199 protein-coding genes, 5 tRNA genes and 1 riboswitch (2 of these 205 cut by a window edge) are annotated in these 230,686 nt (G+C 40.8%); of the genes, 81 read left to right on the forward strand and 123 right to left on the reverse strand.

The genetic code is table 11. The features are described from left to right. The 3 genes from ABZP26_RS12460 to ABZP26_RS12470 form a co-directional block, all read left to right on the forward strand. Positions 1-227: the 3' end of a winged helix-turn-helix domain-containing protein gene (locus tag ABZP26_RS12460; RefSeq protein ID WP_016899672.1), read on the forward strand. It extends 3,028 nt beyond the left edge of the window; 227 of the gene's 3,255 nt are visible here — the last part of the coding sequence; its start codon lies beyond the left edge, outside the window; its stop codon occupies positions 225-227. A 23-nt stretch (positions 228-250) separates the two neighbouring features. Beyond that, entirely contained in the window at positions 251-628 is a 378-nt protein-coding gene (locus ABZP26_RS12465) for a DP-EP family protein (protein ID WP_016899671.1), read from the forward strand. Between the two features lie 181 nt (positions 629-809). After that, the gene (locus ABZP26_RS12470; RefSeq protein WP_024602337.1) at positions 810-1,805 is read left to right on the forward strand and encodes a GGDEF domain-containing protein; all 996 of its coding nucleotides are present in this window, start codon (positions 810-812) and stop codon (positions 1,803-1,805) included. 124 nt (positions 1,806-1,929) lie between these two features. Here ABZP26_RS12470 and ABZP26_RS12475 read toward each other — a convergent pair whose 3' ends face one another. After that, positions 1,930-3,282, reverse strand: coding sequence for a magnesium transporter (locus ABZP26_RS12475; RefSeq protein WP_016899669.1), 1,353 nt, complete (start codon positions 3,280-3,282; stop codon positions 1,930-1,932). 299 nt (positions 3,283-3,581) lie between these two features. Further along, the gene (locus ABZP26_RS12480; protein WP_024602336.1) at positions 3,582-5,249 is read right to left on the reverse strand and encodes a methyl-accepting chemotaxis protein; all 1,668 of its coding nucleotides are present in this window, start codon (positions 5,247-5,249) and stop codon (positions 3,582-3,584) included. Between the two features lie 401 nt (positions 5,250-5,650). Here ABZP26_RS12480 and purU point away from each other — a divergent pair, with 401 nt between their 5' ends. After that, a complete protein-coding gene (gene purU / locus ABZP26_RS12485) occupies positions 5,651-6,481 on the forward strand; it encodes a formyltetrahydrofolate deformylase (protein ID WP_013465657.1) in 831 nt (276 codons plus the stop codon). Positions 6,482-6,553: 72 nt separating this feature from the next. Here the strand turns inward: purU and ABZP26_RS12490 are convergent, their stop codons facing one another. The 3 genes from ABZP26_RS12490 to acs all read right to left on the reverse strand — a co-directional run bounded on the left by ABZP26_RS12490 (position 6,554) and on the right by acs (position 10,999). Continuing rightward, positions 6,554-8,161, reverse strand: coding sequence for an AbgT family transporter (locus tag ABZP26_RS12490; RefSeq protein WP_016899668.1), 1,608 nt, complete (start codon positions 8,159-8,161; stop codon positions 6,554-6,556). 154 nt (positions 8,162-8,315) lie between these two features. After that, entirely contained in the window at positions 8,316-8,966 is a 651-nt protein-coding gene (locus ABZP26_RS12495; protein WP_013465659.1) for a response regulator transcription factor, read from the reverse strand. A 92-nt stretch (positions 8,967-9,058) separates the two neighbouring features. Continuing rightward, positions 9,059-10,999, reverse strand: a complete 1,941-nt coding sequence (gene acs, locus ABZP26_RS12500; RefSeq protein ID WP_013465660.1) for an acetate--CoA ligase — start codon at positions 10,997-10,999, stop codon at positions 9,059-9,061. Between the two features lie 404 nt (positions 11,000-11,403). On the opposite strand from acs, the gene ABZP26_RS12505 reads away from it, so the two are divergent. Both ABZP26_RS12505 and ABZP26_RS12510 read left to right on the forward strand, forming a co-directional pair. Then, positions 11,404-12,573 carry a DcaP family trimeric outer membrane transporter gene (locus ABZP26_RS12505; protein ID WP_013465661.1) on the forward strand — a complete coding sequence of 390 codons (1,170 nt, stop codon included), beginning with the start codon at positions 11,404-11,406 and terminating at the stop codon, positions 12,571-12,573. 202 nt (positions 12,574-12,775) lie between these two features. Continuing rightward, positions 12,776-14,896 carry a TonB-dependent siderophore receptor gene (locus tag ABZP26_RS12510; RefSeq protein ID WP_175527476.1) on the forward strand — a complete coding sequence of 707 codons (2,121 nt, stop codon included), beginning with the start codon at positions 12,776-12,778 and terminating at the stop codon, positions 14,894-14,896. A 127-nt stretch (positions 14,897-15,023) separates the two neighbouring features. Here the strand turns inward: ABZP26_RS12510 and recA are convergent, their stop codons facing one another. Both recA and ABZP26_RS12520 read right to left on the reverse strand, forming a co-directional pair. Then, complete coding sequence (recA, locus tag ABZP26_RS12515) at positions 15,024-16,067, reverse strand: recombinase RecA (protein ID WP_013465663.1); 1,044 nt, start codon at positions 16,065-16,067, stop codon at positions 15,024-15,026. Between the two features lie 68 nt (positions 16,068-16,135). After that, positions 16,136-16,624, reverse strand: coding sequence for a CinA family protein (locus tag ABZP26_RS12520; protein ID WP_024602330.1), 489 nt, complete (start codon positions 16,622-16,624; stop codon positions 16,136-16,138). Between the two features lie 21 nt (positions 16,625-16,645). On the opposite strand from ABZP26_RS12520, the gene mutS reads away from it, so the two are divergent. Further along, complete coding sequence (gene mutS / locus ABZP26_RS12525) at positions 16,646-19,231, forward strand: DNA mismatch repair protein MutS (protein WP_368485003.1); 2,586 nt, start codon at positions 16,646-16,648, stop codon at positions 19,229-19,231. Between the two features lie 61 nt (positions 19,232-19,292). Here mutS and rpoS read toward each other — a convergent pair whose 3' ends face one another. The 11 genes from rpoS to ABZP26_RS12580 form a co-directional block, all read right to left on the reverse strand. Then, a complete protein-coding gene (gene rpoS, locus ABZP26_RS12530) occupies positions 19,293-20,264 on the reverse strand; it encodes an RNA polymerase sigma factor RpoS (RefSeq protein WP_028833937.1) in 972 nt (323 codons plus the stop codon). Positions 20,265-20,381: 117 nt separating this feature from the next. After that, positions 20,382-21,206: a peptidoglycan DD-metalloendopeptidase family protein gene (locus ABZP26_RS12535; RefSeq protein ID WP_368485004.1), complete on the reverse strand. Its 825-nt coding sequence runs from the start codon at positions 21,204-21,206 to the stop codon at positions 20,382-20,384. 41 nt (positions 21,207-21,247) lie between these two features. Continuing rightward, a complete protein-coding gene (locus tag ABZP26_RS12540) occupies positions 21,248-21,826 on the reverse strand; it encodes a YqaA family protein (RefSeq protein WP_016899662.1) in 579 nt (192 codons plus the stop codon). Between the two features lie 9 nt (positions 21,827-21,835). Beyond that, positions 21,836-22,474, reverse strand: a complete 639-nt coding sequence (locus ABZP26_RS12545) for a protein-L-isoaspartate(D-aspartate) O-methyltransferase (RefSeq protein WP_016899661.1) — start codon at positions 22,472-22,474, stop codon at positions 21,836-21,838. Continuing rightward, a complete protein-coding gene (gene surE / locus ABZP26_RS12550) occupies positions 22,464-23,228 on the reverse strand; it encodes a 5'/3'-nucleotidase SurE (protein WP_368485005.1) in 765 nt (254 codons plus the stop codon). Before surE ends, ABZP26_RS12545 begins: the two co-directional genes overlap by 11 nt. Further along, positions 23,209-24,258, reverse strand: a complete 1,050-nt coding sequence (gene truD, locus ABZP26_RS12555; protein WP_215521772.1) for a tRNA pseudouridine(13) synthase TruD — start codon at positions 24,256-24,258, stop codon at positions 23,209-23,211. The genes surE and truD overlap by 20 nt, the downstream gene beginning before the upstream one ends. After that, positions 24,255-24,737, reverse strand: coding sequence for a 2-C-methyl-D-erythritol 2,4-cyclodiphosphate synthase (gene ispF / locus ABZP26_RS12560; protein WP_016899658.1), 483 nt, complete (start codon positions 24,735-24,737; stop codon positions 24,255-24,257). The genes truD and ispF overlap by 4 nt, the downstream gene beginning before the upstream one ends. Continuing rightward, on the reverse strand, positions 24,734-25,435 hold the full coding sequence (ispD, locus tag ABZP26_RS12565) for a 2-C-methyl-D-erythritol 4-phosphate cytidylyltransferase (RefSeq protein ID WP_368485006.1): 702 nt from the start codon (positions 25,433-25,435) through the stop codon (positions 24,734-24,736). The genes ispF and ispD overlap by 4 nt, the downstream gene beginning before the upstream one ends. Then, a complete protein-coding gene (gene ftsB / locus ABZP26_RS12570) occupies positions 25,425-25,712 on the reverse strand; it encodes a cell division protein FtsB (protein ID WP_013465673.1) in 288 nt (95 codons plus the stop codon). Before ftsB ends, ispD begins: the two co-directional genes overlap by 11 nt. A 35-nt stretch (positions 25,713-25,747) precedes the next feature. Next, entirely contained in the window at positions 25,748-26,380 is a 633-nt protein-coding gene (locus ABZP26_RS12575; RefSeq protein WP_016899656.1) for a hypothetical protein, read from the reverse strand. A 70-nt stretch (positions 26,381-26,450) separates the two neighbouring features. Further along, a complete protein-coding gene (locus ABZP26_RS12580; RefSeq protein WP_013465675.1) occupies positions 26,451-26,924 on the reverse strand; it encodes a DUF2947 domain-containing protein in 474 nt (157 codons plus the stop codon). 61 nt (positions 26,925-26,985) lie between these two features. Here ABZP26_RS12580 and ABZP26_RS12585 point away from each other — a divergent pair, with 61 nt between their 5' ends. The 3 genes from ABZP26_RS12585 to ABZP26_RS12595 are packed head-to-tail and all read left to right on the forward strand — an operon-like array spanning position 26,986 to position 29,298. Further along, the gene (locus ABZP26_RS12585) at positions 26,986-27,210 is read left to right on the forward strand and encodes a DUF1653 domain-containing protein (protein WP_368485007.1); all 225 of its coding nucleotides are present in this window, start codon (positions 26,986-26,988) and stop codon (positions 27,208-27,210) included. 50 nt (positions 27,211-27,260) lie between these two features. Then, entirely contained in the window at positions 27,261-28,109 is an 849-nt protein-coding gene (locus tag ABZP26_RS12590) for a MoxR family ATPase (RefSeq protein ID WP_008464234.1), read from the forward strand. A 1-nt stretch (position 28,110) separates the two neighbouring features. Further along, positions 28,111-29,298, forward strand: coding sequence for a VWA domain-containing protein (locus ABZP26_RS12595; RefSeq protein WP_290187453.1), 1,188 nt, complete (start codon positions 28,111-28,113; stop codon positions 29,296-29,298). A gap of 258 nt (positions 29,299-29,556) precedes the next feature. Here ABZP26_RS12595 and ABZP26_RS12600 read toward each other — a convergent pair whose 3' ends face one another. The 5 genes from ABZP26_RS12600 to tkt form a co-directional block, all read right to left on the reverse strand. Further along, on the reverse strand, positions 29,557-29,991 hold the full coding sequence (locus ABZP26_RS12600) for a hypothetical protein (protein ID WP_368485008.1): 435 nt from the start codon (positions 29,989-29,991) through the stop codon (positions 29,557-29,559). A 415-nt stretch (positions 29,992-30,406) separates the two neighbouring features. Further along, complete coding sequence (locus ABZP26_RS12605) at positions 30,407-31,639, reverse strand: NRAMP family divalent metal transporter (RefSeq protein ID WP_368485009.1); 1,233 nt, start codon at positions 31,637-31,639, stop codon at positions 30,407-30,409. Between the two features lie 141 nt (positions 31,640-31,780). Continuing rightward, entirely contained in the window at positions 31,781-32,137 is a 357-nt protein-coding gene (raiA, locus tag ABZP26_RS12610) for a ribosome-associated translation inhibitor RaiA (protein WP_013465684.1), read from the reverse strand. 189 nt (positions 32,138-32,326) lie between these two features. After that, the gene (locus ABZP26_RS12615) at positions 32,327-32,641 is read right to left on the reverse strand and encodes a pyrimidine/purine nucleoside phosphorylase (protein ID WP_013465685.1); all 315 of its coding nucleotides are present in this window, start codon (positions 32,639-32,641) and stop codon (positions 32,327-32,329) included. A gap of 299 nt (positions 32,642-32,940) precedes the next feature. Then, complete coding sequence (gene tkt, locus ABZP26_RS12620) at positions 32,941-34,932, reverse strand: transketolase (RefSeq protein WP_028833925.1); 1,992 nt, start codon at positions 34,930-34,932, stop codon at positions 32,941-32,943. A gap of 265 nt (positions 34,933-35,197) precedes the next feature. Here tkt and metK point away from each other — a divergent pair, with 265 nt between their 5' ends. The 5 genes from metK to serA all read left to right on the forward strand — a co-directional run bounded on the left by metK (position 35,198) and on the right by serA (position 39,595). Further along, positions 35,198-36,349: a methionine adenosyltransferase gene (gene metK, locus ABZP26_RS12625; RefSeq protein WP_010387726.1), complete on the forward strand. Its 1,152-nt coding sequence runs from the start codon at positions 35,198-35,200 to the stop codon at positions 36,347-36,349. 139 nt (positions 36,350-36,488) lie between these two features. Beyond that, positions 36,489-37,034, forward strand: coding sequence for a hypothetical protein (locus ABZP26_RS12630; RefSeq protein ID WP_368485010.1), 546 nt, complete (start codon positions 36,489-36,491; stop codon positions 37,032-37,034). An 18-nt stretch (positions 37,035-37,052) separates the two neighbouring features. Then, on the forward strand, positions 37,053-37,649 hold the full coding sequence (locus ABZP26_RS12635) for a 5-formyltetrahydrofolate cyclo-ligase (RefSeq protein ID WP_368485011.1): 597 nt from the start codon (positions 37,053-37,055) through the stop codon (positions 37,647-37,649). Between the two features lie 53 nt (positions 37,650-37,702). Beyond that, a complete protein-coding gene (gene rpiA / locus ABZP26_RS12640; protein ID WP_013465690.1) occupies positions 37,703-38,356 on the forward strand; it encodes a ribose-5-phosphate isomerase RpiA in 654 nt (217 codons plus the stop codon). Positions 38,357-38,365: 9 nt separating this feature from the next. Beyond that, on the forward strand, positions 38,366-39,595 hold the full coding sequence (gene serA, locus ABZP26_RS12645) for a phosphoglycerate dehydrogenase (RefSeq protein WP_028833921.1): 1,230 nt from the start codon (positions 38,366-38,368) through the stop codon (positions 39,593-39,595). 92 nt (positions 39,596-39,687) lie between these two features. On the opposite strand, the gene ABZP26_RS12650 is transcribed toward serA, so the two are convergent. Together ABZP26_RS12650 and radA are read right to left on the reverse strand one after the other, a co-directional pair. Beyond that, positions 39,688-40,620 (reverse strand): hypothetical protein, encoded by a 933-nt coding sequence (locus ABZP26_RS12650; protein WP_368485012.1) that lies wholly within the window; start codon positions 40,618-40,620, stop codon positions 39,688-39,690. Between the two features lie 85 nt (positions 40,621-40,705). Next, positions 40,706-42,091 carry a DNA repair protein RadA gene (gene radA, locus ABZP26_RS12655; protein ID WP_013465693.1) on the reverse strand — a complete coding sequence of 462 codons (1,386 nt, stop codon included), beginning with the start codon at positions 42,089-42,091 and terminating at the stop codon, positions 40,706-40,708. 354 nt (positions 42,092-42,445) lie between these two features. Between radA and ABZP26_RS12660 the strand changes: the two genes are divergently transcribed. After that, complete coding sequence (locus tag ABZP26_RS12660) at positions 42,446-44,926, forward strand: PilZ domain-containing protein (protein ID WP_368485013.1); 2,481 nt, start codon at positions 42,446-42,448, stop codon at positions 44,924-44,926. Here ABZP26_RS12660 and serB read toward each other — a convergent pair. Beyond that, on the reverse strand, positions 44,923-45,948 hold the full coding sequence (gene serB / locus ABZP26_RS12665) for a phosphoserine phosphatase SerB (protein WP_368485014.1): 1,026 nt from the start codon (positions 45,946-45,948) through the stop codon (positions 44,923-44,925). The two genes, ABZP26_RS12660 and serB, sit on opposite strands and share 4 nt — an antisense overlap. A 142-nt stretch (positions 45,949-46,090) precedes the next feature. Between serB and ABZP26_RS12670 the strand changes: the two genes are divergently transcribed. Continuing rightward, positions 46,091-46,711, forward strand: coding sequence for an AhpA/YtjB family protein (locus ABZP26_RS12670; RefSeq protein ID WP_024602098.1), 621 nt, complete (start codon positions 46,091-46,093; stop codon positions 46,709-46,711). Here ABZP26_RS12670 and ABZP26_RS12675 read toward each other — a convergent pair. The 4 genes from ABZP26_RS12675 to prfC all read right to left on the reverse strand — a co-directional run bounded on the left by ABZP26_RS12675 (position 46,678) and on the right by prfC (position 52,081). Next, positions 46,678-47,445 carry a TatD family hydrolase gene (locus ABZP26_RS12675; RefSeq protein ID WP_368485015.1) on the reverse strand — a complete coding sequence of 256 codons (768 nt, stop codon included), beginning with the start codon at positions 47,443-47,445 and terminating at the stop codon, positions 46,678-46,680. The genes ABZP26_RS12670 and ABZP26_RS12675 overlap by 34 nt on opposite strands. A 12-nt stretch (positions 47,446-47,457) precedes the next feature. After that, positions 47,458-48,096, reverse strand: coding sequence for a pyridoxamine 5'-phosphate oxidase (gene pdxH, locus ABZP26_RS12680; protein WP_024602100.1), 639 nt, complete (start codon positions 48,094-48,096; stop codon positions 47,458-47,460). Positions 48,097-48,686: 590 nt separating this feature from the next. After that, positions 48,687-50,429, reverse strand: coding sequence for an arginine--tRNA ligase (gene argS, locus ABZP26_RS12685; RefSeq protein ID WP_368485016.1), 1,743 nt, complete (start codon positions 50,427-50,429; stop codon positions 48,687-48,689). A gap of 62 nt (positions 50,430-50,491) precedes the next feature. Further along, positions 50,492-52,081, reverse strand: coding sequence for a peptide chain release factor 3 (gene prfC / locus ABZP26_RS12690; protein WP_290191587.1), 1,590 nt, complete (start codon positions 52,079-52,081; stop codon positions 50,492-50,494). A gap of 347 nt (positions 52,082-52,428) precedes the next feature. Here prfC and ABZP26_RS12695 point away from each other — a divergent pair, with 347 nt between their 5' ends. After that, positions 52,429-55,086, forward strand: a complete 2,658-nt coding sequence (locus ABZP26_RS12695) for an ATP-binding protein (protein ID WP_368485017.1) — start codon at positions 52,429-52,431, stop codon at positions 55,084-55,086. Positions 55,087-55,089: 3 nt separating this feature from the next. Here the strand turns inward: ABZP26_RS12695 and rimI are convergent, their stop codons facing one another. The 4 genes from rimI to ABZP26_RS12715 all read right to left on the reverse strand — a co-directional run bounded on the left by rimI (position 55,090) and on the right by ABZP26_RS12715 (position 57,055). Next, positions 55,090-55,554, reverse strand: a complete 465-nt coding sequence (rimI, locus tag ABZP26_RS12700; protein ID WP_368485620.1) for a ribosomal protein S18-alanine N-acetyltransferase — start codon at positions 55,552-55,554, stop codon at positions 55,090-55,092. Next, the gene (locus tag ABZP26_RS12705) at positions 55,541-55,825 is read right to left on the reverse strand and encodes a hypothetical protein (protein ID WP_010387704.1); all 285 of its coding nucleotides are present in this window, start codon (positions 55,823-55,825) and stop codon (positions 55,541-55,543) included. The genes rimI and ABZP26_RS12705 overlap by 14 nt, the downstream gene beginning before the upstream one ends. A gap of 64 nt (positions 55,826-55,889) precedes the next feature. Continuing rightward, a tRNA-Trp gene (locus ABZP26_RS12710) sits at positions 55,890-55,966 on the reverse strand. A gap of 186 nt (positions 55,967-56,152) precedes the next feature. Then, the gene (locus tag ABZP26_RS12715) at positions 56,153-57,055 is read right to left on the reverse strand and encodes a LysR family transcriptional regulator (RefSeq protein WP_096038701.1); all 903 of its coding nucleotides are present in this window, start codon (positions 57,053-57,055) and stop codon (positions 56,153-56,155) included. A gap of 102 nt (positions 57,056-57,157) precedes the next feature. Between ABZP26_RS12715 and ABZP26_RS12720 the strand changes: the two genes are divergently transcribed. Beyond that, positions 57,158-58,285 (forward strand): FAD-dependent oxidoreductase, encoded by a 1,128-nt coding sequence (locus ABZP26_RS12720; RefSeq protein WP_368485018.1) that lies wholly within the window; start codon positions 57,158-57,160, stop codon positions 58,283-58,285. 382 nt (positions 58,286-58,667) lie between these two features. On the opposite strand, the gene ABZP26_RS12725 is transcribed toward ABZP26_RS12720, so the two are convergent. The 3 genes from ABZP26_RS12725 to guaB all read right to left on the reverse strand — a co-directional run bounded on the left by ABZP26_RS12725 (position 58,668) and on the right by guaB (position 68,817). Beyond that, positions 58,668-63,755 (reverse strand): hypothetical protein, encoded by a 5,088-nt coding sequence (locus ABZP26_RS12725; RefSeq protein ID WP_368485019.1) that lies wholly within the window; start codon positions 63,753-63,755, stop codon positions 58,668-58,670. A 1,909-nt stretch (positions 63,756-65,664) separates the two neighbouring features. After that, positions 65,665-67,242 (reverse strand): glutamine-hydrolyzing GMP synthase, encoded by a 1,578-nt coding sequence (guaA, locus tag ABZP26_RS12730; RefSeq protein WP_010387703.1) that lies wholly within the window; start codon positions 67,240-67,242, stop codon positions 65,665-65,667. Between the two features lie 105 nt (positions 67,243-67,347). Further along, on the reverse strand, positions 67,348-68,817 hold the full coding sequence (gene guaB / locus ABZP26_RS12735; RefSeq protein WP_008110278.1) for an IMP dehydrogenase: 1,470 nt from the start codon (positions 68,815-68,817) through the stop codon (positions 67,348-67,350). Positions 68,818-68,951: 134 nt separating this feature from the next. On the opposite strand from guaB, the gene xseA reads away from it, so the two are divergent. Next, positions 68,952-70,286 (forward strand): exodeoxyribonuclease VII large subunit, encoded by a 1,335-nt coding sequence (gene xseA, locus ABZP26_RS12740; RefSeq protein ID WP_368485020.1) that lies wholly within the window; start codon positions 68,952-68,954, stop codon positions 70,284-70,286. Positions 70,287-70,301: 15 nt separating this feature from the next. Here xseA and ABZP26_RS12745 read toward each other — a convergent pair whose 3' ends face one another. Both ABZP26_RS12745 and cysE read right to left on the reverse strand, forming a co-directional pair. Further along, entirely contained in the window at positions 70,302-70,946 is a 645-nt protein-coding gene (locus tag ABZP26_RS12745; protein WP_368485021.1) for a hypothetical protein, read from the reverse strand. A gap of 17 nt (positions 70,947-70,963) precedes the next feature. Then, on the reverse strand, positions 70,964-71,782 hold the full coding sequence (gene cysE, locus ABZP26_RS12750; RefSeq protein ID WP_010387694.1) for a serine O-acetyltransferase: 819 nt from the start codon (positions 71,780-71,782) through the stop codon (positions 70,964-70,966). Positions 71,783-72,108: 326 nt separating this feature from the next. Between cysE and ABZP26_RS12755 the strand changes: the two genes are divergently transcribed. Then, positions 72,109-72,516 carry a hypothetical protein gene (locus ABZP26_RS12755; protein WP_368485022.1) on the forward strand — a complete coding sequence of 136 codons (408 nt, stop codon included), beginning with the start codon at positions 72,109-72,111 and terminating at the stop codon, positions 72,514-72,516. Between the two features lies 1 nt (position 72,517). Continuing rightward, positions 72,518-72,832 (forward strand): helix-turn-helix transcriptional regulator, encoded by a 315-nt coding sequence (locus ABZP26_RS12760; protein WP_013465706.1) that lies wholly within the window; start codon positions 72,518-72,520, stop codon positions 72,830-72,832. A gap of 75 nt (positions 72,833-72,907) precedes the next feature. Here ABZP26_RS12760 and ABZP26_RS12765 read toward each other — a convergent pair whose 3' ends face one another. Further along, positions 72,908-75,790, reverse strand: a complete 2,883-nt coding sequence (locus ABZP26_RS12765; protein WP_368485023.1) for a M16 family metallopeptidase — start codon at positions 75,788-75,790, stop codon at positions 72,908-72,910. A 240-nt stretch (positions 75,791-76,030) separates the two neighbouring features. Here ABZP26_RS12765 and ABZP26_RS12770 point away from each other — a divergent pair, with 240 nt between their 5' ends. Next, positions 76,031-76,987, forward strand: a complete 957-nt coding sequence (locus tag ABZP26_RS12770) for a methylenetetrahydrofolate reductase (protein WP_008110265.1) — start codon at positions 76,031-76,033, stop codon at positions 76,985-76,987. 801 nt (positions 76,988-77,788) lie between these two features. Here the strand turns inward: ABZP26_RS12770 and ABZP26_RS12775 are convergent. From ABZP26_RS12775 to ABZP26_RS12790, 4 genes are all read right to left on the reverse strand, one after another. Then, on the reverse strand, positions 77,789-79,651 hold the full coding sequence (locus tag ABZP26_RS12775; protein ID WP_368485024.1) for a hypothetical protein: 1,863 nt from the start codon (positions 79,649-79,651) through the stop codon (positions 77,789-77,791). A gap of 503 nt (positions 79,652-80,154) precedes the next feature. Beyond that, a complete protein-coding gene (locus ABZP26_RS12780; protein WP_075169753.1) occupies positions 80,155-80,481 on the reverse strand; it encodes a hypothetical protein in 327 nt (108 codons plus the stop codon). A gap of 235 nt (positions 80,482-80,716) precedes the next feature. Beyond that, positions 80,717-81,964, reverse strand: a complete 1,248-nt coding sequence (locus tag ABZP26_RS12785) for a DEAD/DEAH box helicase (protein WP_368485025.1) — start codon at positions 81,962-81,964, stop codon at positions 80,717-80,719. Between the two features lie 91 nt (positions 81,965-82,055). After that, positions 82,056-82,760 (reverse strand): DUF3581 domain-containing protein, encoded by a 705-nt coding sequence (locus ABZP26_RS12790; protein ID WP_368485026.1) that lies wholly within the window; start codon positions 82,758-82,760, stop codon positions 82,056-82,058. Between the two features lie 156 nt (positions 82,761-82,916). Between ABZP26_RS12790 and ABZP26_RS12795 the strand changes: the two genes are divergently transcribed. Both ABZP26_RS12795 and ABZP26_RS12800 read left to right on the forward strand, forming a co-directional pair. Beyond that, complete coding sequence (locus ABZP26_RS12795) at positions 82,917-83,312, forward strand: hypothetical protein (RefSeq protein ID WP_368485027.1); 396 nt, start codon at positions 82,917-82,919, stop codon at positions 83,310-83,312. Between the two features lie 87 nt (positions 83,313-83,399). Beyond that, positions 83,400-84,251, forward strand: a complete 852-nt coding sequence (locus ABZP26_RS12800) for a lysostaphin resistance A-like protein (RefSeq protein WP_368485028.1) — start codon at positions 83,400-83,402, stop codon at positions 84,249-84,251. A gap of 57 nt (positions 84,252-84,308) precedes the next feature. Here the strand turns inward: ABZP26_RS12800 and gltX are convergent, their stop codons facing one another. The 3 genes from gltX to proB form a co-directional block, all read right to left on the reverse strand. Then, positions 84,309-85,793, reverse strand: coding sequence for a glutamate--tRNA ligase (gene gltX, locus ABZP26_RS12805; protein ID WP_368485029.1), 1,485 nt, complete (start codon positions 85,791-85,793; stop codon positions 84,309-84,311). 50 nt (positions 85,794-85,843) lie between these two features. After that, positions 85,844-86,203 (reverse strand): glutathione S-transferase N-terminal domain-containing protein, encoded by a 360-nt coding sequence (locus ABZP26_RS12810; RefSeq protein ID WP_008111110.1) that lies wholly within the window; start codon positions 86,201-86,203, stop codon positions 85,844-85,846. A 106-nt stretch (positions 86,204-86,309) separates the two neighbouring features. Beyond that, positions 86,310-87,413 carry a glutamate 5-kinase gene (gene proB / locus ABZP26_RS12815; RefSeq protein WP_368485030.1) on the reverse strand — a complete coding sequence of 368 codons (1,104 nt, stop codon included), beginning with the start codon at positions 87,411-87,413 and terminating at the stop codon, positions 86,310-86,312. Between the two features lie 131 nt (positions 87,414-87,544). On the opposite strand from proB, the gene ABZP26_RS12820 reads away from it, so the two are divergent. Then, positions 87,545-88,504, forward strand: coding sequence for a DMT family transporter (locus ABZP26_RS12820; protein ID WP_041695769.1), 960 nt, complete (start codon positions 87,545-87,547; stop codon positions 88,502-88,504). Here the strand turns inward: ABZP26_RS12820 and ABZP26_RS12825 are convergent. The 3 genes from ABZP26_RS12825 to pdsO are packed head-to-tail and all read right to left on the reverse strand — an operon-like array spanning position 88,399 to position 91,752. Continuing rightward, entirely contained in the window at positions 88,399-89,004 is a 606-nt protein-coding gene (locus tag ABZP26_RS12825; RefSeq protein ID WP_368485031.1) for a class GN sortase, read from the reverse strand. The two genes, ABZP26_RS12820 and ABZP26_RS12825, sit on opposite strands and share 106 nt — an antisense overlap. Continuing rightward, on the reverse strand, positions 89,001-91,001 hold the full coding sequence (locus ABZP26_RS12830) for a marine proteobacterial sortase target protein (RefSeq protein WP_368485032.1): 2,001 nt from the start codon (positions 90,999-91,001) through the stop codon (positions 89,001-89,003). Before ABZP26_RS12830 ends, ABZP26_RS12825 begins: the two co-directional genes overlap by 4 nt. Before the next feature lie 25 nt (positions 91,002-91,026). After that, positions 91,027-91,752, reverse strand: a complete 726-nt coding sequence (gene pdsO, locus ABZP26_RS12835) for a sortase-associated OmpA-like protein PdsO (RefSeq protein ID WP_016900447.1) — start codon at positions 91,750-91,752, stop codon at positions 91,027-91,029. Between the two features lie 227 nt (positions 91,753-91,979). On the opposite strand from pdsO, the gene pdsR reads away from it, so the two are divergent. The 3 genes from pdsR to ABZP26_RS12850 all read left to right on the forward strand — a co-directional run bounded on the left by pdsR (position 91,980) and on the right by ABZP26_RS12850 (position 95,092). After that, positions 91,980-92,675 (forward strand): proteobacterial dedicated sortase system response regulator, encoded by a 696-nt coding sequence (pdsR, locus tag ABZP26_RS12840; protein WP_368485033.1) that lies wholly within the window; start codon positions 91,980-91,982, stop codon positions 92,673-92,675. Continuing rightward, a complete protein-coding gene (gene pdsS, locus ABZP26_RS12845; RefSeq protein WP_058155177.1) occupies positions 92,669-94,804 on the forward strand; it encodes a proteobacterial dedicated sortase system histidine kinase in 2,136 nt (711 codons plus the stop codon). Before pdsR ends, pdsS begins: the two co-directional genes overlap by 7 nt. Positions 94,805-94,936: 132 nt before the next feature. Beyond that, complete coding sequence (locus tag ABZP26_RS12850; protein WP_010387666.1) at positions 94,937-95,092, forward strand: hypothetical protein; 156 nt, start codon at positions 94,937-94,939, stop codon at positions 95,090-95,092. Positions 95,093-95,110: 18 nt separating this feature from the next. Here ABZP26_RS12850 and ABZP26_RS12855 read toward each other — a convergent pair whose 3' ends face one another. Next, positions 95,111-96,352: a multifunctional CCA addition/repair protein gene (locus ABZP26_RS12855; RefSeq protein WP_058155521.1), complete on the reverse strand. Its 1,242-nt coding sequence runs from the start codon at positions 96,350-96,352 to the stop codon at positions 95,111-95,113. A gap of 142 nt (positions 96,353-96,494) precedes the next feature. Here ABZP26_RS12855 and ABZP26_RS12860 point away from each other — a divergent pair, with 142 nt between their 5' ends. After that, entirely contained in the window at positions 96,495-96,713 is a 219-nt protein-coding gene (locus tag ABZP26_RS12860; protein WP_058155178.1) for a hypothetical protein, read from the forward strand. A gap of 5 nt (positions 96,714-96,718) precedes the next feature. Here ABZP26_RS12860 and ABZP26_RS12865 read toward each other — a convergent pair whose 3' ends face one another. From ABZP26_RS12865 to ABZP26_RS12885, 5 genes are read right to left on the reverse strand one after another with little or no spacing between them, the layout of a single operon-like run. Beyond that, positions 96,719-97,870 (reverse strand): murein transglycosylase domain-containing protein, encoded by a 1,152-nt coding sequence (locus ABZP26_RS12865; RefSeq protein WP_368485034.1) that lies wholly within the window; start codon positions 97,868-97,870, stop codon positions 96,719-96,721. A gap of 26 nt (positions 97,871-97,896) precedes the next feature. Then, a complete protein-coding gene (locus tag ABZP26_RS12870) occupies positions 97,897-98,397 on the reverse strand; it encodes a DUF1543 domain-containing protein (RefSeq protein WP_024602371.1) in 501 nt (166 codons plus the stop codon). Between the two features lie 24 nt (positions 98,398-98,421). Then, positions 98,422-99,771, reverse strand: a complete 1,350-nt coding sequence (locus ABZP26_RS12875; protein ID WP_013465725.1) for a sigma 54-interacting transcriptional regulator — start codon at positions 99,769-99,771, stop codon at positions 98,422-98,424. Between the two features lie 2 nt (positions 99,772-99,773). Next, entirely contained in the window at positions 99,774-100,307 is a 534-nt protein-coding gene (locus ABZP26_RS12880) for a hypothetical protein (protein ID WP_368485035.1), read from the reverse strand. Between the two features lies 1 nt (position 100,308). Continuing rightward, a complete protein-coding gene (locus tag ABZP26_RS12885) occupies positions 100,309-101,763 on the reverse strand; it encodes an ATP-binding protein (protein WP_368485036.1) in 1,455 nt (484 codons plus the stop codon). Between the two features lie 296 nt (positions 101,764-102,059). Between ABZP26_RS12885 and ABZP26_RS12890 the strand changes: the two genes are divergently transcribed. The 5 genes from ABZP26_RS12890 (at position 102,060) to ABZP26_RS12910 (ending at position 105,068) form a co-directional block, all read left to right on the forward strand. Continuing rightward, the gene (locus ABZP26_RS12890; RefSeq protein WP_013465728.1) at positions 102,060-102,293 is read left to right on the forward strand and encodes a cag pathogenicity island protein Cag25; all 234 of its coding nucleotides are present in this window, start codon (positions 102,060-102,062) and stop codon (positions 102,291-102,293) included. Between the two features lie 12 nt (positions 102,294-102,305). Continuing rightward, on the forward strand, positions 102,306-102,533 hold the full coding sequence (locus tag ABZP26_RS12895; protein WP_024602367.1) for a hypothetical protein: 228 nt from the start codon (positions 102,306-102,308) through the stop codon (positions 102,531-102,533). 156 nt (positions 102,534-102,689) lie between these two features. Continuing rightward, positions 102,690-102,926 (forward strand): EF-hand domain-containing protein, encoded by a 237-nt coding sequence (locus ABZP26_RS12900; RefSeq protein WP_016900452.1) that lies wholly within the window; start codon positions 102,690-102,692, stop codon positions 102,924-102,926. A gap of 8 nt (positions 102,927-102,934) precedes the next feature. Then, complete coding sequence (locus tag ABZP26_RS12905) at positions 102,935-103,171, forward strand: calcium-binding protein (protein WP_024602366.1); 237 nt, start codon at positions 102,935-102,937, stop codon at positions 103,169-103,171. A 208-nt stretch (positions 103,172-103,379) separates the two neighbouring features. Continuing rightward, entirely contained in the window at positions 103,380-105,068 is a 1,689-nt protein-coding gene (locus ABZP26_RS12910; RefSeq protein WP_064663478.1) for an amidohydrolase, read from the forward strand. Between the two features lie 27 nt (positions 105,069-105,095). Here ABZP26_RS12910 and ABZP26_RS12915 read toward each other — a convergent pair whose 3' ends face one another. Next, entirely contained in the window at positions 105,096-105,332 is a 237-nt protein-coding gene (locus tag ABZP26_RS12915; RefSeq protein ID WP_024602364.1) for a YgjV family protein, read from the reverse strand. A gap of 278 nt (positions 105,333-105,610) precedes the next feature. Between ABZP26_RS12915 and ABZP26_RS12920 the strand changes: the two genes are divergently transcribed. Continuing rightward, a complete protein-coding gene (locus ABZP26_RS12920) occupies positions 105,611-106,267 on the forward strand; it encodes a Crp/Fnr family transcriptional regulator (protein WP_013465733.1) in 657 nt (218 codons plus the stop codon). A 49-nt stretch (positions 106,268-106,316) separates the two neighbouring features. Here ABZP26_RS12920 and ABZP26_RS12925 read toward each other — a convergent pair whose 3' ends face one another. After that, on the reverse strand, positions 106,317-106,883 hold the full coding sequence (locus ABZP26_RS12925) for a phosphoribosyltransferase (protein ID WP_008111161.1): 567 nt from the start codon (positions 106,881-106,883) through the stop codon (positions 106,317-106,319). Positions 106,884-107,058: 175 nt separating this feature from the next. Beyond that, on the reverse strand, positions 107,059-108,357 hold the full coding sequence (pepB, locus tag ABZP26_RS12930) for an aminopeptidase PepB (protein WP_028835718.1): 1,299 nt from the start codon (positions 108,355-108,357) through the stop codon (positions 107,059-107,061). A 269-nt stretch (positions 108,358-108,626) separates the two neighbouring features. Between pepB and sfsA the strand changes: the two genes are divergently transcribed. Then, on the forward strand, positions 108,627-109,346 hold the full coding sequence (sfsA, locus tag ABZP26_RS12935) for a DNA/RNA nuclease SfsA (protein WP_368485037.1): 720 nt from the start codon (positions 108,627-108,629) through the stop codon (positions 109,344-109,346). Between the two features lie 42 nt (positions 109,347-109,388). On the opposite strand, the gene ABZP26_RS12940 is transcribed toward sfsA, so the two are convergent. Then, positions 109,389-111,938 (reverse strand): penicillin acylase family protein, encoded by a 2,550-nt coding sequence (locus tag ABZP26_RS12940; RefSeq protein ID WP_368485038.1) that lies wholly within the window; start codon positions 111,936-111,938, stop codon positions 109,389-109,391. A gap of 144 nt (positions 111,939-112,082) precedes the next feature. On the opposite strand from ABZP26_RS12940, the gene ABZP26_RS12945 reads away from it, so the two are divergent. From ABZP26_RS12945 to ABZP26_RS12980, 8 genes are all read left to right on the forward strand, one after another. Next, positions 112,083-113,066, forward strand: a complete 984-nt coding sequence (locus ABZP26_RS12945) for an AraC family transcriptional regulator ligand-binding domain-containing protein (protein ID WP_368485039.1) — start codon at positions 112,083-112,085, stop codon at positions 113,064-113,066. Between the two features lie 222 nt (positions 113,067-113,288). Continuing rightward, complete coding sequence (gene dksA, locus ABZP26_RS12950) at positions 113,289-113,732, forward strand: RNA polymerase-binding protein DksA (RefSeq protein WP_013465738.1); 444 nt, start codon at positions 113,289-113,291, stop codon at positions 113,730-113,732. 13 nt (positions 113,733-113,745) lie between these two features. After that, positions 113,746-114,642, forward strand: a complete 897-nt coding sequence (gene gluQRS, locus ABZP26_RS12955; protein WP_013465739.1) for a tRNA glutamyl-Q(34) synthetase GluQRS — start codon at positions 113,746-113,748, stop codon at positions 114,640-114,642. 305 nt (positions 114,643-114,947) lie between these two features. Further along, positions 114,948-116,246 carry a polynucleotide adenylyltransferase PcnB gene (gene pcnB, locus ABZP26_RS12960; protein ID WP_024602358.1) on the forward strand — a complete coding sequence of 433 codons (1,299 nt, stop codon included), beginning with the start codon at positions 114,948-114,950 and terminating at the stop codon, positions 116,244-116,246. A 3-nt stretch (positions 116,247-116,249) separates the two neighbouring features. Further along, positions 116,250-116,735: a 2-amino-4-hydroxy-6-hydroxymethyldihydropteridine diphosphokinase gene (folK, locus tag ABZP26_RS12965; protein ID WP_028835714.1), complete on the forward strand. Its 486-nt coding sequence runs from the start codon at positions 116,250-116,252 to the stop codon at positions 116,733-116,735. A 30-nt stretch (positions 116,736-116,765) separates the two neighbouring features. Further along, positions 116,766-117,560: a 3-methyl-2-oxobutanoate hydroxymethyltransferase gene (gene panB, locus ABZP26_RS12970; protein ID WP_368485040.1), complete on the forward strand. Its 795-nt coding sequence runs from the start codon at positions 116,766-116,768 to the stop codon at positions 117,558-117,560. Continuing rightward, positions 117,560-118,408, forward strand: a complete 849-nt coding sequence (gene panC, locus ABZP26_RS12975) for a pantoate--beta-alanine ligase (protein WP_368485041.1) — start codon at positions 117,560-117,562, stop codon at positions 118,406-118,408. The genes panB and panC overlap by 1 nt, the downstream gene beginning before the upstream one ends. 30 nt (positions 118,409-118,438) lie before the next feature. Continuing rightward, entirely contained in the window at positions 118,439-118,678 is a 240-nt protein-coding gene (locus tag ABZP26_RS12980) for a hypothetical protein (protein WP_013465744.1), read from the forward strand. A gap of 68 nt (positions 118,679-118,746) precedes the next feature. Here the strand turns inward: ABZP26_RS12980 and ABZP26_RS12985 are convergent, their stop codons facing one another. From ABZP26_RS12985 to ABZP26_RS13035, 11 genes are all read right to left on the reverse strand, one after another. Further along, positions 118,747-119,715, reverse strand: coding sequence for a PstS family phosphate ABC transporter substrate-binding protein (locus ABZP26_RS12985; RefSeq protein WP_013465745.1), 969 nt, complete (start codon positions 119,713-119,715; stop codon positions 118,747-118,749). 79 nt (positions 119,716-119,794) lie between these two features. Then, positions 119,795-121,141 (reverse strand): phosphate regulon sensor histidine kinase PhoR, encoded by a 1,347-nt coding sequence (gene phoR / locus ABZP26_RS12990; RefSeq protein ID WP_016900478.1) that lies wholly within the window; start codon positions 121,139-121,141, stop codon positions 119,795-119,797. 93 nt (positions 121,142-121,234) lie between these two features. Beyond that, positions 121,235-121,924 carry a phosphate regulon transcriptional regulator PhoB gene (gene phoB / locus ABZP26_RS12995; RefSeq protein WP_013465747.1) on the reverse strand — a complete coding sequence of 230 codons (690 nt, stop codon included), beginning with the start codon at positions 121,922-121,924 and terminating at the stop codon, positions 121,235-121,237. A gap of 619 nt (positions 121,925-122,543) precedes the next feature. Continuing rightward, positions 122,544-123,608, reverse strand: a complete 1,065-nt coding sequence (fba, locus tag ABZP26_RS13000) for a class II fructose-bisphosphate aldolase (protein WP_008111197.1) — start codon at positions 123,606-123,608, stop codon at positions 122,544-122,546. 211 nt (positions 123,609-123,819) lie between these two features. Further along, a complete protein-coding gene (locus ABZP26_RS13005; RefSeq protein ID WP_016900480.1) occupies positions 123,820-124,995 on the reverse strand; it encodes a phosphoglycerate kinase in 1,176 nt (391 codons plus the stop codon). A 50-nt stretch (positions 124,996-125,045) separates the two neighbouring features. Next, complete coding sequence (gene epd / locus ABZP26_RS13010; RefSeq protein ID WP_016900482.1) at positions 125,046-126,059, reverse strand: erythrose-4-phosphate dehydrogenase; 1,014 nt, start codon at positions 126,057-126,059, stop codon at positions 125,046-125,048. Between the two features lie 183 nt (positions 126,060-126,242). Continuing rightward, positions 126,243-126,989 carry an SIMPL domain-containing protein gene (locus ABZP26_RS13015; protein WP_368485042.1) on the reverse strand — a complete coding sequence of 249 codons (747 nt, stop codon included), beginning with the start codon at positions 126,987-126,989 and terminating at the stop codon, positions 126,243-126,245. Between the two features lie 130 nt (positions 126,990-127,119). Then, positions 127,120-127,743: a 3'-5' exonuclease gene (locus ABZP26_RS13020; RefSeq protein WP_024602352.1), complete on the reverse strand. Its 624-nt coding sequence runs from the start codon at positions 127,741-127,743 to the stop codon at positions 127,120-127,122. Positions 127,744-127,748: 5 nt separating this feature from the next. Then, positions 127,749-129,587 (reverse strand): DUF294 nucleotidyltransferase-like domain-containing protein, encoded by a 1,839-nt coding sequence (locus ABZP26_RS13025; RefSeq protein WP_368485043.1) that lies wholly within the window; start codon positions 129,585-129,587, stop codon positions 127,749-127,751. Between the two features lie 111 nt (positions 129,588-129,698). Beyond that, positions 129,699-131,423 carry a sodium:solute symporter family protein gene (locus tag ABZP26_RS13030; RefSeq protein WP_368485044.1) on the reverse strand — a complete coding sequence of 575 codons (1,725 nt, stop codon included), beginning with the start codon at positions 131,421-131,423 and terminating at the stop codon, positions 129,699-129,701. A 10-nt stretch (positions 131,424-131,433) separates the two neighbouring features. Continuing rightward, complete coding sequence (locus ABZP26_RS13035; RefSeq protein ID WP_008464847.1) at positions 131,434-131,697, reverse strand: DUF4212 domain-containing protein; 264 nt, start codon at positions 131,695-131,697, stop codon at positions 131,434-131,436. 462 nt (positions 131,698-132,159) lie between these two features. On the opposite strand from ABZP26_RS13035, the gene ABZP26_RS13040 reads away from it, so the two are divergent. Further along, the gene (locus ABZP26_RS13040; RefSeq protein ID WP_024602351.1) at positions 132,160-135,600 is read left to right on the forward strand and encodes a PAS-domain containing protein; all 3,441 of its coding nucleotides are present in this window, start codon (positions 132,160-132,162) and stop codon (positions 135,598-135,600) included. Positions 135,601-135,649: 49 nt separating this feature from the next. On the opposite strand, the gene ABZP26_RS13045 is transcribed toward ABZP26_RS13040, so the two are convergent. From ABZP26_RS13045 to ABZP26_RS13055, 3 genes are all read right to left on the reverse strand, one after another. Then, the gene (locus ABZP26_RS13045) at positions 135,650-138,253 is read right to left on the reverse strand and encodes a DUF2339 domain-containing protein (protein ID WP_368485045.1); all 2,604 of its coding nucleotides are present in this window, start codon (positions 138,251-138,253) and stop codon (positions 135,650-135,652) included. 76 nt (positions 138,254-138,329) lie between these two features. After that, positions 138,330-139,229 carry a GGDEF domain-containing protein gene (locus ABZP26_RS13050; protein WP_024602348.1) on the reverse strand — a complete coding sequence of 300 codons (900 nt, stop codon included), beginning with the start codon at positions 139,227-139,229 and terminating at the stop codon, positions 138,330-138,332. 71 nt (positions 139,230-139,300) lie between these two features. Further along, positions 139,301-139,885, reverse strand: coding sequence for a YqaA family protein (locus tag ABZP26_RS13055; RefSeq protein WP_013465758.1), 585 nt, complete (start codon positions 139,883-139,885; stop codon positions 139,301-139,303). A 188-nt stretch (positions 139,886-140,073) separates the two neighbouring features. Between ABZP26_RS13055 and ABZP26_RS13060 the strand changes: the two genes are divergently transcribed. After that, a complete protein-coding gene (locus tag ABZP26_RS13060) occupies positions 140,074-141,309 on the forward strand; it encodes a TMEM143 family protein (RefSeq protein WP_013465759.1) in 1,236 nt (411 codons plus the stop codon). Between the two features lie 347 nt (positions 141,310-141,656). On the opposite strand, the gene ABZP26_RS13065 is transcribed toward ABZP26_RS13060, so the two are convergent. The 5 genes from ABZP26_RS13065 to ABZP26_RS13085 all read right to left on the reverse strand — a co-directional run bounded on the left by ABZP26_RS13065 (position 141,657) and on the right by ABZP26_RS13085 (position 149,122). Continuing rightward, positions 141,657-144,794 (reverse strand): efflux RND transporter permease subunit, encoded by a 3,138-nt coding sequence (locus ABZP26_RS13065; RefSeq protein ID WP_290172824.1) that lies wholly within the window; start codon positions 144,792-144,794, stop codon positions 141,657-141,659. Between the two features lie 8 nt (positions 144,795-144,802). After that, positions 144,803-146,032 carry an efflux RND transporter periplasmic adaptor subunit gene (locus tag ABZP26_RS13070; RefSeq protein ID WP_368485046.1) on the reverse strand — a complete coding sequence of 410 codons (1,230 nt, stop codon included), beginning with the start codon at positions 146,030-146,032 and terminating at the stop codon, positions 144,803-144,805. Beyond that, positions 146,029-147,282 (reverse strand): TolC family protein, encoded by a 1,254-nt coding sequence (locus ABZP26_RS13075; protein ID WP_368485047.1) that lies wholly within the window; start codon positions 147,280-147,282, stop codon positions 146,029-146,031. The genes ABZP26_RS13070 and ABZP26_RS13075 overlap by 4 nt, the downstream gene beginning before the upstream one ends. 178 nt (positions 147,283-147,460) lie before the next feature. Continuing rightward, positions 147,461-147,787: a hypothetical protein gene (locus tag ABZP26_RS13080; protein ID WP_013465764.1), complete on the reverse strand. Its 327-nt coding sequence runs from the start codon at positions 147,785-147,787 to the stop codon at positions 147,461-147,463. A 189-nt stretch (positions 147,788-147,976) separates the two neighbouring features. After that, a complete protein-coding gene (locus ABZP26_RS13085; RefSeq protein WP_013465765.1) occupies positions 147,977-149,122 on the reverse strand; it encodes an iron-containing alcohol dehydrogenase in 1,146 nt (381 codons plus the stop codon). Between the two features lie 183 nt (positions 149,123-149,305). Here ABZP26_RS13085 and ABZP26_RS13090 point away from each other — a divergent pair, with 183 nt between their 5' ends. Continuing rightward, positions 149,306-150,184: an AraC family transcriptional regulator gene (locus tag ABZP26_RS13090; protein WP_024601309.1), complete on the forward strand. Its 879-nt coding sequence runs from the start codon at positions 149,306-149,308 to the stop codon at positions 150,182-150,184. A 260-nt stretch (positions 150,185-150,444) separates the two neighbouring features. Continuing rightward, on the forward strand, positions 150,445-151,911 hold the full coding sequence (locus ABZP26_RS13095; RefSeq protein ID WP_290172828.1) for a diguanylate cyclase: 1,467 nt from the start codon (positions 150,445-150,447) through the stop codon (positions 151,909-151,911). Positions 151,912-151,935: 24 nt separating this feature from the next. Here ABZP26_RS13095 and ABZP26_RS13100 read toward each other — a convergent pair whose 3' ends face one another. Continuing rightward, positions 151,936-152,358 carry a VOC family protein gene (locus ABZP26_RS13100; RefSeq protein ID WP_024601311.1) on the reverse strand — a complete coding sequence of 141 codons (423 nt, stop codon included), beginning with the start codon at positions 152,356-152,358 and terminating at the stop codon, positions 151,936-151,938. A 283-nt stretch (positions 152,359-152,641) separates the two neighbouring features. On the opposite strand from ABZP26_RS13100, the gene ABZP26_RS13105 reads away from it, so the two are divergent. From ABZP26_RS13105 to ABZP26_RS13115, 3 genes are all read left to right on the forward strand, one after another. Then, on the forward strand, positions 152,642-152,947 hold the full coding sequence (locus tag ABZP26_RS13105; protein WP_008111425.1) for a hypothetical protein: 306 nt from the start codon (positions 152,642-152,644) through the stop codon (positions 152,945-152,947). Beyond that, positions 152,944-153,327, forward strand: coding sequence for a hypothetical protein (locus ABZP26_RS13110; protein WP_008111424.1), 384 nt, complete (start codon positions 152,944-152,946; stop codon positions 153,325-153,327). The genes ABZP26_RS13105 and ABZP26_RS13110 overlap by 4 nt, the downstream gene beginning before the upstream one ends. A gap of 143 nt (positions 153,328-153,470) precedes the next feature. Further along, positions 153,471-155,660, forward strand: coding sequence for a fasciclin domain-containing protein (locus ABZP26_RS13115; RefSeq protein ID WP_290172829.1), 2,190 nt, complete (start codon positions 153,471-153,473; stop codon positions 155,658-155,660). Between the two features lie 70 nt (positions 155,661-155,730). Here the strand turns inward: ABZP26_RS13115 and ABZP26_RS13120 are convergent, their stop codons facing one another. Both ABZP26_RS13120 and ABZP26_RS13125 read right to left on the reverse strand, forming a co-directional pair. Continuing rightward, positions 155,731-156,555 (reverse strand): sterol desaturase family protein, encoded by an 825-nt coding sequence (locus tag ABZP26_RS13120; protein WP_008111422.1) that lies wholly within the window; start codon positions 156,553-156,555, stop codon positions 155,731-155,733. Beyond that, on the reverse strand, positions 156,545-156,994 hold the full coding sequence (locus tag ABZP26_RS13125) for an SRPBCC family protein (protein WP_368485048.1): 450 nt from the start codon (positions 156,992-156,994) through the stop codon (positions 156,545-156,547). The genes ABZP26_RS13120 and ABZP26_RS13125 overlap by 11 nt, the downstream gene beginning before the upstream one ends. A gap of 96 nt (positions 156,995-157,090) precedes the next feature. On the opposite strand from ABZP26_RS13125, the gene ABZP26_RS13130 reads away from it, so the two are divergent. Together ABZP26_RS13130 and ABZP26_RS13135 are read left to right on the forward strand one after the other, a co-directional pair. Next, positions 157,091-158,089, forward strand: coding sequence for an AraC family transcriptional regulator (locus ABZP26_RS13130; RefSeq protein ID WP_013465771.1), 999 nt, complete (start codon positions 157,091-157,093; stop codon positions 158,087-158,089). A 93-nt stretch (positions 158,090-158,182) separates the two neighbouring features. Continuing rightward, the gene (locus ABZP26_RS13135; RefSeq protein ID WP_368485049.1) at positions 158,183-158,944 is read left to right on the forward strand and encodes a substrate-binding periplasmic protein; all 762 of its coding nucleotides are present in this window, start codon (positions 158,183-158,185) and stop codon (positions 158,942-158,944) included. Here the strand turns inward: ABZP26_RS13135 and ABZP26_RS13140 are convergent. Continuing rightward, the gene (locus ABZP26_RS13140; protein ID WP_024601317.1) at positions 158,941-159,351 is read right to left on the reverse strand and encodes an NUDIX hydrolase; all 411 of its coding nucleotides are present in this window, start codon (positions 159,349-159,351) and stop codon (positions 158,941-158,943) included. The genes ABZP26_RS13135 and ABZP26_RS13140 overlap by 4 nt on opposite strands. Before the next feature lie 203 nt (positions 159,352-159,554). On the opposite strand from ABZP26_RS13140, the gene ABZP26_RS13145 reads away from it, so the two are divergent. After that, positions 159,555-161,444: a propionyl-CoA synthetase gene (locus tag ABZP26_RS13145; RefSeq protein ID WP_368485050.1), complete on the forward strand. Its 1,890-nt coding sequence runs from the start codon at positions 159,555-159,557 to the stop codon at positions 161,442-161,444. Between the two features lie 119 nt (positions 161,445-161,563). Beyond that, positions 161,564-162,832: a mechanosensitive ion channel family protein gene (locus ABZP26_RS13150; protein WP_368485051.1), complete on the forward strand. Its 1,269-nt coding sequence runs from the start codon at positions 161,564-161,566 to the stop codon at positions 162,830-162,832. Positions 162,833-162,835: 3 nt separating this feature from the next. Here ABZP26_RS13150 and ABZP26_RS13155 read toward each other — a convergent pair whose 3' ends face one another. Further along, complete coding sequence (locus tag ABZP26_RS13155) at positions 162,836-163,720, reverse strand: LysR family transcriptional regulator (RefSeq protein WP_368485052.1); 885 nt, start codon at positions 163,718-163,720, stop codon at positions 162,836-162,838. A 110-nt stretch (positions 163,721-163,830) separates the two neighbouring features. Between ABZP26_RS13155 and ABZP26_RS13160 the strand changes: the two genes are divergently transcribed. Then, positions 163,831-164,973, forward strand: coding sequence for an alkene reductase (locus tag ABZP26_RS13160; protein ID WP_368485053.1), 1,143 nt, complete (start codon positions 163,831-163,833; stop codon positions 164,971-164,973). A gap of 257 nt (positions 164,974-165,230) precedes the next feature. Next, on the forward strand, positions 165,231-166,418 hold the full coding sequence (locus ABZP26_RS13165) for a diguanylate cyclase (protein ID WP_368485054.1): 1,188 nt from the start codon (positions 165,231-165,233) through the stop codon (positions 166,416-166,418). Between the two features lie 69 nt (positions 166,419-166,487). Here the strand turns inward: ABZP26_RS13165 and ABZP26_RS13170 are convergent, their stop codons facing one another. Continuing rightward, positions 166,488-167,015, reverse strand: a complete 528-nt coding sequence (locus ABZP26_RS13170; RefSeq protein WP_008111407.1) for a hypothetical protein — start codon at positions 167,013-167,015, stop codon at positions 166,488-166,490. Between the two features lie 291 nt (positions 167,016-167,306). On the opposite strand from ABZP26_RS13170, the gene ABZP26_RS13175 reads away from it, so the two are divergent. Both ABZP26_RS13175 and katG read left to right on the forward strand, forming a co-directional pair. Beyond that, positions 167,307-168,647: an L-cystine transporter gene (locus ABZP26_RS13175; RefSeq protein ID WP_290172836.1), complete on the forward strand. Its 1,341-nt coding sequence runs from the start codon at positions 167,307-167,309 to the stop codon at positions 168,645-168,647. Positions 168,648-168,962: 315 nt separating this feature from the next. Next, positions 168,963-171,230: a catalase/peroxidase HPI gene (gene katG / locus ABZP26_RS13180; RefSeq protein ID WP_024601433.1), complete on the forward strand. Its 2,268-nt coding sequence runs from the start codon at positions 168,963-168,965 to the stop codon at positions 171,228-171,230. A gap of 58 nt (positions 171,231-171,288) precedes the next feature. Here the strand turns inward: katG and ABZP26_RS13185 are convergent, their stop codons facing one another. Then, positions 171,289-173,169, reverse strand: a complete 1,881-nt coding sequence (locus ABZP26_RS13185) for an MFS transporter (RefSeq protein WP_024601434.1) — start codon at positions 173,167-173,169, stop codon at positions 171,289-171,291. 226 nt (positions 173,170-173,395) lie between these two features. On the opposite strand from ABZP26_RS13185, the gene ABZP26_RS13190 reads away from it, so the two are divergent. The 3 genes from ABZP26_RS13190 (at position 173,396) to ABZP26_RS13200 (ending at position 175,299) form a co-directional block, all read left to right on the forward strand. Next, entirely contained in the window at positions 173,396-174,175 is a 780-nt protein-coding gene (locus ABZP26_RS13190; RefSeq protein WP_016900498.1) for a DUF2189 domain-containing protein, read from the forward strand. Between the two features lie 177 nt (positions 174,176-174,352). Continuing rightward, positions 174,353-174,772 carry an HPP family protein gene (locus ABZP26_RS13195; protein ID WP_016900499.1) on the forward strand — a complete coding sequence of 140 codons (420 nt, stop codon included), beginning with the start codon at positions 174,353-174,355 and terminating at the stop codon, positions 174,770-174,772. Between the two features lie 164 nt (positions 174,773-174,936). Then, entirely contained in the window at positions 174,937-175,299 is a 363-nt protein-coding gene (locus ABZP26_RS13200) for a DUF2237 family protein (RefSeq protein ID WP_016900500.1), read from the forward strand. 33 nt (positions 175,300-175,332) lie between these two features. On the opposite strand, the gene corA is transcribed toward ABZP26_RS13200, so the two are convergent. Then, positions 175,333-176,289 carry a magnesium/cobalt transporter CorA gene (gene corA, locus ABZP26_RS13205; RefSeq protein ID WP_016900502.1) on the reverse strand — a complete coding sequence of 319 codons (957 nt, stop codon included), beginning with the start codon at positions 176,287-176,289 and terminating at the stop codon, positions 175,333-175,335. A gap of 348 nt (positions 176,290-176,637) precedes the next feature. Here corA and dps point away from each other — a divergent pair, with 348 nt between their 5' ends. From dps to ABZP26_RS13220, 3 genes are all read left to right on the forward strand, one after another. Continuing rightward, positions 176,638-177,162 (forward strand): DNA starvation/stationary phase protection protein Dps, encoded by a 525-nt coding sequence (dps, locus tag ABZP26_RS13210; protein ID WP_016900503.1) that lies wholly within the window; start codon positions 176,638-176,640, stop codon positions 177,160-177,162. A 185-nt stretch (positions 177,163-177,347) separates the two neighbouring features. Continuing rightward, entirely contained in the window at positions 177,348-179,090 is a 1,743-nt protein-coding gene (locus ABZP26_RS13215; RefSeq protein ID WP_024601437.1) for a SulP family inorganic anion transporter, read from the forward strand. Between the two features lie 533 nt (positions 179,091-179,623). Further along, positions 179,624-180,067, forward strand: coding sequence for a c-type cytochrome (locus ABZP26_RS13220; protein ID WP_064664007.1), 444 nt, complete (start codon positions 179,624-179,626; stop codon positions 180,065-180,067). Positions 180,068-180,139: 72 nt separating this feature from the next. On the opposite strand, the gene ABZP26_RS13225 is transcribed toward ABZP26_RS13220, so the two are convergent. Continuing rightward, on the reverse strand, positions 180,140-180,850 hold the full coding sequence (locus tag ABZP26_RS13225) for a VC0807 family protein (RefSeq protein WP_028835687.1): 711 nt from the start codon (positions 180,848-180,850) through the stop codon (positions 180,140-180,142). A gap of 255 nt (positions 180,851-181,105) precedes the next feature. On the opposite strand from ABZP26_RS13225, the gene ABZP26_RS13230 reads away from it, so the two are divergent. Beyond that, entirely contained in the window at positions 181,106-181,882 is a 777-nt protein-coding gene (locus ABZP26_RS13230) for a hypothetical protein (RefSeq protein WP_024601439.1), read from the forward strand. Between the two features lie 113 nt (positions 181,883-181,995). Continuing rightward, on the forward strand, positions 181,996-183,330 hold the full coding sequence (locus ABZP26_RS13235; RefSeq protein ID WP_058155210.1) for an MFS transporter: 1,335 nt from the start codon (positions 181,996-181,998) through the stop codon (positions 183,328-183,330). A gap of 77 nt (positions 183,331-183,407) precedes the next feature. On the opposite strand, the gene ABZP26_RS13240 is transcribed toward ABZP26_RS13235, so the two are convergent. Next, positions 183,408-183,812: a hypothetical protein gene (locus tag ABZP26_RS13240; protein WP_368485055.1), complete on the reverse strand. Its 405-nt coding sequence runs from the start codon at positions 183,810-183,812 to the stop codon at positions 183,408-183,410. 119 nt (positions 183,813-183,931) lie between these two features. Here ABZP26_RS13240 and ABZP26_RS13245 point away from each other — a divergent pair, with 119 nt between their 5' ends. Continuing rightward, complete coding sequence (locus ABZP26_RS13245; RefSeq protein ID WP_368485056.1) at positions 183,932-184,285, forward strand: hypothetical protein; 354 nt, start codon at positions 183,932-183,934, stop codon at positions 184,283-184,285. Positions 184,286-184,361: 76 nt separating this feature from the next. Here ABZP26_RS13245 and ABZP26_RS13250 read toward each other — a convergent pair whose 3' ends face one another. The 3 genes from ABZP26_RS13250 to ABZP26_RS13260 form a co-directional block, all read right to left on the reverse strand. Further along, on the reverse strand, positions 184,362-185,738 hold the full coding sequence (locus ABZP26_RS13250) for a Na+/H+ antiporter NhaC family protein (RefSeq protein ID WP_368485057.1): 1,377 nt from the start codon (positions 185,736-185,738) through the stop codon (positions 184,362-184,364). 80 nt (positions 185,739-185,818) lie between these two features. Continuing rightward, positions 185,819-187,477, reverse strand: coding sequence for a penicillin binding protein PBP4B (gene pbp4b, locus ABZP26_RS13255; RefSeq protein ID WP_368485058.1), 1,659 nt, complete (start codon positions 187,475-187,477; stop codon positions 185,819-185,821). A gap of 12 nt (positions 187,478-187,489) precedes the next feature. Continuing rightward, positions 187,490-188,662 (reverse strand): exo-beta-N-acetylmuramidase NamZ domain-containing protein, encoded by a 1,173-nt coding sequence (locus ABZP26_RS13260; RefSeq protein WP_024601561.1) that lies wholly within the window; start codon positions 188,660-188,662, stop codon positions 187,490-187,492. Between the two features lie 72 nt (positions 188,663-188,734). On the opposite strand from ABZP26_RS13260, the gene ABZP26_RS13265 reads away from it, so the two are divergent. Next, on the forward strand, positions 188,735-189,016 hold the full coding sequence (locus ABZP26_RS13265; protein WP_368485621.1) for a hypothetical protein: 282 nt from the start codon (positions 188,735-188,737) through the stop codon (positions 189,014-189,016). Positions 189,017-189,077: 61 nt separating this feature from the next. Here ABZP26_RS13265 and ABZP26_RS13270 read toward each other — a convergent pair whose 3' ends face one another. The 15 genes from ABZP26_RS13270 to xerD form a co-directional block, all read right to left on the reverse strand. Then, complete coding sequence (locus tag ABZP26_RS13270; protein ID WP_024600782.1) at positions 189,078-189,872, reverse strand: LytTR family DNA-binding domain-containing protein; 795 nt, start codon at positions 189,870-189,872, stop codon at positions 189,078-189,080. Further along, a complete protein-coding gene (locus ABZP26_RS13275; RefSeq protein ID WP_029750249.1) occupies positions 189,872-190,855 on the reverse strand; it encodes a sensor histidine kinase in 984 nt (327 codons plus the stop codon). Before ABZP26_RS13275 ends, ABZP26_RS13270 begins: the two co-directional genes overlap by 1 nt. 133 nt (positions 190,856-190,988) lie before the next feature. Next, positions 190,989-193,517, reverse strand: a complete 2,529-nt coding sequence (locus tag ABZP26_RS13280) for a glycoside hydrolase family 3 protein (RefSeq protein ID WP_024600784.1) — start codon at positions 193,515-193,517, stop codon at positions 190,989-190,991. 50 nt (positions 193,518-193,567) lie between these two features. Further along, a complete protein-coding gene (locus ABZP26_RS13285; RefSeq protein WP_024600785.1) occupies positions 193,568-194,344 on the reverse strand; it encodes a family 16 glycosylhydrolase in 777 nt (258 codons plus the stop codon). A 73-nt stretch (positions 194,345-194,417) separates the two neighbouring features. Then, positions 194,418-197,102 carry a TonB-dependent receptor gene (locus ABZP26_RS13290; protein WP_368485059.1) on the reverse strand — a complete coding sequence of 895 codons (2,685 nt, stop codon included), beginning with the start codon at positions 197,100-197,102 and terminating at the stop codon, positions 194,418-194,420. Between the two features lie 889 nt (positions 197,103-197,991). After that, positions 197,992-198,068: transfer RNA gene (locus ABZP26_RS13295), tRNA-Arg, on the reverse strand. Between the two features lie 43 nt (positions 198,069-198,111). Then, a tRNA-Arg gene (locus ABZP26_RS13300) sits at positions 198,112-198,188 on the reverse strand. Between the two features lie 58 nt (positions 198,189-198,246). Then, a tRNA-Arg gene (locus ABZP26_RS13305) sits at positions 198,247-198,323 on the reverse strand. A 33-nt stretch (positions 198,324-198,356) separates the two neighbouring features. After that, a tRNA-Ser gene (locus ABZP26_RS13310) sits at positions 198,357-198,449 on the reverse strand. Positions 198,450-198,577: 128 nt separating this feature from the next. Beyond that, positions 198,578-198,760, reverse strand: a complete 183-nt coding sequence (locus ABZP26_RS13315) for a hypothetical protein (RefSeq protein WP_013465804.1) — start codon at positions 198,758-198,760, stop codon at positions 198,578-198,580. A 354-nt stretch (positions 198,761-199,114) separates the two neighbouring features. After that, positions 199,115-200,650: a lysine--tRNA ligase gene (gene lysS, locus ABZP26_RS13320; protein WP_008467803.1), complete on the reverse strand. Its 1,536-nt coding sequence runs from the start codon at positions 200,648-200,650 to the stop codon at positions 199,115-199,117. Between the two features lie 26 nt (positions 200,651-200,676). After that, positions 200,677-201,775 (reverse strand): peptide chain release factor 2 gene (gene prfB, locus ABZP26_RS13325; protein WP_096038752.1). Its coding sequence is split into 2 segments (ribosomal slippage): positions 200,677-201,699 and positions 201,701-201,775, totalling 1,098 coding nucleotides; the frame shifts between segments, so codons are not numbered across the junction. A 145-nt stretch (positions 201,776-201,920) separates the two neighbouring features. Next, positions 201,921-203,642 carry a single-stranded-DNA-specific exonuclease RecJ gene (gene recJ / locus ABZP26_RS13330; RefSeq protein ID WP_138687023.1) on the reverse strand — a complete coding sequence of 574 codons (1,722 nt, stop codon included), beginning with the start codon at positions 203,640-203,642 and terminating at the stop codon, positions 201,921-201,923. Positions 203,643-203,725: 83 nt separating this feature from the next. After that, positions 203,726-204,454 (reverse strand): bifunctional protein-disulfide isomerase/oxidoreductase DsbC, encoded by a 729-nt coding sequence (gene dsbC, locus ABZP26_RS13335; RefSeq protein ID WP_138687022.1) that lies wholly within the window; start codon positions 204,452-204,454, stop codon positions 203,726-203,728. Positions 204,455-204,526: 72 nt separating this feature from the next. Then, the gene (xerD, locus tag ABZP26_RS13340; RefSeq protein ID WP_008467794.1) at positions 204,527-205,453 is read right to left on the reverse strand and encodes a site-specific tyrosine recombinase XerD; all 927 of its coding nucleotides are present in this window, start codon (positions 205,451-205,453) and stop codon (positions 204,527-204,529) included. Between the two features lie 105 nt (positions 205,454-205,558). Here xerD and fldB point away from each other — a divergent pair, with 105 nt between their 5' ends. Then, positions 205,559-206,080 carry a flavodoxin FldB gene (gene fldB, locus ABZP26_RS13345; protein ID WP_138687021.1) on the forward strand — a complete coding sequence of 174 codons (522 nt, stop codon included), beginning with the start codon at positions 205,559-205,561 and terminating at the stop codon, positions 206,078-206,080. Positions 206,081-206,127: 47 nt separating this feature from the next. On the opposite strand, the gene ABZP26_RS13350 is transcribed toward fldB, so the two are convergent. Continuing rightward, a complete protein-coding gene (locus tag ABZP26_RS13350; RefSeq protein ID WP_016900533.1) occupies positions 206,128-206,586 on the reverse strand; it encodes a DUF2147 domain-containing protein in 459 nt (152 codons plus the stop codon). A gap of 94 nt (positions 206,587-206,680) precedes the next feature. Next, positions 206,681-207,379, reverse strand: coding sequence for a tRNA1(Val) (adenine(37)-N6)-methyltransferase (locus tag ABZP26_RS13355; RefSeq protein ID WP_096038754.1), 699 nt, complete (start codon positions 207,377-207,379; stop codon positions 206,681-206,683). Positions 207,380-207,455: 76 nt separating this feature from the next. Between ABZP26_RS13355 and srmB the strand changes: the two genes are divergently transcribed. Together srmB and ABZP26_RS13365 are read left to right on the forward strand one after the other, a co-directional pair. Beyond that, a complete protein-coding gene (srmB, locus tag ABZP26_RS13360; protein ID WP_013465810.1) occupies positions 207,456-208,682 on the forward strand; it encodes an ATP-dependent RNA helicase SrmB in 1,227 nt (408 codons plus the stop codon). A gap of 239 nt (positions 208,683-208,921) precedes the next feature. Continuing rightward, complete coding sequence (locus ABZP26_RS13365) at positions 208,922-209,242, forward strand: BON domain-containing protein (protein ID WP_008110653.1); 321 nt, start codon at positions 208,922-208,924, stop codon at positions 209,240-209,242. Between the two features lie 745 nt (positions 209,243-209,987). On the opposite strand, the gene ABZP26_RS13370 is transcribed toward ABZP26_RS13365, so the two are convergent. Further along, entirely contained in the window at positions 209,988-210,944 is a 957-nt protein-coding gene (locus ABZP26_RS13370; RefSeq protein ID WP_033102560.1) for a mechanosensitive ion channel family protein, read from the reverse strand. A 105-nt stretch (positions 210,945-211,049) separates the two neighbouring features. Further along, positions 211,050-211,829, reverse strand: coding sequence for a peroxide stress protein YaaA (yaaA, locus tag ABZP26_RS13375; RefSeq protein WP_028835667.1), 780 nt, complete (start codon positions 211,827-211,829; stop codon positions 211,050-211,052). Between the two features lie 218 nt (positions 211,830-212,047). Here yaaA and tal point away from each other — a divergent pair, with 218 nt between their 5' ends. Both tal and ABZP26_RS13385 read left to right on the forward strand, forming a co-directional pair. Further along, a complete protein-coding gene (gene tal / locus ABZP26_RS13380; protein WP_076922089.1) occupies positions 212,048-212,998 on the forward strand; it encodes a transaldolase in 951 nt (316 codons plus the stop codon). Between the two features lie 226 nt (positions 212,999-213,224). Continuing rightward, positions 213,225-213,413: a DUF3545 family protein gene (locus tag ABZP26_RS13385; protein WP_008467780.1), complete on the forward strand. Its 189-nt coding sequence runs from the start codon at positions 213,225-213,227 to the stop codon at positions 213,411-213,413. A gap of 53 nt (positions 213,414-213,466) precedes the next feature. On the opposite strand, the gene ung is transcribed toward ABZP26_RS13385, so the two are convergent. The 8 genes from ung to ABZP26_RS13425 form a co-directional block, all read right to left on the reverse strand. Beyond that, positions 213,467-214,129 (reverse strand): uracil-DNA glycosylase, encoded by a 663-nt coding sequence (gene ung, locus ABZP26_RS13390; RefSeq protein WP_096038755.1) that lies wholly within the window; start codon positions 214,127-214,129, stop codon positions 213,467-213,469. Continuing rightward, the gene (locus tag ABZP26_RS13395) at positions 214,126-214,974 is read right to left on the reverse strand and encodes a cobalamin-binding protein (RefSeq protein ID WP_138765107.1); all 849 of its coding nucleotides are present in this window, start codon (positions 214,972-214,974) and stop codon (positions 214,126-214,128) included. Before ABZP26_RS13395 ends, ung begins: the two co-directional genes overlap by 4 nt. After that, positions 214,974-215,573, reverse strand: a complete 600-nt coding sequence (gene cobO, locus ABZP26_RS13400) for a cob(I)yrinic acid a,c-diamide adenosyltransferase (RefSeq protein ID WP_028835663.1) — start codon at positions 215,571-215,573, stop codon at positions 214,974-214,976. Before cobO ends, ABZP26_RS13395 begins: the two co-directional genes overlap by 1 nt. After that, positions 215,566-217,047, reverse strand: coding sequence for a cobyric acid synthase (locus tag ABZP26_RS13405; protein ID WP_138765108.1), 1,482 nt, complete (start codon positions 217,045-217,047; stop codon positions 215,566-215,568). Before ABZP26_RS13405 ends, cobO begins: the two co-directional genes overlap by 8 nt. Beyond that, positions 217,047-218,057, reverse strand: a complete 1,011-nt coding sequence (locus ABZP26_RS13410; protein ID WP_028835661.1) for an iron ABC transporter permease — start codon at positions 218,055-218,057, stop codon at positions 217,047-217,049. The genes ABZP26_RS13405 and ABZP26_RS13410 overlap by 1 nt, the downstream gene beginning before the upstream one ends. A 1-nt stretch (position 218,058) precedes the next feature. Continuing rightward, complete coding sequence (locus ABZP26_RS13415; RefSeq protein WP_368485060.1) at positions 218,059-218,871, reverse strand: ABC transporter ATP-binding protein; 813 nt, start codon at positions 218,869-218,871, stop codon at positions 218,059-218,061. 77 nt (positions 218,872-218,948) lie between these two features. After that, positions 218,949-219,073: riboswitch (cobalamin riboswitch) on the reverse strand. Positions 219,074-219,134: 61 nt separating this feature from the next. After that, positions 219,135-220,064: a porin gene (locus ABZP26_RS13420; protein ID WP_033102554.1), complete on the reverse strand. Its 930-nt coding sequence runs from the start codon at positions 220,062-220,064 to the stop codon at positions 219,135-219,137. Between the two features lie 163 nt (positions 220,065-220,227). Beyond that, complete coding sequence (locus ABZP26_RS13425; RefSeq protein ID WP_368485061.1) at positions 220,228-221,097, reverse strand: LysR family transcriptional regulator; 870 nt, start codon at positions 221,095-221,097, stop codon at positions 220,228-220,230. An 89-nt stretch (positions 221,098-221,186) separates the two neighbouring features. Between ABZP26_RS13425 and ABZP26_RS13430 the strand changes: the two genes are divergently transcribed. Both ABZP26_RS13430 and ABZP26_RS13435 read left to right on the forward strand, forming a co-directional pair. Then, positions 221,187-221,561 (forward strand): DUF413 domain-containing protein, encoded by a 375-nt coding sequence (locus tag ABZP26_RS13430; protein ID WP_013465824.1) that lies wholly within the window; start codon positions 221,187-221,189, stop codon positions 221,559-221,561. 86 nt (positions 221,562-221,647) lie between these two features. Then, entirely contained in the window at positions 221,648-222,880 is a 1,233-nt protein-coding gene (locus tag ABZP26_RS13435) for a diguanylate cyclase (protein WP_368485062.1), read from the forward strand. 5 nt (positions 222,881-222,885) lie between these two features. Here the strand turns inward: ABZP26_RS13435 and rarD are convergent, their stop codons facing one another. Together rarD and ABZP26_RS13445 are read right to left on the reverse strand one after the other, a co-directional pair. Continuing rightward, positions 222,886-223,806, reverse strand: coding sequence for an EamA family transporter RarD (gene rarD / locus ABZP26_RS13440; RefSeq protein ID WP_368485063.1), 921 nt, complete (start codon positions 223,804-223,806; stop codon positions 222,886-222,888). A gap of 51 nt (positions 223,807-223,857) precedes the next feature. Next, positions 223,858-224,313: a thioesterase family protein gene (locus ABZP26_RS13445; RefSeq protein WP_028835656.1), complete on the reverse strand. Its 456-nt coding sequence runs from the start codon at positions 224,311-224,313 to the stop codon at positions 223,858-223,860. A 151-nt stretch (positions 224,314-224,464) separates the two neighbouring features. Here ABZP26_RS13445 and recQ point away from each other — a divergent pair, with 151 nt between their 5' ends. The 4 genes from recQ (at position 224,465) to ABZP26_RS13465 (ending at position 229,068) form a co-directional block, all read left to right on the forward strand. Further along, on the forward strand, positions 224,465-226,288 hold the full coding sequence (gene recQ / locus ABZP26_RS13450) for a DNA helicase RecQ (protein WP_028835655.1): 1,824 nt from the start codon (positions 224,465-224,467) through the stop codon (positions 226,286-226,288). A gap of 7 nt (positions 226,289-226,295) precedes the next feature. Continuing rightward, positions 226,296-226,580, forward strand: coding sequence for a DUF3630 family protein (locus ABZP26_RS13455; RefSeq protein WP_368485064.1), 285 nt, complete (start codon positions 226,296-226,298; stop codon positions 226,578-226,580). Between the two features lie 128 nt (positions 226,581-226,708). Then, entirely contained in the window at positions 226,709-228,427 is a 1,719-nt protein-coding gene (locus ABZP26_RS13460; RefSeq protein WP_368485065.1) for a hypothetical protein, read from the forward strand. Positions 228,428-228,492: 65 nt separating this feature from the next. Next, entirely contained in the window at positions 228,493-229,068 is a 576-nt protein-coding gene (locus tag ABZP26_RS13465; RefSeq protein ID WP_013465831.1) for a mechanosensitive ion channel domain-containing protein, read from the forward strand. A gap of 98 nt (positions 229,069-229,166) precedes the next feature. On the opposite strand, the gene ABZP26_RS13470 is transcribed toward ABZP26_RS13465, so the two are convergent. After that, positions 229,167-230,225 (reverse strand): succinylglutamate desuccinylase/aspartoacylase family protein, encoded by a 1,059-nt coding sequence (locus ABZP26_RS13470; RefSeq protein ID WP_008110612.1) that lies wholly within the window; start codon positions 230,223-230,225, stop codon positions 229,167-229,169. Beyond that, positions 230,212-230,686, reverse strand: the 3' portion of a protein-coding gene (gene rimK / locus ABZP26_RS13475; protein ID WP_008110610.1) for a 30S ribosomal protein S6--L-glutamate ligase. The gene runs 431 nt beyond the window's last position; 475 of the gene's 906 nt are visible here — the last part of the coding sequence; its start codon lies off the right edge, out of view — the gene reads right to left on this strand; the stop codon is at positions 230,212-230,214. Before rimK ends, ABZP26_RS13470 begins: the two co-directional genes overlap by 14 nt.

A 230,686-nucleotide genomic window follows, 5' to 3' on the forward strand; every position in this document is an offset into this window, starting at 1 on the left:
TTACGAATATAAATTTACTTAAAGCTAAATTAGCTGAAAATACCGTACAGCGAGAGCAATTTTGCTTAAATGCGCTTAAAGCCATTGCTGAAACAGTAAAAATAAACCAAAGCGTTCACGTAACGCACCCGCTGTTACAGGCATACACCTGCTTAAATAGAGCAAACGAAATCCCCAAAATAAAAGCAAGTCTAGTTAAATTAGGCATTACTCACTTTAAACTATAACCACGAATACAAAAGGAAATAATATGGATAGCTCTCAAGAACAAATTAACTTTACTGTAAATATTGAATTAGACAGTAACGACAACGCCAATTTTACATACTTTAAAGATAACAAAGAAGTCTCTGGCGGTGGCGTTGTCAGAACTGAAACCGCAGGTATTTATAGCTTAAATGAAGCAACACTTGCTAAAGGTTTTTTATTCACCGGAGCCACTATCACTGATAAAGAAGGCGACTGTGCTGGTGATTTTAAATCAGAAATCAATGATGATGGCCAATCAATCACCATCACAGACACAGATGAAAATAATGGCACTGTGTGTTTAATATTTAATGTTGAGTGCAATGGTAAAGCCTATGAAAGCGCCGACCCACAAATTGAAAATAAAGACAAAAATTAATAAACAACGCTTAATATTTAATTTTTGTTTTCCAAATTGCACAGGCCTTTAACGCCTGTGCATAATAAAAAATACTATTAATCAAAAACTTAAAAGCAGAAGATTACCGAAAGGTTTAATTGCACTTTTTTATGTAAATTTGTAGACATCAAAAACGTCTGTATCATGCTAAGGCTAAAACGTGTCTAAACAAATTAATAAAAAAGAGACTCCAGCGGTTAAAAACGATAAAGCACTCCCCTTCGATTGCGCTTTATCGAGTCCTTTTTCTCATACCCAATTTGGCGCTTTAATTGAATTATTTAACGGCACCGCCGAAGGCATTTTTGTACTTAATGAGCACGGTGGTTTTGAGTTTGCAAACCCAAAAGCAGCACAGCTATTAGGTTACTCTCAGCAATCTCTAATAGGCGAAAATTTACTGTCGTTTTTACACGGTGCAGACCTTGATAAATATAAACAGACGTTATTAAATTGGATAGACATTAAAGATACTTCCCTTAGCTTTGGCCCAAATGAAATAAAAATAAATAAAGCGAATGGTGATATTATTGAAGCAGACTTATCAATATCTAGTATGCCAAAAAGTATTGCATCGGCGCAAAAATTATACGTTTGCATACTTCATGATCTCAGTACGCATAAAGCGATGTACAACCGTTTAAAAATACAAGCTTCAACCGATCACTTAACTGGGCTCGCTAATCGTTTAGCTTTAGATGAGTCACTAAAAAAATACTGGCAAGAAAGTATTCAAAGCCAACAACCTCTAACCAGCATATTGATTGATGTAGATCACTTTAAAAAATTCAACGACACCTATGGGCATATTAAAGGTGATAAATGCTTACAAAAAATTGCAAAAATGCTTTTGCATTGTATCCCGTCAAGAGAGTGTTTGGCAGCGAGATATGGCGGTGAGGAGTTTGCTATTATTTTACCGCGTTGCGATATAAAAAGTGCAACGATTGTTGCCAAGCATGTACAACAACAAATTAATGCGATGACATTTACAGATATAGGCCTGCCACCAGAGGTTAAAGTTAGTGTGAGCCAAGGGATTGCCTGTGAGCACAATAGTCAATACCGTACCTACGAGGCGCTGTTGTACGCCGCAGACACGGCTTTGTACCGCGCAAAAACCGAAGGTAGAAATAAAATAAGTACTGTTGTTTAAAGTTTAAATTAAAGGCCATTCCATGGCGCTATATCTACCCTAAAAGCCACTAAATTGAGTTACTTTACTGGCGTTTAGATTAATTTTAAATGCTGTAGATAAGAGATTAATCTTTATATAAAAATTACAGTAATAACAAACTACCTAACCCTAAAAAGGTCACAAAGCCGACAATATCAGTGACTGTGGTTAAAATCACTGAACCCGACAACGCAGGGTCAATTTTCATTTTATCTAAAATAGAGGGGATCACTACGCCCGCCAACGATGCTGCCACTAAGTTAAGTAATATTGCCACAGTAATGGTTATACTGAGCATAATATCGTTAAACCATACAAAGGTTAGCAAACCAATCACTAATGCCCACACCAAGCCATTTACCGCCCCTACTCGCAACTCTTTTTTAAGTAATGCGTTTCGGTTTGAGTCAGTAACCTGACCCAGAGCCAGTCCTCGTACAATAACCGTTAAGGTTTGGCTACCGGCAATACCGCCCATTGACGCCACTACAGGCATTAATACCGCAAGTGCAACCACTTGCTCTATAGTTGCGCCAAACAAACCGATAAACCACGAGGCTAAAAATGCCGTTGCTAAGTTGATACCTAACCAAATACCACGGTTTTTAGCACTTTTACGAACACTGGCAAATAAGTCCTCGTCTTCTCGTAAACCACCGGCCTTTGCTGCCGCTTCGTCGGCTATTTCTTGACGTAATTCATAAGCTGATGCAATGGTTAAACGCCCTATTAATTTGTTATCGGCATTAACCACTGGCATGGCCATTTTCTCGCTATGAATAACCACTTCAGCGGCTTCATATAAATCATGGTCTGCGTGCAATGAGGTAAAGTCATGATTAGCTAACGTCATTAAACTCTCGTTATCATGCGCTTTTATCAGATCATTAACCGCAACTTCACCGATTAAGCTACCTTTACGGCTCACCAAATAAATAACTTCGCTGTATTGCGGTAAGCCTTTGTGTAGCAGCTTTTTAGCGCCACCCGCAGTGAGTTTGTCTGACACCTTTAAAAAATCAAACCCAATCCAGTGACCTAATTGCTCTGGCGTATATTGCTGAGCCAGTTCGTATTGCTTAGTTTGTGCTTCATCGAGTTGTTTTTTAGCGTAATCAATAAAACGTTGTGGAATAACTTCTTCTAACTCAAGTAGCTCTTCAACATTTACTTCGTCTAATAATTTAAATCCGGCACTGTCATCTAGTGTTTGTAGTAACCATAAACAGCTATCTTCACTTAAATTAACAAAAATTTCGTGCTGCGTGTCTTCATCTAATAAATGCCAAATTTCAAGACGCTGCTCTTTAGGGATCGCCTCAAACAATAAAGATAAGTGCTCAGTTGATAAAGTTTGCTGAGCATCTATAAGTAATTTATTTTTGCGCTCAGTGGTATCACACTGCAATAAGTCATTTATGAGTTGTGGTAACTGATCAACCGGATACTCTATCATTTAAAAACCCTAAAATAGTCGTTTCACTATAAATTTACTGTAATAAGTAAGTACTTATTAATGAGATTAGCTAGGATCTGTTTATCTTTCGAGGTTGAACATGTTTCAATCCAAAAAGGTCAACAGACCCTTATAGTGTACATTAGTCGCTAATAAAAATATTAAAAAATCGCTGTGCTGTTAAATATTTATGGATGTAGCAGGCTATAAACTATTGCGCTTTAGCTAAAAATAAAGCAAAAAAAAGCCGTAACTAAATAAGTCACGGCTTCCAAAAGCAATTAATAGCTAAGTGTTATTTATATTTTAAACTGACCAACTAAATCACCTAAGTTTTGACCTCGTCCCGCTAAGTGCTGACTTACCGAAGAAGTCGTTTTACTCGATTGCGTTAATTCATTCACAATTTCTTGAATTGCATACACGTTACGGTTTATCTCTTCTGTAACGCTACTTTGCTCAGTAGCTGCGGTGGCAATTTGTGTACTCATATCGTTAATTGTTGTTACCGATGTAGTAACCGCACCTAAACTTTCAGATATAGCGCGTGAAGACTCTACAGAGCGGTTACAGCTTTGTTGACTCGCTTGCATGGCTCCTACAGCCGCAGTGACTAAGTTATGTAATTCGCTAAGCATTTCATTAATTTCTAATGTGCTATCTTGAGTACGGCTTGCTAAGCTTCTTACTTCATCAGCTACAACGGCAAAACCACGACCTTGCTCACCCGCTCGTGCAGCCTCAATAGCGGCGTTTAATGCCAGTAAGTTCGTTTGCTCAGCAATACCCCCAATAACACTCAACACGCTATTAATCTTTTTAGACTGTTCACTTAACGAGTTTACTTGCTCAGCGGCTTGGTTAATTTCGCCCATTAAGTTTGAAACTTCACTGAGTGAAACATCCACACAATCTTGCGCATTGGCCACTTCTTTTGTTGCTGCCTGCGTTGATACCGCAACTTGTGTGGTATTTTGTGCCACTTCATGCGAGGTTGCTGACATTTCAGTAATAGCGGTGACTACTAGTTCAGTTTCATGGTTATGTTTCAATAATTTATCTTCAATTAATAAGGTTTGCGTATTGATATCTGATGAGGCCGTTTTAACATCGCTCGTCACATCGACCACGCCCGAAATAATACTATGCAGCTTACTAACAAACAGATTAAACGATTCACCTAGTTGACCAATTTCATCATGGGTGTCAATCACTAATCTTCTGGTTAAATCACCTTCACCTTTGGCTATGTCATCTAAACTTTGTACCATTCGATGTATTGGTTTAACCATATTACTCGCTGCATATAAGGCACCCACGGCTGCTAAACCAAGTAGCAGAAGTGATATTAAAAATAAGGTGGTCATTTTTTCAGTTAAATGCTCAGCCATGGTTGCTTGGTATTTAACTAGTTCAGCCTCAATGTCATCCATATAAGTACCCGTACCAATCATCCAGTTAGTACCTGGGATCATGGCTGCATACCCTATTTTTTCAATCAAACCCGTCGTGTTGGGTTTTTGAAAGTGATAGGTAAAAGACCCACCCCCTTTACGAGCTTGCTCTAGTAAACCAACCACTATTTTTTTACCGTTTGGGTCGGTCATGTCTATTTTATTTTGCCCTTCAATTGCATCGCCTAACAATGCATGAAAAACACTCACGCCATCGGTATCGTAAATAAAATAATAGCCATCTTCGCCAAATTTTAAATCCCTTAGCGCATTTTTTGCGTCTTGTTCATTACCTTGTGCTAATTGGTATTGCACTATTTGAGAACCAATTTCAATTTCTGTTTTTAGCAGCGTTTGTTTATCTGCTATTAGTTTGGTTTTGAATTCATTAAAGTATTGCTGCTGATTTTGCTTCTCTAAATAATATGAACCCGCCATAAAACTGATTAGCAATACAATTAATGGTAAAACAGCCAACAGTAGCAATTTGTTTTTTAAGCTTAAATTACCCATTATTTCTCCAATTAACATTACAAGCCATCAAGCTCTTTTTATTTTGTAGCCCGTTAGCTAAAAAATTTCATTGTTTGCATTACTATACAACGCATACCTGTATACAAATTAAGCACAAACGAGATCGTTTAGCAATCTAATACACTCTTACAATAGTAAAACACACTAAAAAACACTTTATAACTAGACGATAGTATATAAGCAGTAATAAAGAACCAAAACCAATTTAGCCTTTCAAATAGCCAGTACACAGCTTGTTAAACTTCCTTAAAGCTAAATTAACCTGACTAACGCTATTTTAGCTTTAATGAAATTAAATATTGGGCATCACACAAAGGTCTTGCTTTCTGAGTTAAAACGCAAATAATGAAGCAACTAACTACTGGGTAAGAATGAGGAAAATGAGTTACATACTAACCACCCAATGCGCCGATGATATTGGCTTAATCGCCAAAATTACCGGGCTGTGTCACCGACATAACTTAAACATTATTCGTAATAACGAGTTTGTAGATAAAGATGCACAGCGCTTTTTTATGCGCACTGAACTCACTGGCGAACCCCACACTGAGTTTTTAGCACAGCTGCGCGAAGTATTACCCGCAGGTGCAAAAGTGGCGCTACACGGTGAAGAAAAAACCAAAGTCGTATTATTAGCCACAAAAGAAGCCCACTGTTTAGGCGGCATGTTGTTAAAGCAATTTGAACAAACCCTAAACATAGAGATACTTGCCGTGATTGCCAATTATCCTACATTAGAACCTTTGGTTAAGGGATTTGATATTCCTTTTCATGTGGTTTCTCATGAAGGACTTACGCGCAGTGAGCACGACGAAAAAGTCGGTGACTTAATTGCCAGCTATAACCCTGACATTATTGGATTAGCTAAATACATGCGTATTTTAAGCCCTGAGTTTGTTGGTCGATTTGAGGGTAAAATCATCAATATTCATCACTCATTTTTACCGGCTTTTATTGGTGCTAAACCTTATCATCAGGCGTTTGAGCGCGGTGTAAAAATTATTGGTGCCACGGCTCACTTTGTAAATAATGAGCTAGATGAAGGCCCTATTATTTTACAAGACGTATCGAGTGTAACCCATGCTAATACGGCTGAAATGATGGCTAAAATGGGTAAAGACGTGGAAAAAACAGTGTTTTGTAAAGCATTGCAACTAGCATCAGAACATAAGCTATTTATTAATGGCAATAAAACCGTCGTATTTTCATAATTTTTACTTTTAAATAAAAATGCCAGCTAATAAGCTGGCATTTTTTATAAGTAAATATTAAACCTTACTTAGTTAGGGTGTGTAATACGTTGGTGCTCCAGGACCTACTGGCATACCTAAAACAAATACCCATAAGTAAAACAGCACCACCCAACCAACAAAGAAAATAATACTATATGGCAACATAGTCGCTACCAAAGTACCTATTCCCATGTCTTTTTTGTATTTAGTGGCAACCGCGAGGATCAAGCCAAAGTAACTCATCATCGGGGTAATTAAGTTAGTTACCGAATCACCAATACGATAAGCTGCTTGAATTGTCTCGGGGGCATAACCTATAAGCATCAGCATAGGAACAAAAATAGGGGCTGTTACTGCCCACTGCGCTGACGATGAGCCTAGCGTTAAGTTCACTAAAGCACACATTAAAATAAACAACACAAATACTTCCGGCCCCGTTAGGCTAAGTGCCTGTAATAATGCAGCGCCATTAATGGCTAAAATAGTACCTAAGTTAGTCCACTTAAAAAATGCCACAAACTGCGCAGCAAAAAAAACTAATACAATGTACATTCCCATAGAGCTCATACTTTTGCTCATGGCGTTAATCACGTCTTTATCATTTTTCATGGTGCCAACAACGCGGCCATAAACAAAACCTGGAATACCAAAGGTGACAAAAATAAAAACCACAATCCCTTTTAAAAACGGCGAGTGAGCAACTAGGCCTGTTTCTGGGTTACGTAAAATACCGTCTGCGGGTACAACCGTCCACGCGAGTAGTAATGAAACAAAAAGTAATGAGAATCCAGCCCATTTTAAGCCCGACTTTTCTTTGTCAGTTAAACCGGCAATGTTGTTTTGAGCTAAATCTTCACTGGCTTCGTCTGGGTTATATTTGCCTAATCGCGGCTCTACAATTTTCTCAGTAACTAGCGTGCCTAATATGGCAATTAAAAATACCGATATCATCATGAAATACCAGTTTGCTTCTGCGCCTACTTGGTAAGTTGGGTCAATCATTTGTGCAGCTGGTGTGGTAATACCGGCTAGTAACGGATCGATAGTACCCAATAATAAATTAGCACTGTAACCACCAGATACCCCAGCAAATGCCGCAGCAAGACCGGCAAGCGGATGACGACCTAAGCTATGAAATATCATTGCCGCTAGCGGAATCAATACCACATAGCCAAGCTCAGAAGCTGTATTTGATAATATAGCGGCAAACACCACCATAAAGGTCACTAAGCGTTTTGATGCCCCCATTACCATGCCACGCATAGCGGCAGATAATAGCCCTGAATGCTCAGCTACACTCACACCTAATAGCGCAACTAATACCGTCCCTAATGGCGCAAAGCTAGTAAAGTTGGTCACCAGCCCCGTTACAATACGTTGTAAGCCTTCTGCACTGAGTAAGCTTACTACTTCAATAACACCATCTGGATCGCGCCCAGCAGAGCCCTCAGGCCGTGGATCGATAGCGCTGAGTCCAAACCAATCGGCAACACCACTAAATAAAATAATGGCAATACAAAACAATGCAAATAACGTAATTGGGTGGGGAAGCATGTTCCCTAAAAATTCTACAGTGGCTAAAAATCGATTAAACCAGCCGTTCTTTGCGACCTGATTTTCATCTTGGGATGTGTTTGGTGAGTCTATTGAGTCTGACATACCATGCTCTCTTAATTACAAAATGCCCGTAACCTAGCATTATTTACCCAGCAGGTCATGTAATAAAGATGAATGACTTGTTATGTCATAGTAACTGAATGGTTTCGCGTGCTTGAGTTGCAAAAAAGAGGCTCTCGCCTCTAATTTAACCTGTTTAAACTTGCTCTATGGGTTCTAGTTGTAATTTTGCAGCAATTAAAACAGCTTGAGTTCGGTTATAAACACCGAGTTTTCTAAATATGGCAGTTATGTGTGCTTTGACGGTGGCTTCTGAAATATGCAGTTCGTAAGCTATTTGTTTATTCAGTAGGCCTTCGTGCAAATATTGCAATACACGGTATTGCTGTGGAGTAAGTGATGCAACTTGTGCGGCAATTTCCCTATCTTCGCCTTCTATTTCAGCTACCTTACTTTTTAGTTCAGTTGGCAGCCAAGTGTCGCCTTCAAGTATTTGGTTTATTGCATTAGCAATATCATCCGATGAAGATGATTTGGGAATAAACCCCATAGCGCCATAACCCATTACCTTAGAAACAATATTTACATCTTCACTCCCCGAAACCACCGCAATCGGTAAGCTCGGATAATCTTCACGAATACGGATTAATCCGTATAAGTCACCGTTACCTGGCATGTGTAAATCTAGTAGTAATATATCAAGATCTTCTTGTTCGCTTAACACTTTCAATGTGCTATCAAAATCGGCCGATTCAAAAACCTCTAAACCTGCAAATTTTGCGCTCAAAGCGCCCTTTAATGCTTCGCGAAATAACGGATGATCGTCCGCTATTAAAAACTGACTCATTGTTCACTCCCAAAAATTCGGCTGCTATCCGATAGACAACAGCCGATATACTACGTTTAGAATCAACTTCTAATCAAGCTTTTAACGCGAAATTAACGATTTAATCGATTTTCTACTAGCTCATCAACGACTGACGGATCGGCGAGTGTCGACGTATCACCAAGCTGTTGATACTCATTTGCAGCAATTTTACGTAAAATACGACGCATAATTTTGCCTGAGCGAGTTTTTGGTAACCCTGGCGACCATTGGATCATATCGGGTGATGCAATAGGGCTAAGCTCTTTACGTACCCAATTACGGATCTCTTTTGTTAGCTCATCACTCACTGTTACACCCTCGTTAGGTGTAATGTAAACATATATGCCTTGGCCTTTAATATCGTGCGGGTAACCGACAACTGCAGCTTCAGCCACAGCTTCATGAGCGACTAAAGCACTTTCAATTTCAGCAGTACCTAAACGATGCCCAGATACATTAAGCACATCATCCACACGCCCTGTGATCCAGTAATCTCCGTCTTCATCACGACGACAACCGTCACCGGTGAAGTAAACACCCGGGTAGGCACTAAAATAAGTTTGCTCAAAGCGCTCGTGATCGCCATAAACAGTTCGTGCTTGCGAAGGCCAGCTATCTAAAATAACTAGGTTTCCTTCAACAGCGCCCTCTAATGTATTACCCTCAGCATCAAATAACGCCGGTGCAATACCAAAAAATGGACGAGTTGCAGAGCCTGGTTTCATATCAGTTGCACCTGGAAGCGGCGCAATCATAATGCCGCCAGTTTCAGTTTGCCACCAGGTATCAACGATTGGGCAGTTAGATTTACCAATTTTTTCGTAGTACCACGTCCACGCTTCGGGGTTAATTGGCTCACCTACTGAACCTAAAATACGCAGGCTATCTCGGTTTGAACTGGCAATTGGCTCATCACCTTTGGCCATAAGCGCTCGAATAGCAGTAGGTGCGGTGTATAAAATAGTAACGTTATGTTTATCAACAACTTCACCCATACGCCCTGCTGTTGGGTAAGTTGGCACACCTTCGAATACAACTTGCGTACACCCATTAACAAGCGGGCCATAAGCAATATAACTGTGACCTGTGATCCAGCCCACATCGGCACTACACCAAAAAATATCATCTTCTTTTAAGTCAAAAACATATTCATGAGTCATTGATGAATACACTAAATAACCACCAGTGGTATGTACCACACCTTTAGGCTGACCCGTAGAACCTGAGGTATATAAAATAAACAATGGGTCTTCAGCGTTCATGCGCTCAGGCTCACACTCGGGTGCTTCATCAGCAACTAAGTCATGCCACCAAATATCATGGCTATGCCAATCAACATCGCCAGAGGTTAGTTTATGAACAACTACATGCTCAACGGTAGTTACCGAATCTTGTAACACCGCTTCATCAACATTGGCTTTAAGCGGTACACAGTTACCCGCACGTCGACCTTCATCTGATGTGATCACCACCTTAGCGCCTGAATCATTAATACGATCTGCAATAGCCGATGGTGAAAAGCCACCGAATATAACAGAATGAATCGCACCTATACGGGCACAAGCTTGCATTGCATAAATAGCTTGTGGGCTCATTGGCATATAAATGGCAACACGGTCACCTTTTTTTACACCCAATTTTTTTAAGCCATTGGCAAATTTAGCGACTTCGTCATGTAATTGTTGGTAGGTAATATTTTCACTTTGCGAAGGATCATCGCCTTCCCAAATAAGCGCTACTTTATCTGCTTTTGTTTTTAAGTGGCGGTCGATACAGTTGTAAGATGCATTAAGGTAGCCATCTTCATACCATTTGATATTAATATGGCCTTTATCAAATGAAGTGTTTTTTACTTTTGAATAAGGAGTAAACCAGTCAAGACGCTTACCGTGCTCAGCCCAAAACCCTTCAGGGTCTTCTACAGACTGTTTATACATCGTATTATATTTTTCATTATCGACGAGCGCTGCGTTTTTAATATGCGCAGGAACTGGGTAGATACTTTGTGACATATTAGTCTCCAATTTATATTACTTGCCTTAGGCTTTTCATCAAGGATTACTCAGCGGTGCACTATTAAATATTAGACATTAGTTGTATCTAGGTTCAAACAGCTATTATCTTATCTATAATCCCCTTAGTTACACTTGATATACATAAAAATACACATTATTAAAGTAAAGAATATGAACAACTCATATTTATTAAACCTTAGTCTAATAGACTAATAGTTGATTGAGTAAATTGTGTACATATACAACAGTAGCTTAAATACTTAAAAGTATTGACTGTTTATTAACAATCCTTATTTACTTACAAATTAAATTAAAACTATGTAAATTCAATTTGTTAGTACTATATAAGTAACACACGTTAGAAAAAACATACAACAAGTAGCCTATAAAAGGACGCAACAATGAAACTTACTCCAATTAAAACACTGGCAGCTACAGCTGTACTTTGTGCACTTTCTAGCACAGCTTATGCCGCAACAGCTGCAAAAATAGGTGATACCGAATTTACCTACGGTGGATACATTAAACTCGACGCAATGTGGAGTGACTACTCAGCAGGTGCGCCTGCAGGCACCAGTGTTGGCCGTGACTTTTATGTACCAAGTACATTAACCGTTGGCAGCGATAATAACTCAGATGCTGTATTTGATATGCACGCACGTGAATCTCGCTTTAACTTTGGTACGTCTACACTTTTAGATAATGGCAAAACGGTTAAAACTAAAATTGAGTTAGACTTTTTAGCTTCTGCTCCTGGCGGTAACGAGCGTGTGTCCAATTCATATTCTCCGCGTATTCGCCATGCCTTTATTTCTTATGATGGCTGGTTATTTGGTCAAACATGGTCAAACTTTCAAAACGTCGGTGCATTACCAGAAGCGCTTGATTTTGTTGGCCCAGCTGAAGGCACCGTCTTTGTTCGTCAATCTCAAATTAAATACACTACGGGCGCATGGTCTTTCTCTTTAGAAAACCCAGAAAGTACAATTACAACACCTGGTGGTGGCATGGCAGTGACGGATGATGCCTCATTACCTGATTTTACTGCACGCTATACCCACAATGCTGACTGGGGTAACTTTGTAGTTGCTGCACTCGCTCGTCAATTAACTTATAAAGTAGGCGGTGTTGATGCCGATGAAACTTCTTTTGGTGTCAGTGCATCAGGTATGGTTAAACTAGGTGAAGACAACCTTAAATTTATGCTTACTCAAGGTAAAGGGTTAGGCCGTTATGTTGGTCTAAACGTAGCACGTGGTGCGGTACTCAACGGTGATGATTTAGATGCCATTGATTCAACATCAGGTTTTATTGCTTATCAACATAAGTGGAACAGCCAATGGCGCTCTACATTCCTATATTCGTTTTTCTCAGCAGATAACAATACAGACTTACTTTCATTCTCAGGTGATCCGACAGAATCAAGCCAAAGCTACAGCGCAAATATTCTGTACTCACCGGTTAAACGCTTAACCTTTGGTGCTGAATTAAAACATGCAGAACGTGAGCTTGAAAGTGGCGTAGATGGCGATATGGATCGCTTACAGTTCTCTGTTAAATATGCATTTTAATTTCTTTACTGATTAAAGTACTGATTTACTTCCTGAGCGGCTTCGGCCGCTTTTTTTGGTTTTTAACTAGCGATCAGGTTAACTACAACCACACGCTTTATTTAAAAAATAACAAAGATGTGTAAAATACCGACTTAACGCAATTGCAAATCACTCTCATTTAGATTAAATTACACCCACATTTTATCTTATGGGAAACAAGATGCTGTACAAACATAAAAACTCTGCATTTAAACTGAGTCTACTTACTTCACTGGTTTTATCTGGGCATGCTATTGCTAACGACACGCAAGACGACCTACCTCTAGAAAAAATTGCCGTTTATGGGCAACATCATAAAAATTATATTACCGAAGAAGCACAGTCAGCGACTAAGCTAGGTTTAACAATTAAAGAAACTCCACAGTCAATTTCTGTTGTCTCACGTGCGTTGATGGATGACTTTTCACTTGATGATATTAATGCGGTATTAGAAAGCACCCCAGGCGTAACAGTGGAACAAATAGAAACCGATCGTACTTACTTTAAAGCCCGTGGTTTTGAAATAACTAACTTTTTAATTGATGGTTTAGGCACGCCGCAAAGTTCAGGTTCAATTCAAGGTACACTTGATACGGCAATTTACGATCGCGTTGAAATAGTGCGTGGTGCCAACGGCATGATGACCGGTGCAGGTAACCCATCGGCTACTGTTAATATGGTGCTAAAAAAACCAACCTACACAACGCAAGCTCATGCATCCGCTTCTTATGGTTCGTGGAATAATAAACGTGTAGATATTGATGTTTCCACACCGATTAACGATGAACACGCTGTTCGTGCTGTATTTACTAAGCAAGATAAAGAGTCATACCTAGACCGTTACGAAACCGATAAAACCGTTGCCTACCTTGCCTATGAGGGTAAGCTGACTGACGATACACTACTGAGCATTAACTACGTAAACGAACAAAAAGATGCCGACAGTCCTTTATGGGGCGCGTTACCACTTTATTACACTGATGGCTCAGCAACTAACTATGATGACTCAACTAGCACAGCTGCAGATTGGTCGTATTGGGATAATAGCGCTGAACGTGTTTATGTAACACTTGAGCAAAACTTATCAGCGACTTGGGTAGCTAAAGCGCGTTATGCCCACATAAAAAATGAACAAAATTCAGAGTTGTTTTATGTGTATGGCACACCAGATAAAGAAACTGGTTTAGGTTTAACGGGATATGCGAGTCGTTATGATTACAAAGACACACAAGATTTGTATGATTTATATGCCAGCGGTAAGTTTGAGCTATTTTCGCTAGAGCACGACTTATCATTCGGCATCAGCCAAGCAAACATGGACTTTAATGACCAATCGCTTTATGACTACACTACAGGTAATGGTTTTCCAGGTATGCCTGATTTAGCAAGTTGGGATGGTGTTATTCCAGAAGCGACATTGGTTGATAGACCAAATGGCAGTGATGTACAAAACACACAAAGGTCGGCTTATATATCAACCCGCATCAAATTAGCTGAACCATTGAGCCTTTTAGCTGGAGTACGCTATACCGATTGGGAAACTAAAGGTATTGCTTATGATGTAGTACAAACCCGTGATGACTCAGAATTAATCCCTTATATTGGCACAGTGTACGATTTTACCGAGTCGTTATCTGCGTATGCTAGCTATACCGAAACGTTTGTACCACAAAAAGAGTTAGACATTAATGCTGAACAACTGGCTCCTGTAATTGGCAAAAGTACTGAGGTTGGCCTAAAAGCACAGCTTTTAGGTGAGCAAGTATTTGTTACACTCGCCTACTTTGATGCCGAGCAAGATGGACTTGCTGTTGCACTTCCAAACTCTCTTCCTAGCGATACGCGTTATTATGCTGCAGATGGTATCAATAGCGATGGATTCGAAATTGAGCTAAGCGGTCGCTTAACTGATGATTTAAGTGCCAGTATCAGCTTTAGTAATTTAAGTATTGATGGTGACGAACTTGTTAAAGACTACACCCCAGAAAACCAATTAAAAATGGCTGCCACTTATCAGGTGCCATTTATTGATGGTTTAACCTTAGGTGCTAATTACCGCTGGCAAGACTCTATTAGCCGCGTGCAAGTAAAAGATCCAGCAGGCAACGCATTGGTTACTACAAAACAAGGTGCTTATGGCTTACTAGATTTAATGGCCACCTACGAAATCACTCAAAACGTCGGTGTTACCTTCAATGTTAATAACAGCACTGATGAAAAATACATAAACAGCCTCTATTGGGCTCAAGGTTACTACGGTGCACCGCGTAACTACTCACTGTCAGTTAACTGGCAGCTATAAACCTGAGTACTGGGCTCTCATGAACAGAGCTTAAGTCAATTTATAGCAAGCAATAAAAAAGCGCTAACCTAATTGGTTAGCGCTTTTTTTAAGCTCGGGTCAAATCAAGCTTTTAAAACTAATTGGCTTAAAGGTCGCCTTCGTCACCTAATACGTCTTCGCCATCTTCTGGCTCAACTGTTGCTTTTAGCAATAGCATTTCACGCAGTTTACCTTCAATTTCATCTGCAATTTCAGGGTTTTCTTTAAGGAACTTAATCGAATTAGACTTACCTTGGCCAACTTTGTTGCCATTGTAGCTATACCAAGCACCTGCTTTTTCAACAAGTTTGTGCTTAACACCTAAATCAATCAGCTCACCCTGCTTAGAAATACCTTCACCATACATAATGATAAATTCAGCTTGTTTAAACGGCGGTGCAACTTTGTTTTTAACAATTTTAACGCGCGTTTCATTACCAACAACCTCGTCGCCTTCTTTTACCGAACCAATACGACGAATATCAATACGTACAGAGGCGTAAAATTTCAGGGCGTTACCACCGGTTGTTGTTTCAGGGTTACCAAACATTACACCAATTTTCATACGGATTTGGTTAATGAAAATACATAGCGTGTTTGAGCGCTTAATGTTACCAGTCAGCTTACGTAATGCTTGTGACATTAAACGTGCTTGTAAGCCCATGTGTGAATCACCCATGTCGCCTTCAATTTCAGCTTTTGGCGTTAATGCTGCAACTGAATCGACAATAACCACATCAACCGCGCTTGAACGCACTAACATGTCACAAATTTCCAGTGCTTGCTCACCCGTATCTGGTTGAGATACCAGTAACTCATCAATGTTAACGCCTAGTTTTTGTGCATAAATTGGATCAAGAGCATGCTCAGCATCAACAAAGGCACACGTTTTACCTTCTTTTTGAGCTTCCGCGATAACTTGCAATGTTAGCGTTGTTTTACCTGATGACTCTGGGCCATATACTTCAACAATACGCCCCATTGGTAAGCCGCCTATGCCTAAAGCAATATCAATACCTAGCGAGCCTGTTGATACAGCGTCAATGTTTAACGCCTTGTTATCACCCAATTTCATAATTGAGCCTTTACCAAATTGACGTTCAATTTGTGATAAAGCTGCGTCCAATGCTTTTTGTTTGTTATCGTTCATTTTACTCTCCAAATCCAGCTAATGCAGACAAGTATACTGTATGAAATCACAGTATCAAGCTAATTTTATTATTTTATCTTCTCTATTATACTTTTCAATGAAAATACAATAGCTTGCAGCCTAACTTGCGCCCTATCTCCATCAAATACTTGCTCAAACGTCCAGTGTTTACCGTTAATTTGTAGGCCAAACCACACAAGCCCTACAGGTTTGCCCTCAGTGGCACCACCGGGACCTGCAATTCCTGAAATAGCAATGCCAATATCAGCATTAGCCGCCTTACATGCACCTGCTGCCATCTCAATGACTGTTTGTTCGCTCACCGCGCCAAATTCCTCGAGGGTATCACGCTTCACATTGAGCAACTCATGCTTTGCGTTATTGCTATAAGTGACAAATGCGCGGTCAATATATGCAGAGCTTCCGGGGGTATCGGTAAGCGAATAACTCACTCCACCACCAGTACATGATTCAGCGGTAGTGATCCATAAGCGTTTATCCGTTAAAATAGCGCCTAATTGCGCAGCAAGTGTCTTAATCTCTTGATGTAATTCCATATTCAGCCTTTGGGTAAATACATGTCGTTTGATCTTTATGCACCGCACACTATAAAACAACAAACCCCTATGATGCAGCAGTATCTAAAAATAAAATCAGAGCATCGCGATATTTTATTGTTTTATCGGATGGGGGATTTTTACGAACTCTTTTTTGACGACGCAAAACGCGCCGCGCAATTGCTTGATATTTCACAAACACATCGCGGCAAAGCCGGTGGCGATCCTATTCCTATGGCGGGCGTGCCTTATCATGCAGTAGAAAACTATTTAGCCCGCTTAGTACAAATGGGCGAGTCGGTGGCTATTTGTGAGCAAGTGGGCGACCCAGCCACCAGCAAAGGTCCTGTTGAGCGCAAGGTAGTACGTATTGTCACTCCGGGTACCATTTCTGACGAAGCCTTACTGCAAGAACGCCAAGACAACCTTTTAACCAGTGTTTGCCAAAATAAAAAAGGCCAATACGGTATTGCGTATCTTGATATCAACTCAGGACGCTTTAATGTTGTTGAAGTAAACACTGATGAAGCATTTAGCTCAACGCTACAACGCTTAGCGCCTGCTGAATTACTGTATAGCGAACACTTTGAAAACACTCACTTAATTGAACACATTAAAGGGGCAAGACGTCGCCCTGATTGGGAGTTTGACCTTGATACCGCGCAACACTTACTGTGCGAGCAGTTTGGGACCAAAGATTTAGTGGGGTTTGGCGTCGACAAAGCACATAGCGCCTTGGTGGCAGCAGGCTGTTTAATGCAGTACGTAAAAGATACCCAACGTATTGCATTACCGCACATCCGCGCAATCACTCTTGAGCATAACGAACACGCGGTTATTTTGGATGCGCCAACCCGTAAAAACCTTGAGTTAACGGTTAATTTATCCGGCGGCTTTGAAAACACCTTAGCCCAAGTGCTTGATAAAACAGCAACGGCGATGGGCTCGCGATTACTTAAACGTCGCATTCATACTCCTATTCGTAATAAAGATGAACTCAACTCACGACTTAATGCTATTACTGCCATTTTAGATGCACAATTATGTGGTGAACTGCATGACGCGCTCAAAGAGATTGGTGATATAGAACGTGTAATTGCTCGCTTGGCATTACATACCGCTCGCCCACGCGATTTAACACGGCTTCGCAGTGCGCTTCAAGCATTAGCACCGCTGCATAGCTTATTAAACGATGCAACTGATACACGTATTTCGCATATAATTACGCATTCTAAAGAGCTTCCTGAGCTACAAGCATTACTTGAACGTGCTGTCATTGATAATCCGCCAGTGTTAATTCGTGATGGCGGTGTTATTGCGCCAGGGTATAACAGCGAACTCGATGAGTGGCGTAATTTAAGCCAAGGTGCCACCGATGTGCTTGAACAGCTAGAGCAGCGCGAACGTGAACGCACCGGTATTAGTACACTTAAAATTGGTTATAACCGAGTGCATGGCTTTTTTATTGAAGTGAGTCGCGCCAACTCGCACTTAGTGCCTGCAGATTACATTCGTCGTCAAACATTAAAAAATAACGAACGCTATATAATCCCAGAACTAAAAGAACACGAAGACAAAGTCCTCGGCAGCCAATCAAAAGCGCTGGCCCTTGAAAAACAATTATACGAACAGTTATTTGAATTTATAGCTCCGCATATTGAGCAGCTACAAATAATGGCCTCAGTAATTGCCGATCTAGATGTACTGAACAATTTAGCAGAGCGCGCCCAAACACTTAATTATGCCAAGCCAGAGCTTTGCGATAACGATAATATCAGCATTAAACAAGGCCGCCACCCTGTGGTAGAGCAGGTAATGAAAGACCCGTTTATTGCCAACCCTGTGGAGCTCAATAACCAGCGTAAAATGTTGATTATTACCGGCCCTAACATGGGCGGTAAATCAACCTACATGCGCCAAACTGCACTTATTGTGCTTATGGCACATATTGGCTGTTACGTTCCTGCCGATAACGCTAAAATTGGTAATATAGATAGAATATTTACCCGTATTGGCGCCAGTGACGACTTAGCATCTGGGCGTTCAACCTTCATGGTTGAAATGACCGAAACCGCGGCTATTTTAAATAATGCCACCGCGCAATCATTGGTGCTTATGGATGAAATAGGCCGAGGAACCAGTACTTACGATGGTTTATCACTGGCGTACGCGACGGCTGATCACCTCGCTTCAAAAATAGCGGCTAAAACCCTGTTTGCAACCCATTACTTTGAACTTACAGAACTTGCAGAGCAAACGCCTGGGCTGGTTAATGTGCACCTAGATGCCATCGAACACAACGATACCATTGCCTTTATGCATACGGTCTTAGATGGCGCAGCGAGTAAGAGCTTTGGTTTGCAAGTAGCAGCACTGGCCGGGGTGCCTAAAGCGGTTATTGCCCAAGCTAAACAAAAGCTAAGCTTGCTTGAAAACCATCAAAGTGTCACCACAGTCACTACAGAGCAACAGGTTTTACCGTTTGATAGTGAACCGCAAATAATTCAGCCTAGTGAGCTTGAGCAACAAATGAGCGCAATAGACCCTGATAACCTATCACCGCGTCAGGCGCATGAACTGCTTTATAAATTAAAAGCACTGCTTTAAACGCAAACAGCCCGGCTTAAAAAGCCGGGCTGTATTCATTTTTCTGTGTGTTTAGATTAGATTAAGCAAATTGTTCAAATAAGCTTTCGGTACTTAATCCTTCTTGCTGCAAAATATCTTTTAACCGACGTAACGCCTCAACCTGTATTTGGCGAACTCGCTCACGGGTTAAGCCTATTTCACGGCCAACATCTTCAAGGGTTGAGGGTTCATAGCCTAGTAAACCAAACCGACGTGCAAGTACTTCGCGTTGCTTAGGGTTTAATTCACCTAACCAGTCAATAATATGCGTATTCATATCGTTGTTTTGTACTTCACCTTCAGGGCCTACATTTTTTTCATCAGCTATCACATCTAATAATGCACTGTCATTCTCGCCACCAATGGGCATATCTACAGAGGCTATTTTTTCATTTAGGCGTAGCATTTTGGTGACGTCTTCGACCGGTCTATCTAAGCTTTCTGCAATTTCTTCTGCGGTAGGCTCATGATCAAGCTTTTGCGTTAGCTCACGTGCTGTACGTAAATAAACGTTAAGCTCTTTAACTACATGAATAGGCAAACGAATAGTACGCGTTTGATTCATTATCGCCCGCTCAATGGTTTGACGTATCCACCATGTAGCATAAGTAGAAAATCGAAAACCACGTTCAGGATCAAACTTTTCAACTGCTCTAATGAGTCCTAAGTTGCCTTCTTCAATTAAATCGAGTAGAGCAAGCCCACGATTGTTATACCTGCGCGCAATTTTCACAACCAAGCGTAAGTTACTTTCAATCATGCGTTTACGGGAAGCTTCACAGCCTTTAAGCGATTTTCGTGCAAAAAAAACTTCTTCTTCGGCACTTAATAGAGGGGAAAAACCAATTTCGCCTAGGTATAACTGAGTGGCGTCGAGGTTTTTAGTGACTTCTTCTTTAACAAATACGTCTTCATCTTCCACGTCATCAAGTAGTTGCGTTGGCTCTTCAACTTTTGAATCGTCAAACTTATCATCAGTGGGGGTTTTCTCAGCTTTTGCTACATCAGCCATAAGACTTCTCCTGAGCAAGCTATCAATAACTTTATGATTAAGGTCTGTAGTCGTTTTATTAGCTTTTGCTGTATTAGCCATGAGCCTTCTCCAGAACTGTCAATCAACACCTTTAGTTCAGGGTAGGTATTTAGCAGGGTTAACAGCTTTTCCTCGATAACGAATTTCAAAGCGAAGTGCCGTTACTGAAGACTCTGAATTACCAATTTCTGCTATTTTTTGTCCCGCCTTCACTATTTGCTTTTCTTTAACAAGTAACTTTGAGTTATGTGCATAAGCACTTAGGTAATCATCATTATGTTTCAATATAATTAAATTACCGTAACCTCTTAGTGCACTACCCGCATAGACTACCGTTCCTTGAGCAGCGGCGAATACTGCCGTCCCCTTTTTATTAGCAATCTGTAGGCCTTTATAACCATTTTCCTTGTTAGAAAAGCGTTGGATTATTTTACCTTTAGCAGGCCAAAACCAACTCAACTTTCTGTTTGTAGAACCTTGAGACTTGCTAATTTTTTGGTTAGCTTGTTTTTGAACATACCTTCGTTTTTTCGGCTTATCAAGCTCTTTCTTTAATTTTTTGTTATTTTTTTGTAAATGAGATAGCTTTTTAGCTGGGTGTTTTTGATTCGTTTTTGCTGTAACCCTTGGCTTACTTGGTTCTAAAAGAGAAACAACCTGACCAGGAACAATAGTGTAAGGTGATGGAATTGAATTGTTTTTTGCAAGCTCTCTGAAATCTTTTCCGGCATTAAAAGCAATCGAGTAAAGTGTATCGCCTTTTTGTACTGTGTATTTTCCGCCGTTAATATTAATCCGTGAGGGATAGTCATTAATATTATTATTTAAACTGCTTACCGGAGCGGGAACATGGCGAGACGAGCATGCACAGAGCAAAACACTAATAAATAAAGCAACATAACAGCGTATTTGTTTATTCAATGCGTTTTGCCCTCTGCGTTAATAACATTAATATATAGTACTTAACGTAATAAAATGTACGCAACAACAATTAAAGCAACCACAGCCCAGCCAAGCACTTCAATATATTGACGTAATTTTTGCTCCATTTTAACTCCGCCCCATTTCATTAAAGCAGATACTAAAAAGAAACGCGCCCCTCGTCCAACCGCCGATGCAACAATAAAGGGTAAAAACGCCATTTGTAATACCCCTGCACCAATAGTAAATACCTTATAAGGAATAGGCGAAAACCCGGCTAAAAATACCACCCATACGCCATAATCTTTAAACCATGTAAGTGCCGTATTAAATTTATCTTGCCATTGCATTTGTGCAATAAAAGGCTCTACAACAGGTTCAAATAACCAAAACCCTAGTAGATAACCTAGCACGCCACCAAGCACAGAAGCTACGGTAGCAAAGCTTGCAAATCGCCATGCTTTACTCGGTTGTGCCAGCGACATAGGCGCTAACATTACATCGGGTGGCACCGGAAAAAAAACCGATTCGGCAAAGCTCATCCCTGCTAAATAACGTTCTGCATGGCGATGCTTAGCCCACACTAAGGCCATATCATATAACTTGGTAAACAACTTCAAAATGAATTCCTATTCAATATCGCCAGGGACCAAAGGTACAAATCTTACTGGCGCAATTACATGCTCTGTAAAGCTATCGCCTTGGCGAATAACCATGGTTAATTTTTGTTCTGCCTCACCAATGGGGGCGAGTAATACGCCTCCATCTGCAAGTTGTGCGAGTAGTTCTGGAGGGATAATCGTTGCCGCAGCCGTCACAATAATGCCATTAAATGGCGCTTGCGATTGCCATCCTTGCCAACCGTCACCGTGTTTCATAGTGACATTATATAAATCGAGCTGATGTAATCGACGCTTTGCTTGCCATTGCAAAGCTTTTATACGCTCAACCGAATACACCTTATCAAAGGTTTTAGCCAGTACCGCGGTTTGATAGCCGGATCCGGTACCAATTTCTAACACTTTACTTTTCACGCCAGCTAAACGCATCAATTCGGTCATACGGGCAACAATGTAAGGCTGAGAAATAGTTTGTCCTTGCCCTATTGGTAGCGCCGTATTTTGATACGCTTTGTGCTTTAGTACATCATCAATAAAGATATGCCGAGGAATTTGCGCAATCGCCTTTAAAACCTCCTTATCTTCTACGCCCTCTCGTTGTAATAGGTCTGAAAGCGCTTGTGCACTGCGGGTATAATTAGCCAGCACGGTTGATCTCCAACTCGGCTAACCATTCTCCCACAGCTTTGATACTGTCTTTAGCGGTCATATCAACGCTTAATGGGGTGACTGATGCATAGCCATTATTTACAGCATAAAAATCGGTGCCTTCACCGGCATCGCTTTCTGTACCCAAAGAACCATACCAAAAAATATCGCGTCCCCAAGGATCGCTTTGCTTAGTCATGGTTTCTGCTTTGTGTCGCGCGCCTAAGCGAGTTACCTGAACCCCTTTTAGCTCACTTAAAGGAATATCTGGCACATTAATATTGATGATCTGATCTTTAGGCAGTGGATGCGAAGCAAGCCCTTTAATAATATTGACCGTAACGGCCGCTGCCGTTTCAAAGTGTTCACCATGGTGAGAGCACAAAGACACCGCAATTGCTGGTAAGCCCAGATGACGACCTTCGGTCGCCGCAGCAACCGTACCAGAGTAAAGTGTATCGTCACCTAAATTGCCGCCGTGGTTAATACCGGCTACCACTAAATCGGGCTTTTCACCCATTAATTGATTCACACCTAAATGCACACAATCCGTTGGCGTGCCATTAACCGACATAAAGCCATTGTCGAGTGTCGTTGCACGCAAAGGATTCATTAACGTCAGTGAATTACTTGCGCCACTGCAATTTCTATCTGGCGCAACCAGCGTTACCTCAGCAATTTGTGTTAATGCTTGGTATAAAACAGCAATACCTTTGGCATTAACACCATCATCATTACTTAATAGAATCTTCATCTACGTTATCCTTTTCTTTTCGCTCGCGAGGACTGGCGTCAGTATAATCAACCAGTTCGCGCAGTAAAGCCGTTGCAAAGCAGCCTTTGGGTAAACCAAAGCTGAGTTTTAATGTGCGTTCATCAAGTGTTTCTACACTTAGATCTTGGGGGATTAAACGCAGCATCCTGCGCTCGTTTTTAAGCCCTAACTCACCTAAGCCATCACACCATGCTTGATACGGTGCCAACCATGTTTTTTCTTGTTCGGTAAGGCCTTTTTCGCTTTTTCCCACCATGGGCGCCGACATCATAATATCGCCAGAGGCAAGACGCGCAATATTTTCATCACTTATCGCATCTTCAAAAAACGCATTGCTACCGCTAAGCATAAATACTTCGCGGTGCATGGTTTTAGCAAGGCCATGTTCTGCCACGCGTAAACTAACAATTTGATTAAACACATGTGAACGTGCTGCAGAAATAATAATGCCTCGCAGCTTTTTATCGCGTATGCGCTCACCGGCAAACATTTTTTCGGCCATCACTAGGTTGTGTCCATCACGGCCAAAACGCTGCTCACCAAAATAGTTAGGCACACCAGCACGCACTGCGTTTATACGGCACAAAATATCAAGCGGCTCGGTTACATTGCGCAAGGTAATAGTAAATCTATTTCCTTTATGACAACCGGTGCGTAATTTTCGCTCATGGCGCTGCTGCGATACCACAAACACACTTTCACTGTTGAGCTCAGTAAAATCAATATGCTTTTTAATCGGTACTTTTACGCTAAACCACTGCGAGCATACTCCATGGCGGTCTTTCATACCGGCATAGCTTACATCACGTGGCGATACACCCGCTTTTTGTGCAATCAGCTTGGCAACATATTGGGTGTTTTCACCCTTTTTAACCACTTGCAAACACACGTGTTCACCACTGCCGGTAAACTCTATACCAAGATCTTCATCAACCATAAAGTCTTCTGCGGTGGTTTTAAAGTCGGCTTTAGAAAGCGGCGCACCATATAAATAATTTAATTCGCTCATGCGCTTTGTTTACTCATAATGACCACGGCATGGCTTGAAATACCTTCTTTTCGCCCCTCAAACCCGAGCTTTTCAGTGGTTGTGGCTTTAACATTTATCTGTGAGAGCTCAGCATTTAAATCACTGGCAAGATTGGTTCGCATTGCTTGAATGTGCGGCAGCATTTTTGGTGCTTGTGCCACAATGGTGACATCCGCATTGCCCAATACATAGCCCTGTTGCTTGGCCAAACTCACCACATGGCGAAGTAAAATACGGCTATCGATATTTTCATATTCACTGGCTGTATCTGGAAAGTGCTTACCAATATCGCCCAGCGCTAATGAGCCTAAAATCGCGTCACACAACGCATGAATAGCTACATCACCATCTGAGTGCGCTAAAAAGCCTTGCGGGTAATCAATTTTTTCGCCGCAGATGGTTAAAGGCCCTTGGCCACCAAACTTATGCACGTCAAAACCATGGCCTATTCGTATCATGTTGCACTCTCATTATTTTGTTTTTGCAGTAAAAAACCTGCTAAGTCTAAATCTTCTGGGGTGGTAATTTTAATATTATCACTGCGCCCCGCCACCAACCTTACCGGCTTATTTGCCCATTCCATGGCACTAGCTTCATCAGTAATAATTGCCCCATTGGCTAACGCATTTTGCAGTGCTGTTTTGAGCTCGTCATATTTAAAAAGCTGTGGCGTAAGTGCTTGCCATAAATCATCACGAGGCACTGTTTGCTGCGCATGGCTTTGCCCTCGTTTTATGGTGTCTTTTACTTTGCTGGCTAAAATGCCGCCTTCATCAGCCTGCATGCATTGTGCTATTAGGCGCTCTATATCAGCAATATCAACTAAAGGTCTTGCTGCATCATGCACCAAAACCCAAGTCGGTGGATTGGCAGCTAAATACAATAAACTGTTTAATACTGAATCTGCACGCTCTTTACCGCCAATAGCACGCACGATGCGAGGATCAGATAGCGTAAGGTCGTCAAAGTAAGGGTCGGTTTCGCTCAAAGCCACCACTATAGAGTTTAACTGCGGTAACTGCGATAACTTAGCGAGCGTGTGCTCTAAAATGGTTTTCCCTGCTAAGGAAATATATTGCTTTGGTGTTGTGTGTTGCATTCTGCTGCCAACACCTGCGGCAGGAACAATAGCTGCAATAGTAAATTTATTTGTCATGGTGTTGAGCCGGTAAAACACGAATAAAGGTTTCGTCCGGTTTAATCATTCCTAATTCGTTGCGGGCACGCTCTTCAATACCTTCAAGGCCGAGCTTTAAATCTTCTATATCCGCTTTTAATACTTTATTACGCTTGATCAGCTTTTCGTTTGTTTGTTGATGCGATGCTACCGCATTTTTTAGACGGGTGTAGTCTTGCACACCATTATGGCCAAACCAAAGTCTATACTGAATAAAAAGTGCTAAGCACAACAAGCCAAATTGAAAAAATCGCATTAAACACTCCTTATTTTAATTTTGAATTGTAAGCTTTACGCCAATGGCCGCTTAACATTGCGCCAATTAATATTGGCAGCCAATAACATTTCCCGTAACGATAATACCCGTGGCGTACTACGCTTTGAAAACTGCCACTGGTGGCCACAACACGCCGCAGCAAGCGTTGCTTTGTTGGGTTTGAGTAATTGCGCACTTTGCTGCTCAAGCCCTTGACCTAAAAAATCAAACCAGCCAAGCTCATTGCAATGAACCTGTGTTTTAGTTACTTGATCAATGCTGTCTATTCTAACCCGAATTTGGCCGTGATTTTGTAATAATACAGGAATAATCAGCCCAACTTTGGCATAGACTTGATAAAAAAGTTCATTCGCTGAAGAATTAACTTCTGGCGGAGTTGGTTTTTGCTTTTCAAGCCACCCACCATTTTGCGCATCGAGCGTAAAAGGCGATGTTGCATTAGCCACCCGTGTTGCGGCACGTTCAATGTAATAAGGCAGGCTTTTTAATTGCCTGCGTAAACGATCACCATTAGGTTCAGCCACTAAGCGCTGCACCTCACGCTGATAAAAGGCATTACATAATTGTGCATAAAGCACTTTTTGTGCATCAGTTTGCCACATTTCAACTTGTTGGTTTGTGTCAAACTGCTTATTTTTACTGACCAATCGCTGTACTCAAAAACACCTTAATAGATGTTTTATAACACAGTAATGCACAGTTTTTAAGCACCGATTGTTAGGGCTTTTCGCCTAATTTCGCAATGCCTGATTCTAAAAATTGCACAACCGTATTACGTTTTTTTCCAATTAATAAACTGCCATCGGCTAAAAACATAAAGTTTTGCCAGTTGCGTTTAAACACATCAAAGCTCGTTTCAATAATATTATCGCGCGCCATACAAAAATAAACGGTGGTGTTAGCCTGCCAGTCTAGGTGGTTTAAAATAGCGTCAGGAAATTGGGGATCTTCGCTTTCCCATGCGTCTTCCCAATTTACTTCTTGGCTAAAGTTTTGCTCTTGCGCGCACCAATCGGTTTTATCAAAAAAGTCAGGATGATCATGTTCACGACTCACCATGGTTGTCCATAGCACTGCAGCACGCTCGCTGGTCATCGGTTTAATATTAGCTGCATCAATATCTGAAACCGGAATATCTTTGTGGCGAAATACCCAGGCTTTTTTGTAATCATCAAGAGAAATATAATTCATAGTATTGGCGTATTCTTTGGCATAATAAAAAGCGAAGGCAAATTATACAAGATAACAGACTATGACTACAGCACTAAAACTGGGTTTATATCAACACTACAAAGGCCCACAATACAAAGTTATGCATGTGGCAACTCACAGCGAAACCAACGAGCAATTGGTTATTTACCAAGCCTTATACGGTGAATACGGCATATGGGCACGTCCACTAAGTATGTTTACTGAAACCGTAGAAAAAGAAGGTAAAACGATTGCGCGTTTTGCCTACCTTGGTGAAGCCGATTAACTATGGCATTATAACGCATAATAATTACTGCTCAGACCAGAGGATGACCCGTGCAATTTAATTCAACCGACAACTACATCGCAAGCTCAGCATTAAAACAGGCCGTAAACGCCGCTATTATGCTGCAAAAGCCGCTTTTAATTAAAGGCGAGCCGGGCACAGGTAAAACCATGTTGGCTGAAGAGCTGGCAAAAAGTTTAGATACAGAGCTTATTCAGTGGCATATAAAATCAACCACTAAAGCGCAGCAAGGTTTGTACGAGTACGATGCAGTATCGCGTTTACGCGACAGCCAGCTAGGTGATGAGCGCGTTCACAATATTAGTAACTACATAGTTAAAGGTAAGCTGTGGCAAGCCTTCATGTACGCTGAGCTAAACGGAAAACGCCCAGTACTGCTTATTGACGAAATAGACAAAGCCGATATTGAGTTTCCAAACGATTTACTACTCGAACTCGATAAAATGGAATTTCATGTATACGAAACCGGTGAGCGCATTGTGGCCAAAGAGCGCCCTATTGTGATCATCACGTCAAACAATGAAAAAGAGCTGCCTGATGCGTTTTTACGCCGCTGCTTTTTCCATTATATTGATTTTCCAAATAGCGACGAAATGCAGCAAATTATTGATGTGCACTACCCGCATGTTAAACAAGATTTAGTTCGCCAAGCACTTGAAGTGTTTTTTAACTTACGCGAAGCCAACGGTCTTAAAAAGAAGCCATCCACCAGCGAGTTACTGGATTGGTTAAAACTATTAATGGCTGAAGATATAGACGCAAAAACGCTGCACGACAAAGCGCAAAAAGGCGGCTTAATGCCGATGTTTGGCGCACTACTTAAAAACGAGCAAGACATAAGCCTAATCGAAAAGCTCGCGTTTATGAGCCGTCGCTAATATGTTGGTACAGTTTTTTTTCACGCTACGTAAATACCGCTTGCCTGTGAGCCTGCGCGAACTACTCGATTTAATTAACGCTTTAAAACAAGGCGTTATATTTGCTGATGTAGACGCGTTTTATCATTTAGCGCGCACTATTATGGTAAAAGACGAAACCCATTTTGACCGTTTCGATAAAGCTTTTAGCGATTACTTTAGCGGTATTGCCGACTTAGACCTGCTCGAGAGCTTAAAACAGCAGCACAACTTACCTGAAGATTGGTTGCGTAAAGAGTTTGAAAAGCACCTAAGCGATGAAGAAAAAGCTCAACTAAAAGCCATGGGCGGGCTCGACGAGCTGATGAAAACTCTTAAAGAGCGTTTAGAAGAACAGCAAAAACGCCACGCTGGCGGCAATAAGTGGGTAGGTACCGGCGGCACCTCGCCTTTTGGGGCATACGGCTATAACCCTGAAGGTGTGCGTATTGGTCAAGATGGCAACCGCAATCGCCAAGCGGTAAAAGTGTGGGATAAGCGCGAATACCGTAACCTCGATTCTGACCGCGAAATTGGCTCACGCACTATAAAGCTGGCCCTTAAAAAACTACGCAAATTTGCCCGCACTGGCGCAAGCGACACCCTTGATTTAAACGAAACCATACGCGCGACCGCCAAACAAGGTGGCATGCTCGATGTAAAAATGGCACCCGAGCGCCACAATGCAGTAAAAGTATTGATGCTGTTTGATATTGGCGGTTCAATGGATGACTACATTCATACCTGTGAAGAATTATTTAGCGCCGCCCACAGCGAATTTAAACATTTAGAGTTTTACTACTTTCATAACTGTTTATACGAACACGTGTGGCAAGATAACCAACGCCGCCACTCAAACGTTATTGACACCATGACGCTGATCAACAAGTTTACCAGCGACTACAAAGTTATATTTGTCGGTGATGCCACTATGGGCCCATATGAAATTGCCTACCCTGGCGGCTCAGTAGAACATTGGAATGAAGAACCTGGCAGTGCGTGGTTGGCACGAATCACTAATCACTTTGATAAAGTCGCGTGGCTCAACCCACAACCGGTTGAACACTGGCCGTATTATCAATCAATTGATTTTATAAAGCAGCTGATGGATAACAGAATGTACCCGCTGAGTTTAGATGGGATAAGTAGCGCGATAAAAGAGCTGAGTTAAATGTTAATTTACGACAGCTCAGCGCTAGCAGCAGAGCTTCGGTCTTGAACCTATAAAATTGTTGGGTGGCGCCTTCGGCTTAACCAACCTACCTTTGACGTAGGTCGAATAAGTGGCGAAGCCACGCCATCCGACAAAATGATCGATGTACCAGAAACAATCCGATGCACCGCGTTAATGAACAACCGCATGTACCCACTTAGTTTAAATGAGATAAGTAAAGCGATAAAAAAACTTAGTTAATGCATTTTAAGTAGCTCATACACCATATTTTTGATGGTATTCACTGAGCATGAATTCTAATTGCTTCTCGAAGACTTCAATGGATGGTGTTTTTCCACTTAACCGCTGCTGCTTTAGCCATTCAAGTAATTCAATCCTTACTAAATAACCGTCTTCAATGCAGTAACTTGGATCTGAAAGCCAAATTTTTGGAGCTCCTAGTGAAGCTCCTGAATACCAGTGACAAATGGAATAGCCTTCACTTTCAAGCTTATCACTAAGTTGCCAGCTATAAATCCACCAGGTAATCAGAAATAGAGGGAAGCATCCTATAATAACAAATAGCCCCCTTCGCATCGATTTCTCTGATATATCACCATGCATTCTTTGATAAATCCCGTAGATGAGTACAAAAAAAGCGGGCATCATAACTATCAAAGGAATTACTACAGGTTTAATTTTTAACGACATTACATTTTCAGCAATAAGACTTAATGTGCTAATTTCTAATTTCTAATTTCTAATTTAAAGCTGTAGGCATAGAGAGTAATGATTAAACATAAAACGCCTATAGAAAACCACCCCTTTTTAGGGTTGGTAGGTGAGAGTTGATTAGCCGAGCTTGCCATTTTAGTATCGTCTTCCTGAGTAAGGAATACCAAATAAGCGATGTATAAACTCAATTGGATTATTATCGTACATTTGCTCAGCCCTATCTAATTCATATTTAAACTAATTAGGATAAACATCATAATTTTTGACCGTCTTATCTTCGCTCTTTGCAGCCTATCGCGGTCTACAAAAGTCGGTATTTATGTAGAGGTCGTTTGATTTGCACCTTTCACCTCGAACCTCGAACCTCGAACCTCGAACCTCGAAAATAAAATCACATCAACTTCCAAACCACAAACGCTACAGCAAAACCAACCAAGTACACTAAACCTAACCACGTTAAGCTACGCAAAAGTAGACTGTGTTTAATCGCGGGCTCTGAGCGCACTAGGCTGAAGTTAAGCCATGCAAAAACCGGTGTGGTTACAAAAGCAAGTGTCATTGCAAAGGTAAGCATAGGGCCAAGGGCTGATTTAAAAAATAAAATAACCGCCATACCGGCCAATGCTTGCAGTATAAGCCACGTATTTAAGCTGTGTTTAGATTGCTTAAAACCAAGTAATTTGTGTGATTCGTTAAGTGTGCGGGCGTAACCGTCAAGTACGGTGAGTGTGGTGCCAAACATACACAAAAACGCGATGGCTGATACCAAAGGCCTTGCCCACTCGCCTATTGTTGATGCGTACATATCAATCAGCTGTTTAGCAAACGCTACACCACCGAGCTCTATATTACTGTTTTGCCCATATTGCACTAACGCACCTAAACTAAAAAATACCAGCGCAAGCCCGGCGGTTAACCAATAACCTAGATTAAAATCGAATAAACCTTGGCTTTTAGTCACACTTTGCTGAGCTTGTTTTTCTTTAAGCCACAAAGAGCTCAGTGCCGATATTTCAATAGGCGCTGGCATCCAGCCCATTAAAGCAACCATAAAGCCTAACATGGCAAGTTCATACGGTGAGGGGCCAACGTAGTTTACAGGCGCTACTGGGCCGTTATTTATAGCAATAACCAATGCAGTGATGGTTGCTATAGTAAGTAGCCCCATAATAGCTTTTGCTACGTTATCGAGCGCTTTAAAATGCCCCAGTAATAATATAATTAAACACACGGCCAATATTACCCAACACAATAAGGTAACAGGAATGCTAATAGGTAATGCGTAGTGTAATAAGCTCGCCGTAAGCAACAATACACCTGCGGTATTTACCACAGCGGCAATAATATTGAGGGCAATAAAGCTGTAAAAATAGCCAGGGCCTTGGTTTTTATACCCTTCTACTAAACTGTTTTTGGTGGCGAGTGTGTATTCCATACCAAAACGAAAAAACGGGTACTTTAAAACGTTAACCACCACAATAAGCCAAAATAGCTGCCAGCCAAATAATGCGCCTGCTTGAGTAGAGGCCACCAAGTGTGAGCCACCAATGGCAGCGGTTGCCATTAAAATACCTGGGCCAAGCGCCCCTAACCGAGACTTCCATGTATTTTGTGTGTACTGCATTAACTTCTCAAATTTGGTGTGTTATGTGCTTTTATTATTAATTTTTATCATTAATAAACTGTGTGAATGCATAACTTACCTAATTTACAGGCAATAAAAAAGAGCCCTTAGGCTCTTTTTAAAATAACACGCTGTTAGTTATTAATTTAAATCCATCTCTTGGATGATTTCATGTGCTATTTCTGGTGTGGTACTTACAGGCTTTTCATGTAAGTTCGCTTTTATTTGCCCTTTACGATGCTTTAATGCGGCATCGAGTTTTTTAGCTGCGCTGGAAATAGCAGGATACATAACTTCGTTTTCCCCTTTTACCGATATACGCGCACCTTCATAATTTGTGCTAATTTCTGCTTGGAACTTATGATGCTCTTTTGAAAGAATAATATCTAGAGATATCAATGATGGAAAATGGCTCGCGACTTTTGAGAACTTTTCGTTAATGTGTTCTTTAATAGAATCAGTAACGTCAACATGGTGACCAGAAAGATTAATTTTCATAGGGTATCCTTTTATTTGTTACCTCATAGTTAGTATTGGGGGCTAAACGAATTAACACAAGAGAAAAAATGAAAATTACGCAATTATTTATTACCCCACCTGATTTAGATCATTCATTTAGCATTAAGTATGCAAAAAGCCGCTTTGTAGCGGCCTTTAGAGGTGTTGATAATTTAATCAACCAACAAATTAATCGGTGTATGAACAACAATAATCTGCAAAATCACTTACTTTTACATGAAAGCTAACATTAGCATCAACGTTAAATGACTCGCCCGCGTTAAATGTTTGCCACTCGCTTTCACCAGGTAGTAATACATCCCACTGCCCTGCTAACAACTCCATGCACTCTTTTTGGTTAGTATTAAACTCAAATTCACCGGGTTGCATAAAACCCAAGGTTTTTGCTTCACCGTTACCTAAAAGCACAGTACGGCTTGATACTTTGCCATCAAAATACACATTGGCTTTTTTAACCACACTAACGTTATCGAACTTTGGCATGTTAACTCCTGTTGTTAATTTATAATTTTGTTACCCCCCACAGTGCCTGATACACAAAAACCTTGCAAGTTAAGTGCTGTGAAAATTACTCATCTAAAATCCAAAAGGTTAAAAATGAACGACTTTATAGGGAAATATGCTTCGAGCGACAGGCTGTGAGTTTCGAACAGAGCCTTTAGTAATTTGTGCACAAAGAGGGCGATGAGACACTACGCTTTAGAGAAGTGATAAAAGTACAGCTCATAAAAAAGCCCGCCCTGTTTACACAGCGCGGGCTTTTAAAACACTAAAGTAATTAATTAAAACAATGCGTTTGCTTTGTTAACTACATTTTCTACCGTAAAGCCGAAGAACTCAAATAGCTCGTTTGCCGGTGCCGACTCACCAAAGGTGGTCATACCAACTACGGCGCCATTTAGGCCTACATACTTGTACCAGTAATCAGCAATTCCCGCTTCAATCGCTACGCGACGTGAAACGCTTGCTGGTAATACGCTTTCTTTGTACTCAGGTGATTGATCTTCAAACGCATCAGTACACGGCATAGATACAACACGTACCTTTTTACCCTGTGCACGTAGCTCTTTCGCAGAGTCTTGCGCTAGCTGTACTTCAGAACCCGTTGCAATCAAAATAAGCTCTGGGTTGCCGTCACAACTTAGGATGTAACCACCCTTTTTAACGTCGCTTAATTGTTGTGCATCACGTGCTTGTTGCTCTAAGCCTTGGCGAGTAAAGATTAATGATGTAGGACCGTCTTTACGTTCAATAGCTTGTTGCCATGCAATTGCCGACTCAACTTGGTCACATGGGCGCCAGTTGTAAAGGTTAGGCGTTAAACGCATGCTGGCAATTTGCTCTACTGGCTGGTGAGTTGGACCATCTTCACCTAAACCAATTGAATCGTGCGTGTATACAAAAATGCTTGGTTGCTTCATTAATGCAGCCATACGTACCGCGTTGCGTGCGTATTCCATAAACATTAAGAACGTTGCACCGTAAGGAATAAAGCCTTTATGCAGTGCAATACCGTTCATAATGGCCGACATACCAAACTCACGTACACCGTAGTAAATGTAGTTACCACTTGCATCATCAGCAGTTAAGCCTTTAGAGCCATCCCAAATTGTTAAGTTTGAACCCGCTAAATCGGCAGAGCCACCCATAAATTCAGGTAGTAACGGGCCAAACGCATTTAATGCATTTTGCGACGCTTTACGTGATGCTGGGTTTGCTGGGTTTGCTTGCAGCTCTTCAATGTACGCTTGTGATTTTTCAGCCCAGTCAGCTGGTAATTCTGAATGTGTACGGCGTTTGTATTCTGCTGCTAGCTCTGGGTATGCTTTTTCATATGCGGCAAATTTTTCGTCCCAGCTTGCTTCAAGCTGTTGGCCTTTTTCTTTGTTATCCCACTGTGCATAAATATCTTCAGGGATTTCAAATGCATCGCCCGTCCAACCTAAAAACTCGCGAGACGCTTTAATTTCGTCATCACCTAGTGGTGCACCGTGACAATCGTGGCTACCTGATTTATTAGGTGAGCCGTAACCAATAATAGTTTTACAACAAATTAGTGTTGGCTTATCAGTCACGCTTTTAGCTTCTGCAATTGCTGCACTTACTGCATCGCTATCATGGCCATCAACGTCACTAATTACATGCCAGCCGTATGCTTTAAAACGTGCTGGGGTATCATCACTAAACCAACCTTCAACTTCACCGTCGATTGAAATGCCGTTGTCATCCCAAAATGCCACTAATTTGCCTAGGCCTAATGTACCGGCTAGTGAGCATGCTTCATGAGAAATACCTTCCATTAAACAACCATCACCCATAAACGCATACGTGTGGTGATCAACAATGTCATGGCCTTCACGGTTAAACTGCGCTGCTAATGCTTTTTCAGCAATCGCCATACCTACCGCATTTGTGATCCCTTGACCTAATGGGCCCGTAGTGGTCTCAATTCCTGGCGCGTATCCATATTCTGGATGGCCTGGTGTTTTAGAATGCATTTGGCGGAAGTTTTTAATTTCGTCCAGTGGCAAGTCATAACCACTTAAATGCAGTAGAGAATAAATTAGCATTGAACCGTGACCATTTGAGAGTATAAATCGATCTCGGTCAGCCCACTCTGGATTTGTTGGGTTATGTTTTAGATAATCGCGCCATAATACTTCTGCGATATCAGCCATGCCCATAGGGGCTCCAGGGTGACCAGATTTGGCCTTTTGTACTGCGTCCATTGACAAGACGCGAATAGCATTTGCAAGTTCTTTGCGAGATGGCATGAATTCTCCTACCTTTATATGTATTTGCGCGGGTATTTATTTATCCCCATTCTTACTTATTGTGGGGGCTGTGTGCAATTAAAAACCCATAAAAATAGGGCATTATGAATATTTTTTAAGAACCATTTACTATTAGATATTTTATTTAGACGTCTAGGCGTAAAAAAACTATGCAAGTTCATTTGTTTTAGATAAAATACGCGCCTTAATTTTTTAGCGCTAATACCGACGTTTGTGAAGCGCAATATTTGTGAGCATAATTACAATGGCAAAACATTTATTTACTTCTGAATCTGTTTCTGAAGGTCATCCGGATAAAATCGCCGATCAAATTTCTGATGCGGTACTTGATGCTATCCTAGAGCAAGACTCTCATGCCCGTGTAGCGTGTGAAACTTACGTTAAAACCGGTATGGTTATGGTTGGTGGTGAAATCACGACTAGCGCATGGGTTGATATCGAAGAAATTACACGTAAAACAGTACGTGAAATTGGTTACACACACTCAGATATGGGCTTTGATGCCGATTCGTGTGCAATTTTAAACACGATTGGTAAACAGTCTCCTGACATTAACCAAGGTGTTGACCGTACAAGCCCTGAAGAGCAAGGCGCTGGCGACCAAGGCCTAATGTTTGGTTACGCATGTAACGAAACTGAAGTATTAATGCCTGCTCCAATTACTTATTCTCACCGTTTAGTACAACGCCAAGCACAAGTACGTAAAAGCGGCGAGCTTAACTGGTTGCGTCCAGATGCAAAATCACAGGTTACGTTTGCATACGAAAATGGCAAGCCAGTAGGCATTGATGCCGTTGTACTTTCTACTCAGCACAGCGAAGATGTATCGCAAAGTGATTTAGTAGAAGCGGTAATGGAAACGATTATTAAGCCAGTACTTCCTGCTGAGCTGATTACTAGTGCCACTAAATTCTTTATTAACCCAACTGGCCGTTTTGTAATTGGTGGACCAATGGGTGACTGTGGTTTAACTGGTCGTAAAATCATTGTAGATACTTACGGTGGCATGGCTCGTCACGGTGGTGGTGCTTTCTCTGGTAAAGATCCATCAAAAGTTGACCGCTCAGCGGCTTATGCTGCACGTTATGTTGCTAAAAACATTGTTGCTGCTGGCCTTGCTGACAAGTGTGAACTTCAGGTGTCTTATGCTATTGGTGTTGCAGAGCCAACATCTATCAGTGTTGAAACATTTGGCACAGGTAAATTAGAAGAAGCGCGTTTAATCGAACTTATTCGTGAACACTTTGACTTACGCCCTTACGGCCTGATTCAAATGCTTGATCTTGAGCGCCCTATTTATCTTCCAACAGCGGCTTACGGCCACTTTGGCCGTGATGAATTCCCATGGGAACGCACAGATAAAGCAGACGCACTTCGCGCAGCAGCTGGCCTGTAAGCCACCTAGCTAATATTAAAACGGCCCTTTTTAGGGCCGTTTTGCTATGTGTATTAAGTTAGTCATAAAACAGTCTCGAACTGTTTAACATTTTAGGTATATACTCTGCTTATACAATAAAGCGTGTTAGGGATAAAAAATGGCCGACAATTTTCGTGTTATATTTGTAGGACTTGCAGAAGGCGCAGACAGCCAAGCAGTGACCAATGCACTGACAGAAAAACTAAAAACCTCACCTGAAAAGGTGGCGGCATTTTTTAATGGCAAGCCGCTGTTTGCTCCTAGCAACAAAGAGAAAGCCCTTAAGCAAGCTAAGTTACTTTCAACGCTGGGGATCAAAAGCAAACTTCAGCAAACAGCCCCTACACAAGCTACTTCTCAAAAAACGCACGACAGCCAGCGAGATCAGCGCTTATTTGATGCCCTAGATTACATTACTAGTAGCTTAATTCGTCTTGAAGAAAAACTAGAAGATATTGAACAACGTCTCCCTGAGGTTGAATTATCATTACCTGATGAAAATGACGAACCATGGGAAGATGACGATTTAATGCTTGATGAGCCACTCTCTACTACGCCTAAAAAACGCAGTAACCTTGTTTTATATTCGCTGATTTCTACAGCCGTAATATTACTTATTGTGCTTGCTGTGTACTTATTATTTCCTAATTTATTCTCTTTTTAATCATGGTTTAGTTATTTAATGAGTAATAATCGCGCACAAATAAGAGACGATATTCGTAAAGCACGTAATAACCTATCAAAAAACCAGCAAGAAATAGCGGCCCACTCGCTCAAAGTGAATTTTATTCAATATTTAAAAAGCATAAACTCGGCCAAAAAAAGCCATGTCGCGCTTTATTTAAGCAATGATGGAGAGCTAGATACCTCATTGTTAATTAATGAATTATGGAGCATTGAACAGCATGTTTACTTACCTGTAATTCACCCTTTCAACGGGGCTAATTTACTATTTCAACGATATGAAAAAAACTCACCCATGAGAGCAAACCGCTATGGTATCTTGGAGCCTAAGCTAAACTGCTCTCAAATATGCCCATTGCCAGCGCTTGATTATCTACTTATGCCACTTGTTGCATTTGATAAGTTTGGAAATCGCCTTGGAATGGGGGGTGGGTTTTACGATAGAACCTTGGCACGTTTACACGAAGAAAACTGGCAGCAACCACAACTTATTGGCCTAGCACACGAATGCCAACAAGTGGATAAGCTCCCAATTGAATCGTGGGATGTGCCTCTTAAAACTATTATTACACCCAATAAAACCTACTGTTGGTAACAATTAATCTTGTAAACTAACAGTCTATTTTTGACATAAATGAGCACATAGCAATGACACAAGATGAATTAAAAAAAGCAGCTGCATGGGCTGCACTGGAGTTTGTAAAAGAAAACACCATAGTGGGTGTTGGTACAGGCTCAACCGTTAATCATTTTATTGATGCTTTAGGCACAGTAAAAGACACCATCGTTGGTGCAGTATCTAGTTCAGAAGCGTCTACAGCACGTTTAAAAGAACTTGGTATAGAAGTATTTGAGCTAAATGATGTTGATGCTCTGGATGTATACGTTGATGGCGCAGATGAAATTAACGCTCTAAACGAAATGATTAAAGGCGGTGGTGCAGCGCTCACCCGTGAAAAAATAGTAGCGGCAGTGGCTAAACAGTTTGTGTGTATTGTTGATGACACCAAACTAGTCGATACCTTAGGGGATTTCCCGCTGCCAGTTGAAGTTATTCCGATGGCGCGCAGCTATGTTGCCCGCGAATTATTAAAACTTGGCGGTGATCCTGTGTATCGCCAAGGTGTTGTAACCGATAACGGCAACGTTATTTTAGATGTACATAATTTAAAAATTACCCATGCTAAACAGCTTGAAACACAAATAAATCAAATTGTTGGCGTAGTCACCAACGGCCTATTTGCAGAGCGCGGTGCTGATAAAGTGATTATCGGCACAAAAAATGGGCCACAAATTAAATAGGATATGGTTATGAGTAAGGTATCGTTAGCAAAAGACAAAATTAAAATTCTCTTGCTTGAAGGTGTTCATCAAAGCGCTGTTGAAACGCTAAAACGTAACGGTTATAGCAATATCGACTACGTTAAAACATCGCTACCTGAGGACGAGCTTATTGAGCGCATTAAAGATGTGCACTTTGTGGGGCTGCGTTCTCGTACTCATATTAATGAATCGGTATTAAATGCAGCTGAAAAACTGGTTGCTATCGGTTGTTTTTGTATTGGTACCAACCAAGTAGATTTAAACGCAGCACGTGAGCGCGGTATTGCAGTATTTAATGCCCCGTTTTCAAATACTCGCTCTGTAGCTGAGCTTGTACTAGGTGAAATACTGCTTTTATTACGTGGTATTCCACAGCGAAATGCCGCTGCGCACCGTGGTGGCTGGTTAAAAACAGCCAATGGCTCGTTTGAAGCGCGCGGTAAAACCTTAGGTATTATTGGCTACGGTCACATTGGTACTCAGTTGGGCATTATGGCTGAAAATATTGGTATGAACGTGGAGTATTACGACATTGAAGACAAACTGTCTTTAGGTAATGCGACACAAGTACATAACTTAACGCAGCTATTGCAACGCGCTGATATTATTAGCTTGCACGTACCTGAAACACCGCAAACTAAAAACCTGATTGGCACGGCTGAATTGGCGGTAATGAAGCAAGGCTCTATTTTAATTAACGCTTCACGTGGTACTGTCGTTGATATTGACGCCCTAGCAGAAGCGCTAACAGAGAAAAAACTCAGCGGCGCAGCAATTGACGTATTCCCAGTTGAACCTAAATCTAACGATGAAGAATTTATCTCGCCACTGCGTGAATTCGACAACGTTATTTTAACGCCGCATATAGGTGGTTCTACTCAAGAAGCACAAGAGAACATTGGTATTGAAGTAGCGGGTAAACTCGCTAAGTACTCAGATAACGGCTCAACTATTACTGCAGTTAACTTCCCTGAAGTATCATTGCCAGAGCTTGCTAATCGCAGCCGCTTGTTACACGTGCATCACAACCGCCCTGGCGTGCTAACGCAAATTAACCAAGCGTTTGCTCAGCACGGTATTAACATTGCCGCACAGTACTTACAAACCGATGAAGCAATTGGTTACGTGGTTATTGATGTAGACACCGATCACTCAGAAGTCGCACTTAAAGAGCTCAGTGCAGTTGAAGGTACAATTAGAGCGCGTATTCTTCACTAACTATCAGCTAAAATAATAAAAGCCGTACTTGAATAATCAAGTACGGCTTTTTTGTTTTAAATTGAATCCTGACGGCTTATAACTTACCGCTGTTATTTGCCTTTAACTTCTAAATTTATAAACTTAACCAGCTCTTCGGGTTGCCCTGCTAACATCATTAGTTGCTGATTCACTTCCATCATAGTTTTACCTTCAGGCAGTTTTGCTGACACACTAAACGAATTTAGTCCTTTAGCAAAATCAGTTAACGCCTTGGCTATTTCTTCGGTCACAGGTGCTTGTTGAAGCTGTTGATCAAGCATTGTTTGCATTTGCTCTAACGTCATACCTTGCTTTGCCAACTCGCTTTCTATTAAGCCTTTAAGATCACCTTGGTTATTAACAACTAAGCTAACATTACGTGGCTCTAGCTTACTCATTGCTTGCATAATCATTGTTTGCTGTTGTAGCTCTTGCTCATAAGTAAGCGGTGTATTACCTGCAGCTTGCTGAGCCTTACTGATTTCAAGTGAAGCATCCATAAGCGCTTTAGAGTTAGCAAGTCCCATGTCCATATCAATACTGGCAATATCATTAGCTTGCAGCTTAACAACAATATCACTGTTACCTGATTGCTCATCGTAATCTAATGAAGAGTGTAAATCATAACTGGCTGAGGCAAGTTGTGTATTTGTATCTGCAGGAAGTGTATCGACAAAGCTTTTATCAAATTGAAAGTTTTTTAACGTAAAAGCAGTATGTGGCGATATTTTATCGGTTTCGTAACCTGTCACTTCAACATGCTCAACCGTGGCAATTTTATCGCCCTCAGGGCTAGTCACTTCAATATTACTAATGGCAACACTGTTTGAAATAACACTCGCCGATAGCTCTGCGTAGTTAAAAGTAGCACCTGTTTGTTCGCTGACCAAGGCCAACTGTTTATCAACCTCAGCACGTACCTCTTGTGTTGCAACATAGTTTGCATAGCTCACGCCACCCACACCTGCAGCAATAATCGCGGCTGCAATCACTAATTTTTTCATGTCATTTCCTTATTAAACTCTTTATATAAGTGGCTTTAAGCAAGACTAACATTGAGAACATGCATCGTTAAGCACTTTTTGTTTGCTAGTTAATTAAACTCAGTAGCTCGTGCACTGTTTTAACTGGCGTTATTTTAGCACCCAGCCCTTCCATCGATTTATGGTAGTTACGAAATGGGATAAATATTTCAGTAAACCCATGTTGCGCCGCTTCTTTAACACGGGGTACACCACTGTCGATTGGACGCACATCTCCGTTTAAACTTAGCTCCCCCATAATACAGGTGGTTCGAGGTACAACAAACTCGTTCAAGCTACTTAAAAGTGCAGTAACAAGCGCTAAATCAATACAGGTTTCTGATTCATCAATTTTTAGACCACCCACAATATTAAAAAACGTATCGTGAAATATTTTAGTTTTAGTGTGTTTACGTAAAATACCAGTGAGCATTTTAATCCGGTTCATATTTAAACCAACACATACTCGCTGTGGAAATTCTGCTTCTGTTTCAGTGGTTAAACATTGAATTTCGAGTAGTAAATTACGATTACCTTTACGAATACAGGTAATCGTCGACCCCGGTGATTCAGTGGTTGAACCGGATAAGAAAATTTCGCTGGGGTTATCCACACTGAGCATACCGCGTTCACACATTTTAAAAATGCCCACAGTATCTATATCACCAAAGCGGTTTTTATTAGCACGCAGCGTACGCACTTGACCATCGTTGGTATCAATATGTAACAGTGCATCAACAATATGCACTAATGTTTGCGGGCCAGCTATTTCATTATTTTTATTTACGTGAGCAATAATGAACATAGTGACATCGTTTTGCTTACAATATTGGGTTAGCGCTTGAGCGGCACTTTTTACTTGCGAGGGTGAGCCAGGGCTACCATTAGCGGTGTCGGTGACCACGGCTTGAATAGAGTCGATAACGGCAAACTTAATTTTGTTTTTATCCAGCTCTTCAATAATGGTTTCAACACTGGTTTCAGAAAGTAAATAGAGCTCATCTTCGTTATAGTTAAGTTTTAAACGGTTTACTCGGTTTTTAAACTGCGACAAAGACTCCTCAGCAGTACAATAAAGCGATGGCATGCGCTGAGACATTCTTGCCACTAAATCCGATAGTAGTGTGGTTTTACCCGCCCCCGGATCGCCAGAAATAATATTAACCGAGCCGGTGGTCACACCGCCGCTTAGTACACGGTCAAGCTCGCCAATTTCAGTAAGCTGTTTTTCTGCCTCTGAGGTTGCTACTTCATTAATTTTTTTAGAGCCACCGCCAATACCACCGGCGTAGCCACCGACACTTGCACGAGCCGCTACTTTTTTGCTTTGCCCTGCAGAAGGTTTAAACTCTGCTAATGTGTTCCACGCACCGCAGCGACACTGACCTTGCCAGCGTTGATAGTTCATGCCACATTCTGTACAAACAAACTCTACTTTTGCCGCTTTAGCCATTTAAAACCTTACCTACTATTCTTTATTTTGAAATATTGACTGTTAAGCGCTTATTTTGCCATTGCTGGCTTTACCTTAGCAACAACGCCTTGTGGAATAGCGCATTTAGTATCACACTCACACTATACTGATGTAGTTTCATTTAACCTGCTTTAGGGCATGCTTCTTGCTTTAAAAAGCTAATAAAAACATGCCAATTAATTGGCTCATAACGAATAACAATAAACACAAAGTATAGTTACGCATAATATCGTGGTCGCATTTAACTACTTTTCGATATTAGATTTATTTAATTCTCTAATAAATGATTGCAACAGTATACCTACTTTTAAATTAGACGGTGATGATTTATAAATGGCTGAAGACGTATTGCTCAAGCATGAAGCGCTTGTAAATGAATTAAAACAGTATTTGGGAAATGCTAAGTTTGATCTCATTTTCAAGTCAAAAACCGCCGAGTTAAGCAAACCCGAGCAGTTTTTAATAAAAATGGAAATGTCGCGTTTATCTCAGCCGATAGACCGCTTTATTGATCTGCGTGGCTCAGTAACCGGCCAAGTAAAACCATATGAGCATAACGGTAAACAACACTTTATGGATGACACCGCCATTGAAGTATTCGAAGCATCAATAAAACAACATAAAGGCTACACCCTTGCCGTGTACGAAGCGGTGATGAATACCGAAAATAATTATCGTGTATTACAGCAAAAATCAACGACCACCCCAGCTAAAATAATTGAACCATTACCCGAACTGCCCACCGATGTAATTAAGTTTGCGGCTTATGAAAGTCGTAGCGAAGAGCGAATGAATTACTCAATTAAAATTACTATTGAGTACGATGAGCAAACAAAAATTGAAGCAAGTACTTCTGATATTTCACTCAGTGGCTGTAAAATTAAGTTGGCATCCCGCTATAACTTAAAAAAAGGTCAGCTTATTGTTATGCACTTAGTTGGCCTTGAACAAGATTTTGAGCTTGGGTTAAAAAATGGGATTGAATACGAAGTGGTTGCGATAGAAAACACCTCGGATGAATTTAATCATATTCGCTTAAAACGCACATTTAAAGAAAACAACACCGCGTTTGACCATTTTTTAGAAAGCTTTATTCACGGCAATAAACGCCGCTACAAAGTGAACTTAGATAACACCCTCGATGCAGTTATTTCTAAAGGATACGAGCAATATTACATTCCTAGGGTCAATTCGCTATACGTTTTTATAAGTCAAAAAAACGGTGTTTATTATCCAAGCTTAAGTTTAACTACAGAAAACAGCCTGTTTATTCAGCGTTACTTTACCGATGAGCGCAAAGTATCTTGCCTATACAGTGTGTTAAACCATAAGCGTATTCGTACCTTGGCACTAAAACCTGTTGCTGTAAAAGAGGAATATTTATATACCTTTACCCATGTCTCTGCAGGGAAAATTTACTACTATTCAGCCACTCGTTCAGAGCTTGAGCAACATGCACAATTAAAAGCGTTATTTTTTGGTTTTGGTAGCCGAAGAGACAGTTGGCGCTGCTTTAAATTACAATTGATGCCAAGCCATACTGAAGATGCTTATATTCCTTTATCTTTACCTAACTCTTTGGGTAAGGATATTGAGAAACTTAATAAACCGCCTTCACCACGTGTTGAAGGCGCCATAAAAGACGTAAAATATTTAATGCTACTTACTCAAGTAGGTAATAAGCATGAACAACAGCATTATCAACAGTATGAATTTGATAAAGCCTTGGCCAATAAATTGAAATTGTTTGGCCACAGTAAGCATGCATCACCGCCGGAGCTAAATACCGTGCCGTTAGAGTACGTGAACCTTCGTTCTAATAAGCGTTACCTTTATAAAACCAGCGTCGTTATTAACACCCGTGACTCAGTACTGCATGGCCATACTCGGGACTTTTCAGTCTTTGGTTTACAGCTAGAGTGTAATCAAGAAGTAAACTTTAAAAAAGGCGATATCGTGTCGCTGTCATTCCCCGATTTACAAAAAATCACCAAAAGTTATTCATTAAGTCTTATTCAATATGAAGTAATGGCGGTGAGTAAATCGTTAACCACGATTAATTTAAAAGCACATGTAGAGAAAAAGTCGCCTCATACTGGGGTCGATTTTTTTACTCTTTTAATTAACAGCAATAAACAAAAATTAAAAATAGCAGAAGAGTCACCTAAAGTACCTGGGCTTTCTACAGCACTTAGAAATATGGTAACCAAAACACTTTGCCAGTTCCCAATATACTTACATAAATCAATGGCTCACTTTGAAATTGGCGCCATGGGATTTGGTTTATATCCAAGCCCTCTGCATGTTATTTTACAAAATTTTTCACTGCTAAATACTAAAACAGACTTATCAAATATTATTACTAAAGCGCACATTGCTGATGTGATCACTCCGAATATTAAAGAGCGATCTCGCCAAGACTCGCCATTAGAATTTAGTTTGGTGATTAACTTCGATCCTAAAAAAGAAAATATAGCCGATGCAATTACCAGTCAGTGTATTTTAGGCACCGACTGCAGCGAGTTTAAACAGCAAATAAGTAAAGGGCTGAAGTCTGAGCTGGTTTTTATAATGCGTTTATATATTTCACGTACTGGTCGACTCGATACTGACTACTTAGCAAATGAGCTAAAATACGTTAGCCAATACGCAATTCACAAGGCTAAAGACTTAGAGGATGCCTTGTGGTCAGTATCGGGAGTTGGCGATATTATTGATGTAAGTGACGAAGCCCTTGTACATTTATCGCTCAACCAACAACAGGTTGAGCAAATGTCTAGGCGAAAACTAATTTGGTTAAACCGTTTACGTTAACCCTGTGATGGATTTAGCGGAACCGCCAACATATACAGCAATTGTAATAACGAGCCTTGGCAAATAGCCGCTTGGGCTTGTTCAACTACTTTAGGTTTGCCATGCACAGCAACGCCTAATCCTGCTTGAGCCATCATTTTTAAATCATTTGCGCCATCACCAATGGCAACTGTTTGCGTTTTTTCAAGGCCTAGTTTTTGTTGAAGCGATTCTAAAATAACCGCTTTTTGCTCAGCATCAACAATGCCTCCTAACACCTTACCTGTTAGTTTATCGTCTTTAAATTCCAATACATTGGCATGCACTTCATCTAAATTAATTAACTCTTGTACACGCTCTGCAAACGGCACAAACCCGCCTGATGCAATGGCTAAATACCATTGGTGGTGCTTTAAAATTTGGCACAATGCTTTAATACCCGGCATTAAAGGCAGTGCACTTTTAAGATCATCAATTAAGCTTTTTTCAATCCCTTTTAGCTTGGCAACGCGTTGGTTTAAACTCTCACTAAAATCAAGCTTACCTGCCATTGCCTGCGCGGTCACACTGGCAACCTCGTCATATACATTGGCTAAACGCGCAATTTCATCAATGCACTCAATAGTAATGGCTGTTGAATCCATATCCATTACCAATAATCCTGGTTTTTTTAAATCAGGGGGATTGGTTACTTGCACTAACTGACACGTCAAGGTATTTGCAAAAGTTTGAAGTTCAAGTGGGTTTATTGCCTGCTCTGTATTTTCTATATAAAAACATAATGCCGGAGATAACCCTAAATCTGGCTGGTATTGGCACATTGCTGTCACATTTTGCTGATGAGTGGCAAAAAATTCAATCATGCTATTGATATGCGCCATACTAAAATCGCCTGCAAATGCGATACTAAAAAGCCCTCGCTCTCTGCTTGGAATTGTATTTAAAGGTGCAAATACGCCCTTTTGATAGCTGAACCATTTATTTAGGGTAAGTTGTGATAATGGTTGCTCAGCGCTGTGCTGTGCCATGTTCGCATCCGACATGGGATCTCCGTTTATATTTCCTGACATTTAGCGCATTGATGATAAGGATATAAGATACAAAATTCGCCATCAGGGTGGATTTAAGGTTATAGTGTAGTTGTAACATCAAATCAAAATGCTGTCAGCAGCATATACGGTGACTATGAAAAATAACCATCTTAAAAATCCACTTACAGCCTCGCAAAAAAAGCGTTTAGTCCGTTTGCTATTGGCCGCTGGCTGCTTTGTATTATTAAGCTGGGTGGGTATAAATAGTAGCTTTCAAAGTCATCAACTGCTTTACGATAATGCCAATAGCGCAGCTAAATCTCTCACTCAGTTTATGGCACTGAATGCTAAAAATCCGCTGATAGAAAAAAACAAATCGCAACTGACCACCTTATGCAACAATATCAGTAAAGATGAATTTGTACTCTCGGCCACTATTTATGACAAACAAGGTGTGGTACTTGCGAGCAGCGATAATTGGCAATCGCATCATGTATATGGCTTATTACCTGACTCATCACCGGGTATTAGTAAGTTAAAAACGCCTTTTGTTGAGCAAGTTATTTCAGACGACAACCGCCCGATTGGCTTTGTATCTATTACCTATTTAACCCGTGCTGCGGTATCGGCTAGCCATAATCATTTTCATGATTTAGGTCGCCAGGTGCTACTTATGTTAGTGATTGCCTGTATTTTTACTTGGCAATTAGGCCGAGGATTAAAGCGCTGGCAAGTAAATCGTTATATACAAAAAACGTCTGAGCATGAATCATAAAGCTGCTCAGCTAATTGAAATTTATCGCTATTTGGTTTTAAACCATAAAGCGCATCAAATACGTTAGGAATATGCAGTGGGGTATTTACCTCCCCTTGATAGCCACTTAGCGGCATTGAAGGTGAGTCTGTCTCAAGCACTAACTGCTGCGGCTCAAGCTTTGCTATAACCGCACGTGTTTTAGCTGCACGCTCGTAAGTTATAACCCCACCGACTCCAAGTTTAAAACCCTGCTTTATATAATAGTGCGCTTGTTGAATTGAGCCTGAAAAAGCATGGATCATACCGCCGTTTTTTGGCCTACAACGCTTAAACGACTGCGCAATTAAATCATGGCTTTGCCTGTGATGAACAATTAGCGGTAAATCAAGCTCATTAGCAAGCGCTATTTGCTGCTCAAACAAAAAGGTTTGTTTTTCAAGATTGGAAATACTGCGATCGAGCCCGCACTCACCAATAGCCACCAGCTGTGTTTTATTTGCTTTAGCAAAATTAAATAATGACTCTAAATGTGATTGTTGGTGTTGCTCTAAAAAATAAGGATGCAGCCCTGCCGCTATGCTGACTTGTGGGTAGGTTGCTTTAAACTCTAGTAGGTTTTGAGATTGCGCCAAGCTAATACCTGGCACAATAAATTGGCTAACGCCCTTTGCTACACAGGCATTAATAAGTGATTCGCGGTTTGCATCAAACTCACTAAAATCAAGATGGCAATGCGAGTCTATAAACTTCAAAAAACTAGCCCACTACGGATTTAAGCGCGTTATTTGCCAGCTATTATCGGCCTGACGCTGATACATAAAGCGATCATGTAGACGATGAGCTCCGCCTTGCCAAAACTCGATTTTTTGCGGCACAACACAATATCCGCCCCAAAAATCAGGGAGTGGTATTTCACCTTTGGCAAACTTGTTTTTCATATTGGCAAAGGTTTCCATTAACACTTTGCGCGACGACACCGGGCGGCTTTGTTGCGACGCCCAAGCGGCTAATTGACTTTCTTTTGGACGTGATAAGAAGTACTTAGCCACGGCTGACGTTGGAAGCGGCTGCGCCTCACCATACACAATCACTTGGCGCTCCATGTGGTGCCATGGAAAGTGCAAGGAAATTTTATTATTGCCTTTAAGCTCTTGTGCTTTTCGTGAACCGGTATTAGTAAAAAACACAAAACCGTTATCATCTAAATGCTTTAGCAGCACAATACGCTGTGAAGGCTGACCGGTGTCATCAACCGTAGCGACCACCATTGCTGTAGGGTCGGGCAAGTTACTAGCAACAGCGTGCTCAAGCCAGGTTTCAAACTGCTTAAACGGATCATCAAGCAAGTTGTCTTCACTGAGTGCATCTTGCAGGTATTCACGACGAATATCTTCGAGTTTCATATCAAATCCTTCTAAAGAGCTATCAGCTATCAGCTATCAGCTATCAGCTATCAGCTATCAGCTATCAGCTATCAGCTATCAGCTATCAGCTATCAGCTATCAGCTATCAGCTATCAGCTATCAGCTATCAGCTATCAGCTATCAGCTATCAGCTATCAGCTATCAGCTATCAGCTACAAAATTGGTGAACATACCAAACAGTGTCAATATAAATCTAACACCTAAACCTAAAATTATCTGTAAGTCTAGGAGTGCTAGCAAGGCGGTAAAACTATTTATGCATAGGAGCATACGGTTTGTATGTGACTTAGGCTAAATAGTTTTACCAACGCAGCTAAAGCGAACTACACGCAGCAGACGTTCACCTAAGTAGTTTAGTCTAAGATAAGGCGGACACTCCGACTTATCCCTATGAGCATACGTAGTTGTATGTGATTAGGGCCAACTATTTAGTGCCAAGCTTCGCATCTGCAAGTGTAGGAGTGCTAGCAAGGCAATGAGTTTATTTATGCCAAGGAGCATACGTTCTTGTATGTGACTTAGGCTAAATAAACTCATTAACGCAGCTAAAGCGAACTACACGCAGCAGATTACATTTGCTCCATAACTTCGATACCTAAAAGATCTAGGCCCGTTTTCAGTGTATCCGCTACCAAATTACACAACACTAAACGACTATCACGAACACTTGGCTCTACGCCCTCTTTAAGTACTGGGCAAGCTTCGTAGAATGTCATGTATAGGCTGGCTAGTTCGTATAAGTAACCACATAGTACGTGCGGTGTGGCTTCATTGATCATCAGATCAAGGACTTCTTCTAACTGTAATAATTTAAGCGCGAGGGTTTTCTCTTGCGGCTCAATAATACTTACATCGGCTTTTAAGCTTGCAGCATCAACGCCAGACTTACGGAAAATACTGCGAACACGCGTATAAGCATATTGTAAGTAAGGGGCTGTTGCGCCTTCAAAGCTTAGCATGCTGTCCCAGTTGAAGATGTAATCGCTGGTACGATGCTTAGAAAGGTCAGCATATTTAACTGCGCCAATACCCACTTTACGTGCAATTTCACTACGGTCTTCGTCAGATAAATCTGATTCACGCTCAGCCAATTTAGCTGCTGCGCGAGTAATTGACTCTTCAAGCAAATCAGCTAATTTAACCGTACCGCCTGTACGGGTTTTAAATGGTTTGCCATCAGCGCCCATCATGGTGCCAAATGGGCAAAACTCGTAACTAGTTTCATCGCGTAACAAACCGGCTTTACGCGCAGTTAGCTCCACTTGATTAAAGTGAAGACTCTGGCGCGCATCAACAAAGATTAAAATACGCTCAGCGCCTAGCTTGTTTGAACGGTAATCACACGCCGCTAAATCAGTGGTTGCATATAAGAAGCCGCCACCTGATTTTTGCACGATAAACGCTGAAGGTTCACCGTCTTTATTTGCCAGCTCATCTAAAAATACCACTTGTGCGCCTTGCGACTCTACTGCAATATTTTTATCTTTTAATAAGCTTATAATATCGTTAAGTTCACTGTTGTATGCACTTTCAGCCATAATGTCGGCAGGTGTCAGTGTTACATTTAAACGCTTGTATACTTCTTCAGAATGCTTAACTGAAGTGGCAATAAATAGTTTCCACAGTTTTTCACAGTGTGCGTCGCCACCTTGCAGTTTAACTACGTAGTTACGCGCTTTATCGGCAAAGCCTTCTTCGTCGTCAAAACGCTTTTTCGCATCCCGGTAAAAGGTTTCTAAATCAGCAAGCGCAACAGTATCTAAATCAACACCTTGGTTAATTTGATCTTCTAAATGCGCAATTAACATACCAAACTGTGTGCCCCAATCACCCATGTGATTTTGACGAACAACGGTATCGCCTCTAAATTCAAGCGCACGTACTACGGCATCACCAATAATAGTTGAGCGTAAGTGACCTACGTGCATTTCTTTTGCAAGATTAGGCGATGAGTAATCAACCACTACTTTTTGTGGTTTGGTGTGCTCATTTACGGCAAGTTTTGCGTGGTTATTAGCAGCTTGTACGCTTTGAGCTAAAAACTCCGGCTTTAAGTGAATATTAATAAAACCAGGGCCAGCAATTTCCGTTTTTTCGGCAATGTCGCTTACATCTAACTGATCAATAATTTTTTGCGCCAATTCACGCGGGTTACTTTTCATTTTTTTAGCTGCGCCCATCGCGCCATTAATTTGGTAATCACCAAACTGTGGGCGAGTGCTTTGGGTAACTGCTGGGTTAGTATCTTCTGGTAGGCCTGCGGCGGTCATAGCGGCAATGGCTTTTTCTACTAAAATAGTACGAATATTCATAATATTATTTACCTTTATAAGCCCGCCAAAGCAGGCTTTGTGTTAATTCTAGAGGCTAAGTGCTAGTTTTCACGCGTGTGATTAAATGTCACTTCAGGGTAACGCTCTGTCGACAAGTTAAGATTTACACGACTCGGCGCGATGTAAGTTAAATTATCGCCACCATCAAGTGCTAAGTTGCTTTCGCACTTACGTTTAAATTCTTCAAACTTTTTAACATCATCACAGCTAACCCAACGGGCTGTATTTACATTCACGCTTTCGTAAATTGCATCAACGTTATATTCAGCTTTTAAACGCGCTACCACCACGTCAAACTGCAACACACCTACCGCACCTACAATTAAGTCATTATTAATTAATGGTCTGAATACTTGTACTGCGCCCTCTTCTGAAAGCTGTACCAGTCCTTTTAATAGCTGTTTTTGTTTTAATGGATCGCGCAGACGAATACGGCGGAATAATTCAGGGGCGAAGTTTGGAATACCGCTGAACTTAATTTTTTCGCCTTGGGTAAAGGTATCACCAATTTGAATCGTACCGTGGTTATGTAAACCAATAATATCACCAGCGTAAGCATCAGCTGCACGCTCACGATCGCCCGCCATAAAGGTTACCGCATCAGAAATACTCACTTGTTTACCTATACGCACATGATTCATTTTCATGCCTTGGCTGTATTTACCCGACACAATACGCATAAAGGCAATACGGTCACGGTGTTTTGGATCCATGTTGGCCTGAATTTTAAATACAAACCCAGTGAAGTTATCTTCTGTGGCTACAACTTGGCGGTCTTCTGTTTCACGAGGTAAAGGCGTTGGCGCCCATTCAGTCAGTCCATCTAGAACATGATCTACACCAAAGTTACCAAGTGCAGTACCAAAGTACACAGGCGATAACTCACCCGCTAAGAACAGATCTAAATCAAACTCGTGTGATGCACCAATAACCAGCTCTAACTCGTCACGTAACTGGGCTGCAAGTTCATCACCAATCGCTTGGTCAAGCTCTGGGTTATCAAGTCCTTTAATGCTACGCACTTCTTGAATAGTATGGCCTTGGCCTGTTTTGTATAAAATAGTTTCTTCGTTATGGATATGGTAAACACCTTTAAATTCTTTACCACAGCCAATTGGCCACGTAATAGGTGCACAGGCAATATTTAGCTCTGTTTCTACTTCGTCGAGTAGTTCCATTGGGTCGCGAATATCACGGTCACATTTATTCATAAAGGTAACAATCGGCGTGGTGCGCAGACGTGTTACTTCCATTAACTTACGGGTACGTTCTTCTACACCTTTGGCGGCATCTATCACCATTAAACACGAATCTACCGCGGTTAATGTACGGTAAGTATCTTCAGAGAAGTCTTCGTGTCCTGGAGTATCAAGTAAATTAACTAACGCATTGTTATATGGAAATTGCATTACTGAGGTAGTCACAGAAATACCACGCTCTTTTTCCATTTCCATCCAATCAGACTTAGCATGCTGATTAGAGCCACGCCCTTTTACTGTTCCGGCTTTTTGAATTGCTTGTCCGAATAACAATACTTTTTCTGTGATAGTGGTTTTACCCGCATCCGGATGCGAGATGATCGCAAAGGTACGGCGTTTATTAATTTCGCTAAGGAGATTTTGGTCTGCCATTAAAAAGGTTCTTTTAGTTGATATACGGATGTATTTGTATTTTAGTATGCTGAGCTTTCAAGGCTAAAAACAAGCTAACCTAGAAAGCGCAACATACCCCAACAAGAACCCAAATTAGCTCTTGTGACGCTATCCGTTAAGTTAATCGTAATTGAAGACTATTTTCGCTGATCTTGGCTTTATAAACAATCAATGGTTGGTTATTAACGGATCTTTTTTAAGTTTGGTGTTTTCAGCGATTATTAACAATAACGCTATAAATTGCCCACTAACTTAACACCAAGCTTGAGTAATGGTTCTGTAAATCATATTATTGTTCGATTACATGGAGGATTTGATGTTGGGTAATGAAAACCAGTAAGCTAAGTATTCGATTATTATGGTATATAACTCCACTGGTTATACTGCCGTTGTTATTTTTAGGTGGGTTTACGCTCACTAATGTAACTAACTCTACGCAAAAACAAGCTGACTTGATCATGAGTCGCTTTGTAGAGCAACAACAGCAAAAAGTATTCAACTATATAGACTCTTTTCATGCAACGGCTAAGTTACTCTCTGCCTCACCGGTACTAAGTGACTTTTTAGCTAAAGATTTATTTGAAGACGCCAGCTATACCTATCGCCTTGGGGCGTTAATGGATGTATTTGCCAGTTACAGTGAAGCCTACCCTGATATTATTAGTATTAATTTAGTCTCAAAAACCGGTGAAAGTGATGCCTATTACTCCAGTAATTTAACCGTAGCGCCCAAGTCTTATCCGTTTTTTGACCAAGTCATACAAAGCAATTTAAGCCAGCAGCAGTTTATGGTGCAAAAAGAAGATGGCACCACCAACTTATATTTTGTGCAACGCATATACAGCGTTGACTACTATTTAAAACGCCCACAACAACTTGGTTTTATTGTCCTTAAGGTCGAACCTTCGATTTTAAACACCAGTATTTTAGAAGCCCCTTATAACAACACCTTAAATTTGTTACTGGCCAGTGATGGTAAAATTTTATTTAGCTCTGATTACAAAATGCGTGGCCACTATGTTAGTGAGTATGAACTTAATAAAATTAATGACCTAGCTGATATTGGCAGCTTATCAACCATTGAGCTTTCGAGCGTTGATAAAATAGAACGATTGATTTTCGCAGCCCAAATGAGTGGCGGCTACTATTATGTGTCGACCATTCCTAAAGCGGTACTGTATCAATCAGGTAAAGCAATTAGTGTCATCACTGGGCTAATTGTAATTATTTCTGTGATCACCCTACCGATCTTAATTTTTATTGTGGTGCGCAATTTACTGCTTAACCCAATTGAATTACTAGGTGAAGCAAGTCACCGAGTAGGTGATGGCGACCTTTCAGTCACACTGCCTGCTTATACAACCGATGAGGTAGGCATACTGTTTAACGACTTTAATCACATGATTAACCAAATTAAGCACTATCAAGAGCAGCTAGAAGAATATAAGCATCACTTAGAAGACAAAGTAGAGAGCCGTACTAAGGCACTTGAATCAATGAATAGTAAGCTTGAAACAGCCATCGCTCAAGCAGAGCAAGCAAACCAGCTTAAGAGTCGTTTTTTAGCCAATATGAGCCATGAAATTCGCACTCCACTCACTGCCATTATGGGTTTTACCGAGCAACTACTGCATAGCGATAAGAAAACAAACGATAAACATCATTTAGGCACTATTCTTCGTAATTCAAAACATTTATTAGAGCTTATTAATAACATCCTCGATTTATCAAAAATTGAAGCCGAAAAACTCGCTGTTGAGCAAACACCATTAAATGTTGTGCAGCTTATTCATGATGTTGAATCAATCATTAAACCTTTAGCACAAGAGAAACAGCTTTCATTTACAATTAATTATTCGCTACCATTACCACATACCATAAATAGTGACGTTACTCGTTTAAAACAAATACTGATTAATATTGCCAGTAATGCAGTTAAATTTACTGAGCAAGGTCAGGTTACAATAACCGCTAAATACCAAGCACCAAAAATTCTTACATTTATAGTTGAAGACACCGGTATAGGCATGTCGGCAAACCAAATAAGTCGATTATTTACGCCATTTGAACAAGCTGATGCCACAACCACACGCCGATTTGGTGGTACAGGATTAGGGCTATGTATTTCAAAAAATTTGGCTCAGCTGCTCGGTGGCGATGTCAGCGTCACCAGTGAAGTGGGTGTGGGTAGTTGTTTTACTATCGATATAGATTGTCATTTAGGTAATGGGCTTAGTAGTAACCTGCTTTTGACTGAACACTCTCAGCTATCACCCGAAAAAGACCCGCAACTTTCTTTTGCAACCAATAACTTTGATGCGCATATTTTAGTGGCAGAAGATAACCCCGATAATCAGTTGCTGATAAAATTACTCCTTCAAACATGGGGGTTAGAGCCTGATATAGCCAATAATGGCGCACAAGCAGTAGAAATGGCACTAGTGAACGACTACCAGCTTATAATCATGGATATGCAAATGCCGGTTATGGGCGGCTTAGAAGCAACTAAAATGCTCAGAGATGCCGCCTACGATGGCCCAATTATCGCCCTGACCGCAAATGTCATGAACCATGATATAGATACTTACCTTGAAGCAGGCTGTAACAAAGCGCTTGGTAAACCCATTGATAAAGACGCACTAGAAAATGTATTAGTCAGCTATTTACACCTTGAACGCGATAATCAAAATAAGTGGGATAGCTTATTAAAAAGTGAGAAATTTCAGCAAATAAATGCTAATTATTTGGCAAGTTTACCTGATTACTTAAAGCAGATAAAAACCCTTTATAACAACCAAGATTGCGAAACACTACGCGCACTTGCCCACAGTATTAAGGGCAGTGCTGGTTGTTTTAACTTTGATGATATTTACCATAGCGCATCAGCGCTTGAGCAAAGTTTAAAAGGCAATGATATGACTCAAAGAGAAAAACGCGTTGTAGAACTCATTACAGCAATAGAACAAGCCATCGCTAATAAGTAATCATTAAAAATTTAAACCCAGTGCCATGCCCATTAAAATCGCATCTTCAAAGCCATTTTTATTTGGCGCATCGCTGGGGTAATAATTTTTACGTACTGACATTTCAATAAAGCCCGCACGCTCATACAAAGCAATCGCCCGCGTATTAGATTCGCGTACTTCTAAAAATAAGTTTTCGGCACTGTGTTGCTCGCCGTACGCTATAAACTGCGTTAATAACTGCTTAGCAAATCCTTGTCCCTGAAAGCTCGGGGCGACACAAATATCCATTAAGGTAAAATCGGGCCCTGCTTTTTCACCAATGTAAAAGCCTATCATTTGCTCGTCATCGAACGCAGCTAAATTAAAATAGCGCCCCTGCAAACACGACTGCATTGTTTTTAACGTCCAAGGGTGTGTATGACAGGCATTTTCAATGGCCATCAGCTCATTGATATTCTCATCGGTAACCGGCTTAAAGTGTATCAAGGTGTTCACTCATTAAAGCCCATAACGCACGTTTTTGCGCACAGGTTAGGTTAGAATCAGGCAGGCCTAATTGTTGCTCACTAAACTCAATGGTTGACGATTTAACAATTGAGTTTATTGTTACAGGCGCAAAGGCACGCTCAATATCATCTTTTAATGTATCACAGAGTATTAACGATGAAGTCGCTGACAACTCAGCTTGAGCTGGGCGAAAGTGTTGATTAAGTTCAAGCTTTTCTATACCAAAAACAGATGCGTAACGTGAATGCATAACAACTCGATGGATTAGTAAGATGAATAATATAGGAAGTAATCAAAACGATGTAAAGAAGAAATGGCAGGGGCGGAGAGATTCGAACTCCCAACCGTCGGTTTTGGAGACCGCTGTTCTACCAATTGGAACTACGCCCCTGCAATGACGATGAATTATATAGAGCTTTTTATAAAGGTAAAGTAAAAAAACACGGTTTGCAGTTCAATTGCTTTCAAAATAAACAAAACGGCGAATTAGCAAGCTAATAAAGCTCTTTTTTAAACATACCCAAGCTATCTGTAAAAAGTAAAAGGGCCAAACACAGTTATAATAATTTAAAGCGCTTCATTCGCTCGAAAGATAATGTTGCTGAATAACAAGTTGAAGGTACTCAAGGAATGCTTTTACTTTTTTGAACGGATATCTACGTCCAGAATAAAAAGCATACAAAACCAAATCTTCAGGCTCATCAGCTAAGGAATCTATTTTTGTTAACTGCCCTTCTTCTAGCTCTTGTCTGCACGCTTCAAAAGGAAGTATCGCAAAACCTAGCCCTTTTAGTGCAGCGGATTTTGCCATATGCCCACTATTAACTTTGTAACGGGATGCAACATTAACTGTGCCTGCTCGTTTGAATTTCCATGGCATTCCTTGTAAGACTGATAAGCTTGTAATACAGGGAAGCTTACCAAGTTCAGTCGTTGAATTTGGTTTAGGATGTTTATCTAGTAAAAAAGGAGAAGCTACGACACAACTTGGCCAACGAACCAGCTCTTTTGCAACCCATCCAGAATCCTCCACAGGGCCTCGTCCAAAACGTATCACTACATCAAACCCTTCTAATAGCCCTTCTTCGGGATTAAGCTGAGTATCACAACTTAACTGAATGTTAGGGTGTTTATAACAAAACTCAGCCATAGCCTCTGCCAAAAACGGTAAATCAGGTGTAATGACTTTTAAATGCCCTGAAACTAAATCACTATTTTGATAGGTTTCTTGTAAAACATCCCTCATCGCAACAAGCAGCGGAGTTAAGTTTTGGTAAAGAAGTTCTCCCGCTTCTGTCGCGACCATTTTTCGTGTTGTACGTTCTAATAGCCTTACATTCAACGCTTGTTCTAAAAGTGCAACATGACGGCTCACATTTGATTTGGGAATTTGGCACAGCTCAGCAGCCCGCTTAAAACTTAATTGTTCAAATACTTTCTGGAAGCTAAGAAGCCACTGTAATTCAATATTATTTAGCAAAACTATCTCATAAAATGGGATTTACAAACCAAAATTACCATATTTATCCTGTTTATTGGACCAGTGATAATCACTTTTTTCTTAAAAACTGGGAAGATTTAAATGAGTTCAATTAAACATATAGCCATTATAGGTGCAGGTATTGCTGGCCTTGCGTTAGCGATATTTGCAAGAAAACAAGGTATCAAGGTTACCTTATTCGAAAAAAACAACAGTTTTTCTACAATCGGTGCCGGTGTTACGTTATGGCCTAATGCGACCTTTGTGCTTGAGCAGCTAGGTCTAATAGATAATTTCACCCAGTGTGGGGGTCAGCCAGTTGCTATGCAACAGTACGACAAACAAGCCACTCAATTGGGTGAGTTTAATATTCAAACACTAAACTCTCTGTGCGGCTTTCCAACTATTAGCATATTACGTCGTGACTTAATAAAGATACTCGCCGAGCGACTAGAGAAACTGGGTGCCACTATTCACTTCAACCAAGCCGTCAATACTCAGGTCGTTGCGCAATTAAAAGATAAGTTTGACCTTGTAGTAGGCTGCGATGGACGAATGCAGTCGAAAGCTCGAGAGTATCTGTATAAAGTGCCTATGCCAACTAAATACCAAGGCTTCATTAATGTAATAGGCATCAGTGAAATTGACCTAACTCCTTTTGAGCAGACAATTCATGACTTTAGAGATAATAATGAACGCTTTGGTATAGTACCTGTAGCAAACCAACATTGTTACTGGGCTGCTGCATGGCCTAGTGAACTTGATAAAACGAAATCAATGGAGCAGTGGTTTGAAGAAATGCATGAGCGTTTTCAGGATTGGCCTAAAAAAGTTCAACAGGTACTTAATAGCTATAATCCACGCAGTTTAAAACGCATATTTGTACATGATATCGACCCACTTCCCTGTTGGCACAATGAGAATCTCATTATTATCGGAGATGCTGCACATGCTTCCTTACCCACATCGGGGCAAGGTGCTAGCCAAGCGCTTGAAGATGCTTGGCACCTAGCTCAATTATTTAAGACAAAATGTAGCCTCAATGTTATTTTGAAGAGGTTTTATGAAACTCGTATTCATAAAACCTCCAGCGCCCAAAACATGGGTAGACTAGTAGCCCAGCATATCTTTAAACAATCATCTAACTCGGCCACAGATGCACCAAGTATATCCGCAGAAGAGCTCAGTCAACTCTATATGCAAGGAATAAACTTAACTCATACCAAATGATAACCGTCTAAATAACAAAAACCCGCTTCAAAAAAGCGGGTTTTGGCCCAAGTAGAAAATTCTGTCATATCACGACGAAGTTCTTGTTTCTCTTTAATACTAAGCCTCCGCGGATCAGAAGTGGTTCTATCCACCTTGTGTCGCCAACTTGTCGCTGTACATTTTAGATAGCGCATCAAAACATTGGTTACCAGCAAGAAGCCTCAAAGGGTTCATATATCCACTATTACAATCGATACCGTCCATCGATATAATGGAGACGATAATTCTGTTTAGGCCGTGAATCGGCTTAACTTACTGTCGGGAATTAGTTGACTGCTACAAAGCTCGAGATAAAACCCCACACTCTCTGATGTGTGGGGAACTTTATGTAATAGGCTATTTACATAGCAGGTTGAATGCCGTTAGGACAAGCACCTGGTGAGCCTGTGCCAGGAATAGTGGCCGGCACTGTTGGCACTGGGTAATCGCTCTCTAGTAATTGTATGGAATTGTGGTTGACTACCGGTACGGTTTCAATATTACACCCGCGAGCGCCACCTGATTCGAAGCCACCACCGACTTTACCTTTACAAATGAAGGAGCAACTAAAGTGCGCATCTTGTAAATCGTGCACGTTATACTGCTGACAGCCAACAGCGGGGTCAGTGCCAACGGAAATGAGTTTACCTAACCATGCAGAGTTTTTTGCCCGACTCTCCAACTCTTTATTCACTGTTTCAGCGGTGGCACATCGACGTGTCACATAACGTGATCCATCAATGAGGTTTTCGACATCATTGATGCAATATTGATATTTGTAAAACTCAGCGGAAGCCAATGATTCAGGATTACCAGCAGCATCAGAGCCACAAACAGCAGTCTTGTGCGAGCGCTCGCAGATAAATTTCGGTCCACGGCACACATCGCATGATACTGGTGATGTCGGTGTTGGGTTAACCGCATCTCCTCCACGGCTGTTTTTTATAGGCAAGGTGGCGCTGACCGTTTGACCTTTAGTATCAGTGACCGTCAGCGTAATATCCCCTCCGATATAGGTGCATTCACTCGCAGGTTTGCTAATGGTTGCCGTTGGGTTGTCGGTTGTTTCACCACTTAGCACCACGCCTTTGGCTGGTGGTGTCCAGCTATAGGTGTAGGGTGGTGTGCCACCAGTAATTACCGGTGCATGCAAACTTACTAACTTATCGATACCATTTAGCGAAGTCAGATCCGCGTTTATGGTTTTAAGTGCGGCTGTCAGTTTGCCACTGTCGACTAACGGTAAAGTTGCCGGAGCTGCTGGTTTGATCAGCACTGTATAACTTTGGTTGCCAGCCTGATAATGATCTGGCGTATCACCAGCTACTATGTCGAGTTTATAGGTACCAGCAGTGCCTGTTTGCGGGTTGATGCTAATGGTAGCTGCATTCAGAGGAGCGAAGGTATCGGCTGGCGCGGTACTCGGAGTAACGGTCCACGAAATAGTCGTTGGCGTTATCGGTGCAGAACCTACGCTGCTTATAAAATCTACAGTAACATCTAACTTTGGATCACCTTCAGTTAAGGTTATGTCTGTTGCACTTTTTGGCATTACAACAATAGTCGGTTCATAAACCACGACATTTATCATGTCTTGCTGCGAAGCACCACCTACTATTGGCATCCCGACCACAGTAAAAGTGAGCGTTGTATCGCTCGTCACATCAGGTGCCGTAAATGAGGCGTTATATTGATTGGCACCACTTAGCGCAACTATTGGTATTCCTGCCGTTTGCGTCCATTGATAACTGGCGAGACTGCTGCCCGTTGCATTTAGAATAACTGTTTGCCCTGCGCGCACGCGCAGATCAGCACCAGCACTAATACTAGGCGCAGCCAATACTTCCACCATCGCCGTTTGTGATATTTTATTACCTGTTCCTTGTGCGGCAAAAGTGAAGATATATTGGTTCTCGTTTCCATAGGCTGGAGCGATAAAGGTACTGGTTAAACTGCGAACATCGCCCTTGACGCTGCTATTGCTGAGCGTAATGGTACTGGCCGCCGTAGGAAGTTGGCTCCACGTTAAACTTTGCACCGTTGCAGGGCTGCTTGAGTCTGCATCGATCACCGTACCGACTAAACTAACGATTTGTCCTTCATTGACATAAAGAACAGGAGTAACATGTGCCGATATATCGGGCTGGCCTTGCACTGTAACTGTTACTTGGTCTTTTTTGACTCGACCATTACTAGTAACCGAGAGTTCAAATACCAGGTCTTCGCTGGTGCCCGCAGCTTTAGCTGGAGAGGTAAATGATGCATTCAAAGTATTTGCATTTTTTAAAGGGGTGACATCTGAGCCTGAAATCTGCGTCCAAGTATAAACTGGTTCATTGGCATGTTGCACACTGCCGTGCAACTGCACATCACTTAAACTTTCAGCAATAGAAAAATCATTACCAGCGCTGACCAGTAAAGGTAAAGCGGGTACGGTCACAACAACGCTATCTTTAGCCGTATTACCCAAACTGTCGATTACCGTCAGGTTGTAGTTAAGCTCTACTTCATGGGTCAGAGACGGCGCGATAAATGATGGGTTCGCATCACTGATACTGCTTAGTGCGGCATTCGTATCATCTGTCCAACTATAGGTGTAGGGCGGTTTCCCTCCTGCAACATTCGCATTTAAGTACCCCGTTTGCGAGGGTGATAAATCAAAGTCGGCGCCCAAGTCGACACTCATGTGGCGATCTTGAATGGTCACTGCAACCGTGGCGGTAGCCGTATTGACCGAATCCGTTGCCGTAACTTGCAGTTTGATCGTAGTATCAGCATCCACATTGGGAAGATCTAAGCTTGCATTCGATGAGGATCCGTTGATAATGCTTGTTTTCGTCAGTGATGTTGTGCCGGCATCAGCAAGAGTCCATGCATAGCTTACCGCACCATCGGCATCTTTAGCCGATGCCAATAAATTGAGGGTATTACCTTCAGCCAATGTGCGTGTTGCTGCACCAGCTGTTACTTGCAAAACATTGTTCACATGGTAAGTGACACTATCGGTAGCAGAGCCGTTAGCCGTATCATTTACTATCACTTCAAGGGTCACAGTAGCAGGGCCATTCGGTGCGATAAAGCTTGGAGTAGCGGTGTTTGGATCTGTAAGGCTAATGCCTATACTAGTGGTTTCTACCCATAAATAACTGAGTGAACCAAAGGTGTTGCCAAGACTGACTCTCGGCTTCACTGTCTCATTTGCAGTTACGGTCGCATCATTAGAGGCGGTTACCATTAACGGCAACTTCGGTGGTGCGACTACTGGATCAACTGTCACAGTCATTTGTGCTTTTGCTAAGGCTGACCCATCGCTCACTTCGACTTCTATTACAATATCTTGATGGCCGCTCACACTAGGAGCGGTGAAACTTGGCGAATCCGTTTTATCATCTGCAATCGTAATGGTTGGGCCACTTAATTGCGCCCACTGATAGTTTAAGGGACCACTGGCGTTCATCACTGTCGTTTTTGGGTGCACCACATGACCACTGTATACGCTTTCATGCCCAGCCATACTGAGCGCAAGTGTGGGTTTGCTTGGCGCATTAACAGGTACTGCCTGAAACTGAGTATCAGTAGTTTTAGTAATCACCTTACCTTCAGGTGAGGTATAGGTAATGGTTGCCTGAAGCTTAATGTTGGTATTACTGCTTACTGATGGCGCATTAATGATGGGCTGAGCTGTATTGTCACCAGCAATTATCAAGTCATTAGGTTTTGGATTTGGCTCAATCACCGTCCATAGGTAAGAAAGAGATGCCCCGTTATCTAAAGGGGGGACATGGACATCGATGCTTGGTTTAAAAGTTTTGCCGGATTCTACCTGAACAGGAGCTGCTGTACTGACTCCAGGGCCTGTTGCCAAGTGACTACCTATTTGGTTTTGATGAGGTGCCAGCTTAAATACAGGTTTAGCGGTATAAAGTAGCGAATCGGAAACAGTATTGGTGCCATCTGTCACAGTAACATTGACTCTAATACCTGTTTCTGAATTGACATTTGGCACAACAAACACAGGGTGCTCTGTTGTCGCATCTGTAAAGGCAACATCGCTACTCTCCCACAACACTGATACACGATCAAGCGTACTGGTGATAGTTGCTGCAGGATACACAAAATCCCCTTCTTCAACTAAACAGTTGGTGGTGCAGCCCTTTGGTTTAATAATCTGTACCGACAAAGGCGCAGTTGCCTTCACTTGAATATCGTGTGTAATACTCACTTGATGGCCATCGGCATCAGTTACTTGTACTACCCATTGAAAATCGGTATCGGTTGTAACCTCTGGCGGCGTAACCTCGGTAGTTTTTCCATTAACACTACTTATCATAGCGTCTGGACCTTTTGTTTGCGTCCATTTATAGGTAAAAGGCCCCGTGCCACCATTAACCTCGGCAGTCAAACTAACAGAACCATGACCATTGTATACTTGATGCTTAGCACCTTGCTGAGGCTGTAAAGGTCCAGGCTTTATTTCTACTAGCTGTGTCTGTGATGTGCTTTTCCCGCTACTGACTTCCGTAGCTGTTACTTTAAATTCGAGTTTTCCCGGCTGCTTAGGCGCAATGAAAGATGTGGTTTGGCTGGCACTGTCTATTAAGTCTACTGTGGTACCGCTCACTTGCTGCCATTCATAGGTGAAGCTTCCACCGCCACCAGACTTTTCGGCTTTTGCTGTTAAGTGGACTGTCTGCCCTGAAGTGCTTTGCTTAACTGTATGTGACGATTGAGAGTTTGCATCAACTTTGCCCGTTCCAGTATTAATCTGGTTAACAAAGCTGATGCCCGTTGGCTTAACCGTGAGAACCACAATCGTATCAAACAACAAGCCGCTGGCGTCTTCAGTTTGTGCTGAGAAAAATAACTCTGTGTCCTGAAAAACATTAGGTGCTGTAACCTCGACTCGATTATCTATTTGTTGCCAAGATACTGTTTGTTCACTTAATAGTTCCCAACTTATCTCCTTGTCACTATCAACCAACCCATTAACCGTATAAGCCGCATTTAAAATGACCTTGTGTTCAGAAGAAACTTCCGTTGGGCCTGTAACCTCTAATGACTCAACATCTCCAATAACGTCAACCGGTGAGGTAATGTCTATGGTGATATCCTTGCTTAGCGACATACCTGAGAAACTAGCTGTTACACGAATGCTAGCTTGCTCAATATTTGACGGTGCTACAAAGAACCCTTGGTTACTATTACTAACTAAGCCAAGTGGTAATACACTCTCTTCCATCCAAAGGTAACTCGCGCCATCAATATTTTGTCCATTTTGTTGTAACTGAACCTCAATCACTGCAGATTGACCCACTTCTACGGATAAAGGCGCTCGGACCAACTCAATTGTAAATTCTTTACTTGTATCTGAAGACACTGAGGTTCGGTCACAGGCCACTAGAAAGAATAGCATTAAAAGTAAACCAAAACCTTGACTAGGCAATTTCATAAGTAACAGTATCCTTATCATAAAAAAGATACAAAGTTTTAAGATTATTTAAGCCTAAAAAGCATAATCAAACTTAAAACTTCGATAACCTAAATTGATACTAGACTCAAAATTAAAACTCTGCAATTTGTCCCTTTTTCATGAATCAAAAGAACACGATCTTACTGTTAAATTAAGTCCTGTTCTCGCAGTTCAGCTTATTAGGGTTGCCACACTCTTAGATAAACTAGCCTTGGAGTCTTGTGATGTGCCTGCCACTGGTGGTTACAGAAACCAACTGACCGACCATTCCAGCGAGTAATTATCCACCACATTCCCTCCAAAAGTGCCTACCATTACTAAGCTGGTATGACACAAATTCCATAGACCAACGTTGATTTAACACTATTGTCTTAGCGCCTTGCGTTTCTTCACACCCGCCCTCTTCAGTGTCGAGGCGATAGGCTTGCTTTTAGCTCTGAATCCAGCATTTTCCTTTGAGCAAATCCTGTAACATAAGCTACCCACACAGGGGATATTTAATCGCCAGCGACTGAGCCCAACAAACTTATAAGCCACACATTCAGTGTACCAACAGGCACACCGATTAATTGAAGAACGTTCCACCGCTACCACACCTGATATATCAGTGACGGTACATCCAGATGTCAAAAAAGAATCGTATGTAAACGACTGTGATCATCTTTATCTATGGTTTTATGCGTATTTTTATATTCGAAGTCTCTCGGAGCTGATCGGTAATGTTATAATCATAGCCTAGGCTCGATTTGGTTAAGTCAGTTGCGTTGACGATCAGGACGAGCGAGTCGAAATACCCGTTACCTTACTCGCTTTATGTATTAGAGTTTTTACCCTTAGCAGAAAGAACAGTTTAATAGGTTAAAGGGCTCGAAGCTCGCAAAGACTAAGAGCTATTAATAGACATTAGCCTAAAAAGCCAAAGGCGCATAAGCGTATTTTAATCTATCTGATATATAGTCGTTCAAACCTTATCTGATAATTCCTCGTTTTTAATTGCTGCCTATACAACTAAGTTCTTACTACTCGTCGACGTTTTAGTTCAGCTTTGGCTCAACGTCTGAGCCCACTTTTTCTTCAGCAATTAACGGTCGTGAAACTGAACTTACTCTGCTTAGTTACCATTTTGCTTTTGATCCGATTTCTTTATAGCTCATTGATATTAAATTATTTTTAATCAGTAGAGTACATTATAAATAATCAAGAATGCTACAGCACAAAAGACAGTATTATATTACTATATCACTTTAAAACTTTTCTGTTAGCTACCACTTTTGCACTCTATCTAACGGTCAAATTTCCCAAGAGGTATCAACTCCAGTTCAGCTTCTGATTTAATCTGTATTTATGTGACACTCAAATTATTATTAGTCAATACACCATTCAAAGGTACTTCAATGTTAACCATATCACTTACCCCATTCTAAGTTGTTATACAACGCTTCTTAAAAATCGCTCGGTGAGTTAGCAGAAGGTCGAGAAAATATAGGTGATTACCTTCTTCACGACGAGTAAAATTTGCAGGGCATTTTCTTGGTTGATGAACTGTAGATCGGCTAGTTAGATCGGTACATCATCACTGACTACGTACGGCGACCAAAGGGCCAGCGTCTTATTTTGTCGATTTGATCGACCGAACCATCATAAACTCGCCCTACCATCTTCAACCTATTTTGGAATACCTCCATTTTGTCAGCAATGATTTTCATCTTCAGGCAGTGCCCAGTGTTACGCAGCCACAGCCCTAAAAATAGAAGCCAGCACTACAACGAAAACTAATATCTCCGCAAGGTTTTTTAGGAAAGTAAAAATTCATTAAAAAGGCCAGTCAGAAATACTGACTGGCCTTTTTTTATCTAACAGAAACTAGATTAGGTTTTTACAACCAAGTCTATTCCCACTCGATAGTGGCAGGTGGTTTTCCTGAAATATCGTAAACAACGCGTGAGATACCGTCGATTTCGTTAATGATACGGTTAGAAACCACACCTAAAAACTCATACGGTAAATGTGACCAACGTGCAGTCATAAAGTCGATGGTTTCAACACAACGAAGTGAAACAACCCAATCGTACTTACGTGCATCACCCATAACCCCTACCGACTTAACCGGTAAGAATACAGTAAACGCTTGGCTTACTTTATGGTAAAGCTCTGCTTTGTGAAGCTCTTCAATGAAGATAGCATCTGCGCGGCGAAGTAAATCACAGTACTCTTTTTTGATTTCGCCAAGTACACGCACACCTAAACCTGGCCCTGGGAATGGGTGACGGTAAAGCATATCGTACGGTAAACCTAGCTCTAAACCAATTTTACGTACTTCATCTTTAAATAACTCACGTAATGGCTCTACTAAGCCCATTTGCATGTCATCTGGTAAGCCGCCCACATTATGATGCGATTTAATCACGTGTGCTTTACCAGTCGCTGATGCCGCTGATTCGATTACGTCAGGGTAAATTGTACCTTGGCCTAGCCATTTCGCGTTTTTAAGCTTTTTAGCTTGCTCATCAAATACATTAATAAACGTGTGGCCAATAGCTTTACGCTTATCTTCAGGATCTGATTTACCTGCCAAGTCATTTAAAAATTGATCTTCGGCATCTACTTTAACGATGTTTAAGCCAAACTTATTGCCAAACATATCCATAACTTGCTGGCCTTCGTTTAAACGAAGTAAACCGTTATCAACAAATACACAGGTTAGGCGCTCACCAATAGCACGGTGAATAAGCATAGCTACAACCGATGAATCTACACCGCCTGATAAGCCTAAAATAACTTCGTCGTCGCCAACGGTTTCTTTGATACGCTCAATAGCATCATCAATGATTTTTGCTGGCGTCCATAATTTTTCACAACCACAAATATCAATAGCAAAACGCTCTAATAAGCGTTGACCTTGATGTGTGTGGGTTACTTCTGGGTGAAATTGTACGCCGTAAAAGCGTTTTTCTTCGTTAGACATTGCCGCATGTGGGCAAGTAGATGTTTTAGCAGTGGTTTTAAACGTATCTGGAATTTCCATTACTTTATCACCGTGGCTCATCCATACATCTAGTACGCCATTACCGCCATCAGTAATGTGATCTTCAATGGCATCAAATAATGCACAGTTACCCACTTTTTCAACTTGTGCGTAACCAAATTCTTTTTTATCTGAGCTATGTACACGGCCGCCAAGCTGCGTTGCCATAGTTTGCATACCGTAACAAATACCAAGTACTGGAACGCCTGCATTAAATACATACTCAGGAGCACGTGGGCTGTTTTCAAGCGTAGTTGATTCTGGGCCACCTGAAAGGATAATACCTTGTGGGTTAAACTCGCGAATTTGCTCTTCGGTTACATCCCAAGCCCAAAGCTCACAATAAACACCAATTTCGCGCACGCGACGGGCGATTAACTGCGTGTATTGTGAACCAAAATCTAAAATGAGGATTCGTGAATCGTGAATGTCTTTGCTCATGAAGTATCTCGTAAAGTCAGGTGCTAAACGCCACCAGCTTAAGCTGTGTGACTATATTAGGGCTAACAAAGGTTAGCCCACTTTTTTCAAGTTGTTAAAGGCTGATTAGCCTAAACGGTAGTTCGGTGCTTCTTTAGTGATTTGCACATCATGAACATGCGACTCACCCATACCAGCAGAAGTTACACGTACAAACTGTGGTTTAGTGTTTAACTCTTCGATTGTGGCACAACCGGTTAAGCCCATTGCACTGCGAAGACCACCCACTTGTTGGTGAATAATGGTTGCAATTGGCCCTTTATAAGCAACACGACCTTCAATACCTTCTGGTACTAACTTGTCAGCTTGGTTTGATTTTTGGAAGTAGCGATCCGATGACCCTTCTTTTTGATCCATCGCACCTAGGCTACCCATACCACGGTAAGACTTGTAATAACGACCTTGATAAAGTTCAACTTCACCTGGTGCCTCTTCAGTACCCGCGAGCATAGAGCCAACCATTACACACGATGCACCCGCAACCAATGCTTTTACAATATCACCAGAAAAACGAATACCGCCATCGGCAATCACTGGAATATCGCGACCTTTAAGGCCTTCAACCGCATCAGAAATAGCTGTTATTTGTGGTACACCACAACCAGTAACAATACGTGTAGTACAAATAGAACCTGGGCCGATACCTACTTTAACAGCATCAACACCGGCATCTGCAAGGGCAATAGCACCTTCGGCAGTTGCCACGTTACCCGCAACAATTTGTAAATCAGGGTAAGCTTGACGAGTCGCTGCAACACGGTCAATAACACCTTGTGAGTGACCATGAGAAGTATCGATTAGTAGTACATCAACACCGGCTTCAACTAATGCAGCAATACGCTCATCAGTACCTGCGCCAACACCTACCGCAGCACCTACACGTAAACGACCTTGCTCGTCTTTACATGCATCTGGTTTGTCTTGTGCTTTTTGGTAATCTTTTACGGTGATCATGCCTTTAAGTTTAAACGCATCATCAACCACAAGAATCTTCTCAATGCGGTGTTCGTGCATTAAGCTCAAGATATCTTCGCGAGCCGTTCCCTCTTTAACCGTTACTAGGTTTTCTTTTTTCGTCATCACTGTTGAAACCGGCTGTTCAAGCTTAGTTTCAAAGCGCATATCACGACTAGTTACAATACCTACAAGGTTATTTTCGCTATCGGTGACCGGAAAACCTGAGAATCCCTTTTCCTGAGACAATTCAACAGCATCTGCAATAGTCAGATCGGCCGTTACTGTAACAGGGTATGAAACAATACCTGCTTCATAGGTTTTAACTTTACGAACATTTTTCGCTTGTTCTGCAATGGTCATGTTTTTATGAATAAAACCAAGACCACCTTCCTGCGCGAGGGCAATAGCTAAACGAGCTTCTGTAACAGTATCCATAGATGCTGAAATGAGCGGCAAGTTAAGTTTGATACCACGCGTTAAGCGAGTTGAAATATTTGCCGTATGTGGCAAAACAGTAGAATGACCAGGTACTAAAAGTACGTCATCAAAGGTAAGAGCTTCTTTAGCGATTCTAAGCATTTTGGCAACTTCTCACATGTGGATCTAAGATAAGGAATTGCGGCCAAATTTTAACAGCGTTGTAGGCACTAGTAAATAATATTTTGTATTTATTTATGATAAGCTAGATTTATAAATGTTTTTTGGTAGTTTTTATGTTTTCTAAGCCCTCGCAAACGATTTATACCGTATCTCGCCTTAATCGTGAAATACGTGCCTTACTTGAACAAGGTTTTGCGTCTTTAGTACTCACCGGTGAAATTTCTAACTTTATTGCGCCTGCTTCTGGGCATTGGTATTTTTCGTTAAAAGACGATAAAGCGCAAATTAAAGCCGCCATGTGGCGAGGCAATAATCGCAACCAAAGTTACCGACCAATTAACGGCGCACAAGTAACCGTTAAAGCACGTGTATCTTTGTACGAACCCCGTGGTGACTACCAGCTTATTGTTGAACATATGGAGCCTGCCGGCGAAGGGCAACTTAAGCAAGAGTTTGACGCGCTAAAAATGCGTTTGGCTGCAGAGGGCTTATTTAGCTCCGCTTATAAAAAACCCCTGCCCCAAAACATAAATCGAATAGGGGTGATCACCTCACCTACAGGCGCCGCAATTAAAGATATTTTAACCGTGCTAAAACGTCGCGCGCCGCAATTAGAAGTGGTTATTTATCCTGCGATGGTGCAAGGCAAAGAAGCGCATGGCCATTTAATCAAGCAAATAGAGCTGGCAAATTTACGTAATGAAGTCGACGTTATCATTCTCGGGCGCGGCGGTGGTTCATTAGAGGATTTATGGTGCTTTAACCATGAACACCTTGCTCGCGCTATTTATCAAAGCGCACTACCCATTGTGAGCGCTGTTGGCCATGAAATAGATACCACAATTAGCGATTATGTCGCTGATGTACGCGCCGCAACCCCTTCTGCAGCCGCAGAGCTCGTAAGTCCCAATACACAAGAGCTACATAATAGGGTTAATCAGTTAATTGGTCGTTTAGCGAATGCATTTAAACACGACATTGCCGATAGACGTGCACTGGCAACTCAGCTACAGCATCGCTTAAATTTGTGCCACCCGCGCAATCAGCTAAACCAAAAGTCACAACGCTTAGATGAGTTGAGTATTGCACTGCAACAGGCAATGCGTCAGCGTTTATATCAACAAGAACGCGTGTTAGCTAATTTAACTCCACGCCTAATGCGCCAATCGCCAGATAAAAAGCTAGCAAATGCAAACCATCAGTTAGCACAGCTCCATGCAAGGTTAAATCAAGCGATGCAGCAGCAACTACAACACGCAAATAATACGCTTGCCTTACAAGCAAGTCGGCTTGATTCGGTCAGCCCCCTTAATGTATTAGCGCGCGGTTATAGCATTACTAAAACAGCGCAAAATAAAGTGGTTAAATCAGTGGAAGATGTAAAAGTGGGTGATGTGTTGATCACTGAGTTAGTAGATGGCCAGGTTATTTCAAAGGTTGAAGCTTAGCCATATTGCTAAGCGCTAGCCTTGCGTACTAACAGTAAACTCAATACGGGCATCGTTAGATTGAGATGCACTGAGTTTAAATTGCTGCCACCAAGGTTCAAGGTGAAGTTTATCGTTTAGCTCGCGCCATAATTTAGCTCCATAATTAACGGCATGTTGGTTTATGGTAAGCTCAAACTTACAAATTGTTTGCTTACACTTTAGCGCTGTAAGCTCAGCGCTATCTGCAAACTCATTAATAATTAAAAAGTCAGTTAACGCGACTTCAAGCTCGTAACTCCATTCGAGATTATCAGCCTCTTGCTCAAACTGTATTGCGAGCTCATCATCAAGCTCTACACTTTCTAATTGATTTAACTTTAGCTGTTGTTGAGACTGCTTAAGCTGGATTGATTTTTTTTCAAGCCGCTGATTAAGCTCAACCACATGTTGTGCTAGCTGAGTTTGTTGATCAGCCACTTGGGCTTTATTGACCTGCACTAGGCCTTGCAAAGTAGTTGGCTGATTATTGACTTGAGTGCTAACCGAAGAGATTACAGCTTGTTTGGGCGCTGAGGAAACACGAGTGGAATCTTTAAAAAACAAAAAGTAACCACTTGCTAACGCCACGCCTGAAGAAAAACAGAGCAGCATAGCCACAAGGTTACTTTTATATATCATTTCTAGGTACTCAAAAATTAAAGCATTGCACTGGTGTGCGATTCGTTTTCTGGCTCGGGATATTCTAAAAAGTTTTGGTTCATACTTTCTGCCGGGCACTCACAATCAGGGCGACCAATAATTTTTGCAGGTACGCCAACAGCAGTTGTGTGAGGCGGCACAGGGCTTAATACCACTGAACCTGCGCCAATACGTGCGCCCTCGCCTACTTCAATGTTACCCAGTACTTTAGCGCCCGCGCCAATAAGTACGCCCGCTCTGATTTTAGGGTGGCGATCGCCTTGCTCGTTACCCGTACCACCTAATGTAACCGATTGTAATATAGATACATTATCTTCAATTACGGCGGTTTCACCTATAACAATACCGGTGGCATGGTCAAACATGATGCCTTGGCCTACTTTACAAGCAGGGTGAATATCAACCCCAAACACCTCTGAGGTACGACTTTGAATAAAGCGCGCAAGCTCTTTACGGTTTTGTTGCCATAAGCAGTTAGCTAAGCGGTGTGCTTGTATGGCGTGAAACCCTTTTAAATTTAAAATCACAGTAAGGTAGGTTTCGGCGGCAGGGTCACGATCTTTTACTGCTTTAATATCATGAGCAACATGTGTCAGCATGCGGTCACACTTTACAAAAGCTTGGTCAAACAGCTCACGGATTGTAAAAGCAGAAACCACAGCATCAGCTAGCTTGTTAGCAACAATAAAACTCAATGCCGACCCTAAGCACTCATGATTTAAAATACACGAATACACATGGCTCGCTAAAAGGGGTTCACGAGTTACTACTTCATTTGCTTCACTACGAAGCTGTTGCCAAATTTCATGACGCATAATACTGCCTTAAGTTATTACAAAGAGCCTACCGCCAATTCTAACGGATTTAGCCGCCTAGGTGTTAATCCCTTCGTTATTTGTTCTGGTTATTATATATAACCAGTTAAGTTTCAGGTTTATATTACTTTTTTCAAGTCATGTCATATGACAGTTAGGCAGGTTCAACCATTTGTGCAAAAATAAAATAAGTTAATAAAAATCAATAAATAACAATATATGACAGCACGTGTGTCATGTGCCAAAATAGCCACTGGCGTACTGCTGACGGCGTAAAAAATAATAATAAACGCTAAATTAGCATCATCAACTCAACAAGGATAACGATGATGAAAAACGACATATTAAATACAAAAAAATTAGGCTATAAATTTTACTTTCAAGATGGCGATAACCAAATAGCCTGTTTTGGAAGCTACTTTACAGGTAAAGAAGAAGTCTATATTAACGATGACTTAGTTAGCAGTAGACGCAGTGTTAATATAAAAAGCTCACACACATTTGATTTTGAAAATTCGCAGTACCAAGTGAAATTTGACATGCTCAATATACTCACAGGACGACTTGAATGCACTCTTTACAAAGATCAACAAGTGCTTGCCAAGCAAGTTCAAAGTAGTCTTCCTAGCGATCCTAAAAAAGCGGCTTTTTTTATCCTAGGCTGCGCGTTAGGTGGTGCAGTATTTGGCTATACCACTGCAACAGTCGTAGAGCTAATTGTAGGGAAACTTTAACATGCAATTAAACCCTACAACGGTAAAGTCGCTTAGGCACACATTCGATTGGACACAACAACAGCTTGCCGATGCCTGCGATGTAAGCTTACGAACCATTCAACGAGTAGAAAAAGAAGGTGCAGCGTCTAAAGAAACCACCATGGCCTTATGTGCGGTATTTGAAGTACGCCAAGGTGAGCTTATTAAGCTTGATGAAAACAACCAAAATGATGCCAATAACAGTCCATCTAAAAGTTTTATTGCAGGTTTGATTATTAGCTCTGTTATTAGTTTTGCCCTTGGTGCAGCCTCAGTACTATTAGTTAGTAACTAGTATTTACAACCTAAAATATAAAAATGCCCCAATGCTTACGGCACAGTGGCATTTTTTAATACTTAAAAACTTAAATTATTGAAATACTTTATCCACTTTCACTACTTCAATATTTTTCGCAGGAATTGCCAGTTTATAATCAGCAATTACCTTATCTTCAGCCACTAACTCGGCAGGCTTATCGGTGTTATACACCATAGGCGAGGTTTGCATAGTTGCTAAACGTTTTTGCATATCTTCACCATCACCGGTAACAAACACATAGTGAATATTCTCAGTTTGTAGGTTATCTTTAATCACTCGATTTACATCGTCAACAGTCAATGTTTTCAGTTTGCTTGTGACGTAGTTTACAAAACTATCGGTGTTATAAAACTCGCTATCTAGCGCATAACCTAACTGGCGATTTTGACTAGCAACCATTTGTGGCACAAAGTTAATTAAAAAGTTACGTGTGGCTTCAAAATCAGCCTCAGTCATGCCATTTTTAATTAGCTTATCTAGTTCAAATAATGCGGTACGGGTAGCAAAATGCGCATCGTTGTTTGAGCGTAGTGGACGCAGCCACACCTGGAATATTTGCTCAGAGCGCCCTAAGTTTGCATCCGGTTTAGTTTGAAACATACCACGAGGGAAGTATTCAATGTAGGCGTAATCACCGTAATTCATACCACGCGTTTGACGAATACGTTCGTACAAGTAACTGTTAGAACTGCGATGCTCACCAAAGTACGAGCGCACTAACCACAATGCGGTCCAGTCTTCGCTGCTACGAATGGTATCAATAGGGAACCCGAACGACACAGCCGTTGATTGCGCTGACTTTTCAACAATCGTTGCATGATGACCTTTAAGTACTGGCGCATCAGGGATTGTTAAGCGACTTTGCTCACCTTTAGGGAGCGTCGCTAAATCAGTTAACATTTGTGCTTTGAGTTTTTCAGGCACGGCACCAATTAAACCCACAGTAAGTTTAGCTTGTGTAAGTTCAGCATTATAAAACGCTTTAACATCATCAAGGGTCAGCGCTTCTAAGTCAGATAAGTCACCGTAGTTATAGCTTTCATAAGGGTGGCCTTTATAAAGCACACTGTAGAGGACTTCTTTACCCAACTCTTCATCATTAGAGGCTCTTAAACCCGATTTAATGCCATCGATCATTTCTTTTTTCAGACGCTTAAAGTCATCTTCTCTAAAGCCTGGGTTTAGCAGCTGCTCACTCACTAAGGCATACCACTGAGCTGCATTATCTTTATGAATACGCCCTTGGAACGACAGCATTTCTTTATCTATTTGATAACCAAAGCTACCCGCCAGCGGGTACATTGCCTTTTTAATATCTTTGTAACTCATTGAGGTTGAGCCACCTTGCGCCAGCATTGCGGCAGTGAGCGCTGCAACCCCTTTTTTACCCTGCGGATCAGCAGCGGCACCGGTATTAAATAATAAGTTAATATCGATTAACGGCGAGCTATTAGTTTTATCCAGCACCTTAAAGATAGGCTTACTCGGTACTTGCTGATATTTTGCTACCAAGGCATTTAAGTCGCTTTCTTGTTCAAAACCAGGGGCTTTATCAAGTGCCGACATAGTAATTGTGGTGCGCGCATTATCAACAAAATACTTATTTGCAACGGCTCTAATATCTTCGCTAGTGATATTGTCTGCCGATTTATACAGCTGATTAATTACCTCAGGATCGCGCTCAAAATGCATATAGCTGGCAAGTGTAGAGGCAATTGCTTGCGACGAATCTAAACCATTTATAAAGCTGTATTTAAGATTAGACTTTAAATCGCTAAGTTTTTGGCTATCAACCAACTCGGTACGCGCTTTGGCATAGGTACGGTTTATAGCATCACGCACTGTGGCTAAATCATCGGCATTTTCAACTTTTACAAATACATGCAGTAACCCTGGATCTTTTGTCTCTGGGTTATAGGTAAACATTTGACTCGCGATTTGTTTTTCTACTACCAGCTCTTGGTAAATATCTGAATTGCTCGAAAAATAAAGCTGCGACAGTAAATCTAATGCGGCTCTGTCTTTTTTCTGAGGCTCCCATGCAGCGCCTTTATACGACACAAGTAACCAGTGACCAGGTAATCCTTCGTTTTGCTCATGCACATATTTTGGCGCTTGTTGAGTTGGCTCTTTTGGAATATCAGCAACATAGTCGCCTTTTTGCCAATTACCCCAGTGCTTTTTAACCATCGCCATGGTCTCTTTTGGCTCAACATCACCAACAATCACAAGCGATACATATTCAGGCTTATAAAACTTAGCAAAAAACTCTTTACCGTAGGCCATTTGATCTGGCATGGCTTCAATGTCTTCAAAAAAGCCCATAGTAGTGTGTTTATAGGTATGTTTATCGAACGCTTCTTGGCGTACCGCACTTAATAATTTACGAATTGGGCTGGCATTATTTTTTAAGTACTCGCCTTTAACGGTAAGCGCTTCCGTTCTAAATTGTTCTTCGGTGTAGCTTAAGTTTTGAAAAATATCAGCTTCAATCTCAAGTACTTTATCAAGATGCTGTTTTGAAAAATTTAAGTGGTAGTTAGTGTAATCGTTAGTTGTGTAGGCGCGGTTATCAACCCCTGAATTTTTTAAAATATCTGAATACACATCTTGCGGAAACTTTTCAGACCCTTTAAACATCATGTGTTCAAAAAAGTGAGCAAAACCAGTTTTACCTGCTTCCACTTCATTACGCGAGCCAACAGACACCGGTATTTGTAGCGATACTACATCTGGGTAATCGGTTTTAACTACCATCACACGTAGGCCGTTATCTAGCTCTTCTATTAGGTAATCTTGTGAAAAAACACGCTCATCTGCTTTATTAACTTGTTCTTGTTGAGCTGCTGTTTGCGTGTTTTGACTTTGCGGCATAGCACAACCTGTTAAGGCCAGCGATACCGCTAGGCTAGTTGCCAATAATTTAAATTTCATTGTTATCCCTTTTTAAATTGAGCAATTTTTAAAACATTTACCAAACTAAGTATGCCGTAAAGTAATTAAATATAAGAGCCCTAAGCCTATTAATTATGTAAACAACTGTGTCAGTTATTTAATTTAACTATGAAAATAATTCACGTTAGTTGAGAAACTTTCAACAAAATAAATCTATCTAGACGTCTAAATGGCTGCTATATTAAATCCATCATCACAAATTAAGCTGGAATGAGGATTATGGCTTTATCACTTCAAGAAAAAATACAGGACACCAACCAAGGTGTTTACCTAATTGGCACAACACCGCCAAAAATTGGGACTGATAAAGCGCAATTAAAAGTCATTGCCGAAAAGTTATTAGGCCGTTTACACGAAATTGAATATGACGGTGTGATTATTTATGACATTCAAGATGAAAGCAGCCGTACAGAGCAAGCGCGTCCATTTGCATTTAAGCAAACAGTTGATCCGCGCGAGTACAGTCAACTCTTACGAGGCTTATCTGATCTTGATGTCATTACTTATAAAAGTGTAGCTCAGCGCGGTGTGAGTGAGTTTAAAGCGTGGTTAGATGAAACTAAAAATGACTACGATTTAAAAAACGTGGTGTTAGTGGGTAGCCCATCATCAGCCGGTGATATAAAGCTGAGCTTACCGAATGCCTACAAAACTCTGGCAGAGCAGTCAGAAGACTTCTTTTTAGGTGGTGTAACCATTGCTGAGCGCCATGCCAATAAGCGCAACGAGCACCAACGCTTAATAGAAAAAACAGCTCAAGGATGCCAGTTTTTTATCTCTCAAGCCGTTTATAATGCACAAGCAACCATAGATTTAATAACCAGTTATGCGCGCACATGCAAAGCACAAGGCCTGACACCTAATCGGATTATATTAACCTTTACGCCTTGTGGTGGTGAAAAAACCTTAGAGTTTATGCAATGGCTAGGTATCTCAGTGCCAGAGGCAACTAAATGGCGCATGCTTGATTCGGAAAATACACTAAGCGAATCGGTACGTATTTGTCGTGAAAATCTCGACTCAATTTTAAAAAGCTGTGCTCACTTAGGTGTACCACTGGGTTTAAATATTGAAAGCTTAACCAACCGTAAAGAAGAAATAGACGCGTCTATTAACTTATACCGTTTATTAAAAGCAACAATGGAACTCAACCTTGCGGAGAAACTAATAGCTTAATTACGGGGTTCGAGGTTCGGGGTTCGGGGTTCGGGGTTCGGGGTTCGGGGTTCGGGGTTCGGGGTTCGGGCAACAATAATAAGCGACATCGAATAAGCCAGTTCAAGTAGTTAGCTTCGTTTATTTTAATAAGTACTAACTTGAACTGTCAGGTTTAAACTGTAGGGCTTTATCAAAGCTGAATTTCGGCAAAGTGCCAATTGCGGATAAAAAGTGAATTTGAAAGCCTGTTGGGTGGCGCCTTCGGCTTAACCAATCTACATTTTGACGTTGGTCGGATAAGTGGCGGAGCCACGCCATCCGACAAAAATAATGAATTTACCAGAAACAGTCCAACTTACCGCGTTAACGTTACCAGTGACTGCTTTGTGCCATGAGCGGACATTCAGTATTTGTATTTGGATCTATATTTATTGTCACAAATACTACCAAAGCAGTCATAGAAATATCAAAGTTGAAATGTCTATTGTTAGCCATTAGCGGAAGTTAGCTTTTAAGTTAAATATGGCAGTTCAGATACCCTAAAGCTTACTTTTTAACTTGAAAGTTTACATCTATTCAAAACTGAAATTATGCCTAAAATTTTTACATGGTTTTAGATCTCAAATCCCCAAAGCGGACATTGGAATGATTTAAGTTTTAAATGAATTTAGCATATATACTCTAAGGCGCTAACGCCCCCATAGTGTGCTAGAAACTTACAAAGTTTTGGCTAGCAATTCCTTAGCCGCATCACCTAGCTATATAAATTTAGCCGATGCTAGATATATGAAAGTATTGTTATCTCATAATTATCTAATTCTACCTTTTTGAGGGGGGCTTTGAGCTTAGTTTCATAAATCTAATTGGATAATCTCTGCCTCCCTTCTTCACTACGTAATTTATTTTATTCTTTTGAAGGCTCTTTGGTATTTTTGAGAACCCATTGCTTGATGATTTCTTTCCAATAATCTGAGCAATCTCCCCTTCATTCAGGTCAAGCGTAAAAAATAGCAGCATCCCCACAGAGTCACCATGATCTGTATAGTGCTCTATTTGCCTAATAGAGCTATTGAAGGTTTCATGAATTTTAGATTCCTTTGGCTTCTTTACCCCCTCCGCAATTTTGAACAGTTTCCCTTCTATCATTAGTGGCTTTCTATTACTATATTTGTACTCAATCTTAATATCTAGGCGCCCAGCCCCTTCTTTTGATTCACCATGAACAATATACTGCTTGTGATTATCGAGATAGGTCACCAACTTCGAGGTAATCTGTGTCTCATTTTTAAAAGTCTGGCCTTTACTGTTGTTTTCCTTCAAGTAATTTGAAGTATCTCTTCCAAAACTCTGTAAAGATCTCAAAATGTGTTCTTGTAGTTCATCGTCAATGTCGAACTTCGCAGGTAACTTTGCAATAGAGTCATCAAGTGTTTGATGGTGATTGTACGTTTCAAATAGCTCATAAACGGCTATAAAAATATTTCTTGGGATAAGTTCCCAATTCATTTGAAAGTTATATTGAGCGTAGCCTGGGATACGGCCTTCATTTACATAATTTTCATATTTGTATAGATCAACTTCCTCGGATATACCTCGTAACTCACTTCGATAATTACACACGATTTGCAAATCACTTCTCAGGGTGTCAATCAGTATATTAGGGAATTCTGTAGGGTGTTTGGGTATCGTTTTTAGTGAGTGTTCTAAGCTTTTAGCACGATGCGTAATCATCTCTACGAAAGATGGAAGGGGGATAAATAGCAAAGTTAAATAACACTCTACAAGGTCTTGAGTATCTGAAATTGTGATTCTGTAGTTTGGTATGTACGACTCTTTATCAGAATAACCCTCAAGCACCTCTTTTATGATAATTTTTCTGTTCCTTGGTAGGCTAACTCCGTTAAGTAGATCTAGAGCATTTTCAATGCAAGAACGAAAATTAATGTCGTTGTCGAGAACAAAAACATCTAACTTGATGTTTTTGCTATAGCTTTTATTAATGGATGTATAAACCCCTTTATACAAATCTAGAATCGTTCTGCTAAACTCTTGAACAGTTTTATTGAAGTCAAAATCTTTACCAATAATCAGGGTGCTATCATCACTTCTAGTAAATTTGAAAGGCAAATTTAAGCTATCACCTCTCTCGATTACATAGTTTTGAAATCGACAGCATATATACCACTCACTATTACGTAGTTCTGGTAGTGCTCTTGCGAAGTTAACTGGTTCATTATAGCCTGTTTTGCTTCTAATACATGATGTATGGGTGCTAGAAGTACAGATAGCATAAAAGACTTCTAAGCTTTCGAAAGACACTGGAAGCCAAAAATAACCCGCACTTTGAACTGCTTTTTTTAAGTTGGCATCATCATAACCATAGAATCGTCTACGCCTCACCAAGTCAGGTACGCATGGCAAGTCAGAGAATCGGAGGTTATCCGAAAACCCACAATGAGGTATTGCTCCATTATTCACATAATTTAGAACTTCACTGTAGCGCCTTTTATATTCATCAACCCATTCATAATAGCCATCTTTCTCATAACTATGAATCTTGCATTGCAGTTCCTCTAGCAATGCTAAAGCTTCTTTTTTAAATGGAATTATGTTTTTATTTTTCAATATATTGATCACACCACTCTCACCAATGCCCAGTTCCTCCCCAAAATTATATACCATCACAACAGCAAAAAATAACGATACTAAAAAAGTGTTTAAGGAGTCTTGCCTTCTGCTATTAACTCTCTGTTAATAGAAAATATGCATAAATCGCTTTGTGCCCCAAAGTGAGATAGAAATTGAATTGTCATACCTATAATGCCCAACGATCGAATGTCCGCTTTCGGAGTTTTCGATTAAATTTTAGTATTGAAATTTGAAAATGAGATAGTATAAGAAGCCTTATTTAGAGCTATTTATCGGATTTTATTTCATTAGTTAAGCCAAAGTTTTCTTCTGCTTTCGAATCAAAGACGACATCAGTAGGTCTAACTTCAATGGCAGCTTTGAGCTTGAAACAGCATACCGCAAAGACTGACGGTCCGCTCTTCGCTCATAGCTGCTTGTCAGGTGAAATCTAAACTAATTCTCCTCAGCTGTACGATCAGATATGAGCTACTACAACTTTATGGCTTGCCTTTTTATTTTTATAATGTAATTCGCCGGTCAATTTCTTTTTAAATTTATATTTTATTACTGTGTTTATCGTGGATTGTTTTTTTTAGCTGTTTTTTAATTAAGGTTTGCTCGCAATACAATGCAACAAAAACCCCAATAAAACTCGAAAAGATCACAATAAGCCAATAGTAAATACTATTAAAAGTGACCACCCCTGAAATAGATAGATACAAATTGAATGGAACCACAAAAATTAAAAATCCTAAGACTTTGATAAACTCCCTAAATAGCTGAGAGTCCATTTTTGCTGAGTTTATATGAGCATTAATAGTTTCGTCTGACACATTACCTAGCTCAGCGTATTCCTTTTTCAACCAATTGAGATAATCCAATTCCACTTCCTTTTTTATATTTTACGTTTTAATCACCTGATTTCATTCTCGGCAAAATAATTACACTTTATTAATTCCATGTAAACAATACAATGACTTAACACTTAAGCTATGTGCTAAAAAGAACTAACTGATAGAGGTAGTGAGTTAAGAATATACAGCAGACCACGGCGCTAAATTCAACGCCGTGTTGGGCTCTTTTTACTGACAACTGATAGCTAAAAACTGAACGCTTTTATTTACGTCTTCTATTTGGCGCTCTTTGCCCTGTAATACGTTTTTTATCGCGATCTTTACGCGCTTTGTTAGTGTTTTTGCGGTTATCTTTAGGCGGCTTATTTAAGTCGGGCTCATAGCCTTCAAGCCATTGTGGTGTTAAGCGGGTATCAAGCAGTACTTCAATTTCTTCAAGCAGCCATTGCTCATCTAAGCTCACTAGCGACATAGCAAGGCCTTGCTCGCCAGCTCGTCCTGTACGGCCAATACGGTGTACATAATCTTCAGCTATGTATGGTAATTCAAAGTTAATTACATATTTAAGTGCCGGTATATCTAAACCGCGCGCTGCTACATCGGTGGCCACTAGAACACGTGTACTGCCTTCTTTGAAGTTATGAAGAGCGCGGTCGCGAGCACCTTGTGATTTATCACCATGAATAGATTCGGTTTTTAAACCATCTTTACACATTTCTTTGGCAAGTTTATCGGCCATTTGTTTAGTGCGAGTGAATATAAGCACTTGGCGCCAGTTTTTCATGCCAATCATGTGCGATACCAGCTCGCGCTTTCTGTCTTCATCTACTGCGTAAATAACTTGTTCAACCTCTACAGCAGCAGAGTTGCGCTTATCAACTTCAATAAGCTCAGGGTCTTTGAGCAATTTTTTACTTAGCTCAAAAACACTGTCATCAAAGGTCGCGGAAAACAGTAAGGTTTGACGATCGCCTGGGATATGACGCAGTATTCGTCTAATTTCGTCAATAAAACCCATATCAAGCATACGGTCTGCTTCATCAAATACCAAAGAGTCCACGCTTGAAAGCACCACACTGCCCTTCACTATGTGATCAAGTAAGCGCCCTGGCGTTGCCACTATTACTTGCGCTGTTTTAAGTGCTTTGATTTGTGGACCAATACTTGCGCCACCATAAGCAAGTGCACCTTTTATATCTGTACCTTGTGCGTATTTTTCAAAGCTTGCAAATACTTGCTGAGCAAGCTCCCTAGTGGGCGTTAAAATAACCACACGGGCAATGCCTGGTTCGTCTTTTTTAGTGGTATTTAAAAGCTTATGTAATAGCGGCAAAACAAAAGCAGCTGTTTTACCGGTGCCAGTTTGAGCGCTGCCCATCACGTCTTTGCCCGCTAAAATTGGCGGTATCGTTTTGTGCTGAATGGCGGTAGGCGTAGTGTAATTATTTTGCTCTATTGCAGTTAATAGTAACGGGTCTAGGGCTAGTGATGAGAACGATGTGGCAGACATAAGCTTGGCTTTAAAATAACAAAGAACGCTATTATACCTGAGCTTAAGTAATAAAAAAGGCGCTAAATAGCGCCTAAGTAAAATGAAGTATTTAAGCTGGTTTTAATATGGCTTTACGCTCATTATAAAATGCAATTAAATCATCTACGGTGCTTTGACAGTACTCACGAATACCCGATACCACCATGTGTTTTTCACCAAAACCCACCTTTTCGCCGTTTTCGAGTAAATTAAAGCGCAAGGTTATTTTTCCGCGTTTACCAGCGTATTCAAAGCTTGGCTCAGCAAACTCAAGGGTCGGTGATTTAATATCAATGTTATTAAGGTTAATTATCATTGATTCATAAATAATCATAGGCCGCGCAGGATTTATCATTACCTCTTGCTTGCCCATTAAAGGAATAATTACATGCGGGAACGCAGCACCTGAGAACTCAACATAATTTTTTATTAAACTGTTTGTAAGTGTTGGGCATTTACTGGTTTTACCGTCGCGTTTAACCTTTAAAATTACTTTTTCGCCATGGTTTACATCAAACTCTTCTCCAGGTTGTTCTGGAAAATTTAGCTTGGTATTTTCATCAACCATACCGGCAAAGGTAAACTCCATTCGCTCACTAATGCCATAGCGGTCTAACACTAGAGAAAAAAGTAAGTCTCCTGGTGCGCAAAACTTTTTAGCGTCTTTATCATGAAGCGGGTTGTAGTCGTCGGCTACACATTTAGCAAAGCGACAACCTTGCTCACGAGAAATTGAAACATAATCAGCATGCTGCTGATAGTAAGGACTTAACATAGTGTGTTCACTGCTTAAACTGCTTATAACCTAGCTATACTACCAGAAAAAAAATCTTGAGAGGTCGAATCTGTTTAATAAAGGCGAAAAATGATAATTTGCAACTCGCTAATTAACTAAGTAAATTAGGCAAATACGAGTTTAAGGGATTAACTAATGAAGTATTTTTGTTTATTAATATGCGCGGTTTCATTATTAACTGGCTGTAATAACATTATTTACACAACCAATATCGACGACGACGTTTTATCAGAACACGTTTCAAGCCACATTAAAAAACGTGGCCTAGAGCAGTTTTACAGTGTACAAGACGCTCTCGATAGAGGTGCAAGCCCCCTTGGTGGAATAAAAGGCGAAAGCTGCGATGTATCAGATGATACGCGAACATCCTCAATTAGCTATAACCGTTTGAAATCACAAGCTATAGAATCCCTTAAAAACGATGTGCTTTATTTAGGTGGCAATGCATTTACACTGGCGCAATGCCAATCAGTATCCCGCTACAATTGTGATTTAGCCGTTACTTGTACCGGACAAGCCTATAATTATTAATAGCTCAAAATTATCTAATTGAGACTATAACGCTATGTGATTCGTTTTCTCTCATTTCCTCTATCAAACAACAAGCTGTATTTGCCAATGACTTTTTACTTTTTAGCTGCCGCTATTTTATGTGTTTTCCCGCAGTGTAAACTCTCTGTATTTCGCCAACCATTATGGCAATACTTATTGCTGCTAAGTATTATTAGCGCCTATTATCAAGAATATATAAATTTAAACGCGGTTGCTGTTATAGCTGTTTATGTGGGATTGTTTCACTTTACGCTATTGGCAACCTCAGCGTTAAAACGTAATGTTCTAACGTCTTTATTTATAACAGCCTCACTCGGGTTGGCCTTACATTGGTTTGCGGGTTTTAATAACCTGCCTATTGTTGTTAATGAACAAATCACCAGTAACGCAATTGCATTTACCTTGTATGCTAATTTTGATAAAGCATTAGCGGGTTTAATGCTGAGCGCTTATGTTTTTGAAAAAAATAAAACGGCAAAGCCAGTAACTATCGGCTACCCTGCTTTAATTATAGTTATCACTATTTTAGCGGCGCTCATAACTGCTTTAACGTTAAACCTTGTTGAATTTGCCCCAAAAGTACCTGAATTTTGGTTGTTATTTATAGCTATCAACCTACTTTTTACCTGCGTTGCAGAAGAGGCATTATTTAGGGGAGTGATACAAACTAAGCTTTCAAAACTAATAACCCCGAGCAGGTTTGCACTGCTCGCACCGGCTATCAGTACTTGTGTATTTTCACTGGCACACTTTTCAGCGGGTACTCATTATATGCTCGTGGCGGCCGTTGCAGGTTTTGGTTATGGCTATATTTACTATAAAACTAGCCGATTAGAATGGGCCATTTTATGTCATTGGCTCGTTAACGTGTTTCATTTTTTCTTATTTACTTACCCTATGCTGGCAACTCCATCTTAGAATTACAGGCACAAAAAAGCCGCTTAAATTAAGCGGCTTTTGAATCTGTATACGCGATTACGCACTTGGGTAATCACGGTATGCGCGCTCTATCTTTTTAGCCTGCTTTTTAGAAATACCTAAATGGGCAAGCGCGACACGTAAACGTGCACGCGATAGGTCAGACCCTAAAATCTCCATTGCATCTAATACCGAGGTAGATGATGTTTTGCCGGTAATAGCCACAAATATAGGCTCTAAGAAGTCTTTAATTTTAAGCTCGTGGAAGGTAGCGACTTCTTTTGCAATTGCAAAAATAGCTGGTTTTTCAAAGCTACGTAAGCCTTCTAGCTGCCATACAAAAAATTGTAATGCTTGGCGAATAACATCTTCGTCAGCTTTACCGGCTGTTAATAGCGCTGGATCGTAAGTCGGGATACCGCCTACAAAGTGCCCTGCTAAATCAACCATGTCAGAGAGCGTATTTATACGCGTTTTAGCTTCTGGTAATACTTTAGCAAGCATGTCGCCATTAAATTTCCAGTCAACAAAACGCTGCATTAGCTCTGCATCAGTTAAGTTTTCGCGGATCCACATACCGTTTAACCAGCTTAACTTGTCTACGTCGAATACTGGGCCACCAAGCGATACACGCTTCATGTCAAAGTGCTCAATCATTTCATTAAGGGTGAACTTTTCACGCTCATCAGGCATTGACCAACCCATACGGCCTAAGTAGTTAAGTACCGCTTCTGGTAGGTAACCCATTTCTTTATAGTAATTAATAGACGTTGGGTTTTTACGCTTGGACAATTTTGATTTATCTGGATTACGCAATAATGGTAAGTGACCTAGTACGGGTGCTTCCCAACCAAAATCTTCATACAGTTTTAATAGCTTAGGCGCTGAGTTTATCCATTCTTCACCACGGAAAATGTGGCTAATTTGCATATGGTGATCATCCACCACGTTAGCTAAAAAGTAAGTTGGAAAACCATCTGCTTTTAATAGCACTTGCATGTCAACGTTTTCCCACGGGATCTCAATTTCACCGCGTAGGTAGTCGTTAAATTTAAACGTGCCTTCGCTTGGGATTTTCATACGAATAACGTAAGGCTTACCCGCTGCTAAGTTTGCTTTAATTTCGTCTTCGCTATGGTTTAAGCCTCGGCCATCGTATTTAGGACGCAGACCTTCGGCCATTTGCTCTTCACGCATTTGGTCCAGCTCTTCGCTGGTTGCGAAACAATAGAATGCTTTGCCGTCTTCAACTAACTGATGGGCGTATTTTTTATATAAATCACTGCGTTCAGATTGACGGTATGGACCAAACTCACCACCTATATCAGGACCATGATCCCACTCAAGGCCTAACCAGCGTAAGCTATCCATGATGGCTTGTTCAGATTCAGGTGTGCTGCGAACTTGGTCTGTATCTTCAATACGAAGTACAAATTCACCGCCTTGCTGTTTAGCAAAACAGTAGTTAAATAAGGCAATGTAAGCGGTGCCAAGATGCGGGTCACCAGTTGGCGACGGAGCAACACGGGTACGAATTGTCATGGTAATGTCTCTTTTAATAAGTGAGATGGTATGAAATACCAATAAATATTTTAAGCGGCTACTTTGTTTAAGTAAGCAATAATATCGTTTGATTCATAAAGCCATTTAACTTGGCCATCTTGCTCAATACGTAAACAAGGTACTTTAACTTTTCCGCCTTGCTCTAATAGCTCTTGGCGGTATTGCTCATCATTTTTTGCATCGCGTGTTTCAATTTTTAAGCCTTCACGCTTAATTGAACGGCGCACTTTTACACAAAAAGGGCATGCTTTGAATTGATAGAGCTTAAATTGTGCGGTTTGCTGATCAAGCTTAGTTTGCTCTTGCGGATCACGTTTTTTGCTACGCGGCGTAAAAACAAAATTAAAAAATAAGATGATACAACCTAAAACCCAGCGAACTAATTTCATCTTCAATACTCTTTACAACAAATTTAAGGTGCAAGATTTTAACACAAAAAAGCGCAACACTATAAGCGGATTATACGTTGCGCTATATCGTTAAAAAAGTGCTTAATTACAACACCACCATATCATCTCTGTGTAGTACTTCGGCACTGCTGTCGTAATCAAGTAATTGGCTGATTTGATTAGAGTGTGCGCCTTTTATTTTATCGATTTCAAGATGGCTAAAGCGCGTTAACCCGCGTGCAATAATTTGCTGGTTTACATCAATTAAGTTAATTAAATCTCCACGTTCAAATTCACCTATTGCACGCGTAATGCCTTTAGCAAGTAAACTGGCCCCCTTAGATTGCAATGCATGCACCGCACCGGCATCAATTAAAATTTGGCCGCTACTTTTAGGCCCTGCTAATAACCATTTTTTTCGGCCATCTTTAGGGGCGGTAAGTTTTAAAAAACGGGTGCCTGGCAGTTGTTCGCTCATGCATTTTAAAATCACGTTTTCATCAGCGCCTTTGGCAATAATCACCTCAACCCCAGCTCTTCTGGCAATATCGGCTGCCTGTAGTTTGGTTGCCATACCCCCTGTGCCTAGATTTGTACCGCTGCCACCCGCAAGTTGGCGTAACTCATCATTAATATGAGTAACTTCGTCAATCAAGGTGGCGTTAATGTCAGTGCGCGGATCGCTGGTAAATAACCCTTGTTGATCGGTCAGCAATAGTAATTTATCGGCATTGGCCAAAATAGCCACTAATGCCGATAAGTTATCGTTGTCACCTACTTTTATTTCACTGGTAGCAACCGCGTCGTTTTCATTGATGATCGGCACAACATCATAATTTAATAAGGCATTGAGAGTATCGCGGGCATTTAAATAACGCTCTCTGTCGTCAACATCGGCGCGCGTTAGTAGCATTTGCCCCACGTTAACACCATACAACGCAAATAAGCTTTGCCAAATATGAATGAGCTGCCCCTGTCCAATGGCGGCCAACATTTGTTTGTCTATTAATGTGCGCCCACAGGGTTTTAATAACTGTTCGCGACCTGCGGCAACCGCACCACTAGAAACTAAAATAACCTGGTGACCTTGCTTTTTTAGCTCACAGCATTGGCGAACAAGTTCCACCATATGTGCTTTGTCTAACTTATCGGTACCGCCAGTGAGTACGCTTGTACCTAGCTTTACAACTATGACCTGATCCCTTTGCATGTTTTTTACTTAGCGCAATAAATGATGAATTTATTTATACCAGTTCGGTATTTTTGAACAAGTAAAAAATATTCAAGCCCCCCCTCTGCGTGCTAGGATCGCACTATATTCAACCGATTAAATTACACCTTATGCCTGCCAGTTTATGTTTAATTATTGCCACCTTTTTGTGGGGTAGCTCCTTTATTGCACTTAAATACGCGATTGCGATTTATGATCCGGCCTTGGTGATATTTTTACGTATGCTCACCACTTTACTGATTTCGTTATGTTTATGGCGTTACGTAATTCGTTTTGAATATTTAAAAGGCGATTGGAAGTATTTATTAGGCATGTCGCTGGCAGAGCCTTGCTTGTACTTTTTATTTGAAGGCCACGCAATGGAGTACACCTCTGCATCTCAGGCGGGGGTTATTGTGTCTTGCTTACCCATTATTGTGGCATTTTTAGCGTTTTTCATGCTCAAAGAGCATATTAGTAAAGCTATTGTGGTGGGTTTTACGCTGTGTATTGGCGGCAGTATTTTATTGACCTTGCTCTCACCGAGTTCAAGCCAAGCCCCAAACCCATTACTGGGAAATTTTTTAGAATTAATGGCCATGGTGTGCGCGGCATTTTATACCGTGTGTATAAAACATTTAGCTAACCGCTATTCCCCACTCACATTAATTGCTCTGCAAGGCGTGAGTGGTAGTTTGTTTTTTGCTCCGTTTTTATTATTTATTGACCTTCCCAGCGAAAACCAACACGATTTAACCGCACTAATGAGCATTTTGTACTTAGGCTCTTGTGTTACTTTGGGTGGGTACGGTATGTACAACTACGCGATTAGTAAAGTGTCGGTGTTAACCGCAGCGGCTTACTCTAATTTAATTCCAATTTTCACTTTAATTTTGTCAGCCATTATTCTTAACGAAGTACTGACACTTGGCCAGTGGATCAGCATATTTGTGGTGTTTATAGGCGTAATGATAAGCCAACGCCATCAAGAACTAGTGGTCGATATTCCTAACGCTACCTCGGGTGAGGATATTTCAGCCGATACTAGCCACCTTAAATCGGTACCCGAGGCCAGCGAATCAAAAGGGTAACAGGTCAGTAAATACAGCCCTGCTTGATGCAAAAAATCGGTGTTGTACTGATTAATTATCTCAACATGTGTCACTGAATAATGCTGCACTTGGCCATTTTGTAATTGCAGAGAAAATTGCTCCCCCACTTTAGCGTTTTTTAAAAACGCAAAGTGGGTATCGTTGTGGCCAGCAATAAGTGCTCCTTGCGAATTACCAACATCAGCCCCACCTAATACCCCCGCAGCTAAAAAATGACTGGGCGCAAACGCTAAATTTCTACCACTTGCGCCATCGAGCACGGTTAGTCGTTTATTATGCTTTGGCCATATTATTTGTGCCACTGGGTAACTATCAGCATAAAACCACGGCTTAATTTTTTTATTGGGTGATTTAAGGGCTGTTTGCCATGCTTGCTCTATTAACACTTGTGCAAGCCATGCCTTTGCCTGCATATATGCACCATGGCCAAATAGGCTCAGTCCTAAGGCTAGTAAACCTATGCTCAACCACTTTTTCATTTACAGCGCCTTACTAACAACAGGCCACCTAGTAGCATTAAAGCTCCAAACACAATATGCATTTTGCTTTGCCCATCAGTTTGCGGCAAGCGCATACTCATTCCTTGTGGCATTAAATTAGCCACTTGTGTAGTTTGTTTAGCAACTTCTTTAATGGTGCTCTCTTCTATGGCAATAAACGCAGTAAATGGGCTAAGTAATTGATGCTCAAGCGCAAGTTGCTGCACTTGCTGTTTTACAACACTTTGTTGGTTGTATAGCAATAATGACTTTATTTTTTGACGTGCCCAGAGCTTATCAATTCCTGTGGCTTTTGAGCTTGCTTGCGAATTAAGCTTAACCTTAAACTCACCATGCGTTGTTTGCCCAGTAAAAGTAATTGTATCGGTATTATCTAATTTAATAGCCACCATAATAGGCTCAGCAAAATACAGATCCGGTAATGGGGAGGGCCAAAAATCTAAGCTGTCTCCATTTGTATTTGTTAACGCTAAATTAGTCATCGCCGGATGAGCGAGTTTATCAAACAACTGCTGCATTTTTGGCTGCACATCAAAGGTGCTACCAATAAAGGTATAAGACCCCTTACCTATATCAGCAGCGCGGCGCATAAAAAAGCGATTAGGTGCGCTACCAATGCCGAAGGTAAATAAGCGGCTGTCACCTAAAGTGCGCGCAATACTTTTAAATAACTCATCTTCGTTACTCACGCTACCATCGGTTAAAAACACCACTTGGCGTACAAAACCCTCAAACTGCGCACCATTCAGTACGGCATCAAGCGCACCTTGTATTTCAGTACCACCGTCGGCTTGCAAGTTATAAATAAAGCGCCTTGCACGGCGTAAATTAAAGTCACTAGCAACTAAAGGGGTATCACTCATGGCAGTAACCTGATTATTAAAGCCAATAATATTAAAGCTATCATCACTATCAAGTAACGAGAGTGCGTAAAACAATGCTTTTTTAGCTTGCTCCATAGACTGCCCATGCATAGAGCCCGAGGTATCAACCACAAACACCATTTCACGCGGCAAACGCTCAGACTGGGTAAACTGATCGCTTGGCGGCATTAACATTGCTAACGCAAACTGCTCACCATTTTTTGCTTGCTGAGTAAAAAGTGCGGCTTGAGCTTGCGCTTTTTGTAGTGGCTTAAACTCCAGTACAAAGTCTTTATTTATTGCTTGCTGTGGTTTTAGCACAATGCTGTATTGCCCAAACGCAGAGTTTTCAATATTTACCTGATGGTACTTAGCGTTTATATCAACCAATTCTAAGCCTATATCCATGTTAATTGTTAAGCTTAAATCGCTGGCATTAGCCGCCTCATTGGTTTGCTTTGTATAAATAGGGCTTAACCATCCTTGTGGAGTAAACGAAGATGTATGATCACTTTTTACCGTACGCTTATCTTGCTCTTCGTTCAGTTTCCCTGTTGTTGCATGATACCGTGGCGTTATTGTGGTTGGAAAATGAATCGCAAAGGTTCCATGCTGGTAATCAATAATCTCTTGATATTCAAGCGTTATAACAATCTCTTCACCAGGCCCTATATTCGTCACATTTGTAATAAACATATTTGCACGCTGCTGACGAACCAAAGAGGCCTGCTTCCCTGCTTGCTTGGCAGCTTGATACTGTTTTTCTGCTTGGTGTTTTTTTGCTATTTTACCGTGAATCACTCGCTCACCAATACGCATGGTCATTGCTTGCACAGCACTTTCATCGGGTAAAGGAAAAACATAACGTGCATTTACTGCAAAAGGATTTTCATTTATGTAGTGCTGCGTTACTACAACATGATTAATTAGTCCTGTTAGGGTCATTTTTGCATCGCTTTTTAAAATAACCCCAGGATTAACCGCCACTCCTTGGCTATCAAACAAGGATAGTTTTGGCGACTGTGCATGGCTTTTAAAGCTGGCCAAAAGCACGATAATAATAAAAATAAAAAGGCTTACCTTGGTAAGCACTTTGGTGGGTTTACTCAACATAAATCACTCCCTCGAACGCACGCTGTTAATTGCTTGCTGTTTGATTACTTGACTGATTTAACGCACGGGTAGTGAGGGTAACGCGTCTATCAAAAAAGTTATCTTCAAGGGTGTTACTGTTTGCTATGCTTTGCTGCTCGCCAAATGCTTGTGCGCTTAAGCGTGTATGGCTAACCCCCTGTTTAATTAAGTAACTTTGTACGGCGTTTACTCTGGCTTTTGAAAGTAATAAGTTTGCTTGTTCTTCACCACGCTGATCGGCAAAGCCACTCAAATCAAGCGCGAGTTGCGGTTGGCTTTTTAATAACGCAACTAATTGATCAAGCTGCTTGGCAAAATGAGGAGCAATATCGCTAGAGCCTGTTTTAAATTGCACTGTCATCGCCAATAAATTATTAAGCTGTGATTGCGTTAGTTGCTCATTTTGCTGAGCCAGTAGCTCAAGTTGCGCTTCTAAGTGGCTGTTATGATTAAGAACATGTTGGTAGTCGTTGGTTTTCTCTGCCATTACAGTTAAAGCTTGCTGCTGCTCAGCAATGGTTTGCTCAGCCACCTTGGCATCGCCAATCAAACCACCAGCAAATGCGCCTACAAACGCGCCAATAGGCCCACCAACAACGCCACCGATAATGGCACCTGTGCTTAGGCCGACTATGGTTTCCTTTTTTGCTTCTTTCGATGGAGTATCCGCGGCAAAAGCAGGAGCGCAAAAAGTACTAACGAGTGTGAGTGCGATTAATGTTTTCTTCATGATTTATTCCTTACTATTGGTAATGGGTTGGCAAGCTATTGGTTGGCACTTGCGTTGTATCTGTAATTTCAATAGTTGTATTAAAACAGCATGAAGTGGCAACAAAGGGGATCAAAAATGGCAAACTGCTGAGCAATTGTGGCAAAAAAATGGCAATTGTGTTTTTAACCGTACTTAGCGCAAAAACTTCGCTATAGTGCGCCTAAGTCAATATGAGTAATTAAAAAATGAAAAAAATAGCTATCATTGAAGATGAAAACGCAATCCGCGAAAACTACATAGAAATGCTGAGCGCTCAAGGCTATCAGGTGAGTGGTTATGAAAACCGCCCTCAAGCAGAAGCGGCCTTTAAAGAAGCGCTTCCCGATTTAGCCATTGTTGATATTGGTTTAGGCCATGAAATAGATGGCGGCTTTTTACTGTGCCAGACACTGCGTTCACTGTCTAAAACCTTACCAATTATTTTTTTAACCGCTCGCGACAGCGAAATAGACACCGTATGTGGCCTGCGCATGGGCGCCGACGACTACTTAACCAAAGACATTAGCTTAGCCCATTTAGCTGCGCGTATTGGCGCGCTATTTCGCCGTATGGAAGCATTAGAGCAACCCGCCGATGCTAACGCACTGATAACACGCGGCCAACTAACACTCGACACGCAACGTATGCAGGTGCTTTGGCAACACCAATTAGTTGATTTAACCGTGACTGAATTTTGGATGCTGCATTCACTCGCTCAGCGACCAGGGCACGTTAAAAGCCGTAACGATTTAATGAGTGATGCTAAAATTTATGTAGATGACAGCACCATTACCTCGCATGTAAAACGTATTCGTAAAAAGTTTATAGCACTCGATAGCCAGTTTGACTGTATAGATACCGTGTATGGCATGGGCTATAGGTGGGAGCAACCCACATGCTGAGATTTGGCCTACGCAGTAAATTTATCCTACTTTCGTGCTTTTTGTTTTTGTTGCCATGGCTTGGCTACGAATATGTATGGGAAATGGAAAAGTTTTTACGCCAAGGCCAAGAAAAAACGTTGGTAGGCACTACACGCGCACTGGCCACGGCCCTGCATGAACGCCCCGCTTTATTTGACGAACAAACCAACTTTTTAGATCAGGTGGTAAAAGGCCGCGATCTCTATGCTTATAATTTAAAAAGCCCGATTCAGCTCGATGGCAAACTCAACGACTGGGACGCTTATCAATCGCTGTTTTGGCTTTATGATAAACGCTACTTACAAACAGCCAATGATAACCATCAACTGCGCGACTTATCATTTAGCCACATGGTGGGTAAGTTTGATAATTACTTATATGCAGTATTTAAAGTCACAGATGATGCTTTAGTTTACCGTGCTAAAAATAGCCTCAGCATTACCAATAACGATTACATAAAAATTGGCCTAAAAAATCCTGATGGACAATTTAATACTTATATTATTGCTCCGCGCCAAGATGGCTGGGTCAACGCATTTGATGCCTACAGTAAAATGCCTTTTACTAAAATTCAGGGTTTCTTTAAAAAAACTGAAACAGGTTACAACCTTGAGCTGCGCTTTCCTTTGAGTATGCTTGGCAATAAACTGGGGTTTGCCATTGCTGATGTTGATAGTAAACAGCCAAGCCAAACACCTAATATCATGTCTACATCCAACTTAAATAACCCAAATGATTTAGGCTCAGTACTGGTGCCCTCCCCTGAAATAAACCGTATATTAAAAGGCATGGGCCACAGCGGCAGTCGCATTTGGGTGGTCGATAATCATCACCGTGTTTTAGCGCAATCGGGCAGTATTCAAAATGCCGATGGCGTATGGGCTGATGGGCTAAAAAATCAAGCGCCAAAAACCGCATGGCAGCGCTTTGAACAGACCTATTTGCATCCTTTGTACTATAAAATTTTAACCCGTCCCGAAGATGAGTTTATAGACACCCTACACGATGTCGCCTCAATGCAAGGCACTCATTTAGCCAAAGCACTCAAAGGCCAACCGGCCTCGTCTTGGCGACTCACCCCCGATAACAAAGCGGTAATATTATCGGCCGCGTATCCTATTTGGATTGAGGATAAGGTTATTGGCGCAGTTATAGCTGAAGAAACCACCAATGGCGTGCGCACACTGCGTAATAAATCGCTGGAAAAACTATTTAATGTGATTTTAGCGGTCATGTTAATTGGCACAGTCACTTTGTTCTTTTTTGCCTCACGTATATCAAGTCGTATTAGGCGACTACGCGATACAGCAGAGCAAGCCATTGATGCACAAGGGCGGATAACAGGCTATATAAATTACAGCGATGCCAATGACGAAATAGGCGATTTATCGCGTAGCTTTTCAAATATAGTGAGCCGACTTGGAGGGTATACCGATTATTTAGAAAATATGTCGTCGCGCTTATCTCATGAGCTGCGCACGCCGGTTGCTGTTGTACGTTCATCACTTGAGAACTTACAAAGCTTGCAGCAAAGTGAACTGAGTCAAAAATATCTTGAGCGTGCCAGTGAAGGAGTTGAGCGTTTAGGAAAAATAATTACCACCATGAGTGAAGCAACCCGACTTGAGCAAAGCATTCAAAGTAATGAGTCTGAGCCGTTTGATTTGCAAAAGGTGATCAATGGCTGCATGCAAGGCTACCAGCTAACTTACCCTAAACAGTTATTTACATTGGATATACACCAAGGTGAATTACCCATGATAGGCGCTCCCGAATTTATAGCCCAACTACTCGATAAGCTAATAAATAATGCCTTGGAATTTAGTGAAGCCAACACCGCGATTGAAGTCAGTCTGAAGCAAAGCGAAAACAAAGCAACATTAACGGTAAGTAATACAGGTACTTTATTGCCTGACGGACTTACTGAACATATTTTTGACTCTATGGTATCGGTGCGCAGCCAGCAAATGCAGCAACAACCGCATTTAGGTTTAGGACTTTATATTGTCAGGCTGGTGTGTGATTACCATAACGGTACAGTAACAGCACACAATAATGAGCAAGGCAACGGTGTGGTGTTTACCGTGAACCTGCCTTTAAATAATTAAACAAAAAGCGGTTTAATTATAAACCGCTTTATTTTAAAGCTTTGCAGTTACAATTTAATTCACACTCAAGTGTAACGATTCACTTTTAATTCATTCGCTCAGTCTTAGTCTACTCACCTAGGAGGAGTCAAAATGAAAGAGTTACTAGAACCCGAAGAAATAGAGTTTATTCTCGATTTATATCGTCCTAATGCAGCCAATAACCATGCTCAACAGGGCGCGACTAAAAAGCACAAGGTAAGTAATAAACAAGCCATGCAAGCTGAGGCTTTAGCTCGTAGTGCTTAACGACACAAACCTTACAAGTTAGCCATTAAGCTGTAAAAACGCTTTAATACAGTCTATTTCTGCCTGTTTGACCGTTTCGCCTATTTCAGGGCCTTTTTTACCGCTTTTAAGCGCATCTTGCACTATCTGTTTTTTATCCATTTTTTGTAGTTCATTGTGAATAGCACGTAATTTAGCGGCTTGTGGGTAGGGCTTATCTACCAGCGTTTCGCCTCGTCCTTGTGCATCACACTGGCACGCTTGAGTAAAGGCAATAAAACGCTCTGGGTGCACTAGTGCATTTAAATTAGTGACGATTAATTTATGAATGGTTTGCGGCCTTAATTGTTCAAGCGTGTGACAAAGGGTATGGTTATCACTGGTAAGCACGCCGATATCGCGAAAGCGATTAGGCACTTTTAGCCGCTCACAAAACGCCTCAACTACAGCAACCCCTTCACGTTCATGGCCGCGTAAATTACCGCGTTTTTTATAACTGAGCGCTTTACCAAAATCATGAGTTAAAGCAGCAAACCGGGTTTCTAGGTTAAAGCCTAAATCGGCTGCTCGTCTAAGCACTAGCATGGTATGTACAAACACATCGCCCTCGGGATGATGATTTGCAGGCTGCGGAGTGTTTTTCATCTGTTCAATTTCAGGAAAAATACCTAAGCCATCTAATGCTTGAAAATAAAGCTCAGGGTGTTTTTCACCAAGCGCTTTTTCTGTTTCTAACCACACGCGCTCAGGCACTAAATGTTCCAGCTCGCCTTTATTTTTAAGCTCCTGCATTAATGCAGTAGTACTTGGATGAATAGACCATTCACTACCATAACGGGCTAAAAAACGGGCAATACGTAATACCCGAACCGGGTCTTCTACAAATGCGTGTGTGGTGTGGCGCAGTATTTTATTTTTTAAATCATCTTGACCATTAAAAGGGTCAATAACAGTGCCGTTTTCGTCAAGTGCCATAGAGTTAATGGTTAAATCTCGGCGTGCTAAATCTTCTTCAAGGGTTACGTTTGGGCTCGCATCCACTACAAAGCCGGTATAACCTTTACCACTTTTACGCTCAGTGCGCCCTAGTGCATATTCTTCTTTAGTGTGTGGGTGTAAGTAAACGGGAAAATCACTGCCAATGGGTAAAAACCCAAGCGCTTCCATAACCTCTGGCGTTTCACCAATAACAACGTAATCGTTATCTTTTGATTGTATGTTTAGCAGTTTATCTCGCACTGCCCCGCCAACTAGGTAAACTTGCTTTAAGCTTTGTTGCACTTTATCCCCAACCACTACTTTTAAGGTTTTCTTTGATGTTAATCATACCTAATCGCAATTTAAAAATCAGTGTTGTTTGCCAAGCTTTAGTAAGCTCATTACAATAGTGCATTATTTTTTATACCTCAACTCACCTTAACTAATGAAAAAACACTCAGCAAAAAAAGAACTTAGGTTACTGCCCATCCTTTTGGTGGTTATTATTATGTGTGTTGCGGGGCATTTTTTGCTGCAAGCTAATTTTCAAGACAGTCATTTGGTTGAGTATTTGTTAGCTGCGATTCCATTTGCTATGTTTGGCTTAGTGATAGTGGCCTTTAAAATGGCAGCTAAAAGTGAACAACAAGAAAGTGATGAGTAAATAAGTTACTGATAGTTTTTTTCTGCTTTAGTGACTTTATATAAATAGCGTCTTGATTCCACTCGAGAGTGCTTAGTGGTGAGAATGTTATAAAACTGGCTTGAAGTAAGCTGATTTATTTGTGAAAACGCCACACTTCTATTTTTATTAAATATACGCAATACATTACCCGCCCCACCGTTATAAGACGAGATCATGGCAAAGTGCTTACTTTTATCGGTATTAATTTTATGTAAGTAATTATTTTTTAAAATACTTAAATACGCGCTGCCAATATCAATATTATGCTTTGGATTAAACAACATCGCTTTGGTTGGCTGCCCAGGTACTTTTTTAATTTTTTGATACACATCCCGCCCTGCAGTTGCGGGGATCACTTGCATTAATCCATATGCGTTTGATGAGCTCACCGCATGTGGATTAAAGCTACTTTCGGTTTCAATAATGGCATAAATAAGCGCTGCCGATATTTGATATTTTTTTGCAGCCGCCAGCACATAATCACTGTACTTTTGCTTTCTTAAATGAGCATTTTGCTCTACTAAATCAAAACTAACTGACGAAATAAGATGTCCATATTGTCGTTGCTTTTTTAAGTTATTATTTACTAAATAACGCGCAAATCGATTAGCACGCCAGCTATATTTTATTGGTAACTTATCTTGGTCGAGTACTTGTTGGTATAAAAACGGTTCGCCTTCTAATATGGGGGCTTCGCTGGTAAAAATATCGGTTTTATCGGGGTCGCTGGAGGTCAGTAGGGTCATAACAATGGCCTGCTGTAACAAGCTTATTGTATTTTTTAACGCGATGGTTTCTACTTTTACAGTGCCTTGCTCAAAATCAATAATGGCACGAGCTTGATAATCATTGCTGTATTTAACGTATTTTTTTGCACTAGGCTGTTGCGTATTTTGCTTACCCCACTTGCGCCCAACAACGCTTTCTAATGCGGCTAAAAGCTGCTTTACGCTACCAACCTGCGCTTTAATAGAGCGCTGTGTTTTTTGAGCTTGCTTGTGAATTGCAACCACATTAGTCGGGTCGTTTTTTACTTGCTTTACCAGTTTATTTAAATCAACAACGGGCGGTAAACCCGACAGTGATTTACAGCCACTTAAGCCAACTAGCAAAAGTATAAACGCATACTTTTTCACACAATATCCAAACAAATGCTTAGCAACTATAATACATGATAACCGAACCAGTCCGGTTTAATTGGTTGTGCTTGGCCGCTTGGGGTTAGCTTAATATTAAGCTGGCTATCGAGTAAATCAATCGCAAAGCAGTCATCAACATCATATAAATCATCTTTATGAAGATGACTCAGCCCTGCTAATAAGTCATTTTTAGCGCGTTGTTTTGCTTCTTCACTACTACTGGCAACATACAAAGCAAAGTCGTGTTGCTCTGCCATTGAGTCGCTTCTGTAAGCACCTAAGTTAACAAAATAAAGTTGCTTATTTTGCTCTACATAACTATCAACTACCTCGATTTTATAACCATCAATGTGATTAACCGCCATGTAGCTATCCATGTGTACACTGTTTTTATCACCCACCCATTGGCTTTTTAGCTTGGTATAGGTTTGCTCAATATTTTGGCCTACCACAAAACGTACGTCGTGCATTTCTATGTGACAACCTTGAATGCGTCCACCTAAATACACCATGAATAACTGCATGCTCACTTCCTTTTAAAAACCAAATTAAATTAAACTATCTACGTCAATCTCATGCTTTTTAATCAACTTATAAAAATCAGAACGATTACGCTTGGCAAGTTTGGCGCCTTCTGCCACATTGCCTCCTGCCATTTTCAGGGTATTAATTACATAGTCTCGTTCAAACTCTTTTTTAGCTTCATTAAGTGATAATGGCTCAACGTTGCTTTCATTACTGTTTAGGGCACTAAGCACTAAATGTTCAGAAATAACCTCACTAGGAGTCAACGCAACCACTTGCTCCACTACATTTTGTAATTGACGTATATTACCTGGCCAATCATACCTTACTAGGGCATGCATGGCATCGTTTGCAAAGCGCTTTTCTTTTTGCTCCATACGCTTTGCGATGTTGGCACTAAAAAAGTTGGCTAATAAGCTAATATCTTCACGGCGTTCACACAGCGGGGGCAACTTTAAGTTTACGACGTTTAACCGGTAGTATAAATCTTCTCTAAACTGTTGATTACTAATCGCTTCAGGCAGGTTTTTGTGGGTTGCAGAAACAATTCGCACATTAATAGGAATTTCTTCTTGAAAGCCCACTGGGCGAATGGTTTTTTCTTGCAGCACACGCAACAACTTAACTTGTAAATTAAGCGGCATATCACCAATCTCATCTAAAAATAAGGTACCGCCTTGCGCTTGCTGAAATAGGCCTTGGTGATCTTTTACAGCTCCTGTAAATGCCCCTTTTTTGTGACCAAATAGCTCTGATTCTAATAGCTCACCAGGCACGGCCCCACAGTTTATTGCCACAAATGGACCATCACTAACATGGCTATGCTGATGAATCGCCTGCGCAAGCAGCTCTTTACCGGTACCGCTGGCACCAGAAATAAGCACGTTAACTTGTGTAGGCCCTAATAGTTTCACTTGCTCCAGCAAATGCAGCATAGCGCCACTGCGGGTGACAATATTACTTTGCGGGGCGACTTCATCATTATTAACCCCATGTATCTCAATGGCTTTAGCTAGGCTGTCAAACAGCTCATCTTTATCAACGGGTTTTGTGATAAAGGCAAAAATACCTTGCTTGGTGGCCTCTACCGCATCAGGGATAGATCCATGAGCCGTCATCATAATAACAGGCAACGCAGGGTAGCGGTTTTGCAGCTGTCGGTGCAGCGCCATGCCGTCCATTTCATCCATTCTTAAATCGGTGATCACCGCATCAAACACTTGGTTTTTAAGTAGTTGTAATGCGTTCATACCACTATCACAGGTCGTTACTTCATAACCCTTTGATTGAATTCGAATCGCCAGTAATTGCAGCAAGCTGGCATCATCATCAACGAGTAAAACTTTAGCACTTGATGGAAGTGTGACTGACATAGTTACTGCTCCTTGGTTTCTTCACGTAGTAAAAGTTGCTGTTCAATTGCGGCTAATGACGACAAGGTTTTTTGCATTTTGGCGTTCAATGCTTGCTGTTGTTTTTTTGCATCTATTTGCATTAATACGTGCTGTTTTTGCAGCCACAAATAGTGCTTTATATCATCGGGCCAATAGTACGCCTGATCCAGCTTAAGCAATTGACTCATAACAGTATTTGGGTCACTACTAAGCTTTAAACATGCTGTACTAAAAAACGCTTTTAGTGCTTGCTCCCCTAAGTAGGTTTCATTGCTAGGCGCTAATTTAAAACCACCGCACTTATTGGCATGCCAAGCAATAACTTGCGCTGCAGAGGGATATATTGGCTCTGATTTTGGCCGAGGTTTGGGGTTTGGCTGATTCGTTTTGCTATCTGGCTGAGAGGGTACATTTAATGCTGATTCACCCTGTGTTTGAGTGTTTGTTATTTCACACCCAGATAAAAAAACAAGACTGCTGGTTAGCCATACAATAGCCATTAAACGCGCAGACATATTATTTAACTCCTTTATTTTTATAGGGGATGACAATGTTAAATCGACAGCCTTGCGGCTCATTATGCTCAATTTTTAGTTGCCCATGTAACTGTTCAACTGACTCTTTGACTATAGTAAGACCTAAACCACTGCCTTGTAAGCTAATCTCTTTAGTATGTTTACCTTGATAAAACGCCCCAAAAACATGATCTTTTTCATGCTCTTTAATACCACAGCCCTCATCAGCTACCTGCATATTTAGGCCGTTATTTTCTAAACTCAAGCTGATAGTAACGACTTGGTTTGGCTGAGAAAACTTTAAGCCATTGGAAATTAACTGAATTAAAATCATTTCAATTAACTCCCGTGGCAAGCTAAGAGAAATATTAGGTAAGCTATTGTGCCAAATAAGCGATTGTTCTCGCGCATTTAAGCGATGCTCAAAGTGGTTATTTACTTTTTTTATTAGTTGCTTAAATTCCACTTCACTGACGTTGTCTTTACTGGTGCGAATGGCGTTATAACTCAACAAGCTGTCTATCATGGTACGAAGCCTCACCATCGATTGGCTGATCAGCCCAAGTACTGCTTTTTGCTCGTTATTAATGGGGCCAACGATTTCATCGGCTAGTAATTCAGTGCCCTCAACCATAGAAGCCAAGGGGGTTTTTAATTCGTGAGTAACGTGGCGTAAAAACGTATCTTTTTGTTGTTCTAACATATGCAGCTGAGCTTGCACCCACTGCAACTTGTTACCTAACTCTATGAGTTCAGCTGATCCCTGCACCGATATTTTTTGCTGCCAATCTCCTTGGCCTAATTTATCAATCACTGAGGTTAAGCTTTTTAAGCGCCCGCTTATGCGCCACAAAAACCCGCCACCAACAAGTAGCGTTAAAGGCGTAAGTGCAACCAACCAGTTTATAAAGGAAGCTTGTAAATTTGTGAGCCTAATTTGGTTTTGAGTGATTTTGGCTTCATTTTCCTCACGTAACCACAATGTTAGCTCCGCTAATATTTCGCTGATTGGCACAAATAACTCAGCTTGTTGACGCGCTTCAACCACAAGTTGAGTATGCGCCGTTTGCAAAGTATCCGTTAGCCGTTGCCATTGGTGTGTATTTGCTTGGTTATTTGAAAGCTGTTTTAGCTCATTGATGTTTTGCAATGATGATTGCCATTTATCTACGATTAGCTTATCGAGTGAGTCGCTCTTTAATACCCAGTTTTGTCTTGTTGCCCTTTCTAAACTATTAAGCTCTTGCTTAAGCAGATTAAACGACTTAGTTACTTGGTAATTATTACTCACAATTTGCTGAGTGACCGCTAATTGCTTATTTAATACATTTAAAAACACAATAACCACTATAGATAAGGGCAACAGCGACAACAGCATGCTCATTACAAATTGGCCAATTAAATTGGGGCGCCAATTTATCAATGCTTTATATTTTTCAGCCATGACTGCGGGCATACAAAAGTCCTTTACTATTTTTAAACGTTCTATTATTAAGCGCTCAACTTATACACTCGCTGAACCATCAAGGATAAAAAGCCCTGCTGTCTCTAAATAGCGACAAGTTAAGCAATTGATTTAAAAAATTTTAAACGCTTATAACTGCAAAATTGTTGCATAAAACACACAGTTACTTGTAAAAATTACGCACCAATCATCACAAAAAAACATAACTCACTGATTATTAATAAAAATAAATATTGGCATTATTTTTGTTATGAGAACATTAATATTAATCTAAAAAGAGCCAAGGAATGTTCAAAAACAATTTACAGAACGCTGCACTTATCGGTTTGTGCCTAACCAGTACTCATTTATTCGCCCTTGATGTAGATGCTGAATTTAATCGTTTAGACAAAGACAGTAATGGCACATTAAGTGAAGCTGAAGCAGGTGAAGATGCTTTATTACATGAGAACTTTGCACAGATAGACACCGATGAAAACGGACTCATATCTCTAAACGAATTTAAGCTGTTTATAAAATAAAGGAGTACATTCATGAAACAACTAATTGGTGCTTTTTCGCTCCTATTTTTAGCTATTAGTGCCACCGCACTGGCATCGCCATTAAATGTACGTTTTATGCATTTAGATAAAAATATGGATGACCAAATATCGCTTGTTGAGGCAAAGCAAGATAAACAATTACTTAAGCAGTTTGCCGATTTAGACAAAGATAATAACGAGATGATTTCTAAAAAAGAATTCCAAAACTTTAAACCTTAAGTTTAGATTCAAGTTTAATCTATTAGTATAGAGTTAAAAGCACTTGCCATAATCCCTGAGGGAGTGTGTAAACGGATTTAATGTTGGGATTTAAATTATGGCAAGTGCTTTATTTCATTACTGCCAGCAATTAAAATATGCCTTGGAACGCCAACCATGAAAATACAGCTTCTCCTTATTGGTGCTTTACTATTTGTTAGCCATAGTGCCTGTGCACTTGATGTAAAGCAACGCTTTGAACATCTAGACACTAACAACGACGGGTATTTAACCCATAGCGAGCTTGCTGCTCAGCCTCAGCTATTAAACTCATTTTCAAATTGGGATGAAAATCAAGACAACAGAATTTCTTTAACTGAGTTTAAAAACTATCTAACCACCAATTTGTACTGAGTATTTAGATGAAACCTATCTGCCATATTATTTTACTAACGCTTACTGTTGTTAGCTGCATGAGCTTTGCGACAAATAGCTATATTGCCTCAGAATTTGAAAAACTTGACCGTAATCAAGATGGCTTTTTAACTCGTTCGGAAACTGCCAGTGATCCTGCTTTATGGTCACGTTTTGGCAGTTACGACCGTGATAAAGACGCACAATTGTCATTAAGCGAATATAGTTTGTACGCCAGTAAATAAATAGCTCCCTCAAATAAAGCCTAGTTAATTAGGCTTTATTTGAGAAGATTAAACAAATTCTGTCCTGTTAACACGCAACCTATCCTACCCTGAATTTGCTTGCTCTAGCTAAAAGCTGGGCTTATTCGACTATTAATAAATTATGCTATTGGTATTCTAAATTTGAGTTTGCTACTGTGATAGTACAAATAATAACAACATACCTTTTATGCGACTCAATAAATTAATTAAACCGGTATTACTAGCAAGCCTCTGCGCCTTATCTAGTGTGGCAATTGCACAAACGAAAGTAATATATAATGCCAATGGCTACACCCCTTTATACAAAGGAAAAATGCGCCACGGCGAAGTAAATACATTTACAACCTTAGTCATAAAAGATGGCAAAGTTGTAAAAACAGGTCCTGACAGCTTAAAAAATAGCTTCCCGGGCGCAACCCTAATTGACGCCAATGGAAAAACCTTATTACCAGGGCTCATTGATGCCCACGGACACGTAATTGGCCTGGGTGAAAACTTGTCACAGCTGGATGTGCGCGGCGCAAAATCGGTAGATGAAATAACCGCTAAGCTCAACGAATTTGCCAAAGGCAAAGAAGGTTGGATTATTGGTCGGGGCTGGAACCAAGAGCTATGGTCCGACACGCGTTTCCCTACCGCTGCTGATTTAGACAAAGTCGTCAGCGACCGCCCTGTTATTTTATCGCGAGTAGATAGCCATGCTATTTGGGTTAATTCAAAAGCACTAGAACTTGCCAATATTAATGCTGACACACCAGCCCCAGCAGGTGGAGAAATTATAAAAGACGAGTTTGGCAAACCAACCGGTATTTTTATAGATAAAGCAGAAACCTTGGTTACTCAACATATGCCTGCAACATCTGCGCAATCGGTTAGCAATGCATTAGATGCCGCAGGTAAACATTTATTAAGCTTAGGCATTACCTCAACCCACGATGCAGGTATTGATAAAACCACGTGGCAAGTTTATAAACAGCGCGCTGAGTTAGGTACATTACCGCTTAGAATTGTAGCGATGTTAAGTGCAGCAAGCCCAGATTTAAACATGATGCTTAAAGCGGGTCGGTATCAAGATGCTCAAGATTTTTTATCTATTCGCAGTGTAAAAATTTATGCTGATGGAGCCCTAGGGTCACGCGGTGCCGCGCTTATTGAAGAATACGCAGACAGAGCAAACCACTTTGGCCTAATGCTTGAAACCCAACAAAAGCTAGAACAATTATTTACACTCACTTTTAAAAGCGGGTTTAGTGCAAATACCCACGCCATTGGCGATAGAGCAAATAAAATTGTGCTCGATGCCTATCAAAATGTATTTAAGCAAACCGGTGGTATACTACTGCGTAATCGCATGGAGCATGCACAAATAGTTTCGCCGGAGGATATACCGCGCTTTAAAACCCTGAAAATAATTCCATCAATGCAACCTGTGCATGCTACATCTGACATGCATATGGCAGAGCAGCGTTTAACCGATAAACAACTCCAAGGCGCATACGCTTGGCAAACATTCTTAGAGCAGGGGTCGACTATTGCAGCGGGTTCTGATTACCCTGTCGAGCTGGCGAACCCGTTTGATGGCTTATATTCTGCCATTACACGTATGGATCATAATCAATTGCCTGAAAATGGTTGGCGCGCCAGTGAAGTGTTAAGCAGAGAAGATGCATTACGTGCGTTTACCCTTGGCGGCGCGTATGCAGCGCATCAAGAGTTTAAGCTAGGGAGTTTAGAGCAAGGTAAATGGGCTGACTTTATACTGGTTGATCAAGACTACTTTAAAGTCCCCATTGAGCAGCTATACAAAACTCAGGTGCTGCAAACGTGGATTGCGGGTACGTTACGCTACGAAAAAGATGCCACAAAAGCGGAGTAATTAAAAACAAAAAAGGGTTAACTTGCGTTAACCCTTTTTTGTATCAACTTTTGACTGACGATATAGCTTAATAATGTGATAAATATTAACCAAAGCCAACAAGCCGTTGGTAAAAGCCACCGGCACTGAGCCTATAGCCGCACCGTAAAAAGTAAACGCAATACAGCCCAATAAATTAAACCAACGTAGTTTGGTTACATCAGTCATGGTTAATGATATGACTAATAAGACGGATGCTAAATAACCTAAATATTCCCAACTCAATTGTTCTCTCCTAGGCTTTAGGTTAGTATTACGCGTTAAATTTTAGTACATTATTAAGCTACGCTACGAAGTAGTTAAAATAAAAAAGCTAACTTACCAATAAAACCTTAAAATATACTGGTTAATACCACAATTTTTAATCATTACACGGAAGAATGAAGGTCATTTAACGCTATTAATTATATTAACGGCGTGGGCAAGTTAGCATAAATTCTTAATCTTAATGCTATCGTCATTAAGGTGTAATAAATAGGACAATTGTCCGAAGAGCATGATTGATGTTTCAATACCATTTTTCCAGTTACCTTGTTGATCAACTGCTGACGTTTGCCGGCAGTAGTTTTCAGCAATCAAAAAAAGAAATATTAATACAGCAAGACCAACCGTTAACTAAGTTGGTGTTAGTGCGAAGTGGAACTGTATCGTTTAGTTACGATGTAGGTAATGGCAGGCGCCTGCTTCTTGGCCAACTCGACTGTAACAATACCCTAATTGGCGAAATTGAAGCACTTAATAATAACCCCTGCATTTACACGGTAACCTGCTTTAGTGATGTCACGTATAACTTGATTGAATTAAAACATTGGCGCGCATTATTGCTCGATAAACCCGAGCTAAGCTTATATACGGCGCAAACGATTGCGGCTAAGTTTCAAGAAAATCAAAAAATTAATTTAGATAAGCTGTTACTGCCGTTGAGCTACAATATTGCCAAAGACTGCTTATTACGTGCAGAGAATAACAATCCCACCTTGTTACGTGCTTACCCTACGGTAAATGCAGAAGCTGAGCGCTTTGCAACCACTGAGCGTGCATACAGGCGTGTAGTGAGTGAGTTAGTAGAGAAAAACTTAGTGCAAAGAAGCACACAAGGACTACAAGCTGTCGATATTCCCAAATTAAGTGACTATGTAGATAGCTTTGCACAGCTTTAAAGACAATAAAAAAGGCCACTAAGGCCTTTTTTATTGAGCAAAATCACGTTTACTTTTCGAGTAAAATATCGTGGATTTTAGCTAAATCAGATTTACCTTCAATAATTTCATCCGGCGTTAAACCTGATAATTCATGCGGGAATACTAACCACTCTTCAGATTCATGAATGTAGTAATCAGGCACTGTATCAACTTTTGAATTTTTTGGCTTGTAGTATGGACAAGCAATACGAATATCACGTGGTAAGTTTAAACGCATTAGCTCAGAGAGCTTCTCTTTTAACGCTACAATACTACGACCTGAGTCAAAAACATCGTCAACAATCAGTAAAGAGTCACCTGCATTTGCGTTTTCAACTATGTAGTGTAAACCATGTACTTTGATTTCTTTTGATTGCTTACCAATACCGTAATAAGACGAGGTACGAACCGCAATGTGATCCGTTTCTATACCTTTGTAATCATAATATTCCTGAACCGCAATCCCAATTGGAGCACCACCGCGCCATATACCAATAATAAAATCTGGACGAAAGCCATCTTTATACACTTGTGCCGCTACGCGGAATGAATCTTCAAGTAATTGTTGAGCCGTGATATAGCACTTTTCTGACATAGTAAGGATCCCAGTGGTATGTATAATATTTGAGCGAGGTTTAAATAAAAATAGATGCCCAAACACGTAATGGCGAAGGATTTTACCGTAAATAAAACAAAATTGCTTGTTTGGCGGATAAAAAAATAGGCACCCTAAGGTACCTATTTTTTAACTAATGCGTAATCTCAGTAGATTATGCCTTTTCAAGTAGGGTACGTGCTACGGTGCGCATACCTTGTGTAGTTGCACCTGAAGCCCATTGACTTGTGCTACCACCCATATTAAATGCAGCGGCTAAATCGATGTGTACCCAGCCTTTGCCATCGTTTGGCACAAAGCGAGATAAGAAACCAGCGGCGTTAGATGCACCACCGAAACCACCGCCTTTTTGGGCGCGGCTATTTGCTGTATCCGCATACGGCGATGGGCAGTTTTGTTGATGCCACTTTTCAAGTGGTAATGGCCATGCGGCTTCCATTTCTTGTGACGCAAAGTCTTCCACTTCACGCACTAGCTCTTTATCAAGGGCAAACAATGCGTTGTACTCTTGACCAACAGCAACAAGGGCGGCACCAGTAAGGGTTGCCGCATCAATAATAAGTGGAGCGCCTGTCTCGCCTGCGGCCATTAAGCCATCAGCCAATACTAAACGCCCTTCAGCATCGGTATTTACAATTTCAACGGTTGTGCCATTTTTGTAAGTAAGAATGTCACCTAGTTTGTATGCATTACCCGAAATTAAGTTCTCTGCACAACATAAAAACAACTTAATACGCTTTTCTACGCCACGGCTAATTGCCAGTGCCAAACCTGCGGTTACCGTTGCTGCACCACCCATGTCGCACTTCATACCCAACATACCTTCGCTTGGTTTAATTGAGTAACCACCTGAGTCAAACGTAATACCTTTACCAACAAGTGCTGCGCTTACCGGTGCGTTCTCATCGCCAGTTGGGTTGTAATCAAGCTCAAGTAATACTGGCGGACGCTCACTACCACGGCCAACGGCATGAATACCAATCCACTGCTGTTCTAATAGCGCATCGCCTTTTATGATTTGATAGCTAACATGCTCTGGTGCAAGTGATTGAATAAATTCAGCGGCTTTTTCAGCTAAGCTTTCTGGGTAAATGTCATCGGCGGTACCATTGATCATTTCGCGCGCCCACGTTGCCGATGCTTTTAAATCAGCGAGTTCTTTAAGATCAGATTGTGCGTTATCAACAAACTCAACACCGTTTAGTACTTTTGGTGATACAAAGCCTTGGTAAAAAGCCCATTGGCTCTCTGTGCACCATACATCACCTTCAAGAACAACATTTTTAATGCCTTGATTTGCAATTGTACGACCCGCTTTTTGCACATTTTTTAATGTTTCTTGCTCAGATAAATGAACCGTTGCGCCGTGTTCGTTAAAAGATAATGACGCACTTTCGCCCCAATGCCCTGGTGCCAACTGCTCGCTTAATTGAACAACAAATTTTTCACTCATGTTAGAATATCCTTGCACTTAAATGTGCGGTTGAGTTTACTATAGAGCGCTTAAGTTCCCAACTGCTTGAGGTGAATAACCTCAACCGGCCTGTAAACCTCAATTTCACTTACCCTAAACTCAGGTTATTAAGTTTGCTAACATATTGAGCTATCAAAATATTTAAGTTTATTATCTCTAGAAAAAATGAACTCAACGCAGTTAGCGCTAAAACAACTACTTGAAATAAACTTATTATCCAGCGCTCAGGTTACATAAGGAAGTCATAAATGAAGTACACCCCGCCATTACAATCTGCCACTTTATTAAAGCGTTACAAACGCTTTTTAGCTGATTTAGAGCTCAGTGATGGCACTACTTTTACCGCTCACTGTGCTAATACGGGTAAGATGACGGGCTGTGCCGATGCCGGTTTTACTGCCTTTTATTCCACCAGCAGTAATACCAAGCGAAAGTACCCGCAGTCATTAGAGCTGACGCAAAATAATGTATCACAGCTTATTTGTGTAAATACCGCTATCGCCAATAAAGTGGTCGAAGAAGCACTTAATAATGGGGTTATTGATGAGCTTACAGGCTATCAACACATACAAAGTGAAGTGAAGTATGGCAGTGAAAACAGCCGCATCGACTTTTTACTTACCCACAGCAGCAAAGCCAATTGCTATGTTGAAGTAAAATCAGTCACGCTGCTGAGCGAAGATCATCCACAAAGTGGTCAAGGCTACTTCCCTGACGCCCAAACTGTTCGTGGGCAAAAGCATATTCGTGAATTAATCGACATGGTAAAACAAGGGCATCGAGCGGTATTACTATTTGCAGTGCTGCACCAAGGCATCACACTAGTCAGTGCTGCGGTGCATATTGACCCAGCCTATGCACAATTGCTTAGCGAGGCCATTGAGCAAGGCGTAGAAGTATTAGCTTATAAAGCACACATTTCAGCGAGTGAAGTTACTTTAATTGAAAAAGTGCCGTTTATTGACTAGGTAAACAGCGCGCCAGCATTCGTACTCGCGCTCAAAGTGTGCTTACTCTTTACTCATTGATAAATCCATTTCATTAATTAAATTTAGATTAATATCTGCATCTTTAAATAAGATGGGTCTTAATACTGGCGTATTTGAGTAAAAACGCGATTGATCATCAAAATGTTCTGAGCTTGAGTCTGAACTTTGCGACATAGTCAGTAATCCTTTTGCCACAGGACCATCATCGGTAAAGTTCATCACAAACATCCAGCTCGATCCGTAATTAACAGGGTAACCACTGGCTGTTAAATTTGACGCTAACGGTTTACCTGTTATCGCATCATCCAATGTTTGATGATCGATATATGGGATCACCGTAGAAAATGAACGACTGCTACTGCGATCAAAACGATACACATTAAAGCCTCCTTCCACACTCATTGGCCCACTCCAAGGAAGTTGCTCGCCTGAAGCAATGCCGCCTGCTAGCGTTTTTTCAACAAATTGCAGCTCACCTAAAGTACTGTTTAATGCCACGCCATTGCTTTGTAAATTAAGCACTGCATGCGCTAATGCCGTTAACGCAGAGCCATCGGCAAGTAAGGTATTTGGCGTATTTGCAGGGTTGGTCACATCAAAATTATCATATAAGTATTCATCACTATTAAATAAGTGAGCAAACTCTCTGATTAACGCAGCACCTTGTGTATCAAGGTTCATAGCGCCATTCCAGTCCTCTAACACGGCGCAGGCAGCTGTTAGGTCAATACTTGCTCCATTAGTTAGTGTAACCGGTGTTGCGCCACGCGCTTTACACTGGGCAACTAAATCATCAAATACTAATTCACCTAAATAGATACGATTGCCTACTAGCGCATTTTCAAGTTCAGCCAAATCAAACTTACTGTCTTCACCGCCTCCCTCTTTTATGAGCTTCAAACCCATACGGGTACGCAATGATAATGGCTGATGAACATCGCCATATTGCGCAGCAAAGCCCACAAGAGGTTGTTCAAGATTAGTAACCCAATAGCTGTCATTTGAGTTTTGCACGTAGTCAGTGCGACTTAGTTGGGGAGCTTGCTCAAAAGGCACAACGCCTTGCGGCTCAAATAACTTTAAGTTACCAGGTACTAAATCAAAGCCCGTCGACTCTCTAAGTGCAACCAATTCAGGTTGCAAACGAATTGCCATATTTGCGGTATCACCCAGTTTCAAAACGGTGCTGTCATCAACAAAAAAGACATTACCTTCTTTATCGCTGGCCATGGTGTTATTAAATGAAACGCCATCGTATTTAGCAAACGAGGCCTTCATCTCTTCTAAGCTGGTTGCTTGATTAATAGCTGACCACTGAGCAACCACATCCATATTAAATTCATTGGCATCTTTGATGGTAAATGCTTGGCTGTCGTTCCACCCTAAACCATTTGCGGCAGGTGTTTCAATCATTAAACCATGGTGGCTATAGTAAAACGGTTTGCTAAGTGTAATTGTGGTCCCTGGTGCCACAGTTACCTCAACGTTAATTGTTTTTGAAGTAATTTCATAATTATCACCTTCAACGCTGTAACCCATGCGATCATTTTCATTTAGTGCTAGCTGATAAATTAAAAAATGACGTGCTGTAGAAAAAGTATGGGTCCAAGCTATGTGCTCATTAAAACCAATATTGATCACTCCTGGCATCCCTTGCAAACTGCCCCCCATTACATTCATAGCGTTGGGAATGGTTAGGTGTGATTGCCAAAAGCGTAAATTGCCCTCGTGAGGAAAATGAGGATTTGCTAATAGACCACCTTTACCATTGGCCATCATATCTTTACCAAGCCCCCAACCATTTGACCCTAAGTGATCAAATTTTTTCTCTAGCTTAAATTGCTTTGCTCGCTGATTAATATTGCCTACCATTGAAGACACAGCACTTGGCTGCTCTGACGTAGGCATTGGCAGATACTCATTCGCATCACCCGGGTTTGCTAAAAAAGCGAGCTCTAAAAAGTTAGCCGAGCTGGCTAGCTGCACTGTAGCCATAGAGTACGCCAACATATCTTGTGCTGTTAAACTGGTAACCCAAGGTGCAGAGGCACACTCCGGCGCTAAATTATCAACCCCCGTATCAGTAACGTATTTATTAAAGCCTTGCACAAACCCTTCAAAGTGCGCTCGGCTGTTCTCTTCTAATTGATCATAATTGGCTTGAGCATATTCATTCACACCCAAGGCTTTATAACCAAAGTCAGAAATTAAATGCGTTGAGTCGCCACTGCCTGGTACTTTATCTGGACCATAGTATTTCGAGCGTTCACCGCGCACTTTAATAATTTGATCCATCAATAGACACGCATGATCTTTAGCATAAGCATAACCACTACCAAACGCTAAGCTCTCTAAGTTATCAGCAGTGATATGCGGCACACCGAAGGTAGTCCAACGGATATTCGCATCAAGTTTATTATCGTCATCAAATGCAATTATTGACGCGCTCGTCTCTGGAGCGGGATCAGGCACCACGACAATTGGTGGTGCAACGTTATTGTCATTGTCTTCACCACAGCCTACTAAAAGCAGACTGCTGGCGATACAAAGTGAGAGTAAATGGGGCTTCATTGTGGTGTTCCTTGTCATTATTATTGTTTAACTTTACAACCATGCCGTAAATACTTACTAAAATCTTGACCTCAAACGCACAAAATTGACTTTGCGCGCCAGTTAGGGCAGCTTAAACTTTAACCGTCTAGAAAAGGATATTTTATGTATTTTGTAAGTAGCCAAATTATTCGTTCTTTAACTAGTTACTTAGCTTCTCAAGGTCTGAATAAAGAACACTTACTTAATAATATTACTCAAGGAGGGCAGCAACTTAATAACAGTCGCTATAAATACCCGCTTGCTGATTACGAACAGCTCATGGCCATTGGCGCAAAACACTTAAATAGGAACACAGTAGGATTAGAGTTTGGTCAAGCGCTTAATGCGCAAAACTGGGGATTACTTGGGCATATTGCTTTAGTGAGTGACTCTTTATTAAGCGCATTACAACATGCTTTAAAGCTGCATACCTTAGTTAGAAACATTGGCACTATTAGTCTACATCATCACCCACAACACAGCAGCCTAGAATGGCACCCCAAAACACCAGTCACACACTTCATGGCAGATGAGCTTTTTAGTAGCTGGCTTGCTTTTGCTCAACAATGTTGTGAATGGCAAGCCCCGTTGATGCTCAGCCAAATAAAATTAATGCGCCCACAACCGCCCATCAATGAAGTTAAACAGTATCAAAGTGTATTTAACTGTCCTATTGAGTTTAATAGCACAACAAATAGCATGATCTTTGATAGCCATTTACTACACTGCCCACTAAAAGGCGCTAATAACGAGCTAGAAACTTTATTAGCCGCACAGGCTATTAACTACAACCACGAAGCTCAGTATATTAGTCAGCTCAAAGCGCTAATAACACAACACCTGCCAGAGCGTTTAAGTGTTCAGCAAGCTGCTCAGGCATTAGCGCTATCAACTCGCAGCCTACAGCGTTACTTAAAACAACAACACACCAGCTACAGCAAAATTACTGACGAAATATGCAAACAACAAGCCCTTATATTACTAAAACAAGGACTCAGTTCGTTAAACATTGCCACTGCGCTGGGCTTTTCTGAACAAAGCGCTTTTCAGCGTGCTTTTAAACGCTGGTATTGTATTACGCCTAAAAAATACTTAACCGAAAAGTAAAAGATAAGTTGTTTTTATTATTTTTGCCCACATAACAACGCCAGTTTATAAACCGATACTGTAATAAAAAAGTATAAACACTGCTTTTGCTACTTTTATATGGGTAAACAGGGTTGAAGCTAATTCGATTATTTAAAAATAAATTTGCCTAGGGTATGAGTTTCTGTTATTTATACCGCCGGCTAATGCTGAGGCATTAAATTAAGGATTTAGGAGAGAGTTATGCCAGACCAAAAAAGACATGGTTTATTGGCTCAAGCCGGTTTAGAACCATACCAAGAAAAACCGGGTGAAGAGTACATGAATGAAGCACAACGTGCTCATTTTAAAACAATTTTAGAAACTTGGCGTAATGATTTACGGAACGAAGTTGATCGTACTAAGTCACACATGCAAGACGAAGCAGCTAACTTTCCTGATCCCGTTGACCGCGCAGCACAAGAAGAAGAGTTCTCATTAGAGCTTCGTACTCGTGACCGCGAACGCAAATTAATTAAGAAAATTGAAAAAACAATCAACTTAATTAAAGAAGACGAGTTTGGTTTTTGTGAGTCTTGTGGCATTGAAATTGGCATTCGTCGTTTAGAAGCACGTCCTACTGCTGATTTATGCGTAGACTGTAAAACACTTGCCGAAATTAAAGAAAAACAAGCTGGACGCGGCTAATTAAGTTATAGCCATGTCTTCTACAGCCGTTACCGCGCAAGTATCTGACTATCGCGGCCGATTTGCACCGTCTCCTTCGGGGCCGTTACATTTTGGCTCACTTGTGGCGGCTGTAGGTAGCTACCTAGATGCAAAAGTTAACCAAGGGAAATGGTTAGTACGCATTGAAGATATAGACACCACTCGCGTTGTTAAAGGCGCAGCCACCGATATCCTAAATACCTTAGACGCCTACTGCCTTAATTGGGATGAAAACGTTGTGTATCAAACACAGCGTCTTACTATTTATCAAGATGCAGTAAACTCACTGTCAAAACAACACCTTATTTATGCCTGCCAATGCTCTCGTAAGCAAATAAAAGCGCTAGGTGGAATTTATCAAGGGCAATGTAAACATAGCCAACTCAGTGAACAGGGTCATGCCCTTCGCTTAACTCAATGCCATGCAACCGTGACTTATAACGACCTTATTCAGGGGCGTATTGACGTTGACCCTGCTCTGGCCCATGAAGATTACATTATAAAACGTAGCGACGGTTTATTTGCCTATCAACTGGTGGTGGTTATTGATGACATTGAGCAAGGGATCAATCGAATTGTACGAGGCGCTGATCTACTTGAACCTACCGCCCGTCAAATAAGTCTGTTTAAGCAACTTAATAACCCTATTCCAGAATTTGCTCATTTACCTTTAGCGGTAGCAAAACCCGGATTTAAACTCTCTAAACAAAATTACGCCCCCGCTATTTGCAAACAAAATCCCAAACCAACTTTGATAGCGGTATTTAACTTTTTAGGTTTGCCAACCCACGACCAACTTATGGATTTAACCACAGAGCAATTACTTGCTTGGGGCGTAGCACATTTTAACTTAAGCCGCGTTCCCACTACGCGTGAAATACAGATTTAACGCTCTTTCGCGGATTGGGTATAACAAATTCAAATAAAATCGTTAAAAATGGCTTAATTTCAGCACTGCAACTTAATTTTTCCACCTTGCTGGTATATGATAGCCGCCTAAATATATGCTAATTACATAAAACAGTAAGTACAGCTCTATGAGAAGGTACTTGTTGTCATTTTGATTGCAATGGCGAGTCAATCAACCGCTTCTCTAGGAGACAGACTATTATTTCCAAGCTTTTTCAATTTTGTCGACAAATTATCGGCCCGAATGCCAGTGCCGAAGATGTCGCAATCAGCAGTGAACCGTTGGTGATCCCTCGAGGTGAGCATGGTATTTCTCGCAAACAATTTAGCCCAAATGCAATCAAAGTACTCTATCGCCTAAAAGATGGTGGCTATGATGCCTACTTAGTTGGTGGTTGCATTCGCGATGTATTGTTAGGTCAACAACCCAAAGATTTTGATGTTGTAACCAATGCAACCCCTGAGCAAGTTAAAAAACTGTTTCGTAACTGCCGTTTAATTGGCCGCCGCTTTCGTTTAGCACACATTGTTTTTGGTCGTGAGATTATTGAAGTGGCCACCATGCGCGGCCATCACGAAGCACAAGAAGACAAAAATCAAATTAGCCAATCAAGCGAACATGGGCAACTACTTCGCGACAACGTATTTGGCAGCATTGAAGAAGATGCCGAGCGTCGTGATTTTTCAATCAATGCCTTATATTACTCAATCAATGATTTTTGTATTTATGATTACGCCAATGGTTTAGCGGCCATAAAGGCAAAACAAATTGAGTTAATTGGCGATCCTGAAACACGCTATCGTGAAGACCCCGTGCGTATGCTTCGTGCAGTGCGCTTTGCTACTAAACTCGATATGCAAATAGCACCTGCAAGCGAAAAGCCAATAACCGCTTTAGCTAGCTTGCTTGATAACATTCCACCGGCACGTTTGTTTGAAGAAATACTCAAGCTGTTTTTAAACGGCAAAGCACAACAAAACTTTTTAATGCTGCGCAAATACGGGTTATTTAAATCGTTGTTCCCAGAACTTGACCGAATTTTAGATAAAAACCCAGGCGGGCTTGAAGAAACCTTCATCAAGCAAATGTTTGCAAACACTGACATTCGCATTAATGCAGAGAAAAAAGTCACCCCTGCGTTTGTATTTGCAGCGTTACTGTGGTTTCCATTGGTTGAACGTACTGAAAAAATTCGACGTCAAGAACAACTCTCTGAATACGATGCCTTTGCCCAAGCAATTAATAAAGTACTTAGTGAGAACGCTCAGCATATTGCAGTGCCAAAACGCTTTACGTTAGGCGCCCGTGATATTTGGCATATTCAACAACGTTTAGACAAACGTGCAGGCCAACGTGCCTATCGCTTAACACAGCAGCCTCGTTTTAAAGCCGCTTATGACTTTTTACTACTGCGTGTTGATGCCGGTGAAACTGAGCATACAGAGCTTGCACAGTGGTGGACACAGTACTTGAGTCAAGATATTAATGGCCAAAAAGAAATGGTGCGAGAGCTAGGTCATCAAGGTGGACCAAAACCACGTAAGCGTCCTCGTCGGCGCACCACTAAAAAACCAGCTGAGTAAAGAATGCAACGTGTCTATTTAGGCTTAGGTGCCAACCTTAATACACCTAAAAAACAACTTGATGATGCTGTTGTTGCACTTAAAAACTTGCCTAACAGCGAGTTTATCGCTTGCTCACATTATTATGCGAGCAAGCCTATGGGGCCACAAGATCAACCCGATTATGTGAACGCGGTTGCCTGTATCAATACCTTCCTACAGCCAGAGCAGTTACTTGATTTAACGCAAGCCATAGAGCTGGAGCATGGTCGAGTCAGAAAGGCTGAGCGTTGGGGCGCACGCACACTGGATATTGATATTTTATTATTTGGTGAGCAGGTTATAAATACTAAACGTTTAACGGTGCCTCATTACGGATTAAACGAGAGAGAGTTTGTTGTTTACCCGCTGCAAGAAATTGCACCCGAACTTATTTTACCAAGCGGCGCATCTATCAAACAGATAGCAAATAACCTACCGCTTAACGACTTACAACAATTACCGCTGTAATTAACTAAGGCTTATGTCTGCGAGAATATTATGTCTAAAATAACCGTTTCAACTTTGAATAAAATGAAGGCTGAAAGTAATAAAATCACTGCGTTAACAGCTTATGATGCCAGTTTTGCTAAGTTATTTCATGAGAATGGCGTTGAAGTTGTTTTAGTCGGTGATTCTTTGGGAATGGTATTACAAGGTGGCGAAGACACACTCGCTGTGACAAACCAAGAAATTGCGTACCATACTCGCTGTGTTCGCGCTGGAAGCCGTGACCTATTTGTTATTGCCGACCTACCGTTTATGACCTATGCAAATCCAAATGATGCGTGTAAAAATGCCGCAGAGCTCATGCGCGCAGGTGCTAATATGATCAAGCTTGAAGGTGGTGAATGGCTACATGACAGCATTAAATCACTTACTCAGCAAGGTATTCCGGTGTGTGGGCATTTAGGGCTTACGCCGCAATCTGTGCACGTATTTGGTGGTTTTAAAATTCAAGGCCGTGAAGAAGCACAAGCGCAAAAAATTATTGCCGATGCAAAAGCATTAGAGGCAGCGGGTGCTCAACTACTCGTGCTTGAGTGTATTCCAAGTGCCTTAGCAAAACGTATTACTGACTCATTAAGCATTCCGACTATAGGGATTGGTGCGGGCAATGTAACCGATGGCCAAATTTTGGTTATGCACGATTTAGTCGGTATTTCTGCAGGCTACATTCCTAAATTTTCAAAAAACTTTTTACTCGAAACAGGCAACATGCCTGCCGCTGTTAAAAAGTATTGTAACGATGTTAAAAGCGGCGTTTTTCCAAGCGCTGAACACGAGTTTAAATAATGCAGTCAATCACTGAAATTAAATCATTACGCAGTCAAATAAGAGCTTGGCGCCAAGCGGGTTTAAGTGTTGCACTAGTACCTACTATGGGTAACCTGCACCGCGGTCACTTTTCGTTGGTAGAAAAAGCAAAAACACTGGCCGACAAAGTCGTTGTTAGTATTTTTGTTAACCCGATGCAATTTGGTGCTAACGAAGATCTAGACAATTATCCGCGTACCTTAGATGCCGATAAACAAGGTTTAGCCGATCTTGAAACGGATATTTTGTTTATCCCCAGTGTAGAGGCTATTTACCCAAATGGCTTAGGGGTGCAAAGTTTTGTTGATGTACCAGGTATTTCGATGGGCTATTGCGGCGGCTCACGTCCTGGTCATTTTAAAGGTGTAGCAACAGTTGTCACTAAACTATTTAACTTAGTCCAACCTGATTACGCCTGCTTTGGTGAAAAAGACTTTCAGCAGCTGCAAGTTGTTAAAACAATGGCCCGTGATTTGTCGATACCAGTAGAAATTATTGGTGTGCCAACGATGCGTGAAGTTAGCGGCCTTGCCATGAGCTCACGCAATGGGTATTTATCAAGTGATGAAAAGCAAACCGCTACGATTTTATTCAACACTTTAAATCGCTGTGCGCAGCAACTAAAAAGCGGAAATAAAGCGTTTGCTACTCTTGAAGCTGATGCTAAAGCGACTTTAGAAAGCGCAGGGCTAAAACCAGATTATTTTTCGATAGCTCAACGAGATACATTAAAAGCTGCTACACTCGAAGATACACGATTTGTTATTTTAGCTGCCGCCTTTTTAGGAAGTGTTAGATTAATCGACAATATACAGGTTGAAGTTTAATACTGGTGTAGCCTCACTTTAAGGATAAGTATGAAAACTTTTATTAAAACCACTCTAGTGGCTTTTTCTTTTGCAGCATTGGCAGGGTGCCAAAGCCAAGCAGGTAATCCAGCACTTAACCAATGCGCTCAGCAAAGTTATCAATGCGAAACCAGCTGTGAACAACAAACAACCACCGACAGCCTTAAGTCACAGGTTTGCTCATCTAAATGCATCGAAGCGTATAATCAATGCAAAGTACAAGCTGAAAACTTAAGTAAAGCTGACTAATATCAATCGGCATAAATTGTAAACCAAAAAAAACCGCTCATTTGAGCGGTTTTTTAATTATTAGCGGTTTATTTTAAGCCTAACTTTTTCAACTCAACTTCAACTAGCTTTGCAGAAAGTGGCACATAACCATCTTTTTCTACAATTTTTTGACCTTCTTGCGAAAGTACCATCTTTAAAAACTCAGCTTCAACTGGGCCAAGTGGCTTATTTGGGTGTTTATTTACATAAACATATAAGAAACGTGAAAGTGGGTATTTACCTTGAGCTACGTTTTCAAGCGTGGCATCAACAAAGTTAGTACCTTTTTTAGATAACGGAACAGTACGCACACCCGATGTTTTATAACCAATGCCAGAATAACCAATGGCATTTAGTGATGCTGAAATTGACTGTACAACAGAAGCTGAACCCGGTTGCTCGTTCACGTTATTACGAAAATCGCCTTTACATAAGGCTTTCTTTTTAAAGTAACCGTAAGTCCCTGATACTGAGTTACGTCCATATAATTGCACGTCTTTTGCAGCCCAATCACCTTCTAGACCAACATCACTCCAGCGGTTTACTTGCTCTGGTGCGCCACATTTACGTGTTGATGAGAAAATAGCATCGATTTGGTCAATACGCAGCCCTTCAATTGGGTTATCTTTATGAACAAATACCGCCAATGCATCAATTGCTACACGTACTTGTGTTGGCTTATAGCCATAGCGCTTTTCAAATGCTTCAATTTCTTTCGACTTCATAGCACGGCTCATTGGACCTAAATTTGCCGTACCTTCTGTTAATGCTGGTGGCGCAGTAGACGAACCTGCTGCTTGAATTTGAATATTTACATTTGGGTAAATACGCTTATATTCTTCAGCCCAAAAGGTCATCATGTTGGCTAACGTATCAGACCCTACCGATGAAAAGTTACCTGATACACCGCTAATTTTTTGATACTCAGGCATACCGTCTTCTAATGCTACTGCTTGCGCAGATACAAATGTTGTAACAGCCACACCCATTGCGGCAACTAAGTTTTTAAATTTCATTTTGGGGTTCTCCAGTTTGTTCGTCCCATTTCCTAACTGCGGTTCACTCTAAAGTGAGTACATGACAATGGTATGACTCTTAAATGACACTTTTATGACTAGCAGTATTACTCGTCACTAATGGCGAAATAGAGATCAGCCTATCGCTTGAAAACGCAAAAGAAAAACAGGAGCCTTTACCCAGTTCACTGTTAATTTTTAATTGGCTACCATGGCGAGTAAGTACATGTTTAGTAATTGCTAAGCCTAATCCTGAGCCACCTGTGGTGCGGCTTCTGGCTTTATCGACCCGATAAAAACGCTCAGTTAAGCGATTTATATGCTCTGGTGCAATACCATCACCATTATCGGTAACACTAAAACATGCCTGTTCATTGTTGCGCTGCCAACACACCTCAATTTTACCACCTGGCTTAGTATAATGAATGGCATTAAATACTAAGTTTGAAAACGCACTTCTGAGCTCATCCTCAGCACCGGTAATATCAAGTGACGCATCAATATTAAAAATAAGTTGATGGCCTTTATCTTGATTTATAGACTGTGCTTCAGTTTCAATCAGTTTTAGCAATTGCGGTACCTTTACTGCCTTATCATTACTGTGGCGTTTTGCGCCTTCAATACGTGATAAAGAAAGTAACTGATTCACTAAACTATCCATGCGTTTACATTGCTCTAGCATGGTAGTTTGTGCTTTATTCCACATTGCAGGCGGAGGGAGCGAATCACTGTCGAGCATTTCAAGGTAGCCGGTAACAACCGTTAAAGGGGTTCTGAGCTCATGAGACACATTAGCAACAAAGTCTTTACGCATCTGCTCAAGTTGCTTTAAACGAGTGACATCGCGTACTACCACCAATAACTGAGTGTTAGCATAAGGCATCACCCTAAACTCAAGTACTTGCTCTACACTGTGGCCACTTTCGAGCTCCAGTGCATCGCTAAACTCTTTACGGCGCATATATTTAGCAAATTTAGGATCGCGAATAAGGTTATCTAAACGCTGACCATGATCAACCGGCCATTGTAACCCTAACACTTTGAGTGCAAGTTGATTACACCACACAATTGATAAATCGTTTTGCAATACAACAACAGCATCAGGCACCGCCTCAGCACCGTCACGAAAACGGCGTATCAGCTCTGCCAGTTCGTTACGCTTTTTACGATTACGATGTTGCAGCTGATAGATGCCTTCAAATACTTGCTCCCACGACCCTTCACCTTCTGGTGGGTTAAAACTGCGCTGGTTATGCAGCCAATCACTTAACCGATAAAGTTGATGGTAATGCCACATAAGTAGTGAAAAAGCGCCCAAAAACAACATCAAAAATGGGGCACCAATAAGCACCCCAATTAAAAGTAAAGGTATAAAATAGACAAACAGCCGCTTTGTTAGCGCCTGCTTGTTAATAACTCGATACATACACGCTCTTTACCTTATAAACGCTAGCAGACAAGTTGACTGAACTAGGTTAATAGATTGCTACTTAACTAAGTAAGCTTAATTGTAAGCACACTATAGTTTACTCGAAAAGCGATAACCAGCTCCGCGTACCGTTTGTACTAAGCGGTCATGTCCAAGCGTAGCAATCGCTTTACGCAAGCGACGAATATGAACATCTACGGTTCTGTCTTCAACATACACATTCGTGCCCCATACATGATCAAGCAGTTGCTCACGGCTGTAAACACGCTCTGGATGGGTCATAAAAAAGTGTAACAGTCTAAATTCGGTTGGCCCCATATCAAGCTCACTGCCCCCTGAGGTAACACGATGCGAAATAGGGTCCAAGCGCAGGCCATGCACTTCAATTGCTTCTTCTAAAGAGGTAGGTGCTACTCGGCGAATAACCGCTTTAATACGCGCCATTAACTCTTTAGGTGAAAACGGCTTAGTAACGTAATCATCAGCGCCCACTTCTAAACCGCGTATTTTGTCTTCTTCTTCGCCGCGAGCAGTCAGCATAATGATAGGGATTTGGCGTGTGTGTTCATTTTGTTTGAATTTTTTAGCAATTTGAATTCCACTACCACCAGGTAGCATCCAATCGAGTAACACCATATCTGGATAAGGTTCAACCATTGCGGCTATTGCAGAATCATAATCTTCTGCCTCAATGGCTTGAAAGCCATTTTGTTCTAAAACAAAAACCAACATTTCCCTGATAGGTGCTTCGTCATCAACGACTAATACTTTACGTGACATTCCAATTTATCTCTTAGGCTATTGAGTAGGTTTCATTATTATGACTAAGTATGACATTTTTATTAAAGTGTAACGTCTAAATTAAAATGAGACTAAAAAAAACACAAAATAGTAACAAAAAATTGAATATGTCATATTTTTATCATCTTAAGCAGTAAATAAAAAAGTGGTTTGCAGTAAAGTGAGTCGTTATTAAAGGCATTATTTATGATATTAACTTGGGATCATCAAATTACTAACTAGCAGCTATTTTTAGGCTTAATAATAAAAGTCGGCACCTATTTAGATCAGGTTTATTAAGATCTTAAATACAAGGATCAGAGTTTTATCAAGCAGATCCCTTTTTGGATCACTATTTTACCCACTAACAAAGCTAAACCAATGATTTACTGTGTGATTTTTATCCATTAATTATGATGTTCGACACTTAAAAGTACAAAATGCGTCACTTTAAGCCCTTCACTTAGTAAAGTAATGATCCCAGATAAGGTTAGTTAGTAATCGAGTGATCCCAGATTTATCGGTAAGTAAAATACTGATCTCTTACAGATCAAAAAAGCCAGTGCGTAAGCAACTGGCTTTTTATAATGAGTGCGAGAGTATCGCCGTTATTGGCTCATTATTTTATTTTTGGGTTTAACTCACCGCTTAAGTATTTAAGGTGCATTTCATCCAATGAAATTGGCTTAATTTTACTTGCTTGACCCGCAGTACCAAACGCTTCGTAACGGGCGATACAAATATCAGTCATCGCTTGTGTTGCAGCGGCTAAAAACTTACGTGGGTCGAAGTTAGACGGGTTCATTGCTAAATGACGACGGATTGCACCGGTAGACGCTAAACGTAAGTCAGTATCAATGTTTACCTTACGCACACCGTATTTAATCCCTTCAACAATTTGCTCAACTGGCACACCGTATGTTTCAGGAATTTCGCCACCGTATTGGTTAATCACTTCTAACCACTCTTGTGGTACAGAAGACGAGCCATGCATTACTAAGTGCGTGTTTGGAATACGCGCATGAATTTCTTTAATACGATCAATTGCTAAAATGTCGTCGGTTGGTGGACGCGTAAATTTGTAGGCACCGTGTGATGTACCACAGGCAATAGCCAGCGCATCAACATGGGTTTTATTTACAAAATCAGCTGCTTCTTCTGGATTCGTTAGCATTTGCTCTGTGGTAAGTTTACCCTCAGCGCCAACGCCGTCTTCTTCACCCGCTTCACCGGTTTCAAGTGAACCTAATACACCCAGCTCACCCTCAACTGAAACACCACATGCGTGTGCCATTTCAACTGTTTTACGTGTTACATCAACGTTGTAATCGTAGCTTGACGGAGTTTTACCATCGCTCATTAACGAGCCATCCATCATTACTGATGAAAAACCTAACTGAATTGAACGCTGACATACACCCGGTGATGTACCGTGATCCTGATGCATAACCACGGGGATATGTGGCCATTCTTCAACTGCCGCTAAAATCATATGACGAATAAAAGGTGCACCGGCATACGCACGTGCGCCCGCAGAACCTTGCACAATAACAGGGCTGTTTGTTTTATCAGCCGCTTCCATAATTGCGCGCATTTGCTCTTGGTTATTTACATTAAACGCGGGTACACCGTAACCATGCTCAGCGGCATGATCCAGAAGTTGTCGCATACTGATTAAAGCCATTGGGTATTCTCCAATTTATCGATAGTCATTAAACTATCTAGTTTGAACGGATTTGTTAGTTTGGTGCAATAACTGCACCTCGAACCTTAAAGCTCAATGCCTAAAATTCGAATTAAATAACTAATAAATAAAAGTGAGAGGTATTTATCAGTTAAGTGTAGCAGATGCGGACACTCCACATCTGCCTAACGGCTAGCTAATACTTTACGTATTACTTAGCACGTGATTCTAACATCACTACTGCTGGCAGTTTTTTACCTTCTAAAAACTCTAAGAAAGCACCACCACCGGTAGAAATATACGAAACTTTGTCACTAATGCCGTACTTGTCAATTGCTGCTAAAGTGTCACCACCGCCTGCAATTGAAAACGCTTTTGAATCAGCAATTGCTTGGGCAATAGCACGTGTACCATTACCGAACTGATCAAATTCAAAAACACCGACTGGGCCATTCCATACAACGGTGCCCGCATTAGCAATAATTTTTGCAAGTTTGTTTGCTGTATCAGGACCAATATCAAAAATCATATCGTCGCTGGTAACTTCGCTTACATCTTTAAGTGTTGCTACAGCTGATTCTGAGAATTCATTACCCACGACGACATCAGTCGGTACTGGAATTTCACCATTGTTAGCTTTTGCTGCTGCACATAAGCGATTAGCTTCGTCCATTAAGTCAGCCTCAAAAAGTGACTTACCTACAGGGTAACCTGCAGCTGCAATAAAGGTATTAGCAATACCGCCACCCGTAACAAGCTGGTCAACAATTTTAGATAACGAATCAAGTACGGTTAACTTAGTTGACACTTTAGAGCCACCCACAATCGCCACTAATGGGCGTGCTGGGTTATCAAGTGCTTTGCCTAGCGCTTCAAGTTCAGCCGATAATAATGGACCGGCACACGCTACATCAGCAAATAAACCTACACCATGCGTTGATGCTTGTGCACGATGCGCAGTACCAAAAGCATCCATTACGTACACGTCACATAATGCAGCTAATTGCTTTGATAAGGTTTCGTCGTCTTTTTTCTCGCCTTTATTAAAACGCACGTTTTCAAAAACAACGACTTCGTTATCTGCAACATCAACGCCGTTTAAGTAATCTTTTTCTAGGCGAACTGTTTGCTCAAGTGCATCATTTAAGTAATCGACAACCGGAGCCAATGAAAACTCTTCTTCGTATTGCCCTTCCGTAGGACGGCCAAGGTGTGACATAACCATCACTTTCGCGCCTTTCTCTAACGCTAGTTTGATAGTAGGTAACGCAGCACGAATACGTGCATCTGACGTCACTTTTCCTGCTTTAACGGGTACATTTAAATCTTCACGAATTAATACGCGTTTGCCGTTTAAATCTAAATCTGCCATTTTAATGACCGACATGAACATCTCCTTAGTTAACGATACTGAACCTGAAAAATACGTTTTAAATATTACTTAAATGCCATCATAGCACGCGCGGTATCGAGCATGCGATTCGCAAACCCCCACTCGTTATCACACCAAACTAATAACTTTATCAGTCGTTTATGACTAACACGTGTCTGTGTGCCATCTATGATACAAGAATGTGGGTCATGGTTAAAATCAACCGATACCAACGGCTCTTCGGTGTAACTTAAAATACCTTCAAGGCGGTCTTTAGCTTGTGCTTTAAGGGCATTATTAACCGCACTTAAATCTACATCTGCATTAACCGTGACACTTAAATCCATCGCCGTCACATTAATGGTCGGTACACGGACCGCAATGGCCTCAAAACGACCTTTAAATTTAGGTAAAATACGGTCTATACCACGGGCTAATTTTGTATCTACAGGAATAATAGACTGGCTGGCGGCACGCGTACGGCGTAAATCATGATGATACGCATCAATCACTTGCTGATCGTTCATTGACGCATGAATGGTCGTAATAGCACCTGATTCAATGCCAAAGGCATCATCGAGTACTTTAATAACAGGAACAACGCAGTTGGTGGTACACGAGCCATTAGAGACAATAGTATGCTCGCTTTTAAGCTCATCGTCATTAATACCGTAAACAATAGTGGCATCAACATCATTATCCGCAGGATGTGAAAACAGCACCTTTTTTGCACCCGCAGTCAAATGTAACTGTGCATGCTCACGTGAGTGGTAAACCCCCGTACATTCAAGCACCACGTCAACATCTAACGTTTGCCACGGTAATTCAACTGGATTTTGTTCACAAAATAACGCAATGGTGTCATCAGCAACGCTGATAGTGTCTTCACCTAGTTTAACTGGAAAAGCAAAACGACCATGAGAGGTGTCGTATTTTAATAAATGGGCAATAGCTTCAGGGTCGGCTAGTTCGTTAATTGCAACAATTTTGATCTCGTCGCTTAAGCCTGATTCGTATAGTGCACGGACAATATTTCGACCAATACGACCAAAACCATTAATTGCAAGTTTGATTGCCATGAAATATAAAATCCACTCTAGTTACGTACAGAGAAAGGCAGCGTCGCCTTTTAGATGGCGGTATTGTAATCGACCTTGCCTGTGATTATAAGAGCCAAGCATTAGAAACTTTAAATTAACGTCATAATCAACACACACTGCACTTTTACTTTTAGCCCTGCTAGTGGGTATTTGCACTGTTTGCTATTTTAGTTTTAAATCAAACACCACCTTTATTGATGCTTTAACGCTTATTGTTGCGCCTAAATATTGCTGCTGCATAAATGGATTCTCGTTATTACTAGCAACCATACTATTTCTGTGGCTAGATAAAATAATGTGCTTAACACCGCCCGCGTCATAATCGTAATCTGAGCTGCTGGAATTTGCACTGATACTGTAAACGTTGCCAAGTTCAGCGCCAAAAGCTTGAGCGAGCTTATTTCCCTTCGCTTTTGCGTTATCGATTGCTAATTGTGTTGCCTCTGCCTCTAACTGATTAACTTTAGAGGATAAACCATTAATTTTTTCGATATTGTCTATTTTTAAGCTTTGAGCAAAATTAATAAATTCATCGACTTTTTTAATATCTTTTAATGTGACTTTAACTGTTTTCAGGGCTAAATACTTATCGCCTGAAACAGCCCCAGATTCTGTACCAATCATAGTGTATAACTTGCTTTTTAAACCAGATATATAAACATCGTCTTGGCCAAAACCGTATTTGTCTGATTGTTCAAGTAGCAAGCTAATCCGGCCATCAAGCTCACGTTTAGCCTCAAGTAATGTATCTTCAGTGCTTTTTACTTCAAATATAATTTGAGCCATATCAGGCTCAACAAATACCTCAGCTGACCCCTGCACTGAAATATGACGATTAGCTGGCACGCTTGAATTAGCAAAAGTAATAAGAGGGAATAAGTTAATAAAAATAGCGATGATAAGTTTCATATTCGTTCCTTGAATTCATAATAAATCACACGTTCCCATAATTATACAAATAAAAACAAAAGTAAACTGCCTCATTAACCAAGTATTTATGCATTCTTTATAGGTTGGGTTTCGCTTCGCTCTGCCCAACCTACGTCAACTCGCCTACTTTGAGCTCCTTACCGGCGCTTATTTGATGGCATTGGGCTAATAACAACTCAGCAGTAGCTTGTGCATCGGTAAGGGCGTGATGACAATGATAGCTTGGTAAGTCGTAGCGTTTACGACATTCATTAAGAGTTAAATCGTCTAATTTTATATCTGAGCTATGCTTTAGCAGACGCTTTTTTTCTATTTGTAAGGTATCGATAATCAACTTGGGGCGCTGGGTGATCCCTGCATTTTTTAGTGCTAACTTTAAAAAACCCCAATCGAGCATGGCATTATGAAATACTAAAATACAGTCACTAAAGTGAGCGCTTAAAGACGTTATAATGCTTTGTAGACTTTGCCCTTGTGCCACAGAGTCAGTACTAATGCCATGAAAAACGGGGCTCTGCTCTAGACTTTTCACCTCTTTATTAACCAAATGCTGCGACTGACTGTTTTTGATACATTCGTTATCAATCAGTACCCAAGCAACCGAGACAATTTCATGTTGTTTAGGATCAAGCCCTGTTAATTCCAAATCAATCACTAAGTAACGTTGCTTTAAAGCACTTTGCATGAGCAAGTGGCGGCGCTTTAAATAACGAGTAATAAGCTGCTTAACCATTGTTGTTACAAACTCCCACGCGCAAATTTAAACGCCGCGCCTTGCTGCGCTTGTTTTACTAGGTAAAACGCTTCTTTAAGCTGATGACGCTCTAACGAATTGAGCTTATCTGGGTTTATACAATTGCTGGGTAACCCCTCTTCGTTTATTTGTGTGCGCAGCCGAAGCTGAGTTAAAAATCGCCAACAATCTTTTAAATTATAAATATCTTCTTTGCTTAACAATGAATACTTTAATAAAGCGTCTAATCGCTCTTGGGTGTTAGCACGGCGGATGCCTACTTTTAATGCATACAGCCTTGCCAGATCGTTAATGATCACTACCCCGCGCTTTTTAAGATCGATGTATTTGTGGTGCTGCTCGGTTTTTTCGGTTTTAAAGTTATTGAATAAACCAATCGGCGCGCTGTTGGTATTCACATCGCTTGCCATTGCCGCATAAAAAAGATCGTTGCGAGAAATATGGGTTAACTCTTCACAAAACTGGCTAAAAAGCGTGGTTGATCCTTCAATAAAACGCAGATCAAAAAATATTTTACAGTTGAGCATTGCCTGGGGTGTGGGGCTGGTGATCCACTTTAAAAACTTCGCCCGCCAATCACTAACACTCATTCGACACGCATCACTGCTGGCCATAATGTTACCAGGGCAACGACGAATACCGCATTCAACTAAGTTTTCACAAACAAATTCACCCATTTGTTTAAAGTACGCGTGCTGCTCATCGTTTAGACCATCGGGTAATAACAAGCCGTTATCTTGATCAGAATGCAGTGTTTGCTCTTCGCGCGCTTGAGAGCCAAAACAAATAAAGCTAAAGCTCGTAGGTGCAACACCATGTTGTTGTTGAAATAAAAATATTAGCCGCGAGGTTAGCGCATCGGTTAAACCGCTGAGTAGTTTTCCAATCAGTGAAATATCATCAATATTATTAGAAAACCCCTTTAATAACTCAGGAATTTCTTTAGCGTAACGCTTTAAATCAGCGACATTATGCGCTTTGTAAATACGACCAATGAGCTGGACAGGGTCGCTTTTTTGTTGGCGTAGTAAGTCTGTACTAGTGATCATACCTAGCGGTTTATGATTTTCATCAAGCACAGGTAAATGATGAATATTATGCTTAAGCATTAAGTGTAGCGCTGAAAACACACGATTATTTTCAAATATAAACTTAGGCTTATTGGTCATAATACTATTGATAGCTTGCGCGGGGTCCACCTCATCAGCAAGCACTCGATTACGTAAATCACGGTCAGTAACCACCCCAACAAGGTGCGAGTTTTCGGTGATCATTATTGAAGAAACCCCATGCTCTTGCATTTTTTTAGCACTATGACGGATGCTGGCATCGGGGGGCAGCGTTATCGCTTTGCGAGTCATGATCTCTGATATTTTACGCTCAGACCAGCTGTCGTTGTTGCTCTTATAATGCGATGAAAGTAATCGATTTGCATGTGCACGGACAAAGTATTGCTCAAAGGCTTTATATTCTCGGCGTAAATAATCAAAATGCGTTTGGTCGAGCATATACACTATGCCCTCTTTTTGTACTTCTAAACTGTTTTGAATTGCATCTCCCGTTAGTAAAGAGGGGTAACCAAAGTAATCACCTTGAGTTAAACGCGTTACCGTATCGCCTTTGGCATCGACTAAATCGTATAACCCGGAGCGGATTAAAAATAACTTAGGCTGTTCACTGTTAAGCCATTGCGTTTGGTTTTCTCGGGTCAAATAAATACTATCGAGATGGTTTACAAAATAATTGCAGGCACTGTCTTGTAACATTGAAAATGGTGCTTGCTTGTTAATAAACTGCGCGACTTCCTGTTGCTCACTACTCATAAATCATCCTCAATAAAAAAGCGACTTAACCTGAAATGTAGTCATTTTTTAAACAAATAAAAAGCCCGACTTAAGTCGGGCTTTGATGCGTTATATCATTAGCTATATGGATTAGTGAGCATGTGCTTCACTAGACCCTTTAGGATTACGAATGCCTTCCACCATTTCTTGGATTTCAATTGGTGTTGGTTGAGTCATTTTCATTACAACTGCTGCTACTGCAAAGTTGATCATCATACCGATTAGACCAATCCCTTCAGGTGAAATACCTAGGAACCAATTTTCTGGGCTATTAAGCTCAGGGCTAACAAACTTAAAGTAGATGATATAAGCCGCAGTAAAGGTAATACCCGTTACCATGCCAGCAATCGCACCAAATTTGTTCATTGATTTAGAGAAAATACCCATAATAATTGCAGGGAAGAAGCTCGCTGCCGCTAAGCCGAAGGCAAAGGCAACAACCGAGGCCACAAATCCTGGCGGGTTAATCCCAAAGTAGGCGGATATTACAATAGCAATCATCGCTGCTAACCTCGCTGCAAGTAATTCTTGCTTGTCGGTTATATCCGGTTTGAGTGTCCGTTTTAGCAAATCGTGCGATACTGAGGTTGAAATAACCAATAGTAAGCCCGCTGTAGTCGATAGTGCCGCGGCAATACCACCAGCAGCAACGAGTGCAATAACCCATGCTGGTAAGTCGGCAATTTCAGGGTTCGCTAGTACCATAATATCGCGGTCAACGTTTACTTCGTTCGCGCTATTAGGGTCAGTGATTTTACCTGATGTGTAAAACATTTTGCCGTCACCATTTTTATCATTAAAGGTGATTAGGCCTGTACGTTCCCAGTTTTTAATCCAAGCTGGTGCATCTGCATACGCTGTGCCGCTACCGTCTTTACCATTAATGGTGTCAATCATGTTTACACGGGCAAACGAAGCTACTGCAGGTGCTGTTGTGTAAACAATAGCAATGAACACCAGTGTCCACGCCGCTGAAATACGTGTGTCCTTTACGCGAGGTACAGTGAAAAAGCGAACAATTACATGTGGTAAACCAGCAGTACCCACCATAAGAGCACCTGTGATTGCAAATACATCAATCATGCTCTTCGAGCCTTCAGTGTATTGGCCAAAGCCCAACTCAGTACTTAAACCATCTAATTTATCCAATACATACATGCCTGAACCATCACTTAGCGTGGCACCAAACCCTGTTTGTGGGAAAAAGTGACCGGTTGCCATCATAGAGATGAAAATAGCCGGTACTAAATAAGCAAATACCAGTACACAGTACTGCGCAACTTGCGTGTAAGTAATGCCTTTCATGCCACCAAGTACAGCATAAAAGAAAACAATTATCATGCCGATGTAAACGCCGGTTTCAATTTCAACTTCTAAGAAACGCGAGAACACCACACCCACACCACGCATTTGACCCGCAATGTAAGTAAAACAAATAAAGATGGCACATAAAATAGCCACTAAACGCGCAGTACGTGAGTAGTAACGATCCCCGATAAAGTCTGGCACAGTAAACTTACCGAATTTACGTAAGTAAGGCGCTAAACACATGGCCAGTAGTACATAACCACCCGTCCACCCCATTAAGTAAACACTACCGTCATAGCCAGCAAACGAGATAATACCCGCCATTGAAATAAATGACGCAGCACTCATCCAATCCGCAGCAGTTGCCATACCATTGGCTAGTGGAGGTACACCACCACCGGCAACATAGAATTCATTTGTTGACCCTGCACGAGCCCAGATTGCAATGCCGATATAAAGCGCAAAGCTTAAACCGACGATTATAAAAGTGAGTATTTGAACATCCATTGCTTAGCTCCTATTCGTCTACGCCATATTTTTTATCTAACGTATTCATTTTGAAAACGTACACAAAAATCAAAGCTACAAAGGTATAAATCGCGCCTTGCTGGGCGAACCAGAAGCCAAGTTTAAACCCAAAAAAACGTACTTCATTTAGTACATCTACAAGTAATATGCCAAAGCCAAAAGAGACCACAAACCATACCGCTAATAACTTAAACAGTAATGAAATGTTTTCTGCCCAATAAGCTTTTGCTTGTTCTTCATTTTTAAAAGCCATTTTTATTTTCCCCTTTAAACATCGCAAGATTACGATGGGTGGTTTTTTATATTCGTTAATCAATTTAGCAACGCTACTCAAATATTGAATTGCGACAATAGTCGTAACAACATGTTAACGTTTTCGTAAACTGTAGGCGCTTAATTAGTAAACAACAAGTGAACTACTTTAATTTCAGTAAGTTAATTAATTTATTTGCGAGGTGTTTACGCCAATTTTTGAGTAAAGCGTGGGAATAAGACATTAGTCTAACTAAATAACCAATTTAAAATAAATCATTAAAAATCAATTCTTTATTTTATTTATAGATAATATAAATAAAATGTATACCCCCCTATTTAACCCGCAACCAAATATTGTAAAAACCCAAACTACCTCAAACGCCAACTGACGCTCGCATCTTGAAATAGTTTGGGTATAGTTATGGCAAATTATAAAAATATTCTACAAGGTTAAATAAACATGACGGCTGTACTACTCATTGTTGCCTTTGGCTACATAGGCGTGCTGTTTTGGCTGGCTAATTGGGGCGATAAAACCACGCCACTTGCCAAGCGTATTAGTCATCACCCGTTTGTGTATTCATTTGCACTAGGTATTTATTGCACTTCATGGACTTACTACGGCTCAGTAGGCACAGCAGCGACCAGCAGCTGGAGTTTTTTACCTATATTGTTAGGCCCCGCTTTATTGTTTTTTTTCGGTCAAGGCTTTTTACGTAAACTGGTACTGGTGAGTAAGAAACAAAATATCACCACTATTGCCGACTTTATTTCAGCCCGCTATGGTAAGCGTCAAACCACCGCCATTATGGTGACAATAATCGCCTTATTGGCCACCATTCCGTACATTGCATTGCAATTAAAAGCACTCAGCTCTAGCTTTTTACTCCTACAAAACAGCAATCAGATATCAGGGGATATTTTAGCGCTATCGGCCACGTTAATGATGGCGCTATTTGCTATATTTTTTGGTACGCGCAAAGTTGATGTAACCGAATACCGTTCAGGTTTAATGCTCGCTGTGGCGTTTGAATCTCTAGTTAAACTGTTTGCCTTAGCCGCCGTTGCAGGGCTTGCGATATACAGCTTATTTAATTTACCTACCCAAAGTAGCAGTCAAGTTGCCGAGTCTATTTGGATGCACTGGACACACTTTGACTTTTTTAGTTTTAATTTTATCGGCCAGTCACTTATGGCAGCAGCGGCTATTATTTGTTTGCCACGCCAATTTCATGTAACCGTGGTCGATAACCAAGATAAGCGCCATTTATTCACTGCGCGTTGGGCCTTCCCACTGTATTTATTGCTAACAGCAGCAATGATTTTACCTATTGCCACCGCTGCGATTCACCCAGAAATAGGCCGCAGCTTATCACCAGACAGCTTTGTACTTGCCTTACCTATGCTGCACAATAATGCTTTTTTGACTACGTTTGTGTTTATTGGGGGGCTTTCAGCAGCTACAGCCATGATTGTTGTAGCCACATTAACGTTAAGTACCATGATCTCAAATGATGTGGTACTGCCGTTAATGTTACGTCGTAAATTTAAACGTAACTTAATTACCAGCAGCTATAAATCACGTATTTTACTGGTGCGTCGATTTACCATTGCCGGGGTGCTTATTTTAGCTTACTTCTATCAGCAATGGTTTGGAAATGGCAGTGCACTGGCTAGTATGGGATTGGTTGCTTTTTCATTGGTATCGCAACTATTGCCTGCCATTGTGGGTGGTTTATATTGGCGAAAAGGCCATGCCTATGGGGTTTATGCTGGACTACTCGCCGGCGTGATATGTTGGGTGCTGTTTTTAATGTTGCCTATTTTAGATGCCCCCAACCCACTAGACAGTGAGTTACAACAAACCCTAATAACGCGCGGTACACTTATCGCTTTGTTTGCTAATATTGGCTGTTACATTAGTTTTTCGCTAGGGGCTGAAGAGCGCTTAATCGACAAAATTCAAGCGGCTGCTTTTGTTAATCCTAAAGATCAGGCTATTTTATCGCGTCGCTTAAATAAAAATGTAAAAGCCACGGTATACGACTTTAAAATACTGCTGCAAACCTTTTTAGGCATTCAACGTAGCCAGCAAGTATTATCACACTATGCGCTTCATCACGACTTAAACGACAACAATGCTCACCCTCGCGCTGACTTTATTGCTTACTGCGAACGTGCGCTTACTGGGGTATTAGGTGCCTCATCAGCGCAAGCACTTATTCATACCGTATCATCGGGCAAACGCATGGCGTTTGAAGAGGTGGTAAACTTTTTTGATGAAACCACACAAGCACTGCAGTTTAATCAAAACTTATTGTTTACCTCGTTAGAGAACTTAAGCCATGGCCTATCCGTTGTTGATAAAGACCTAAACCTCGTGGCTTGGAATAAGCGCTACAGTGAAATGTTTAATTACCCCGAGGGCTTTTTGCAAGTTGGCCAACCTATTGAGGAAATAATCCGGTATAACGCAGAGCGCGGTGAATGTGGCCCAGGTGAAATTGACCGTCATGTTGATAAGCGAGTTCAGCATTTAAAAAATGGTAGTTCACATCACTTTATTCGCCATCGTCGAAACGGCCAAGTGTATGAAATGATCGGTAACCCACTTCCTGATGGCGGATTTGTGACTAGTTTTTCTGATATTACTAATCACATTAGTACTCAAAATGCGCTAGAAGAAATTAATATGGACTTAGAAAATCGTATTGAAGCGCGCACCCAAGAAGTACAAACGATTAATAGTAATCTACAAGCACAAATAGATAGCCGCGTACAAACAGAGCAAGCACTTACTTTGGCCAAGCGCGAGGCAGAACAAGCCAATGATAGTAAAACTCGCTTTTTAGCATTGGCCAGTCACGATATTTTACAGCCATTAAATGCTGCACGTTTATACCTTGCCGCGATTGACGAAACACAACTAGACACCACGAATAAAAATAATTTTAATAAGCTTGGCGACAGTTTAGATTCAACTGTGCATTTAATGTCGGCCTTACTCGAAATTGCAAAATTAGAACAAGGCGCAATGACCCCAAGCCCACGTCACTTTTGTATTGACGATATTTTAGACCCTCTCAAAAGTGAATATGCCATTTTATCGAGCGATAAAGGACTGTCATTTACAGTGCGCTCAAATAAGCAAATAGTGCATAGTGACATTACCTACTTGCGCCGAATACTACAAAACTTGCTGTCTAATGCGATTAAATACACCGAAAATGGCCGAGTGCTAATTGCCTGCAGAAATCGAAAACACAGTTTACGAATAGAAGTATGGGATACAGGCCCGGGCATTAGCGATATTGAACAGGCAAAAATATTTAACGACTTTTACCGAATTGAAGCGGGCGACAATAAAGGCGTAGGCCTTGGTCTAGGGGTAGTTAAACGTATGGCTGATTTACTGAGCCTGCCGATTGATGTGGTTTCTTTACCTAATAAAGGCAGTCGATTTAGTATAGAAGTGCCTTATGGTGATGCGCAATTAGTGCAACAAAAACAAACAAATCAAAATATCGTAGACAACCGCGCTGCGATTAATATTATTGCCGTTGACGACGATCCTGAAAACTTAGCCGCGATGGCCAGCTTATTGAAAAAATGGCGGGCAAATTACACCTTATTCGACAAAGTTGATGCTGTGTTAGCGTATGCTAAAGCGCATGCAGCGCCCGATGTTATTTTAATGGATTATCAATTAGGTAATGATTGGGATGGCATTACTTTAATTAAAACACTGCGAGAGACTTGGCAAAGCGACATTCCGGCAATTTTAATTACCGCGGTGCGTGACACCGAGCTAAAACAAACAACCAAAGCTGAAAATATTCATTACCTAAGTAAACCAGTAAAACCAGGTAAACTTAAGGCCCTGCTTAATCATAGTACTTAACCCCCAATAAACGCTTAAGCTCAGTAAAATACTGGGCTTAAAGCTATGCTTAATTGCTATAATTACGCTTTCTTAGTTTTTGGAACAACCAACTAAGCCCGACTAACGAAAGCCCTAAGCCAATAAACGATAATGCCTTTAAAAGCCCAGTTAAATTAGCCATATCAATTAAAAATACTTTAACGATTACCGCACCAAGAATCCCCAAACCGACATTTTGTAATAACCGCAGCTGTTTTAAATGTCCGGCAATCACCACCAATGCGCCAAGTAATAACCAAATAACCGAATAGCTATATAGCTCGGCGTCACTGGTTGCCTTATCAAGGTAAATAAAGCCGCCTTGCCAATATTGGCGGATCAAGGTGTTGATAGCTAATACCGCTAATAAACCAGACACACCGAGTGTAATTTGACTCAATTTAGCATTTAACGATTTAACTAAACTCGCTAACCATAACGCCAGCAGGCTCGGGACGAACCAGATTAAAAGCACCCAGTTAAATATTGGCGTTTCACCAACATAAAGACGCATTAATAACGGATTATCATCCAACGTTGTATTGATTAATAATAAGCCAGCTAACGCTGATAAAATCAAACCTGCAGTGCGGTATAACTTACCCAGCTGCCCTGCACTTTGCGCGCGATATAAATAAACGCAGCCTAAAGCAAGCAAGTTACAGCTGAGCAAAACTTGCTCATAAAAACTTAAAGAAAACAACTGAGGGTAGTGCCCTACCAGTTGATAACTGGTTTCGGTTGTCACAAATAACGCTAAACAATGCAGTGCTGCCCCCTCTAACCATATTTTTAGTTTTGAAGTATTAAAACATTTAGCCGCTGCAAAAAATAACCCAATACACAGCGGGTAAACAACTAAGCTCCAATGCAAACCAAAGATAGTTAGAGAATCATAACTAGGCGTCCACGGCGATAAGGTAAGGCGTAAAAGTAATGCCGCCACAAGGGCTTTTATTGGCCAGTGTGGCATAGCCACACTGTATTTTTTTATTAATAAGCTCAGCAGTAATACTTGAACAGCCAGTGCAATGGTAAGGCCGCTATCGCTCAGTAGCATAGTAATTGCTAAAGTGATATTGGCGTTTGCTCCCACCCAATAACTAAAACGCTGCCATAAGGTTGTATTATTTTGCGTAAATTTAATTAACACCGCACTCATTAAACATAACAATACCGCCCAAAGTGGATAAGCGGTTGCTAAAGCCGTATTTGGGATCATCGCATACAAAGTGCCAACTAATGCAAACACACTTAATGAAGCAAGCAAATGAAAAGCTAATCGTTTTGGGTATTTATTACCAAAATAGAGTCCATAGCCACTTAACCCCAGAGCAAGTAATAAGCCTAGCCCATATTCGTTTTTAAAAATAAATAACGCATCATCAAAGGCATAAGTTTGTTTAGCACTGATCACTAGTAACAGCGCAATCACTAAAGAAACCCCTTGCCATGCATCCCAACGGCTATTTTTTAACACTAAAAATAGTAACAAAGCGATGCTTAACAACGCCACGATTTGCCATTGTAAATTAAACAAACTCAATAGCATGGCAATCATTAAAGGCGCCATAAAGGCCAGTAATAATCCGTGATCTGGAAATAAGTTAACTAATCGTTTGAAGCTGTGCGGGCGCACTTCAAGGGTATTAAAGCCCAAACCTAAACGTGCAATAGCTATTAAGCCTAAAATACTTAGTAACGCATAAGCGCCTATTAACCACACTGTGTCGTAGTTAAATAGAGTGAGTCCAACCAAGTACCAGCCTATATGCCCTACCCATAGTAAATACCACAACCACACTCGCTGTACTTTATGTGCCACAACCGCTGCGGCAACACTCACAAGGGCAACATAAATAAGTAAAGAAAATAACTGACCACTGCCCGTATTTACCCAAATAGGAACACTGTATGCGCCTATAATGCCAATTACAGCAAGTAAAGGACCTAACTTAATCGCCATTGCACTGGCGCAAAGAGCAATCACTGCTAAGCCAATAAATGCCCACTCAGCACTTAGCATGGTAAAGCTGTTATAGGCCAAAAACATTAAGGCAAAGCAAGTCATAAAGCCGCCACTGGCAAGGGCTGCAGGAATGTAATTATTAAAGCCTTCAAAAACGATACGTTTATAATGTAAATAATACGCTGCTGCGATTAAGCCAATGCCAAATAATCCACCGGCACTGAGCCTCATTGCAGGTGAAAGTAACCCCGCCTCTAAACTGTATTTGGCTAAAAACACGCCACCTAAAGCCAAAGCAATAGCACCAATCCAAGTCATCCAGTTTTGTTCAAAGCCTGCACGTAATTGTTTAAAAAGCAGTTCAATACTCGATGGCTTTTTAATTGCTACTTTAGGTAGTGGCGTATGTTTAATGCTCGCAGGTCTATAATCAGAGGCAGGAATGTCTGCGCGGTTTAAAGGTTTTGCGTTATCTGGTTGTGTGTTTACAGGGGATTTGCTAGGGACTGTATTTGGGTTTAACTCATACTGTGATAGCTTGAATTTTAATACTGCAATCTCTTGTTTTAAGCCGTTTAATTGCACTAAGGCAACTAAACCACATACGCCTCCTGCAACAATCGCAATAGATATAATGATTGCTAATCCGATTAACTCATCCATACAGTCCCTTTTTTATTTTACAAAACAAGTACCCAAAAAAATTACAAACAAAGCTTATACCATAAAATTACGATGGTTAAGCAACCTCAAGGCGATCACGGCCTGCTTTTTTAGCGCGGTATAATGCTTGATCAGCACGTTTCATTACATTATCAAAGGTCTGGTCGCTTGTACGATGTGCAATACCGATACTGACCGTTAAAGAACGCTGATTTTGTACTGTAATAGTACGAGCAGTCTCTAAAATAGTCTGCGAAAAGTTAAGTACTTCATCAAGCTCATAACTAGGCAGGTAAGCGGCAAACTCCTCACCACCTATACGAGCAAAAATATTTTCATCTTTAAAAAGACGGTTCACTTTATCAGCAAACTGTTTAAGCACCTTATCGCCCACATCGTGGCCATAATCGTCATTAATACGTTTAAAGTGGTCGAGATCTATAATTAAAACAGTGTAAGGATTATTAACAACCCCCTTCACATGCTGATAAAAGCAGCGACGGTTATACACTTTGGTTAAATCATCCATAATAAACTCTTGCGCTAACCGGTTGTGCATTCGCTGCATAAAGTGCATGGTTTTAAATAAACCATAAGCGGTAATTAGCATACCTAATGTGCGACATAAGTCTTCTACGTAATTGCTTATCCAAAAAGGCTGACGTATCACTTCATCGAGCACATCGGCAGTAGAGCCTACAATCCATAGCATTAAACCGATACTGACGTATAAATAGGCTTTTTTAGCTAACCGTGAACATTGCACTACAAAAAAAATAGCAAAAATCACCACTAAATTAATAAAGTCAGTGGTAAAGCCATAGAGGTTTTGGGTTATGTCTAATCGGGGAAAGTACATCAACGAAAAAATTGAGAAAGCGATAATAAACGCCAGCGTCATCAAAATTAACAGCTTATTTAATCTGGTAATTTTAACAAAATGGCTTAACTTTAAACTCACTTTTTCCGGGTTCATCATAGGCGATATTTACATTATTTTTATAATTACTATTAAAAACTATACCACAAATTATAAAACGGATTGATTTATATTAGTGTGCTAACAACCCAGCCAATAGCAACTAAAATAGTTAACCCAATCATGGTTTTAGTTTTATGTTTACTGATAAGTCGCTCAGCTTGATTGCCTGCATAATATACCACTAACGCTAATCCAAAATAGCGTATAGAGCGCGCAATCGCAGATGCCACTAAAAACAGTGCCAGCGAATACTTAGTTGCACCAGCGGCCAACATCGCAATTTGAAACGGAATAGGCACAATACCTAAGCTTAATACAAACCAAAAACCTTGTGCCTGCATTTTTTGCTTAACGTTTTCAAACTGTTCAGGACTAGAAAAGGTATTAATGATCCAATCGCCCACTACATCAAATAAATAATAACCCAACGCATAACCAAACAACGCCCCAATAACACAGCCGATTGTGGCCATAAGGGCAATTTGCCACAGTTTTTCACGCCTTGCCTGCATTAATGGCACCAGTACTGCTTCAAGTGGAATGGGCACTATGGTGGATTCTAAAAATGAGGCAAACGTAATACCGCTGAGCATATTTTTAGACTCAATAAACTGACGTGTTTTTTGCTTGAGCTTTTTTTGTATAGCCATTAAACATCCTTTTAACTACTGAGATTAATATTTTTAGCGGGTACTGGCATCATCGCACAGTTAGGTTAATCTAACCTGAAAATATAACGCCTTATTATTTATAGATTTAACATTGGCAAAATAGTAATACTTCCCAGAGTACTTTATTATTGCTCAATGCCATTATACTTTTCTGACAATTATTAATTATGCAAACTGCGCGTTTTATTCCTTTTAGAAAGCAAGATATCATAGGCATGTGCAGCCAAGAGCTTGCCGATAGTGCACAACAAACCTCTTTCAAACAGTTTTGCGACGTGCTCGCCAGCCTGATTCATTATAATTACCACTCAACCCTTGAGTCACTAAAAAACAATTACGCACCGTTTGATCCTAATAGCGACACTCGCTCGTTAGCTCCTGTCTCGAAGGAGCAAAAAGCCCAGTGCCAACGCGATTTTGCTAAAGATTTTGCCAACGTATTAAATGCGGCTAATTTTGAAGTGATTACCAATGAAGACCTACAAGATGCACTCAACGAAGAATCGCTTTTTAAGGTACGCCTAGAGGTAGAGTTTGACGACTTTGAAGAAGTGGTCTTTTATCGCAGAGGCGAATCGCAACTCACCGAAACCATAACCAGCTTTTGGGGGTTACGTAAAAAGCCACTGCATTTTACCAACTACGACCGCGTAGCGGTATTTATTCGCTTTAAAGATAAAGCCTATTTTGAATCAAAAAATAAACTACCTATGGGGTTTGAGCCAAGTTCTACCATAGTAAAACTATTTCAAAATGTGCCAAAAGCTGACTTAGAAATGCTATTTCCTAATAGCGAAGTGCGGATGCGCCCGATTGATAAAATTATTATTGGCTCATCTGCACTTATTGGCGGTGCGGTGGTGTTAGTTACCAAACTGGGCGCCTCATTACTTTTATTGTTTGCTTTGTTTGCATTTTGGGGAGGGTTTAGAGATGAAGCCGTTACCATGACTCAGCAGCACTTTATTACGTTAGCGATTGGTATTGGGGTATTTGGTAGTTTTGTTTTTAAAGAGTGGAGTAAATTTAAAAACCGCAAAATTAAATTTATGAAAGCGTTGAGCGATAATCTCTACTTTAAAAACCTAGATAACAACGCCGGTGTATTCCACACTCTGATAGACGCTGCCGAAGAAGAAGACATTAAAGAAGCCCTGCTTGCGTATACGTTTTTACTAAAATCTAAAAATGGCTTAAGCGCACACGCGCTTGATGAGCAAATAGAGACGTGGTTTAAAACTAAGTATCAATGCGAGCTAGATTTTGAAATTAGTGATGCGCTTGAAAAACTTGAACGTATGCATTTAGTAACCTGCACAAACACCCTATATAACGCGATAAATCTAGAGCACGCAAAAGCCATATTAGATGAACGCTGGGATAACCTGTTTCAATATAATTAAACTGCACGCTTTACTTAATAACAACGAAAAAGCAGCTGACACTTCAGCTGCTTTTTACGTTATTACCTAATTGGTAATTAGCTAGGGTCTGTTGATCTTTCAAGGTTGAATTTGCAGCAGTTTGTTTGGTATTTAGGCAAGGCGGAGCCTATGTGGTGTGGTTATTCCCCATAAATAGGCGATAACGTAGCATCAATGCCAAACAGGCGCAGCCCTAAGGGTTCTGCCTAGGGGCGATTTACTCTTTGTTGCTCGGTTTTTACTTAGCCCACTAGGTTACAAACCTCGCGCCGCGATTAAACAGCCCCTAGTTTGAACAAATTCTAATCCGCAAAGATCAACAGACCCTAAGCTGTTTGCGGCTTTTTAAATTTTGTATGCACTAACTTATAAAGTGCTGGCAAAATTAATAGCGTTAGTAAGGTAGATGACATAATACCGCCTACAACCACGGTTGCTAATGGCCTTTGCACCTCAGAGCCGGTACCGGTATTGAGCGCCATAGGTATAAAGCCTAAACTTGCCACAAGCGCGGTCATCAGCACGGGGCGTAATCGCTGTAATGCGCCGCTGTGTATTGCATGGTATAAACTTAACCCTTCGTTTCGTAACTGCTTAATAAACGACAACATCACTACACCGTTTAATACCGCAACACCACTTAGGGCAATAAAACCCACACCCGCTGAAATAGAAAGCGGCATATCTCGTAGCAATAACGCCAATACCCCACCGGTCAGTGCCAGAGGTACACCGCTGAATATAATGAGTGAATCACGCAGCGAGCCAAAAGCACTATAAAGTAAGCCAAAAATAAGCAATAAAGTCACAGGCACAACCAACGACAAACGTTTACTCGCCGATTGTAATTGCTCAAACGTACCGCCGTATTCAAGCCAGTAACCGCTAGGTAGGTTAAGTTGTGCGTTCATTTTCGCTTGGGCATCACTGACAAAGCTTGCTAAATCGCGCCCCGCTACATTGGCCGTTACTACCACATTACGCTTACCACTTTCGCGGTTTATTTGATTCGGCCCTTTTTCAATGCTGATTGTAGCCACTTCTCCAAGCGGTACAAATGCAAGCTCAGGGTTACTACTTTGAGGTAATGCAATAGGTAAACGCGCAAGCGCAGAGACATCATCAGACCAACGCTTATCTAAGCGTACTAGTAACGAAAAGCGCTTATCGCCCTCATAAATGAGCCCTGTTTGCACCCCACCAACGGCAGCGGCAAGCGTTTGTTGAATGTCGTTTACAGTTAATCCTAATAACGCCATTTGGTCTCGCATTGGAGTAACAGAAAGTGTAGGCAGCCCCTGTATTTGTTCTAAACGAACATCAGTAGCACCGGTAATATTTCGCATTAAACCAGTGGCTTTTTCGCCAAACTGCTTAAGTATGGCTAAATCGTCACCATAAATACGCAGCGCTACATCGGCACGCACACCAGCAATTAACTCGTTAAAGCGCATTTCTATAGGCTGGGTAAATTCATAGTTATTACCCGGTACCTCATTCACGCGATGACGAATTTGCTGCACTAACGCGTCTTTACTCAGTGATGGGTTTGGCCATTGCTCGGACGGCTTTAACATTAAAAAGGTGTCGGCAACATTTGGCGGCATAGGATCGCTGGCTACATCCGCAGTACCAATCTTCGAAAATACGTTCGCAATTTCGGGTTGTGCTAATAAAGCCTGCTCCAACTGCTTTTGCATTTGCACCGATTGTTCAATACCGGTGCCAGTAATACGCAGCGCATGCATTGCAATATCACCTTCATCTAGCTGGGGTAAAAATTCGGCGCCCATATTTTTAACTTTAAAGCCAAGTACTAGTACTAAAACCGTGGCAATGCTCACCATCACCCACGGTAATTTAAGCGATAAGTTAAGCAGTGGCTTGTAGATTTTTTTAACACCATGCATTACTGCATTTTCGCTTTCATCTACTTTACCACGCACAAATACGGCAATTGCCGCCGGCACAAAGGTAACAGCAAAAATAAGTGCACCTATTAACGCAGCAACAACAGTAAACGCCATAGGCTGAAACATTTTGCCCTCAACACCACTGAGCGCAAATAGCGGTAAATACACCAACATAATAATTAAAATACCAAATACGGCGGGGCTAAACACTTCTTTGGTGGCTGAAGTGACAACCTTTAAACGCTCACTGAGTGTAAGTAAGCGCCCATGTTTATGTTGAGCCATCCCTAATTGACGAAGGCAGTTTTCAACCACAATCACCGCGCCATCTACAATTAATCCAAAATCGATTGCGCCTAAGCTCATTAAGTTACCCGAGACTCGATTGCCCACCATACCAGTAATAGCAAATAGCATACTCAGCGGAATAACCATGGCGGTAATAAGCGCACCAGTGATGTTCCCGAGCAATAACAGTAAAATGACGATAACTAATACCGCCCCTTCAAACAGATTTTTTTGAACTGTGGCAATGGTTTTATCAACCAGGTTGGTACGGTCATAGACAGGCTCAACGATAACCCCTGCAGGTAAGCTTTTTTGTACCTCTATCAACTTATCAGCCATGGCTTTGGCGACCACACGGCTGTTTTCACCTATTAGCATCATTGCCGTGCCTAGTACGGTTTCTTCGCCATTATAGGTAGCCGCGCCGGTTCTGAGCTCTTTTCCTAAATACACATTTGCCACGTCTTTAATTCGCACAGGAGCATCATCACGCTTGGCGATAACGGTGTTTGCTATATCGGCTAAGGTTTTTAATTGCCCAGGCGAGCGCACTAAATATTGGCCGTCAAAGCGCTCTATATAACCAGCGCCACGGTTGCTGTTATTAAGCTCAAGCGCACTAATCACATCCTTGATTGTTAGCTTATAAGCGATGAGCTTTTCTGGCATGGGCCCAACCTGGTACTGGCGCTCAAAGCCACCTTGGCTGTTTATTTCGGTTACGCCTTTTACTTTTAAAAGCTGCGGACGAATAACCCAGTCTTGCAAAGTACGTAAGTCTTCGGCGTTATACGCCGTACCATCACTTTTTAACGCATCGGGTTTTGCATGCACGCTATAGGTAAATATTTCACCTAAACCACTGGCAATAGGTCCAAGGTTTGGCTCAATATTATTAGGTAAATCGGCGCGAATACTTTGAATACGTTCACCAATTTGCTGACGCGCCCAATAAATATCGGTGCCTTCATCAAAAATAACAGTTACTTGAGAAAGCCCATAGCGAGAAAGCGAACGGGTGTAATCAAGCTTAGGAATACCCGCCATCGCCGTTTCGACTAAGTAAGTGATGCGCTGCTCAACTTCAAGCGGGGTAAAACCAGGCGCTTTAGAATTAATTTGCACTTGTACATTGGTAATATCGGGGACAGCATCTACCGCTAAGTTTTGGATGTTATACACACCAAACCCAGCAAATAAAAATGTTAGCGCAAGCACCATCATGCGGCGTTTAACCGCAAAAGAAACAATCCAGTTAATCATGGTACCTCCTAGTGAGCGTGACTTGCGCCGCTTTTTAAAATATCGGCTTTGATCACATAGCTATTGGCAGTGACGTACTCGCTACCTGGGCTTAAACCTGCGATGACTTCAACCCACTCGCTATTTTTTGCGCCTAAAGTAACCGGGCGTACTTCAAACACATTATTTTTACGCACAAACACACTCGCCATGCCGTTAAACTCTTGAATAGCCTCAGGCTTTACACGCACGTTAGCATTAACCTTATCGATACTGACATCAGTATTAACATGCATGCCCGGACGCCAATGACCATCAGGGTTATTAAGCGCTATACGGGCACGTGCAATGTGCCCGCCGGTCATCATAGGCGCTATAAAAAACACCTTACCTTGGGCATTTAAATGGTGATGTAAATCGTACACCGTGGCGCTTTGACCAATGGCTAGATTTTCGATGTTTTCAGGAAAGGCTGAGAGCTCAACCCATACTTTATCAAGGTTCACGACCTGCATTAACGCACGAGTACTTGCCAGTTCGCCACGCTTTAAATATTGCTCGGTTACCACACCGCTAATGGGGCTTTTAATACTGTAGTTTTGTAATGTTTCACGGTTGGTGACACTGGCCAGTACCTCACCTTTTTGAACCGTTTGACCAATGCTGACAAAAATACCGCTGATCAATCCGGTATATGGCGCCATCACTTCTACTGTGCCGTGCTGTGTCGGTGCAATAACACCAAACAGCGTGTCGGAAATATCAACTTCGCCACTTTTTGCTATCTGCGTTTCAATACCCGCACCTTTAATCGCTCGCTCACTAAGCATAGTGCGGCCTTCGTGTTGGGTGTACTCAAAACTAACGTGTTCACCTTTATAATTGGCAGTAATGAAAAGCGAAAACGAATGTGGCTCATTTATGGGTTGCGTGCTAACAAGGTACTCATTCTCACGCGTAAATTGTATTTTTTGCGGCGCTTCTACTAATCGTTTTAAGTTCATTTCGATGCTTAAATCGTTTATATCTATCGGCTGATTTTGCTCATAACCATATACGCGCAGCTCAACTTTACCTGCCAATTCTTGCAGCTTTAACTCAAGAGTGAGCCTTTCGTTGGTTAATAAAAAGCCGCCGTGTGGACCTTGTTTTTGGGTTTGCTCTGTTTGGTCATGTTCTGCTGAGGCAAATACATGTGTGCTTATAACGCTCGTTGTAGACGAAAGAAATATTAATAATGCGATAAACGTGTTGTTCATGATTGAAAAGTCTCAGTTAAAGATTGGCCAGTTAAACGCTCAAGAGTAAGGTGCGTTTGATATAGTGCTGCATAGGTATTGATAAGTGCGCGTTTAGAGTCAAATAGAGCTTGTTGGGCATCGAGCAATTGCAACACCGAAATTTGTCCGCGTTGATAGCTTTTTAAACTTTGCTCAATGAGTGTTTGGGCTTGTGGAATAACCTGCCCTGATAACAACTGCGCCTGTAACGTTTTGCCTTGGTAATAGGCGTACAAGGTACGAACTTGTTGGCGTAACTGAACCCGTAATTGCCCTTGCTGCTCACGTAACAATGCCAACTGACTGTTAGCCGCTTCAATATTACCGCTATTTGGGTTACTCAATTGCAATGGCATAGAAAACGAAAACAGCAACGAACTGGTATCGCTTTGCTGATTGTAGCGCAGGCCCGCACCTACATTAATGTCGCTTTGCCCGTTAGCTTTTTGCAGCGTTAAGTTGGCCGCTTGCTGTAAGTATTGTTGCTGCAACATGGCAAACTCAGGCGCTTGGTTAACTGCATTGAGTAACGCTTGCTCAGATTTAAGCGGTATTAAGGTAGCCATATTTCCTGCGAAATTCGTGTAGTCATGTTGCTCATTCCACAGCTCATTGAGCGATAAACGCGCTCGCTCAAATTCGCTATTTAGCTTAGCTTTCTCAAGCTCAACTTGGCTTAGCGCATAACGCATACGGGTTACATCGGCTTGCGATACAGCGCCAGCGTTAGCCCGTTGCTTTATTGCTTTGAGAGCTTGGCTCACCACGTGTTGTCGTTCGCTGTTAAGCGTAAGTAAGGTTTGAAATTTAAGCGCCTCGTAATATCGCTCACCAGTGGTTGCTAATAAAGCTAACCGAGTATTTTGATATTGTATTGCTTGGGCTTTAATGTTCGCCGTTGCGTAATTTATACGGCTTTGGCGTTTATCTCCAAGCTCTATAAGCTGGCTAAATGACAAGGTTATTTCAGCCCCTTGCACACCACGCGCATCGTTAGTTCCTAATAGGTTTTCGGCTTCTACATTTAAGACAGGATTAGGCGAAAGCGCCGCTTGAGATTTAAGCGCGCTGAGTATTTTTTGATGATAAGGATAGCGCTTTAATAGCGGATTTTGTTGCTCGGTATTTATCAACGCTTGTTTTAGGGTTAACGTTTTAACATTTGCAAACGCACTAAAAGCAGGTAGCGCGCACAGCATCACCACCAGCATAATTGGTTTTTTATTCATATAGCTTGTCCGTTTTTTAATAAACAGAGTTCACTTGCAAACCATTGACAACCTACGCTAAAAATAGCGACAGTGTAAAATAGTTAGCAATTTAAACATGCCTATATCAGCCCATAGAACGCTTACGCGCAGGCAGCTAAAAGCACAATAATTAATTGAAATTAAATTAAATTAAAAACTAGCTAAATGAATTCGGTGGGGGTACATCAGGTGGATAATTTAAACCATGGTAATACACAAGTACTGAGGGTTTACTTTGTTGAGGAATAATAGCGTGACTAAGTGTGCTGTAATAGCCACAGTGACAATGTTGGTGTGCATGAATCTCAACCGGTGGCTGATTATCGCTTTGTCCTTGGTCATTATCAGCGGTTATAGTGTTTTGTGATAATGCGTTACTTACATGCTCAACGTCTTCTTGTAAATGGTATGCAGCGCCATCACAACTTATAAAGCTGTGCACAAGCACGAGTAACATGACCATTAACAAACGATTTGAGCGCATAATTTAGCTATCTTCTCAGCCTAAAATTGACTTAAATAAACCTAACCAATTGAAGCCACATAGTATATTAGCGACAAACGACAATAAAGGGCTTTTTATCAATTAATGGCGCCAATTGCGTTTACTGAGGTTAACTATAAAACAAAAAACCACCGGCTTTAACAGCCAGTGGTTTTTTAAAATTAACGCTTAAGCAACCGCGTGTTCTAAAATTTCACGGCTTTCTTTTAGCGTAATCGCTTGGTTTTCACCAAGGGCAACCATGCCATGTGCTTCTAGTTTGCCAATAATATTATCAATGGCAGCCGCTTTATCATCACCATGTTCAGTTAGCTGTGTTGCAACCTCAAGGCTGTGGTAAAACGCTTCAATCGCTTGAATTGTTTGCTCCGCTAAATCGTCTGTTTGCTCAAGGCCAAATACGTTTTTACCCATTTGCTCTAGTTTCGCTTTTTTAACTGCAAATTGATTGCGCAATAAAGAAGGCTGAACAATAGCAAGCGAACGCGCATGGTCAACACCATAGGCAGCAGTAAGCTCATGACCAATCATGTGGGTTGCCCAATCTTGCGATACGCCAGAACCAATTAAGCCATTAAGTGCTTGGTTAGCTGCCCACATAAGGTTTGCACGCCATGCATCGTCTTGGTTTTCAAAGTTATCGCCCAGTGTTTTGAGCGTTTTTAACAGTGCCTCTGCGTATCCTTCTTGTACCAATGCGCCTTCAGGGAACGTAAGGTATTGCTCACAAGTATGCACCCACGCATCAACTAAGCCATTTACAAGCTGGCGCTGTGGTAATGTTTTCATTACATCAGGATCCATAATCGCAAATTTAGGCAGTACTTCTGGTGAAGCAAACGGCAATTTTTGCTTAGTCGCTTCTTTGCTTACCACTGAGTTTTGATTAGATTCAGAACCTGTAGCTGGTAGCGTTAATACGGCACCAATTGGTAATGCGCTAGTAATTGTATGCTTACCAGTAGGAATGTCCCAACCTTCGCCGTCGTATACTGCAGAAGCCGCAATGTATTTAACGCCGTCTATTACAGAGCCGCCGCCGACACCTAATACAAAGTCGATATCTTGTTCTTTACAAATTTTAACCGCTTGGTCAAGTACTTCAATTGTTGGGTTAGCACCCACGCCCGAGAATTCTACCCAATCAAAACCTTCAAGTGCGGCAGCAACTTGGTCATACACGCCGTTCTTTTTAATTGAGCCGCCGCCATAAACAACTAATACTTTTTGATCTTTTGCGATCAAGTCGCTAAGTGCGGCAATTTGCTGTTGGCCAAATTGGATGAGAGTGGGATTTACGTAGCTAAATTTCATTATTTTGCTCCTAGGTGACGGTTAATTTCATAATGCTTTACTTAGTCACATATCAAGTAAAGCTTTGATGGATGCATATTAGTAGCAAAGTTAATATATAAAAAGCCCAATAACTGCCTAAAGCTTGCCTAAAACTACCAGCACTGTTATTTTACGCAAAATATTTTAATTACAGATACTTTTATGCCCATCATAGCCAAAATGTTGCAACAATACGCCGAGCACAATAATTTACTAAGCTTTGAGGGCACCATGGAAACAATTATTCCTGGGGTGTATTTTCATCGCGCTACCAAAAGTTCACCGCGCCAGCCGCTTATTTATAATTCAGGCATAATCGTGGTTGGCCAAGGCCATAAAATAATTCATTTCCCAGAACATCAAATAAAATACGGAGAAGGTGATTACTTGGTACTAGGTGTACCTGTCCCATTAGAGTGTGAAGCGTTTACCGATAATGACTTACCGGTTATGGGCATAGCTATAGATATAAACCCTGTCATGTTGCACAAGCTGGTTAATCAGATGATGCAGCACCAGCCTTTATCTGTCTCCAGCGCGAACATTGGCGCAGTACAATCAGCAAAGCTAGACTGCGCAATGGAGCAGGTAACATGTAGGTTACTAACGGTTTTAAATAATCCACTTGAGGCTGAGGTATTCGGCGAAGATATAGTAAAAGAGCTAGTGTATCGTGTCCTTTGCGGCCCCCAAGGGAATACTTTAATAGGCCTAGCTATGCATGATGGCCATTATGCGCGTATAGCTCGCACACTAGCAACGATGCATCAGGACTATGCAAACCCTATTACTGTTGAAGGTTTAGCAGAAGAGGTAAATATGAGCGTATCCTCTTTTCATCGTGCATTTAGACAGGTAACGTTTGAATCTCCCTTACAATACTTAAAAAAAGTACGTTTAGCTAAAGCAAAAGAGTTAATTACCACAGCGGGCAGCAAAGCAAATGAAGCTGCTTTTAAGGTAGGTTACACCAGTGCATCACAGTTTAGCCGTGAGTTTAAACGCCACTTTAATAAAACTCCGAGTGAAATACAGTTATAAAAATAAGATTTACCCATTCATGCGCTATATCAAACTTTATTATTAACTTTTACTAGCAAAGATAACACGCTTTGTTAATATAGGGTAACTGCCATTTTTATAACCCTACTATGCTCAATAACACCGTAACAATAAGGAAGCACTTACATACAACCACCTCCTTATGTATTAAACTTTGCGGTGCTTTATTTTTTATTTTTCTTATCTGCAATACAGCTATTGCAAAAGATAGCTGCAATTTAAAATCTATTACAAACAGTGTGTCCATTCCCTTATCGCAAGGTATTGCTGCAGACATAAAACTAGAAAAAGGCATTAACCAATTTGAGTTGGTATGTACGCTAAACCAAAGCGGTGTTTTTACGTTTACTCGCCCTGCACTTGAAAGTTTTTCGTGGCAACAAAATAACCAATTAAAAGCCCCTTTAAAAACAAATCAAATGGCTATTTTAATGGAACAAGGCAGCTTTAATGCAAAGCTAACTTTAACCACTACTGCCAGCTATAATCCCCGGTTTACTTGGCTAGACTCACAGCAGTTTATTGAAAAGGTGCAGTTGTACAATTTAATATTTGGGGTGTTTTATGGATTATGCGCAACGCTTATTTTTTATGCTTTAATAATAGGTTATGGCATTAAAGACGCTATTTTTAAACTGTATGGCCTCTATCTTTTTTGTATCGCTAGCTTTATTTTTTTACAAGAAGGCCAGCCCTATTTATTTACCAATGGCTACTTTTCTGCATATATCAGCCACCTTTATACATTAAGCATTGGTTTAACTATAGTCAGTGCTACTTGGTTTATGAGCGCACTATTAGAGCTACCTGAGTATTGGCGCAAATTAAGTTATGCATTAAAAATTATCGCGTTATGTGTACTGACTTTGTGCTTACAAAAAATAGCTTTAGATTTACCCGCTATTACTAATATCACCACAATCGTTACTGGCTATTTGTCACTACTGATTGTGATGACCATTTTTATACTCTCAGCTGTGCAAGCTAAACAAGGCGTTAACGAAGCCAGCTTGGTATTTATTGCCTTAAGCTGTGTATTTATCAGCATGATATTTAGAGTGTTACTAACCGAATACAGTCCTTTTATACAGCGTTATGGGTTTGTGATTGCTTTTACGATTGAATCTCTGCTTCTTGCTATTGCAGTTGGTAAGCGAATTCAACGGCTCAGTTATGCTAAAAAACAGGCTGAACAGCACGCTAATTACGATCATCTTTGTCATATTTATAACCGCCGAGGCTGGAGTTTAAAAGCCAATGAGTTATTAAAAAAACACGCTCAACGTGGTGGCGTATTGTGTTTTTTATATATCGATTTAGACCGATTTAAAGCAATAAATGATACCTACGGCCATGATGTTGGCGATAAAGTACTTTGCACGGTGGCAGAGTCAATTAGTCAGCATATGCGCAGTGAAGACGCAGTTGGCCGCTTAGGCGGAGATGAGTTTGTGGCTATGGCATTATTTACCAGCAAAGATAAAATTAACCAGCGAGTTGCGACCCTTGAACAAAAATTAAATGCGCTTAGCTTAGAACACCAAGGCAACACCATCGCTATTTACGCAAGCGTAGGGCAAATAAACTATAGCGAAGCGCCTAAAAATTTAGATGAGGTTTTAAAAGCCGGTGATGAAGCAATGTATCAAAAAAAGTCATTACGAAAAGCGCAGGCTAAGCAAACCTACACTAGAGAAAACGCCTAAAGTAATCGTTTAGGCGCATAATCATTACTCGCCTTTTTTGAATAAGACTTCTGGGTTTACCATGGTTTTCATTTCTAAAACGTTACCATTTGGATCTTCAATAAAAAACGTTTCTTGCTCAAATTCATCACCTACAAAACGGCGGTAAGGCTTATCTAAATATTCGAGACCAGCAGCCGCAATCCGAGTTTTTAACGCCTGAAATTCATCTTCAGATAAGTGAATACCAAAATGCGGTACAGCTACTGCGCCCATATCAACATCATGACGCACTGTTGGTAAGCGCTCTGTGCTTTGATGAAGCGTTAACTCGTTACCCCAAAAATCAATGTCTACCCATCGCCCAGCTTCACTATTACCCGTTTTACAACCAAGCACGTCACAATAAAACGCTTTCGCTTTTTCAAGATCACCAGCTGGAATAGCCAAATGCAAACAGTTAGACATAAATTACCTTAGGTTATAACTTTTAATATATGAAATATGCTGCATTATACATAATTTGTAATTTATAGAACATTAACGGCATTATTTTTAGTCATTCATTGCGTACATTTAATTTAAAGCCACGGTTATTTGCTCTTTTGGAAGCCATATATCGCTTTTAGTCTTAAATCGTCGATTTTAACTATTAAAGCTAAAACTGAACCTTTATGATGTGCGCCTTATGACTAAATTCATACTTTTAAAATTCATCACCTTTTTTATCGGCTGCTTGTCGTGCTTTATAATGCATACCACATTGGCATTACCTATTGTTGTGTCTGCTGCTTTAACAGGCCTTATCGGCTCATTTATTCCGTTTCCTGCACGTTATCAAAACCACCCTTATGCCTCCATTTATGCAGGTAGTTTTGCCGGTATGTGTTCCACCAGCTTAATTAGCAACTATTGGGAAATCGCTATTATTTCTGCCATTGGCGCTGTTTTATATACACTAACACTTAATGTATTTGCAGGATTTGGCGGACGATTAGGCAGTATTGCATTTGCCAGTGTAGCCCTGTTTGTTTTAGCTAAAGGATTGCTGATATGACTATTACATACCCAGTATTAGCCTTGGCTGGTGCTTTTTTTACCTTTTATTTAGCAAAGCATAACCGCTTTGATGCCATAAGAGCCTCCGCTGCACTCTCAATTATTGCCTATTTGATTTTTGCACAGCTGAGCCTCAACGCAGAACTCTATAGTATCGTTTTTTTTGGCGGCACCTTTATTGGCATGAGCGCCCCTCACCGCTTTGGTGTTTATACGCTTGCCAGTTCAGCAATTATATTTTCATTGTTTTTTGCCTATTTGGTTCCCATTCTTGATGGCTTTGGTGGCGCTTTGGGAATTAGTGCATTTTTATCAGTGTGTATTTGCCACCTTTTTATTTTACTGGGTGCGCCTCGCAGTAAAAAAACTAAAATTTAAGACTTACTTGAATAAAAGTTCAATTAAATCTTACACCTATTAAATCGTACAAAAATAATGCTCCTTTTTTTGATCAATACAGAGTTTGGCTACGTAGAGTTCACAAAGCTGTAACACTGTAACATTCAATTAAAGGAAAAATTATGAATAAAGTATTTAAGCTCGGTGCTATCATACTTCCCTTGTTACTCATTCAAGGTTGTAGTAGCGACGACGATAACAACGCCCCTGTCACTGTAGATCCACAACCAGCAGTTTCTGTTTTTGATGCCGCACAGGACTCTGGAGAATTCACTACCCTTGTTGCAGCTTTAGAAGCAACAGGTCTAGATGAAACACTAGACGACTTAACTAACAGCTATACCGTTTTTGCTCCTACTGATGATGCATTTGCGTTATTAGGTGAAGAAACTATCAATAATTTATTAGCTGATCCTGATACTTTAAGCTCAATTTTAACTTACCATGTGATCTCTGGCAGAGTAGATGCGCAAGCAGCAATTGGTTTAGCTGGGTCAACCGTTGAAACGGTAAACGGACAAAGTATTGCACTGTCTTTAAATGGTGAAAGCTTATTAGTTAATACCAGCACGGTAACAATGACCGACATTAAAACCGACAACGGTATTATTCATGTTATTGACGCAGTACTTACACCAAAAACGGTTTCAGAAACACCACCAACCAACAATATTGTTGAAACAGCTCAACAAGCAGGCAACTTTAGTACTTTGCTTGCCGCACTTGACGCTGCAGGCTTAACATCGGCACTGGCGGATACGTCGAAAGAGTTCACCGTTTTTGCGCCTACCGACGCTGCATTTGAAGCAATTGGTAGTGGTTTTTTAAATACACTGCTGGCAAACCCTACCGTTTTAGCGGATGTTTTAAAGCAGCATGTACTTGTTGGGTCAGTTGATTCAGTCACTGCAATGTCTTTAAACGGCCAGTCAGCTGAAACGCTATTAGGCAATACACTTCCAATTGCGATAAACGCAGATACAAATATGTTGTCGTTTGGCGGTGCAAACATCATTGTTAAAGATATTATGACTTCTAACGGTGTTATCCATGTAATCGATTCGGTTATTATTTCTGATGTAACCTTACCGCAAAGCGCAGGAACAATTGCTGATATAGCCAGTGCAAATGGTAACTTTACCACACTTCTTGCTGCGCTAACGGCAACAGGCTTAGATACGTTAGTTGCTGATCCAGATAACACTTTTAGTGTATTTGCTCCTACGGATGATGCATTTGCAGCGCTCGGTCAGGATACAATTAATGCGCTGTTAGCTGATACAGATACACTTCGTGATATCTTGCTTTACCATGTATTCCCTGACGCCACTGTTTTATCTGATGACGCTGTAGCCATTGCTAATAGCAATAGTAACAAAGTAGAAATGGCCAATGGCGACATGGCTGCTATTTCTTATGTAAATAGCTCGCTATTTATCAATGATTCGGCAATCACAGAGGCAAATGTAACCGCTAGCAACGGCGTTATTCATGTATTAAATAAAGTGATTATGCCACCGGCTGAAGTCGGCACACCAACTAAAACTATTGCAACAGTTGCCACAGAAACGCCTGCATTATCTACATTAGTAACAGCACTGCAAGCAGCAGGGTTAGTTGATACGTTTAACGATACCACTCAATCATTTACTGTATTTGCACCAACAAATGCGGCATTTAGTAAAATCCCTTCCGCTGATTTAGATGCCTTATTGGCTGACACCGCTGCACTAACAGATGTTTTGACTCAACATGTATTAGGCGCTCAAGTTGGAAGTACCGATGCATTTGCAGCCAATGGTAAAATGGTCACTACACTTGCTGATAATATGCTAAGCGTAAACGTGGTAGATTTTACCAGTACTGAAAATACAGCAACAGACAGCGTAGCTTATGATGCAACAAATAATCGTTTAGTAACGGGTATGGCCGATGCAATGCCTGGTAAAACCGTGTATGTATTTGATAACGACTTAGGTGAGGCAATGAGCGTATGTGAAGCAGCTTGTGCAACAACGTGGCCACCCGTGTTAGGCACTGCGGCATCGATTGAAAATATTCCGGGTTTATCATTGATTGCTCGCTCAGATGACAGCATGCAAGTAGCTTACCTTGGCCGCCCTTTATATACCTTCTCAGGTGATACGGCAGTTGGTCAGAATAATGGTCAAGCTGTGAACGATATTTGGTGGCAAGTAAGCTTACCGGCTACATCACTACAAGTAGCTGGCAGCAATGTAACAACCACTGATATTTACACTAGTAATGGCGTTGTACACTTAATTGATACAGTGATCACAACGGCCAAATAACTAAATTTTACTGTGAGATAAGCCAGGAGTGATGCTATTTGCTCCTGGCTTTTTTTATATAAAAATGGGCTTACTTATTACTACTTTGAGAGCTTGTTGGGTAGCCAAACAACACGTTTAACTTGGCTTTTAACCCTTTAGCTTGGTAAGTACTTTTAAATAAATACTGCCACTGATGAAAGGTGATTTTGATTGGGTTATTACTGTTTAATTGACCAATAATGCCGTATTTACAGGGCTTGTTTTCATCCTCTTCTACATAAGTGCCAAATAATTTATCCCAAATAATTAAAACGCCAGCGAAGTTTTTATCTAAGTAGCCATTATTTATAGCGTGGTGCACCCGATGATGCGATGGGGTATTAAATAATGCTTCAAACCAACCGAGCTTTTTTACCACTTGCGTGTGTACAAAAAATTGATAAGCCAAATTAAGTGCCACCACCGCAAACACAATCACAGGCTCAAAGCCTATTAATATCATCGGCAACCAAAATAGCCACATTCCCGCCAGCGGATACATTAAACTTTGCCTAAATGCCGTGGTAAAGTTCATTTTAGTAGAACTATGATGCACTACATGAGCGGCCCATAACCAATGAATATGATGTGATGCACGATGAAACCAATAGTATAAAAAGTCTTGCAGTAAAAAAGCGCCTAATACAGTAAATAGCGTCAATTCAATATCAAATAGCCGAAACTGATACAACCAATAAAAAAACGGCATTAATAATAATAACGCAATGGCATCAGCGCCTTGATGTAATAAAGCAAGTAACGCGTTGGCTAAGCTGTCTTTTATATCGTAGTAACGTCTAAATTTTATAAACTCAACCCCTACAAACAGCAAAAAAATAGGGCTCAGTGCCAATAAAATAATTTCAATGCTCATGACGTTTCTCCTGAAAATAGCTGGCTATTTTTTTAAGTGCTTGGCTAACATCTTTTTTTATAAAAAAGGCCAGTATAAAGTCGGGTAACCACAAAGGCGCAATGCAACGAATATGGTAGCTGATCTCGGTGAGTGATGGCTGAGCATTATTGGCTTTTAAGTAAATATCACCACGGTGCTGTGCAACGGGTTTATCCCCTAAAATGCGGTAACAAATATGGCTATTATCGGCCGTTATTATTTGCTCTTTAAATGTTGTACCTTGCATTTTTATTTGTCTAATGGTGCCTTTTCCACCACTTATTTCACCAAAGTCTTGCGGTGTTAACACTTCAAACTGCGCATTAAAAAAGCGCCCCAAATCAGCATGCGCTAATAATAAGGTGCGTAATTGTTCAGGCGTTGCTGCCACACTATGTTTAACGTTTATCTCAATCATTGTGTGCCCCATATTATTTTTATAGATCTCTAGCATATAAAAATATTGCATGGCAAACTTGCGATTAGATGACTATTTTTTAGCTTTAGGCGACAAATGAAAACCTTAGCCGATCATTACTTTTCTAGCTGTTTGGATTATCTTCAAAGCACAGGATTAGATAGCCAAGAGATACTAACTGCCATTGAATTTGATGAATATACAAATAAGCAAACACAACAATTAGCGCCACGTATTAGCTTAAAAAGCTATAATGCGCTGCTTAGTTATGCACAGCAAACGCTAAATGACTCCTTATTCGGGTTTGAATTAGGAAAACAAATACGTACCGCTGATTTTGGTGTACTTGGGTATTTAATTGAATCGAGTACTAATCTAGCCAGTGCCATTACTGCATTACTGAGCTACGACAGTTTAGTGGCTAACATAGGGCGTGCTGAGTTTGAACAGCAACAAACACTTTGCAAGGTAACCTGGTTAGCAGACCCACAGTGCAGTCCACAGGCCGTATTACGAAATATGACCGCGTGGGTAAGTGTTATACGCCAACTGCTTAATCCTCAGCTTTCGCCTAGTTGCGTTTATTTTACAGCACATTTTTCAGACAGTGAGTTACAACAATTAGCGCAATGGTTTAATTGCCCAGTAAAAGCTGGCGCTAACTTTAATCAAGTAGAGTTTCCAAGTAGTTACTTAACCCTTCCTTTTAAAACCGATAACTCCCAGATTAACGCTGTGCTAAAGCAAATGTCAGAGCAACAGCTATCCCAGTTTAAAAGTCAGCAATTATTAACAGAAAAAATTAATCATATTTTAATGGCTAAATACGATTTGCAGGACTGCTCACTGATCAGAACGGCTAGTGCTTTAAATATGACCCCGCGCACAGTGCAACGCCACCTAAAGCAAGAAAACACCAATTTTGCCGCTCTTCTTGAGCAAGAGCAAAAACGCCGTTTGTTAACTTATATTCCTCATTATTCGCTAAGCAGTATTGCAACTATGTTGGGGTTTAATGATCAAAGCTCTTTTAATCGCGCCTTTAAGCGCTGGTATCAATGCTCACCTCGTCAATTTATAAAAAACAATAATTAAACAATTTGATTACCTAAAACACACATTTAACGTGTACCTTTTTATTGATTTTATTTACACTAGCCTCATGTATTGCTTTAAAGACAATTATTTATGCGTTTGCGTATGATGTTAACTGTTTTTGTATTGGTTTTTTATAGTGCGGCCTGTCACGCAAACCCGGTTACCTTCATCGCTGAAGATTTGCCTCCTTATCATTTTAAAAACCCTCAAGGTGAAGCGCAGGGTGCCTTAGTAGATATCGCTAAAGCAGTATTAAAAGGCACGGCTTTAACAGCAACGTTTGAAATAATGCCGATGGCGCGTATGTTTCAACAACAACAAGCCAATCCTAATGCCATCATGCTGTCACTGTTAAAAACACCAAACAGAAACAGCCAGTTTGAGTGGCTGGGAAAAGTGTATTTTGCAGATGCATACCTAGTAAGTTTACGCAGTCATAACGATGAAGTGATTCACTTAAACTTTGCCAAAGAATATAAAGTAGCCACTATTCGCGGTTATTCTGCACAAGCTTATTTAGAAGCTCAAGGCTTTACTGAAAGTGAGAATCTAGTCTTAGTGAGTTACTACCAGCAGCTATGGAGAATGCTGTATAAAAATCGTATCGATTTTGTGGTGACTAACACCCTCACCCTTGAAAACGAGTTAAAGCGAGCAGGGCTCGACCCAAGCTTAATTACTAAGCGTATACATTTAGATGAGCTACCTTCTTCTCTTCACTTTGCAGCAAGTAAGCAGCTTAACCCGCAAACAGCGAAAATTATTACTGATAGATTAAACGCGATAAAAGAAAGCGGTGAATACCAACAAATTTTAAATAAATGGCAACTCCCTATTCCAACGCGCCTTTAGTATTGAGTAGGTAAAACGCCTTGCGTTAAGTAATTTTTCAATGAAGTAAATAAAGGTGAAGGTAAGTTATTAATATCGCACCAACGCCACTGTAAACATTTGTTAGGCTCTTTATTCACAGGCTCGCCACCTTCATACTTTGCCTGCATATATAAGGTAATATAGTGCTTGTTCTCAGCGCTAAAAATATCGTTGGTAAAATCGAGTTTACGAATATTAGTAACAGTAAGCCCTGTCTCTTCAGCGACTTCGCGCACTGCACATTGCTCAACCGTTTCACCAAATTCTAAATGCCCCCCAGGGGTTGCCCAGGTATTTGCACCATGTGCGCCTATTCGCTCACCGAGTAAAATTTTATTATCATGCATTACTATCACTGCAACGCCTACTCTGACAACTTGACTCATTATTACCACATTAAATAGTTCATCATTTTTATATGTTACCTCATTTAAATCATCAAACTAGTCGTTAGTTCGTTATAAACCATAGCGTTAGCTAAAAACCACACAATCCGTTTATTATTTAACCGACCATAGTCGAATATCACTCCTGATAAAAAGCGCTTAGTTTTAAATAAAGTTATATTAAATTTTGCTCAGGAGCCTTTATGTCAGGTGAATACAAACAACACTACAATGAGTTTAAACAAAACCCGGCAGCGTTTTGGTTATCGCAAAGTAAACGCCTACCTTGGTACCAGGCTCCCGAAACAGCTTACACACAAGATGAAAACGGTTTATATCACTGGTTTGCCGACGGCCAACTTAATAGCTGCTTTTTAGCGGTAGATCAGCATGTTATTGCCGGCCATGGTGATGAAACAGCGTTAATTTATGACTCACCCGTAACCAATACCGCGCGCAGCTACAGCTACTTTGAACTACAACAAGAGGTCGCTAAATTCGCAGGAGTAATGCAGTCTTTAGGCGTAACAAAAGGCGACCGCGTGGTTATTTATATGCCCATGATCCCCGAGGCCGTAATTGGTATGTTAGCCTGCGCCCGCATCGGCGCTATTCATTCGGTCGTATTTGGCGGGTTTGCAGCGCATGAGCTTGCCGTAAGAATTGATGACGCCAAGCCTAAGTTAGTACTCAGTGCTTCTTGCGGTGTGGAAGTGAATACCGTAATTGAATACAAAGAGTTACTTGATAACGCGCTCGAATCAGCCTCGTATAAAGTAGAAAATTGTATAATTTATCAGCGTGAGCAAGTAACTGCACCACTTATGCCTGAGCGTGATATTGACTGGGCTGTTGCAATGCAAACAGCTACTGGCGTTGATCCTGTTCCGGTAAATGGCGATCACCCGCTTTATATTTTATACACGTCAGGCACAACCGGTACTCCCAAGGGAGTTGTTCGTGAAAATGGCGGCCATGCCGTTGCCATGCATTACAGCATGGAAACCGTATACGGAATGAAACCTGGTGACGTGTTTTGGGCCGCTTCGGATATTGGTTGGGTTGTAGGCCATTCCTACATAGTGTATGCCCCGCTTATGTACCGCTGTGCCACTATTTTATTTGAAGGTAAACCAGTTAGAACCCCAGATGCCAGTGCATTTTGGCGAGTGGTTGAACAGTATAAAGTAACGGCTTTATTTAGCGCACCGACAGCCTTTAGAGCGATAAAAAAAGAAGATCCCAATGCCGATGGGTTTAAACAATACGATACTTCAAGTCTGAAACGCTTGTTTTTAGCAGGCGAGCGCTTAGATCCCCCGACCTACGATTGGCTCAAAGAAAAAACAGGCCTACCTGTGCTTGATCATTGGTGGCAAACCGAAACTGGTTGGGCGATAGCCTGTAATCCTGTCGGCATTGAGCACCTACCTACAAAAGCAGGCAGTTCAACGGTTGCGACTCCTGGGTTTGACGTACGTATTTTAGATATGAATGGTGACGAATGCGCCCCCAATGAACAAGGTGCAGTCGTTATTAAACTGCCTTTACCGCCAGGATGTTTACCCACTATTTGGCAAAATACCGAACGCTTTAAAGCCGGTTATTTAAGTGAATATGAAGGCTATTATCTTTCTGGCGACGGCGGTTATATTGATGATGATGGCTACTTATTTATTATGGGCCGCACCGATGATGTGATTAATGTCGCGGGACATCGTTTATCAACCGGTGAAATGGAAGAAATTGTAGCCGCTCATCCCGCGGTTGCTGAATGTGCCGTATTTGGTGTTAATGATGCGCTCAAGGGTCAAAACCCCATGGCCATGGTGGTATTAAAAAATGATTTTCATGGTTCGCATAAAGAAGTAGAGCAGCAATTGGTGCAAACCGTGCGTAATCAAATCGGCGCTATTGCGTGTCTTAAAAATATTATGTGTGTAGAGCGCTTACCAAAAACACGCTCAGGTAAAATTTTACGCAAAAACTTACGTCAACTTATTGATGGTGAAGAACTACAAATTCCATCAACCATTGACGATCCGAGTATTTTTGAGGAGTTAACTCTGCAACTTGCTGAAAATAAAATATAAATATTATTTTTAAAACGTCTATTTAAGCGCGGCTTAAATAGACTTTTCTCGCCCCATCTGCTTAACTAGATTTCATTAAATAGATGAAACTCACGCAAATAAATCTCTTGGGAATATAAATGACTGAAATACGATCGCAGCTGCGAGAATTTTTACTGCAATGGTTTAGTCTTTATTTTCCTGGGAGTGCGCATTTATGGTACAACATATTAGTACTGTGCTGGGTTGGCTTATTTGCGCTCATATTGCACCTCATCTTAAGGTCAGTTTCAAAACGACTACTTAAAGGCCGCTTTAGTGATAAAGTTGTTCAAACCGATACCCACACGCCTGCCGACTTAGCGCTTAAATTAACACGTAATATTTCCTTTGTTTTACAAGGTGCTGTGGTTGTTATACAAGCTAGGCTCTGGGTTCCAGAAGGAACGGCTTTTTTACATATCATTGAGATGTTTACTGATCAGTGGATCATTTTATTTGCACTGCTCTCGCTGTTCTCTATGCTCAATATTTTTCAAGCAATATCTGACAGGCAACCCATTGCAGCTCACTTTCCATTACGTGGTTTTTTACAAACAATTAAACTGATCGCCAGCGTATTAACCGGTATTTTAGCGATTTCATTATTAATGAATAAATCCCCGTTAATATTACTCAGTGGTTTAGGTGCGCTATCGGCTGTACTGCTACTGGTGTTTAAAGACGCTATTTTAGGGCTGGTGGCCGGTATTCAGCTTTCAGCAAACAATATGCTTGCGGTTGGTGATTGGTTAGAAATGCCCAAATACGGCGCAGATGGCGATGTGATTGATATAGCCTTGACCACAGTTAAAGTAAGAAATTGGGATAAAACCATTACCACTATTCCAACCTATGCGCTAATTTCTGACTCATTTAAAAACTGGCGCGGTATGTCAGAATCCGGTGGGCGGCGCATAAAACGGAGTATCCATATAGAAATGAGCAGTGTGCGCTTTTTAGATGAGCAAGAGATCACCGCGCTGAAAAAAGCAGATTTATTAAGTCACTACCTCGAAATTACCCTACCGGCTATTAACGAGCAAAATACCACGAAAAAAATAGATATGAGCTGTACGTTAAATGGTCGTCGGCTCACTAATGTTGGCACATTTCGTCATTATTTAGTCGCGCTATTAAAACAGCATCCACATATTCATCAGGGAATGACACTGATGGTAAGGCAGCTAGAGCCAACTAAAAATGGCTTACCCATTGAGATTTATGCATTTACCAATACAACTAATTGGGGTGAGTATGAAAATATTCAGTCAGATATATTTGACCATATATTAGCGATATTACCCGCCTTTTCGTTACGTGCCCATGAGGCACCAACAGGGAACGATATTCGTCAACTAATTAAATAGTCACTAAATCCGTTTTAATTGCGCTATTAACCACTGGTGAATATCGCTGTTATTTGAACGTGGATGCCACGCTGCAATCACCTTAAATGGCGGTGGTAATAATTCAACTTCAAGCTTTTTCACTTTGGCGTTTGGCAGTAAACGCGATGGGTAAAAAGCAATTAAGTCAGTACTGCAAAGCAAATCGGGGACAAATGAAAAGCCAGGCACTGACATAACAATATTGCGCGCATAACCCTTATCAGCAAACCATTGGTCGTGAGAGCCTCGTAAGTTAGCACGTGACGCTGAAACCACTAATTGAGGGTGTGCGGCCACTTCAGCAAGGCTCAACGTCGATGAAGAAAACACCGTGTTTTTCCCCGCAATACAAATATGTTGTTCTTCAAATAATGTGTCATAGATTAAGTTTGCAGGGATAAATTCAGGAAAACTAATTAATAAATCCAGCTCTCCTGCACTTATTAATTGATTAACATTATCAGAGGCAAAGTCACGAATAATCAGCTTTAATCCTGGCGCTTCGCGTCTTGTTATTTCTAATAATTGTGGCAAAAGAGCTGCTATAGCGTAATCAGTCGCACTTATTGTAAATACGCCCTTGTAGCTACTTGGGATAAATTGTTTAGGTATTAATAACGCTTCTACCTGAGTTAATATTTGATTAATGGGCTTCTCTAGTGCAATTGCTTTAGGTGTTGCAACCATTGTATTGCCTTGGCGAATAAAAAGCCGATCGTCAAATAAGTCACGCAATTTTCGCAGCTGCTCACTAATAGCCTGCTGGGTTAAGCCCATTTTGCGGGCCACATCCGACACATTTTTTAGTTTAAGTAATGCACTCAATATTCGTAATTGTTTTATATCAAGCCGAGATATACCATTCATAATTGTATCTTAAACAAAAAAACATTGTTTCAAATTGTACCTTTTAATCCCTATGCTCACCAGCATTGTAATTGGCGCTAAACAGCATTATTAATTTAAAAGGTATTAAAATGAGTCAACCAAGTAAAAATATCGACAGTCTATTTTCATCAATCAATTTAGGCCCATACACACTTAAAAACCGTATTGTAATGCCGCCACTTACACGCTCACGCAGCACAGTTCCTGGCAATATCCCCAACGATGTGATGGCCACATATTATGCACAGCGTGCTAGTGCTGGTTTTATGGTTACCGAAGGCACTCAAATTGAACCAAGAGGACAAGGGTATGCCTGGACACCGGGCATTCATTCTAATCAACAAATAGCTGGTTGGAAAAAAGTAACTGATGCAGTACATGCAGAAGGTGGAATTATTTTTGCCCAGCTTTGGCACGTTGGCCGCGTTTCACATACCAGCTTACAGCCTAATGAAGCCAAACCTATTGCTCCCTCAGCTCTAACAGCTGATAGCGTTAAAGTCTTTATTGAAACAGGACCGGCTCAAGGCGCTTTAGCCAACCCAAGTGAACCACAAGCTTTAACAACCGATGAAGTAAAAGAGCTTGTTGGCATGTATGCACAAGCTGCCCGTAATGCGCTAGAAGCGGGGTTTGATGGTGTAGAACTGCATTGTGCTAATGGGTATTTAGTAAATCAGTTTATTTCTGAGCACACCAATAAACGAGATGATGAATACGGCGGCTCTCTTACTAATCGCCTGCGCTTTTTAAAAGAAATTGTCGCGGCAGTAAGTGAAGTAGTAGGCCCTGAGCGCTTAGGGGTTAGATTTGCGCCCTTATTTAGCAGTACTGATGAAAACCGTGTTTATTTAGGGTTAGTAGAATCAGACCCGCACCATACCTACATTGAAGCGATTAAAGTACTTGAACAAGCCGGTATTGCCTACCTTTCAATTGCAGAAGCTGATTGGGACAATGCCCCTAATTTACCAGAGCAATTTTATCAAGCAGCTAGAGCTGAATTTTCTGGGCGTATTATTTACGCTGGTAAGTACACTGTTGAAAAAGCGGTGGCGATGTTAGCTAAAGGCTACGGTGATTTATTTGCTTTTGGTCGCCCTTTTATTGCAAACCCTGATTTACCAGCGCGCATAAAAAATCAATGGCCATTAAATGAAGCCGATGCAGCCACTATGTATGGCGGAACTGAGCAAGGTTACAGTGACTACCCTTACTACAAAAACGATTAATTAATAGGCCATGGATGGCCTTATTCAATGTTTAAACGCTTTTTACATCGTCTCCCACCTTGTTGAATTTAATCTGCTCACTATTTTTACATTTACTAAAATGTCATACATTTGGTTAAAAAATGTCGATAAAAAGCATAAAAATTAGTTTTAAAGTATTGTTTTTAAATAATTAACAAGCATTAAAGTAGTAATGTTTTTTATATATCAATACAATAAGCTTTTATTTTTTTAGGCATCGGTCTTTGGAGCATGGGTTGTTAAAATTAGCAGGAGTTAAATCAACTTCTTTGAGTCTTTTAGCCGTGTGTGGATTATTTTTGTTATTAACTCAATTTCAAACCCAATGGCAAAGTAAGCTCTCTCTTATTAATAATCTTGTTTATCCATTACTGATTATTACCGCTATATTTGCCACTCAGTTTAATCGAAGTCGAGTTGCTATTTTGTGCGCGTTTTGGTTACTTTATTTATGTTCACTTGAGTATGCTTTGCCTTGGTCAAGTTGGCTTAAAGCGCAATCTGATTGGGTTTTACTATGCGCTGCAAGTTTATTAATGTTGTTAGCCGTGATTAAAGATCGCGCACTTTTATCAATACACACTGCGACCCGAACCCTATTAATTATTCTATGTGGCGGCGCAGCGTTTGCGTGGCTGGCACTGAGTCTGCATTTAAAAGGGCTATCATTACAACCTTCTGTTTATACTCAACTGCTTCCTTATTTACCCATAGCTTTACCACTGTCACTCATTGGCAGCTTACTCATTTGGCAAAGCGTAAGAACACATAACCTGACGCAAACGGCGTTACTCATTACTTTTATTGTGTGGTGCCTTAACCAACAACATATTATTGATTTTCCTTGGTCTGTCATTGCTGTGCTTATGGCTTCTTTGTATTTATTAGCGGTGAGTACCGACTCTTATTATTTAGCTTACAGAGACGATTTAACGAGCTTACCAACGCGCCGCGCACTTAATCAGCTTGCTCTATCATTAGGGCGAAAATACACTGTTGCTATGCTCGATATTGACCACTTTAAAAAATTCAACGACACCTATGGCCATGATATTGGCGACCAAGTACTTAAGCTAGTGGCAGCAAAAATGAGTGGCGTTAAAGGGGGTGGCAAGATTTACCGTTATGGCGGAGAGGAATTTACAGTTGTATTTCCAAGAAAAACAGCTGAGCAGTCAATTCCTGAACTCGAAACACTGCGTCAAAATATTGCAACTTACGACATGGTGATCAGAAACCCAAAACGCACAGATAAAAAATCTCGCAAAGGTAAACAGCCAAGCGACAATAAAACGGTGAACGTGACTGTTTCTATTGGCGTAGCACAAAGAACAGCAAAACAAAGCTTTGACGAGGCTTTAAAAAATGCTGATTTAGCGCTTTATAGAGCTAAAAAGAAAGGCAGAAATAACGTAAGTGAATAATGCTTTTATAACGTGGCACGCTAACGTTTAGTCATAGCGTGCCCAAAGGCAACTAATTTTATCTGCAAACTATTGCTTTTCAATCACTGCTTTTAAATTATTTAACGCGGAGACCGAAAAGCCACGGTCGTAAAAGTAAATAATTTTGCCACTCTCATCAAGCAGTATTACGCGGCTGTTATTCGGGTTTTCGTTACCAGTAAATGCCTGAACCTTATCGCCATCTTTGTAAATTGTGATCACCCCACCCCACAACTCTTTTGGGATCCCTTTGCGCATACCGCTATCGATTAAGGTACTAAACATGCGAGGAACCATCCCCTGAATAGTGGGCAACTCATAAGCGGTCACATTCACTGCGCTCATATCTAAACCAATAAGCCAACGATCAATATCAAACTGGCTATCTTGTTTATAACCAATTAACAGCAACGTATTGGGGTTGTTAAAGTCCTCAGGAATGGTGAATGACTTTTGCTCTAAGCTTTCTCCCGTCACAGTAGGAAATTGCTTACCAAGTAGTGCTTGGTTTGGGTATTGGGTTGAACACCCACTAACCACTAAAACCATCACCAGTGCCATTATTGCCTTTAACATACCTCTACTCCCTCTTTTAAATAAAAACTAAAGTGAACAAATTAACTTATTACCGCGTACTAAGGTTACGATTTTAACTGTAGTTAAGATCTTACTTTCATCTAGTAAACGCCATAAATTAAAGAAAATGCAATCATATGGGTTAATTTTTTCAACAATGTGCTCATTCGTTATACTTTAATATTATTACTATATTCATTTTAATTCTATACCATAGCGAAAGCGTATTTTGTTAACGTCTTACAAAGCGTTAAAGTGCCGCGCTAATTCACAGCTATAAAAGAGGGTACTATGTCGCTTGCTGTATTATTAATGTTGGCATTATTTGTCGGTTTGCTGTTCGCGATTTATCTTTTTTCGCAAAAAAGCAGCTCTTTATCTCGTACCGTTTTATTTGGCTTAGTGCTTGGTAGCACCTTTGGCTTAGCCCTACAGTTTTTATTTGCCCACTCTCCAGAGACGATTAAAGAAATACTCAGCTGGGTAAGCGTGGTGGGTAAAGGCTATGTCGGTTTATTAAAAATGATCATCATGCCATTGGTATTAATTTTTATGATTGCCGCAGTGGTAAAGCTCGAAAACCAAGGCTCTTTAGGTAAAATATCATTTATTAGTATTTCTGTTTTACTCTTTACCACAGCAATTGCCGCTTTGGTGGGTATTGCTGTCACCTATGGATTTGACCTCAGTATTGAAGGGCTTGTTTCGGGTACTCGAGAAGCCGCTAGAATGGACACCCTACAAAGCAAAGCTGCGAATGTAGCCGACTTAAGCGTGCCGCAAATGCTACTGAGCTTTATTCCTGAAAACCCCTTTGCTGATTTAAGTAATCAACGTTCAACCTCTATTATTGCCACGGTTATATTTGGTGTCCTTGTTGGTATAGCTGCACGTAAAGTAATGCTGGAAAAAACAGAACTTGCCAGCCCAATTCGTAACGGTGTAAACGCCCTACAAGCTACGGTAATGAGCTTAGTTCGCATGGTGATTGCACTAACGCCTTATGGTGTTGCGGGCCTAATGGCAAGCGTCGTGGCAAACTCTAGCAGTAACGATATTTTAAATTTACTTGCCTTTATTCTTGCCTCGTATGTAGCTATTTTATTGATGTTTGTTGTGCATGGCTTATTGCTTAGCTTTGTGGGTGTAAATCCAAAGCATTATTTTGAAAAAATCTGGCCAGTACTGACCTTTGCATTTAGCTCACGTAGCTCAGCGGCCTCCATTCCTATGAATGTCGATGTGCAAATTAACCAGTTAAAAGTACCTCCGGCAATTGCAAACTTATCGGCTTCTTTTGGTGCCACTATTGGTCAAAACGGCTGTGCTGGTATTTATCCTGCGATGCTCGCAATGATGGTTGCGCCAAGTGTGGGGATAGACCCACTTACATTTGAGTTTATTTTACCGCTAATTGGTATTGTGGTTATTAGCTCGTTTGGTATTGCAGGTGTTGGTGGTGGTGCTACCTTCGCAGCGTTGGTTGTATTGCCTACCATGGGATTACCTATAGAGGTTGTGGCTTTACTTATTTCTATTGAACCCTTAATAGATATGGCACGCACAGCACTCAACGTATCGGGCTCTATGACCTCAGGTGTGATCACCAGTAAATTAATGAAAAATCAATAACACAGATTTTAATCTAATAGCCCAGCCTACGCTGGGCTTTTTTATGTCTGCCACTTTCAAAGCTCTTTAGTGATTTGTTTATTTAATCATTTAACTTTAATAAATCATTTTTATAGATTGTATCAATCGGTTTATTTCGCACACGGTTTTTAGCCCCTCTACTATACTATTCGCACTGCTTAGTCATTCAAGCTTTGTAAACAACAACTTGAATGGAGTAAAAGCTCACTAATTTTTAAATTATTAGATTCTATTTTTAATAATAGTAATACGCTTTGTATATAACGAAATTCGTTAACTTTAAGGAAGCTGACAATGAAAAACCGATCATTTACTAAAAAAGCACTTGTTGGATTTATAAGTATGGCACTTATGTCTGGCTCTGCTTTTAGCCAAGAAAAACCACAAATGTCTAAGCCACAAGGTGCTGTTGGCATGGGTGAGGCTAAAATGGGCGCAACCAGAACAAACCAATTTTGGTGGCCAGATCAACTAAACCTATCTCCTCTTCGTGATCATGATCTACGTTCTAACCCTTATGGTGCAGACTTTAATTATGCAGAGGCATTTAACAGCCTAGATTTAGACACAGTAAAAAGTGATATTGACGCCCTACTTACGCAATCTCAAGACTGGTGGCCAGCGGATTTTGGTAACTATGGCCCATTTTTTATTCGTATGACATGGCACAGCGCAGGCACCTACCGTACGCTTGATGGCCGTGGTGGCGCAGGCGGTGGTCAACAACGTTTTGAACCGCTTAACAGCTGGCCAGACAACGTAAGCCTAGATAAAGCACGCCGTTTACTTTGGCCAATTAAACAAAAATACGGAGAAGCACTTTCATGGTCAGACTTAATCGTATTAGCAGGTAACGTTGCTCTAGAAAACATGGGATTTGAAACCTATGGTTTTGCCGGCGGGCGAACTGACGACTGGGAACCAGACATGGTTTACTGGGGTCCAGAAGTAGAAATGCTTGCCAGCGACCGTGAAGATGCCAGCGGCAAATTAGAACGCCCATTAGGTGCAACGCACATGGGTTTAATTTACGTAAATCCTGAAGGCCCTAAAGGGGTTCCTGATCCAATTGGGTCAGCTAAGAACATTCGAGTTGCGTTTTCTCGCATGGCGATGAACGATGAAGAAACACTGGCACTTATCGCCGGTGGTCACACCTTTGGTAAAATGCATGGTGCGCACAAACCTAAAGACTGTGTAGGTGCAGAGCCTGCTGCAGCCGGTATTGAAGAGCAAGGTTTAGGCTGGAAAAACAAATGTGGTAAAGGCCACTCTGAAGATACCGTATCTAGTGGTTTAGAAGGCGCATGGACACAAGCACCTACCCGCTGGTCATCACTGTACTTAAGCAACCTACTTAACTTTGAGTGGAAACAAACTCGCAGCCCTGCAGGTGCCATTCAGTGGATCCCAACGGATGAATCGTTACACAACGCTGTACCTGACGCTCATATTAAAGGTAAGTTTAACGCACCGGTAATGACTACGGCCGACTTAGCATTAAAATTTGACCCAGAGTATCGCAAAATTGCTGAGCGCTTTTTAAATGACCCTAAAGAGTATCAACTGGCCTTTGCTAAAGCATGGTACAAATTAACTCACAGAGATATGGGACCACCACGTAACTTTTTAGGGAAAGAAGTTCCTAAAGAAGACTTAATTTGGCAAGACCCAATTTCAGCAGAGACTAAATCAAACATTGATGCTGGTGCTGTGAAAAAGCTTAAAGCCGCTATTTTAGACTCAAACTTAAGTGTACCTGAGTTAGTACGTGTAGCCTGGGCTTCTGCTGCCAGTTACCGTGACTCTGATATGCGAGGCGGTGCCAACGGTGCACGCATTGCGCTTGCTCCACAAAAGGATTGGGCGGTAAATAATCCGGCCGAAACCGCAAAAGTACTTAACGTATTAAAAGCGATTCAAGCTGACTTTAACGACAGCTTATTTAGCAAAAGCCATGTATCGCTTGCTGATTTAATTGTGCTTGGTGGTAATGTAGCGATTGAAAAAGCAGCCAAAGATGCAGGTTACACAGTAGATGTACCGTTTAATGCTGGCCGTGGCGATGCTACGCAAGCGCAAACTGACGTTAATGCATTTAGTTTATTAGAGCTGCCTGCCGATGGCTTTAGAAACTACTTTGATGCAGAAAAAAGCTATAAGTCGCCAACTGAAATGCTAATAGATAAAGCCGATCAGCTTGACCTAACCGTGCCAGAAATGACTGTATTAATCGGTGGCTTACGTTCACTTGATGCAAACTACAAAGGCACTGATTACGGCGTATTTACTGACAAGCCAGGCACTCTAAATAACGACTTCTTTGTTAATTTATTAGATATGTCGACGGTTTGGAAAAAGTCGTCAGATGCGGGTATTTATCAAGGCTTTGATCGTCAATCAGGTGAGCAAAAGTACACCGCCACTTCAGTTGATCTGATCTTTGGTTCAAATTCAGAGCTGCGTGCAGTTGCCGAAGTATATGCCTTTGATACATCAAAGCAAAAGTTTGTAGAAGACTTTGTTGCGGCATGGACTAAAGTAATGAACTTAGACCGTTAATAACTATTAAGTAATACAACCATAGCGCTGCAATTAATTGCAGCGCTTTTTTATTAAGCTACTTTAAAGCAACCACTCGCTCGCGCAAATCATCGGCATTAACCTTCTGTGCAGCCACCATTTCACCAATGGTGACAGTGACCAACGACCACTTTGGTCTAGGCAATCGCCACTTTGTTTTTCGACTAAACATACTGCCCCATAGTCCATCTAAATGGACAGGAATAACAGGCACCGGTGTGCGCTGAATTATTTTTTCAATGCCACGGCGAAATACATCAACCTCGCCATCTCCACTGAGCTTGCCTTCAGGAAAAATTCCCACCAGCTCTCCACGCTCTAGTGCCTGAGCGATATCGTCAAAGGCTTTATTAAACGCCTTAGGATTTGCTTTTTCACTATCAATTGGAATGGCTTTGGCCATTTTAAACAACCAATTAAGTGCTGGTGAATAATAAATAGGGGCAAACACGACAAACCGAATTGGCCTAGGTGACGCGGCTAAAATAAACATCCAATCAACAAAGCTAACATGGTTACTCACCACTACGGCAGCCCCATCATCGGGCATATTAAGCGTTCCCTTAGTGCGTACTCGATACATGCAAATCGCTAAAATATAAATAATAAAACGTAAGAAAAACTCAGGCACTTTGCTATATATGTACAGCGATATCAGTAAATTAAGCCCTGCTAATAACAACAGTAATTGTGAAATCTCCCAGTGTAAAAGCGTTAGGGTAACAATACTTAAAACAGCGCTGCCCACCATAAATAAGGCGTTTAGTACATTATTGGCAGCAATCACTCGTGAACGGCTATCTGGGTGAGTACGCTGCTGAATAAGTGCATACAGTGGCACCGTATAAAAACCCGCAGCTATACCAATACCAGCCATCCAAATAAAGTGCCAGAGCATATCGCCGGTATTAATCACTTGTTCAAGCGTAAGCAGCGATTCATTAGTTTGGCGATAAAACTCAATGCTTGGCTCTTGGCTTAATAAATATAAAAACAAGCTAATTAAAAGCGCCCCAAAAGGCACAATGCCTAACTCAATACGTGAGCGCGATAGCTTCTCACAAAGTAAAGACCCCAATGCAATACTCAACGAAAACACCACTAAAGCTGAGGTAACCACCAGCTCATCGCCTCCCATTACATGTTTTACATAGTTAGGGAGCGCGGTTAATATCACTGCACCAATAAGCCAAAACCAACTGATCCCCAATACTGATTTACCCACCGACTCGGTTTGTGCGTTAAGCGCATTAAATACACTTTTGGTCGAGGAAATAGGGTTAAGCGATACCTTTAAATTAGCATCATTCGCAGCACTTTTTGGTATAAAACGACTACTCAAATAACCAATAACCGCCAAGCTCACTATCGCGATACTGATATAAACAGGGCCTGCAGCTTGAGTTATATAATAAGTGCCAAATACGGTGCCCAATAAAATAGCCACAAAAGTGCCAGATTCAACTAACCCATTAGCTTTGGTTAATTCATGAGGAGCCACATGCTGCGGTAAAATTGAGTATTTTAATGGCCCAAAAAAAGTGCTTTGTAAACCCATTAAAAACACAGTACCTAACATTAACCAAACCTGCTCGGTTAAAATAGATACCACGCCCACCAGCATTATTGGAATTTCGCAAAACTTTACGATGCTGATCAACTTTGATTTTTCCAACTTTTCTGCAATTTGACCAGCCATGCCCGAAAATAAAAAGAATGGCAAAATAAATAATCCCGCAGCCACGTTAGAATAAAAAGCACCATCGGCCACCGTAGCAGCCTGAAAAATTAAAATAAGGAGGATTGATTGCTTGTAAACATTGTCATTTAAAGCGGAGAAAAACTGTGTCACAAACAGAGGTAAAAACCGTTTACTGCTCAGTAAAGCTCCTTGATATTGTTGTTTATTTTCCTTCATTACGGTCTCTTAAAATTAGCTACAGCGTTTAGATTACCACTGTGTAAAAGAAATACGAACCCACTTTTTTAAGTACGTGCTCAAAAATATACCTAATCGCTAACACGCAATAAAAATGATTAACAAATGAACAATGCAACTAAATCTTGCGTATAAGTTGTTTATGAGTTGTAAATAAAACATCTATGTTCTAAAACTAAAAGGTGACTAAAAAAGGAGCATCTTTATGCCAACTACAAACACAATAGAAAAAGACACCAAATTCGCACGTTGTTTAGAGTGCAACAAAGTAAATACATTTGCCGCTTTTCATTGGCTTTCGTTAGCGTTTAAGGATATGGCGCGCGCGCCCATGCTGAGCTTAATTTACGGTTTAATCTTCACACTTATTCCCGTAGCGATTGTTTACTCTGTTGTACTTACCGACAGCCACCTTGCCATACTGCCAGCCACGGTTGCATTTGCCTTAATAGGTCCTGTGTTTGCGGTTGGTTTGTACGATGTGGCTTGGGAGCTTGAAAAAGGCCATAAACCTACTTTAAGCCATTCATTAAAATCGATGTTTCGTAACCCTGTAGGTGAGTGGGGTTTTGCCGTGTTACTTATGGTAATTATGGTTATTTGGATGCGCTTAGCTGCAATTGTTCATGCATTGTACCCAAGCCATGCAAACCCAACATTTGAAGAGCTTTCGGCGTTTTTAACCATAGGCAGTATTATTGGCGGTATTTTACTGGTTAGTGTGTTTTCAATTTCGGCATTTACCCCGCAAATTATGATGGAAAGACGCGTTGATATAATGACTGCCGTGGTTTCTTCAATACATGCAGTTAAAGAAAACTTTGCAGCCATGCTGGTGTGGTCTATTTGTATATTTGTACTTGTGGCACTGGGCTTTGCTGCGGGTGCCGCTGGATTCATTATTATTATGCCACTACTTAGTTACGCTAGTTGGCACGGTTACATTGCGGTTATTAAAACTAAAAAAGAACGTGGTTACGAATAACATTCACCCATAGTCATTTTTTATCACTTAATAAAACGCTTTAGGGTGTTTTATTAAGTGATGCCTGTTTCCCTCCTGTGAATTAAATCTGCAAAAACCTTGATCTCAATAAGGTGCAAAGCTTAAAAAGCGCGCTAATATAATGTGATATACCACACGCTTTATAAAGGAATAAACATGAGTCAAAACGTTGCAGACTTAATGACACCTAACCCATTCTCAGTGAATATAAAAAGTACTTTGCACGACGCACATAATTTAATGAAAGAAAAAAATGTTCGTCACATTCCCGTTATCGACGAAGATGGCGCATTTGTTGGCATGCTTACGCAAAAAATTATGGTTGCCAAAGTAATGGGGATCATGGCTACTTTTGGCGCAAATGCATTACAACGCAAAGAAAAACTCACAAAAGTAGAAGATATTATGGTGAGTGACTTTATTAGTGTTACTCCAGCCCAGCCATTATCAGATGTGGTTAAGTTTTTTGTAGAGAATCGCCATGGCTGTATGCCTGTGGTTAGTGAGCAAGGTCAGCTGGTAGGTATTTTAACCTCTTCTGATTTTGTGCGCTTAGCTGCGGCGCTATTATCTTAACTTAATAGCACAATAAAAAACCTGCGTTTTGAATTTACTCAAAGCGCAGCTATTTTATAAACAAATACCTACCCAGAAGCCTCTTCGCATATAGCTAAGTCACTAACAGCCTGTTATGGTAAGCAGCTCTTTTCAGCAGTTATCACTAAAAGGTAATTTGTTATATGGCTAATCAATTAAATGTACTGGGAACTCGCCTACAACTATGTTGTGGCAATGGCGGCTATACTCGCGAAGGGTTTTGCTATGTGCCAGATTCAGACTTTGGTAATCACAGTGTGTGCGCCATTATGACCGACGAATTTTTGCAATTTTCTAAGGCGCAAGGTAACGATTTAATTAGCCCTAATCCTTTATATGATTTTGCAGGCTTAAAAGCTGGCGATAAATGGTGCTTATGTGCGATTCGTTGGTATCATGCCATTGCTGCAAATGTTGCTCCTCCTGTTGTACTTGAAGCAACAAACCAAAAAGCGCTAGATATTATTCCCCTTGAAGTATTAAAAGCACATCAATATACCGGGTAATGATTTGAGCGCTCAGCTTGCAATATTAAAGTATTATAACCACCCTTTATGTTTAAAAAATAAATAAGGGGCAAAGCCCGACAGCAACATAATGCCAATTGCAAATGGATAACCCCATTCCCATTGTAGCTCAGGCATTATATTAAAATTCATACCATAAACACTAGCCACTACTGTAGGCGGTAAGAAAACCACTGAGGCAATAGAAAAGGTTTTAATAATTTGATTTTGTTCAATATTAATAAAGCCTTGTGTTGAATCCATCAAAAAGTTCACCTTGTCGAACAAAAAGGTACAGTGCGACATTAAAGTTTCTATGTCGAGTACAATTTCTCTAAGAGATTCGCGCTCGTCATTTTGCGCGCCTATACGGCGTATTAAAAACGAAATATTGCGTCGCGTATCCATTAAACATAAACGCACCTTACCATTAGCATCTTCTAAGCGAGCTATGCGACCAACCGCCTCTTCTAAGTCTGAGTTATCTTCTTCAAGTACATAAGCACTGAGCTTCTCTAATTGATGATGCATGTCTTCGAGCATATCCGCGTGGTTTTCAACTTTTTGATCAAATAAAGTGATTAATAATTGTTTTGCTGTATCGCATGCCACCTGACCTTTGCGCGCTCTTAAGCGCAGTAGTCTAAAATCAGCCAATTCCTCATCACGAATAGTAAGTAAGCAATTGTTTTGCAACAAACAAGCTACCGTTACAGTATTAAATCGCCCTTCATTAGGTGACATAAACAATGCATGCACATGTAAACCTTCATTATCGATAAAGCACCTAGACGACGTTTCAATCTCTTCTACATCTACCGAATCTGGAAAAGTTATATTGAGCGTTTTTGCAAGCGCATTTTGCTCCTGCGGTGTTGGATTAATAGTATCAATCCAATGTGCATTCTTTATGGATACTTCAACAGGGGTATCAGGTAAAGGCGCTAACTCTTTGATCACTCCTTGCTCGATGGAAAAAAATCTCAACATACACTTCTCCTTTAATGAATCTTTAAGTTGAGTATATGTAACAGGACATTAATCAACAATGATAATACCTTCATTATAACCACTATAAAGGGCACGCTATTCGCTAACACTTTAAAGTACTGCTGTTTTGCAGAATTTACAAAAAAGTGCATATTTTTCATATGCACTTAATCTTACTGCTTTATCAAGTACTATAAATAAAAATTAAACTGCTATTTTTCAGTTAGTTAAAACTATGTCACTATCGGCATGACGATTGCTTCTATAAATACAAGAGGTGTTCGTTATCGCAATTTAAATACTCACTAGAGTAAAGCGAGCACTATTTTTGAAATAGTAGGAGGAATCATGAGTAACAGTAATAATGCAAATAAAGTCGCTGAATTTACCGCTCCCGGTGTAGAAAACGAATCAGCAAATAAAGCAATATCTGTACTAGAAAATCGCATGGTAGCGCTAATTGATTTACAGCTAACTTTAAAACATATTCATTGGAATGTAGTAGGTCCAAACTTTATTGGCGTACATGAAATGCTAGACCCACAAGTAGAAACCGTCCGTGAAATGACCGACACCATAGCAGAACGTATTGCCACTTTAGGCGGCGTCCCAGTTGGCACACCAAAATCGATTGTTGAGCGTCGTACATGGGAAGATTACGCCATAGGTAAAGGCTTAGTAACTGAACACTTAGCCGCATTAGACAAAGTATATAACGGCGTTAACGGTGATCACCGTAAAGCCATAGAATCACTTGCTGAGCTTGATCCGGTATCTGAAGATATGATCATTGCGCAACTTGCAGAGCTTGAGCAATATCAGTGGTTTGTTCGCGCCCACATAGAATCATCTACTGGTCAATTGAATAGCTAATTTTTAAAGCAGTCATTTTACTTACAAAGCCCAGTAACTTGCTGGGCTTTTTTGTTTTTAAACTATATTCCTCTTATTAATACACTAGAAATCCCCCTATTTAGCGCATATAACACGTTTAGTTACTATACTTATTATTAAAGAGAACTTACTATCGACTCCTAATTATTAGCAGGGAATTTGAAGTGTTGTCGCGTCTATATAGCTTTATGCCAGGTTTACACACCTTATTTAATTATCAACGTCAATGGTTTGCTGATGATGTGAGGGCGGCATTATCGGTTGCAGCCGTTGCTTTACCTGTTGCTATAGCTTATGCGCAACTTACAGGCGTTAATGCTGCAGTTGGCCTGTATTCTTGCGTATTACCTATGATGCTTTATGCACTTTTTGGTACCTCTAAACAGCTTATTATTGGCCCTGATGCCGCAACATGTGCGGTTATTGCAGCAGTTGTTACTCCACTTGCTGCAGGCGATAGCTTTAAACATTGGCAATTAGTGATCACCATGACCGCAATGACCGGTTTTTGGTGCTTTATTGCCAGCCGCTTTAAGCTAGGTGTATTAGCCGACTTTTTATCTAAACCAATTTTAATGGGGTTATTAAACGGTGTGGCTATTACCATTATTGTTGGTCAGTTTTCTAAAGTATTTGGCTTTACCTTTGATGAGCGCTACTTGCTTGAGCGTTTAGGTGGCGTTCCTACGTATTTATCGCAAACTCATATTCCCACCTTATTAATGGCTTTATTTACCCTCGGCGTTTACTTTGTGTTAAAGCGCTTAAAACCTACATGGCCAGCCTCTATGTTTGCCATTGCACTAGGTGCGGTATTCGTTTGGTTGTTTAATTTAGAGCAGTTTGAAATAAAAACCATAGGCACAGTAACCGGTGGTTTGCCTGTGTTTAACACCCCAGTATTTGACGTGGGTATTATTCGAGAACTTGTTGTACCGGCACTCAACTTAGCCATAGTTAGCTTTGTCAGCATGATGCTAACGGCGCGAAGCTTTGCAGCAAAGAATGGCTACGACATCGATGCCGATAAAGAATTTAGAGCCTTGGGCATCGCTAATTTAGCGTCAGCATTATCACAAGGCTTTGCCGTTAGTGGTGCCGACTCACGCACAGCCGTAAACGACGACTCTGGCGGAAAAACCCAATTAGTTTCGATTATAGCTGCCGCTATTATTGGCGTTATCGCTCTTTTTTTAACGGCGCCGCTTGAGTTTATTCCCAGTGCTGCACTCGGGATTGTATTAATAATTGCCTCTGTTCACCTGCTTGATTTAAAGGCAGTCTGGCAATTAAAATTTAAAGATAAGCAGGCATTTTACTTAGCCTCAGCCACACTTTTTGCTGTGCTGTTTATTGGTGTTATACCAGGAATTACCCTTGCTGTATTACTAGGGTTATTTCAATTTATTCGAACTGTTATGCGCCCATCAGACACCATTTTAGGTGTGGATATAAAAGGCGTAGTAAGAAGCTTAGACGAAACAGATAAAGCCAAAGCAGTACAAGGGGTTTTTATATATCGTTTTAATTCTCCTTTAACCTATTTTAATGCCAGTTATTTTAAACGCCGCTTGTTAGAGCAATATGCAAGACAAAAAGACGACACGCAATGTGTCATTATTGATGCTGTGCCCTGCTTCACTCATCTTGATTTAAGCGTTATGGCCATGCTCGCAGACCTAGATGTGATATTTAAAAAACGAGGTATTCGATTAGAGCTAGCGGGAAGAAAACGCCAGCTACTTTCTTGGTTTAAAACCGCTGGTATCGCCTCAGGTAAAGACGGTATTTATATTCATTCAGACTTATACATTGCCTTACAAAAAAACAGCGTCAGTCAGCATGTCGACGAGGTTACGATGTTTCAATCGCAAAACTCCGAAGAGATAAATGCAGGTAATAATTAGGGTTATTATTTTTCCTCAACTACACTAGGGTCTGTTGACCTTTGTGGATTAAAATTTGTTCAAACTAGGGGCGGTTTAATCGCGGCGCGAGGTTTGTAACCTAGTGGGCTAAGTAAAAACCGAGTAACAAAGAGTAAATCGTCCCTAGGCAGAACCCTTCGGGCAGCGCCTGTTTGGCATTGATGCTACGTTATCGCCTATTTATGGGGAATAACCACACCACATAGGCTCTGTCTTGCCTAAATACCAAACAGACTGCTTCAAAAGGTCAACAGACCCTAGATGAGTCATTTATTGTGAATGACTCTTTATAAAAACAATAGAGTGTTCAAGCATTTTAATAAATCAACACTTAATAATAAGCGTAGCCTTATTACCTTTTCTTGCTACTTACTAAGCCTTAAAAATACAAACAATAGCCAGATGCAAATATCATACAGCGCAGTAAATACATAGTTTAGTCGCTAATGCGGTCGCTTTTAGTTTTAGCTAATTAGCCATAAGTAAACCTAATGAAAGACAAAGGAGCTACCATGAAATATACATTAATAATTTTATGCTTAATTGCACTTGCAGGTTGCGATAGAGGCGTTGATTCTCCAAGAGGATTTAGCTTACCAGAGGGAAATGCTGAAAAAGGTAAAGCCGTTTTTATAAAGTATGAGTGTTTGGCATGCCATACACTTGCAGGCGTAGAAGATGACAGTATAAAAAAACATGACGATATTTCTATCAGACTAGGCGGTAATAAAACCAAAATAGTCACTTATGCTGAGTTAGTTACATCGGTTATTAACCCTTCTCACCGCTTTTCAAGGCCTTACAGAGCTGATGCTAGAACCCCCGATGGAGCATCTAAAATGACGGTATTTAACGACACCATGACCGTTTCTGAACTCACTGATTTAGTGACCTTTTTACAACCAAATTATAAACTTATTCCTTATCACAGAACGAAGTACTCAGATTACAAATAAATACTTATAAGTAAACATCAACAAAAAAGCCGTTATTAAACAACGGCTTTTTATTATAGATTATGTATAACCCTATTCAGCATTAACCATGTCTTCAAACTTCATACCGGTTAATTTAGTTAGTACTTTAATTACATAAACAAAAATACCAATGAGCATGAGCATAGACGGAATAGCAATTACCGGATAACTCAATAGCGTCATTTCACCAAGCTGTTCGTTAAATTCAACGGAACCTGCAGGGCTGGTAACAATCCATTTAGCAAGGATGTAATTCATCGTAGATGAAAACACAAAGGTCAGCGCTAAGAGGTAATTAGCATTGGTGATTTTTTGTTTAAAGCTTTGTGTATTGCCCCGTGCATCTAAGGCATCATAAATAGTATCTAGCTTAAATAAAAGTGAGTTTAATAAAAGTTTGGCTAGCAGGGGTTTACCAAAAAAGCCCGACATCAGCACGGTAAAACCAATGATTGCCGGAATAGCTGCTTCTTTAATAGCTAACCACTCAACGTTTAGCTCAAACAAGGCAATACCACCGGTAAGCAAAGTACTTAAAAAGCCTAAAAGCGAGATGAAGTTTAATGAGCCCGCTTTTATAAAATCATAAATACCGTAACTAATAGGGAATATAAGCGCGACAATTAAACCAGTCACACTGCCTAAATATTCAGGGCCAGAAAACTTCATTAAAATGACTGAAGGGATGATGATATTAAAGACTATTTCGATAAGCGGATTATTTTTTTTACGCTTATTTGTAGCTTGATTATTACTGGTCATTTTTAGTTCCAAAAAATATTACTGCTGCCATTAATTTCCCCTAATGTGGAATAAATAATGCTAAATATTGCTTCTTTGCATAATACCCGCAATAAGCCCGCTATTCTAGCATGGCACTTAGTCATATTATTTTATTATGTAGCGCTTACTCTGCAGTAATATAGGTATAAATTGAGGCGTTAATTAAATCACCAGTCGTATTTTCAGCCCTCAAAGACTATATTAAAGCTACAAAAAATAAATTAGTTTAAAGTCATGCTCAGTAGTAAGTATTTATCTACATCGTACTTTTGGTTATTTTTATTGATGGTTTGTGTGCATCAAAAGGCCGCTGCCAAACAAATTATTGCTGTTGCCGAATTAAGTGGACTGTTTCAACACGCTGCTAATAATCAACACCAAGGGGTTTATCATGCGTTATTAACCAAAGCACTCGCAGATACAAAACTGAGTGATCAATACATAATTGAAGTCATGCCAATGAAACGCGCTAAGCTTGAGTTTTTAAAACAAACTGTTGCTTGCTATGCACCAGGTGAGGACACCTTTGATGGCTCAGAAGGGATTACATTACCTAAAAACATTTTACACAGCACACCTTTTAACAAAGCACTGATCAAAGTGGTTTCTAATAACCCAAAGCGAGTTATTTCAAACGTAGGCCAAATTAATAACAGCGATATTATTAGCATTGTTCGAGGGGTGCCCAGTAGTCGTGAGCTAGATAGAATAAAAGAAAAAGCCAAAATAGTAATTGAAGTAAATAGCGAAATGGAAAGCTTACAACTTTTATTACTCGGGCGAGTAGACTTAATATTAGCGTTTTACCCCGATATTAACTTTGCCTATAAAGCGTTAAATATACACCCCCATCTACCCTATAGTAATAACTACTCACCGGTGAGCATTAACGATAATATTATTTGCCACCCAAGCTATAAAAAAGACTTTGAAAAAATAAACAAAAAAATTACCGAATATCTGCAAAACGGTGAAATGAAAATATTATTAAATGATTATTTTATTCATTAACCTCTATTTAAAGCCTGCATAGGGTTGCGCCATATAAAACTCCCTTTTACAGCTTGGAAAACCTTCTCGCTTGCTCTAGTATCTAGTTGTCTTAGCTCATAATTTGCATTTTAATGAAATCATTTCCGTCACTGTACTTTGCCAATTTATTTTTAATTATTGGTACCGGTTTACTTACTACCTATTTAGCGCTTTATTTAGGTAAACAAGGCACGTCTACGTTTTGGATAGGCTTAATGACCTCGTGTTATTACCTTGGCTTATTACTGGGTTCAAAACTTGGCTATCATCTTATTAAATCGGTAGGTCACATCAGAACCTTTGCCGCCAGTACTGCTGCAGTGACAGCCTGTGTGGCTGCTCACGGCGTGAGTGATAATCTTTATATATGGTTAGGCCTTAGGCTTTTTGTTGGCTTAGGTATGATGTGTAATTACATGGTGCTAGAAAGCTGGCTGAATGAACAGTCAGCCCCCGAATCACGCGGCCGCGTATTCTCGTTTTATATGATCACTTCATACTTGGGGATGATTTTAGGGCAATTAGCGCTCGCACAATTTCCTGAGCTAGGTTATGCGCCGCTATTTTTGGTGTGCATGGCGTTAGCAATCGGTATTATTCCTATTTCTATCACCCGTAGAATTCACCCAAAACCCTTAAAACCGATAAAAATGAGCCTATTTGATTACGCTAAAAAAGTGCCACAATCGCTTACCGCGGTCCACTTTGCAGGCATTATCAATGGTAGCTTTTATGGTCTAGCACCTATTTTTGCTAAGCTATCTGGCTTTAACGCCGCTGAAATTGCTATTTTTATGTCGCTAACTATTTTAGCCGGCCTGCTAGCACAGTGGCCAATGGGCATGCTTTCTGACCGTATTCGCCGTAGTTTATTAATTCGTACTAATGCCATAGCCATAGGCATTGTGAGTTTGGCATTGTTTTTATTACCAAGCTCACAGTTAATTGCTTACATACTCACCTTTATATTTGGTTTGTTTGCCTTTACTTTATATCCGCTTTGTTCGGCACTGGCCAATTCGCGAGTTGAAGACGAAGAACGCGTAGGCGTGTCATCAGCGTTATTGGTTGCTTTTGGCGCTGGGGCAGCAATAGGCTCAACAGTTAACGCACAGATCATGAGCTACTTTGGTCACCAAGCATTGTATGCGTCTATTTCGCTATTAACCGTAACCATGTATTTATTACTCACGTTTATTAATTCTAAACAAAAAGTAGAGCAGCCTGAACCCAGTGATTATGTGGTCGGTACTTCAGATGTAACTAACTCGCCACTGGCAGCGACTATGGATCCGCGTATTGAAGAAACTACCGCGCAAGATCAAATGTTGGTTGTAGATGACGAAGAAATAGACGATGAGTTTTTTGAACATCCCCAAGGGGAGCTGTTTAAAGATCTAGAAAACGAGCAAAATATGAAAAGTTAAACTTCCATTCGAAGCATTGATAAGAATCATAAAAAAGGGGGACTCCCCCTTCTTTGTTGATTTAATACTTAAAAACTTTATTGGCTTATCTGTGGCTTAAGATCGCTTAAATCTAAATGGATAGTCATTTCAAAATTCTCAGGCTGCACAGCAACATCACTTAAACCTGTTCTCGCAAAATAATCTTCAAAGCCTTGCTGATATTTAGCCGAAAACTGCGTATACGCGCTAATAAACAAACTTAGCTTTTTAGCTATTATTGGATAGGTAGCGGCAAGCTCCCGCAATTTTTCAGGTTCAGCAAAGGCAAATTCAGCATAAATATTAAAGTCGTTCACAATATTAGTTTTACCATAATGAGATAAGAAACCTGCGTTATAATCGGGTGCAGATTTATACTTTGTAAGCGCATCAAAATTAGATGCTGCGGGTTTCCAACCTTTTGGAAGTAAGGTTTGCCATGCGAATATAACAATCCTCAAATATGGTCTCAATTCGAGGAGTTAACAAAAAACCTAATAAAGCTGCGAAATTCAAATAACTTTTAACCCGTCAAATACAAAAGTAAAACTTTGAAGATTAAAGGCTTGGGAGAGTTTAAATGAAAAAAATACTATTCCTATTATTAACCTTGATATTTGTATCTGCTTGCGATGTGCAACAAAGCGAGCCTGAAATACCGAATAAGCCTAGTGAAGTACCAGATAAAGCATTTTGGGTCGGTGGTTTAGACGGCGGTGTATTTGTTCTAATAGAAAAAAATAAAAATTTAGAAGCAAATGAATATTTGGGTGAAATATATTATGTATCCGGAGATATAGCGTATAAAGGAAAAATGAGTATATTGCCAAAAGATAATACCGTTATAGATTATATGAACCCTAAAACTTACCAAGGCTGGGATGGAGATACCTTGTATGTTGTAGGAAATAAGCAACTCAAAGTTCAAGAGTAAGTCTATAAAAAAAGCCTGCAGATTTGCAGGCTTTAAATTCAATCACTTTGTTGGGTTTCGCTACGCTCTACCCAACCTACAAAACAATTAAGCTCGTTACTAAGTAAGCTACAAACGTTAAACCGCCGCCTACTAATGCATAGGGTAACTGGGTTTTAACGTGGGTGAGTAAATCACAACCCGAGGCGATGGCAGATACAGCGCTGGTGTCGGATATTGGGGAACAATGATCGCCAAATATCCCGCCGCCTAAAATAGCGCCTACCACCAACGATGGCGGTAAACCAAGCGCTTGAATAAGCGGTACGCCAATGGGGATAAGTATGGCAAACGTGCCCCACGAGGTGCCTGTAGTAAACGACATAACCGCGCCAGTTAAAAATAGCACTGGCACTATTAAATATATTGGTAAGTAATCGCCAACCAAAGATGCGACAAACACGCCTGTACCTAGCTCTTTTAAGCTTGCGCCCAAGGTGAGCGAGAGCAATACAATACTTACCAGCGGCATTAATTCGCCCATGCCTTTAAAGCCGGTATCAACAAGTTGGTGATGGGTAAACTGGCGCGAACTAATCATTAAACAATAGGCTACAACAATAGCTAAAACGGTGGCGTACAATACCGATTTTGACCCACTGCCCTCGGCAAGTACGCCGTTACCGGTGTAAAACATAAAACCGACCATGCTCACAATCAACGTAAGCAATGGCACTAGCATAAAGCGTGCTTTAGAACCTTTTACTTCTTCTTTTAGTTCGGTTGTTTGTAGCTCTAGTTTTTGTTCAGCTACTTTCATTGGGCCATGTACTTTATCGAACGCAATAGTATAAAAAACAATAACCAGGGTGATTATGGCGTAAAAGTTATAGCCTACGCTGCCCCACAATACCGATACCGCCGACTCGCCTAATTCGTAATTACCTAACAAGCCCAGTACAAATGCACCCCAGCCGTTTAGTAATATTAAAATACACACAGGGGCGCTGGTGCTATCGATTATGTAGGCTAAACGCGCGCGGCTCATTTTAAATTTGTCGAACAGACCGCGAGATAAAATACCCGAGGTAAGCACACTTAAGTTTGACTCTATAAATACCGCTACGCCGGTAAACATAGTTAAAAAGCCTACTTGGCGCTTACTTTTAGCAACGCCTTTGTTCATCAGCAAATTAACGGTAGCAGCAACACCGCCAGACTCGCGAATATAGGCCAGTAATGCGCCTATTAAAATACTAAATATGAGTATACGGGTATTACCGGGGGAACTTGCTACCGAAATAATGCGCTCTATGGTATTTAAAAATGTATTAAATACGCTATTTCCTTCGCCCTGAATGGCCAGTAAAAACTCTGATGAAGCCACTGCCACCAAAAGAGCCATAATCACTTCTTTACGCCAAAACACGATAGCAATGGCAATCAGTGGCGGTAAAATAGAATACCAATGCATAAACAAACCTTATTTATTTTTATAATGACGACGCTTTACTTAACTTAATAGATATAAGCACTTAAGTCACTTACTAACGCTTATTGATTTAATAATGCCTCATAAACAAGCGACACAATAGAGCCGTATTGCGCTGTTTCAAAATTTTTCCCTACAAATTGATAGCGCTTTTCAGTGCCTTTAATAGGAGTATGCCGCGCATTAGTGAGTAAAATAATGGCCAAATCGTAAGCCGGATCAATCACGGTAACTGTCCCTGTCCACCCTGTGTGGCCATAGGCCTGAGCGCTGGCATAAGGGCCAAAGTGCCAGCGCCTTGCTTGGTTATTTCCCGCAAGACGAAAGCCTAACCCGTAGGTTTCATCACTGCTTTGTGGCGTTAAAAATTGCGCTAAGCTACTGGCGTTAAAAATTTGCGTATCGCCATAACCGCCTTTGTTAAGCAGCACTTGGCACAGCACAACTAAATCGGGGGCGTTACTAAATAATCCCGCATGGCCTGCAACACCATCGAGCGAATAATAAGCACGTTCGTCATGCACCTGCCCTTGCAGTACATTGGTGCGAATATTATCAAAATGAATACGCCCATCTCGAGTATTACCGCTAAGCTCCGTGGCAGCAAACTGCTGACGATTAAAACCTTTTTTAAGCGGATTAAATAAGGTGTTATTGAGTTTTAAAGGCGCGTAAATATGCTGCTCTAGGTATTCATCGAGAGGTTGGCCGCTAATTCGCTCAATTAAAACCCCTAAAATCATGTAATCAATATCAGAGTAAACATGCGGCGCTGTAGGTTCAGCGGTTAATGGCACACTTGTTAATAATAGCTGTTTGGTGGTTTCGCTTGTTTGTGAGAAAAACGCATCGCCGTAAGCGGTGTCTTTTCGATGAAAATCAAACACTGGCGGATAACCGGCACTATGAGTTAGTAAGTCTTTTACTTGGCGGTGCTCTCGGCCATTACCCTGATACTCTTTTAGGTATGAATGCACCGTATGATTTATGTTTAACTGCCCCTCGCTGACCAACTTCATTAATGCAAAGTTAGTAGCAAATATTTTAGTATTTGAGGCTAAGTCAAATAAGGTATTGGTTTGCATAGGCTCTGGGCGCAGTAGCATTAAATCACTTTGCTGATATTGTTTTGCATCGCCATACGCGGTTAATTTTAATACCTTACCCGCTTTAACAACCGCTAATACCGCTCCTGGAAAGCCTGCTTTTATATCGTTTTCAATTAAGGTATCAACTTGGCTAAAGTCGATTTCTTTTGTGGCGGTATTTTCTAAGGTAGCAAATGCAAAGCGCAGGGTTAAACTGCCGCCAGCAGGTTGAATATTCTCTACCTTAAAGGTGTTCACGCCGTTATGCGTATAGTGCCCTAAATTAAAGTCGTACTCGGTGTTAGCGCGTAAAGGCTCATTAAGAGAGAGCTTTTTATTATTGATGTATATATCGGCGCTAACCGCACTGACATTTTGTAGCAATAGTTGTCCACGGCCCCGGTAGGCTTTAAAAGTGCCGCGGTTATTTACATATTCTCTGCTGCTGGGATTTGGCTCAGGAAAGGTAGCAATCACCTGCGCATTAGCTAACGCGTTGATATGATTAACCGTTAAAGGGCGCTCTGATTTAATTGCTGTAGAGCGACTACAGCCCGCAATAATAATGCTCAGCAGCAATATAACTACTTTATAGTACGTTTTATTGTTTATCATTTTTAAAGCCCAATGCATACATCCCTTTTATTAATACAGCAAATAAGGCGCTCTTTGCTGTTTAAACTGTTTAAGCCCGGCTTGCCAACTTTGTTTAATTTCCTCAGCTGAGTGCCCTGCTTCTATGGCGAGCCTTAATTTATCGGTACCTGCGAGCTTATCCATAAAATCGGCACGTTCAAAAAACACCTGCTTAGCCTGTGTAAGCTGCTGGTAAGCATTAATTAAATAATTTAAGTTTAAGCCTGTGATATTACTATGGCGTAAATCAATCCCTTTCACTAGCTGGTCTTTAAATTTAGGATTAAGCGCTGCGCCTTTTATTGAGCGAGGGGTAAAGCTAAAGTCCCCAAGTGCTACTGGTGAATAACCAATAACCTGAAAGGCAAAGTCAGTTCCTCTACCAATGCTAATAGGAGTGGCTTCAAAAAAGCAAAGTGATGGATAAAGCGCAATTGATTGATCGTTGGGTAAGTTAGGGCTTGGCTTTACCGGCAAACTGTATGGCGTTGTGCGGCTGTAGCCGGCAACAGGGATCACGCTTAGCTTTAAATCACGAGCCTGATTGATCCACCCCTCACCTTTGATCATGTTAGCAAGCTCGCCTACCGTCATACCATGCAGTACAGGGATTGGGTGCATACCCACAAATGATTTAAATTCTGGTTCTAATAATGGGCCTTCAATGTGGCTAATATTTGGGTTTGGCCTATCGAGTACTATAAATTCAACACCTTGCTCTGCAGCTGCCTCCATCATGTAATGCATAGAGCTTATGTAGGTATAAAAACGTACGCCCACGTCTTGAATATCAAAAATAATTACATCTACATTTTGCAATGACTCGGGGGTTGGCTTTTTGTGTTTACCGTAAATAGAAATAAGCGCAATACCGGTTTTGCTATCAACGGCGTTTTGTACATGAGCACCGGCATCGTGATCGCCTCGAAAGCCATGCTCAGGTGCAAAAATTTTAGTGATGTTGATGTTTTTAGCCAGCAAGCTATCAACTAAATGCGTTTGCCCCACAAGAGAGGTTTGGTTAACCACCAGCCCTACACGTTTGTTTTTTAATTGGGGTGCATACAAAGCAAATTGCTCTGCACCAACGGCGATTGCATGTTTAGTCTCATTTGCATGTGTAGCAACGGTAAAAAGTGCACTTAGTATAAAAAAGAAGGTAAAAAACACGGTTTTAAACATACAGCAAGATCCTTTTAAACAAGGCATTTAAAATAACACAGCTAAGTTTAAAGAGCAGCTTAGGTTTTAAGAATTAGCGGTCAGCGGTCAGCGGTCAGCGGTCAGCGGTCAGCGGTCAGCGGTCAGCGGTCAGCGGTCAGCGGTCAGCGGTCAGCGGTCAGCGGTCAGCGGTCAGCGGTCAGCGGTCAGCGGTCAGCGGTCAGCGGTCAGCGGTCAGCGGTCAGCGGTCAGCGGTCAGCGGTCAGCGGTCAGGTAATAAAAATAAAACACCGAGCCTTTTGCAAGCGCAATTTTTATATTGTAGGCGGGAGTTTACCTCGCGCAGGTTTTAGCAATGAGAAACTGTGTTTCTAACGTAAGTAAGCTATACGTCCACATTGAAAATGTTGGCGGTGGTGTTACCAAAAAACCACCGTTATTGTTTTATTAAGCTCTTTAAGTTTTTACTGTACGTTCTACTTACCTTGAGTGTTTTTTCGTTATCTAACACCGCCATATATTCAGAATTACGTAATGGGTTGAGCTGTTTGATATGGCTTAAATTAACAATGGTTGATTTATGTATGCGTAAGAAGTCTTCTGGTAAGGTATTTTTTTCAAGATCTTTTAAACGCGCACGCATTACATGGGTTTCAGCCAGTGTATGAACACACATATAATCGCCTGCGGCATCAATCCATAAAATATCTTTAAACGGAATTATTTGAATTGGGTTTTTAGCATCTTGGATGACTAAGTTTTCGGCTTCAAATTTATATTCTGAGTTTTTTGAGCTTTCTAATTCTTGATGTTCGTTTTCTATCAGCGATTGGTGTACTTCAATCAATGTATTTTTTCTGTGGAGTTGCTCTGTTTTTACTACTCTTTCTATGGCTTCTGCAAGGCGAGCTAACTTAACGGGCTTGAGTAAGTAGTCAAGGGCTCTTACCTCAAATGCTTTAACGGCATGCTGGTGAAACGCAGTAACAAAAATAACCGCTGGACAGCTTTCTGGTTGAAAATATTTAATTAGTTCAAAGCCTGATTTTGTTGGCATTTCTATATCTAGAAACACTAAATCAACGTCATGTTTGTTAAGTACGTTAATAGCGTCATCAACACTTTGTGCACTGCCAATCACTTCAATTTCAGCAAAGGCCTCTAAACGAATACGCAACCCTTCAATAGCGCTGTATTCATCGTCAACAAGTAATGTTTTTAATTGAATCATTATTGCAAACCATTAATAGGAAGAGAAATACAAAGCCATGCGCCGCCTAATTTGCCATTGCCTTTCTCAATGCGATGGCTATTTCCATACATTAATTTTAAGCGTTGCTCGCAATTAGCCAAGCCAATGCCCCTTTTCGATTTTTTATTATCGTCAAACCCTTTACCAGTATCTGCAACCTTAATGAGCAATGCGGTTTTTGTTTTTTCAACTTTAATTGTGATCACCATTTTTTGATCTGCGCGCATACCATGTTTTAACGCGTTTTCTACCAATGGTTGAATTAATAAAGAAGGTATTAATAAATCGTTGCATGGTTCATCAACGTTAATATTAACCTCTAACCGGTCAGTAAATCGACATTGCTCTATATCTAAGTAGGTTTTTAATATGGCAATTTCTTCTTTAATCGCTACTTTTTCAAGCGGATCGGTATACAAACTATGGCGCAGAAGATCACAAAGCTTTTCGAGCATATTCACTGCCTGCACACTTTCTTTTTTTAAGATTAAGGTGCAAATAGCATTAATGCTGTTAAACATAAAGTGCGGATTAAGCTGATATCGAAGCATTTTAAGCTGTGACTCTTTAGCTAGGTGTGTCGCTTCTGCGGCTTTTTGAGTTTGCTCTAAATTGTCGAGATATATTTTTATCCCGTAATAAAAAGCAGTCCATGTTGAGAGCATAGTTAACGATGCAGACGTCCATGTACCAAAGTCAAACCATGTCATTGAAAGCCACCAATTGCCATATAACCACTGCAAAGACGCCCATTTAATTTGTGTCCAGATTAATGTGGCAGTTAACAGCAGCACCAGATGCAGTGCTATTTTAACTTTAATCCCTTGCCTATTTGAGCAGTTATAAGCCCTTCTTAAAAGCAAGGTGATTAAAAAGCCACACGCTACATCAATAATTAAATGCGGAATGTGTATCGACCATGGCTCGTCGCTTGGTATTTTTATCATTAGCTCGGTCAGCATTGCATACACAATCCAACCGCAGCTCTGAAACAACCAGAAAAGATGACTTCTGGGATTTTTGGAATTCAAATTAATACGTCCAACTTTAAAGGCAGTTGAATAGCTTACTTATTATCAACTGCCTTTGCCTTATTTATTTTGAGCACGTGATTGATAATGCGTCATTATTAGGTTTTGCAGTCAACGCGATATCTGCAACTGCTAAACTTAAACGCTGAGCTGAAATACGAATTACATCTGACATAGATTGTTCAATCAGTTCGCTATCGGCGCAATTGAGTGCGATTGATAAAGTATGCCAGCGCTTATCTGCCATTGTTTTTTCAAACGATGAAAAATCAATACTTCTTAAACAGTTATCTAAATTACACATTACTTGTAACTGGGCACCTTGCTCTGGAGCTTTATCTAATCGCATCTTTAGTTCAAGGTAACCTGATTTAAATTTGCGTTCGAGTAGCGTAGGTTTTAAGTAACTTAGGCTAAGCGTTGCATCTGAGGATTGAGATTGCCACTTAAACTGCCTTGCATCCTCTTGATACGATAAATTAACCGATTGCATTAACAAACTTTTTTTATCGCCACTGGTGGCCGATGAACCACTAGTTAAAACCTTTGCTGTTGTATCAGCTAACGCCCAAGTGAGATTTTTAGCTAAACTTTTTACAAACAATGGGTGTGCATCGCTTTTAACGATTTTTTTAGGGCTTGTAGTTTCACTCACAACAGGTATGTTTACTGTGTCTTGATAAGTTAACCCGTAGCCATAGGCAAAGAGCGGGTCGTAATTTACATCGCCTAAGTTAAGGCTAAATTGGTCGTCGTATTTAGGCCACGAAAAACTCAACTTACCGCTAAAATCAAACTGACTGTTACCGTTTTTATCTGTTAGTAATACGTCTGCAACTCCCTCACCCTCAGAGCCTGGTAACCATGCAGCAACAAAGGCATCTGATGCATTGAGCTCTTTATTGACCCAAAGCGGGCGACCACTTAAAAATACGGTGACTACCGGAATATTGTCTGCCTTAAGTTTTTTCAGCAGTGCAAGAGCGTGTTTGCTTTCATGCTGAAACTCTAACATTTCTATATCACCAAACCACTCAGCATAAGGTTCTTCACCAATAACAACAATGGCTACATCTGGCTTGGTTTTATAGTCACCAGACTCACTTAAGCTTATTTCACCGCCTGCTTTTAATACTTGCGACTTTAAACCTGCATAAATAGAGGTCGCATTTGGAAAGTCGCTATTAGTATTGTCTGTGCCCTGCCAAGAAACGCTCCAGCCACCGGCTTGCATATTGATTGCATTGGCGCCTTTACCGGCAACTAAGATGCGGCTATGCGCTTTAATTGGCAAAACGTTTTCGTTGTTTTTTAATAGAACGAGTGACTTGCGAACCGCTTCTCTTGCCAAAGTGCGATGCTCATTAGCGCCTAACCACTGCGGGTGTTGTGATTCAGGTCGCGCTGATGGTTTACCCTTTGTAAACACCCCCCAGCGGATTTTAGCCCTTAAAAAGCGTCTAACCGCATCGTTTATTCTTGATTCGGCTATTACCCCCTCTTTCACTTGCTTAACAGTATTATGATAAAAGGCTTCAAAATGCTCTGGCACCATGATTACATCAACACCTGCGTTTATGGCTTGGGCGCATTGCTCTAAATCGCAGCCTTCTACAAACTTATGCGCATTCCAGTCGCTTACTAAAAACCCATCAAAACCAAGTTGGTTTTTAAGTACATCCGTTAATAAATGCTTATCGCCATGTACACGTTTGCCATTCCAACTATTAAAGGATGCCATCACTGATTGCACGCCTTCATTAATAGCAGAAAAATAACCTGCGCTGTGAATATCTCTTAATCCTTTTTCATCGATAAGGGTATTTCCGCGATCAACGCCTCGCTCAGTGCCACCATCACCCACAAAGTGCTTAGCGGTGGCAATACGGTTACTGCCTTTTAAAAAGTCAGCGCCTATGTCACCTTGAATACCGGTCACCATACTACCTGCATACAACCTAACTAATTCAGGGTCTTCTGAGTAACTTTCATAAGTTCTGCCCCAGCGATCATCTCTGACTACAGCAACAGTAGGCGCAAAACTCCATTCAATCCCTGTGGCAGATACTTCCTTTGCTGTTGCTTGGCCTATGCGTTTAATTAAATCAGCATCATGCGCAGCTCCTAAGCCAATATTGTGCGGAAATAACGTAGCGCCATACACATTACTATGCCCATGCATGGCATCGGTTCCCCATACTGTCGGGATCGCAATACCATCTATGGTCGAATCCATAGAGGCTAGGTACATTTCATCTGCGTATTTTAACCAAGTAGCTTGATCCGCTCGTTTATTTCCGTAAGGGGCAGTATTTCCGCCATTTAGATAAGAGCCAAATCCATACTTTTTCATTTGCTCTACACTTAAATAACCAATTTCTGGCTGGATCATTTGCGCCACTTTTTGCTCTAAAGTCATTGTTGCGAGCAGTTTATCAATCTGTTTTTCAACGGCTGGATCACGCTTAAGTTGCGTATTCACATAAGGCCAGTTAACTTGCTGATTGTCTGCACTCAATACATTTTGACAGTTGAACATGCCAAAAACAGGCAATAAGCAAAGTAATAATTTAGGGTGTTTTATTTTCGACATTTAAAACCTTCGAGATTAAATACTGTTTTATAAAATACGGACTGATTAATTTAGTGTGGAATATATTCAATAAAATCATAATATGCCCATGAAGGGCTGTCGTAGTATTGACCCGGAAAGTAATTCCCTTGAGTCGAGTTGTCACCATTCCACTGGTTAATCATTATTTTTGTTTTATCAATTGGCCATGCATAGCCGGGAATTTCATTATCGGCTATTACGCCATCCCCATTGTCTTTGTACATCACTCTAATTGTTTTCTCGTTTCCTTGTGAGTCGTACAGATACCAACGAATTGATGAGCTTGACCAATCAAAGCCAATGGTTAATAAGTTTTCTCTGTAATCAAGCCCAAACTGGCTTAAATCGATATCCTTTTCCCAACTTTGATACGTGCCTCCTTGGGGCTGGTAAATCACATTGGTATGAACAACATTGCCTAAAGAAGGTAATAGTTCGATATCTATTTCTTGCCATGCGCGTCCTGGCGAATCCCACCATGAGGTATAAGTAAAAATAGAAGACACGGTACCGGCGATATTGCCCGACTTAACACTGCCTTGTACCTTACCAAAACTATAAAAGTGATTACTTTGCAGCTCAGCACATGCACCTTGTGACAGAGAAAGGGTGATGCCGTGTTGACTTGGGTTAATCATTCTTGGGACAAATTCGCAGCCAAAAGGTGAGCCATTATCGCCACTACGTGCACTCCAAAGAGTTGTGTCAAATCCCCACGAAAAATCGTCTTTAAAATAGTTAGCGTATGTGGCGGGTGAAATAACTATAAGGCCAGCAACTAAGGTTGAAATTAACTTCGTTTTCATTATTAAATCCTTATTTAATCAAGCACCTCCTACAGTACTTTAGCCTGTAGGAGGGTAACTTTTACTCGGTTATTTAGAATGAAAAACCCGCTCTCATACCATAGTATCTCGGCATACCAAAGCTGCCTTTTGGGATCCCCTTACCAGTATTATTCCAGTATTGAATAGTTTCATCTGAAGCATTATTAACAAACACTTCTGCAAACCAGTTTTGTCCTTGCGGCTCATACTTAATAGAGGCGTTAAATACGGCAAACGCATCGCGGCTATCATCGATATATTTTGTTGCTTCATCTGGCACTTGAAAATCCATGTCATCTAAATGTTTATCAACATTCCATACCGTTGAGTACGACTCATCTTTCCAACTGGCATTTAACCATGCGTGAACAAAACCATACTCTCCTAAGTTGAGTGTATGTGTGTAACTGATATTGGCGGTAAACTCAGGGGTCATTGCTAAATTATTCCCCTTAAGATTGGTAGCTAACAGGGTATTTTCAGGATTTTTTGATTCTTCATAAGAAATATCAAACAGATACTCCGCGTCGTAATCCCATTTAGTATTCCAATCTTCAGTAACTTTTGCATCAGTCCACGTTACGTAACCACTAATTCGACCATTTGGATACGGCTTCCAATCAAACTCAAGCTCAATCCCTTTTATTGTTGAGCCAGGGACATTTTGTGTGTAGTAAGCTATAACTGGCTTGTTTTGAAAATCGAGTACAGGCTCGCCATTACCGTCTAAAACGGGAGAGCCATCTTCATCTTCTACCACAGATAAACGCTCTACGTTACCAATAGAGCCCACTGATGCGTATTGCATGTCGGTGTAATCTGTGTAGAAAAATGCGGCTTTTAGGTTTAATGAGTTATCAAAAAAGCTCGATTTAGCACCCAATTCCCATGTTAGTACTTCTTCTGGGTCGAACTTGGTTTCAAAACGAGTAACGTCACCGGTTCTGTCATTTACCACTTCGTAAACATCACCAATACCACCGGCTTTAAAGCCACTGGCAAGATAGGTATAAACCATGGTTTCAGGTGAAATGTCATAATCTAAACCAACACGAAAATCATGGTGTTTCCAACTTCCCTTATTGTCGTTTTCAAAGTATGACGCATAAATAGAAGGATCTTCGTAGTAGTCAACAGGAAGGTTATTTAAATCAGTTCTATTTAACCAACCTACGGCGCAGCCATCAGCATTAGAACAGCGATAGGTTTTTCCGCCTTTATCTTCTTTTGTTTCATCACTAAATCGATAGCCAAGTGTTAGGTGTAACTTTTCAGTTAAGTTGTATGTACCTTGACCAAATAATGCGAGGGCGTCGGTAGAACGATCGGGTTGATCCCAAAACGCTTTGTCATCCATAGGATTATCGTAATAACCTAAGGTTTTTGTTCTTTCATGAAAGTAATTAATACCTGCAATCCAGATAAAGTCGCCATATTCATCAGATTGTATTTGCAGCTCAGTTGAAAAAGACTCTGCGCCAGTGCCGTCTAAAAAGTAAGTTGCGCCATCCCAAGGGTCTAAACCTACTTCACTATCTTGTGCTGAAGAGCGTTCCATATCTTCATAGCCCAATAACCAGACAAGTGAATATTCATCGTTTATGTTGTAATTAAGGGTGTTTCTTAAGTACGTGATATCTAAATTAAGCTTACCGGGCACATTTACAACCGCCTGATAAGTATTATCGCTGGGTAAAAAGTTAGTGCAGTCTCCCCCTAGTTCAGCACTTCTGCCACGAATTTTATCGCAGTTAACTAAATCTAGGTTGTTATTGCTGTCATTTACATACTTTTGAAAAACAGTGTGGTTTGAAAAATTGCCGTCCAAAGGCTCCCACAAGGTGCTAATTCTAAATGAATATTCATCAGCATTATTGTAAAAATTGCTTTTATCAGCCGGTGTTAGCGCGCGAACTTTTTGCGCTTCTGGATCTGTGCCAGCGCCATCTATCCACCAGTTTTCTCGTTGGGTAATTGTTTGACCCACGCCTTGATAAGAGTCTTCAGAGATTACTGGCGCATTAAGAATATCGTCGCTTAAGCGTCTTGAGTCATATTGGTTAGGATCGTAATACCCCTCTAAATAAGAATCCCGTTTCAAGCCTTTTCCTGAAAACCTAACGGCAAATTCATCATTAATAGGAATATTTAAGACTGCATCAATATTTTTACTATTAAAGTTTCCCGCTTCAATACTGACGTTGCCATATAAACCGGTAAACTCTGGTTTTGCTGAAATAACATTAATACTACCCACCGTTGAGTTACGACCAAATAGGGTGCCTTGTGGGCCCCTTAGTGCTTCAACTCTGTCTATGTCGTACATCAATGCAAGGGCACCTTGCATACGTGGTGAGTAAATACCATCAAGGTGAACACCCACAGCCGGATCGCCAAACTCAGTAATATTAGTAGAGCGTACACCTCGCATTGAAATAACCGGCGCAGCTTGATCTGTTGCAGTTGAAATATCTAAGCCAGGGACTAAGTTAGCAATATCCTTAACGCTATTAACACCGTTTCTTTTCAGCTCGGCTTCAGTTAATGCTGTAATGGCAACAGGTGTTTCCATTAATCTTGTTTTGCGCTTAGTTGCTGTTACCGAAATGATTTCTAATGAAACTGTTTCTTTTTCTGACGCTTGCTCCTTATCCGCGGAAGCTTCTTGAGCATTCAATGGCATTGAACAAGCCAACGCAACGGCTATTGATAGTGCTGTTTTATTTATTGTGTGCATGTTTGACCTTTTGGATGTGTGTGTAAACGTTAAACTTTGTTACTTTTATTTAACAGTCTCATAGTATCCATATCGATTATTTTTATTACTAGTCAAATACGCCAAGACGAGTTAGATATAATACAAACCGAAATCACCTTCTAATTTTTGAAGCTAAAGCCAGATAAACATCAAGTATTTTCCTCGTAGTTTAGCTTTTTGACTCTATTTCAGACACAAAAATACCGACTTAGTGTCGGCTTATTTATAAAAGCGGTAGACGCAGGATATCTCTTGTAAGGGTGAACCTGTGACTGCCTGATTCGTAGCTAGAAGAAGCGGCACATCTACATTGAAAAGTTGGCGGTGGTATTATTTATAGAACGTAGCTTACAGGCGTTTAAATACTCATGGTGATTTTGAACTTCTCATTTATCCCTCTTTCATTTCTCTTTGTGAATTTAAGTTTTTAAGGGCGTTACTCATAAAAAGGTTACGAGGCGCTGCGCTTTTAGAGAAGTGACTGAATGGAAGATTTGGCAGGTATCATTAGGTTTAACTGATATCTGAAAGCTTTCTCAAATTTCAGACATAAAAAAACCGACTTTCGTCGGTTTCTTTTCTATTAACTTTAATAGTAATAGAAAGTGGTGGGCGCAGGACGTATCTTCTAAGAGTGAACCTCCGACCGCTTGGTTCGTAGCTTGCTACTTTCCCATATTCACTTTATTTCAGGCACAAAAAAACCGACTCAGTGTCGGCTTATGTATGAAAGTGGTGAGCGCAGGACGTATCTTCTAAGAGTGAACCTCCGACTGCTTGGTTCGGAGTAGGTTACTCTATCCACATCCACGCTTTGATTTATTTCAGGCACAAAAAAACCGACTTAATGTCGGCTTATTTATGAAAGTGGTGGGCGCAGGAGGATTCGAACCTCCGACCGCCTGGTTCGTAGCCAGGTACTCTATCCAGCTGAGCTATGCGCCCACTTTCATATTTACTTATTTAAACTCTAAGTGAGAGTTGAAAGTGGTGGGCGCAGGAGGATTCGAACCTCCGACCGCCTGGTTCGTAGCCAGGTACTCTATCCAGCTGAGCTATGCGCCCACTTTCATTTTGCTTGTTTTAACTCTAAGCAGAGCGTTCTCTAAAAGAGAGTAAAGTATGGTGGGCGCAGGAGGATTCGAACCTCCGACCGCCTGGTTCGTAGCCAGGTACTCTATCCAGCTGAGCTATGCGCCCATACTTTATTTTACAAGATGCGCCATTTAAAAATGGTGGAGAGGGAGGGATTCGAACCCTCGATAGAGCTACAAACTCTATACTCCCTTAGCAGGGGAGCTCCTTCGGCCACTCGGACACCTCTCCGTCTTGTGGGGCGTATAATAAAGATTTCAGAAAATATGTCAAACACTTTTCTGACAAAAGTGACTATATGGCTATAGATTGCACACATGCCTGGTTTTAAAGTGTAATTAGTTTGAAAAATAATCAGGTTAGGTGTTTGGGGTGCTTGAATTTACACCCATCACTGGCACTAGTTCGTCCGTAAGTTCAGCAAGGTATTGCTCTTGATAGCCTAACTTCTGAAACTCGGCAATACACGCGCGATAATACGCTTCTCGCTGTTGCTCTGTAGTGTTCTCATCAGGTAAAGATTCTACTCGTTTAGCTTTCATATTATTTCTCTAAGTCCTTTAGAAATTTTTATTTTTTACGACTAAGAATGACCGTGTATAAATTTCGGCCACATTTTAGCTAAAAAATTCACATAAATACAACATAATGTTTAAAAAACAATCATACCAAAAAGTTATAGCACTGCTGTAATGTTGCTAAGCAGTCAAGCAACTTTATGATAATGAAGCTGAATTAAAGATTAATTTACTTTTATACTTACACTTCATTATCAGTGTAGTACTTATTAATTAAAAGCCCTAATGTGAAGTTTAGGCAATGTCTCACAAACAATAGGGCAAAAAAAACGCCGCTAGTTAGCGGCGTTGATAATTTTTTAGTTTATTCCTTCAAGCTTAGTCTGCTTGTGGGCGCATATGTGGGAATAAAATAACATCTTTGATAGTTGATGAGTCAGTAAACAACATGACTAAACGGTCAATACCAATCCCTTCACCGGCTGTTGGTGGTAAACCATACTCTAGCGCGCGAATGTAGTCTTCGTCGTAGTGCATTGCTTCATCATCACCTGCGTCTTTTTCTTCAACTTGGCGAGAAAAACGCTCAGCTTGATCTTGTGCATCATTAAGCTCAGAGAAACCATTTGCAAGCTCACGGCCACCAACAAAGAATTCAAAGCGGTCAGTTACAAATGGGTTTTCGTCGTTACGACGTGCAAGTGGAGACACTTCCCACGGATACCCTGTGATAAATGTAGGTTGGATAAGCATATGCTCAGCCGTCTCTTCAAATATTTCACATAAGAACTTACCTGGGCCCCATACGCAGTTTTCAGGAATTTTAACGTGTACTTGTTTAGCGTACGCTTTTAATTCTTCAAAGTGGTTTTCTGGGTCGTTAAATACCGCAGCATCAAACTCAGGGTTGTATTTTAAGATTGCGTCGCTCATGCTTAAACGTGTGAACGGTTGACCAAAGTCATACTCTACTGAATCAATCACTTCACCGTTTTCATCTTTAGTCGTATTAACAACGATTGGGCTGCCCAATACGTTAGTTGCAACTGTACGTAACATGTCTTCGGTGATGTTCATTAAATCAATGTAGTCAGCGTACGCTTGGTAGAACTCAATCATGGTGAATTCTGGGTTGTGACGCGTTGATAACCCTTCGTTACGGAAGTTACGGTTAATTTCGAATACACGGTCAAAACCACCTACTACTAAACGCTTTAAGTAAAGCTCAGGCGCAATACGCAAGTACATGTCGATATCAAGCGCATTATGATGAGTTACGAATGGACGCGCAGATGCACCACCAGGAATAACCTGTAGCATTGGCGTTTCTACTTCCATAAAATCGCGGTCTGCTAAAAAGCGACGAATACCTTCAACCACTTGTGAGCGAATACGGAATGTTTCACGCGTTGCTTCGTTAGTAATTAAATCAACATAACGCTGACGGTATTTCGTTTCTTGATCCGATAGGCCATGGAATTTTTCAGGAAGTGGACGAAGTGACTTAGTCAGTAGTTCGTACTCAGCCATATCTACGTATAAATCGCCTTTACCCGATTTATTAAGCGGCCCTTTAACACCAATAATATCGCCAATATCAAGCTGGCCATATTTTGCTTTTAAATCTTTTTGTACGTCTTTTGATGCATAAACTTGTACACGGCCTTTCATATCTTGAATAGACATAAACGGACCACGCTTAGCAAGAATACGACCTGCAATCGATACTACGTGCTGTAATTCGATTAATTCTTCTTTACTCTTATCACCAAACTCAGCCTGCAAATCTGCCGTGTAATGCTCACGACGGAATTGGTTTGGATGACCGTTGGCTGGGCAATTTGCGCGAATAGCGTCTAATTTGCCGCGACGCTCAGCGATTAACTTATTTTCGTCTTGGATTTGATCAGTCATTTTTTAGCTCTTTTTTAGCTTGGTGGTTATAAACCAGATTTTAAGCTGGCTTCAATAAATTTGTCTAAGTCGCCATCGAGTACCGCTTGAGTATTACGGTTTTCAACGCCGGTACGTAAATCTTTAATACGCGAGTCATCAAGTACGTAAGAACGAATTTGACTTCCCCAGCCAATATCAGACTTGTTGTCTTCTTGGCTTTGCTTTTCTGCATTTTGCTGTTGTAGCTCAAGCTCAAATAATTTCGCTTTTAACTGCTTCATTGCTTGGGCTTTATTTTTATGCTGCGAGCGCTCGTTTTGACACTGCACCACAGTATTAGTTGGCACGTGAGTAATACGTACCGCTGATTCAGTTGTATTTACGTGCTGACCACCCGCGCCTGATGCACGGTAAACGTCTATACGTAAGTCAGACGGATTAATATCAATCTCAATGTTGTCATCAACTTCTGGGTAAACAAACGCAGAAGCAAACGAGGTATGACGGCGGCCACTTGAATCAAATGGGCTTTTACGGACGAGGCGGTGTACGCCTGTTTCAGTACGTAACCAACCATAAGCGTATTCGCCAGAAAAACGCACCGTTGCGCCTTTAATACCGGCAACATCACCATCGGTCGCTTCAACAAGCTCTACTTTAAAGCCTTTTGCTTCACCCCAGCGTAAATACATACGCAGTAAAATATTACACCAGTCTTGCGCTTCAGTACCGCCAGAACCTGACTGTAAATCAAGGTAAGCATCGTTTGAATCGTGAGAACCTGAAAACATACGACGAAACTCAAGCCCTTCAAGCTGCTGATTTAAATCAGCCAGTTCACTTTGTGCTTCATCAAAGGTGTCTTGATCTTCGGCTTCAACAGCAAGCTCTACTAACCCTTCAACGTCGTCAGTACCCGCCACTAAGGTGTCAATGGTTTCAACAACGGCTTCTAGTGCTGACTTTTCACGACCAAGGGCTTGTGCGCGCTCAGGTTCATTCCATACGGCTGAATCTTCAAGTTCGGCGTTAACTTCTTCTAAACGTTCTTGTTTAAGAGCGTAGTCAAAGGTACCCCCGAAGCAGTTCAGTACGTTCGCGAATTTCCTTGATTTGATTAATCACAGGATTCACTTCAAACATGTACATTACTCCAAAATGGCTAGGTTATTGCGCACTTAAAAAAGAGACTGAGCGCAATTAAAAATCATCAAATAATAAAAACGCCCGATTTTAACAAAAAACCGCGCGTTTTATTAGCCTTTTATGCATGGTTTGAAGATATTTTTTAGCCCACTTTTTCAAGCTCTCTTACAATCAGTTGTAAGCTAAATTTACCTCTAAATTCATTTATATCGAGCTGGTACGCTACTTTAACAAACTGCGCCTCGGTATCTGGCCACGCTTTTACATCAATGCCAAAAGCTATGGCGTCAACTAAACGTGCAGATTGGTGTTTAAGGACTAACTTTAGATGTTTTTCACCCACAATGCGCTGCTGTATCACTTCAAAGGTGTGTTCAAATATCGGCTCAGGAAATTGCTGCCCCCACGGGCCTGATTGCTTTAATAATTGCGCAAAATCCATGCTAAAGCAGTCGTTAGGTAGTTCACCATCAGTAAATACAATGCAGCGTTTACTTTCTTCACTGAGTTGCGCGCTGACCGCACTATCAAACGCACGTTTAAACTCAGTAAATTGCTGCTCGTTAATACTTAATCCTGCCGCCATTGCGTGGCCGCCAAATTTATTAATTAAACCAGGCTGCGCGGTGTTTAATCCCTCAAGTAAGTCGCGCATATGCAAGCCTTCAATTGAGCGACATGAGCCTTTTATTTCACCGTTTTCACCACCGGCAAATATCACCGTTGGGCGGTGGTACTTTTCTTTTAAGCGCCCGGCTAAAATACCAATTACCCCTTGGTGCCAATCGTCTTGGTACAAACAAATAGCATCGGGCACACTGTCTTCTTTAAAGGCGAGCCTATCGAGCACCGCTTGCGCTTCTACTTGCATGCCTTGCTCTATTTCACGTCTGGCAAAGTTTAAACTATCAAGCTCGCCAGCTATGCGCCTTGCTTGATTTATGTCGTTGCTAAGTAAACACGCTATGCCTAGACTCATGTCGTCTAAGCGCCCTGCTGCATTTAAGCGTGGTGCAAGCGAAAAACCAAAGTCACTGGCGCTCAAGCGCGCGGCATTGCGATTAGCCACTTCAATCAGTGCGGTAATGCCTGGGCGAGTTTTTCCACTGCGAATACGTGCCAAGCCTTGATGTACTAACGTACGGTTATTTGCATCCAGTGCCACCACATCGGCCACCGTACCTAGCGCTACAATATCAAGCAAATCAGCAATATTCGGCATAGGATGTTGGTTAAAGTAGCCTTGTTCACGCAGTGCACTTCTCAGGGCAATGAGTAAATAAAATGCCACACCAACACCGGCTATCGACTTAGAGGGAAAATCACAATCGTGGCGGTTAGGGTTAACAATAGCATCGGCGTTAGGCAGTTGTTCACCCTGCAAGTGGTGATCTGTTACCAGCACTTTAATGCCTGCGGCTTTAACAATATCAATGCCTGCGATACACGAAATCCCGTTATCGACGGTGATCACTAAATCGGGCTGCATCGTCACTATTTGCTCAGCCAATGCTGGGCTTAAACCGTACCCTAAACTAAAGCGGTCTGGTACTAAGTAATCTAAGTGGGTAAAGCCAAACATGGCCAGCCCTTGCATTAAGGTGGCGGTGCTGGTTGCGCCATCGGCGTCAAAGTCGCCCACAATAAGTATTTTGCTTTGTGCGTGTAGGGCTTCAATTAACAGTTGGCTGGCTTTGTCTATATCTTTAAAAAGTTTGAAGTCGTGGAGTGTAGCTGCGCTATTGTTTAGCTCATCGGCATGGGAAACATTTCGCGTGGCATAAATTTGCTTAATAACAGGGTGAAGATGGCTCGGCAGATGAGAGTCGTCAACGGGTTCTCGCGCAATGATCATTTTTTTCATGCTAGTTTTTAACTTATGATGTTCATGATATAAGACAAAAAAAGGCCATTAAGGCCTTTTTAAACACATACTCGTGGTATTGCTTAGCCCGCTTTGTTAGCCTCAAGCGCTGCGCTTAATGCCGCAGCAGGCTGATAACCTGGGATCATCGTGCCATCTTCTAAAATAATAGCCGGTGTACCGCTAATACCAAAACTCTGGCCTAACTGATAATGCTCAGCAACAGGTGCGCTACAGCCTTTAACAATTTGGGTATCTGCACCCGATTTAGCTTCAGTTAATGCTTCTTGCTGATCTTTCGCACACCATACATTCATTAAATCAGCGTAACCAGATCCTTGCAGACCGCCGCGTGGAAATGCTAAATACTTAACGGTAATACCCGCATCAAGTAAGTCATCTAGTTCACGGTGTAATTTACGACAGTAACCACAGCTAATATCGGTAAATACAGTAATGCTGTGCTTCTCTTCAGGTGCTTTGTAAACAATCATTGAGTCTTCGTATTCTTTTAACCCTGATTGGCGAACACCATTAAGTGCTTGCTCGGTTAAGTTACTACGGTTGTTTAAATCGATTAGCGTACCTTGCATTAAAAATTGACCGTCAGGACTTGCATACAGCACACCTTTATTGGTGATCAATTCTTTTAAGCCTGCAACGGGGCTTGGATTAATTTGTTTAACGGTCACCCCTAGCGCGGCAAATTTCGTCACGATAGGATCTGTAGCATCCAGAGTGACTGCAACGCTATTAGCAAAAGCGCTCAAACTAGTGCACAACATGGCACCTGCTAACATTAATTTTTTCATAACGGGTTCTCTATCCTAAAAATACTTATCTTATCGTGTCTATATGACCGGCTTAGTGACAAAAAAATTCGCTTAAGCACGAGGGTGATGCTCAGCATGCACCGATTTTAATCGCTCATTCGCTACATGCGTATAAATTTGGGTAGTTGATAGGTCGCTGTGGCCAAGCATCATCTGCACCACACGCAAGTCAGCCCCATGATTTAATAAATGCGTTGCAAATGCATGTCGCAAGGTATGGGGTGATAGCGGCGACTCAACAGATGCCAAAATAGCATAGTGTTTAATCCGATGCCAAAAAGTTTGTCGTGTCATGCCTACCCCTCGTTTAGAGGGAAATACAAAATCGGTGGCGTGTTTTATCATTTGTGCGCGCCCGAGCTTTAAAAACTGCTCGAGCCAATACATAGCTTCTTCACCTAAAGGCACTAGCCGCTCTTTGTTTCCCTTACCTTTTACAAACACCACAGCTTGGCGCAAATTTATTTGCTCCATTCTAAGCCCCACCAGCTCAGTTACCCGCAGGCCTGTTGCATACAGTAACTCCAGCATGGCTTTATCGCGCAGCCCCATTGGCTCTTCAATGTTGGGCGCACTTAATAACGCTTCTACTTCGGCCTCAGATAGCGTTTTTGGTAACGACTGCCCTGCCTTTGGCTGAGCAATATTGACCATAGGTGAGTCGCTAATTATTTTTTCACGCACAAAGTACTGATAAAAACGTTTTAATGCACTAATACTTCGCGCAGTGCTGCGTGGTTTTAGCCCTAAATCAACGCGGTGTGCTAGGTAACTTTCAACATCTAGACTGGTTACCGTCATTAAGCTTTCGCCTTTTAAAAATTGGCAAAACTTATCTAAGTCACTGCGATAAGCGCTCAGTGTGTTTTCACTTACGCCTTGCTCTAAATAGAGGCTATCTAAAAAGGTTTCTAAAAAGTCGCTATTGCTGCTTAGCTCAGTATTTTGTTCAGGTAAATCGTCAGATAGCGTTGTCACGTTGTGATCTCATGTTGGTAATACCACGGGAGAAGGTATCAATTAAAAATACCTTACGGTAAACTTGAGCCTATCATAACAGGCAATTACACAGTGATAAATACGATGCAGATTGGTTTATTTTTTGGTTCTACTACCTGCTATACCGAAATGGCGGCAGAAAAAATACGCGATATTATTGGCGCCGACATTGTCAGCTTACATAATATTAAAGACGAGCCGCTTAAAAACGCTGAGCAATATGACTTTATCATTTTTGGTATTTCTACGTGGGACTTTGGCGAAATTCAAGAAGATTGGGAATCAAAGTGGGACGACATAAAAGACGTTGACCTAAATGGTAAAACTATAGCCTTATTTGGCATGGGCGATCAGCAAGGGTATGGCCAGTGGTTTCAAGACGCATTAGGCATGCTTCACGACGAAATAAATGCCCAAGCCATTACTCAATTAGGCTTTTGGCCGAACGACAGTAATTACGAATTTGAAACATCAAAAGCACTTACCGAAGACGGTAAACAGTTTGTAGGTTTAGCATTAGACGAAGATAGTCAGTACGAGCTAAGCGACGAGCGTATTGCCACGTGGGTAGAACAAGTGATGACAGAGTACGCTGAAACCCTATAACTCACTATTGCAAAGAGCGCTGCCATGCAGCGCTTTTTAATTCTTAACTATTCTACTTTTAACCAGTATTGGTTACGGTAAAAAAAGCCCACATAACCGCGCACTTCTAGTTTTTCGCCATTTTGCTGCGGTGTTAAACGCACGCTGTAGGTTTTACCATTATTTGGGTCGAGTATTTCACCGTCTTCCCAACTACCGTCACCCGCATAGGTCACATCTTCAATAATGGTCATCCCCAACATAGGCTGATTCTTTTTATCACCATCACACTCGGTGCAAAGTGCATCTTGCTTGGCTTTATTGAGTATTTTTTCAATTTTTCCAGTCAGCACGCCATCTTGCTCAGTAATGCGCACGTACGACTTAGCCTCGTTAGTCTCTTCGTTAATAGTTTTCCAAAGCCCAACCGGTGTGGGGTTAGCAAAAACCTCAGAGGTGTTAAATAAGCTGCCCGCTAAAAGGGCTAGTAATAGTATTTTTTTTGTTTTTTTAGTTAATAAATTCATCAGATTACTTTAAACATGAGTCAATAATGGCGCCATACTAACAATCCTTTATAAAACACTCTACGTAAAAATGCTTTAGGCATACAGCGTGGTATTACATATTTAAATAAAACGCCTTGCACAGTGCAATGTAGTCTTGACTGTAAGCATTACTTAACTCCCTTATGCATAGGGTGCTTTTACTTACTTCGCCATCATCATAACTAAAAGTCATCAAACTGCGGCTAAAGGGCTTATTTGGCATAGCTTGTACTTGGCAGTGACGATTTAAATACAGCCCTTGCTGCTGTGCTAATGTTATAAATAACTGCGCCTCAGTAGTGGGTAAAATAAGATTAAAACGCGAATGTTGATGACTTAGTTGCCTAAACGCACCAAGCAGTTCTGCAAAGCTTAAACCATCGGTATGGCGAGCGGTATTTCGCGCTGCATTATCACCTTTTAAACTGTGATTAAAATAAGGCGGATTAGCTATAACACAATCAAATAAACCTGCAGCCTCAAACTGCTGAATAGGCTGATGGTAAATACTAATATCCGGCCAAGGGCTTTGCTGGCAATTTTGTAAAGCCTGTTGGTAGGCGGCTTCATCAACTTCAACCGCGCTCACCTTTAAATGTGGCGCTCGTTGCTTACACATTAGAGCCAGTAACCCTGTACCTGTTCCTATATCAAGTAACGTATTTGCGTGGCTTAAATCAGCCCATGCGCCCAGTAAAATACCATCGGTAGAGACCTTCATGGCGCACTGGTCGTGCTCAACCTTAAATTGTTTAAATGCAAAACCAGACATTTTTTCACCTTTTCATTCACCAAGCAGGTTTAAGTGCGTATAATTAACGGCAATTGTCCCCTATTTTTGACACTCTATGCAATTTTCTGAATTTGATCTTGATGATAAGCTACTCAATGCTATTAATAAAATGGGCTATGAAACCCCCACTAGCATTCAACAACAAGCCATTCCTGAGGCGTTGCAAGGACGCGATATTTTAGCGTCGGCACCAACAGGTACGGGTAAAACGGCGGCATTTTTAATTCCGGCAATTCAATATTTAATGGATTTCCCACGTCGTGATCCGGGTTTTGCACGGGTATTAATTATGACCCCAACGCGCGAGCTTGCTTATCAAATTCATGAACAATGTGAGTTACTTGCAAAACAAACCCAGTTAAAAATTGGGGTGGTTACCGGCGGTATAAACTACGGTACACACAAAGAAATTTTTGAAAATAATAATGACATTTTAATCGCCACACCTGGGCGTTTAATGGAATATTTAGAAACCGAAAACTTCCATGCAGAAAACGTAGAAATGCTCATTCTTGATGAAGCCGACCGCATGCTCGACATGGGTTTTCGTAAAGAAATGCTGCGCATTTGTGATGAAGCTAAAAACCGTCGTCAGTGCTTTTTATTCTCAGCTACTCTTGAAGGTGACAGCGTAGAATTATTTGCAGAGCGTATTTTAAACGATCCCGCGCTACTTGAAGCCGAATCATCACGCAAAGAAAAAGCTAAAATTCATCAATGGGTTCATTTAGCCGACGACTACCGCCATAAACTAGAGCTATTAGTTAACACCTTAAATGGCCCTGATGTAAGTAAAGCGATTGTGTTTGTAAAAACCCGTGAGCGCCTTGAAACCCTAATTGGTGAGCTTACTAATAACGGCGTAAAAGCTGCGTGGTTACGTGGTGAAATGCCACAAGACAAACGCATGAAAGCCATGGAAAACTTCCACAGTGGCAAAACCCGTATTTTAGTCGCTACCGATGTAGCGGCCCGCGGTATTGATGTAGCTGATATAAGCCACGTAATTAATTTTGATATGCCTCGCACTGCAGATGTATACGTACACCGTATTGGCCGTACAGGTCGCGCGGGTAAAAAAGGTATTGCAATTTCACTCATTGAAGCGCACGACATTGGCATACTTTACAAAGTAGAACGTTACATAGAGCAAAAGCTAAAACGCCGTGTATTTAAAGGATTAGAGCCAAAGCATAAAGAAGCCAAGCCACCGGTTAAAAAGCGTAAAGATCCAGTAAAAATGAAAGCAAAGAAAAAAGCCAAAGCTAAAAAGAAAAAATAGCTTTAGCTTTAACACATTTAATTGAGCCGACGTTTGTCGGCTTTTTTGTGGCTTAAAAACAGTGAGTAAGCTATTCATAGTAATATGTAAAAAATACTTAGCTGAATAACTAATTAATAAAATAGTAAGTTATTTCAAATAGTTAATCTTGGAATGAAACTTGTAACCCTATCGAATATACGAGTATTAAAACGCCGAGTAATGGCGTTGTTTTTTAGTAACACACTAAGGATATAGTTATGAGTCGCATTAAATTTACTATCGGTTTTATTTCGTTTTGTTGTTTATTTTTATTAGTCTCTGCTTTTAAAGTCAGTGCAGCAACGCATTTAGCTGTAGTTAGCAGTGTGGCTACACAACCTAATTTACAACAATCTATTACTCATGAATTGCGCACTAACCCAAATTTAAAGTTAGAAAAACTAAACGTACACGTTAATGACGGTGACGTTGAACTTAAAGGTGAAGCCAATAACGGTTTTGAACGCGCTCTCGCACAAAAGTTTTTAGAAAATATGGATGGGGTTAAAATCATTCATAACAAAATTAGTGTCATTTAATACAACTTTTTCTTAACTTATACACTTAACTTATCCCTCAGCGCTGCTTGTTTCTCCAACACAAGCGGCGCTTTTTTATGGTTTGCACAATATAATTCACTGCAGAGCATATTCCCAAGCCAGTTTAAATACTTAATTAAAAGCCTTTTAGTTTACGCACCAATCGCGACGCTCATTGCAGCTGCTTATACTTTTGAAACCTTTGTTTATAGACACTTATTATAAAGAGCTTACACCAAGCTTGGGCTCTAGTTCGGTTGATTAAATAATCTATTTTGAGATGAGAAACCTTATCGATATAGTTTTATAATTGAGATGCTTTTAAGGCAGTTAGCGCAAGGCTTTAATTACTTCAGATTATCAATTGGGTCTGTTGTTCTTTCAAGGTTGAATTTGCAGTAGTCTGTTTGGTATTTAGCCAAGGGTTCTGCCCAGGGACATTTACTCTTTGTTGGCTACATGGATGGTGGTAAGGAGCGCGAGCTGGACACGGAAGCTTTGCTCGGTTTTTACTTATTATTACATGGATGTAAGCCAGTAGAATAACGCAGGAGCAGTTATCGAGCCCACTAGGCAACAAACCTCGCGTCGCGATTAAATAGCTCTTAGTTTGAACTAATTTTAATCCGCAAAGGTCAACAGACCCTTATATTATTTATTATAAAAAGCGCGTTTTACTTTGTAAAAACGCGCTGATAGTCAGTAACTATTTCCCAATGCTTTTACCTTCGGGGTTTTAAATTATTTACTCACCTTGGCTTGCATCAGTATTATTGTCACCCTCTTTATTTGCTGACTGCTGACTTATTTTATCGCTTATCATGGCATCGAGTTTTTCACCGCCTTTAATACCAAAATCCAACGTACGAATAGGAAACGGAATACTAATATCAGCGGCATCAAGTGCTTGCTTTACAGCCACAACTCCTTTGTGACGCACCGTCATAAAATCAGGCTCACCAGGGTATTTGATCCAAAACCACACCAACAAGTTTATACTGCTATCACCAAAGCCTTCGGCATAAACAGCGGTTTCATTTTTGCGGATCACAAAGTCAAATTGGTTAATTTTGTCGACGATGACCTCACTGGCTTTTTCTATGTCGTCAGCGTAAGAAATACCCACCGGCACTTCTATTCGTCTTACCCCTAAGGTGCTGTAATTACGCAGTACATTTCTAAATAGTATTTTATTAGGTACCAGTATCAATTGCCCGTAAAAGCTCTCTATTAGTGTGTTGCGCAAGTTTATTGAATGTACCGAACCAAACACATTATCGGTTTCTATGACATCACCCGCTTTAAACGGTTTACGAATTCCCATGGCTATACCCGCTATCAGGTTTTCGGTCATATCTTGAAAAGCAAAACCAATGGCAAGACCAACAATACCTGCACCAGCAAGCAGAGAAGTGACGGTACTTTTTAAGCCCATAAAATCAAGGGCAATAAATACCCCCACACTCAGTACAATAACTTTAAATATTGAGGCCATTAAATCGGCAATTTGCGTAGAGTCGAGCGAGCGACGTAAAACATTTTTCATTCCTTTGCCTGCTAAACGGGCAATAAATGAAAATAGAATGGCAATAATTACTGCAACGATAAAGTTTGGGATATGACTTATAACTACATCAAACCAACCGCCGAGCTTTTCTTCTATCAACTTTTCGGCTTCTGTAATTGAGGGAATTGAGAGCATTTATTTTATACCTTAGTTAGGGTTAGTAATCTAAGGTTTGCAAAAATAACGCCAGTATAAAAAAGCCATGCAATGCATGGCTTATTAAATACTTTAAACGATGTGTTAGTTTTGCTCTTCGCGTAAAAATACCGGTTCAAGTTCTTTGGTGGTTGCCTCTGGGCTAAAGTAATAGCCGGCCACAGTAAACTCTTTGAGTTGGCTTAATTGAGTCACTTGATTTTCAATGATGTAGCGTGCCATCATGCCGCGCGCTTTTTTAGCGTAAAAGCTAATCACTTTATATTGGCCGTTTTTACAGTCTTTAAAGTGTGGTGTAATAATGTGTGCGTTAAGCGTTTTTTTATCTACTGCTTTAAAGTATTCGTTAGAGGCTAGATTTACTAAGTATTGTGCATCTTGTGCCGCTAATACGTCGTTAAGTTTATTAGCAATAACACTGCCCCAAAACTCATATAAGTTTTTACCTCGGCTATTTTCAAGTTTTGTACCCATTTCTAAGCGATAAGCCTGCATTAAATCAAGCGGCTTTAATACTCCGTATAATCCCGAAAGTATACGTAAATGGTCTTGAGCGTAATCAAGCTGCTTAGTAGTGAGGGTATTAGCATCTAACCCCCCGTATACATCGCCGTTAAAGGCAAGCACGGCCTGTTTAGCATTATCGGTAGTGAATGGTTGTGCCCACTCACTAAAACGCGCTGCGTTGAGGCCTGCGAGTTTATCGCTAATTTTCATTAAACTGCCAATTTGCGCAGGAGTTAGTTCACGGCATACTTTCATGAGCGCTTCGCTGTGCTCAAGTAATTCAGGTTGAGTGAACTTATCTGTTGCGGGTGGCGTGTCGTAATCAAGATTCTTTGCTGGTGAAATAACAGTGATCATAGTTAGCTATTGACTTGTAAATTATTTAATGTCAATTTCAACATTAAATGAAACGAAAAGCACGTTTTGTTTAAAATTATCCTACCTAAAACTCAACCGTTACCGTTTTTTTATTGATAAGGACATAAGACCTATCAAGCATTGTCACACTGTTGCAGTATAGCTATATTAAGGTAGTTTAGATTTTCTTTTAACTTGCTTGGAATGAGGAAAAGCAAATGACTAGCGCTCTACAAAGGCTTAAACAACATTCTTCTATCGTGGCCGACACGGGCGATATAGAAGCCATAAAAAAACATCAACCTGAAGATGCGACTACCAATCCATCGCTACTTTTAAAAGCGAGCGAGATTGAAGCTTACAAACCTTATCTAGATAAAGCATGGCAGTATGCAAAAGAAACAGAGCAGCAGCCTGCAAAACAGCTAGAGCTGGCTTGTGATTATTTTGCAGTATTACTTGGTAAAGAAATTAGTGAAATTGTACCGGGTTATATTTCTACCGAAGTTGATGCACGTTTATCATTTGATACCCAAGCAACAATTAATAAAGCACACACGCTATTGAGCCTTTACGAAAAAGAAGGCGTAAGCAAAGACAAAATTTTAATTAAAATAGCGTCAACGTGGGAAGGTATTAAAGCGGCTGAGCAATTAGAAAAAGAAGGCACTAAGTGTAACCTTACTTTATTATTCAGCGATGCCCAAGCGCGCGCTTGTGCTGATGCAAACGTATTTTTAATCTCTCCATTTGTTGGCCGTATTTTAGATTGGCACGTGGCAAACGGTATGGAAAAACCAACTGATCCGCTTCAAGATCCAGGTGTGCAATCTGTACGTAGCATTTTTGAGTTTTACAAACGTCACGACTACAAAACCGTAGTTATGGGCGCAAGCTTTCGTAATACCGGTGAAATTATTGCACTTACAGGATGCGATAAGCTAACAATTAGCCCTAATCTTTTAGAAGATTTGGGTAATTTAGAAGGTGCTGAAGAATACTTGCTAGCAAGTGATATTACTAAAGAGCCAAAACCTGAGCCTCTTAGCGAAACACAGTTCCGTTGGTTACATAACCAAGATGCCATGGCGACTGAAAAACTCGCTGAAGGTATTCGCTCATTTGCAGATGCACAGGAACAATTAGAAGCACGCTTTAAAGCGATGTAACTAACCGCTGTTTTAAGAGTTTAAAAACGTCGCTTATTGCGGCGTTTTTTATACCTGCAATTTTATTTTAAATACTCGCCTTGTCCCCATTTAAGTGCTGTTCTCATTGATCTTCATCAAAATACCACCCGTTAGTAACAGTTTCGTCACATTTATATTCTATTTTATTAATAGCTATGGTATAGATACTGCCGAGGTTCAAAAAGTGGTCAATAGGAGATAATCAATGGATAGCCTAAACGAAATAATAGAGATATTAGAAGGTTCTGATACATCGAAAAAAACCTCTCAAAAAAATAAAAAAAGAAAATGGCGCGAAATAGAAGCAATAAAAGATAAGCAACGTTTGCGTAAAGAACTACAGGAGCTTGACTATTTTGCAGATAGTGTTGCTATTGATGAGTTAGAGTTTTAACCAACATAAGCAACTAAAAAGGCTTTCATAAATGAAAGCCTTTTTTAATTACCCTATACCTGCCAATTAATGGGCTGCGCCCCTTGCGCTATTAACAGTTCATTGGTTTTGGAAAAGTGCTGGCAACCAAAAAAGCCGCGATGCGCTGAAAGCGGCGAAGGATGAGGCCCTGCCAATACATGATGGCGCTGGCGATCAATACTTTTACCTTTTTTTTGTGCATGTGCGCCCCATAAAATAAACACCACACCTTGGCAGTGTTCATTTATATGAGCAATCACATTATCGGTAAATTGCTCCCAACCTAAGTGTTTATGGGAATGGGCTTGCCCTTGCTCTACGGTTAATACAGTATTGAGTAAAAATACACCTTGCTCTGCCCAGCCTTGTAAATAGCCGTGTTCTGGCGTGGTAAAGCCATTAATATCAGTTACTAACTCTTTATAAATGTTTTTAAGCGAAGGCGGGAGCTTTTTAACCTCAGGCAATACTGAAAAACACAAACCATGCGCTTGCCCTTCTCCATGGTAAGGGTCTTGACCTAATATAACCACTTTAATGTCGCTAAGTGGAGTTGCATCAAATGCGCTAAACACCTGTGATTTTGGCGGATATACAGCAGTGCCTTCAGCTCGTTTACTCGCAATATATTCAAGGGTTTGCTGCATATATGTTTGGCTAAGTTCATGGTTTAAAAAAGATGACCAGTTGCTCATAATTGACTCTTAATAAATTCTCTAGATATATCTACTTTGTCACACATCTGCGCTAATCCATCCAACATTCTGGGGGTAAACCGATGTAATAAATCAGCATTGACGCTAATAAACTGCTCATACTTTACCGCAGGAATTTCAGGCCACTGCTGCCAATTAACTGTGGGTATTATCCTTTTTGATTTTTCATCAGGAATAATAATAACTTGTGGCTTAGTAACTATCACGTTTTCGATGCTAATTTGTGGGTAATCTGTGTCGCTGTTTGCAAATACATTGGTTACTTGGCAAGTTTCGATTAACTGATTGATCCATGTCTTTTTTGATACAGTCATCATAGGCTCAGGCCACAACTGATAAAACCCAGTAAGCGTGGTTTTATCTTTCTGTGTAACTTTAATTGCGTTGAGCTTGGCCGTAAATGTCTCGGCTACTTTTTTACTTTGCTCAATATGACCCGTTATTTGACCTAGTTTTAGTATTTCCGAGGCAACCCCTTCAATAGAACTTGGATCACTTAAATATAATTCAATTCCTAAACGCTTTATTTGTGCTAAATCTTCAGCCTGATTACCACTTTTCCACGCAATCACCATGTCAGGTTTTAGCATGAGTAACTTTTCAATAGAAATGCCATTGTAGCCACCAATACGCTCAATTTTAGTCGCCTCTTGCGGGTAATCTGCGTAATCCAGCGTGCCCACTATTAAATCACCCGCCCCAATAGCATATAAATTTTCAACTATGTGTGGTGCTAAAGCCACTATACGAAGCGGCTTGTCAGCTAGGGCTTGAGGTACATTAACAGCAAACAATAACAGCCCAAAAACAATACGCTTTAACATTAGTAATCAAAGCCTTTCAATGCTTTTACGCCCGACTCAAACGCATGTTTTACATTACGTACTTCACTTACCGTATCGGCAAGCTCTATTAAGGTGCGATGCGCAGCACGACCAGTAATAATTACCGATTGCATAGGCGGTCTATTATTTACAGCAACAACCACTTCTTCAAGGTCGATATAACCATAGGTCACCATATAGGTGAGTTCATCGAGTAATACCACATCGATACTGCTGTCGCTTAGCATCCGCTTTGACTCTTGCCATGTTGCTTGCGCTGCCGCGGTATCGGCCTCTTTATTTTGCGTATCCCACGTAAACCCGGTGTTCATAACAGCAAATTCAACCCCAGCACCTTGCAGTAAATTACGCTCACCACACTCCCATGTGCCTTTAATAAACTGACATACCGCAGCTTTTTTGCCGTGCCCAACACAGCGTGCAACCACACCAAAGCCAGAAGTCGATTTGCCTTTACCGTTACCAGTAATAACCTGAAAAATGCCTTTTTCTCGTTGCGCTGCGGCTACTCGCGCATCAACCTGTTCTTTTACTTTTTGTTGGCGCTGTTGGTGCTTGTCGTTAGTTGATTCAGTCATTGTTATGTCCTTGATAAATTTTAATAATTTGTTCAATATTTAAATGCGCTTTACACATATCAGCTAGGCATTCTAATTGGCGTTCACGATGCTCATTTATACTAATCGCACTAATTGCACTTTCTGGTTTCACCCACTTTAACAGCTGCTCTGTGGCTGCAGGGCTATCAAACAAGCCATGTAAATAGGTACCAGCAATGGCATTATCGTCACTCACAAAACCATCGGTTTTAAAGTCATTGGGGTGTTTATTAAAGCGAATGAGTGGCTTGTAGAGCGCCTTTCCTTGACTAATACCTGCATGTATTTCGTAGCCATCACATGCAACCTGTTGCTCATTTAAATTAAGCACTGCGCTCACTCGGCTTAACACTTTTTGCTCACCCAATAGCGTATCAAAATCGCTAAGCGCTAAACCCGTCACTTGCCCCAACGATGACTCCACCCCATTTGGATCACTGATAGTGTTACCCAGCATTTGCATACCACCGCAAATACCCAATACTTTGCCACCATAACGTAGATGGCGCTTAATTTGCTGATCCCAGCCTTCATTTTTTAAAAACGCGAGATCGCTGAGTACATTTTTACTGCCAGGTACAATAATTAAATCAACAGCAGGAATTGCTTGTGTATGGCGCACGTAGGTTATATTTATATTCGGGTGTAATCGCAGAGCATCAAAATCGGTATGGTTACTAATATGTGGCAATAACAGTACAGCAATATTTATACTGGCATCGGTCACATTATTATCTATGGCCACAGCATCTTCTGCATCAAGTGCTAAATCGTGCAAGTAAGGTAATACCCCTAATACAGGTTTACCGGTGTACTCCTCGAGCCAATCTAGCCCACCTTGTAATAAACTAATATCACCACGAAAACGGTTAATCACAAAGCCTTTTACTCGTGCTTGCTCAGACTCGCTTAATAACGCCAAAGTCCCGACTAAGTGCGCAAATACTCCTCCTTTATCAATATCGGCAATAATAATAACAGGGCAATCCACTTGCTCGGCGTACCCCATATTTGCAATATCGTTTGCGCGTAAATTAATTTCGGCTGGGCTGCCAGCCCCTTCTACCAGTAATAAATCAAAGCGTTTAGCTAAACGCTTATGCGAGGTTAATACCGCATCCATAGCCACTTTTTTGTAGTCATGGTAAGCATCGGCTTCCATATTGCTGATAGCTCTACCATGAATAATAACTTGTGCGCCGGTATCACTATTGGGTTTGAGTAATATAGGGTTAAAGTCGATTTCAGGTTCAACTTTTGCGGCTATGGCTTGTAATGCTTGGGCTCTGCCAATTTCGCCACCATCGTGCGTTACGGCGCTATTAAGTGCCATATTTTGTGGTTTAAACGGTGCAACATTAACCCCTTGGTTAGCAAACACTCTGCAAAGTGCTGCCACTAAGGTGCTTTTACCCGCATCGGAGGTGGTACCTTGTACCATTAATGTTTTCATTATTTACCCACCAGCTGGCGCTTACGAAAATACAAGATACTTAAAAAGAATAGACTACCAATAGCCGCCGTGATCACCCCTATTGGCAGCTCTTGGTTAGCGAGTAATGAACGTGCCAGTACATCGACCCATACCATAAATATGCCCCCGACTAATCCGGTCATTAATAATCCAACGCTGCTGCCTTGAGAGATAAAAAAGCGCACTATGTGCGGCACCATTAAGCCAACAAAGCCAATTCCGCCACACATAGCAACCAATACGGCTGTGATCAATGAGCTTAAAATAAGCATTAAAATTCGAAAGCGATGCACCCGTACACCAAGCGTTGTTGCGCTTTCATCACCTAACAACATGGCATTAAGTTGGCGTCTAAAACCTAACATAATGACTGTACATGTAATGATGACCAAGGCAGGTAATAACAGTGACGGCCATTGCGCCCTAGCAAAACTTCCCAAAGTCCAAAATAAAATAGCCGCGACGGCCTGTGGATCGCTCCAATAAAGTAACAAACTGGTAAAGGCGCTAAATAAAAATGATAAGGCCACCCCAGCCAATAACATCGACTCAACTTGGGCGTTGCGTTGACTGCCAGCAATTAAAATTAATAACCCCATTGCTACTAAACTGCCAATTAAGGCTGCTGCTGATAGCGCAATGCCTGCGCCTATTCCAACAAAAGCCATTAATACTACGACTCCTAATGATGCTCCCGACGAAATACCAAACAAATAAGGGTCAGCCAATGGATTACGAGTAACTGTTTGTAATATCAATCCAGCAATCGCTAAACCGCTGCCGGCCAAAAAAGCCAATAACGTACGTGGCATTCTTAATTCAATAATAATGCGGCTGGTAAATGAGGCCTCGCTTGAAAAAGTTAAGCTATGGTATACATCTGCGAGCGAGGTAGGGGCAGCACCAAAGCTCAATGCCACAAATAAACTAAATACAGCGCATAGCAGTGCAATAATTAACGCCACACCATGGTTAGACATAATCGCCATGTTATTGGTATCCATAATAATAGGTAATATGGGGAATAGACTCGCCATTGGACGCTGTTTGAGGGTGAGTATTAACTTGCGCGCAAACACCAAAAACCTCATCAAGCATTTGCTCGGTGATCACCCCATTAGGCTTTCCCGCGCTAGCGATTTCTCCGTTTTTAATAACCACTAACTCATCGCACATGGCTGCCGCTAAATTTAAATCATGAAATGAAGCAAACACAGTAATGCCCAAAGATTTAGCCAGCTCCATTAATTGAATTTGATATTTAACATCAAGGTGGCTTGTGGGTTCATCCATAATGAGTAGCTGTGGTTGCTGCACAATCGCTCTGGCAATAAGCGCTCGTTGCTTTTCACCGCCAGATAGTGAGTCAAATGACTGATTGCTATGAGATTCAAGCCCAACACGACTAATAGCCTGCGCTATTTTTTGTTTATCTGCTTGGGTGGTCGAGCTGAATAGCGTTTTATGTGGGGTAAGCCCTAGAGCTACAACATCGAATAACGAGAGATTAAATTGCGACGGTGTTTCTTGTAGCACTACCGCAACTTGCTTAGCATAGTCTTCGCTTTTTAGCTGCCAAATATCGGTATCGTTAAATTTAACGTCGCCCGCTGATGGCTTATTAAATCGATATAAGCACCGCAGTAAACTCGACTTTCCTGCTCCATTAGGGCCAATTAAACCAATAAATTTACCACGCTCAATGCTCACATTAATGTGCTTAAGAATTAATGTATTGTCCACTCGCCAAGAAACGTTGTTAACGGTTAAAAGCGGTAAGTTTAAAGAGGTGTGAGTGTGCAAAAAATTATCCTAGGCAGGGAAACACCCACACTCAGTACTAATATGTACCAAAAGAAAATGAGTTAACCCGCTCGTTATATGAAGTTTTAAGGCATTTGTATCTGACTTACAGTAAAACTGATCACAGTTACGGGAATAGTTGAGGAGTTACACCTCATTCCAAATGCTTGGCTATTATGCGCAGATAAGTAAATAATTTAAAGCAAAAAAAAACCGCACTCAACTGAGTGCGGTTAAAAGGGAGTGTTTTAACTAAGGTTTAGTTAAAACTTATATTCCATACCTAAACCTAGGTAATCTTGGTCAACATTGTTGTCCATATCAAAGCTTGAGTAAAAGCCAAATACTTTAAGGTTTTTGTTTAGCTTATGGTCAACACCTACCGATACCGCGCTTTTATCATCGCTGTCATCAAAATCCATTGTTTGGTATTGCACTTTGAAAGTGTTGCTACCCATAAGGTAAGCTGCATTCACTAAGTAACCGTCAGCCTCAGCGCTGCCATCTACTTTTTCTTGTGTTTGGTACATTGCGCCAAGTCTAAAATCTTCAATTTTACCTTGAACTGTTGCACGCACTACATCGTAACCATTTACTTCGCTATCAGCAGCAATGGCAGCATATACTGCGCTCTTTTTAAGGCCTGCATCACCGTAAGTTAACGCCACTGAGTAGCCATTTTTGGCATCTACGTCGTCTTCTGCAATAAATGACGCTAATACTTTAAAACCTTCATATGAGTTTGAAGCATAAGATACTGAGTTACCTAAACGATTTTCACCTTTAAAGGTATTTTTTATATCACCTTCAAGATCGTTGAAAAGATCTAGTTTCCCCTGCGCTTGCTTAAGCGCGGTGTCGTTGCGGCCTATCACAACCTGACCAAATCCGCCTTTAAAGCCCACATATTGATTACGCGCTGAAATATTGTCGTCATCACCTTTAGAATCGGCATCAGACACATCAACCTGAAATTCAAACTTATAAACCGCTTCTAAACCGTCTGAAATTTTTTCAGACCCTTTAAGTCCGAAACGAGATGCATTACTTTTAATTTCAGTAAACGATCCTTCACCATCGTCAGATGATTGAACGGTTACATTTGCTTTACCGTAAATATCTACCTCTGCAAGTGCATTAAAAGATAAACCACTAAGTAGGGCTAAGCATAAGCTCGATTTTGCAAATTTCATGTTATTTCCTCGATAATCACAATAGACTAATTTTTAAAACAGCAGCAGTGTGTCACCACTAAATGACAAAAATATTACAAAGGACACATTTTTGTCTTTTTAAGTTAATAAAACTGCATTAAATCTGAAATCAAAATAACATGTAAAATAAACTGCCTACCGACTACTTACTTTGTTTCAATAAACTCGGTGTCATTTGCGACAACAAATTAACCAAGGTTTCTATCAACTCTTTCTGTTCGTTATCTCTATGATAGGCAACAAATACATCTCTTGAGGTATTTTCTACCCCTTTTACATGAAAAAGTTCGCCTTTTTCTAAATGATCTTTAACTAATACCTGTGGAATAAACGCACTACCGCCACATTGCAGTATTAAATCAAGCGCTATACGCCCTGTACTGGTTCTAAAATAAGGCGGTGTTTTACCGGTAAACTGACGCGCATGCCAAAGAGAAAACGTGGTTCCCCAATCAACATACACATATTGATTATCAAAAAAGTTATCACTGATTGCCGTATCGTAACCACTCACCGGAATAATAGGCAGTTCACAAATACGTTCAACCACAAGTTCATCAACTTTAGGAGGATCAAATAAAATAGCTAAATCAAGCGTACGCTCCAACAATAAGCGAGTGCTTTCTTGTTGCGCTTTCACTTCTGCCACCAGCGATACACCAGGCATCGCCGATACAATATTTGTAATACCAAACTGTAAAAATGCATCCCAAATATTAGGCGTACCTGCTAGGCTAATTTGCTTATGCATATTATCTGCAAGTGCAACATCCACTTTGGCTCTTTGCATGCCGGTAATAATCATTTGCGCATGCGGTAACAAGCGCTCACCTGGGGCGGTGAGTTGAATGTTATTACGCTGACGAATAAATAAATTTACGCCTAAGCCCTGCTCTAATTGGCGAATTCTAAAACTCACCGCAGACTGCGTTATATATAGGTTTTCTGCCGCTTTACCAAAATGGCGAGTACGCACCACTTCAACAAATGTTTTTAATAAATCTATGTCCAATTTTTTATCCTCACGATAAAAATTTTTTGTTTAAAAAAATAGCGATTATGTCCCATACTCCAGCTAATAATTGGTATGAGGGTACAGCTATGAGCAATGATATTTCACTACTTCGTCAAGCATTCGTAAGTCAACGTCAATTTTATGATGACCAAAACTTTCCACGCGGATTTAGCCGCAGCGGACACTTTACCCTGTTAGAGGCAAGTATTTTAGAACAGCACGGTGTTGTTTTAAAAAGCCTGTATAACAAAACAGTTGAGCCACAAAACGAACATCAGCAACAATTTGTAAATGCTGTCAGTGGCATAATAGAGCCAAGTAACCCAATTGAGCGAGCATGGGTTAAATATTTAAAGTTAACAACCTGTAAAACAAAATTCCATACATTATTTGGACGCTCAAAAATTTCAGGGCCAACACCAATAAGCCAAGATTATTATTCTGAGGCAGACAATATATAAGTCACTACAATAGTTGCTTTTTGGCGTTTTAGCAGTTACAACTTGTATAAGCAAACACTTTTGCAAAATTTAAACAAGGCTGTTACTTGACGCACAGAATACTTATTGTTGAAGACACTCCTACTATTGCGCGAGTGCAAAAGCATATCGCGCAAAAAGTCGGCTACGAGGTTGATATTGCTCAATCCTTGGCTGAGACTAAAGAGCTTATAAGTAAGCACCATTACTTTTGCGCAGTGGTCGACTTTATATTACCTGACGCGCCACAAGGTGAAGCGGTTCCATGCACCATTGCAGCAGATATTCCTACCATAGTGATGACAGGCAATATCGATAAGCATACCCGTGATACCGTTGAAAAATACCCCATTATTGATTACATCATCAAAAGCAATAAACAAGCCTACGAGTATTTAGAGAAGCAGCTTTACCGCCTACCTCGCAATAAGCATGTAAAAGTATTGGTTGTTGATGACTCTGCGTCAACACGCCAATACATATGTAGTTTATTAACACGTCACAAATATCAAATATTACAAGCAGCCGATGGCCTAGAGGCGCTTAAAGAGCTTGAAAGCACCCCCGATATTTCTGTGATTATTACCGACAAAGAAATGCCTAATATGGGCGGTATTGAGCTATGTAATGAAATTAGACGCATTTATAGTAATAACGAAAAAGCCATTATTGGTATTTCAGGCGCTACTTCGTCTAATTTATCTGCCTTATTTTTAAAAAATGGAGCAAATGACTATTTATACAAACCATTTAACAGTGAAGAATTTTACTGCCGGTTAAGCCAAAACGTCGATATGCTAGAGCATATCGAAACTATAAAACGACAAGCCAATACAGATTACTTAACTAAACTCCCTAATCGTCGTTACTTTTTTGAAGAGGCTAACAAGTCATTAAAGCAGTTTAAAAAAGCAAAAGCACCAGCCATGTTAGCTATGCTTGATATTGACCATTTTAAAGCTATTAATGATACCTATGGCCATGATGCCGGAGATGAAGTGCTTAAAGGGCTCGCTGTATGCTTTAATAAATATTTTGAAAACCAATTGGTTGCCCGTTTAGGCGGAGAAGAATTTGCGGTATTTTTTACTGAACTGACCGAGCAAGAAGCGCTAAAACGACTAGACAGTTTTCGATTATTTATTGAGCTTAATAGCCATGAGTTTAGCCAAGCACAAATCAAGTTTACGCTGTCGATAGGCTTCAGCCACAGTGAAACCTATCAAATTGACGAACTATTAAAACAAGCCGACTTAAAGCTCTACAAAGCTAAAGAGTCGGGTCGTAATAAAGTGGTTTAGTTTAACTAAACCACACCTGAGGCGACAATGGCTGCTTTTCTGCGTTTACGCGATTGATGGTATGAATCCCAACTAAAAATAGCCAGTGCACTCCAAATACACGCAAAGGTAATTACACGCTCAGCATCAAACACTTCACCATAAAACAGCACTGCTAAAATAAACATTAAGCTAGGCCCTATGTACTGAAAAAACCCAAGCGTAGTGTATTGCAATCGCTTAGCCGCGCCGGTAAAACACAGCAATGGCAGTGTAGTCACTATACCTGCACTTACTAATAGCGCATTAGTTAGCCAATCATTCGCTGGTAAATTAGACGTTTCAGTCGGCACCATTAACCACCAATAGGTCAGTGCCACCGGTAATAATATTAATGCCTCAATTAAAATCCCAGGCAGGGCATCAACCTGTAGTTTTTTACGTAATAGGCCATATAACGCAAAAGAAGTCGCTAACGAAAATGCCACAACCGGAAATGAACCAAAACTAATTAACTGTAATAAAACACCTGTAAAAGCCAAGGCAACAGCAGCTCCTTGCAACTTACGTAAACGCTCGTTTAAAAACACCATACCAAGTAATACATTTAACAAAGGATTGATATAGTAGCCTAAGCTGGCATCTAGCATGTGGTTGTTATTAATAGCCCATATAAACAACCCCCAGTTAAATCCCAATAAGGTCGAGGTAACAACTAGCATCAGAATTAATTTAGGTTGGATTAAAATGCGTCTAATTTTATCCCAGTAGTTGAGCACACTTACCACCAAAATAAGAAACATCACTGACCAAATAACACGATGCATTAAAATTTCAAATGCTGATACATGTTGGATCATCTTAAAATAAATGGGTGCTAGGCCCCACATAAAAAAGGCGAGGCAGGCAAAAATGGCGCCCTTTCGCTGCTCGGTATCAATCGACATAGTAACCACTTGATGATTTAAAAGGCCGTAAGTTTAACCCCCTCTCACTTTTTAGCCAACTAAATACGTGCCCGTTCCAAACGCTATTTGTACCGACTGCTCGTTATGTAACTCCATCCGGCACACGCACACTTTATTTCCTGAGCGAATAAGTGTGGCGCTGGCAATAAATACCTCCCCTTTACCTGGGCGTAAATAATCAGTACGTAAATCTATGGTGCCCAGTGTTGCTAACTTTTTATGCACACTGGGTAAGTCGGCATCGTCTAGTTTTCCTATTACACTTGCTGCAGCAAGCATTCCGCCTACATTGTCGAGCACCGCAGAAATCACTCCACCGTGAAGAATCTTTTGCGCCGGATTACCAATTAATACGTCTTGCCAAGGAAATGATATTTTAGCTTGTTCAGTACTAAGTGACTCTACTGCTATTTTTAAAAACTGGTTAAAGGGCATGTTATTAACAAACAGCGCCCCTACTTGATCGATCAACATTTCTTTATTCATTGTTATTCTCTATGTTTTTAGTGGTACGATGAGTAAAGCACAGCTTGAGGCTATTGTAACCCCCTGCAGATTTTAGTTTATCACTACAGATGTGTGTACCAAGTAATGAAAGCTAAAGACATCCTGATAAAAAACCACTAAAATAGCGCCGATGAATACACTAACTCCTTCTCCTAATACGCTTGTGCGTAAACCCGAAACTGTACTCAAACAAGTGTTTGGTTACAGTGAATTTCGCGACGGTCAAAGTGCAGTAATTGATGCCGCCATTAATGGCCAAGATTCATTAGTATTACTGCCCACCGGTGGTGGTAAATCGGTGTGTTACCAAATACCCGCGTTGGTATTAGAGGGAGTCACCATTGTTATTTCTCCGCTGATCTCTTTAATGCAAGATCAAGTCACCCAGTTACAAGCACTGGGAGTTAAGGCCGCTTATGTCAATAACAGCCTAGCTCGCGAAGAACAACAATTAGTGTATCAGCAACTGCATCAAGGGCTGATAAAGTTACTTTATGTAGCTCCTGAAAAAGTGCTACAACGCGATTTTTTAGAACGGCTCTCTCATTTGAATGTTAGCTTGTTTGCTATTGATGAAGCACACTGTGTTTCTCATTGGGGTCACGATTTTAGACCGCATTATTTTCGTTTAAATGAGCTTAAACAACGCTTTGCACATGTGCCTATGATGGCACTCACTGCCACTGCCGATAAAGCGACTCGCTTTGATATTGTTGAGCAACTCAAGCTACAACAGCCCTACATTCATACCGGCAGTTTTGATCGCCCTAATATTCGTTACACCATAGAAGAAAAATTTAAACCTATGGTGCAATTACTGCGTTATTTAAAAGAGCAAAAAAATCAAAGTGGTATTATTTATTGCACCAGTCGTAAACGTGTTGATGATATAGCTGAAAAGCTTGCTGATGCAGGCCTTAATGCTGCCGCTTACCATGCGGGAATGAGTAACGAGCAACGTCAGTTTGTGCAAACCGGATTTGCCCGTGACGATATTCAAATTGTGGTTGCCACCGTTGCCTTTGGTATGGGAATTAACAAGCCTAACGTACGCTTTGTTCTGCATTACGACATTCCAAAAAGTATTGAAGCTTATTACCAAGAAACAGGCCGTGCTGGACGAGATGGGCTGGCTGCAGAGGCCATCATGTATTTTGACCCTGCCGATATAGGCCGGGTTAGACGCTTTTTTGAAGATATTGACGATGAACAACGCCGCCGCGTAGAAGAGCAGCGCTTTAATGCCATGGCCAGCTTTGCCGAAGCACAAACGTGTCGTCGTCAAATATTATTGAACTACTTTAGTGAGTACCAACGCGAGCCCTGTGGGAACTGTGACATTTGCTTAAATCCACCTAAAAGTTTTGATGGCACATTAGTCGCACAGCAAGCGCTTTCATGTGTGTATCGCGCGCAACAACGATTTGGATTGGGTTACATTGTAGAGTTATTACGCGGCGCGAATACTAGCCGCATTCGTGATAACAATCACCATGAACTTAGTACCTATGGCATAGGTAAAGATAAAAGCAGTGAATTTTGGCTTAGTATTTTACGCCAACTTATTCATCAAGGGCTATTAAGCCAAGATATAACCCAAGGCGCTTCATTGCGTTTAACTGAAGCTGCACGCGCTATTTTAAAAGGTGAATATGCGCTGCAATTGGCCGAGCCTCGCTTACAAGCTAAACACGTTTATCAGGATAAATTAGCGCAGTTTAATTACGATAAAAAACTATTCGCTCGCCTGCGTGCATTGCGTAAAGAGTTAGCCGATGCCGATGATGTGCCGCCTTATGTAGTATTTAACGATAAAACGCTAGCCGAAATGGCGCAGCTTATGCCCACTAACGACAGTGAATTTTTAAAAGTGTCGGGGGTTGGTTTTACTAAATTAAACAAGTATGGCGGTGAGTTTTTAACCGCAATTCGACATTACCTAGCAACGCAATAAGCCCCTTATGACCGAACTTGAATACGATCACACACATCAATGTATTATTATTAAACCGACAGAGCTGCCGCAAGATGAAGACTTTGAATTGTGGGGAACGTTATTTTTGCACAGCGATGAAATTAGCATTAATGAGTATGCCGCTGGGGCAGATCGTCATCAACTGCGTTTTAACTATGCTAACCACACATTTAATTTAAATTTTGAGCATTACAGCCAAAGTGTGTGGATTAATGGTGAAGGACAAGATGCCGACAACCTATTGGCAGCGTTAACATTTTATTTAACTTAAATGCATAGCTAATACCTTATAATCGCTATAAAAATAAAACTAAATCTGTCTTTTACTTACATATCAATAACAATGATGTAAGCTAAGGGTAAGTGTTTTATTTTGCAAAATAGCGCTAAAGAGGATCAATGTTAAATAGAAAATGGATTGCACGTAGTTGTTTTAGCCTTTCTATTTCGAGTATGTTTATGCTCAGCGTTTGCGCGCAAGAAGCGCCACTAGCCCAAAGCTGCTCTAGTGACGACTCATCACAAACTCATGAAAATAATTTGCGTCGTCAAATTACATCTCAAACTCCAACACTCACAGCACAAAGTAACACTAAAATTGCCTCCATTACTTTGCAACAGCTTAATGTATTTAATACTGAACTAGAGGCTGAAAACAATGCATTATTTCGTTTTGCCAATCGGGCGCACATACAAACCGAGCCTGAGGTAATTAAGAGTATTTTACTGTTTAAGTCAGGCGATACCTTTAATCCAAAAGCGCTGGCCGAATCTGAGCGGTTACTGAGAAAACAAAGTTATTTATATGATGCACAAATTATTGCTGACGAAAATTGTGATGGAAATATTGATGTAACAGTAATTACTCGAGACTTATGGACTTTACTGCCCGAACTTAGTTTTAGCCGTAGTGGTGGTGAAAATAAATCAAGTATTGGTTTTCGCGAATCTAACTTATTTGGTTGGGGCAAACGGTTATCGTTTGCACGTAAAACAGACAGTGACCGAAATGGTTATTTATTTGTTTACGATGATCCTAATATCTTATCAACTCGCTACCGAGGGCGTTTAGAGTATGCCGACAACAGCGACGGCAAAAGTCATTTAGTTGAACTAACCTACCCGTTTTATGCCATCGATACGCCCTATAGTTATGGCGCCCTGAGTTACTCAACCCAACGAGAAGAAGCCTTATACATCAGAGGTGAAAAGTTTAGTGAGTTTGAACAAAAAACCGACCTAAACCAGGTGTTTTTTGGCCACTCTAAAGCCCTTAGTCATAACTGGACCCAGCGCTTGAGCCTTGGTTATATTGATGAACAACACACTTTCAAAGCGATTGATTCTACCACTACAGCAGTGGCTGAAAACAGAAGCTTAAGTTACCCCTACATCAGCGGTCATTGGTTTGAAGATAACTTTATAAAAGTACGTAACTTTGACAGTATTTATCGTACTGAGGATTTAAATTTAGGTTGGAATATCAAAGCCACCCTGGGCTACTCCGATGAATCAATGAGTAACGACGATAGCCGCGCTGTGTACTCGTTTAATTTTAACAAAGCCCATTTTAGCACTAACCATACCCTTTGGCGTTTTCATGCAGATATTCAAGGCTATTGGAATAACGAGAAAAAACAGCTCGAAAACTTGCTCACTACTAGCCAAATTCAATATTATTTAAATACCAGTATTGATCAATCTTGGTATGTAAAAGCAAGGCTGCAATACGCAAAAAACCTCACTAATGATAAACAGCTCACCCTAGGGGGCGAAACTGGACTTCGTGGCTATCCTATGGAATTTCAACATGGGGATCGGAGTTTTTTAGTCAGTTTAGAAAAGCGCTATTACTGGGAATATGACTTACTACAGCTGTTTAAAATGGGAGGGGCGGCTTTTTTAGATATTGGTCGAGCTTGGTATAACAACGACTCGAACACTCAGTATCAAGTTGAGAACACCCCAGTGCTAAAAAATGTGGGCTTAGGTTTGCGCCTTGCGCCAAGTCGCGCCAATGCGGGTACCATGATCCACCTTGATATAGCCGCGCCGCTAAATAAATATGATGATGTTGACTCGGTACAATGGCTGCTCAGCGTCAAAAATTCTTTTTAAAATCACTACTGCGCGCCTACGTTAAACGTTACACTTTGCGCCTATCATTATTGTGAGAGTACATTTTGGAATTAATCACCCTTTTAGAGCTTTTGGGCACACAATATAAACTTATCGTGACCGTGATTGCCCTTTTGAGCTTTCCGCTACTATTAAAAGTAACTAAAAAATTACTCGAAAAAGCTATCAGAGGTAAAATCGATTTACACCGAAAGTACCGTGCAGAGCTACTACTAAAAATAATACTCGCCTTTGTGATGCTGTGTTTAGTATTAGTTTTTTGGGGAATAGAACTGCGTGGTTTACTGGTATTAGGCTCTTCTTTATTTGCCATGCTAGGCGTTGCACTCTTTGCGGCATGGTCATTGCTGAGTAACTTAACCGCGTTTTTACTGATGTTTATTCAAAATGACTGCCGTGTAGGTTATTGGGTAAGAATTGTGGATGGAGCCAACGCCATTGAAGGGCGTATTATTGAAATGGGGCTGATGAATGTCTTACTCGAACACGTTGATGGCCACAGAGTGATTTACCCTAATAACTTATTTGTTACCCGCCCGGTGTTAGTGCTTAATACGGAGCCTAAACCAACAAAAGCGCCTAAAATTAAACGCATTATTGGCCCTAAACCGCGTAGCTAAACAACACCTATTAAAAAACCGCGTTAGCTTAAAACTAAGGCGGTTTTTTATATCTACAGATAGAGTCATACCAATTCACTTAATTGAGCAAATTGGTATTAATTATTTAGTTCAGCCGTTTTCAGCTCATCATCTAAATCATTTATCTCATCAATAAACGTTTCTAACTGCTGCTCTACCAAACTATTTGCATGCGCAAAATAAGCAATATGGAATACGGCATCGCCTTCATTTACCAGTGGCATGGTCTGCTGGCCAATAATAATACCGCTTCGAGGAGCAAGGAGTTCAAGTTCTGAATCGCCAAGCGGACTGCTAATATAAGCAAGCACTTGGCCTTTCATTACTCGCTCACCTAACGATACTTGCGCTCTTACTATGCCGTCTACTTCAGCACGTACCCAACTAGTTGAACTTGCAATCACAGGATCAGGCAGTTTTTTAGGGCGTTTACCGCGTATCATTTTTAAATGTCGCATAACATAATCAACCCCTTGCACGCCTGCAGCAATCGCAATAGGGTCAAAGCGTAGTGCTTCACCCGCCTCATAAGTAATAACAGGTATACCTAAATTAGCGGCTTCACTACGCAGCGAGCCATTACGTAATGACGCATCTATAACCGCAGGCGTACCAAAGGCTTTAGCCATTTGCGCTGTTGCTTCATCGGCTAAATTAGCGCGAATTTGCGGTAAGTTAGTACGGTGAATCGCCCCCGTATGCAAATCAATAATATGCGTACAATGCACAGCTACTTGGTTAAAAAACATATACGCCATGCGACCTGCTAATGAACCACGCTCAGACCCCGGAAAACTCCGGTTCATATCGCGGCGATCGGGCAGATAACGCGATTTATGAATAAAACCAAATACATTCACAATCGGAACCGCAATTAATGTACCACGCAGCTGATTAGGGTCGATTTTAGCCAGTAACTGGCGCACAACCTCAACCCCATTTAGTTCGTCGCCGTGTATAGCCGCACACACCATCAATACAGGGCCTTCCATTACACCGTTAACCACTTCAATAGGAATATTAAGCGGTGAATGAGTGTAAAGCTTTGCAGCTTCTAGCGCGAGTGTTTTACGTTCACCTACACCAATACTTTCACCTAATAGGGTGAAAGGTCGGTTAATTTTAACCTTTGCCACGAGTTGCCGTTCCTTTACTTGCAGCATTTTTCTCGATGAAATCAATCACCATGCCCGCAATATCTTTACCTGTTGCCACTTCAATCCCTTCAAGGCCTGGCGATGAATTTACTTCCATAACCAAAGGACCACGAGATGAGCGAAGTAAGTCAACGCCAGCAACGTTTAAGCCCATTGCTTTTGCCGCTGCAACCGCTGTTTTACGCTCTTCTGGCGTAATACGCACCAGTGTAGCGCTACCACCACGGTGAAGGTTTGAGCGGAACTCGCCTTCCTGTGCTTGGCGTTTCATTGCAGCAATCACTTTATCTCCGAGTACAAAACAACGAATATCCGCACCACCCGCTTCTTTAATATATTCTTGTACCATGATATTGGCTTTTAAACCCATAAACGCTTCAATAACACTTTCAGCCGCTTTACGTGTTTCAGCAAGTACCACACCAATACCTTGAGTGCCC

The organism is Pseudoalteromonas sp. SD03, from assembly GCF_040937955.1.
Classification (GTDB): domain Bacteria; phylum Pseudomonadota; class Gammaproteobacteria; order Enterobacterales; family Alteromonadaceae; genus Pseudoalteromonas; species Pseudoalteromonas tetraodonis.

Bases quoted from the DNA above. Each gene is read 5' to 3' on its own strand.
- argS (WP_368485016.1), bottom strand. From the start codon at position 50,429: ATGAATATTCGTACTATTTTAGTAGAAAAAGCCATTGCCGCTATGACC.
- ABZP26_RS13445 (WP_028835656.1), bottom strand. From the start codon at position 224,313: ATGAATAAAGAAATGTTGATCGATCAAGTAGGGGCGCTGTTTGTTAAT.
- cobO (WP_028835663.1), bottom strand. From the start codon at position 215,573: ATGACTGAATCAACTAACGACAAGCACCAACAGCGCCAACAAAAAGTA.
- ABZP26_RS13220 (WP_064664007.1), top strand. From the start codon at position 179,624: ATGAAATATACATTAATAATTTTATGCTTAATTGCACTTGCAGGTTGC.
- tkt (WP_028833925.1), bottom strand. From the start codon at position 34,932: ATGCCATCTCGCAAAGAACTTGCAAATGCTATTCGCGTCTTGTCAATG.
- prfC (WP_290191587.1), bottom strand. From the start codon at position 52,081: ATGGCAGACCAAAATCTCCTTAGCGAAATTAATAAACGCCGTACCTTT.
- ABZP26_RS13035 (WP_008464847.1), bottom strand. From the start codon at position 131,697: ATGGCTTTTAAAAATGAAGAACAAGCAAAAGCTTATTGGGCAGAAAAC.
- ispF (WP_016899658.1), bottom strand. From the start codon at position 24,737: ATGATACGAATAGGCCATGGTTTTGACGTGCATAAGTTTGGTGGCCAA.
- ABZP26_RS12635 (WP_368485011.1), top strand. From the start codon at position 37,053: ATGAGTAATAATCGCGCACAAATAAGAGACGATATTCGTAAAGCACGT.
- serB (WP_368485014.1), bottom strand. From the start codon at position 45,948: ATGTCGGATGCGAACATGGCACAGCACAGCGCTGAGCAACCATTATCA.
- ABZP26_RS13365 (WP_008110653.1), top strand. From the start codon at position 208,922: ATGAGTCGCATTAAATTTACTATCGGTTTTATTTCGTTTTGTTGTTTA.
- ABZP26_RS12615 (WP_013465685.1), bottom strand. From the start codon at position 32,641: ATGCCAAAGTTCGATAACGTTAGTGTGGTTAAAAAAGCCAATGTGTAT.
- ABZP26_RS12810 (WP_008111110.1), bottom strand. From the start codon at position 86,203: ATGAAATTAGTTCGCTGGGTTTTAGGTTGTATCATCTTATTTTTTAAT.
- proB (WP_368485030.1), bottom strand. From the start codon at position 87,413: ATGCAAAGGGATCAGGTCATAGTTGTAAAGCTAGGTACAAGCGTACTC.
- ispD (WP_368485006.1), bottom strand. From the start codon at position 25,435: ATGACAAATAAATTTACTATTGCAGCTATTGTTCCTGCCGCAGGTGTT.
- ABZP26_RS12600 (WP_368485008.1), bottom strand. From the start codon at position 29,991: ATGTCGTTAAAAATTAAACCTGTAGTAATTCCTTTGATAGTTATGATG.
- ABZP26_RS12895 (WP_024602367.1), top strand. From the start codon at position 102,306: ATGAAACAACTAATTGGTGCTTTTTCGCTCCTATTTTTAGCTATTAGT.
- recJ (WP_138687023.1), bottom strand. From the start codon at position 203,642: ATGAAAAAAATGATCATTGCGCGAGAACCCGTTGACGACTCTCATCTG.
- ABZP26_RS12760 (WP_013465706.1), top strand. From the start codon at position 72,518: ATGCAATTAAACCCTACAACGGTAAAGTCGCTTAGGCACACATTCGAT.
- panC (WP_368485041.1), top strand. From the start codon at position 117,560: ATGCAGTCAATCACTGAAATTAAATCATTACGCAGTCAAATAAGAGCT.
- ABZP26_RS12585 (WP_368485007.1), top strand. From the start codon at position 26,986: ATGACTACAGCACTAAAACTGGGTTTATATCAACACTACAAAGGCCCA.
- ABZP26_RS12945 (WP_368485039.1), top strand. From the start codon at position 112,083: ATGTATTTTGTAAGTAGCCAAATTATTCGTTCTTTAACTAGTTACTTA.
- ABZP26_RS13055 (WP_013465758.1), bottom strand. From the start codon at position 139,885: ATGGCTATACAAAAAAAGCTCAAGCAAAAAACACGTCAGTTTATTGAG.
- recQ (WP_028835655.1), top strand. From the start codon at position 224,465: ATGAATACACTAACTCCTTCTCCTAATACGCTTGTGCGTAAACCCGAA.
- ABZP26_RS12940 (WP_368485038.1), bottom strand. From the start codon at position 111,938: ATGAAGCCCCATTTACTCTCACTTTGTATCGCCAGCAGTCTGCTTTTA.
- ABZP26_RS13460 (WP_368485065.1), top strand. From the start codon at position 226,709: ATGTTAAATAGAAAATGGATTGCACGTAGTTGTTTTAGCCTTTCTATT.
- tal (WP_076922089.1), top strand. From the start codon at position 212,048: ATGACTAGCGCTCTACAAAGGCTTAAACAACATTCTTCTATCGTGGCC.
- ABZP26_RS13280 (WP_024600784.1), bottom strand. From the start codon at position 193,517: ATGTCGAAAATAAAACACCCTAAATTATTACTTTGCTTATTGCCTGTT.
- ABZP26_RS12520 (WP_024602330.1), bottom strand. From the start codon at position 16,624: ATGGAATTACATCAAGAGATTAAGACACTTGCTGCGCAATTAGGCGCT.
- ABZP26_RS12860 (WP_058155178.1), top strand. From the start codon at position 96,495: ATGAAAAAACACTCAGCAAAAAAAGAACTTAGGTTACTGCCCATCCTT.
- ABZP26_RS13430 (WP_013465824.1), top strand. From the start codon at position 221,187: ATGAGCAATGATATTTCACTACTTCGTCAAGCATTCGTAAGTCAACGT.
- ABZP26_RS13260 (WP_024601561.1), bottom strand. From the start codon at position 188,662: ATGTTTAAAACCGTGTTTTTTACCTTCTTTTTTATACTAAGTGCACTT.
- gluQRS (WP_013465739.1), top strand. From the start codon at position 113,746: ATGTCTTCTACAGCCGTTACCGCGCAAGTATCTGACTATCGCGGCCGA.
- ABZP26_RS13140 (WP_024601317.1), bottom strand. From the start codon at position 159,351: ATGAGTCAAGTTGTCAGAGTAGGCGTTGCAGTGATAGTAATGCATGAT.
- ABZP26_RS13275 (WP_029750249.1), bottom strand. From the start codon at position 190,855: ATGCTGACCGAGCTAATGATAAAAATACCAAGCGACGAGCCATGGTCG.
- ABZP26_RS12720 (WP_368485018.1), top strand. From the start codon at position 57,158: ATGAGTTCAATTAAACATATAGCCATTATAGGTGCAGGTATTGCTGGC.
- ABZP26_RS12900 (WP_016900452.1), top strand. From the start codon at position 102,690: ATGAAAATACAGCTTCTCCTTATTGGTGCTTTACTATTTGTTAGCCAT.
- ABZP26_RS13155 (WP_368485052.1), bottom strand. From the start codon at position 163,720: ATGAATGGTATATCTCGGCTTGATATAAAACAATTACGAATATTGAGT.
- radA (WP_013465693.1), bottom strand. From the start codon at position 42,091: ATGGCTAAAGCGGCAAAAGTAGAGTTTGTTTGTACAGAATGTGGCATG.
- metK (WP_010387726.1), top strand. From the start codon at position 35,198: ATGGCAAAACATTTATTTACTTCTGAATCTGTTTCTGAAGGTCATCCG.
- ABZP26_RS13170 (WP_008111407.1), bottom strand. From the start codon at position 167,015: ATGTTAAAGGCAATAATGGCACTGGTGATGGTTTTAGTGGTTAGTGGG.
- ftsB (WP_013465673.1), bottom strand. From the start codon at position 25,712: ATGCGATTTTTTCAATTTGGCTTGTTGTGCTTAGCACTTTTTATTCAG.
- fba (WP_008111197.1), bottom strand. From the start codon at position 123,608: ATGGCTTTAATCAGTATGCGACAACTTCTGGATCATGCCGCTGAGCAT.
- guaB (WP_008110278.1), bottom strand. From the start codon at position 68,817: ATGCTTAGAATCGCTAAAGAAGCTCTTACCTTTGATGACGTACTTTTA.
- ABZP26_RS13150 (WP_368485051.1), top strand. From the start codon at position 161,564: ATGACTGAAATACGATCGCAGCTGCGAGAATTTTTACTGCAATGGTTT.
- ABZP26_RS13085 (WP_013465765.1), bottom strand. From the start codon at position 149,122: ATGAAATTTAGCTACGTAAATCCCACTCTCATCCAATTTGGCCAACAG.
- yaaA (WP_028835667.1), bottom strand. From the start codon at position 211,829: ATGATCACTGTTATTTCACCAGCAAAGAATCTTGATTACGACACGCCA.
- ABZP26_RS13135 (WP_368485049.1), top strand. From the start codon at position 158,183: ATGCGTTTGCGTATGATGTTAACTGTTTTTGTATTGGTTTTTTATAGT.
- ABZP26_RS12705 (WP_010387704.1), bottom strand. From the start codon at position 55,825: ATGCATTCACGTTACGCATCTGTTTTTGGTATAGAAAAGCTTGAACTT.
- ABZP26_RS12985 (WP_013465745.1), bottom strand. From the start codon at position 119,715: ATGAAATTTAAAAACTTAGTTGCCGCAATGGGTGTGGCTGTTACAACA.
- ABZP26_RS13160 (WP_368485053.1), top strand. From the start codon at position 163,831: ATGAGTCAACCAAGTAAAAATATCGACAGTCTATTTTCATCAATCAAT.
- ABZP26_RS12490 (WP_016899668.1), bottom strand. From the start codon at position 8,161: ATGTCAGACTCAATAGACTCACCAAACACATCCCAAGATGAAAATCAG.
- ABZP26_RS12775 (WP_368485024.1), bottom strand. From the start codon at position 79,651: ATGGTATATAATTTTGGGGAGGAACTGGGCATTGGTGAGAGTGGTGTG.
- corA (WP_016900502.1), bottom strand. From the start codon at position 176,289: ATGTTGAGATTTTTTTCCATCGAGCAAGGAGTGATCAAAGAGTTAGCG.
- ABZP26_RS13245 (WP_368485056.1), top strand. From the start codon at position 183,932: ATGAAAAAAATACTATTCCTATTATTAACCTTGATATTTGTATCTGCT.
- ABZP26_RS13250 (WP_368485057.1), bottom strand. From the start codon at position 185,738: ATGCATTGGTATTCTATTTTACCGCCACTGATTGCCATTGCTATCGTG.
- ABZP26_RS13105 (WP_008111425.1), top strand. From the start codon at position 152,642: ATGCATACCACATTGGCATTACCTATTGTTGTGTCTGCTGCTTTAACA.
- ABZP26_RS13185 (WP_024601434.1), bottom strand. From the start codon at position 173,169: ATGAAGGAAAATAAACAACAATATCAAGGAGCTTTACTGAGCAGTAAA.
- pdsS (WP_058155177.1), top strand. From the start codon at position 92,669: ATGCTGAGATTTGGCCTACGCAGTAAATTTATCCTACTTTCGTGCTTT.
- ABZP26_RS13175 (WP_290172836.1), top strand. From the start codon at position 167,307: ATGTCGCTTGCTGTATTATTAATGTTGGCATTATTTGTCGGTTTGCTG.
- ABZP26_RS12800 (WP_368485028.1), top strand. From the start codon at position 83,400: ATGACTTTTTACTTTTTAGCTGCCGCTATTTTATGTGTTTTCCCGCAG.
- lysS (WP_008467803.1), bottom strand. From the start codon at position 200,650: ATGACTGATCAAATCCAAGACGAAAATAAGTTAATCGCTGAGCGTCGC.
- surE (WP_368485005.1), bottom strand. From the start codon at position 23,228: ATGAAGATTCTATTAAGTAATGATGATGGTGTTAATGCCAAAGGTATT.
- xseA (WP_368485020.1), top strand. From the start codon at position 68,952: ATGTTTTCTAAGCCCTCGCAAACGATTTATACCGTATCTCGCCTTAAT.
- rpiA (WP_013465690.1), top strand. From the start codon at position 37,703: ATGACACAAGATGAATTAAAAAAAGCAGCTGCATGGGCTGCACTGGAG.
- ABZP26_RS12905 (WP_024602366.1), top strand. From the start codon at position 102,935: ATGAAACCTATCTGCCATATTATTTTACTAACGCTTACTGTTGTTAGC.
- gltX (WP_368485029.1), bottom strand. From the start codon at position 85,793: ATGACAATTCGTACCCGTGTTGCTCCGTCGCCAACTGGTGACCCGCAT.
- pepB (WP_028835718.1), bottom strand. From the start codon at position 108,357: ATGAGTGAAAAATTTGTTGTTCAATTAAGCGAGCAGTTGGCACCAGGG.
- ABZP26_RS13235 (WP_058155210.1), top strand. From the start codon at position 181,996: ATGAAATCATTTCCGTCACTGTACTTTGCCAATTTATTTTTAATTATT.
- raiA (WP_013465684.1), bottom strand. From the start codon at position 32,137: ATGAAAATTAATCTTTCTGGTCACCATGTTGACGTTACTGATTCTATT.
- ABZP26_RS13060 (WP_013465759.1), top strand. From the start codon at position 140,074: ATGCAAACTGCGCGTTTTATTCCTTTTAGAAAGCAAGATATCATAGGC.
- sfsA (WP_368485037.1), top strand. From the start codon at position 108,627: ATGAAGTACACCCCGCCATTACAATCTGCCACTTTATTAAAGCGTTAC.
- ABZP26_RS13040 (WP_024602351.1), top strand. From the start codon at position 132,160: ATGACGGCTGTACTACTCATTGTTGCCTTTGGCTACATAGGCGTGCTG.
- ABZP26_RS13070 (WP_368485046.1), bottom strand. From the start codon at position 146,032: ATGAACAACACGTTTATCGCATTATTAATATTTCTTTCGTCTACAACG.
- ABZP26_RS12595 (WP_290187453.1), top strand. From the start codon at position 28,111: ATGTTGGTACAGTTTTTTTTCACGCTACGTAAATACCGCTTGCCTGTG.
- ABZP26_RS12475 (WP_016899669.1), bottom strand. From the start codon at position 3,282: ATGATAGAGTATCCGGTTGATCAGTTACCACAACTCATAAATGACTTA.
- ABZP26_RS12880 (WP_368485035.1), bottom strand. From the start codon at position 100,307: ATGTCTGCGCGTTTAATGGCTATTGTATGGCTAACCAGCAGTCTTGTT.
- ABZP26_RS13370 (WP_033102560.1), bottom strand. From the start codon at position 210,944: ATGCTCTCAATTCCCTCAATTACAGAAGCCGAAAAGTTGATAGAAGAA.
- ABZP26_RS13080 (WP_013465764.1), bottom strand. From the start codon at position 147,787: ATGCGCTCAAATCGTTTGTTAATGGTCATGTTACTCGTGCTTGTGCAC.
- ABZP26_RS12980 (WP_013465744.1), top strand. From the start codon at position 118,439: ATGAAAACTTTTATTAAAACCACTCTAGTGGCTTTTTCTTTTGCAGCA.
- purU (WP_013465657.1), top strand. From the start codon at position 5,651: ATGAGTTACATACTAACCACCCAATGCGCCGATGATATTGGCTTAATC.
- dsbC (WP_138687022.1), bottom strand. From the start codon at position 204,454: ATGAAAAAATTAATGTTAGCAGGTGCCATGTTGTGCACTAGTTTGAGC.
- ABZP26_RS13030 (WP_368485044.1), bottom strand. From the start codon at position 131,423: ATGGATGTTCAAATACTCACTTTTATAATCGTCGGTTTAAGCTTTGCG.
- ABZP26_RS12850 (WP_010387666.1), top strand. From the start codon at position 94,937: ATGAAAGAGTTACTAGAACCCGAAGAAATAGAGTTTATTCTCGATTTA.
- ABZP26_RS13090 (WP_024601309.1), top strand. From the start codon at position 149,306: ATGCCCATCATAGCCAAAATGTTGCAACAATACGCCGAGCACAATAAT.
- rpoS (WP_028833937.1), bottom strand. From the start codon at position 20,264: ATGGCTGATGTAGCAAAAGCTGAGAAAACCCCCACTGATGATAAGTTT.
- pdsR (WP_368485033.1), top strand. From the start codon at position 91,980: ATGAAAAAAATAGCTATCATTGAAGATGAAAACGCAATCCGCGAAAAC.
- cysE (WP_010387694.1), bottom strand. From the start codon at position 71,782: ATGCGTCATGAAATTTGGCAACAGCTTCGTAGTGAAGCAAATGAAGTA.
- ABZP26_RS13015 (WP_368485042.1), bottom strand. From the start codon at position 126,989: ATGAAACTTATCATCGCTATTTTTATTAACTTATTCCCTCTTATTACT.
- ABZP26_RS12650 (WP_368485012.1), bottom strand. From the start codon at position 40,620: ATGAAAAAATTAGTGATTGCAGCCGCGATTATTGCTGCAGGTGTGGGT.
- ABZP26_RS13110 (WP_008111424.1), top strand. From the start codon at position 152,944: ATGACTATTACATACCCAGTATTAGCCTTGGCTGGTGCTTTTTTTACC.
- ABZP26_RS12670 (WP_024602098.1), top strand. From the start codon at position 46,091: ATGAAAAATAACCATCTTAAAAATCCACTTACAGCCTCGCAAAAAAAG.
- ABZP26_RS13350 (WP_016900533.1), bottom strand. From the start codon at position 206,586: ATGAATTTATTAACTAAAAAAACAAAAAAAATACTATTACTAGCCCTT.
- ABZP26_RS13200 (WP_016900500.1), top strand. From the start codon at position 174,937: ATGGCTAATCAATTAAATGTACTGGGAACTCGCCTACAACTATGTTGT.
- ABZP26_RS12480 (WP_024602336.1), bottom strand. From the start codon at position 5,249: ATGGGTAATTTAAGCTTAAAAAACAAATTGCTACTGTTGGCTGTTTTA.
- ABZP26_RS13045 (WP_368485045.1), bottom strand. From the start codon at position 138,253: ATGGATGAGTTAATCGGATTAGCAATCATTATATCTATTGCGATTGTT.
- rarD (WP_368485063.1), bottom strand. From the start codon at position 223,806: ATGTCGATTGATACCGAGCAGCGAAAGGGCGCCATTTTTGCCTGCCTC.
- ABZP26_RS12925 (WP_008111161.1), bottom strand. From the start codon at position 106,883: ATGTCAGAAAAGTGCTATATCACGGCTCAACAATTACTTGAAGATTCA.
- ABZP26_RS12785 (WP_368485025.1), bottom strand. From the start codon at position 81,964: ATGTCTGCCACATCGTTCTCATCACTAGCCCTAGACCCGTTACTATTA.
- ABZP26_RS12870 (WP_024602371.1), bottom strand. From the start codon at position 98,397: ATGCAGTTATTCATGGTGTATTTAGGTGGACGCATTCAAGGTTGTCAC.
- ABZP26_RS12910 (WP_064663478.1), top strand. From the start codon at position 103,380: ATGCGACTCAATAAATTAATTAAACCGGTATTACTAGCAAGCCTCTGC.
- ABZP26_RS13285 (WP_024600785.1), bottom strand. From the start codon at position 194,344: ATGAAAACGAAGTTAATTTCAACCTTAGTTGCTGGCCTTATAGTTATT.
- ABZP26_RS12495 (WP_013465659.1), bottom strand. From the start codon at position 8,966: ATGAGTCAGTTTTTAATAGCGGACGATCATCCGTTATTTCGCGAAGCA.
- ABZP26_RS13130 (WP_013465771.1), top strand. From the start codon at position 157,091: ATGAAAACCTTAGCCGATCATTACTTTTCTAGCTGTTTGGATTATCTT.
- ABZP26_RS13420 (WP_033102554.1), bottom strand. From the start codon at position 220,064: ATGAAATTTGCAAAATCGAGCTTATGCTTAGCCCTACTTAGTGGTTTA.
- ABZP26_RS13050 (WP_024602348.1), bottom strand. From the start codon at position 139,229: ATGAACCCGGAAAAAGTGAGTTTAAAGTTAAGCCATTTTGTTAAAATT.
- ABZP26_RS13230 (WP_024601439.1), top strand. From the start codon at position 181,106: ATGCTCAGTAGTAAGTATTTATCTACATCGTACTTTTGGTTATTTTTA.
- ABZP26_RS13410 (WP_028835661.1), bottom strand. From the start codon at position 218,057: ATGGCGATTATGTCTAACCATGGTGTGGCGTTAATTATTGCACTGCTA.
- katG (WP_024601433.1), top strand. From the start codon at position 168,963: ATGAAAAACCGATCATTTACTAAAAAAGCACTTGTTGGATTTATAAGT.
- ABZP26_RS12695 (WP_368485017.1), top strand. From the start codon at position 52,429: ATGAAAACCAGTAAGCTAAGTATTCGATTATTATGGTATATAACTCCA.
- fldB (WP_138687021.1), top strand. From the start codon at position 205,559: ATGCAGATTGGTTTATTTTTTGGTTCTACTACCTGCTATACCGAAATG.
- ABZP26_RS13120 (WP_008111422.1), bottom strand. From the start codon at position 156,555: ATGAGCATTGAAATTATTTTATTGGCACTGAGCCCTATTTTTTTGCTG.
- ABZP26_RS12510 (WP_175527476.1), top strand. From the start codon at position 12,776: ATGCTGTACAAACATAAAAACTCTGCATTTAAACTGAGTCTACTTACT.
- ABZP26_RS13290 (WP_368485059.1), bottom strand. From the start codon at position 197,102: ATGCACACAATAAATAAAACAGCACTATCAATAGCCGTTGCGTTGGCT.
- ABZP26_RS13020 (WP_024602352.1), bottom strand. From the start codon at position 127,743: ATGGTTAAGCAGCTTATTACTCGTTATTTAAAGCGCCGCCACTTGCTC.
- ABZP26_RS12755 (WP_368485022.1), top strand. From the start codon at position 72,109: ATGATGAAAAACGACATATTAAATACAAAAAAATTAGGCTATAAATTT.
- ABZP26_RS13115 (WP_290172829.1), top strand. From the start codon at position 153,471: ATGAATAAAGTATTTAAGCTCGGTGCTATCATACTTCCCTTGTTACTC.
- ABZP26_RS12770 (WP_008110265.1), top strand. From the start codon at position 76,031: ATGGCTTTATCACTTCAAGAAAAAATACAGGACACCAACCAAGGTGTT.
- pdsO (WP_016900447.1), bottom strand. From the start codon at position 91,752: ATGAAGAAAACATTAATCGCACTCACACTCGTTAGTACTTTTTGCGCT.
- panB (WP_368485040.1), top strand. From the start codon at position 116,766: ATGTCTAAAATAACCGTTTCAACTTTGAATAAAATGAAGGCTGAAAGT.
- ABZP26_RS12765 (WP_368485023.1), bottom strand. From the start codon at position 75,790: ATGAAATTTAAATTATTGGCAACTAGCCTAGCGGTATCGCTGGCCTTA.
- ABZP26_RS12505 (WP_013465661.1), top strand. From the start codon at position 11,404: ATGAAACTTACTCCAATTAAAACACTGGCAGCTACAGCTGTACTTTGT.
- ABZP26_RS12580 (WP_013465675.1), bottom strand. From the start codon at position 26,924: ATGAATTATATTTCTCTTGATGATTACAAAAAAGCCTGGGTATTTCGC.
- serA (WP_028833921.1), top strand. From the start codon at position 38,366: ATGAGTAAGGTATCGTTAGCAAAAGACAAAATTAAAATTCTCTTGCTT.
- ABZP26_RS13315 (WP_013465804.1), bottom strand. From the start codon at position 198,760: ATGAAAGCTAAACGAGTAGAATCTTTACCTGATGAGAACACTACAGAG.
- phoR (WP_016900478.1), bottom strand. From the start codon at position 121,141: ATGTATCGAGTTATTAACAAGCAGGCGCTAACAAAGCGGCTGTTTGTC.
- ABZP26_RS13405 (WP_138765108.1), bottom strand. From the start codon at position 217,047: ATGAAAACATTAATGGTACAAGGTACCACCTCCGATGCGGGTAAAAGC.
- ABZP26_RS13025 (WP_368485043.1), bottom strand. From the start codon at position 129,587: ATGAGTAGTGAGCAACAGGAAGTCGCGCAGTTTATTAACAAGCAAGCA.
- ABZP26_RS12820 (WP_041695769.1), top strand. From the start codon at position 87,545: ATGCCTGCCAGTTTATGTTTAATTATTGCCACCTTTTTGTGGGGTAGC.
- ABZP26_RS13065 (WP_290172824.1), bottom strand. From the start codon at position 144,794: ATGATTAACTGGATTGTTTCTTTTGCGGTTAAACGCCGCATGATGGTG.
- ABZP26_RS12745 (WP_368485021.1), bottom strand. From the start codon at position 70,946: ATGATATATAAAAGTAACCTTGTGGCTATGCTGCTCTGTTTTTCTTCA.
- phoB (WP_013465747.1), bottom strand. From the start codon at position 121,924: ATGTCACGTAAAGTATTAGTCGTTGATGACGAAGCACCTATCAGGGAA.
- epd (WP_016900482.1), bottom strand. From the start codon at position 126,059: ATGGCAATCAAACTTGCAATTAATGGTTTTGGTCGTATTGGTCGAAAT.
- recA (WP_013465663.1), bottom strand. From the start codon at position 16,067: ATGAACGATAACAAACAAAAAGCATTGGACGCAGCTTTATCACAAATT.
- ABZP26_RS12605 (WP_368485009.1), bottom strand. From the start codon at position 31,639: ATGCAGTACACACAAAATACATGGAAGTCTCGGTTAGGGGCGCTTGGC.
- ABZP26_RS12790 (WP_368485026.1), bottom strand. From the start codon at position 82,760: ATGTTAAGTCCTTACTATCAGCAGCATGCTGATTATGTTTCAATTTCT.
- ABZP26_RS13225 (WP_028835687.1), bottom strand. From the start codon at position 180,850: ATGACCAGTAATAATCAAGCTACAAATAAGCGTAAAAAAAATAATCCG.
- acs (WP_013465660.1), bottom strand. From the start codon at position 10,999: ATGTCACAAAGTATCTACCCAGTTCCTGCGCATATTAAAAACGCAGCG.
- truD (WP_215521772.1), bottom strand. From the start codon at position 24,258: ATGAGCGAATTAAATTATTTATATGGTGCGCCGCTTTCTAAAGCCGAC.
- ABZP26_RS12660 (WP_368485013.1), top strand. From the start codon at position 42,446: ATGGCTGAAGACGTATTGCTCAAGCATGAAGCGCTTGTAAATGAATTA.
- ABZP26_RS12795 (WP_368485027.1), top strand. From the start codon at position 82,917: ATGAAGTATTTTTGTTTATTAATATGCGCGGTTTCATTATTAACTGGC.
- ABZP26_RS13125 (WP_368485048.1), bottom strand. From the start codon at position 156,994: ATGATTGAGATAAACGTTAAACATAGTGTGGCAGCAACGCCTGAACAA.
- ABZP26_RS13385 (WP_008467780.1), top strand. From the start codon at position 213,225: ATGGATAGCCTAAACGAAATAATAGAGATATTAGAAGGTTCTGATACA.
- ABZP26_RS13395 (WP_138765107.1), bottom strand. From the start codon at position 214,974: ATGTTAAAGCGTATTGTTTTTGGGCTGTTATTGTTTGCTGTTAATGTA.
- ung (WP_096038755.1), bottom strand. From the start codon at position 214,129: ATGAGCAACTGGTCATCTTTTTTAAACCATGAACTTAGCCAAACATAT.
- ABZP26_RS13270 (WP_024600782.1), bottom strand. From the start codon at position 189,872: ATGATTCAATTAAAAACATTACTTGTTGACGATGAATACAGCGCTATT.
- ABZP26_RS13190 (WP_016900498.1), top strand. From the start codon at position 173,396: ATGCCAACTACAAACACAATAGAAAAAGACACCAAATTCGCACGTTGT.
- ABZP26_RS13100 (WP_024601311.1), bottom strand. From the start codon at position 152,358: ATGTCTAACTGTTTGCATTTGGCTATTCCAGCTGGTGATCTTGAAAAA.
- pdxH (WP_024602100.1), bottom strand. From the start codon at position 48,096: ATGAAACTCGAAGATATTCGTCGTGAATACCTGCAAGATGCACTCAGT.
- mutS (WP_368485003.1), top strand. From the start codon at position 16,646: ATGTCGTTTGATCTTTATGCACCGCACACTATAAAACAACAAACCCCT.
- ABZP26_RS12830 (WP_368485032.1), bottom strand. From the start codon at position 91,001: ATGTTGAGTAAACCCACCAAAGTGCTTACCAAGGTAAGCCTTTTTATT.
- ABZP26_RS13455 (WP_368485064.1), top strand. From the start codon at position 226,296: ATGACCGAACTTGAATACGATCACACACATCAATGTATTATTATTAAA.
- ABZP26_RS13005 (WP_016900480.1), bottom strand. From the start codon at position 124,995: ATGTCGGTCATTAAAATGGCAGATTTAGATTTAAACGGCAAACGCGTA.
- ABZP26_RS12890 (WP_013465728.1), top strand. From the start codon at position 102,060: ATGTTCAAAAACAATTTACAGAACGCTGCACTTATCGGTTTGTGCCTA.
- ABZP26_RS12920 (WP_013465733.1), top strand. From the start codon at position 105,611: ATGTTTCAATACCATTTTTCCAGTTACCTTGTTGATCAACTGCTGACG.
- ABZP26_RS13145 (WP_368485050.1), top strand. From the start codon at position 159,555: ATGTCAGGTGAATACAAACAACACTACAATGAGTTTAAACAAAACCCG.
- ABZP26_RS13075 (WP_368485047.1), bottom strand. From the start codon at position 147,282: ATGAATAAAAAACCAATTATGCTGGTGGTGATGCTGTGCGCGCTACCT.
- ABZP26_RS12885 (WP_368485036.1), bottom strand. From the start codon at position 101,763: ATGCCCGCAGTCATGGCTGAAAAATATAAAGCATTGATAAATTGGCGC.
- ABZP26_RS12465 (WP_016899671.1), top strand. From the start codon at position 251: ATGGATAGCTCTCAAGAACAAATTAACTTTACTGTAAATATTGAATTA.
- dksA (WP_013465738.1), top strand. From the start codon at position 113,289: ATGCCAGACCAAAAAAGACATGGTTTATTGGCTCAAGCCGGTTTAGAA.
- pbp4b (WP_368485058.1), bottom strand. From the start codon at position 187,477: ATGCATTGGGCTTTAAAAATGATAAACAATAAAACGTACTATAAAGTA.
- ABZP26_RS12630 (WP_368485010.1), top strand. From the start codon at position 36,489: ATGGCCGACAATTTTCGTGTTATATTTGTAGGACTTGCAGAAGGCGCA.
- dps (WP_016900503.1), top strand. From the start codon at position 176,638: ATGAGTAACAGTAATAATGCAAATAAAGTCGCTGAATTTACCGCTCCC.
- ABZP26_RS12875 (WP_013465725.1), bottom strand. From the start codon at position 99,771: ATGTCAGTCACACTTCCATCAAGTGCTAAAGTTTTACTCGTTGATGAT.
- ABZP26_RS12825 (WP_368485031.1), bottom strand. From the start codon at position 89,004: ATGAAAAAGTGGTTGAGCATAGGTTTACTAGCCTTAGGACTGAGCCTA.
- folK (WP_028835714.1), top strand. From the start codon at position 116,250: ATGCAACGTGTCTATTTAGGCTTAGGTGCCAACCTTAATACACCTAAA.
- ABZP26_RS13355 (WP_096038754.1), bottom strand. From the start codon at position 207,379: ATGTCTGGTTTTGCATTTAAACAATTTAAGGTTGAGCACGACCAGTGC.
- ABZP26_RS12725 (WP_368485019.1), bottom strand. From the start codon at position 63,755: ATGAAATTGCCTAGTCAAGGTTTTGGTTTACTTTTAATGCTATTCTTT.
- srmB (WP_013465810.1), top strand. From the start codon at position 207,456: ATGCAATTTTCTGAATTTGATCTTGATGATAAGCTACTCAATGCTATT.
- guaA (WP_010387703.1), bottom strand. From the start codon at position 67,242: ATGAGCAAAGACATTCACGATTCACGAATCCTCATTTTAGATTTTGGT.
- ABZP26_RS13195 (WP_016900499.1), top strand. From the start codon at position 174,353: ATGAGTCAAAACGTTGCAGACTTAATGACACCTAACCCATTCTCAGTG.